This window comes from Lacinutrix sp. Hel_I_90 (assembly GCF_000934685.1).
Classification (GTDB): domain Bacteria; phylum Bacteroidota; class Bacteroidia; order Flavobacteriales; family Flavobacteriaceae; genus Lacinutrix.
The window spans coordinates 3137501-3368186 of the sequence record NZ_JYNQ01000001.1 but is presented as its reverse complement, the minus strand read 5'-3'; the positions used below and the strand labels follow the sequence as shown (position 1 = coordinate 3368186).

226 protein-coding genes, 6 tRNA genes and 1 other RNA gene (2 of these 233 cut by a window edge) are annotated in these 230686 nt (G+C 34.3%); 76 read left to right on the top strand and 157 right to left on the bottom strand.

Features of this window, described 5'->3' with window-relative positions; translation table 11 throughout:
* Nucleotides 1-264 carry the end of a peptide chain release factor 3 gene (locus GQ46_RS14940; RefSeq protein WP_044403539.1) on the top strand. 1326 nt of this gene lie to the left of the window's left edge, so 264 of the gene's 1590 nt are visible here — the last part of the coding sequence; its start codon lies beyond the left edge, outside the window; its stop codon occupies nucleotides 262-264.
* 437 nt (nucleotides 265-701) lie between these two features.
* On the opposite strand, the gene GQ46_RS14935 is transcribed toward GQ46_RS14940, so the two are convergent.
* The 25 genes from GQ46_RS14935 to GQ46_RS14815 form a co-directional block, all read right to left on the bottom strand.
* The gene (locus GQ46_RS14935) at nucleotides 702-1031 is read right to left on the bottom strand and encodes a DUF3467 domain-containing protein (protein WP_044403538.1); all 330 of its coding nucleotides are present in this window, start codon (nucleotides 1029-1031) and stop codon (nucleotides 702-704) included.
* 207 nt (nucleotides 1032-1238) lie between these two features.
* On the bottom strand, nucleotides 1239-5540 hold the full coding sequence (rpoC, locus tag GQ46_RS14930) for a DNA-directed RNA polymerase subunit beta' (protein ID WP_044403536.1): 4302 nt from the start codon (nucleotides 5538-5540) through the stop codon (nucleotides 1239-1241).
* 75 nt (nucleotides 5541-5615) lie between these two features.
* Nucleotides 5616-9428, bottom strand: a complete 3813-nt coding sequence (rpoB, locus tag GQ46_RS14925; RefSeq protein ID WP_044403534.1) for a DNA-directed RNA polymerase subunit beta — start codon at nucleotides 9426-9428, stop codon at nucleotides 5616-5618.
* 124 nt (nucleotides 9429-9552) lie between these two features.
* Nucleotides 9553-9924, bottom strand: coding sequence for a 50S ribosomal protein L7/L12 (gene rplL / locus GQ46_RS14920; RefSeq protein ID WP_044403532.1), 372 nt, complete (start codon nucleotides 9922-9924; stop codon nucleotides 9553-9555).
* Nucleotides 9925-9989: 65 nt separating this feature from the next.
* Entirely contained in the window at nucleotides 9990-10511 is a 522-nt protein-coding gene (gene rplJ, locus GQ46_RS14915; RefSeq protein ID WP_044403530.1) for a 50S ribosomal protein L10, read from the bottom strand.
* A 19-nt stretch (nucleotides 10512-10530) separates the two neighbouring features.
* Nucleotides 10531-11220 carry a 50S ribosomal protein L1 gene (rplA, locus tag GQ46_RS14910; protein WP_044403528.1) on the bottom strand — a complete coding sequence of 230 codons (690 nt, stop codon included), beginning with the start codon at nucleotides 11218-11220 and terminating at the stop codon, nucleotides 10531-10533.
* Between the two features lie 17 nt (nucleotides 11221-11237).
* A complete protein-coding gene (rplK, locus tag GQ46_RS14905) occupies nucleotides 11238-11678 on the bottom strand; it encodes a 50S ribosomal protein L11 (protein WP_044403526.1) in 441 nt (146 codons plus the stop codon).
* Nucleotides 11679-11750: 72 nt separating this feature from the next.
* Nucleotides 11751-12305: a transcription termination/antitermination protein NusG gene (gene nusG / locus GQ46_RS14900; RefSeq protein WP_044403524.1), complete on the bottom strand. Its 555-nt coding sequence runs from the start codon at nucleotides 12303-12305 to the stop codon at nucleotides 11751-11753.
* A gap of 8 nt (nucleotides 12306-12313) precedes the next feature.
* Nucleotides 12314-12511 (bottom strand): preprotein translocase subunit SecE, encoded by a 198-nt coding sequence (gene secE, locus GQ46_RS14895; RefSeq protein ID WP_044403522.1) that lies wholly within the window; start codon nucleotides 12509-12511, stop codon nucleotides 12314-12316.
* Between the two features lie 93 nt (nucleotides 12512-12604).
* Nucleotides 12605-12677, bottom strand: a tRNA-Trp gene (locus GQ46_RS14890).
* Nucleotides 12678-12739: 62 nt separating this feature from the next.
* Nucleotides 12740-13927, bottom strand: a complete 1188-nt coding sequence (gene tuf, locus GQ46_RS14885; protein ID WP_044403520.1) for an elongation factor Tu — start codon at nucleotides 13925-13927, stop codon at nucleotides 12740-12742.
* Between the two features lie 69 nt (nucleotides 13928-13996).
* A tRNA-Thr gene (locus GQ46_RS14880) sits at nucleotides 13997-14068 on the bottom strand.
* Nucleotides 14069-14079: 11 nt separating this feature from the next.
* Nucleotides 14080-14152: transfer RNA gene (locus GQ46_RS14875), tRNA-Gly, on the bottom strand.
* Between the two features lie 257 nt (nucleotides 14153-14409).
* Nucleotides 14410-14491: transfer RNA gene (locus tag GQ46_RS14870), tRNA-Tyr, on the bottom strand.
* A gap of 68 nt (nucleotides 14492-14559) precedes the next feature.
* Nucleotides 14560-14633: transfer RNA gene (locus GQ46_RS14865), tRNA-Thr, on the bottom strand.
* 108 nt (nucleotides 14634-14741) lie between these two features.
* Entirely contained in the window at nucleotides 14742-15038 is a 297-nt protein-coding gene (gene hpf / locus GQ46_RS14860; protein ID WP_044403518.1) for a ribosome hibernation-promoting factor, HPF/YfiA family, read from the bottom strand.
* A 37-nt stretch (nucleotides 15039-15075) separates the two neighbouring features.
* Nucleotides 15076-15963: a tyrosine-type recombinase/integrase gene (locus tag GQ46_RS14855; protein WP_044403516.1), complete on the bottom strand. Its 888-nt coding sequence runs from the start codon at nucleotides 15961-15963 to the stop codon at nucleotides 15076-15078.
* Between the two features lie 109 nt (nucleotides 15964-16072).
* Nucleotides 16073-17497, bottom strand: coding sequence for a carboxypeptidase-like regulatory domain-containing protein (locus tag GQ46_RS14850; RefSeq protein ID WP_156133249.1), 1425 nt, complete (start codon nucleotides 17495-17497; stop codon nucleotides 16073-16075).
* 562 nt (nucleotides 17498-18059) lie between these two features.
* Nucleotides 18060-19232 (bottom strand): acyl-CoA dehydrogenase family protein, encoded by a 1173-nt coding sequence (locus GQ46_RS14845; protein WP_044403514.1) that lies wholly within the window; start codon nucleotides 19230-19232, stop codon nucleotides 18060-18062.
* A gap of 22 nt (nucleotides 19233-19254) precedes the next feature.
* On the bottom strand, nucleotides 19255-20130 hold the full coding sequence (locus tag GQ46_RS14840) for a helix-hairpin-helix domain-containing protein (protein WP_044403512.1): 876 nt from the start codon (nucleotides 20128-20130) through the stop codon (nucleotides 19255-19257).
* A 15-nt stretch (nucleotides 20131-20145) separates the two neighbouring features.
* Nucleotides 20146-21819 carry a sodium:alanine symporter family protein gene (locus GQ46_RS14835; RefSeq protein WP_044403509.1) on the bottom strand — a complete coding sequence of 558 codons (1674 nt, stop codon included), beginning with the start codon at nucleotides 21817-21819 and terminating at the stop codon, nucleotides 20146-20148.
* 107 nt (nucleotides 21820-21926) lie between these two features.
* Complete coding sequence (locus tag GQ46_RS14830; RefSeq protein ID WP_044403507.1) at nucleotides 21927-22952, bottom strand: TrkA family potassium uptake protein; 1026 nt, start codon at nucleotides 22950-22952, stop codon at nucleotides 21927-21929.
* Between the two features lie 7 nt (nucleotides 22953-22959).
* The gene (locus tag GQ46_RS14825) at nucleotides 22960-23187 is read right to left on the bottom strand and encodes a PspC domain-containing protein (RefSeq protein ID WP_044405170.1); all 228 of its coding nucleotides are present in this window, start codon (nucleotides 23185-23187) and stop codon (nucleotides 22960-22962) included.
* A 163-nt stretch (nucleotides 23188-23350) separates the two neighbouring features.
* Complete coding sequence (locus tag GQ46_RS14820; RefSeq protein ID WP_052503501.1) at nucleotides 23351-24184, bottom strand: M57 family metalloprotease; 834 nt, start codon at nucleotides 24182-24184, stop codon at nucleotides 23351-23353.
* A gap of 153 nt (nucleotides 24185-24337) precedes the next feature.
* Nucleotides 24338-25612, bottom strand: a complete 1275-nt coding sequence (locus GQ46_RS14815; RefSeq protein WP_044403505.1) for a DUF2851 family protein — start codon at nucleotides 25610-25612, stop codon at nucleotides 24338-24340.
* A 133-nt stretch (nucleotides 25613-25745) separates the two neighbouring features.
* Between GQ46_RS14815 and GQ46_RS14810 the strand changes: the two genes are divergently transcribed.
* Both GQ46_RS14810 and GQ46_RS14805 read left to right on the top strand, forming a co-directional pair.
* Nucleotides 25746-26735: a phosphotransferase gene (locus tag GQ46_RS14810; protein WP_044403503.1), complete on the top strand. Its 990-nt coding sequence runs from the start codon at nucleotides 25746-25748 to the stop codon at nucleotides 26733-26735.
* A gap of 177 nt (nucleotides 26736-26912) precedes the next feature.
* Nucleotides 26913-27656, top strand: coding sequence for a hypothetical protein (locus tag GQ46_RS14805; protein WP_044403501.1), 744 nt, complete (start codon nucleotides 26913-26915; stop codon nucleotides 27654-27656).
* A 214-nt stretch (nucleotides 27657-27870) separates the two neighbouring features.
* On the opposite strand, the gene GQ46_RS14800 is transcribed toward GQ46_RS14805, so the two are convergent.
* Nucleotides 27871-28851, bottom strand: a complete 981-nt coding sequence (locus GQ46_RS14800; protein WP_044403499.1) for a PLP-dependent cysteine synthase family protein — start codon at nucleotides 28849-28851, stop codon at nucleotides 27871-27873.
* A 275-nt stretch (nucleotides 28852-29126) separates the two neighbouring features.
* On the bottom strand, nucleotides 29127-30365 hold the full coding sequence (locus GQ46_RS14795; RefSeq protein WP_044403497.1) for an FtsX-like permease family protein: 1239 nt from the start codon (nucleotides 30363-30365) through the stop codon (nucleotides 29127-29129).
* A 7-nt stretch (nucleotides 30366-30372) separates the two neighbouring features.
* Between GQ46_RS14795 and GQ46_RS14790 the strand changes: the two genes are divergently transcribed.
* Nucleotides 30373-31662 (top strand): exo-beta-N-acetylmuramidase NamZ domain-containing protein, encoded by a 1290-nt coding sequence (locus GQ46_RS14790; protein ID WP_044405164.1) that lies wholly within the window; start codon nucleotides 30373-30375, stop codon nucleotides 31660-31662.
* Here the strand turns inward: GQ46_RS14790 and GQ46_RS14785 are convergent.
* From GQ46_RS14785 to GQ46_RS14770, 4 genes are all read right to left on the bottom strand, one after another.
* Entirely contained in the window at nucleotides 31659-32363 is a 705-nt protein-coding gene (locus GQ46_RS14785) for a hypothetical protein (protein ID WP_197077364.1), read from the bottom strand. The two genes, GQ46_RS14790 and GQ46_RS14785, sit on opposite strands and share 4 nt — an antisense overlap.
* 328 nt (nucleotides 32364-32691) lie before the next feature.
* Nucleotides 32692-33918: a porin family protein gene (locus GQ46_RS14780; RefSeq protein WP_044403492.1), complete on the bottom strand. Its 1227-nt coding sequence runs from the start codon at nucleotides 33916-33918 to the stop codon at nucleotides 32692-32694.
* 62 nt (nucleotides 33919-33980) lie between these two features.
* The gene (locus tag GQ46_RS14775) at nucleotides 33981-34820 is read right to left on the bottom strand and encodes a sterol desaturase family protein (RefSeq protein WP_044403490.1); all 840 of its coding nucleotides are present in this window, start codon (nucleotides 34818-34820) and stop codon (nucleotides 33981-33983) included.
* Nucleotides 34821-34905: 85 nt separating this feature from the next.
* Nucleotides 34906-35397: a YkgJ family cysteine cluster protein gene (locus GQ46_RS14770; protein WP_044403488.1), complete on the bottom strand. Its 492-nt coding sequence runs from the start codon at nucleotides 35395-35397 to the stop codon at nucleotides 34906-34908.
* A gap of 323 nt (nucleotides 35398-35720) precedes the next feature.
* Here GQ46_RS14770 and GQ46_RS14765 point away from each other — a divergent pair, with 323 nt between their 5' ends.
* Nucleotides 35721-36434, top strand: coding sequence for a bifunctional 2-polyprenyl-6-hydroxyphenol methylase/3-demethylubiquinol 3-O-methyltransferase UbiG (locus GQ46_RS14765; protein WP_044403486.1), 714 nt, complete (start codon nucleotides 35721-35723; stop codon nucleotides 36432-36434).
* A 1-nt stretch (nucleotide 36435) separates the two neighbouring features.
* On the opposite strand, the gene GQ46_RS14760 is transcribed toward GQ46_RS14765, so the two are convergent.
* The 4 genes from GQ46_RS14760 to GQ46_RS14745 all read right to left on the bottom strand — a co-directional run bounded on the left by GQ46_RS14760 (nucleotide 36436) and on the right by GQ46_RS14745 (nucleotide 43710).
* Nucleotides 36436-36963: a DUF2059 domain-containing protein gene (locus GQ46_RS14760; RefSeq protein WP_197077363.1), complete on the bottom strand. Its 528-nt coding sequence runs from the start codon at nucleotides 36961-36963 to the stop codon at nucleotides 36436-36438.
* Between the two features lie 28 nt (nucleotides 36964-36991).
* Complete coding sequence (locus tag GQ46_RS14755) at nucleotides 36992-38614, bottom strand: amidohydrolase (RefSeq protein ID WP_044403483.1); 1623 nt, start codon at nucleotides 38612-38614, stop codon at nucleotides 36992-36994.
* Nucleotides 38615-38823: 209 nt separating this feature from the next.
* On the bottom strand, nucleotides 38824-40557 hold the full coding sequence (locus GQ46_RS14750; protein ID WP_044403482.1) for a TonB-dependent receptor: 1734 nt from the start codon (nucleotides 40555-40557) through the stop codon (nucleotides 38824-38826).
* Nucleotides 40558-40689: 132 nt separating this feature from the next.
* Entirely contained in the window at nucleotides 40690-43710 is a 3021-nt protein-coding gene (locus tag GQ46_RS14745; RefSeq protein WP_044403480.1) for a tetratricopeptide repeat protein, read from the bottom strand.
* A 234-nt stretch (nucleotides 43711-43944) separates the two neighbouring features.
* On the opposite strand from GQ46_RS14745, the gene GQ46_RS14740 reads away from it, so the two are divergent.
* The 3 genes from GQ46_RS14740 (at nucleotide 43945) to GQ46_RS14730 (ending at nucleotide 46569) form a co-directional block, all read left to right on the top strand.
* On the top strand, nucleotides 43945-44628 hold the full coding sequence (locus tag GQ46_RS14740; protein ID WP_044403478.1) for a cell division ATP-binding protein FtsE: 684 nt from the start codon (nucleotides 43945-43947) through the stop codon (nucleotides 44626-44628).
* Between the two features lie 108 nt (nucleotides 44629-44736).
* Nucleotides 44737-45615 carry a glycosyltransferase family 2 protein gene (locus GQ46_RS14735; RefSeq protein ID WP_082041773.1) on the top strand — a complete coding sequence of 293 codons (879 nt, stop codon included), beginning with the start codon at nucleotides 44737-44739 and terminating at the stop codon, nucleotides 45613-45615.
* Complete coding sequence (locus tag GQ46_RS14730; protein WP_044403476.1) at nucleotides 45616-46569, top strand: glycosyltransferase family A protein; 954 nt, start codon at nucleotides 45616-45618, stop codon at nucleotides 46567-46569.
* Here GQ46_RS14730 and GQ46_RS14725 read toward each other — a convergent pair.
* The 3 genes from GQ46_RS14725 to GQ46_RS14715 all read right to left on the bottom strand — a co-directional run bounded on the left by GQ46_RS14725 (nucleotide 46566) and on the right by GQ46_RS14715 (nucleotide 49283).
* Nucleotides 46566-47648 (bottom strand): glycosyltransferase, encoded by a 1083-nt coding sequence (locus tag GQ46_RS14725; RefSeq protein ID WP_044403474.1) that lies wholly within the window; start codon nucleotides 47646-47648, stop codon nucleotides 46566-46568. The two genes, GQ46_RS14730 and GQ46_RS14725, sit on opposite strands and share 4 nt — an antisense overlap.
* A gap of 28 nt (nucleotides 47649-47676) precedes the next feature.
* Nucleotides 47677-48090 (bottom strand): FdtA/QdtA family cupin domain-containing protein, encoded by a 414-nt coding sequence (locus GQ46_RS14720; protein WP_044403470.1) that lies wholly within the window; start codon nucleotides 48088-48090, stop codon nucleotides 47677-47679.
* 101 nt (nucleotides 48091-48191) lie between these two features.
* Complete coding sequence (locus GQ46_RS14715) at nucleotides 48192-49283, bottom strand: glycosyltransferase (RefSeq protein WP_044403469.1); 1092 nt, start codon at nucleotides 49281-49283, stop codon at nucleotides 48192-48194.
* Between the two features lie 86 nt (nucleotides 49284-49369).
* Between GQ46_RS14715 and GQ46_RS14710 the strand changes: the two genes are divergently transcribed.
* Nucleotides 49370-50287 carry a glycosyltransferase gene (locus GQ46_RS14710; protein ID WP_044403467.1) on the top strand — a complete coding sequence of 306 codons (918 nt, stop codon included), beginning with the start codon at nucleotides 49370-49372 and terminating at the stop codon, nucleotides 50285-50287.
* Here GQ46_RS14710 and GQ46_RS14705 read toward each other — a convergent pair.
* From GQ46_RS14705 to typA, 6 genes are all read right to left on the bottom strand, one after another.
* A complete protein-coding gene (locus tag GQ46_RS14705; protein WP_231567361.1) occupies nucleotides 50277-50912 on the bottom strand; it encodes a transferase in 636 nt (211 codons plus the stop codon). The genes GQ46_RS14710 and GQ46_RS14705 overlap by 11 nt on opposite strands.
* Nucleotides 50913-51025: 113 nt before the next feature.
* A complete protein-coding gene (locus GQ46_RS14700) occupies nucleotides 51026-52504 on the bottom strand; it encodes an oligosaccharide flippase family protein (protein WP_044403465.1) in 1479 nt (492 codons plus the stop codon).
* Nucleotides 52505-52558: 54 nt separating this feature from the next.
* Complete coding sequence (locus GQ46_RS14695) at nucleotides 52559-53659, bottom strand: DegT/DnrJ/EryC1/StrS aminotransferase family protein (protein ID WP_044403463.1); 1101 nt, start codon at nucleotides 53657-53659, stop codon at nucleotides 52559-52561.
* A complete protein-coding gene (locus GQ46_RS14690) occupies nucleotides 53656-54528 on the bottom strand; it encodes a GNAT family N-acetyltransferase (RefSeq protein ID WP_231567360.1) in 873 nt (290 codons plus the stop codon). The genes GQ46_RS14695 and GQ46_RS14690 overlap by 4 nt, the downstream gene beginning before the upstream one ends.
* A gap of 444 nt (nucleotides 54529-54972) precedes the next feature.
* Nucleotides 54973-55221 carry a hypothetical protein gene (locus GQ46_RS14685; RefSeq protein ID WP_044403460.1) on the bottom strand — a complete coding sequence of 83 codons (249 nt, stop codon included), beginning with the start codon at nucleotides 55219-55221 and terminating at the stop codon, nucleotides 54973-54975.
* Nucleotides 55222-55446: 225 nt separating this feature from the next.
* Nucleotides 55447-57246 (bottom strand): translational GTPase TypA, encoded by a 1800-nt coding sequence (gene typA / locus GQ46_RS14680; RefSeq protein ID WP_044403458.1) that lies wholly within the window; start codon nucleotides 57244-57246, stop codon nucleotides 55447-55449.
* 542 nt (nucleotides 57247-57788) lie between these two features.
* On the opposite strand from typA, the gene kdsA reads away from it, so the two are divergent.
* Nucleotides 57789-58607, top strand: coding sequence for a 3-deoxy-8-phosphooctulonate synthase (gene kdsA, locus GQ46_RS14675; RefSeq protein ID WP_044403456.1), 819 nt, complete (start codon nucleotides 57789-57791; stop codon nucleotides 58605-58607).
* A 2-nt stretch (nucleotides 58608-58609) separates the two neighbouring features.
* Nucleotides 58610-58846: a CDGSH iron-sulfur domain-containing protein gene (locus GQ46_RS14670; RefSeq protein ID WP_044403454.1), complete on the top strand. Its 237-nt coding sequence runs from the start codon at nucleotides 58610-58612 to the stop codon at nucleotides 58844-58846.
* Between the two features lie 255 nt (nucleotides 58847-59101).
* Here the strand turns inward: GQ46_RS14670 and GQ46_RS14665 are convergent, their stop codons facing one another.
* Nucleotides 59102-59449 carry a DUF1801 domain-containing protein gene (locus GQ46_RS14665; protein WP_044403452.1) on the bottom strand — a complete coding sequence of 116 codons (348 nt, stop codon included), beginning with the start codon at nucleotides 59447-59449 and terminating at the stop codon, nucleotides 59102-59104.
* A complete protein-coding gene (locus GQ46_RS14660; RefSeq protein ID WP_044403450.1) occupies nucleotides 59446-59820 on the bottom strand; it encodes a hypothetical protein in 375 nt (124 codons plus the stop codon). Before GQ46_RS14660 ends, GQ46_RS14665 begins: the two co-directional genes overlap by 4 nt.
* Before the next feature lie 674 nt (nucleotides 59821-60494).
* Between GQ46_RS14660 and GQ46_RS14655 the strand changes: the two genes are divergently transcribed.
* From GQ46_RS14655 to GQ46_RS17260, 10 genes are all read left to right on the top strand, one after another.
* A complete protein-coding gene (locus GQ46_RS14655) occupies nucleotides 60495-61103 on the top strand; it encodes a hypothetical protein (RefSeq protein ID WP_044403448.1) in 609 nt (202 codons plus the stop codon).
* A complete protein-coding gene (locus tag GQ46_RS14650) occupies nucleotides 61100-61432 on the top strand; it encodes a hypothetical protein (protein WP_044403446.1) in 333 nt (110 codons plus the stop codon). The genes GQ46_RS14655 and GQ46_RS14650 overlap by 4 nt, the downstream gene beginning before the upstream one ends.
* A 29-nt stretch (nucleotides 61433-61461) precedes the next feature.
* Complete coding sequence (locus GQ46_RS14645) at nucleotides 61462-61755, top strand: transcriptional regulator (RefSeq protein ID WP_044403444.1); 294 nt, start codon at nucleotides 61462-61464, stop codon at nucleotides 61753-61755.
* Between the two features lie 86 nt (nucleotides 61756-61841).
* Nucleotides 61842-63248: a DUF4173 domain-containing protein gene (locus GQ46_RS14640; protein ID WP_044403442.1), complete on the top strand. Its 1407-nt coding sequence runs from the start codon at nucleotides 61842-61844 to the stop codon at nucleotides 63246-63248.
* On the top strand, nucleotides 63248-63613 hold the full coding sequence (locus tag GQ46_RS14635) for a hypothetical protein (RefSeq protein WP_044403438.1): 366 nt from the start codon (nucleotides 63248-63250) through the stop codon (nucleotides 63611-63613). Before GQ46_RS14640 ends, GQ46_RS14635 begins: the two co-directional genes overlap by 1 nt.
* A gap of 3 nt (nucleotides 63614-63616) precedes the next feature.
* Nucleotides 63617-64159, top strand: a complete 543-nt coding sequence (locus tag GQ46_RS14630; protein ID WP_082041771.1) for a Coq4 family protein — start codon at nucleotides 63617-63619, stop codon at nucleotides 64157-64159.
* A complete protein-coding gene (locus tag GQ46_RS14625; RefSeq protein WP_044403436.1) occupies nucleotides 64134-64775 on the top strand; it encodes a vancomycin high temperature exclusion protein in 642 nt (213 codons plus the stop codon). The genes GQ46_RS14630 and GQ46_RS14625 overlap by 26 nt, the downstream gene beginning before the upstream one ends.
* 3 nt (nucleotides 64776-64778) lie before the next feature.
* The gene (locus GQ46_RS14620) at nucleotides 64779-65162 is read left to right on the top strand and encodes a DUF2809 domain-containing protein (RefSeq protein WP_044403435.1); all 384 of its coding nucleotides are present in this window, start codon (nucleotides 64779-64781) and stop codon (nucleotides 65160-65162) included.
* Complete coding sequence (locus GQ46_RS14615; protein WP_044403433.1) at nucleotides 65159-65821, top strand: DUF1361 domain-containing protein; 663 nt, start codon at nucleotides 65159-65161, stop codon at nucleotides 65819-65821. The genes GQ46_RS14620 and GQ46_RS14615 overlap by 4 nt, the downstream gene beginning before the upstream one ends.
* 60 nt (nucleotides 65822-65881) lie before the next feature.
* On the top strand, nucleotides 65882-67762 hold the full coding sequence (locus tag GQ46_RS17260; protein WP_052503499.1) for a TlpA disulfide reductase family protein: 1881 nt from the start codon (nucleotides 65882-65884) through the stop codon (nucleotides 67760-67762).
* 75 nt (nucleotides 67763-67837) lie between these two features.
* On the opposite strand, the gene GQ46_RS14605 is transcribed toward GQ46_RS17260, so the two are convergent.
* The 4 genes from GQ46_RS14605 to GQ46_RS14590 all read right to left on the bottom strand — a co-directional run bounded on the left by GQ46_RS14605 (nucleotide 67838) and on the right by GQ46_RS14590 (nucleotide 72328).
* Entirely contained in the window at nucleotides 67838-69907 is a 2070-nt protein-coding gene (locus GQ46_RS14605; protein WP_044403431.1) for a hypothetical protein, read from the bottom strand.
* Between the two features lie 71 nt (nucleotides 69908-69978).
* Entirely contained in the window at nucleotides 69979-70809 is an 831-nt protein-coding gene (locus GQ46_RS14600) for an SDR family oxidoreductase (RefSeq protein ID WP_044403429.1), read from the bottom strand.
* Between the two features lie 14 nt (nucleotides 70810-70823).
* Nucleotides 70824-72032 (bottom strand): NAD(P)-dependent oxidoreductase, encoded by a 1209-nt coding sequence (locus GQ46_RS14595; protein WP_044403428.1) that lies wholly within the window; start codon nucleotides 72030-72032, stop codon nucleotides 70824-70826.
* An 83-nt stretch (nucleotides 72033-72115) separates the two neighbouring features.
* Entirely contained in the window at nucleotides 72116-72328 is a 213-nt protein-coding gene (locus GQ46_RS14590) for a DUF2945 domain-containing protein (RefSeq protein WP_044403426.1), read from the bottom strand.
* Nucleotides 72329-72660: 332 nt separating this feature from the next.
* Here GQ46_RS14590 and ssrA point away from each other — a divergent pair.
* Together ssrA and GQ46_RS14580 are read left to right on the top strand one after the other, a co-directional pair.
* Nucleotides 72661-73055, top strand: a transfer-messenger RNA (tmRNA) gene (gene ssrA / locus GQ46_RS17485).
* 114 nt (nucleotides 73056-73169) lie between these two features.
* Nucleotides 73170-74336, top strand: a complete 1167-nt coding sequence (locus GQ46_RS14580; RefSeq protein ID WP_044403422.1) for a site-specific integrase — start codon at nucleotides 73170-73172, stop codon at nucleotides 74334-74336.
* An 18-nt stretch (nucleotides 74337-74354) separates the two neighbouring features.
* On the opposite strand, the gene GQ46_RS14575 is transcribed toward GQ46_RS14580, so the two are convergent.
* The 7 genes from GQ46_RS14575 to GQ46_RS14545 form a co-directional block, all read right to left on the bottom strand.
* Complete coding sequence (locus GQ46_RS14575; RefSeq protein ID WP_044403421.1) at nucleotides 74355-74582, bottom strand: hypothetical protein; 228 nt, start codon at nucleotides 74580-74582, stop codon at nucleotides 74355-74357.
* Between the two features lie 91 nt (nucleotides 74583-74673).
* Nucleotides 74674-74829, bottom strand: coding sequence for a hypothetical protein (locus tag GQ46_RS17805; RefSeq protein WP_156133243.1), 156 nt, complete (start codon nucleotides 74827-74829; stop codon nucleotides 74674-74676).
* 54 nt (nucleotides 74830-74883) lie between these two features.
* On the bottom strand, nucleotides 74884-76674 hold the full coding sequence (locus GQ46_RS14570) for a hypothetical protein (RefSeq protein ID WP_044403419.1): 1791 nt from the start codon (nucleotides 76672-76674) through the stop codon (nucleotides 74884-74886).
* Nucleotides 76671-78569: a BACON domain-containing protein gene (locus GQ46_RS14565; protein WP_044403417.1), complete on the bottom strand. Its 1899-nt coding sequence runs from the start codon at nucleotides 78567-78569 to the stop codon at nucleotides 76671-76673. The genes GQ46_RS14570 and GQ46_RS14565 overlap by 4 nt, the downstream gene beginning before the upstream one ends.
* Before the next feature lie 4 nt (nucleotides 78570-78573).
* Entirely contained in the window at nucleotides 78574-81642 is a 3069-nt protein-coding gene (locus tag GQ46_RS14560) for a hypothetical protein (protein WP_044403415.1), read from the bottom strand.
* Nucleotides 81642-82019, bottom strand: a complete 378-nt coding sequence (locus tag GQ46_RS14555) for a hypothetical protein (protein ID WP_044403413.1) — start codon at nucleotides 82017-82019, stop codon at nucleotides 81642-81644. The genes GQ46_RS14560 and GQ46_RS14555 overlap by 1 nt, the downstream gene beginning before the upstream one ends.
* Nucleotides 82020-82426: 407 nt before the next feature.
* Nucleotides 82427-82969, bottom strand: a complete 543-nt coding sequence (locus tag GQ46_RS14545; protein ID WP_052503498.1) for a phage antirepressor N-terminal domain-containing protein — start codon at nucleotides 82967-82969, stop codon at nucleotides 82427-82429.
* Between the two features lie 122 nt (nucleotides 82970-83091).
* Here GQ46_RS14545 and GQ46_RS14540 point away from each other — a divergent pair, with 122 nt between their 5' ends.
* The gene (locus tag GQ46_RS14540; protein WP_044403410.1) at nucleotides 83092-83307 is read left to right on the top strand and encodes a hypothetical protein; all 216 of its coding nucleotides are present in this window, start codon (nucleotides 83092-83094) and stop codon (nucleotides 83305-83307) included.
* 341 nt (nucleotides 83308-83648) lie between these two features.
* On the opposite strand, the gene GQ46_RS14535 is transcribed toward GQ46_RS14540, so the two are convergent.
* From GQ46_RS14535 to GQ46_RS14410, 27 genes are all read right to left on the bottom strand, one after another.
* Nucleotides 83649-84110 (bottom strand): hypothetical protein, encoded by a 462-nt coding sequence (locus tag GQ46_RS14535; protein ID WP_044403409.1) that lies wholly within the window; start codon nucleotides 84108-84110, stop codon nucleotides 83649-83651.
* Nucleotides 84097-85005: a hypothetical protein gene (locus GQ46_RS14530; RefSeq protein ID WP_044403408.1), complete on the bottom strand. Its 909-nt coding sequence runs from the start codon at nucleotides 85003-85005 to the stop codon at nucleotides 84097-84099. Before GQ46_RS14530 ends, GQ46_RS14535 begins: the two co-directional genes overlap by 14 nt.
* Nucleotides 84998-85318 (bottom strand): hypothetical protein, encoded by a 321-nt coding sequence (locus tag GQ46_RS14525; RefSeq protein ID WP_044403407.1) that lies wholly within the window; start codon nucleotides 85316-85318, stop codon nucleotides 84998-85000. The genes GQ46_RS14530 and GQ46_RS14525 overlap by 8 nt, the downstream gene beginning before the upstream one ends.
* Nucleotides 85318-86256, bottom strand: a complete 939-nt coding sequence (locus GQ46_RS17255) for a DUF6712 family protein (protein ID WP_052503497.1) — start codon at nucleotides 86254-86256, stop codon at nucleotides 85318-85320. The genes GQ46_RS14525 and GQ46_RS17255 overlap by 1 nt, the downstream gene beginning before the upstream one ends.
* Entirely contained in the window at nucleotides 86256-87635 is a 1380-nt protein-coding gene (locus GQ46_RS14515; RefSeq protein ID WP_044403406.1) for a hypothetical protein, read from the bottom strand. Before GQ46_RS14515 ends, GQ46_RS17255 begins: the two co-directional genes overlap by 1 nt.
* Nucleotides 87635-87859: a hypothetical protein gene (locus GQ46_RS14510; RefSeq protein ID WP_156133241.1), complete on the bottom strand. Its 225-nt coding sequence runs from the start codon at nucleotides 87857-87859 to the stop codon at nucleotides 87635-87637. Before GQ46_RS14510 ends, GQ46_RS14515 begins: the two co-directional genes overlap by 1 nt.
* A 294-nt stretch (nucleotides 87860-88153) precedes the next feature.
* A complete protein-coding gene (locus tag GQ46_RS14505) occupies nucleotides 88154-89884 on the bottom strand; it encodes a hypothetical protein (protein ID WP_044403404.1) in 1731 nt (576 codons plus the stop codon).
* Nucleotides 89871-90497 (bottom strand): hypothetical protein, encoded by a 627-nt coding sequence (locus tag GQ46_RS14500; RefSeq protein WP_044403403.1) that lies wholly within the window; start codon nucleotides 90495-90497, stop codon nucleotides 89871-89873. Before GQ46_RS14500 ends, GQ46_RS14505 begins: the two co-directional genes overlap by 14 nt.
* Nucleotides 90498-90500: 3 nt before the next feature.
* Nucleotides 90501-90824, bottom strand: coding sequence for a hypothetical protein (locus GQ46_RS14495; protein WP_044403402.1), 324 nt, complete (start codon nucleotides 90822-90824; stop codon nucleotides 90501-90503).
* 3 nt (nucleotides 90825-90827) lie between these two features.
* The gene (locus GQ46_RS14490) at nucleotides 90828-91727 is read right to left on the bottom strand and encodes a hypothetical protein (RefSeq protein ID WP_044403401.1); all 900 of its coding nucleotides are present in this window, start codon (nucleotides 91725-91727) and stop codon (nucleotides 90828-90830) included.
* 75 nt (nucleotides 91728-91802) lie between these two features.
* On the bottom strand, nucleotides 91803-91958 hold the full coding sequence (locus GQ46_RS17800) for a hypothetical protein (protein WP_156133239.1): 156 nt from the start codon (nucleotides 91956-91958) through the stop codon (nucleotides 91803-91805).
* A 231-nt stretch (nucleotides 91959-92189) separates the two neighbouring features.
* Nucleotides 92190-92600: a hypothetical protein gene (locus GQ46_RS14485; RefSeq protein WP_044403400.1), complete on the bottom strand. Its 411-nt coding sequence runs from the start codon at nucleotides 92598-92600 to the stop codon at nucleotides 92190-92192.
* 5 nt (nucleotides 92601-92605) lie between these two features.
* Nucleotides 92606-92992 carry a BRCT domain-containing protein gene (locus GQ46_RS14480; protein WP_197077362.1) on the bottom strand — a complete coding sequence of 129 codons (387 nt, stop codon included), beginning with the start codon at nucleotides 92990-92992 and terminating at the stop codon, nucleotides 92606-92608.
* 238 nt (nucleotides 92993-93230) lie between these two features.
* A complete protein-coding gene (locus GQ46_RS14475) occupies nucleotides 93231-94049 on the bottom strand; it encodes a hypothetical protein (RefSeq protein WP_044403398.1) in 819 nt (272 codons plus the stop codon).
* Nucleotides 94050-94114: 65 nt separating this feature from the next.
* Nucleotides 94115-96313 carry a hypothetical protein gene (locus tag GQ46_RS14470; RefSeq protein WP_044403397.1) on the bottom strand — a complete coding sequence of 733 codons (2199 nt, stop codon included), beginning with the start codon at nucleotides 96311-96313 and terminating at the stop codon, nucleotides 94115-94117.
* A 23-nt stretch (nucleotides 96314-96336) separates the two neighbouring features.
* Nucleotides 96337-97221, bottom strand: coding sequence for a S49 family peptidase (locus GQ46_RS14465; protein WP_052503496.1), 885 nt, complete (start codon nucleotides 97219-97221; stop codon nucleotides 96337-96339).
* Between the two features lie 173 nt (nucleotides 97222-97394).
* Nucleotides 97395-97949, bottom strand: a complete 555-nt coding sequence (locus GQ46_RS14460; protein WP_156133237.1) for a hypothetical protein — start codon at nucleotides 97947-97949, stop codon at nucleotides 97395-97397.
* A 67-nt stretch (nucleotides 97950-98016) separates the two neighbouring features.
* Nucleotides 98017-98634 carry a hypothetical protein gene (locus GQ46_RS14455; RefSeq protein ID WP_044403395.1) on the bottom strand — a complete coding sequence of 206 codons (618 nt, stop codon included), beginning with the start codon at nucleotides 98632-98634 and terminating at the stop codon, nucleotides 98017-98019.
* A 1-nt stretch (nucleotide 98635) separates the two neighbouring features.
* Nucleotides 98636-98881 carry a hypothetical protein gene (locus GQ46_RS14450; protein ID WP_044403394.1) on the bottom strand — a complete coding sequence of 82 codons (246 nt, stop codon included), beginning with the start codon at nucleotides 98879-98881 and terminating at the stop codon, nucleotides 98636-98638.
* Nucleotides 98862-99326: a hypothetical protein gene (locus tag GQ46_RS14445; protein WP_156133235.1), complete on the bottom strand. Its 465-nt coding sequence runs from the start codon at nucleotides 99324-99326 to the stop codon at nucleotides 98862-98864. The genes GQ46_RS14450 and GQ46_RS14445 overlap by 20 nt, the downstream gene beginning before the upstream one ends.
* 2 nt (nucleotides 99327-99328) lie before the next feature.
* A complete protein-coding gene (locus GQ46_RS14440; protein WP_044403392.1) occupies nucleotides 99329-99775 on the bottom strand; it encodes a hypothetical protein in 447 nt (148 codons plus the stop codon).
* 113 nt (nucleotides 99776-99888) lie between these two features.
* Nucleotides 99889-100434: a glycosyl hydrolase 108 family protein gene (locus GQ46_RS17250; protein ID WP_052503495.1), complete on the bottom strand. Its 546-nt coding sequence runs from the start codon at nucleotides 100432-100434 to the stop codon at nucleotides 99889-99891.
* A 2-nt stretch (nucleotides 100435-100436) separates the two neighbouring features.
* The gene (locus GQ46_RS14430; RefSeq protein ID WP_044403391.1) at nucleotides 100437-100802 is read right to left on the bottom strand and encodes a hypothetical protein; all 366 of its coding nucleotides are present in this window, start codon (nucleotides 100800-100802) and stop codon (nucleotides 100437-100439) included.
* Nucleotides 100802-101308 carry a hypothetical protein gene (locus GQ46_RS14425; protein ID WP_156133233.1) on the bottom strand — a complete coding sequence of 169 codons (507 nt, stop codon included), beginning with the start codon at nucleotides 101306-101308 and terminating at the stop codon, nucleotides 100802-100804. The genes GQ46_RS14430 and GQ46_RS14425 overlap by 1 nt, the downstream gene beginning before the upstream one ends.
* A 16-nt stretch (nucleotides 101309-101324) precedes the next feature.
* Nucleotides 101325-102128 carry a hypothetical protein gene (locus tag GQ46_RS14420; RefSeq protein ID WP_044403389.1) on the bottom strand — a complete coding sequence of 268 codons (804 nt, stop codon included), beginning with the start codon at nucleotides 102126-102128 and terminating at the stop codon, nucleotides 101325-101327.
* Nucleotides 102125-103381 (bottom strand): hypothetical protein, encoded by a 1257-nt coding sequence (locus GQ46_RS14415; RefSeq protein ID WP_044403388.1) that lies wholly within the window; start codon nucleotides 103379-103381, stop codon nucleotides 102125-102127. Before GQ46_RS14415 ends, GQ46_RS14420 begins: the two co-directional genes overlap by 4 nt.
* Nucleotides 103381-103839 carry a hypothetical protein gene (locus GQ46_RS14410; RefSeq protein ID WP_044403387.1) on the bottom strand — a complete coding sequence of 153 codons (459 nt, stop codon included), beginning with the start codon at nucleotides 103837-103839 and terminating at the stop codon, nucleotides 103381-103383. Before GQ46_RS14410 ends, GQ46_RS14415 begins: the two co-directional genes overlap by 1 nt.
* A gap of 520 nt (nucleotides 103840-104359) precedes the next feature.
* Between GQ46_RS14410 and GQ46_RS14405 the strand changes: the two genes are divergently transcribed.
* On the top strand, nucleotides 104360-104566 hold the full coding sequence (locus tag GQ46_RS14405) for a hypothetical protein (RefSeq protein WP_156133231.1): 207 nt from the start codon (nucleotides 104360-104362) through the stop codon (nucleotides 104564-104566).
* Here GQ46_RS14405 and GQ46_RS14400 read toward each other — a convergent pair.
* From GQ46_RS14400 to GQ46_RS14310, 19 genes are all read right to left on the bottom strand, one after another.
* On the bottom strand, nucleotides 104539-104820 hold the full coding sequence (locus tag GQ46_RS14400; RefSeq protein WP_044403385.1) for a hypothetical protein: 282 nt from the start codon (nucleotides 104818-104820) through the stop codon (nucleotides 104539-104541). The genes GQ46_RS14405 and GQ46_RS14400 overlap by 28 nt on opposite strands.
* 11 nt (nucleotides 104821-104831) lie before the next feature.
* Nucleotides 104832-105047 (bottom strand): hypothetical protein, encoded by a 216-nt coding sequence (locus GQ46_RS14395; RefSeq protein WP_044403384.1) that lies wholly within the window; start codon nucleotides 105045-105047, stop codon nucleotides 104832-104834.
* Nucleotides 105048-105090: 43 nt separating this feature from the next.
* A complete protein-coding gene (locus GQ46_RS14390) occupies nucleotides 105091-105657 on the bottom strand; it encodes a hypothetical protein (RefSeq protein ID WP_156133229.1) in 567 nt (188 codons plus the stop codon).
* A 39-nt stretch (nucleotides 105658-105696) separates the two neighbouring features.
* Complete coding sequence (locus tag GQ46_RS17795; RefSeq protein WP_156133227.1) at nucleotides 105697-105855, bottom strand: hypothetical protein; 159 nt, start codon at nucleotides 105853-105855, stop codon at nucleotides 105697-105699.
* A 225-nt stretch (nucleotides 105856-106080) separates the two neighbouring features.
* A complete protein-coding gene (locus GQ46_RS14380) occupies nucleotides 106081-106281 on the bottom strand; it encodes a hypothetical protein (protein ID WP_044403382.1) in 201 nt (66 codons plus the stop codon).
* A gap of 61 nt (nucleotides 106282-106342) precedes the next feature.
* On the bottom strand, nucleotides 106343-106531 hold the full coding sequence (locus GQ46_RS14375; RefSeq protein WP_044403381.1) for a hypothetical protein: 189 nt from the start codon (nucleotides 106529-106531) through the stop codon (nucleotides 106343-106345).
* Nucleotides 106532-106696: 165 nt separating this feature from the next.
* Complete coding sequence (locus tag GQ46_RS14370) at nucleotides 106697-107017, bottom strand: hypothetical protein (RefSeq protein WP_044398853.1); 321 nt, start codon at nucleotides 107015-107017, stop codon at nucleotides 106697-106699.
* 11 nt (nucleotides 107018-107028) lie between these two features.
* Entirely contained in the window at nucleotides 107029-108099 is a 1071-nt protein-coding gene (locus GQ46_RS14365; protein WP_044398855.1) for a DNA cytosine methyltransferase, read from the bottom strand.
* Nucleotides 108100-108339, bottom strand: coding sequence for a recombinase family protein (locus tag GQ46_RS14360; protein WP_052503494.1), 240 nt, complete (start codon nucleotides 108337-108339; stop codon nucleotides 108100-108102). It abuts the gene before it with no gap.
* Nucleotides 108340-108393: 54 nt separating this feature from the next.
* Nucleotides 108394-108888, bottom strand: coding sequence for a hypothetical protein (locus GQ46_RS14355; protein WP_156133225.1), 495 nt, complete (start codon nucleotides 108886-108888; stop codon nucleotides 108394-108396).
* 86 nt (nucleotides 108889-108974) lie between these two features.
* A complete protein-coding gene (locus GQ46_RS14350) occupies nucleotides 108975-109223 on the bottom strand; it encodes a hypothetical protein (protein WP_044403379.1) in 249 nt (82 codons plus the stop codon).
* Between the two features lie 3 nt (nucleotides 109224-109226).
* Nucleotides 109227-109508 (bottom strand): hypothetical protein, encoded by a 282-nt coding sequence (locus GQ46_RS14345; RefSeq protein WP_044403378.1) that lies wholly within the window; start codon nucleotides 109506-109508, stop codon nucleotides 109227-109229.
* Nucleotides 109509-109519: 11 nt separating this feature from the next.
* On the bottom strand, nucleotides 109520-112966 hold the full coding sequence (gene dnaG / locus GQ46_RS17245) for a DNA primase (protein ID WP_052503493.1): 3447 nt from the start codon (nucleotides 112964-112966) through the stop codon (nucleotides 109520-109522).
* A complete protein-coding gene (locus GQ46_RS14335) occupies nucleotides 112967-113320 on the bottom strand; it encodes a hypothetical protein (protein ID WP_044403377.1) in 354 nt (117 codons plus the stop codon).
* A gap of 2 nt (nucleotides 113321-113322) precedes the next feature.
* Nucleotides 113323-113589 carry a hypothetical protein gene (locus GQ46_RS14330; RefSeq protein WP_044403376.1) on the bottom strand — a complete coding sequence of 89 codons (267 nt, stop codon included), beginning with the start codon at nucleotides 113587-113589 and terminating at the stop codon, nucleotides 113323-113325.
* Between the two features lie 12 nt (nucleotides 113590-113601).
* Nucleotides 113602-113841: a hypothetical protein gene (locus GQ46_RS14325; protein ID WP_044403375.1), complete on the bottom strand. Its 240-nt coding sequence runs from the start codon at nucleotides 113839-113841 to the stop codon at nucleotides 113602-113604.
* On the bottom strand, nucleotides 113834-114211 hold the full coding sequence (locus GQ46_RS14320) for a hypothetical protein (protein ID WP_156133224.1): 378 nt from the start codon (nucleotides 114209-114211) through the stop codon (nucleotides 113834-113836). The genes GQ46_RS14325 and GQ46_RS14320 overlap by 8 nt, the downstream gene beginning before the upstream one ends.
* A gap of 263 nt (nucleotides 114212-114474) precedes the next feature.
* Nucleotides 114475-115074 (bottom strand): LuxR C-terminal-related transcriptional regulator, encoded by a 600-nt coding sequence (locus GQ46_RS14315; protein WP_044403373.1) that lies wholly within the window; start codon nucleotides 115072-115074, stop codon nucleotides 114475-114477.
* A gap of 28 nt (nucleotides 115075-115102) precedes the next feature.
* Nucleotides 115103-115372 carry a hypothetical protein gene (locus tag GQ46_RS14310; protein WP_044403372.1) on the bottom strand — a complete coding sequence of 90 codons (270 nt, stop codon included), beginning with the start codon at nucleotides 115370-115372 and terminating at the stop codon, nucleotides 115103-115105.
* A gap of 96 nt (nucleotides 115373-115468) precedes the next feature.
* Between GQ46_RS14310 and GQ46_RS17240 the strand changes: the two genes are divergently transcribed.
* Complete coding sequence (locus GQ46_RS17240) at nucleotides 115469-115909, top strand: hypothetical protein (protein WP_052503492.1); 441 nt, start codon at nucleotides 115469-115471, stop codon at nucleotides 115907-115909.
* Here GQ46_RS17240 and GQ46_RS17790 read toward each other — a convergent pair.
* Both GQ46_RS17790 and GQ46_RS17785 read right to left on the bottom strand, forming a co-directional pair.
* Nucleotides 115906-116052, bottom strand: a complete 147-nt coding sequence (locus GQ46_RS17790; RefSeq protein ID WP_156133222.1) for a hypothetical protein — start codon at nucleotides 116050-116052, stop codon at nucleotides 115906-115908. The two genes, GQ46_RS17240 and GQ46_RS17790, sit on opposite strands and share 4 nt — an antisense overlap.
* Before the next feature lie 369 nt (nucleotides 116053-116421).
* A complete protein-coding gene (locus GQ46_RS17785; protein ID WP_156133220.1) occupies nucleotides 116422-116565 on the bottom strand; it encodes a hypothetical protein in 144 nt (47 codons plus the stop codon).
* Between the two features lie 183 nt (nucleotides 116566-116748).
* On the opposite strand from GQ46_RS17785, the gene GQ46_RS14300 reads away from it, so the two are divergent.
* The 4 genes from GQ46_RS14300 to GQ46_RS18085 all read left to right on the top strand — a co-directional run bounded on the left by GQ46_RS14300 (nucleotide 116749) and on the right by GQ46_RS18085 (nucleotide 128601).
* Complete coding sequence (locus tag GQ46_RS14300) at nucleotides 116749-117012, top strand: hypothetical protein (protein ID WP_044403371.1); 264 nt, start codon at nucleotides 116749-116751, stop codon at nucleotides 117010-117012.
* A 1150-nt stretch (nucleotides 117013-118162) separates the two neighbouring features.
* Nucleotides 118163-124024: a T9SS type B sorting domain-containing protein gene (locus GQ46_RS14295; RefSeq protein ID WP_044403370.1), complete on the top strand. Its 5862-nt coding sequence runs from the start codon at nucleotides 118163-118165 to the stop codon at nucleotides 124022-124024.
* Between the two features lie 39 nt (nucleotides 124025-124063).
* Complete coding sequence (locus GQ46_RS14290; RefSeq protein WP_044403369.1) at nucleotides 124064-128218, top strand: T9SS type A sorting domain-containing protein; 4155 nt, start codon at nucleotides 124064-124066, stop codon at nucleotides 128216-128218.
* Between the two features lie 257 nt (nucleotides 128219-128475).
* A complete protein-coding gene (locus tag GQ46_RS18085) occupies nucleotides 128476-128601 on the top strand; it encodes a hypothetical protein (RefSeq protein WP_255350642.1) in 126 nt (41 codons plus the stop codon).
* A gap of 15 nt (nucleotides 128602-128616) precedes the next feature.
* On the opposite strand, the gene GQ46_RS14285 is transcribed toward GQ46_RS18085, so the two are convergent.
* The 5 genes from GQ46_RS14285 to GQ46_RS14265 form a co-directional block, all read right to left on the bottom strand.
* On the bottom strand, nucleotides 128617-129261 hold the full coding sequence (locus tag GQ46_RS14285; RefSeq protein WP_044403368.1) for a hypothetical protein: 645 nt from the start codon (nucleotides 129259-129261) through the stop codon (nucleotides 128617-128619).
* A gap of 17 nt (nucleotides 129262-129278) precedes the next feature.
* Nucleotides 129279-130325, bottom strand: a complete 1047-nt coding sequence (locus GQ46_RS14280; protein WP_044403367.1) for a hypothetical protein — start codon at nucleotides 130323-130325, stop codon at nucleotides 129279-129281.
* Between the two features lie 96 nt (nucleotides 130326-130421).
* Nucleotides 130422-131477, bottom strand: a complete 1056-nt coding sequence (locus GQ46_RS14275) for a hypothetical protein (protein WP_044403366.1) — start codon at nucleotides 131475-131477, stop codon at nucleotides 130422-130424.
* 212 nt (nucleotides 131478-131689) lie between these two features.
* Nucleotides 131690-135241: a metallophosphatase gene (locus GQ46_RS14270; RefSeq protein WP_156133218.1), complete on the bottom strand. Its 3552-nt coding sequence runs from the start codon at nucleotides 135239-135241 to the stop codon at nucleotides 131690-131692.
* A gap of 292 nt (nucleotides 135242-135533) precedes the next feature.
* Complete coding sequence (locus tag GQ46_RS14265; RefSeq protein ID WP_044403365.1) at nucleotides 135534-135767, bottom strand: hypothetical protein; 234 nt, start codon at nucleotides 135765-135767, stop codon at nucleotides 135534-135536.
* Between the two features lie 234 nt (nucleotides 135768-136001).
* Between GQ46_RS14265 and GQ46_RS14260 the strand changes: the two genes are divergently transcribed.
* Both GQ46_RS14260 and galE read left to right on the top strand, forming a co-directional pair.
* Entirely contained in the window at nucleotides 136002-136730 is a 729-nt protein-coding gene (locus GQ46_RS14260) for a nitroreductase family protein (RefSeq protein WP_044403364.1), read from the top strand.
* A gap of 177 nt (nucleotides 136731-136907) precedes the next feature.
* The gene (gene galE, locus GQ46_RS14255; RefSeq protein WP_044403362.1) at nucleotides 136908-137924 is read left to right on the top strand and encodes a UDP-glucose 4-epimerase GalE; all 1017 of its coding nucleotides are present in this window, start codon (nucleotides 136908-136910) and stop codon (nucleotides 137922-137924) included.
* 3 nt (nucleotides 137925-137927) lie between these two features.
* Here the strand turns inward: galE and GQ46_RS14250 are convergent, their stop codons facing one another.
* From GQ46_RS14250 to GQ46_RS14235, 4 genes are all read right to left on the bottom strand, one after another.
* Nucleotides 137928-138326, bottom strand: coding sequence for a rhodanese-like domain-containing protein (locus GQ46_RS14250; protein WP_044403360.1), 399 nt, complete (start codon nucleotides 138324-138326; stop codon nucleotides 137928-137930).
* 29 nt (nucleotides 138327-138355) lie between these two features.
* A complete protein-coding gene (locus GQ46_RS14245; RefSeq protein WP_044403358.1) occupies nucleotides 138356-138667 on the bottom strand; it encodes a rhodanese-like domain-containing protein in 312 nt (103 codons plus the stop codon).
* Between the two features lie 129 nt (nucleotides 138668-138796).
* Complete coding sequence (locus GQ46_RS14240) at nucleotides 138797-139417, bottom strand: thioredoxin family protein (protein ID WP_044403356.1); 621 nt, start codon at nucleotides 139415-139417, stop codon at nucleotides 138797-138799.
* Nucleotides 139418-139422: 5 nt separating this feature from the next.
* Nucleotides 139423-139941, bottom strand: a complete 519-nt coding sequence (locus tag GQ46_RS14235) for a TlpA disulfide reductase family protein (RefSeq protein ID WP_044403354.1) — start codon at nucleotides 139939-139941, stop codon at nucleotides 139423-139425.
* 242 nt (nucleotides 139942-140183) lie between these two features.
* Between GQ46_RS14235 and GQ46_RS14230 the strand changes: the two genes are divergently transcribed.
* The 15 genes from GQ46_RS14230 (at nucleotide 140184) to GQ46_RS17235 (ending at nucleotide 152668) form a co-directional block, all read left to right on the top strand.
* Nucleotides 140184-141578: an anthranilate synthase component I family protein gene (locus GQ46_RS14230; protein ID WP_044403351.1), complete on the top strand. Its 1395-nt coding sequence runs from the start codon at nucleotides 140184-140186 to the stop codon at nucleotides 141576-141578.
* Nucleotides 141579-141642: 64 nt separating this feature from the next.
* Nucleotides 141643-142212 (top strand): aminodeoxychorismate/anthranilate synthase component II, encoded by a 570-nt coding sequence (locus GQ46_RS14225; protein ID WP_044403349.1) that lies wholly within the window; start codon nucleotides 141643-141645, stop codon nucleotides 142210-142212.
* A gap of 103 nt (nucleotides 142213-142315) precedes the next feature.
* Nucleotides 142316-143308, top strand: a complete 993-nt coding sequence (gene trpD, locus GQ46_RS14220; RefSeq protein WP_044403348.1) for an anthranilate phosphoribosyltransferase — start codon at nucleotides 142316-142318, stop codon at nucleotides 143306-143308.
* Nucleotides 143309-143400: 92 nt separating this feature from the next.
* The gene (trpC, locus tag GQ46_RS14215; RefSeq protein WP_044405122.1) at nucleotides 143401-144186 is read left to right on the top strand and encodes an indole-3-glycerol phosphate synthase TrpC; all 786 of its coding nucleotides are present in this window, start codon (nucleotides 143401-143403) and stop codon (nucleotides 144184-144186) included.
* Nucleotides 144187-144298: 112 nt separating this feature from the next.
* Complete coding sequence (locus tag GQ46_RS14210; RefSeq protein ID WP_044403347.1) at nucleotides 144299-144934, top strand: phosphoribosylanthranilate isomerase; 636 nt, start codon at nucleotides 144299-144301, stop codon at nucleotides 144932-144934.
* Nucleotides 144924-146105: a tryptophan synthase subunit beta gene (trpB, locus tag GQ46_RS14205; protein ID WP_044403346.1), complete on the top strand. Its 1182-nt coding sequence runs from the start codon at nucleotides 144924-144926 to the stop codon at nucleotides 146103-146105. Before GQ46_RS14210 ends, trpB begins: the two co-directional genes overlap by 11 nt.
* Nucleotides 146106-146119: 14 nt before the next feature.
* Nucleotides 146120-146884, top strand: coding sequence for a tryptophan synthase subunit alpha (gene trpA / locus GQ46_RS14200; RefSeq protein WP_044403345.1), 765 nt, complete (start codon nucleotides 146120-146122; stop codon nucleotides 146882-146884).
* Between the two features lie 53 nt (nucleotides 146885-146937).
* Nucleotides 146938-147123, top strand: coding sequence for a hypothetical protein (locus GQ46_RS14195; protein WP_044403344.1), 186 nt, complete (start codon nucleotides 146938-146940; stop codon nucleotides 147121-147123).
* 184 nt (nucleotides 147124-147307) lie between these two features.
* Entirely contained in the window at nucleotides 147308-147673 is a 366-nt protein-coding gene (locus GQ46_RS14190; RefSeq protein WP_231567359.1) for a GNAT family N-acetyltransferase, read from the top strand.
* Nucleotides 147674-147683: 10 nt separating this feature from the next.
* Nucleotides 147684-148139, top strand: a complete 456-nt coding sequence (locus tag GQ46_RS14185) for a tRNA (cytidine(34)-2'-O)-methyltransferase (RefSeq protein WP_044403343.1) — start codon at nucleotides 147684-147686, stop codon at nucleotides 148137-148139.
* A 147-nt stretch (nucleotides 148140-148286) separates the two neighbouring features.
* Complete coding sequence (locus GQ46_RS14180; RefSeq protein WP_044403342.1) at nucleotides 148287-149807, top strand: carbon-nitrogen hydrolase family protein; 1521 nt, start codon at nucleotides 148287-148289, stop codon at nucleotides 149805-149807.
* Between the two features lie 10 nt (nucleotides 149808-149817).
* A complete protein-coding gene (locus GQ46_RS14175) occupies nucleotides 149818-150480 on the top strand; it encodes a hypothetical protein (protein ID WP_044403340.1) in 663 nt (220 codons plus the stop codon).
* Nucleotides 150481-150754: 274 nt separating this feature from the next.
* A complete protein-coding gene (locus GQ46_RS18080; protein WP_255350641.1) occupies nucleotides 150755-150880 on the top strand; it encodes a hypothetical protein in 126 nt (41 codons plus the stop codon).
* A gap of 61 nt (nucleotides 150881-150941) precedes the next feature.
* Nucleotides 150942-151769 (top strand): HEAT repeat domain-containing protein, encoded by an 828-nt coding sequence (locus tag GQ46_RS14170; RefSeq protein WP_044403338.1) that lies wholly within the window; start codon nucleotides 150942-150944, stop codon nucleotides 151767-151769.
* Between the two features lie 2 nt (nucleotides 151770-151771).
* The gene (locus GQ46_RS17235) at nucleotides 151772-152668 is read left to right on the top strand and encodes a hypothetical protein (protein ID WP_052503491.1); all 897 of its coding nucleotides are present in this window, start codon (nucleotides 151772-151774) and stop codon (nucleotides 152666-152668) included.
* A 1-nt stretch (nucleotide 152669) separates the two neighbouring features.
* On the opposite strand, the gene GQ46_RS14160 is transcribed toward GQ46_RS17235, so the two are convergent.
* Genes GQ46_RS14160 through GQ46_RS14150 form a run of 3 tightly spaced genes read right to left on the bottom strand, consistent with a single transcriptional unit; the run spans nucleotide 152670 to nucleotide 154416 of the window.
* Nucleotides 152670-152891 (bottom strand): VF530 family DNA-binding protein, encoded by a 222-nt coding sequence (locus GQ46_RS14160; RefSeq protein WP_044403336.1) that lies wholly within the window; start codon nucleotides 152889-152891, stop codon nucleotides 152670-152672.
* Nucleotides 152892-152893: 2 nt separating this feature from the next.
* Nucleotides 152894-153103 carry a DUF6500 family protein gene (locus GQ46_RS14155; RefSeq protein ID WP_044403334.1) on the bottom strand — a complete coding sequence of 70 codons (210 nt, stop codon included), beginning with the start codon at nucleotides 153101-153103 and terminating at the stop codon, nucleotides 152894-152896.
* A 17-nt stretch (nucleotides 153104-153120) separates the two neighbouring features.
* Nucleotides 153121-154416: a DEAD/DEAH box helicase gene (locus GQ46_RS14150; protein WP_044403332.1), complete on the bottom strand. Its 1296-nt coding sequence runs from the start codon at nucleotides 154414-154416 to the stop codon at nucleotides 153121-153123.
* A gap of 181 nt (nucleotides 154417-154597) precedes the next feature.
* Here GQ46_RS14150 and GQ46_RS14145 point away from each other — a divergent pair, with 181 nt between their 5' ends.
* The 3 genes from GQ46_RS14145 to GQ46_RS14135 all read left to right on the top strand — a co-directional run bounded on the left by GQ46_RS14145 (nucleotide 154598) and on the right by GQ46_RS14135 (nucleotide 156242).
* Nucleotides 154598-155182 (top strand): Crp/Fnr family transcriptional regulator, encoded by a 585-nt coding sequence (locus GQ46_RS14145; protein WP_044403330.1) that lies wholly within the window; start codon nucleotides 154598-154600, stop codon nucleotides 155180-155182.
* 96 nt (nucleotides 155183-155278) lie between these two features.
* Complete coding sequence (locus GQ46_RS14140; protein WP_044403328.1) at nucleotides 155279-155632, top strand: nuclear transport factor 2 family protein; 354 nt, start codon at nucleotides 155279-155281, stop codon at nucleotides 155630-155632.
* A gap of 31 nt (nucleotides 155633-155663) precedes the next feature.
* Nucleotides 155664-156242 carry a YceI family protein gene (locus GQ46_RS14135; RefSeq protein ID WP_044403326.1) on the top strand — a complete coding sequence of 193 codons (579 nt, stop codon included), beginning with the start codon at nucleotides 155664-155666 and terminating at the stop codon, nucleotides 156240-156242.
* Nucleotides 156243-156479: 237 nt separating this feature from the next.
* On the opposite strand, the gene GQ46_RS14130 is transcribed toward GQ46_RS14135, so the two are convergent.
* The 3 genes from GQ46_RS14130 to GQ46_RS14120 all read right to left on the bottom strand — a co-directional run bounded on the left by GQ46_RS14130 (nucleotide 156480) and on the right by GQ46_RS14120 (nucleotide 158838).
* A complete protein-coding gene (locus GQ46_RS14130; RefSeq protein WP_044403324.1) occupies nucleotides 156480-157277 on the bottom strand; it encodes a hypothetical protein in 798 nt (265 codons plus the stop codon).
* Between the two features lie 54 nt (nucleotides 157278-157331).
* Entirely contained in the window at nucleotides 157332-158012 is a 681-nt protein-coding gene (locus GQ46_RS14125; protein ID WP_044403322.1) for a uracil-DNA glycosylase family protein, read from the bottom strand.
* Between the two features lie 103 nt (nucleotides 158013-158115).
* Nucleotides 158116-158838, bottom strand: a complete 723-nt coding sequence (locus tag GQ46_RS14120; protein ID WP_044403320.1) for a hypothetical protein — start codon at nucleotides 158836-158838, stop codon at nucleotides 158116-158118.
* An 82-nt stretch (nucleotides 158839-158920) separates the two neighbouring features.
* Between GQ46_RS14120 and GQ46_RS17475 the strand changes: the two genes are divergently transcribed.
* Nucleotides 158921-159052 (top strand): 30S ribosomal protein THX, encoded by a 132-nt coding sequence (locus tag GQ46_RS17475; RefSeq protein WP_082041770.1) that lies wholly within the window; start codon nucleotides 158921-158923, stop codon nucleotides 159050-159052.
* Here GQ46_RS17475 and yaaA read toward each other — a convergent pair whose 3' ends face one another.
* From yaaA to GQ46_RS14100, 4 genes are all read right to left on the bottom strand, one after another.
* Nucleotides 159053-159811 carry a peroxide stress protein YaaA gene (yaaA, locus tag GQ46_RS14115; protein WP_044403318.1) on the bottom strand — a complete coding sequence of 253 codons (759 nt, stop codon included), beginning with the start codon at nucleotides 159809-159811 and terminating at the stop codon, nucleotides 159053-159055.
* A gap of 86 nt (nucleotides 159812-159897) precedes the next feature.
* Nucleotides 159898-160551, bottom strand: coding sequence for a VOC family protein (locus tag GQ46_RS14110; protein ID WP_044403316.1), 654 nt, complete (start codon nucleotides 160549-160551; stop codon nucleotides 159898-159900).
* A 201-nt stretch (nucleotides 160552-160752) separates the two neighbouring features.
* The gene (locus GQ46_RS14105; protein ID WP_044405116.1) at nucleotides 160753-161790 is read right to left on the bottom strand and encodes an RluA family pseudouridine synthase; all 1038 of its coding nucleotides are present in this window, start codon (nucleotides 161788-161790) and stop codon (nucleotides 160753-160755) included.
* A gap of 4 nt (nucleotides 161791-161794) precedes the next feature.
* Nucleotides 161795-162346: a PASTA domain-containing protein gene (locus GQ46_RS14100; RefSeq protein ID WP_044403314.1), complete on the bottom strand. Its 552-nt coding sequence runs from the start codon at nucleotides 162344-162346 to the stop codon at nucleotides 161795-161797.
* A gap of 275 nt (nucleotides 162347-162621) precedes the next feature.
* Here GQ46_RS14100 and GQ46_RS14095 point away from each other — a divergent pair, with 275 nt between their 5' ends.
* The gene (locus tag GQ46_RS14095) at nucleotides 162622-163605 is read left to right on the top strand and encodes a D-alanine--D-alanine ligase (RefSeq protein ID WP_044403312.1); all 984 of its coding nucleotides are present in this window, start codon (nucleotides 162622-162624) and stop codon (nucleotides 163603-163605) included.
* 55 nt (nucleotides 163606-163660) lie between these two features.
* On the top strand, nucleotides 163661-164119 hold the full coding sequence (coaD, locus tag GQ46_RS14090) for a pantetheine-phosphate adenylyltransferase (RefSeq protein WP_044403308.1): 459 nt from the start codon (nucleotides 163661-163663) through the stop codon (nucleotides 164117-164119).
* On the opposite strand, the gene GQ46_RS14085 is transcribed toward coaD, so the two are convergent.
* The 4 genes from GQ46_RS14085 to GQ46_RS14075 form a co-directional block, all read right to left on the bottom strand.
* Nucleotides 164109-166286: an ATP-binding protein gene (locus tag GQ46_RS14085; RefSeq protein WP_044403306.1), complete on the bottom strand. Its 2178-nt coding sequence runs from the start codon at nucleotides 166284-166286 to the stop codon at nucleotides 164109-164111. The two genes, coaD and GQ46_RS14085, sit on opposite strands and share 11 nt — an antisense overlap.
* 315 nt (nucleotides 166287-166601) lie before the next feature.
* Nucleotides 166602-166766 carry a hypothetical protein gene (locus tag GQ46_RS17780; RefSeq protein WP_156133216.1) on the bottom strand — a complete coding sequence of 55 codons (165 nt, stop codon included), beginning with the start codon at nucleotides 166764-166766 and terminating at the stop codon, nucleotides 166602-166604.
* Between the two features lie 47 nt (nucleotides 166767-166813).
* Nucleotides 166814-168991 carry an ATP-binding protein gene (locus GQ46_RS17230; protein ID WP_052503490.1) on the bottom strand — a complete coding sequence of 726 codons (2178 nt, stop codon included), beginning with the start codon at nucleotides 168989-168991 and terminating at the stop codon, nucleotides 166814-166816.
* 112 nt (nucleotides 168992-169103) lie between these two features.
* A complete protein-coding gene (locus GQ46_RS14075; RefSeq protein WP_044403304.1) occupies nucleotides 169104-170765 on the bottom strand; it encodes a SulP family inorganic anion transporter in 1662 nt (553 codons plus the stop codon).
* A 99-nt stretch (nucleotides 170766-170864) separates the two neighbouring features.
* On the opposite strand from GQ46_RS14075, the gene GQ46_RS14070 reads away from it, so the two are divergent.
* The 4 genes from GQ46_RS14070 to GQ46_RS14055 all read left to right on the top strand — a co-directional run bounded on the left by GQ46_RS14070 (nucleotide 170865) and on the right by GQ46_RS14055 (nucleotide 176156).
* Complete coding sequence (locus GQ46_RS14070; RefSeq protein ID WP_044403302.1) at nucleotides 170865-172595, top strand: M14 family metallopeptidase; 1731 nt, start codon at nucleotides 170865-170867, stop codon at nucleotides 172593-172595.
* Between the two features lie 190 nt (nucleotides 172596-172785).
* Complete coding sequence (locus tag GQ46_RS14065; RefSeq protein ID WP_044403300.1) at nucleotides 172786-174231, top strand: RimK family protein; 1446 nt, start codon at nucleotides 172786-172788, stop codon at nucleotides 174229-174231.
* A 1-nt stretch (nucleotide 174232) separates the two neighbouring features.
* Complete coding sequence (locus tag GQ46_RS14060; protein ID WP_044403299.1) at nucleotides 174233-175465, top strand: glutamate-cysteine ligase family protein; 1233 nt, start codon at nucleotides 174233-174235, stop codon at nucleotides 175463-175465.
* A gap of 1 nt (nucleotide 175466) precedes the next feature.
* Nucleotides 175467-176156, top strand: a complete 690-nt coding sequence (locus GQ46_RS14055) for an N-formylglutamate amidohydrolase (RefSeq protein ID WP_044403297.1) — start codon at nucleotides 175467-175469, stop codon at nucleotides 176154-176156.
* Nucleotides 176157-176241: 85 nt separating this feature from the next.
* On the opposite strand, the gene GQ46_RS14050 is transcribed toward GQ46_RS14055, so the two are convergent.
* The gene (locus tag GQ46_RS14050; RefSeq protein WP_044405112.1) at nucleotides 176242-176823 is read right to left on the bottom strand and encodes an NUDIX hydrolase; all 582 of its coding nucleotides are present in this window, start codon (nucleotides 176821-176823) and stop codon (nucleotides 176242-176244) included.
* Nucleotides 176824-176952: 129 nt separating this feature from the next.
* Between GQ46_RS14050 and pyrE the strand changes: the two genes are divergently transcribed.
* Nucleotides 176953-177597, top strand: coding sequence for an orotate phosphoribosyltransferase (gene pyrE / locus GQ46_RS14045; protein ID WP_044403295.1), 645 nt, complete (start codon nucleotides 176953-176955; stop codon nucleotides 177595-177597).
* A gap of 69 nt (nucleotides 177598-177666) precedes the next feature.
* A complete protein-coding gene (locus tag GQ46_RS14040; protein WP_044403293.1) occupies nucleotides 177667-178062 on the top strand; it encodes an orotate phosphoribosyltransferase in 396 nt (131 codons plus the stop codon).
* On the opposite strand, the gene GQ46_RS14035 is transcribed toward GQ46_RS14040, so the two are convergent.
* A complete protein-coding gene (locus GQ46_RS14035) occupies nucleotides 178059-178790 on the bottom strand; it encodes a biotin--[acetyl-CoA-carboxylase] ligase (protein ID WP_044403292.1) in 732 nt (243 codons plus the stop codon). The two genes, GQ46_RS14040 and GQ46_RS14035, sit on opposite strands and share 4 nt — an antisense overlap.
* A gap of 105 nt (nucleotides 178791-178895) precedes the next feature.
* Between GQ46_RS14035 and rsfS the strand changes: the two genes are divergently transcribed.
* The 6 genes from rsfS to GQ46_RS14005 all read left to right on the top strand — a co-directional run bounded on the left by rsfS (nucleotide 178896) and on the right by GQ46_RS14005 (nucleotide 183724).
* Nucleotides 178896-179267 (top strand): ribosome silencing factor, encoded by a 372-nt coding sequence (gene rsfS / locus GQ46_RS14030; protein ID WP_044403289.1) that lies wholly within the window; start codon nucleotides 178896-178898, stop codon nucleotides 179265-179267.
* A gap of 9 nt (nucleotides 179268-179276) precedes the next feature.
* A complete protein-coding gene (gene ftsH, locus GQ46_RS14025; RefSeq protein ID WP_044403287.1) occupies nucleotides 179277-181277 on the top strand; it encodes an ATP-dependent zinc metalloprotease FtsH in 2001 nt (666 codons plus the stop codon).
* A gap of 110 nt (nucleotides 181278-181387) precedes the next feature.
* Entirely contained in the window at nucleotides 181388-181993 is a 606-nt protein-coding gene (locus GQ46_RS14020) for an LUD domain-containing protein (protein ID WP_044403285.1), read from the top strand.
* Between the two features lie 3 nt (nucleotides 181994-181996).
* Complete coding sequence (locus GQ46_RS14015; RefSeq protein WP_044403282.1) at nucleotides 181997-182818, top strand: phosphatidate cytidylyltransferase; 822 nt, start codon at nucleotides 181997-181999, stop codon at nucleotides 182816-182818.
* Complete coding sequence (locus tag GQ46_RS14010) at nucleotides 182808-183458, top strand: phosphatidylserine decarboxylase family protein (protein WP_044403279.1); 651 nt, start codon at nucleotides 182808-182810, stop codon at nucleotides 183456-183458. Before GQ46_RS14015 ends, GQ46_RS14010 begins: the two co-directional genes overlap by 11 nt.
* The gene (locus tag GQ46_RS14005; protein ID WP_044403274.1) at nucleotides 183458-183724 is read left to right on the top strand and encodes an acyl-CoA-binding protein; all 267 of its coding nucleotides are present in this window, start codon (nucleotides 183458-183460) and stop codon (nucleotides 183722-183724) included. Before GQ46_RS14010 ends, GQ46_RS14005 begins: the two co-directional genes overlap by 1 nt.
* A 36-nt stretch (nucleotides 183725-183760) precedes the next feature.
* On the opposite strand, the gene pafA is transcribed toward GQ46_RS14005, so the two are convergent.
* Nucleotides 183761-185425, bottom strand: coding sequence for an alkaline phosphatase PafA (gene pafA / locus GQ46_RS14000; protein WP_044403271.1), 1665 nt, complete (start codon nucleotides 185423-185425; stop codon nucleotides 183761-183763).
* A gap of 112 nt (nucleotides 185426-185537) precedes the next feature.
* On the opposite strand from pafA, the gene GQ46_RS13995 reads away from it, so the two are divergent.
* Both GQ46_RS13995 and GQ46_RS13990 read left to right on the top strand, forming a co-directional pair.
* Nucleotides 185538-186275, top strand: coding sequence for an ABC transporter permease (locus GQ46_RS13995; RefSeq protein WP_044403269.1), 738 nt, complete (start codon nucleotides 185538-185540; stop codon nucleotides 186273-186275).
* Nucleotides 186275-187042: an ABC transporter ATP-binding protein gene (locus GQ46_RS13990; RefSeq protein ID WP_044403266.1), complete on the top strand. Its 768-nt coding sequence runs from the start codon at nucleotides 186275-186277 to the stop codon at nucleotides 187040-187042. The genes GQ46_RS13995 and GQ46_RS13990 overlap by 1 nt, the downstream gene beginning before the upstream one ends.
* Here GQ46_RS13990 and GQ46_RS13985 read toward each other — a convergent pair.
* From GQ46_RS13985 to GQ46_RS13970, 4 genes are all read right to left on the bottom strand, one after another.
* On the bottom strand, nucleotides 187039-188535 hold the full coding sequence (locus tag GQ46_RS13985) for a DUF389 domain-containing protein (RefSeq protein WP_044403263.1): 1497 nt from the start codon (nucleotides 188533-188535) through the stop codon (nucleotides 187039-187041). The genes GQ46_RS13990 and GQ46_RS13985 overlap by 4 nt on opposite strands.
* Nucleotides 188536-188624: 89 nt before the next feature.
* Nucleotides 188625-189707, bottom strand: a complete 1083-nt coding sequence (locus GQ46_RS13980; protein ID WP_044403261.1) for a mannose-1-phosphate guanylyltransferase — start codon at nucleotides 189705-189707, stop codon at nucleotides 188625-188627.
* A gap of 223 nt (nucleotides 189708-189930) precedes the next feature.
* A complete protein-coding gene (locus tag GQ46_RS13975) occupies nucleotides 189931-190530 on the bottom strand; it encodes a SprT-like domain-containing protein (RefSeq protein ID WP_044403258.1) in 600 nt (199 codons plus the stop codon).
* A gap of 244 nt (nucleotides 190531-190774) precedes the next feature.
* Complete coding sequence (locus GQ46_RS13970) at nucleotides 190775-191371, bottom strand: fasciclin domain-containing protein (RefSeq protein ID WP_044403256.1); 597 nt, start codon at nucleotides 191369-191371, stop codon at nucleotides 190775-190777.
* A 303-nt stretch (nucleotides 191372-191674) separates the two neighbouring features.
* Between GQ46_RS13970 and GQ46_RS13965 the strand changes: the two genes are divergently transcribed.
* Nucleotides 191675-193234, top strand: a complete 1560-nt coding sequence (locus GQ46_RS13965; RefSeq protein WP_044403253.1) for a GMC oxidoreductase — start codon at nucleotides 191675-191677, stop codon at nucleotides 193232-193234.
* Between the two features lie 143 nt (nucleotides 193235-193377).
* On the opposite strand, the gene argS is transcribed toward GQ46_RS13965, so the two are convergent.
* Entirely contained in the window at nucleotides 193378-195168 is a 1791-nt protein-coding gene (gene argS, locus GQ46_RS13960) for an arginine--tRNA ligase (protein WP_044403251.1), read from the bottom strand.
* A 389-nt stretch (nucleotides 195169-195557) separates the two neighbouring features.
* Here argS and GQ46_RS13955 point away from each other — a divergent pair, with 389 nt between their 5' ends.
* Complete coding sequence (locus GQ46_RS13955; protein ID WP_082041768.1) at nucleotides 195558-197693, top strand: ATP-binding protein; 2136 nt, start codon at nucleotides 195558-195560, stop codon at nucleotides 197691-197693.
* On the opposite strand, the gene ctlX is transcribed toward GQ46_RS13955, so the two are convergent.
* The gene (ctlX, locus tag GQ46_RS13950; protein ID WP_044403248.1) at nucleotides 197626-198558 is read right to left on the bottom strand and encodes a citrulline utilization hydrolase CtlX; all 933 of its coding nucleotides are present in this window, start codon (nucleotides 198556-198558) and stop codon (nucleotides 197626-197628) included. The genes GQ46_RS13955 and ctlX overlap by 68 nt on opposite strands.
* Nucleotides 198559-198652: 94 nt before the next feature.
* A complete protein-coding gene (locus GQ46_RS13945; RefSeq protein ID WP_044403246.1) occupies nucleotides 198653-199207 on the bottom strand; it encodes a thioredoxin family protein in 555 nt (184 codons plus the stop codon).
* Between the two features lie 192 nt (nucleotides 199208-199399).
* Here GQ46_RS13945 and GQ46_RS13940 point away from each other — a divergent pair, with 192 nt between their 5' ends.
* Nucleotides 199400-199819, top strand: coding sequence for a hypothetical protein (locus GQ46_RS13940; protein WP_044403243.1), 420 nt, complete (start codon nucleotides 199400-199402; stop codon nucleotides 199817-199819).
* Here the strand turns inward: GQ46_RS13940 and GQ46_RS13935 are convergent.
* The 8 genes from GQ46_RS13935 to porU all read right to left on the bottom strand — a co-directional run bounded on the left by GQ46_RS13935 (nucleotide 199816) and on the right by porU (nucleotide 211255).
* Complete coding sequence (locus GQ46_RS13935) at nucleotides 199816-200832, bottom strand: bestrophin family protein (protein WP_044403242.1); 1017 nt, start codon at nucleotides 200830-200832, stop codon at nucleotides 199816-199818. The two genes, GQ46_RS13940 and GQ46_RS13935, sit on opposite strands and share 4 nt — an antisense overlap.
* 11 nt (nucleotides 200833-200843) lie before the next feature.
* On the bottom strand, nucleotides 200844-201530 hold the full coding sequence (locus tag GQ46_RS13930) for an SDR family oxidoreductase (RefSeq protein ID WP_044403239.1): 687 nt from the start codon (nucleotides 201528-201530) through the stop codon (nucleotides 200844-200846).
* Nucleotides 201520-202542, bottom strand: a complete 1023-nt coding sequence (locus GQ46_RS13925) for a M28 family peptidase (protein ID WP_082041767.1) — start codon at nucleotides 202540-202542, stop codon at nucleotides 201520-201522. Before GQ46_RS13925 ends, GQ46_RS13930 begins: the two co-directional genes overlap by 11 nt.
* Nucleotides 202543-202657: 115 nt before the next feature.
* On the bottom strand, nucleotides 202658-204361 hold the full coding sequence (locus GQ46_RS13920) for a pyruvate dehydrogenase complex dihydrolipoamide acetyltransferase (protein WP_044403235.1): 1704 nt from the start codon (nucleotides 204359-204361) through the stop codon (nucleotides 202658-202660).
* Between the two features lie 3 nt (nucleotides 204362-204364).
* On the bottom strand, nucleotides 204365-205366 hold the full coding sequence (gene pdhA / locus GQ46_RS13915; RefSeq protein ID WP_044403232.1) for a pyruvate dehydrogenase (acetyl-transferring) E1 component subunit alpha: 1002 nt from the start codon (nucleotides 205364-205366) through the stop codon (nucleotides 204365-204367).
* A gap of 154 nt (nucleotides 205367-205520) precedes the next feature.
* Complete coding sequence (gene cdd, locus GQ46_RS13910; protein WP_044403228.1) at nucleotides 205521-206003, bottom strand: cytidine deaminase; 483 nt, start codon at nucleotides 206001-206003, stop codon at nucleotides 205521-205523.
* A gap of 92 nt (nucleotides 206004-206095) precedes the next feature.
* Nucleotides 206096-207334: a type IX secretion system outer membrane channel protein PorV gene (porV, locus tag GQ46_RS13905; protein ID WP_044403227.1), complete on the bottom strand. Its 1239-nt coding sequence runs from the start codon at nucleotides 207332-207334 to the stop codon at nucleotides 206096-206098.
* Between the two features lie 33 nt (nucleotides 207335-207367).
* Nucleotides 207368-211255: a type IX secretion system sortase PorU gene (gene porU, locus GQ46_RS13900; protein WP_044403226.1), complete on the bottom strand. Its 3888-nt coding sequence runs from the start codon at nucleotides 211253-211255 to the stop codon at nucleotides 207368-207370.
* A gap of 272 nt (nucleotides 211256-211527) precedes the next feature.
* Between porU and gldJ the strand changes: the two genes are divergently transcribed.
* Together gldJ and murF are read left to right on the top strand one after the other, a co-directional pair.
* Nucleotides 211528-213210, top strand: a complete 1683-nt coding sequence (gene gldJ, locus GQ46_RS13895) for a gliding motility lipoprotein GldJ (protein WP_044403224.1) — start codon at nucleotides 211528-211530, stop codon at nucleotides 213208-213210.
* A gap of 66 nt (nucleotides 213211-213276) precedes the next feature.
* On the top strand, nucleotides 213277-214557 hold the full coding sequence (gene murF / locus GQ46_RS13890) for a UDP-N-acetylmuramoyl-tripeptide--D-alanyl-D-alanine ligase (protein WP_044403221.1): 1281 nt from the start codon (nucleotides 213277-213279) through the stop codon (nucleotides 214555-214557).
* Here the strand turns inward: murF and GQ46_RS13885 are convergent.
* Both GQ46_RS13885 and GQ46_RS13880 read right to left on the bottom strand, forming a co-directional pair.
* A complete protein-coding gene (locus GQ46_RS13885) occupies nucleotides 214554-215339 on the bottom strand; it encodes an alpha/beta hydrolase (RefSeq protein ID WP_156133214.1) in 786 nt (261 codons plus the stop codon). The genes murF and GQ46_RS13885 overlap by 4 nt on opposite strands.
* Nucleotides 215340-215350: 11 nt before the next feature.
* Nucleotides 215351-216931, bottom strand: a complete 1581-nt coding sequence (locus GQ46_RS13880) for a hypothetical protein (protein WP_044403217.1) — start codon at nucleotides 216929-216931, stop codon at nucleotides 215351-215353.
* A 199-nt stretch (nucleotides 216932-217130) separates the two neighbouring features.
* Here GQ46_RS13880 and GQ46_RS13875 point away from each other — a divergent pair, with 199 nt between their 5' ends.
* Together GQ46_RS13875 and GQ46_RS13870 are read left to right on the top strand one after the other, a co-directional pair.
* Nucleotides 217131-217484, top strand: a complete 354-nt coding sequence (locus GQ46_RS13875; RefSeq protein ID WP_044403214.1) for a transposase family protein — start codon at nucleotides 217131-217133, stop codon at nucleotides 217482-217484.
* A gap of 19 nt (nucleotides 217485-217503) precedes the next feature.
* Entirely contained in the window at nucleotides 217504-218457 is a 954-nt protein-coding gene (locus GQ46_RS13870) for a transposase (RefSeq protein ID WP_044403212.1), read from the top strand.
* A gap of 109 nt (nucleotides 218458-218566) precedes the next feature.
* Here GQ46_RS13870 and GQ46_RS13865 read toward each other — a convergent pair.
* The 8 genes from GQ46_RS13865 to GQ46_RS13830 form a co-directional block, all read right to left on the bottom strand.
* Nucleotides 218567-218641: transfer RNA gene (locus tag GQ46_RS13865), tRNA-Val, on the bottom strand.
* A 64-nt stretch (nucleotides 218642-218705) separates the two neighbouring features.
* The gene (locus GQ46_RS13860) at nucleotides 218706-219923 is read right to left on the bottom strand and encodes a folylpolyglutamate synthase/dihydrofolate synthase family protein (protein WP_044403209.1); all 1218 of its coding nucleotides are present in this window, start codon (nucleotides 219921-219923) and stop codon (nucleotides 218706-218708) included.
* A gap of 1 nt (nucleotide 219924) precedes the next feature.
* On the bottom strand, nucleotides 219925-220827 hold the full coding sequence (locus tag GQ46_RS13855; RefSeq protein ID WP_044403207.1) for a hypothetical protein: 903 nt from the start codon (nucleotides 220825-220827) through the stop codon (nucleotides 219925-219927).
* Between the two features lie 13 nt (nucleotides 220828-220840).
* Nucleotides 220841-221233 (bottom strand): biopolymer transporter ExbD, encoded by a 393-nt coding sequence (locus tag GQ46_RS13850; protein ID WP_044403204.1) that lies wholly within the window; start codon nucleotides 221231-221233, stop codon nucleotides 220841-220843.
* A gap of 10 nt (nucleotides 221234-221243) precedes the next feature.
* Nucleotides 221244-221933, bottom strand: a complete 690-nt coding sequence (locus GQ46_RS13845; protein ID WP_044403201.1) for a MotA/TolQ/ExbB proton channel family protein — start codon at nucleotides 221931-221933, stop codon at nucleotides 221244-221246.
* A gap of 50 nt (nucleotides 221934-221983) precedes the next feature.
* Complete coding sequence (nhaD, locus tag GQ46_RS13840; RefSeq protein ID WP_044403199.1) at nucleotides 221984-223378, bottom strand: sodium:proton antiporter NhaD; 1395 nt, start codon at nucleotides 223376-223378, stop codon at nucleotides 221984-221986.
* Between the two features lie 3 nt (nucleotides 223379-223381).
* Nucleotides 223382-224608, bottom strand: a complete 1227-nt coding sequence (locus GQ46_RS13835) for a Glu/Leu/Phe/Val dehydrogenase dimerization domain-containing protein (protein ID WP_044403197.1) — start codon at nucleotides 224606-224608, stop codon at nucleotides 223382-223384.
* 185 nt (nucleotides 224609-224793) lie between these two features.
* Nucleotides 224794-225858 carry an anhydro-N-acetylmuramic acid kinase gene (locus tag GQ46_RS13830; protein ID WP_044403195.1) on the bottom strand — a complete coding sequence of 355 codons (1065 nt, stop codon included), beginning with the start codon at nucleotides 225856-225858 and terminating at the stop codon, nucleotides 224794-224796.
* Nucleotides 225859-225950: 92 nt separating this feature from the next.
* On the opposite strand from GQ46_RS13830, the gene GQ46_RS13825 reads away from it, so the two are divergent.
* Nucleotides 225951-227093, top strand: coding sequence for an acyl-CoA dehydrogenase (locus tag GQ46_RS13825; protein ID WP_044403192.1), 1143 nt, complete (start codon nucleotides 225951-225953; stop codon nucleotides 227091-227093).
* 329 nt (nucleotides 227094-227422) lie between these two features.
* A complete protein-coding gene (locus GQ46_RS13820) occupies nucleotides 227423-228721 on the top strand; it encodes an OmpA family protein (protein WP_044403190.1) in 1299 nt (432 codons plus the stop codon).
* A 243-nt stretch (nucleotides 228722-228964) separates the two neighbouring features.
* On the opposite strand, the gene GQ46_RS13815 is transcribed toward GQ46_RS13820, so the two are convergent.
* On the bottom strand, nucleotides 228965-230686 hold the 3' portion of the coding sequence (locus GQ46_RS13815) for a helix-turn-helix domain-containing protein (protein WP_044403187.1). Its footprint extends 711 nt past the window's final position; the window shows 1722 of its 2433 coding nt (coding positions 712-2433); the start codon falls outside the window, past its right edge; its stop codon occupies nucleotides 228965-228967.

Here is a 230686-nt window from a genome sequence, read left to right as displayed (position 1 = left end):
TATGAAGTTATTCAATACCGTTTAGAACATGAATACGGTGCAAAGTGTACTTATGAAAACTTAAATGTATATAAAGCTTGCTGGGTAGAGCCCAAAGACCCAAAAAATGATGAATTCAAAGAATTTTTGAGAGTAAAGCAACGCTTTTTAGCTAAAGACAAAAGAAATCAATTGGTCTTCTTAGCCGATTCAGCTTTTTCATTGCAAATGACTCAACAAAAGTATCCTAGCATTAAATTTCACTACGTTTCAGAATTCGAGTAAAAAACAATTTCAGGATGATTTAACAGCGTTATTCTACCTTTAAACACAACACAGTAATTAATTTTTTAAAATGCATTTAACACACTTTAAAACACATCCTGTTTTTAATTAAAATAATAAAAAACTATAAAATTAATTTTATCTATAGCCTATAACTATTTATAAATAGTAAGCATATTTCATAAAAAAATCCTCTAATTGTTTAATTAGAGGATTTTTTTTTATGTCTCCTGTTAAAGCACAATTTAACGGGATTGGAGCTTGCTCAAAAAAAATATGTTGAGCACCTCTAAACATTTTAAATATTGTGGGCTTTTTGGTCTAATTACTAGGCTTGTCCAGTTGGTCCAAAATTTAACGGGATTGGAGGTTGCTCAAAAAAAATATGTTGAGCACCTCTAAACATTTTAAATATTGTGGGCTTTTTGGTCTAATTACTAGGCTTGTCCAGTTGGTCCAAAATTTAACGGGATTGGAGGTTGCTCATAATCTTTGATTTCACCATGTGCTTTTTCGAAACGTTTAACGTTATCGTTTAATGCTTTTAATAATCGCTTTGCATGTTGTGGTGTCAAGATAATTCTGGATTTCACCTTACTCTTAGGTGTTCCAGGCATAATACTTACAAAATCGACTACAAACTCAGAAACAGAATGATTAATGATTGCTAAATTAGAATAAGTACCTTCAGCTACTTTTTCATCCAATTCAATATTAATTTGATTTTGTTTTGGTTTGTTATCATTGTTATCGTTGTGATCTGCCATCGTAAACTTGTTTACACTTCCGCAAAAGCAGAAGTCTTGTTATTATTATATTTATTAAAATTAAAAGTCCTGCGAAAATAGCAGGACTTTTAAAGTTATTTTTAATAAATCCCAACCTGCGTTGGGATAAATTCTATGTAGTTAACTCATTTTATATTTATAAGTTAAATCTAGAGATCTCCACCTTTGGGAAGATCCTTCGACACTCTAATTATAATTTACTTCTTTTTTGGCTTGCATCATCTGGTCAAACTCTTCTTTAGATCCTACAATGATATTCTCATAAGCACGCATTCCTGTTCCTGCTGGAATTCTGTGTCCTACGATTACATTTTCCTTAAGACCTTCTAAAGTATCTATTTTACCAGCAACTGCTGCTTCGTTAAGCACCTTCGTTGTTTCCTGGAACGACGCCGCAGAAATAAACGATTTAGTCTGTAAAGAGGCGCGCGTAATACCTTGTAGTATTGGCGTTGCTGTAGCTGGTCTCGCATCACGAGCCTCAACTAGCTTCTTATCTTCACGTCGTAATAAAGAATTTTCGTCTCTTAATTCGAAAGCTGTAATAATCTGTCCTTCTTTTAAGTTTGAAGATTCTCCGGCACTCTCCACTACTTTCATACCAAAAATAGCATCGTTTTCTTCGATAAAATCTGCTTTATGTGCTAATTGATCTTCTAAGAAAATAGTATCTCCAGAGTCAATAATTCTCACTTTACGCATCATTTGTCTCACGACAACTTCGAAGTGCTTATCGTTAATTTTTACACCTTGTAAACGATAAACTTCTTGAACTTCGTTCACTAAGTATTGTTGTACCGCTGCAGGCCCTTTAATATTTAAAATATCGTTAGGCGTAATAGAACCATCTGAAAGCGGCATACCTGCTTTTATGAAATCATTTTCTTGCACAAGAATTTGATTCGATAATTTGACTAAGTATTTCTTAATATCGCCTAATTTAGATTCTACAATAATCTCACGATTACCTCTCTTAATTTTTCCGAAAGAAACCACACCATCTATCTCACTTACTACAGCTGGATTAGAAGGGTTACGAGCTTCGAATAATTCTGTAACTCTTGGTAAACCTCCGGTAATATCCCCTGATTTAGCAGATTTACGTGGAATTTTCACTAAGATTTTACCAATCTTAATTTTCTCTCCATCATCAATCATAATGTGCGCACCTACTGGTAAGTTGTAAGAACGAATTGCTTCGCCTTTAGCATCTTCAACAATAAGTGTTGGTATTAATTTCTTGTTTCTAGATTCTGAAATTACTTTTTCTTGGAAACCTGTTTGCTCATCAATTTCAACTTGATAGGTTACCCCTTGCTCAATATTTTCATATCTCACTTTACCGGCAAATTCTGAAATAATTACACCGTTATATGGATCCCAAGCACATACTACATCTCCTGCTTTTAACTTATCGCCATCCTCTACAAATATTGTAGAACCATAAGGAATGTTATTGGTACTTAAAGTTATACCTGTTTTCTTATCTACTAACTTCAATTCAGAAGTACGAGAGATTACAATATTGACTTCTTTTCCTTCTTTATCAGTACCCTTTACAGTTTTTAATTCTTCAATTTCGGCAATACCATCAAACTTAACAGCAAGCTTATTTACCTCAGAAATGTTACCTGCAATACCACCCACGTGGAACGTACGTAATGTTAACTGTGTTCCTGGCTCACCAATAGACTGTGCAGCAACTACACCAACAGCCTCACCACGTTGAACCATTTTATTTGTTGCTAAGTTTCTTCCGTAACACTGTGCACAGATTCCTTGTTTAGCTTCACAACTTAATGGTGAACGTACTTCTACGGTATCTACTGGAGAATTTTGAATTTTTGCTGCAATCGCATCATTAATTAATTGTCCTGCTTCAACCAATAACTCTTCCGTAATAGGATTATAAACATCGTTAAGTGCTACACGACCTACAATACGCTCCTGTAACTTCTCTACAACTTCATCATTTTTCTTTAATGCTGTAACTTCAACACCTCTTAATGTTCCACAATCTTCACTGTTTACAATAACATCTTGAGACACATCAACTAAACGACGCGTTAAATAACCTGCATCGGCAGTTTTAAGTGCTGTATCGGCAAGACCTTTACGTGCACCGTGCGTTGAAATAAAGTATTCTAAAATTGAAAGACCTTCTTTAAAGTTAGAAAGAATTGGGTTTTCAATAATTTCTCCTCCACCTGCATTAGATTTTTTAGGCTTAGCCATTAATCCACGCATTCCGGTTAACTGGCGAATCTGTTCTTTAGATCCACGGGCTCCAGAATCAAGCATCATATACACAGAGTTAAATCCTTGTTGGTCTTCGCGAATACGCTTCATAGACAACTCTGTCAATTCTGCGTTCGTTGACGTCCAAATATCAATAACCTGATTATAACGTTCGTTATTTGTTATTAATCCCATGTTATAGTTACCAGTAATTGCATCCACCTTTTTGTTGGCAGCATCAATCATTGATTGCTTTTCTGGCGGGATAATAATATCTCCTAAACTAAACGATAATCCACCTCTAAAGGCAAAGTTATATCCTAAAGTCTTAATTTCATCTAAGAAAGCAGCTGTTTCTGGTACGCTTGTTAATTTTAAAATTTCACCAATAATATCTCTAAGCGATTTCTTAGTTAATACTTCGTTAACATAACCTGCAGCAGCTGGTACTTTTTCATTAAACAATACACGACCTGTGGTTGTTTCAATAATTTGTGGTACTAATTCTCCTTCAGCATTAAAGTCCATGGTACGCACTTTAATTTGTGCATTTAAATCAACTTTTTGTTCGTTGTAAGCAATATTTACTTCTTCTGCAGAATAAAAAGTTAAGCCTTGACCTTTTACAGGTACTTCTGGTGTAGAAAGGCGTAGTTTGGTCATATAATACAGACCAAGCACCATATCCTGAGAAGGTACAGTTACTGGAGAACCGTTTGCTGGATTCAAGATATTGTGAGAGGCTAACATTAACAATTGGCACTCTAAAATAGCTTCTGGTCCTAATGGTAAGTGTACTGCCATCTGGTCACCATCAAAATCGGCGTTAAAGGCTGTACACACCAAGGGGTGTAATTGTATTGCTTTACCTTCAATAAGTTTTGGCTGGAAGGCCTGAATACCTAATCGGTGAAGCGTAGGCGCACGGTTTAGTAATACTGGGTGTCCTTTAAGAACATTCTCCAAGATATCCCAAACGACTGGCTCTTTTTTATCTATAATTTTTTTAGCTGATTTTACTGTTTTTACAATGCCTCTTTCGATTAATTTACGAATGATGAACGGCTTATAAAGTTCCGCAGCCATGTTTTTTGGAAGACCACATTCAAATAATTTCAATTCTGGTCCTACAACAATTACCGAACGTGCAGAATAATCAACACGCTTACCAAGTAAGTTTTGACGGAAACGTCCTTGCTTACCTTTAAGCGAATCTGAAAGTGACTTTAACGGTCTGTTAGAATCTGTTTTTACAGCTGATGATTTACGTGTGTTATCTAATAATGAATCTACAGATTCTTGCAACATACGTTTTTCGTTACGTAAAATAACTTCTGGTGCTTTTATCTCAACTAATCTTTTAAGACGGTTGTTACGGATAATTACACGACGGTATAAATCATTTAAATCTGAAGTGGCAAAACGGCCACCATCTAAAGGCACTAATGGTCTTAATTCTGGTGGAATAATTGGCACTACTTTTAAAATCATCCATTCTGGACGATTTTCACGATTGTTGTTAGACTCACGTAAAGCTTCTACAACTTGAAGACGTTTTAGGGCTTCAGTTTTACGTTGTTTAGACGTTTCTGTATTGGCTTTGTGACGTAATTCAAAAGATAAAGCATCTAAATCAATACGCGCTAATAAATCGATAAGACATTCAGCTCCCATTTTAGCGATAAACTTGTTAGGATCTGCGTCTTCTAAATAATTATTATCCTGCGGAAGTGTTTCTAAAACATTTAAATACTCTTCTTCCGTTAAGAAATCCATTTTTTGTAATGGCTCTCCTTCGCCATTTTTAGCATTACCTGGCTGAATAACTACGTAACGTTCGTAGTAAATAATCATATCTAATTTCTTAGATGGTAACCCTAATAAATAACCAATTTTGTTTGGTAACGAACGGAAGTACCAAATATGAGCTACAGGCACAACTAAGTTGATGTGTCCTACTCTATCACGACGTACTTTCTTTTCTGTTACTTCTACACCACAACGGTCACAAACAATACCTTTGTAGCGAATTCTCTTATATTTACCACAAGCACATTCGTAGTCTTTTACAGGACCAAAAATACGCTCACAAAACAAACCATCTCTTTCTGGTTTATGTGTACGATAATTAATAGTTTCTGGCTTTAAAACTTCACCTCTAGACTCTGCTAAAATAGACTCTGGTGACGCTAAGCCAATTGAGATTTTGTTAAATCTCTGTACTGTATTCTTATCTTGCTTTCTTGCCATAATTTTTATGTGAAAAAATTATTATTTTTTTTTAGCTTGAGACGCAGCAGTGCTGCGTCTCTGACCTAAAAATTATTATTCTTCTAATCTAATGTCTAATGCCAATCCTTTCAATTCGTGCATAAGTACGTTGAATGATTCTGGTAATCCTGGATCTGGCATTGGTTCACCTTTTACGATTGCCTCGTAAGTTTTGGCTCTACCAACTACATCATCAGATTTTACTGTTAAGATTTCTCTAAGCGTACTTGATGCGCCATAGGCTTCAAGTGCCCAAACTTCCATCTCACCAAAACGTTGTCCACCAAATTGTGCTTTACCACCTAATGGTTGTTGTGTAATTAATGAGTATGGTCCAATAGAACGTGCGTGCATCTTATCATCTACCATATGCCCTAATTTAAGCATGTAGATTACACCAACCGTTGCTGGTTGATCAAAACGCATTCCTGTTCCTCCATCATATAAATATGTATGACCGTATCTTGGAATTCCAGCTTCATCTGTTAATGCGTTGATTTGATCAATAGACGCACCATCAAAAATAGGTGTTGCATAGGTACGACCTAAATCTTGTCCGGCCCATCCCAATACTGTTTCGTAAATCTGTCCAATGTTCATACGCGATGGTACACCTAATGGATTTAATACGATATCTACAGGCGTTCCATCTTCTAAGAACGGCATATCTTCTTGACGTACTATACGCGCAACAATACCTTTGTTTCCGTGACGTCCTGCCATTTTATCACCTACTTTAAGTTTACGTTTCTTCGCGATGTAAACTTTAGCTAATTTGATGATACCTGCTGGTAATTCATCTCCTACAGAAATCGTAAACTTCTCACGACGTAAAGAACCTTGTAAATCATTTTCTTTTATCTTGTAGTTGTGAATTAAATCGGCTACTAACTTGTTTGTATGATCATCTGTTGTCCAAGTACCACCTGTTAGGTGTGTATAATCGTCAACAGCATTTAACATTTTTAATGTAAACTTCTTACCTTTTGGTAATACCTCTTCACCTAAATCATTAAAGATACCTTGTGATGTTTTACCGTTAACGATAGTAAATAATTTTTCAACTACTATGGCTTGTAACTCATCGAACTTAGCATTGTAAATACCTTCTAATTGCGCGATATCTTCTTTATCCTGAGCTCTTTTACGCTTATCTTTAATCGCACGAGAGAATAACTTCTTATTAATTACTACACCGTGTAATGATGGAGAGGCCTTTAAAGACGCATCTTTTACATCACCTGCTTTGTCACCAAAGATGGCACGTAGTAACTTTTCTTCTGGTGTAGGATCGCTTTCACCTTTTGGAGTAATTTTTCCGATAAGGATATCTCCAGGCTTCACTTCTGCACCAATACGAATCATTCCATTTTCATCAAGGTCTTTAGTCGCCTCTTCAGAAACGTTTGGAATATCGTTAGTTAATTCTTCGTTACCTAGCTTTGTATCTCTAACGTCTAAAGAATATTCATCAATATGAATAGAGGTAAATATATCTTCACGAACTACTTTTTCTGAAATTACGATGGCATCCTCAAAGTTATACCCTTTCCATGGCATAAAGGCTACTTTCATATTTCTTCCTAAAGCCAGTTCTCCATTTTGAGTCGCATACCCTTCAGATAACACCTGACCTTTTTTCACTTTATCCCCTTTCTTAACGATAGGTTTTAAGTTAATAGAAGTCCCTTGGTTTGTTTTTCTAAATTTCACTAAAGGATACGATTTTGTATCACTTTCAAAACTTACTTTCGCTTCATCCTCTGAACGCTCGTACTTGATTATAATCTCTTTTGCATCCACATATTCAACAACACCTGCTCCTTCTGCATTAATTAATACACGAGAATCTGATGCTACCTGACGTTCAAGACCAGTTCCTACAATAGGCGCTTGTGGTCTTAATAATGGTACAGCCTGACGCATCATGTTAGATCCCATTAACGCACGGTTGGCATCATCATGTTCTAAGAACGGAATTAATGACGCAGAAATTGACGAAATTTGGTTTGGTGCAACATCAGTATAATGAATATCTTTTGGATCCATTACTGGGAAATCACCTTCCATACGCGCAATTACCTTGTCGTGTAGAATTTCTCCTTTATCATCTACTTTTACAGTAGCTTGTGCAATTAATTTACCTTCTTCCTCTTCTGCACTTAAATATATAGGGTCTCCTTTAATATCAACAACACCATTTTCTACTTTTCTATATGGGGTTTCAATGAATCCCATAGCGTTTACTTTTGCGTAAACAGAAAGTGAAGAAATTAATCCAATGTTTGGACCTTCAGGTGTTTCAATAGGACATAAACGGCCGTAGTGTGTATAGTGAACATCACGTACCTCAAACCCTGCTCGCTCTCTTGATAAACCTCCTGGTCCTAATGCTGATAAACGACGCTTGTGCGTAATTTCAGCTAAAGGATTCGTTTGATCCATAAATTGAGATAACTGGTTCGTACCAAAGAAAGAATTAATAACAGACGATAAGGTCTTTGCATTAATTAAATCGATAGGTGTAAAGACTTCGTTATCACGAACGTTCATACGCTCACGAATAGTACGCGCCATACGTGCTAAACCAACTCCAAACTGTTGTGATAATTGCTCACCAACAGTACGTACACGACGGTTAGATAAGTGATCAATATCATCAATCTCTGCTTTAGAGTTTATAAGCTCGATTAAATACTTAATTATAGTAATGATATCTTCTTTGGTAAGCACTTGCTTATCCATACCGATATCTAATTGTAACTTTTTGTTCATTCTATAACGACCTACTTCTCCTAAAGAGTAACGTTGATCACTAAAGAATAATTTATCTATAATACCACGTGCTGTTTCCTCATCTGGCGGCTCAGCATTACGTAGTTGTCTGTAGATATGTTCTACGGCTTCTTTTTCAGAGTTTGTTGGATCTTTTTGAAGCGTATTATGTATGATTGCGTAATCACCTTGTTGTGCACTTTCTTTATGTAAAAGAATCGTTTTTACACCAACTTCAAGAATTTCTTCAATATTATCTTTGTCTAATTCTGTATCACGATCAAGTACAATTTCATTACGCTCTATTGATACTACTTCACCAGTATCTTCATCTACGAAATCTTCATGCCATGTATTTAAAACACGTGCCGCTAATTTACGTCCTTGATACTTTTTTAAACCTGATTTTGAAACTTTAACTTCTTCTGCTAAGTCAAAAATTTCAAGAATATCTTTATCTCTTTCAAAGCCAATAGCTCTGAATAGTGTTGTAACAGGTAATTTTTTCTTTCTATCGATGTAAGCATACATCACTTGGTTGATATCTGTAGCGAATTCAATCCAAGATCCTTTAAAAGGAATAACTCTTGCTGAGTATAATTTTGTTCCGTTGGCGTGGAATGATTGTCCGAAGAATACACCTGGAGATCTATGCAATTGAGATACAACTACACGTTCTGCACCGTTGATACAGAAAGTACCAGAAGGTGTCATGTACGGTATTGTTCCTAAATACACATCTTGAACTATGGTTTCGAAATCTTCATGTTCAGGATCTGTACAGTAAAGTTTTAACCTTGCTTTTAATGGAACGCTATAAGTTAGTCCTCTTTCAATACACTCTTCAATGGTATATCTCGGCGGATCTATAAAGTAATCTAAGAATTCTAAAACGAATTGATTACGAGTATCTGTTATTGGAAAGTTCTCCATGAAGGTGTTGTACAATCCTTCATTACCTCTTTCTTCTGATTTTGTTTCAAGTTGGAAAAAATCCTGAAAGGATTTTATTTGAATATCCATAAAATCCGGATATTCAGTTCTATTTATAATAGACGAGAAATTTAATCTTTCAGCTTGTGTTACTAACATCAATGGACGAAATTTTGATTAAAAAAAATAGATTTGTATACAGTGTTATCTATATACGACAAATGGTCTAGGTCTTGGAGAGCAATCTCCAGACCTAAACCTTTGTTAATTTTTGGTACTAAGCTTACTTAAGCTCTACCTCTGCTCCTGCCTCTTCTAACTGAGTTTTTAGAGCTTCTGCTTCATCTTTAGAAACACCTTCTTTGATTGGGCTTGGCGCTTCATCAACTAAACCTTTTGCTTCTTTTAATCCTAAACCAGTTAATTCCTTAACTAATTTTACAACAGCTAACTTAGCGCTACCTGCCGCTTTTAAGATAACATCAAATTCAGTTTGAGCTTCTTCAGTTTCCCCACCGCCAGCGGCTGGTCCCGCTACTACAGCTGCTGCTGCAGGCTCAATACCGTATTCATCTTTTAATATAGTTGCTAACTCGTTTACTTCTTTTACTGTTAAGTTAACTAACTGTTCTGCGAAATCTTTTAAATCTGCCATTTGTTCTATCGTTTTAATAAATTTTTAATTGTAATATAAGTGTATTTAAGTGCGTACTTTTTAAATTATCCCTCTTTTTGAGATAATGTTTTAAGAATTCCTGAAAGTTTTCCGCCACTTGATTTAAGTGCAGAAATAACGTTCTTCGCAGGAGATTGTAATAATCCAACAATATCTCCAATTAATTCTTCTCTTGATTTAATCTCAACCAACATGTCTAGTTGATCGTCTCCAATGTAAACCGTTTCCTCTATGAAAGCACCTTTTAATAAAGGCTTTTCAGACTTTTTACGGAAGGCTTTGATTACCTTAGCTGGAGCATTTCCAGTTTCAGAATACATTACCGAAGTATTACCTTTAAGTGTTGATGGTAAGTCTCCAAAATCTCTATCTGAAGCTTCCATTGCTTTTTCAAGTAATGTATTTTTTACTACAGATAACTTTACGTTTGCTCTAAAACAAGCACGACGCAAATCTGAAGTATTTCCTGCATTTAAACCTGATATATCAGCTAAATAAATATTAGCATTATCGGCCAACTGTGCAGTTAATTCTTTAATAACTTGTGATTTTTCTTCTCTTGTCATAATAAAAGTTATTTAACTACTAACCGATTTTAGTATCAATTGCTATACTTGGACTCATTGTAGAAGACATATAAATGCTTTTTACATAAACTCCCTTAGACGCAGTTGGTTTCAGTTTCATTAATGTTGTTAATAATTCGTTTGCGTTACCTTCAATTTTGTCAGCACTAAAAGATGCTTTACCAATTGATGCGTGAACAATACCAGTTTTATCAACTTTAAAGTCAATTTTACCAGCTTTCACTTCTGTTACCGCTTTAGCAACGTCCATAGTAACTGTACCAGTCTTTGGGTTAGGCATTAAACCACGAGGACCTAATACACGTCCTAAAGGACCTAATTTACCCATAACACTTGGCATTGTGATAATTACGTCTACGTCTGTCCAACCACCTTTGATTTTATCAAGGTATTCATCTAAACCAACGTAATCTGCACCAGCTTCTTTAGCTTCTGCTTCTTTGTCTGGAGTTACTAATGCTAATACTTTAACATCTTTACCTGTACCATGTGGAAGCGATACTACACCTCTTACCATTTGGTTTGCTTTTCTAGGATCAACTCCTAAGCGTACAGCTAAATCTACTGAAGCATCAAACTTAACATTCGATATTTCTTTTATTAAAGCCGAAGCTTCTTGTAAAGAATATACTTTATCCTTTTCCAATTTAGCTACTACTTCTTTACGTTTCTTTGTTATTTTTGCCATCTTAAAATCTTTTTAGGTTAATTAGGTCCTTGACCACCTTTAACAGTTATACCCATAGATCTTGCAGTTCCAGCAATCATTTTCATTGCAGCATCAATTGTAAATGCATTTAAATCTACCATTTTGTCTTCTGCAATCGTCTTGATTTGATCCCAAGAGACTTTTGCTATCTTACGTACGTGAGGTTCACCTGATCCTTTTTTCACTTTGGCCGCTTCTAATAATTGTACCGCAGCTGGAGGCGTTTTGATTACAAAGTCAAATGATTTGTCTTTATAAACTGAAATAACAACTGGTAATACCTTCCCAGCTTTATCTTGTGTTCTAGCATTAAACTGCTTACAGAACTCCATGATATTAACTCCAGCAGCACCTAAAGCGGGTCCAACCGGTGGCGACGGATTCGCTGCACCTCCCCTTACTTGTAACTTAACTACTTTACCTAATTCTTTTGCCATTTTTAATAATTTATTTCGGTACTAATTATCTTTTGGAAGCGATAATTAATCCCATCTTTATTGTAACAATTATTATATTTTTTCAACTTGCATATAACTTAACTCTAATGGTGTTTTTCTTCCAAAAATCTTAACCATTACTTCAAGCTTGCGTTTTTCTTCATTTATATTTTCAATAGTACCATCAAATCCATTAAAAGGACCATCAATTACTTTAACAGTTTCTCCTTTAGTAAAAGGTATCGCCACATTTGAGTCACCATCTACCGTTAATTCATCTACCTTACCTAACATTCTGTTTACTTCAGATTGTCTTAACGGTAAAGGGTCTCCTCCTTTTGTTGCCCCTAAAAAACCAATAACATTGGTAATTGATCTAATAATATGGGGCACTTCTCCAGTTAAATTGGCTTTTATCATAATGTAACCGCTGAAATAAACTTTTTCTTTATTTACTTTTTTACCGTTACGAATCTGTACTACATTTTCAGTAGGCACTAAAACCTGTTCAACATAATCTTGCAACCCCAATCGAGCAATTTCATTCTCGATATAAGTTTTAATCTTATTCTCTTGACCACTTACTGCTCTTACTACGTACCATTTTTTTTCTCCAACTTCAGCCATAATCAATTTTAACCGTTTATTTTTTCAAAATAAAACTCAATAACTTTACTGAAAACAGTGTCTACTCCCCAAATTGCTAAAGAGAATATAATTGAAAACACAGCAACTAAAATGGTTAACTTTTGTACTTCTGCCCAAGGCGTCCATGTCACGTTGTTTTTCAACTCACCGAATGATTCTTTAATGTAATTTACTATTCCAGCCATTTATATTCTTTTATTTAGTTAAACTGAACACCTAAGTTATAGCAGCTTATCAAATTCATTCTAAAACAGAATTTTCGAAATTCTACTTATTTGCACGGGTTGAGAGACTCGAACTCCCGACACCTGGTTTTGGAGACCAGTGCTCTACCAACTGAGCTAAACCCGTAAATATAAGTCAAGGTGCCTTGAGAACAAGACACCTTAACGCTATATTTTAAAGACTAAAACTTAGTCTAAAATTTCAGTTACCTGACCAGCTCCTACTGTTCTACCTCCTTCACGGATAGCAAAACGTAAACCTACGTTCATTGCAATCTTTTGGATTAGCTCAACATGGATTGTTAAGTTATCTCCAGGCATAACCATCTCTACTCCTGCTGGTAAAGCAATGTTACCAGTTACATCAGTTGTACGTACGTAAAACTGTGGACGGTAGTTAGTATGGAATGGCGTGTGACGCCCACCTTCTTCTTTTTTAAGGATATAAACCTCAGCTTTAAATTTAGCGTGTGGTGTTACAGAACCTGGCTTACAGATTACCATACCTCTAGAGATTTGGCTTTTCTCAATACCTCTTAATAAGATACCTGCGTTATCTCCAGCTTCTCCTCTATCTAATATTTGACGGAACATCTCGATTCCAGTAATTGTAGATGTTAATTTCTGTGCACCCATACCAATGATTTCAACAGCATCTCCAGTATTACCAATTCCAGTTTCTATACGTCCTGTTGCTACAGTACCACGACCAGTAATAGAGAATACATCTTCAATAGGCATTAAGAAAGGCTTATCAACTTCTCTTAAAGGCTCTTCGATCCAATTATCTACAGACTCCATTAATTCTAATACGGTATCCACCCATTTTTGCTCTCCATTTAAAGCACCTAATGCTGAACCAGAAATTACAGGTCCATTATCACCATCATATTCATAGAATGATAATAACTCCCTAACTTCCATGTCTACTAATTCTAATAACTCTTCATCATCAACCATATCCACTTTGTTTAAGAATACAACGATTCTTGGGATACCTACCTGACGACCTAATAAGATATGCTCACGCGTTTGTGGCATTGGACCATCAGTAGCTGCAACTACAAGAATTGCACCATCCATTTGAGCAGCACCAGTAACCATGTTTTTCACGTAATCGGCGTGACCTGGACAGTCAACGTGCGCGTAGTGACGATTTGCTGTTGCATATTCTACGTGTGAAGTATTAATTGTTATACCTCTTTCTTTTTCTTCTGGTGCATTATCAATTTGATCAAATGATTTTGCTTCTGAGTAACCTGCATCAGCTAATACTTTAGTAATAGCAGCAGTTAAAGTTGTTTTACCGTGATCTACGTGTCCAATTGTACCAATATTTAAGTGTGGTTTTGAACGATCGAAAGTTGCCTTTGCCATGTTTTAATAATTTAATCTTAGTTATATAATAATATTAGTGTTCTACTTTTTATGCTTTTCAATAAATTGAGCCAATGACGGGAATTGAACCCGTGGCCTCTTCCTTACCAAGGAAACGCTCTACCCCTGAGCTACACCGGCTAAAATATTAGAGCGAGAGACCGGGTTCGAACCGGCGACATTCAGCTTGGAAGGCTGACGCTCTACCAACTGAGCTACTCTCGCAATTATTTATAATCCTTTGTTTAAAATCTTGTTTCTTCACGAACACCTCTATCTGGCTAGGATAACCTCGCTTTGCTTCCTTTTGACTTTTATTTAAACTTTTAAGACCGCTCGTTTTGCGAGCAACTTCTTGTTATTCATTAAAATCATAAGGATTACCTTGCTTTGCTCGGTGATCCGTTTGGGTGCCCAAACCAAACTTTTAAAACATAGTTTTACAAAAATACACTTTTGATCACTATTAATTTAAAAATTTGTGGGGAGAGCAGGATTCGAACCTGCGAAGACGTAGTCAGCAGATTTACAGTCTGCCCTCGTTGGCCGCTTGAGTATCTCCCCAATTTTAAACTTTTCAATTTTTTAAAGAACTTACAACAAAAACATACCTACATATGTTTCAATTTTAGAGCCGATGGAGGGACTCGAACCCACGACCTGCTGATTACAAATCAGCTGCTCTAGCCAGCTGAGCTACATCGGCTTTTAATGCGTTTTTTACGTATAAAAAAAGCCCGCTATTTCTAACGGACTGCAAATGTAAATATTTATTTAGTTATTCAAAAATATTTTGTACAATTATTTTAATAAATTATGCTCTTAATTTGTCTTTTCGCTTTTTTAATTGTCTTTCGAATGATGCAACGGCAACATCTACTCCTTCTTCAAATGTTTTGCATTGCTTTTTAACTACAAAACTGTCTCCTGGAACACTAACTCGGGCTTCAAATATTTTATTTGCTTTGCCGCTAGTGTTTTCAACCTTTAAATACACATCTGATTTTATGACTTTATCATAATACTGTTCTAATTTATCCATTCTTTTTTGAATGAATGTAATTAATTTTGGGTCTGCGTTAAAATTAACTGATTGTGTGTTCACCTTCATGTACTTTGATTTTAATTGGTTAAACAATAGATACTAGTTATTTTTTACTTCTAGGATGTGCTTTTGAATACACTTTTTTCAGTTCTGCTATACTATTATGCGTATACACCTGCGTAGCCGCTAAACTTGAGTGTCCCAGTAGTTCTTTTACAGCATTTAAATCTGCACCTTGGTTTAATAGATGCGTCGCAAAGGAATGTCTTAATATATGTGGACTCTTTTTTACTTTGTTTGATGCTTGACTAAAATAGTCATTTATTATTCTGTAAACAAGAGTTTCGTAAATTTTAACGCCTTTATTGGTTAGAAAAAAAGTGTCTTTATCTGTAATTACTTCTAACGCTTGTCTTTTGTCTAAATAAAGTTTAATGGTCTTAATAACTGTATTTAATAATGGCACATAGCGTTCTTTGTTTCGCTTACCCAGAACTTTTAACAGGTTATTAGCCATGTCAATGTCTGACAGTTTTAAATTCACCAGTTCTATACGTCTTATTCCTGTAGAATAAAACAACTCGATAATCAATTTATTACGAATACCTTGAAAATCATCATCATGATGTAACTCGTCTATCGCTATAGCAACTTCAGCTTCCGAAAACGGCACTTGTATTTTCTTACTTGTTTTGAGTGCTTTATGTTTTGCTAATGGATTGACTTCTAATTCTCCTATTTTCAATAAGAATTTATAAAAAGAATTTAGTGCCGAAACTTTTCGATTAATGCTTCGATTTGAGAGTTTTGATTCGACTAGGCTTACAATCCAACTTCTTATTTGTGAATAGTTTGCTTTAGAAAGATTTTCATCCTCGTATTCTGAAAGTAAAAACTTTTGAAATGATTCTATATCGTTTTTATAAGCGTTGATAGTTAATACAGAATAATTCCGTTCTAAAGCAAGGTAATCTGTAAACGACTTAAGCATGAGTATGTATTGATTCAATTTAAATGTACCATCTTAAAGAAGATTCAATAAGACTTCTTACTTATAATCCAGCGTTTTAATTATTCAAAAAAAAAAGAGTCAAAACAAACTATTCCTTAAATAAGGATGCTCGTTTTGATAAATCTTGAATTAACTTCTCATCTTCTTTACTTTCTAACAACACATTGTAGTTGTTCCAAAACGCTTTGTCATACGGCTTAGGAGAAAAAATATCCATGTCCCACTTATTATTTAGTGCTTCTTTGATTTTTTCGTTTTCCACTATGACTTCAGAAAACAGAATTTCTTGGATAGTATAATAAAACCGTTCTTCGTTGTACTTCGCCAATTCTGCATCTGTTACTTTCTTATCCGCTTTTAATCCAACATTTACGAGTTTAGGTGTTTCATAATAAATGTAACTAGGATACATCTTATCTTGAAATTCTTTATAGGTGATTACCAATTTATGATTCACCGTAGAGTTGAGTAAACGTTTACTTCTGGTTTTTTGTGCTGGTGAAGCTGGAATAAGTTCATATTCTAATTTCTTAATGGCATAGTTATCATAATAGATATATAGCCAGCCTTTAGCTTCATAGCCTTCGTTATAAATACCTTTTGTATCTAAACCAACATAATCTCGCCCTTTGGAAATCTTTATTTTATACAATTTTCGTTCACTGTCAACCAAAATAGTATCTAATTCAAAATGGTGATTGCTTAAAATATCTTCTCCAAATAGAGCTTTAGCATCGTTTACATTTCGGAATACATTAAGCTTGCCCTGAAAAATATTTTGTAGCCCGTTTACTCGTGTGTCATTCCATTTAATGGACTTAATTAAGGACGCTGTTTCGATAGTATCTCTTCTTAAATTTTTAGTCTTAAGATTAACGTTGGTATTATTTTTTAAATAAGAATAATACGAAAACAAACTATCAAGCTCTCTAAGATCATAACTCTTTCTAACCTGATCTACATTAATTTTTAAGTAATCTTTTGAAGACACCGTATAACCAGAATCGAAAACTGTAAGAGCACTTTCAATAAGCCATTTAAATTCTTTTTTGTTTCGTTCTTTGTGACGCAGAAATCCTTTTTGTATGTACGAGGAATCTGGCATCGTTTTAGGCAATTCTTTCAAGGCCTTAAGCACGATAGCATTACCCGTTTGGGGCCTAGGTTCAGATTCGAGCATCACTTCTTCTAATGATGCTACTTGCTGTTCCAGATAAATTACTTCGTTCGCATTATACTCTGGAATTGCGATTTTAAACGTGGAGTACCCAATGGAAGAAACAACCAAGGTATCGCTTACATTTTCTTTTGGCACTCGTAAAGAAAAATTACCGTCGGCATTTGTTACGGTACCAATTGCTGTGCTTTTAATATAAACGCTGGCATTTTCTATTGGGTTTTCAAATCCGAATTCCGCAACTTTATTATTCAGCTTGACTTGTGCAAAAGCGACAACTCCGCAGAAACCAAACAAAAAAAATAGTAAACCCTTAGCGTTTTTGATTTTTAACATGCATTTGGAGCTTTAATTATTATTATAAAGATATACCATTTCCTGAGAAAAGCCTAAAGACCTTCTGTTCAATTACCATTTTAGCGTATTGCTTTGCCATTTTCGCTAAAACAACAATCTCTTTATTAATTTACAGCTGGTTTATATTCCTTCTTATCAATTACCATTTTAGCGAATTGCTTTGGCATTTTCGCTAAAACAACAATCGCTTTATTAATTTACAGCTGGTTTATACTCCTTCTTATCAATTACCATTTTAGCGAATTGCTTTCGCATTTTCGCTAAAACAAAAATCGCTTTATTAATTTACAGCTGGTTTATACTCCTTCTTATCAATTACCATTTTAGCGAATTGCTTTCGCATTTTCGCTAAAACAAAAATCGCTTTATTAATTTACAGCTGGTTTATACTCCTTCTTATCAATTACCATTTTAGCAAATTGCTTTCGCATTTTCGCTAAAACAGCAATCGCTTTATTAATTTACAGCTGGTTTATACTCCTTCTTATCAATTTCCGTTTTAGCAAATTGCTTTCGCATTTTCGCTAAAACAGCAATCGCTTTATTTATTTACAGCTGGTTTATACTCCTTCTTATCAATTACCATTTTAGCGATAATTTCTCTTAAAATTTCAGAGGTTCCACCACCTATAGGCCCTAATCTTGAATCACGCAATAAACGTGCCATTGGATACTCTTCCATGTAGCCGTAACCTCCTAACATTTGAAGACATTGATAAATGACCTCATCTGCCATTTTAGTAGAACGTAGTTTTGAAATTGTAGCTTCTTTAACCACGTATTCGTCCTTATTCATGCGCTCTGTTACAGAATAATTGAATTCTTTACAAACTTCCATGTCTGCAAAACAGTCTGCCATGGTGTGACGTAACGCCTGAAACTTATCAATCGTTTTTCCAAACGCTTGGCGCTCACTCATATATTGTACTGCATATTCTAATGCAAATTCTGCTCTCGCATGCGCATTAACCCCCATAATTAAACGCTCAAAAGCAAAGTGCTGCATGATATAAGGAAAGCCTTTTCCTTCTTCTCCCATTAAATGACTTGCAGGGATTGTAACGTTATCAAATGCAATTTCACCAGTGTCTGATGCTTTCCACCCTAACTTGTCTAATTTTGTTGCTGAAACTCCTGGCGTATCTCTATCCACGATAAAAATACTAATACCTTTGTTTCCTAGCTCTGGACTCGTTTTAGCTGCAACAACGATATAATCGCTGTAAACGCCGTTTGTAATAAATGTTTTTGATCCATTTAACACATAAGTATCTCCTTTTTTCACAGCAGTTGTTCTCATACCTGCAACATCACTACCTCCAAAAGGTTCAGTCACTGCCATAGCGCCAATCATTTCACCTGTAATACTTTTAGTTAAGTATTTTTGTTTGATAGCCTCACTTCCTTCAGCATTTACATGTGTCATCGCTAGATAAGCGTGTGCCCACATTGCAGCTGCAAAACCACCAGAATTTATTTTTTGTAATTCTTCTAAGAAAATTACTGTATAAAACAAATCTAAAGCCATACCACCATAAGCTTCCGGATAATTAATACCGAAAAATCCCATTTCGCCAAATTTCTCCCAAATAAAACGTTCTATATCACCTGTTTTTTCCCATTTATCGATATGAGGAACGACTTCCTTTTGAAGGAAATCTTGTAAGCTTTTTCTAAATAATTGGTGCTCTTCTGTGAAGTATCTGCTATTCATTTATCTTCTAATTTATTATATTCTAATTTAACGCCAAATATAACTTAATTATCTCTATTTTTTTAATAGGAAAGTCTTTAACTTTTGTTAATTCCTCAAAGGAATTAAAGCCTTCGCGAAGTATACGCTGCTCTATAATATTGTGTGCTATTTCATAATCTATATACTGAATCGTAACTAATTGGTCTCTTGTAGCTGTATTTAGTTTTATCTTTTTAATCGCTCGCGGTGTTTTTACATTGAAGGCCTTATTAATTTCTTCAATAGTTTCAGGCGATAAACCATACACTTCCTCTAGCTCGATTATCGCGATAAATCCTTTATTTTTTGTCCTGTATTCTAAGATGCGTTCTGACAATTTTTCGCCTACGCCGTATACTTTTTGGAGTTGCTGAGCTGTCGCTTTATTTAAATCTAATTTATCTGCTTCAGATTGAGGAGTCTTAGTAAAAAGCTTTGACTCATAATTTTGCTTCGGTTTAGGATTAGTTATCCATTCTGGAAATTTAAAATAAGGAGAAATGACAGCTAAAAGGGAATCTGAAACATGAGTGACTTGTTGAAACTGCTTGGCAGAGTTAATCCATTGTTCTTGTTCTCTAAACAGAAGTAACCTATCTATTTCTGCATTAGACATGCCTAAGGTATACCCTTTATAATCAGTAATAAAATTGGGATTAAAAGGATAGCGTTTTGGTTTTCGCTTTTCAATTTCAAGAGTTTTAAGAGTATCTATTTCTGCTTGAAATTGCTTTAATTCATTTGAGTCAATGCGTAGTTCATTCGAAGTGAAATCAACAAAAACATAAATACATTGCAACGTAACGATGAGAACTAACAATAAAAAAATCCCATTTCGTTGTTTAGGACTAAACTTGAAATGGGATTTTAATTTCATATTATAAAGTTGTTTCTACATTTTATCTACTAAATCTGTAGCACCATCTTCTATGGCTTCTTCTTTTTTATTAATTGCATTCATGTATTTTTTAAGCTCTTTCTTAATCACTGGAGAGAGCATGACAACACCAATAATATTTGGCACTACCATCGCAAAAATCATGGCATCAGAGAAATCTATTACCGCTCCTAAACTAATTGAAGCACCAATAACTACAAAGATTAAAAATAACATTTTATATACTAAATCTGTAATTTTACCTTTTCCAAATAAAAACACCCATCCTTGCATACCGTAGTAAGACCAAGAAATCATAGTACTAAATGCAAATAATATTACTGCAATGGTAAGAACGATGGAGAAGTGCGGGATAACCGTGTCAAAAGCAATTGCTGTTAACTCAACGCCTTCTTTTACCTCAACGCCGTATTCCATGAATCCACCATCAAAGTTTGTAATGACAATTACTAATGCGGTCATTGTACAAATTACAACAGTATCTATAAAAGGTTCTAATAATGCAACAATACCCTCACTAGCTGGATATTTTGTTCGCACAGCGGAGTGTGCAATTGCCGCTGAACCAACACCTGCTTCATTAGAGAATGCACCACGACGAATACCCTGAATCATAACCCCAATAAAACCTCCTAATCCAGATAATGGTGTAAATGCACCTTTAAAAATTGCTGCGAATGCATCATCAATTAATGTGAAATTAGCAAACAAGATAATTAAAGCTGCCAATACATATATTCCTGCCATGAAAGGCACTACTTTTTCTGTTACAGATGCAATACGCTTAATACCTCCTATAATAACAACAGCAACTAATATTGCCATTACTATTCCAAAATACATACCTGCATTACCACCTGTTAAATCAAATAATTTTGTAAACTGTGCAGCTGCTTGATTCGCTTGAAACATGTTACCACCTCCAAAAGAACCTCCGACTACGAAAATTGCAAACAATACTGCGAGCACTTTTCCTAAACCAGTTGCCCCTTTTTCTTTTAAACCTTTTGTGAGGTAGTACATTGGACCACCGTATACCGTTCCATCTTTACCAACATCACGATATTTAACACCTAAAGTACATTCAGCAAACTTAGAAGCCATCCCTAAAAGTCCCGCTACTATCATCCAGAATGTTGCTCCAGGTCCTCCAATAGACAATGCTACTGCAACACCCGCAATATTACCTAAACCAACAGTAGCCGATAATGCTGCAGTTAATGCCTGAAAGTGTGACACTTCTCCATCTGCACCCTCATCTCTAATCGTTTCAAACACATCTCCTCCTGGTGTCTGATCGCCATACGCCGCTTCTGGCTCTTCTTCCTCTGTAACCACATCAACTTGGGCATCATCGCCATAAAGTGTATCCACACCATGCTTTTCAATGTCTTCATACTTACCTTGAACGACTCTAACCGCAGTTCTAAACCCCGTGATGTTTATAAATTTGAAATAAATGGTAAAGAATAAGGCGCCACCAATTAAAACTAGCAGTACCCATGGAATTTTAATGGTATCTGTAAAAGGGATTTCGGCAAAAATACCTTCTACAAACCAACCTGTATATTTTTTGAAAACCAGATCGATTTTATCTGCTGTATTGTCTTGTGCTAATGAAATAAATGGCAGTATTAATGTTAAAAAGGAAAGAAGATATTTCTTCATAATTAAGTAATATATTAGTTAATTGTTAGTGAATAGTTAATTTTCGAAGCCGCAATATGCAAAAAAATGCCGACTTTTTAAAGCACCCGTTGTTAAAATGGGGGGTATTAGTCTAAATCGTAAATCGAGTTTAATTTTTTTACTTGCTCGATTCTGCCCAAAACGATAATTTTAGAATTAGGCACTAATTTTATTTCTGCTTCAGGATTTATTATGTATTCGTCATCACTCCCTTTAAATCCAATGACTGTACAACCTGTTTTATTTCTTAAATCTAAATCTCTAATGGTACGTACTGTATTGCTCGTGTTGTATAATTTATTAACATCGATTTCTTCGATATTCACATTTTCTGCTCCGCCTATTGAAAGATTATCTATAAACTCGATTAAATCTGGCACAACCACTAAAGACGCCATATGATCACCTCCAATCCTATCTGGAAGGATGACGTTGTTAGCCCCTGCTAATTTTAGTTTTTGGTAAGACGTTTCCTGTGAGGCACGACTAATGATTAACATCTTATTATTGATTTGTCTAGCAGAAAGGACTACAAATAAATTATCAGCATCATTAGGTAAAGCCGAAATTAAAGTACTAGCACGCTCAATTCCTGCTTGAAATAAGACCTCATCTTCATTAGCATTACCAAATACAAACGGTGTGGATTCATTTTGAAACTTTTCAATAACCGCTTTATTTTTCTCTACAATAACAAAAGGTTTTTTATAAGACATGAGCTTAACAGCTGCTTGCTTTCCATTACGACCATAGCCACAAATAATGGTGTGATCTTTTAATTTATCTATTTTCTTTTGCATTCGCTTTTGTATTAAATCTTCATAATTATTTTTACTTAAAATATATTCGGTAATAATAGATAATGCGTAACCTACGATAACGATACTAGATAAAATTAAAAAGATGGTAAAAATTTTAGAAGCATCATCCAAGGGTTGTACTTCTCCAAAACCTACCGTTGTAATAGTTATCACCGTCATATAAACGGCATCAACCCAACTGTAACCAGAAATAGTTCTAAAACCAAGCACACCAATTAATAACACTATAAAAAGTAGTGCAAAAGCAGTATAAATTTTAGATTTGAATAAACGTATTATAGGATTTATCATTAGTGAATTACAGGTCAAATACAGATGAGCGTTTAGTATAAATAATATCTTTTATACGCATCCAGAAGGCTAAGAACAAGTATAATGCAAAACCAAAACCAACAGTCACGAAGGTTAAGTACATAAAAGACGTGCGTACAATTTTGGCTCGAATACCTAAGCGGTCTGCTATACGCTGACAAACATGATAGCCATGTTTTTGAAAATATAATAATGGTTTATAAAAGAGTTGCATCTCAACAAAGTTGGTGAAATTTTTGTAAAAAAAAAACACTATTTAAAAGTACCTGTATGTTTATAAAAAAAGATTGATTTTAATCGTGAAACAATCCAGAAATATTGGAGCATAAAAAACTCCCAAATTCTATGGGAGTTTTTTACATTAAATGTTTTAAATATTAATAAATAACTTGTAACGCATTTCTATCATTGTTATTAAAATTAGACGCAGGACCGCATGACTGCATTAAAGAAGTCGTATCTGAACCAGTTGGTGAACCATTAATATATATAGCTCCTACTCCTGCAGAACCTTCATTTACATTTTGTCCGCAACTCTCACGTGTTTGGTAATCGGTATGTCTTAATCCTATACAGTGTCCAATTTCATGGGCCATTGTTCCTGCTACATCAGCCTGTGACGGATTAAGTAGGCTAAACCATACCGAGTTAATACCAAAGCCCTTTGCTGGATCTCCTTTTCGTGTTGGAAAACCCGCAGCACGACCCAGAGTAATAAAACCTCCTGATGGTTGTTCAGAGAATTCTGTAACTTCTATATCTGCTGCGTTTTTACCTTTTAAACCAAAGGCTACACGTTCGAAAGACAATTGAAAGTTAACACCGTTATACATCGATACAGCATCATTTAGTGCATTAGACCCTAAGCTTCCTAAATTTGGATCTACACTTATGGTAATAACTCTTGGTAAGCTGGTTACTAATCTAGTTGTGCGGTAGTGTCTTCCAGTTTCTGATGGAGTTGTTGCCATATCTTCTAGTTCAGCATAAGAGAAAAACATATCCTCTACGGCTACGCCTTGCTCTCCAAACATTGATGTGAGTTTAACACTAGAAATATCGAAATCTGCTTCCGCTAGTTTTTCTAAAATTTCTACAGGCACTTCTGTATCTATAGCGATCTCCTGGTCATTTTCGTTTTGGCAAGAATTTAAAATAAGTAACGCAAAAGCGAAAATAGACAGATACTTAAAAATTACATTTTTTTTCATTTTTTAAAAGATTTTCGAATTAAATAATTGGGTGTTTTTGTTGAAAATACATTTATTTTTAAAAAAAAGTAACTATTATTCAACTATTCAACCTTATTAGTATCAATTTACGGCAAAAACCGTACTCCAAACTAACAAAATTACAAAACACCTCTAACTAGGAGATAAAAGCGCATTACCAATAGCACATTGTAAACATTTATTTTTGTCACAATATTCTGTTTTCAATTGAATTAATGCTTGAGATTGTAGTGCCGAAGTTGCCACAGGTTTTAGATCATTAAACTTTTCTACTATGCTGTTTTTTTCTGAACTTATTTGCTCTATAAGTTTTAACACGTCTTCATTAATAATTTTGCCTTGTTGCTTTGCGTAACTAAATTGTATTGGAATAATAGTATTGATTAATAATAAATCAATAAACCCTTTAGTAAGTTTCTTTTTCGAAGCTTTAGATGGCTTACTAAAGGTATAATGCGTTTCCCAAAACGTGGAAGTTCCAACTGAAAATAGCGCGTAAAAGGCATCTAAATTTTTAGCGGCTATCACTTTTGAAAACAAATTTTGCTGTGTGTGATAGAGTTTAGCTAATTGCGATAAGCGAATGGTTGGAAAATTGGGTGGACGCAATCTAAAAAATTGTAAAGGTGTAACGCTATGTGACGACACATTAAACTTCTGTTTTAAAAATGTATATTCCTTTAGAAGTCCTAAATAATAAGTGTCTTGAATATCATCGTCTAGCAGTTCTCCTTGTCCAAAAAACAAAGCTTCTAAACTTTCTAAATTGTCCTGTTGTTTTCTAACGATAGAAAAGTTGAACGAATTTGCTATACTGGCAAAAGCGTCTTTATTGACTTTGAGTCCGAAGTTTTTAGCCAAGAGTTTAAACAACACGGCTTCCCAATCGTTTTTACTTTGCTCTAGGAGCGTTGAAATATCTTGTGCCTTACGTTCCAAGCGCTCAAAATATAAGCGTTCTAACCAATGATTTATTACAAAGGTATCAACAGTTTCAAAATCTTTATCGCAATTGATCCACTTTTGAGCTTTCCCAAAAAGCTTTTGGTAATTGTTTAAAGCTTCTATAGAAACATAGCGCTTTAATTCTAAGGTTGGAATTTCTGTATTGTCTTTTCTAAAGACTTGCGTATCATATTCCCAAACCACATGCAAAATTACGTTGTCGTAGTTCGCATCTGTTTCGTGATTGTGCACATACCAATCACTGGATTTTATATGAATTTCTACGTTTCCTGCCCAAAGCTGCTCCCCTATTTTCAATTTCCCATTAAAAAAATCTGGTCCAGTATGGTGGTTGTGTTCACCTACACTCTCAATGGTAATGATTGCTCCATGCGTTGTTTTAAGGTTTGATAACTCAAACTTTTTATGTTTCCAGAGGTAGTGAAGGAAATCTTCTTGCATGTTTAAATGTACGCATTTGCTTCAACAGTTAAACTGGTCTTTATAATTTTTTCCACTACCTTCGATTAAAGTTTAATAAAAAGACCCAAAATGCTTTTTTATTGTCAATTGATTAGCCACAATTAGAAAAAAAATGAATCCATTTCCAGTTACCGCCTCCACTATTTCAGCAAAAGCCTTAGAGGAATTTGCACAAGAAAAATACGGGCTGAATAAAAATTACACCTGCACATTGTTTAGAACAGGAATGAATCACACTTATTTTCTGTCTGATAATGAAACAAAATATGTACTAAGAGTCTACAGCCATAATTGGAGGTCTAAATCTGAAATTCTAGAAGAGCTAAACCTTTTAAATTTACTAAAAGCGAATCATTTAAGCGTTTCTTTTCCTATTGCAGATAAAAGTGGCGCATTTATTCAAGAAATAAAAGCTCCTGAAGGAATTCGGTATGTGGTCCTTTTTTCGTTTGCACAAGGTGCAAAGATTCGGTTTATAAACCTAGAGGCCTGTAAGGCAATTGGGGCACTTATGGCTAAAATTCATAATATCACGTTAAACAAAACGATGGACAGAATATCCTATGACCAAAAATCACTTTTAAAACTACCTTATGAGCACTTAAAACACTTCTTTTCGGAAACATTACCAGAAATGGAATTCATTAAAGACTTTGGAAGCACTTTTAAAGACTCCGATTTCGAACCTATGCAATATGGCGTTGTACACTTAGACATCTGGTATGATAATATGAGTATTGCCAAGGAAAAAGACATTACGCTATTTGACTTTGATTTTTGTGGTAATGGTTCACAAATTTTAGATGTTGGTTATTTTTGCAAACAACTGTTTCATATCGAAACAGATAAACAACAGTATGAACTAAAAAAGGAAAGCTTTTTAGAAGGGTATCAAAGTAAGCGTCGGATATCTGATACAGAACTAAAATTAATACCACAAGCAGGTGCTTCTGTTTATGTGTTTTACCTCGGTGTACAAGCACAAAGGTTTGATTGGTCTAATATTTTTCTTTCTGAAAATTATCTCAAAATGTATGTTGGTAAAATACAAGCTTGGAAGGACTATTATGAAACCACAGTAATAACTCCGACTATCCAGTAACAACTTCCAATAGGTTATATTAAACTATTAGCTCTGTTCACTATTTTTCGTCGACCAGTGATTCAAACTCTAAACTTGACTTTATATAAAAATTAAACGTTCTTCGTTAAATAATTATACTAAAAACTTTAAAACGATTTTATATCAGAAGTGTACTGACCTACAATAACCCAAAATATGAAACAAACAATCTTACTAACATTGACCCTCTTTTTTTTTACTAACACCTATTCACAAGAGGAAAACATCAATTTTCAATTGTCTTTTGGACCAACGTTTTCAGTCCCTAAAACAAGTAAACTGACTGATTCCAATATCTATGGGAATCCTCAAATAAAATCTTCATTAAATATTGGAGCATTTATTTTGCCAAGCCTGCATTATTCGATGAATGGAAATACCTCTCTTGACTTTGGATTAGGTTTTTATCTTGATCGATTTTCTATTGAAGAAAAAAATGCTAATGTAACACTTGAAGGAAATAGAAACGTAAGTCAAATTCAAACTCCAATTAATCTCAATTTTCATCTAGGAAAAAACAATTCGTATCTACTAGGTATCGGTGGTTTTGCTAGTTTTTTATTGTCTGCTCAAGAAAAAGGTGAATCGCGCATTGATTCCTCTGGTTTTTTAACTGATGTAGAGAATCCAACGAATAACCCTTCAATTAACAACAGCATCTCTCAAAATTATGACTACGATATTAAAAACAGATATAATTCAGTAAGTTTTGGAGCATTTTTACAATTAAAAAAAAGTGTTTCCTTTTCAGACAAAACAAAGGGGTTCTTACTTTTAAAAGTCAACCAATACCTTAACGCATTAAAAAATAATGATTCTGAATCAACAATAGGTTCAATTTCATTTAAGAATGAAAAAGAGTCTACTACTATTAACCTAGGAATAGGTATTGAATTATAATTTTGGTTGAAATTATGTGTTAAAAGGAAGAACCAATAAGATTAGAAACCAATTTAGCGTAAAGTCTAATCTTTAACTTGTATAAAGCATCTCCATTAACCAACAATTTACTCATAAAAAAGCACAGTTTTAAAACTGTGCTTTTTTTTATGTAATTTTTTTTCACTCAAACTAGAATGAGATTGCCACGTCCTTCGTCCTCGGAATGACAATTCTACTCGATATAACCCATTTTCCGCATCCAATCGTCATTAAACATTTTACCTACATAGCGACTGCCGTGATCGTGAAATAAAACCACCACAACATCGTCTTTTGTAAAGTGTTCTTTTAATTGTAATACGCCTTTTATAGCTGCTCCTGCACTGTTACCCAAAAACATCCCTTCTTCTTTACTTAAGCGTTGGGTGTAAACCGCAGCATCTTTATCGGTTACTTTAACAAAACCATCGATAACATCAAAGTTCACATTAAGCGGTAGAATATCTTCACCAATGCCTTCAGTCACATACGGATAAATTTCTTTTTCATCGAAAATACCAGTTTCGTGGTATTTTTTAAATACCGAGCCATAAGTATCAACACCCCAAATTTTCACCTCTGGATTTTGCTCTTTTAGATATTTACCTACACCAGAAATAGTACCTCCTGTTCCTACACCTACTACAAAGTGTGTGATTTTACCTTCGGTTTGTTTCCAAATTTCTGGTCCTGTACTCTCATAGTGTGCTTTTGTATTACTAGGGTTATCATACTGGTTTACATACCATGAGTTTGGAATTTCTTCGCCTAAGCGTTTTGACACCGAATAATAGGATCTTGGGTCTGTTGGTTCTACAGCAGTTGGGCAAACCACAACTTCTGCGCCTACTGCTCTTAAAATATCTATTTTTTCTTTAGACTGCTTATCTGCCATCACGAAAATACATTTGTAGCCTTTAACTATGGCTGCTAATGCTAATCCCATTCCTGTATTCCCAGAGGTGCCTTCTATAATGGTTCCGCCTGGTTTTAATCGGCCATCTGCTTCAGCATCCGCAATCATTTGAACCGCCATACGGTCTTTTACTGAGTTCCCTGGGTTAAATGTTTCGTATTTTGCGAGTACTAAACAAGGCAGTTCAGCAGTTAGTTTATTAAGTTTTACTAAGGGTGTATTGCCTATCGTTTCTAGAATATTATTTGCGTATTGCATTTTTTAATTTTTGATTGTGCAAAGGTATGGAAATGGATGTTTTTATTTGCTAAAGATTTATTAAATTGATTTTAACCCCTTATGAATTCAGTTTTTCTAAAAACTAAATGCTTCTTCCCTTTAAATAAAGGCAAGTGCTTACTCATGACATCAATTATTTATTACTGATTTCTCGGTTTGCGTTAGCGGTTGGCGCGACATCCTTTTGCTTTTCGCAAAAGATATAGCTGAAAACGCGACCTTTAGGGAACGCCCAGATAATAAAATAAAAAATACTACTCGAAACGCATGGCTTTTACCGGTGATATTTTTGTAATAATATACGATGGTATGAGTAACATAAGTAAACAAAGAATGAAAGTACCTACATTAAGTGCAATGATGTAATCCAAGCTAATATATACTGGTATAATTTTCATATAATACTGCTCTGGATTAGGAAAACTTAAGAGTCCAAAATATTTCTGTGCCAGCAGTAAGCCTAAACCAATAAGGTTTCCCCAAAATAGACCTACTATAATAAGATACGTCGCATTATACACGAAAATTTTACGAATACTCACATTACTATTTCCTAAAGCCTTAAGAATACCTATCATTTGGGTGCGCTCAAGAATGAGCACCAACAATGCGGTAATCATATTAATACCTGCCACAATTATCATGATGCCAATGATACCCATAATGTTTTTATCGAAAATACCAATCCACTCGAATACCGAGTAGAACTTCTGTTTTACAGAGGTGGTGTTTAATACTGACGGCGTAACTTTAAAAATTTCTTGGGTTTTGGTTTCTAAGGCGTTAAAATCGTCTATAAAAACTTCAAAATGTCCTATTTGGTTGTCTTCCCACTTGTTAAGGCGTTGGATGTGTCTGATGTCTCCAATAGCGTAAAGTTCATCAAACTCCTTAAATCCTGAATTATAAATCCCAACAATTATAAAGTTACGACTACGTGGTGCCTTATTTAAATCGTCTTGAATAAAATAGGTATTGACATTATCCCCTACTTTTAACTGTAAGCGTTCGGCAAAATATTGAGAGACGATAATATCTTCATTCAGTGTTTTAGTATAATCTGGCAGCCTACCATCTATTAAAAACTCTTCAAAATACTGCCAGTTGTAATCGGCGCCAACACCTTTAATAACAACATATTCTACCGTTTCTTCTAGTCTTACTACTGCGCCTTTTGTCGCTACCGCCTGAATGTGATTAACCCCTTCAACCGTTTTAAACTCTGGATAGAACTCTTGGTTCGTAGAAATTGGATTTTCACTTTCCTGAGAATTATTGGTGTCGTAATTGTTTATAATAATATGCCCATTAAAAGCAACTACTTTATCTCTTATTTTTTGTTGCAAACCAATGCCTGTTCCAATGGCAATCATCATAACAATAATACCTAAAGCAATAGCCACGATTCCAATTTTTATTATTGGTGCCGATATACTACTTTTATACGCTTTACTATCAATAATGCGTTTAGCTATAAAGTATTCGAAATTCAAATTATATATGAGGTTAACTTTGGTCAAAAATACAGTTTTATTATTTCTTTTTTTAGGAATTTCTTGCGGAAAAGCAAATAAACTAAAAGATAAAAACGAGACGCTTAAAGTGACTCCTGAAACTGAACTATCTAAAGAGCTACCTTTGAAGTCTATTAATAATGGTGACACTCTAGTTATTGGTGCAAACCGAACCGAGATGTATTTGCCTTTGCTAAAAGGAAAACGGGTTGGTGTAGTAGCCAATCAAACGAGTATTATCTTTAAGACGGCTGCCACGTCGCACGCCCCTAAAAATGAGCATTACATTCATATTGTAGATTCACTTAAATCATCAGCTATTGCTATTCAAAAAGTATTTGCACCAGAACACGGCTTTCGCGGTATGGCTGATGCTGGTGAAATAGTAAAAGATGGTATAGATACTAAAACAGGCTTACCAATAATCTCGCTTTATGGACAAAATAAAAAACCTTCTAAAGCGCAACTCGCGAATATAGATGTGATGGTTTTTGATATTCAAGACGTAGGTGCTCGGTTTTACACGTACATTTCGTCTTTACACTATGTTATGGAAGCTTGCGCAGAACATAATATTCCGCTAATCGTTCTAGACAGGCCTAACCCGAACGGACATTATGTAGATGGTCCCATTTTAGAGAAAGCACAGCAAAGTTTTGTTGGTATGCATCCTGTACCGGTGGTACACGGGATGACTATTGGCGAATACGCACAGATGATTAATGGTGAACACTGGTTAGAAAATGGTGTAAAATGTGCATTAACAGTTATTCCTGTTAAACAGTATTCACGAGACCTCCCTTATCAATTACCTATAAAACCATCGCCTAATCTCCCAAACGATACAGCGATAAACCTATACCCTAGTTTGTGTTTTTTCGAAGGCACCAACGTAAGTGTTGGTCGCGGTACAGCTTTACAATTTCAAATTTATGGCTCGCCTTTTCTAACTAAAACAGATTTTACGTTTGTACCAAAACCCAACGAGGGCGCGCAATACCCAAAACATGAAAATAAAATCTGTAATGGCTATGATTTAAGTAATCACGCACCGCTTAAAACATTAGATTTAAGTTTTCTAATAAACGCTTATAAAAACACTAAAGAGCAGTCTGAGTTTTTTATTTCTAATGGTTTTTTCACCAAGTTAGCAGGAACAAAAAAATTACAGGAACAGATAGAGAATGGGCTGACAGAGGAACAAATAAAAGCCACTTGGAAAGATGGTTTGGATGATTTTATAAAAATGAGAACTTCCTATTTACTTTACAATTAGTCGTCGTATTTTGTTCCGTTTGGACGAAGATGACTTTCTCTATACTCTTTTCGAGACTGTCTTATTCTGTTTTTTTTAGGAATTTCAGAAAGATTGTAAGTTTCTGTTTTAACCGTATTTGAAGCGCCTTCCTTAACCTCTTTATTTTTGTTTGAAGCTGTGGTTTGGTTTTCTATTTCTGGTGGCATCTTACTATTTTTAGCGGCATTTCTTTGTATTCGAGTCCATTCCATATTCTCCAAGGCAATAGCATTTTTTGATTTTTTATTATCAATGGGAATTCCCTGTGTTGTTTGCTTTTTCTTTTCTATGGGTTTAATATTTCTAGCTAATTGTTCTTGTTCAGATAAACTAGATCTCAAAATACTTTCCTCTAAATCGGCAATATCCGCTTCAGGCAATGAAATATCACTAAGACGATTGGCTCCTATGGCAATAATTTTATCATCGGTGTATACGGCGATCGTATAGCGTCCTGTTTTAAAATGATACAATGGAATTTTCACCTCCCTACTCCCTATCTCTATAATTTTAGAGCCTTTTTCATTATGATTTAAAAAGGTGACTTTTAAAATATCAGTTTCACTTTTAAGGAATAATGTATCTGAGGTCGGATTTAAATACTGCTCCAATCCAATGGCATCATCATGTACATTCTTTTCAATGATAGTTATGGGGGTTTGTTGACTATTTCCAGTCAAACTTATTGTTAAAGCAAATAGTATGAAGCAAATGCTTTTTATATTCTTCATAAGAAAAAATGATTCTCATCAATTTTAGGATGCTAAAAATCAATTATTACTGAACTGCAAAAAGTATCATGTTCTACCAACTAATTTCAACACATTTAAATTATAATTTAATGAAAAATAATGGAAATCACTAAAATAATCGTCAAAATACCACAAGCGATGTTAATACATGTGCTCAGTCTTAAAAACAGTGGATATCAAAGAATGTGTGAAACAAAAGCAACTATTCTATCGGGGGTTTACCCTCAGTATTAATATTGGGGCACTCAGTTAATACCTATTTAAGTCTGTAGCTTACCAATAGTCTGAGATTTGAAAGCGTATTACTTGAATCACTAACTTCTTTTGTTAATTTATCACTAACGGTATATCTTATTTCAAAACCCAGCTTTTTGTAATCAGCACCTCCACCAACAGAAAAAACAAAGTTTGCAGAATTAATTTCGAATGGTATGTCTTTGGTTCTAGAAGGGTCGAACAGGTCGTTTTCAGTTATTGTGTTATTTTGACTAACCACAAAACTTCTACCGAGACCCAGGTTTAAAAATGGCGTAACTACTTGATTATCTTTGTTAAATTTATATCTAAATAGCAGCGAGAGGTCTACCGTTTTAAAATCCATTTTTAAAGGATTATAACTTCTAAAGGAATTACTTTCTTCACTAGTTTCAGTGGATTTAAAAGAACTGTAAAGCAACTCGCTATACAATGACCATTTTTGTCTGTTTTTTGTAAATGCAAATTCATAAGCCAGTCCTAAATTAGGAGAAACGCATTGGCTTCCTTCAAAATATTGAATTGTATTTGCTGGAGAACTTAAAGTTAAAGAAGAGAAACTTATACCTCCAGTAACATAGAAATAACTTGTTTTTGCTTGTAGGTTTTTACTATAGACTGCCTTATCATTCTTACTAGACAAGCAAATATTGTATGCATTTACTAATGCCGCTAATTCTTTTCTTTTATAATCAAGCGATGACTTAACTTTAACTGACGGACATGCATTTAAAAAAACCCGCAATTGACCAATGTACTTTTTATTTTCATAGATGTCACTATTATTATCGCCTATAGTTATTCTATTAATAAGTTCCATAAAATGAGAATCATTTTCAGCAAAATAATGAGTTCTGTTATCATAGTATTCATACAAATTAACGTCCCCTTCTGCTAAAACATTTAGAAAAACTGTTTTGTCTTCAAACTTAATTTCAGTCGTTTTATTTAATTTCTGTAATTTTTGCTCTGTTACATCAATAGTTACTAATCTACTAATAAATTTATCATTTTCAACCTCAAAAGCTTTGATATCTTGCGGTTTAAAAACCGCAACTGTGCTACCAACTCTGAACTCTATTTCATTTGGCATTTTTTTCCAATCTTGATAGTTAATCTCTCCAACTATCATTGAGTTGTCATTTTTTGTAATAGTTCCCTGTATAAAATTGTCTTGCGCGTAACTATTGAGTGCCACAAAAAACAGGAAAAGCGTATAATACTTCATTGTAAAAAAATTTATATTAGGGCGGCAAAAGTAATGAATAAAGAAAGAAAGAAAGAAGTTTCTTATTTGTTTATAATTTTAGAAATTGGCTTCCGGTATTTATGAAAGGGCTGCTTCAACAAGTGTTTTAAACTGCTATTTTCTGCTTCGTTTGGAAAGGTATCTACACCATAAACAATTTTAGTTCTATCCAGAGTTGTAAACGTTCCAAATATTCGGTCCCAAATAGAGAAAATATTCCCATAATTTGAATCTGTATAGGGCAAAACATGATGGTGGTGTATTTTATGCATGTCTGGAGAAACCAATAGGTAACTCAATATTTTATCGACACGTTTTGGCAATTTAATGTTGGCATGTGTTAATTGAGTAAAAATTAAAGACATAGACTGATAAAGCATGACAATACCTATGGGAGTCCCAATAACAAAAACACCTGCTAAGGTGAATATAAAACGAATAACACTTTCTAAGGGATGATGTCTGTTTGCTGTTGTTGTATCTACATTATGATCTGTGTGGTGCACCAAATGTACCATCCATAACACACCAATTTTATGCTCTGTGTAATGTGCCAAGTACGCCCCTATAAAATCTAAAAGCAAAACGCCCAGAATAACATATAACCCTAAAGGCATGTCTGGCAACCAATTGATGATCCCAAAATCATTTGTTGTAACCCAATCAGCAGTTTTTAGCAACAAAAAGGCGAGGGCAAAATTGATAATAATTGTGGTTATAGTAAAAAAGAAATTTGGCCAGGAGTGTTTCCATTTATTATAATTAAAACTGAATAAGGGTAAAATACCTTCAAGCAACCAAAATAAAGTAATCCCTCCAACAAGAAGTAGACTTCTGTGAAGTGTAGGGATATTTTCGAAATAATTTAATAATGATTCCAAAGCTTTCTTTTTGTAAAGATAATTAAAAGTCGCTTAAGTAATTATCCTCAAGCTGAGGATTAACAATTGAAGACTAAAATACAACCTACTTAATTCGCGCTTTCATCTTCTCAACAATATTAAATGCTGCTGGACAAATGGCTACATTTTTTAGGGTCAAATTAGAAATTTGCTGAAACTTTTTACGATCTGTATGCGGGAATTCTGCACAAGCCTTTGGTCTTACCTCATAGATTGAACAATAATTATCGGCACCTAAAAACGTACAAGGCACGCTTTGTAATACATAATCACGATCTTCATCGACTCTTAAAAACTGGTCGATAAAAGCCTGTGTTTTCATCTTGAAGTGTTTGGCAATACGAGCAACGTCCTTATCTGTAAACAAAGGCCCCGTAGTCTTACAGCAATTAGCACACGCCAAACAATCTGTGTGCTTAAACTCATCTTCATGCAGTTCTTGCATGATATAATCCAATTGTTTTGGCGGCTTTTTTTTAAGCTTCGTGAAAAAGGTTTTGTTTTCCTTATGCTTATCTTTGGCGAGCTTTGGTAAGTTTTTAATTAATTCTTCCATACTACATATTAATTTTTTAAATTCACTGCGATAAAACACCTTTTTTCCTTTCTTATTCTCTGTAAAAAAAACCGTTAATAGACTGTGCTCTATTTTTAAAGTTTGGATAAAGAAAAAATAGTGTTTTCTCTTAGGGCAAATTCAAACAATAAATAGCATTGCAAAAATAGTTAAAGTTATCAATACTCTCCAGGAATGAAGACCGACAAATTTATACATCTTAAAATAAATTTATTAAAATATGCCTATTGACAAGCTATACATTTTACCTTCGTAGTAAAATTTGTTATGCTTCTCGCTAATACTAAGTTGTACACTATTATATGAAAAAAGATTTATTTGGAAAAGCCTTATTAGACTACCATAACGGAAATTACACAGAAGATATTATCACCGCAACTAATATTTCTGGTGAAGACACCTTACCTCTAGAGTATCTGTTTAGAAGCTACGCTGAAATGCCTAAAATAGAACAAAAAGCTTTAGCGTTAGCTAAAGGCCATGTTTTAGATATTGGAGCTGGATCGGGCAGTCACAGCTTGTATTTACAAGACCAAGGACTAGAAGTAAAAGCCATAGATATTTCTGAAGGAGCGATTGCCGTATGTAAATTAAGAGGCGTTGCTAGTACAGAAAATATTTCAGCTTTAGAGTATGCGAAAGTCTCAGAAGAAACTTTTGACACCATTCTTTTATTAATGAACGGTACTGGTATTTTTCAAACCATTAAAGCACTACCCTTATACTTAAAAGACCTAAAACGTTTATTAAAACCTAAGGGACAAATACTTATTGATTCTAGTGATATTAAATACATGTTTGAAGATGAAGATGGCGGATTCTGGCAAGATCTCAACGCTGGCTATTATGGCGAACTCGATTATTTTTTAAGTTACAAAGGCGAGGATGAATCGCCAATGAAATGGCTCTATTTAGATTTTCCAACACTTAATATCGCCAGTGCAACAGTAGGTTTAACCTGCGAAAAAGTGTTTGAAGGCGACTCCTTTGATTACTTGGCTAGACTAACGCTATAATCTACAATTCATATCCTTTTTCAGAAAGCATAGCAATTAAATCTCTATAGACTTCACTACTCCACAGTTCTGAAATTTTACTCATAGCGTCATTCATAGAGTCTTGAGAACTCACAATTTTATTACCCGTATCACTTTTATAAAACTCGCTTAAAATTATTTTATCGCCTTCTGTTAGCTCCTCTTTTTTAAACATGTTCTTTCCTGCTTGAGAGGCATACAAGGCGTTCATATTCTCAACATCTCCTTGCGTAAAATGAGCGCTATACGCAGACACAATCATTTGTGCTAGCTTATCCATGGCTTCATTCTTTCCCTTTCTAACTTCTATCCAAACGGCCTCTGGCACATTTACGTCTGTAAATTGCACCTCCAACATCTCATACATTTGCTCCATTACATCTTCATAATAAGCCATAGTCCCGTTGCTTATTATACATTTTTTCACAGCTGAACTATATTCATCGGCTTGTGCAAAAGCATTGAATGAAACCGCTAAAAAAAGGAATAATGTGACTATATTTTTCATTAGATACTTATTTTCTTTAATTTGACAATTATTGTGCCACACCATTAATATAGGTATTATTAACGGTTGTAAAAGGTATTTCATGCTCAGGGATTTCCATGATGTTCTGATTTAATATAATAAAATCTGCAAACTTACCGGCTTCAATACTCCCCTTTTCGTGCTCTTCAAAATTAGCATAAGCAGCCCAAATCGTCATCCCTTTTAAAGTTTCTTCTCTGGTTAATCCGTTTTCTTTTTGAAAGCCCGCTTCAGGAAAACCTTTTACATCTTTACGAGCCACGGCCGCATAAAAAGTTAAAAACGGATTTACTTGTTCTACCGGAAAATCGGTACCTAGAGCCACTCTACCACTTTTCTCTAGTAGTGTTTTGTACGCATATGCGCCTTTTATTCTTTCTTCTCCAACGCGGTCTTCTGCCCAATACATATCACTTGTGGCGTGTGTAGGTTGAATAGATGGTATGATGTTTTCATTTTTAAAATAGTCAAAATCATGACCTGTAATCACTTGTGCATGTTCTACACGCCAACGTCTATTACTTTCTCCATTTAAGGTCTTCTCATAAGTCTGTAACACAAAATGATTTGCTGAATCTCCAATAGCATGTGTATTCATTTGGTAACCCGCTTTTGCAATTCTACGTGCTAAATCGGTATACACTTTTGCATCTATAACCATTGCTCCAAAATGATCATGTTGGTCACTGTAAGGCGCTTTTAAAGCTGCACCTCGAGATCCTAAAGCACCATCTGCATACACTTTTACAGATTGCACATTGAGCCTTTCTGTTTTAATTTTACCCTGCTTTAAATAATAATTTAAATTCTTTTTTTTATTACTAATCATAGCATATATACGCATGTCTAACATTCCCGCTTTTTGAAGGCTGTCGATTAGTTCGATGACTTGCTGGTCTAAACCAGCATCAGACACCGTGGTTAAACCATAATTAGTGCAAAAGTTTTGTGCCTCTATAAGCGCATCAATTTGTTGTTGTCTAGAGGGTTTAGGAAAAATGGCTTCCACTAATTCCATTGGATTATCAATAAGAATCCCTGTTAATTTACCGTTCTCACTTTCAATTTCACCGCCAAAAGCATTTGTTTTAGAAGAAATGCCTGCTAAGTCTAAAGCCGCTTGATTACATAACATTGCGTGTCCATCTATTCGCGTTAAAGCCACTGGAACCTCTGGATACAAACTATCCAATACTTTTTTATCTGGATAGTTTTTATCTTCCCAATCATTTTGGTCCCAACCACGACCAATAATAAACTTACTGTTCTTTATATTTTGAAAGTCTATAACACTTTGTATGACCTCCTCAAAGCTCGTTGTACCCACTAAATCAACAGTTTGCTTGTTCAAACCCAAGTTATAGAAATGACAATGTGCATCTATTAAACCTGGTGTAATCGTTTTACCATTAGCATCAATATTTTGTTTTGCTGAATACATTTTTTTAATGTCTTGAGTACTTCCTACAGCCACAAACTTACCGTCTTTTATAGCGAAGGCTTCGGCTTTATTAAATGTTGCATTTACGGTATAAACCATTGCATTGGTTACGATGATATCCACTTCTGTTTTTTCAGATTTACAGCTGAAGACTAGGCTTACTAACAGTATTATAAAAAGGTGCTTCATGTTATATTATAAAAATTTCAGATAAATATAAGCATAAAAAAACGTCCTTAAAAATAAAGACGTTTTTCTATCTGATCATTAGATTCTGAATCTCTCATAGCTTCAGAACATAATGATTAAATTTTAAGAGATTCCTTTATACGCTATTTACAAGTTAAAGCCACTGTTATAGAATTTTCGACTTCGTAAAAACAAAAAACACGCTTAACTTAGAAGTCAAACTTATAAGTTCCACCTGCTAAAAACTGAATGCCTTGCACTGGTGTATTTTGCCATTTGGCATAGGTTTCACCTACAAGGTTGTTTCCTTTTACAAACACAGATAGCCTATCGTTTACGTGGTAACCAACATGTGCGTTAGCATCGAAATAGCTTTCTAAGGTCGCTGCATACGTCGTATATGCTGTTGGAAAGGATGGGTTTATTATAGTAAATTGATCTTTACGTTCTCCGGCAAAAAATACATTAACACCTGTGTACCATTGTTCAAATAGCTGATAATCTAAAAATAATGAAGCGGTAACATCCGGTAAATTCCAGTCTTCAGATTCAAATTTGGTATCATAGTGATAATAGGCTCCTTTTAATGTCATTGTAAAATTTCTATTTACATCTACACCTATTTCTCCAGACAACCCTAAGGTCGTTACATCATCGTAAACAACGCCAAAAGAATTACCATAGGTATACGCTTGTTCTGTTTCTGTTATCGGATTATTCACAAATAAGGGTTTGTTTTTTTCAGAACCATAACTTCCTTTAATCGCATAGCTTACAACATTAGACAACTTCCCTTTTAAACCCACATACGCATCAAATTGCTGGTCTGTTGGGGAAATGTTTAACGTTGGTGATACAAACGGGTTCTCTTGAGCGAAATCAAAATACGTATTTTGAATCAAGCCGCCTTTTATCCCGCCAAACGCAATAGCAAGATCATCCAATAAACGATAGCTTGCACTAATGTTAGGGTAGATGAAAAATTTGTTTTTTCCAGTTTCTGTATCGTTTAAATAAGTGGCCGTTACACCTAAATCTACAGTAAGGTCCTCTTGCTTTAATTCATAGGTTGGAGAAATACCTAATTGAAAATTCCCGTAATTTAATGCGGTCTCAGCTAAATAAGACCTATCAAAACTACCCCCTAGATAATCTAAATTTAATACTACTGAAACCAATTCTTCTTGAACAGGAATATCAAAAGTACTTTTCGCGGTAAATCTATTTTCTCCTGAACCTTGATTGTCTCCAAAGCGTCTGAATAATAGATTAGCCGACTTAAAGAAACTATCATTAACATTTAAATCGCCAGAGAGGTGTGCATTTGTAAAGTTATGTCCCACATCACCTATCGCATCTGCTGTTGCTTGACTAAATAAAGGTTGTGGTAAACCATACCAATTAAAAGCTTGTAACTGGAACCCACCGCCAATATTCCAATCGTAATCACTCTCCCGTTTACTATAGTCCAAATCGAATTTAGAGTCCATAAAGTCATCATCCAATAGCACCCCCTCTATTCCGCCACCAGAAGAATGATGACCAAGGTGGGCACTAATATTCTCACCACTACTTAATTCGTGATTTAAGTACACCTCGCCAACTATAGTTGTGTAAGTCCCCACGCCTAAGGTTGCATAATTATCGAATAGTTTCACTTTTTTAGCTTTATCAACAACAGCGGCTTTTCCTTTTGCTGGTGTAAACGTTGAAGCCACAGGAAACGATAAAATATTATATTTAATCTCTTTTTTAGTTGTTGTTTCTTCAACATCCAACACTGGTGTTTCTTTTACTTTAAAGGCATCAGAAATTGTTGGTGTATACGGTTTAATGACATTAATAACGTCTGGATTCAACGTGTCCTGCTCACGCTCTTGCGCCACTACTACCGTAGTTATTAATACTATTAATAGTAATAAGAATTGCTTTCTATTAAACATATATTCTCGTTTGTTTTTATTTAATACCTAGAAAGTTTTTCAGACTTTAAAGGAAAATTTTATTTTTTTTTGAACCCGTCAGGTCTGAAAACTTTACGAATTAATCTTAGGACTGCGACTGTAAACTAGATACTAATTCTCAGTCTCGACTGAAGCATTCGTTTTCGCTTGTTCTGCTTTTATTTTATTTAATTCTGTTTGAGCCTCTGCTACAACTTCAGGAAAATCTTTAAAGTTTTTAGTGACACTTTCTAAAATATAGGTCGCTTGAAAAGCATCATCTAAAGCATTATAATTTTTTGCCATAATAATCAACCCTTTGGCACCATAAAATTTATACCCTGAATAGTCTTTTGCTAAACGCTGCACAGTAGTATTAGATGCCGCATAATTACCTTCTTTATTTTTAAAATAGGCATTGTAATATAGCGCTTCAGCTGCTGTCTCTCCAGTTGCTGTTAACTCTACTTTTGCAAAGGCTTGTTTTGCTTTTGCTTCGTCCCCTGTTTTAATTGCAGAACGTGCAATAATAACATAGGCATCACTTTTTACTTTATTATCTAATTTTGAATTTTGAAGTACTTTTTCTGCGTAAGTAACAGCGTCATTGTAGTCTTTTAATTGATAATAAGCCTGCATTAAATTAGATTGCGCAAATAAACTGTTTTGCGGAAAATTAGCTTCGGTTTCTAGACGTTTTAATACTGGGATGGCTTCGTTCCATGCTTTTTGTTCTAGAGTGATTTGAGAAAGACGTAAAAGCGCTTCTTCTGTAAATTCGCTTTGAGAAGCGGCGACTACCGCTTTGTAATGTGGTTTTGCTTTTAGTTTTTCATCTTTTTTGAAATGCAATTGTGCTAAATAAAAATGCGATTGATTTTTATGTAATCCATTTCTGAAATCGTTTAAGTAGTTACTAAATAATTTAATCGCTTCATTCGTATTGCCATCTAGATATTGCTTCTCAGCAGACTCATAAGTGGCATTATCCAAATCGGCATCGGTTACTTCAACATAGTCTAAGGTTTTTACCCAGGCTGCATACTGATCAACCTGAGCTATATCTATATAGATTAAACGTGCTGTTGCAACCGCTTGATTAGCTTCTGGCGAACTAGGATAATCCCCTGCCACTTTTTTAAACTTAGCTAAGGCCTCTTGGTTCTGGCTCTTATTATAATAGACCAATCCTTGACGCAACAAAGCCTTAGAGACAAATGTGCTCTGGCTATATTCTGAAATTAATTTCGTGTAGGTAGCTAACGCCTGTCCTGTGTTTCCAGATTTAACATACGCATTGCCTAAAGTATATAACGCATCATCACGTAATTTAGATTTCGGGTATTTTAATATGAATTGCTCCAGTTCTGAAATTTTCATCGTCGTTTTTCCTAAATACCCCGCACTCATGGCTTTTTGAAAGAAGGCATAATCTGCTTCAATCTCACCCACGCTAATGGCTTTATCGTAGGCATCTATGGCCTTACTGTATTGACTTGACACAAAATAACCATCTGCCAAGCGCAAATAAGCATCGTTCAATCTTACTTTATCATCCTTTTGGCCACTAATAAACTCAACGAAATATTGCGTCGCTTGCGCATAGTCTTTCTGTTTAAAATAAGTATAAGCTAAATTATAGTCTATGTTTTGATATTCTGGTGTATTAGAAGCTTCGGCTAATTGTTTAAATTTTTTAAATCCGCTCAAAGCAGCATCGTAATTAGTTAGGTTATAATCACTTTCTGCTTTCCAGAATGTCGCTCGTGCAACATATTTTGCCTCTTGTGGCTCACTTAAAGAGGCGTCAAACAAATCTTCAGCTTCTTTATAATTACTTTCATTAAATATTTCTACACCTCTGTAATACGCTACTTTTTGATAGGCTGCTTTATTAGCCTTCGTTTTTCTGCCTTTAAGCAATACTAAAGCTTCTTTATAATTTTTTGAAGTGATATAAGAATCAATTAACAAGCTTTCTATTTCCTCTTTATACGTCGTCTCTGGATAGTTCTCTAAATACCCTGTTAAAACCTGTGGTACCGACTGGTATGGATTACCTATTTCATAACTAATTTTAGCATAATTTAACCAGGCATCTTCCTGAATCTTTAAATCAAAATCCATTTGAGAGGCATTTCTAAATGCATTTAGCGCTTCTTGCTTTTTATCTAATTTTACATAACTTTCCCCTAAATGATAATACGCGTTTTGAGCAACACTATTATTGCCATCTATTATTTTGTTGAATTCTGAAATTGCTTTTTCATAATCATTCTGCTTGTAATACGCATAACCCAACTGGTAGTAATCGGTGTTATTCCACTTACCCTTTTTACCTTTATATTTAGTTAAATAGGGAATCGCCTCTTGGTATTGTTCTAAATTGAAATAACTCTCTCCTATTATTTTAGAGAGTTCAGAAATTTCATTACCATCGCCTGTTTCTAATTTTGCTTTGGCTAAGGCAATCGCTTTCTCAAATTTTCCAAGTTTAAAATTTAAATCGGCCTGATAGTAAGATAACTTTTCCTGATATTTTTCCTGATCACTTACCTGCTCGAAATAAACATTCGCCTTATCGTAATCATCGCCTTCATAAGCCATGAAACCTATGTAATATTTCGCTTGAGAACCATATTTTAATGAGTTTTCAACCCGACTTAAATACGTTTTGGCATCTTTATAATTCTTAGAATAAAAAGCAGCATAGCCCTTATTAAAATTAAATTTCTCACGTTCTAATCTACTTAGCGAGTTCTCATCTACCTTTTGATACCATTTTTGTGCATGTGCAAACTTTCCATTTTCAAAATAGTAGTCTGCAACATCAACAAATGCAGAATTCTTTTTAGTACTCGTTGGATACTCTTCAACAAAACGCTCAATCAAATCATCTGCATTTTGTTGGTTTAAACGCACGGCACAATTAGCGATATAATAGGTGCAATCTGATTTAATATTGTCTTCTTGAGTGGTCTTTTTTATCTCCCTAAACGCCGTTTGAGAGGCTAAATACTGCTGATTATTATACAGTTGAAGTGCTTTTTGATACGCTACAAAATCGTTGGTATAAGCAGCAGATTGTTGTGCAAAAGAAACCACTGTAAACAGGATAATGGTGAGGAATGAAAGGCTATGTTTTTTAGTCATTGACTATGGGTTTAAAATTTGAAATCAAAGATAAATTATTACTAAAGCCATAACGTTAGAATTATGTTATAATTATAAACCGAGTGATTAAAAAATAAAATTATAAAGAATACTGAATTTTAAAAGAAAATTGAAGCAGCTATTTTATAGTTTCAACTAAAATGATACATTTACAACATTGTGTTTTTCTTTCCGTTTAAAAACAAAATACTTCAGAACAAAATAAAATTAACTATGTCAGATATCATTTTAGAATTTAAAGAGGCTTCTATTTTTCAAGGTTTAAGTCTTATCCTTTCCGATGTTAATGTACAAATCAACAAAGGTGATTTTGTCTATTTAATTGGTAAAACAGGTTCTGGAAAAAGTAGTTTTATGAAAACATTGTATGCCGATATACCTTTAAAAGTAGGTGAAGGACACATTGTGAACTTCAATTTGAAAACCCTAAAAGAAAATGATATTCCTTTTTTAAGACGAAAACTAGGTGTTGTTTTTCAGGATTTCAAATTATTAACCGATAGAACAATAAATGCAAATTTAGAGTTTGTTTTAAAAGCGACTGGCTGGAAAGATAAAGTAGAAATGGCTGCCCGAATGAAAGAGGTTTTAACCAAAGTCGGCATGGCGTCAAAAGGGTTTAAGTTTCCACACGAGCTCTCTGGAGGAGAACAGCAACGTGTCGCTATCGCTCGGGCTTTATTAAATGATCCTGAATTAATTTTAGCCGATGAGCCTACAGGGAATCTAGATCCGCAAACCAGTATTGAAGTCATGGAAGTCTTACAGGAAATCAATAAAAATGGAAACACCATTTTAATGGCGACACACGATTATGCCTTGCTACTAAAATATCCTAGTAAAACACTAAAGTGCGATGATAATCAAGTTTTTGAAGTGGTACAGCGCAAAGGGTAATTATGACTTTTGTAACTCATAACATATCAAATTTTATTTCTTTAATGTCGTTCATGCTTGAAACTAAACTGTTAAAAACAAAAAAATAACGCAATTCTAAGCTAAAGCATGGTAGAACTAAGTATATGCATTCCTGTATACGATTATAATTGCATAGCAACCGTTATGGATTTGTGTAAACAAATAGAACAGCTTTCTATTCAAGCTGAAGTTCTTCTAATTGATGATGCATCAACGATAGAACTAAATGTATTAGCTAACTTTAAGCATCCTTTTTACAGTTATGAAAAACTAAACAAAAATGTAGGCCGCGCAAAGATTAGAAATCTACTAGCTAAAAAAGCGAATTATCATCATCTGTTGTTTTTAGACGGTGACTCGGGTATTCCTAATAATTTTATTCTAAAGTATATTAATACGATTAAAAAACATCCTAATAATATTATATATGGCGGAAGAATTCATCCTAAAACTGAATACAAACCCAAAAAATTAAGGTACAATTATGGCGTTCAATTTGAAGATAAAATAGCATTAGCAAGAAGAAGAAAGCCATATCATCGTTTTATGACCAACAATTTTATTGTTACAAAAAACACTTTAAAAAAAATACTTTTCAATGAAGAACTCTTGAAATATGGACACGAAGACACTTTTTTTGCTTATGAATTAAAAAAAAATGCTGTTCCTATCATCCATGTTGACAATCCAGTAATCCACCTAGACCTTGATACTAATCGCGATTTTATAGAAAAAACTAAAGATGGTATAAAAAACCTAATCTTATTAAAATCAAAACATCCTGAGTTTATGGAATACAGTAAATTATTAAAATTAATTAATAACTCTACGTTTTTGAGATTTAAGATTACACGATTAATAGCAAACAACTTATCAAAGTTATTTGAAACTATTTCTAACAAGACAAGTAATACCAATAGCTTTCAATTATTTAAACTATTTTACACTATTTCACTTTACAAATAAATGAAAGACACCGTAAAACACGCTTTTTTTTCTGTTGTAATTCCTTTATATAACAAGGAAAATTATATTGCGTCTGCGATTAGTAGTGTTTTAAATCAAACGTTTCAAGATTTTGAAGTTATAATTATAAACGATGGTAGTACTGACAAAAGCGAATCTCTTGTAAGGGGTATAAAAGATTCAAGAATTAAAGTATTCACCACAAAAAACAAGGGCGCATCAAGCGCTAGAAATCACGGTATAAGCCTCGCAAAATCGAACAATATAGCACTACTTGATGCCGATGACTACTGGCACTCCAACCACTTGTTTGAGTTAAAAAAGCTAATGCAGACTTTCCCTGATGCTGGGCTATTTTGTAATAATTACGAGATTTATCACACCCAATCTATGGTTCGTCCCGCGCGTTTTAATTTTGATTTTAACAAAGAGTGCTTACTGCTTGACGACTTTTTTAAGGCGAGTCTTATTAACGGGGTGGCGTGGACTTCTGCTGTGGGCTTCAAAAAAAACAAATTTAACGCACTAGGTGGCTTTAATCCCAATTTAACCACAGGACAAGACACCGATTTATGGATTAGATTTGCATTAAAACATGAGATCGCCTTTAACCCAATAATTACGGCTTCCTATTTATTTTACGTAGAAAACAGCCTGTTTAAAAATGAATACAACGCTGTGCGTTATGACTTTATCAATAGTTATTCTCAAGAAGAACAAGCAAACCCATCATTAAAAAGATACTTAGACATTAACCGTTATGCCGTGGCGTTGAGATGCAAATTGCATAACGACCAAGACCTGTATAAAAAGTTGAAATCTGAGATAGAATACAGTCATTTAAATTTTAAACAACGATGTCTTTTAAGTTGTCCAAAATTTATCCTTTCATGGGTAAAAAAATGCCATAGTTATTTATTAAAAAAGCAAGTTTATCTGACCGCTTATCGTTAAGTCTTCAATGCGTCTATTAATTTTTGCCACTGAGACCCAATTTTTTTATATGTAAATTTATCAATGCTTTTTGTGGTATGACTTTTACACGAGTTATACAGTGAAGTATTCTGAATAAAAGTATTAAAAGCGTTAGCTAATGCTTTAATGTCATGATTTTCAACCAATAATCCATTGTATTTATGTATGATAATTTCGTTCGGTCCAGAATTACAATCCACTGAAATAACTGGAGTACCACAAGCCAATGATTCTATTAAAACCCTTGGAAAACCTTCATAATAACTCGTGAGCACCGTAAATTTAGCCCTTATTACATACGAAAAAGGATTTTTTAAGAATGGGATATAGTGAACATGAGCTTCAAGATCTAATGTCCTTATTTTTTCCTTTAAATAACCAACATCTTCCCCCTGGCCGATGATACACAGTTTTATGTGGTTTTCAGGTAAATTAGAGGTTTTAAATGCTTCTAAAAGTAAGGTCAAATTTTTAACTTGTTCTGCTATTCTTCCATACCATAAAATAAAATCGGTATCCATCTCTATGGGATCATATGCCTTTTCAGAAATAATGTTGACGTCAACTGGATTATATATTTGCTTCACATTTTTAAAGCTATAATTTTCGTGTATTGCCTTTTCAATACCTTTGCTTACGGCGACGAGGGTAGTCGAATTACCATAAATTAATTTTGCTTGGAATCTATGCCTAGGAAGATAGTTTCTTAGATAAAAACTACGTACTACCGCGATCTTTTCTTTTGCTTTGAATATAAAGTGATATAAAATGAATTCTTTAAAAAAACCAGCTCGCGTTCTATTATCGATGATCACATCAAACTGTTGTTTTTGAAAGTAAGTTCTTAAAATTTTGCTCTTTTGAACCTGAGACAACTCATTTCCATACTCTTTTTCTAAATTAAAAAGCGTGCCTGAAAAGTCATAATCCAAATCATCTTTTGTCATTAAAATATGAACCTCATAATTTAGTTTAACAAGCAATTGTGTGAGAATGGCACTTGATTTTTCTGCCCCTCCTTTACTGAGAGAAGTTGTAACAACACAAATTTTTTTCATATTAAAATATAAGTGTTAGCACGCATTATTATAAAGTCTTAAATCTCATAAACTCTTCGAAGTCATAGATATAATCATTTTCATCAAAAACATCTGAAGACAAGACCAAACATACTGAACCAGACGAAAAATTTTCTAACTCTCTCCAAATACCAGTAGGTATTAACAAGCCTTTATTAGGCTTGTTTAGCATGATACTTAGTTCGTTGGCACCATCCCTTAATTTCACCTCAAAGCTTCCACTTAAAGCAACCAGTAATTCTAACTGTTCTTTATGTGCATGCCCTCCTCTATAAGCTGTAGAAGGTACATCATATAAATAATAGACTCTCTTTATCTCAAAAGGAATCGTGTTTTTTTCAATCACAGAAAGGTTGCCTCGTGTATCTTCAATTTTAGGTATATCAATAATTTTTATCGTTTCAATCGTTGTTTTACTCATACTTTCTTTCAAATAAATTAGCTCTTTCTACCTATTACTCGTTAATGTGATGACAAGGTATAATATACTTTTACAACCTAGGTCTTCCTTAAGATACTTTACTAAGTATTAATTAACATTAACCAACTGTTAAAAACAACTTCATCTGAAAACTTATATACCGAGCTTTTAGTGTTTTTTTTACATTTTAAGTAAAGCTCTGAATCTGTATACATTCTATCAATAGCCATTTCAAGCGCATTAAAATCTTGATTTCCCACCAATAATCCATTTTTTTCGTGTGTGATAATCTCAGCAGGCCCAGACTTACAGTTAAAAGATACGACAACCGTTTCAAGTGCTAAAGCTTCTACAAGTACCATTGGGAACCCCTCCACTTTACTAGATAATATTAAAAATTGACTCTTTTTAATATAGGGGTATGGATTGTTTTTAAACCCTAAAAGTTTTATGGTACTTTCTAAATGATGGTCTTCAATCAAACGTTTGAGTATATGATAATCTTTTCCCTCTCCTAAAATCACAAGAGGAATACCCATTTTTGCTGGGATAGTATTGGCATATGCTAGAATTAGTTTATCAAATTGTTTTACTTCGTTTTTTAATCGTCCCACAGCTATAATATAGGAGTCTAAATGAAAATCACCCCCATTATTACCTTGATTAACAATAGATTTGTTGTAAAAATTAGGAATCCAAATTAAATTATCAAAATCGAAAAGAGTTTTCGTTTTTTCTAAAATACCTTCAGAAACCACGACAATTGCCTTTGCTTTATTATATAAATGGAAGAAAAAGCGCTTTTTAGGTAAATAGTTATGAACTTTGTACGAGTGAATAGTGAACACTGTTTTTCTTATTTTGAACACAAACAAATGCAATAAGACTTCGTTTATTGTGTGATACCTTACCCTAAAATCTAGGTACACATCTGCATTTATTTTTTTATAAATTTGCCTTAAACAAAACAACTTTTTTAAATTTGAAAAATTTAAAAAGCTATGCTTCACCATCCTAATATTATAAAGAGTCCCTTTAAAACTATAATCAATCAAATCCTTCATGACAATAATAGAGACCTCATAGTGAGCGTCATAAAGAGACTCAGACAAAAGGGCGGCAGCTTTTTCTGCACCCCCGCCAGTTAAACAGTCTACAAGAATACAAATGTGCTTTTTAGAGTCTCTAGACATACCTAAATGGAGCAAATTTACTTGAAAATACAATTATATAGCGAAAACTCATAGTATATTTGATGGTGTTAAATTTAATCTTTTAAATGCAAAAAACAAATCCGATAGTAACCGTAATATGCACATGCTTTAATCATCGTAATTTTATAAAAATTGCACTAGATTCTGTATTGAACCAAAGCTACAAAAACATAGAGCTACTTATCATTGATGACTGCAGTAAAGATGATTCTGTACAGATTATTAAACATTGGATTGATAACAATAATTTTGGCACATTAATTAAAAATAAGAACAATTTAGGGTTAACAAAATCATTCAACAACGCCGTTTCAAAATCTAAAGGTGATTATCTCATTGATTTATCTGCTGACGACGAGCTGCTACCCCATTGCATTGCATTACAAATATCTGTTTTCAATGCATATAAAACAGAAAAAATAGGCATTGTTTATGGAAATGCTTCTGTTATTAATAAAAGTACTGATGAGAAGTATGTTTTTTTTAATAGATTTTCACAAGAAAAAAAGGCATCCTCCCCTAAAGATGGGTTTATTTATAAAGAGTTAATTGATCATTCCAATACAATATGCTCTGTAAGCGCCATGATTAAGCGTAACGCATTTATAGCCCTTGGTGGTTATGATGAACGATTAATTTATGAAGATTATGACTTTTGGCTGCGTTTGGCCAGAACCTATTACATCCTTTACATAGATGAGGTGCTTGTTAACCGTATAAAATTAGAGAATTCCTTAGGAAACCTTAATTATAAGGGCATTGACAAAAAAAATTACAAGTTTAAACAAGCGACGTATCTGGCGGTAAAAAAGACGTTAGCCATGAATAAAAACAAAGAAGAAGACCAAGCCACTATGCGTAAAATACAATTGGAAATTACAGTGAATTTAAAAATCCTAAACCTCCAGTTACTTCTTAAATACGCTGTATTACTTTTAAATATACTACTAATACGGCGACATTTTAAAACCACTACTTTTTGAAAATCATAAGCAATGACTCAAGCCCCTCTTTCTCACCACTCCAATCTCTTGCAATATTCTCCTTTATTAATTTGGCAGGCGCACCTCCTATCAATATATTATTTCCAAGTGCTGTATAATCTCTAGTACAGACAGAATTAGAGGCAATGGTACAATACTTTGGTGTGCTACTTCCTTTTAAAAGAGTCACTCTATTAGAAATAAAATTATAGCTTCCAACATCTATGGGTTTAGACTTTTCAAACACTTCATGGGTAATCGTGTTTTTCATGTTATGAAAATTGGTATCAATAACCTGACATTCTGGTCCCAATCTAGCAAATTCACCAAACTTAATTGAAGATGTGCAGACGATTTTAGAGCGGCAACCCAAGGAAGACATGTGTCCGAATTCGCAAACTGCGTGCTTAGATGTGAAAACAAAAAAATCTTTTCCAAGCTGAAAATATCCTTTAAAAATTAAAGTTCCATTCACATTAAACTCAGAAATACCCATGCTTGCTTTATTAATTTCATAAGGTTGCCCAAACCCAATCATTCCCCTCTGTATGGGGGCATCAATTATAAAATCTCCGGCAATTGAGGTGAAACGAGCTTTTCCGTAGATAAAAAAAGGCAGTTGCATCGCTTGATGAAAGGGTAACTTCTTAAAATTTAAGCGTAGCGTTTTATACCAATTAATTGATAAAAAAAACCTAAGGCTACTCAATAGTGTTACCAGTAATCTGTAAAGCTTTTTCACTTTCTAAATTTAGTCTTTAGTATGGTTTTTAAATCTGCTACTTTGTTTAATTTATATAATGTAAATGAAATAGAAGCTATAACAGCCAATGTTAATAAAACTATTTTAAACACTTCAAGCTCAATATAGGTAATTCCGAAAGTTATAAAAATCATTAGTAAACATAAAAAAAATGTTTTTTGAGACGTCTTAGGGAAAACAAAATCGTAGTATTTTTTCATTATTATGCCTATCACAATTAAATGAATAAAATAATAAACAACAAAACTCATCCCTAAACCTTCTAAACCATAACTAGAATACCCCAGCATATTAATTGCTAATAATAAACAATTAAAAGCTATCGCTGTCTTAATAAAAATTTTAGAATCGCCGTTAGCAATAATAACATAACCCATTGACCAAGAAACTGCTTTAAATAGTATGCCCATGATGGCAAAATTCAAAAAAAGGGCTGTTGGTAAAAAAGCAGCCGAATACAGTATTTTTATCACATATTTCGAAAATACTAAAAAGACAATAACGACTGGAGTCACTAATAAAACTGCAATGGTAGCCTGCTGTGTCACGGTTTCTCTTACTTTATTGTTATCATCAACAACCTCGGATAACCTCGGGAAATAATCTTTACTCATAGACTGAAAAATGATCCCTATATAAGAATTAATAATAATAATTCCAGCATTATAATATCCAACCTCAGTTAAGCCTCCTGTATTTGTAATATACAACTGAATTATATACGCTACTAATAAGGTTATTAAACTTGAAATACTTAATGTCACCCCTAATTTAAGCATGGGTTTTCCTTCAGAAAGCATCTGTTTTAATGAGAGACTATACCCTTCATTTGCAAACAAAACAGAGAAGTATCTAGCAATAATATACCCAAAAAAGGCACTTAAAATAATTGTAGGAACGATACCGTCGATACCAAAAAAATAATACAAGGGTACAGCGATAACCACAGAAATCAAACTACCATATAAATTAACTAGCGCCAGTTTTCTTAATAGCCTTAACCCTTGTAAAATGGCTAACTCACCATAAGTTAATTGTTTAAAAAGCACAGCAATTGAAATCCAAATAAAGGAGAATGTATAGTCTTTAGAATCGAATGCGATTTCACTTAAAACTGGGGATAAAGCCATTGTTAATAAGGTTCCTATAAGGCCTGTAAGCCATAATAAGCGTTTTAACACATACACCGTTTTAGAAACGGCTTTAAGGTCACTTGATTTATTAATGAAAGCAATTTCTTTTATTGAACTTGCATCCAAACCTAATTTTGAAACGCCTACAATTAAATTTAAAGTAGAATTTAATATCCCTAAAAGACCAATTCCTGCAACTCCAATAAATACGGCCGCAAACTTTGAACGTAACACTCCCGCCAGTATACTTATAACTTGTACACCACCAAATAAAGAGGTTGCTTTTAATATTTGTCCGTATGATTTCTGACTATTATCCATTCAAGAAAATAAACATTAAAGATTTTATGCTTAAAACACCTACGTTTTGATCTATTAATACTTGTTTATGACTTCTGCTATTATAGTGATCTCCTGCTGTGTCAAAATAGGATTTATTGGTAAACTAACTACTACATCATGAATTCTTTCAGTAATAGGTAATACTTTTGTTTTGTATTCACGCAATGCTTTCTGTTTGTGAGGTGCTCTAGGATAATGAATTGAAACTTCAATATTATTAGCTTTCATGTATGCCATAAACGCTTCTCTATGCTCTACCTCGATTATAAATTGATGAAAGACATGGTCCTGTGCTTCTGAAAAAAAAGGCAATTTTATTTTTGAATTTTTTATGGCATTCAGATAAAAAGTAGCGATCTCCTGTCGCTTAAGATTATCAGAATCAAGATGCTTTAATTTTACACTTAAAAATGCAGCCTGTATTTCATCTAACCTACAATTATACCCTTTGTAATCAGTCTCATATGTAGAAACACGTCCATAATTTTTAAGCTTACTAATAATTTCAAAGAGACTGTTGTTATTTGTTGTAACCGCACCTGCATCCCCTAAGGCACCTAAATTTTTAGTAGGATAAAAACTAAAAGCACCGGCATTAGAAACATTTCCAGATTTACGCCCATCTTTATAAACTGCGCCTTGAGCCTGAGCGGCATCTTCAATCAATAGTAAATTATAAGACTTCGCAATTTCTTCTAACTCGGCCACATCGTAAAGTTGCCCATATAAATGCACCCCTAATATTGCCTTTGTATTATTAGAAATGTTTTTAATTATTTCTTCTGGTTCAATATTAAAAGTTTGTGCATTTGGCTCAACAAAAATGGGTTTCAAACCAGAATTCACAACAGCCAATATGGTTGCAATGTAGGTATTGGCAGGCAAAATAACTTCGTCACCTTCTTTTATATCTCCAAGAATTTTATAGGCTTCAAAAATCAACATTAAAGCATCTAGGCCATTACTTACGCCTACGCAATATTTTGTACCACAATACTCTGCAAAATCCTTTTCAAAATTTAAAACTTGTGTTCCTAATATATAAGAACCTGAGTTTAGAAACAGCGCAAACTGTTTTTGAAACTCATCTTCAAAGCGTTTATTAATTTTATGTAAATCTAGAAAATTTATCATATAAAAATGCGGTCTATATCATCATGATTAGCAACAGGCAAGGAATAAAAATCCATAGTTAGCGTACGGGCTCCAAATCCTTCTTTCCAATATAGTAATCCGTCGTTTATATGCTGACCTTGATTTTCATGAGAGGTACTAAAATCAAAATAACGTTTATCTTTAAATACATTTGTTATTAAATGCTCATGTAAAAAGTCTAAACTACCTAAGGTGTTTTTATTAGCATCTCCAGAAATATATTGGGAATGTGCCACATTTTGCATTTCGAAAATAGTTGTTCCTGCCACTAGGTTGTTCTCTTTATAAACATTGAATTGCCTTATTTGTTTGGGAAATCGCTCCTTAAGTCGTGTGATTTCTTTTAGTGAGTGTGTAGGCTTTGCTTGGTGTTTTAATTTTAGGTTTGGAAGTAAAATACGGTCCCAGAAATTAGTAAACTCGTTAACTTCCTTCACCATTAAACCATTTTTTTCACCCCTTTTTACACCGGCAATTCTGTCTTTAGAAAATAAAAGTTTTTCATTTAAATCGATAACACTTAGAGCGTCACAGCGGTATTTTTTTGCCTCTAAATGATGCAATAAAAAACGCATTTCATCACTAGGTTTTATGTGGTAAAATGCGGGAGATAATTTAATATTTATATGTGTTATATCTATTGAAGCAAGAAAAATCATTATTTGCTTTAAGACCTGTGCGGTCTCATAAAGTTTAATTTTTTCACTAGTAACTAGTCCTCCATACGTAAGCCCTTGATGTGAATGTAATAGCGCACCTTCTTTATTAGCCGGTAATACAGCGATGAGTTTGTCCTCTTTGAAAATTAGTAGTGAATAATCCTCAAATCTATCACCATGATACGCCATAAAGTCACGCTGAAATAAAAACGTAGCATTTTTAGCTTTTAAAACAAAATCGTCCCAAAGCTTCTTATGATTATCAGTATATTTTTTAATTGAAAAAATAGCAGTCTTTATTGGTTACGGTTATAAAGAGCAAAATACAATATTTGTTAATTCTCCCAAGACTTTAAGTGCAATATTCCATATTTAAAATCGAAAAAAAAGATATGCAAAACTGATTAAATAAGCATTACAACAAAAATTAAGCGCTATCGGGAGTTACTCGTTCTGCTTTTTTGTCTTATTTCGCTTTCAAGCTTTTACCACTTGGCAAGACTTGAGTTTTAAACCTTTGAGTCTGCATGTTATTTTACACCTTAGCTTTCCCGCTGTTTTACGTATTCAACTTGCTACACAAATGGTTTTATTTAGCTTATTCTTTAGCGTTCTCGGACTAGTAAATTAAGACTAATTTACTGGTGTTTTCTTAATAAAGGAAAAGTAAAAATTGACACAAAAAATAGCAATATTAGTAATGATAATGGGCAAACCAATTCTAATCGTTGGCATTAAAAAACCATAAGCTACAAAAAGTAAACAACCAATCATATTAACTATTCTTAGTTTTTTCACATCTTTCATAGTGAACGATAGCAAGACCATTATTGAGGCTAAATACCCCACATATTCTGTTACTGTAATTCCAAATAGTTCCATATGTATCTCCCACTAAATCGGGAATTTCTTTAATTAAACGTAAAACTTGCTTTTAGTTACCCACTCCTTTTTAGGCCTTCCTATAGCAAAAATAAGGAGGATTTTATATAACCAAACTTGGTTGGCTTGACCTAAAGTAGGAGTGCTATTTTATCTTTAGGTCATAAAAAAGAGAAATACTTTGCAGTATTTCTCTTTTCAAAACATTATAATTTCTATTTGCTTTTAGGCAATCTTATTTCTTTTACGATCTGTTTCAGTTAACCAGATTTTACGTAAACGTAAGTGATTTGGTGTTACTTCAACATACTCATCTTTTTGAATGTATTCTAAAGCTTCTTCTAAAGAGAATTTAATTGCTGGTACAATTTTCGCTTTATCATCTGCTCCTGAAGAACGTACATTACTTTGCTTCTTAGCTTTTGTAATATTCACAGCCATATCGTCTTGACGAGAGTTCTCACCAATCACTTGACCTTCGTAAATACTCTCTCCTGGCTCAACAAAGAACTTCCCTCTATCTTGTAATTTATCAATAGAATAAGGAATCGCTGTTCCGTTTTCCATAGACACTAAAGATCCAGAAATACGCCCTGGAATAGCACCTTTTATAGGTTGGTATTCTTTAAATCGGTGTGCCATAATGGCTTCACCAGCAGTTGCCGTTAATAATTGGTTACGTAAACCAATAATACCACGAGAAGGAATCATGAATTCGCAAATCATACGTTCGCCTTTGGCTTCCATACTTAGCATTTCCCCTTTACGCATGGTTACAAATTCTACAGCTCTACCAGACACACTTTCTGGAAGATCAATAGTTAGTTCTTCAATTGGCTCACATTTTACACCATCAATTTCTTTAATGATTACTTGTGGTTGTCCAATTTGTAATTCATAGCCTTCACGACGCATCGTTTCAATTAAAACCGATAAGTGTAATACTCCACGACCAAAAACCATAAACTTATCTGCACTCCCCGTTTCACCTAAACGAAGGGCTAAGTTTTTTTCTAATTCTCTTTCTAAACGGTCTTTAATATGACGAGACGTTACAAACTTTCCGTCTTTTCCAAAGAAAGGCGAATCGTTAATCGTAAATAACATACTCATTGTAGGTTCATCTATTGCAATCGCTTTCAAGCCTTCTGGATTTTCTAAATCACAAATGGTATCTCCAATCTCAAAACCTTCTACACCTACCACGGCACAAATATCACCAGTTTGAACGCTTTGTACTTTCTTACGTCCTAAACCTTCGAATATAAAGACTTCTTTTATTCTACTTTTTGTAACCGTACCATCTCTTTTTACTAAAGAAATCTGTTGTCCTTCTACAATATTTCCTCTTTGTACACGACCAATCGCGATACGACCAGTAAAAGAAGAGAAATCTAAAGAAGTAATCAACATTTGCGTAGTACCTTCCTTAAAAACAGGCGTAGGCACATGCTCAATAACCATATCTAATAATGGTTCGATATTGTTGGTTTCATTTTTCCAATCATCACTCATCCAATTATTCTTAGCCGAACCGTAAACCGTTGGAAAGTCTAATTGCCATTCTTCTGCACCTAATTCGAACATTAAATCGAATACCTTTTCATGTACTTCATCAGGCGTACAGTTTTCTTTATCGACTTTATTAATAACCACACAAGGTTTTAATCCTAAGTCAATCGCTTTTTGTAATACAAAACGCGTTTGAGGCATTGGGCCTTCAAAAGCATCTACTAATAATACAACGCCATCAGCCATATTTAAAACACGCTCTACTTCACCACCAAAATCGGCGTGACCAGGTGTGTCAATAATATTAATTTTTGTGTCTTTGTATACAACCGACACGTTTTTAGAGGTAATGGTAATACCACGCTCACGCTCTAAATCGTTATTATCAAGAATTAAATCCCCAGTGTTTTCATTATCACGAAACAGTTGGCAGTGGTACATAATCTTATCTACCAAAGTCGTTTTCCCGTGATCTACGTGCGCAATAATTGCGATATTTTTAATATTAGCCATAATGTGTGCCTTATTTTAAGCGTGCAAAGGTACTGATTTTTTATTGATTTTTAATGTTTTAAGTTTTTTTTGGGCATTTCCTTTTGTAGCCCTTCAAATTCAGTGCAAAAAACAAGCTAAGTCACTGGTCTACAAAAGGTCGCGCTATCCGCTATATCTTTTTTGTGCCTAAGCGCACACAAAAAAGGATGCCGCTACTATCGCTAATGCATGGCAAGCTAATTTTTAGGAATCTCATTTGTGTTTTGGTTTTAGAATAGCGGTTCATAACTTTAAAAGTTACTATACTCTTTTTCATAACCCCTTCCGATTATTACTAAAAAAAACTCCTCCTTTCAGCTTAATACGCGTGCTAATAAGAATTTCATTATGGTCGCAGTCATTACTTTTTCAAAGGTAGCACTTCATGCTTTACCCGTCAGAGGGCAAACCTAGCGCCACCTATTCCATTTAAAATAGCTAACACCCTAAATTCAGCACAAAAAAGCCTAAAATAAATGCAGCATCAATTATCTTTACAACTTAAATTAAGACTACGACTTATGAAATTGCAAGACATTCCTAAAATAAAACATACCAACAGTAATAATTTCTTCCTTTTATGCGGACCCTGTGCTATTGAAGGCGAGGAAATGGCCTTTCGTATTGCCGAGCGTGTGCTGGAAATTACTACTAAGCTAGAAATTCCTTATATCTTTAAAGGGAGTTTTAAAAAAGCAAACCGCAGTCGTATTGATAGTTTTACGGGTATTGGTAATGAGAAAGCATTAGAAATATTAGCCAAAGTATCAGAGAAATTTGATGTTCCTACGGTGACAGACATCCATGAAACCAGCGATGCTGCTTTAGCTGCGCACTATGTAGATGTGTTACAAATTCCTGCATTCTTAGTACGCCAAACCGATTTAGTAGTGGCCGCAGCAAAAACAGGAAAAGTCGTTAATTTAAAGAAAGGACAGTTTATGAGTCCGGAAGCAATGAAACACGCGGTTCAAAAAGTAAAAGATGCTGGTAGTGATAAAGCTTGGATTACAGACCGTGGTACCATGTTTGGCTATCAGGATATGATTGTCGATTTCCGTGGTATTCCAACCATGAGAGCATATGCGCCAACAGTGTTAGACGTTACACACTCTTTACAACAGCCTAATCAAAGTGCTGGTGTGACTGGTGGCAGACCAGATATGATTGAGACTATTGCCAGAGCTGGAATTGTAAATAATGTAGATGGCTTGTTTATAGAAACGCACTTTGACCCCGCTAATGCAAAAAGTGATGGTGCTAATATGTTGCATTTAGATAATTTAGAAGGTTTATTGACTAACTTAGTTGCCATTAGAAAAACCATAAACAGTTTATAAAAATGAACAACAATATAAAAGGTGGTGATGCACCTGTTCCATGTGAATTAGAAGCGAATAAAAACTACGCTTGGTGTACCTGTGGACATAGCGAAAATCAGCCGTTTTGTAACGGAAAGCATAAAACCGAAAGCGCTACGCCACCAATGATTTTTTCCATTGCAGAAAACAAAACTGCTTTTTTATGCACCTGCAAAATGACCAAGAACCCACCTTATTGTGATGGCTCTCATAAATAGCTACGATGATTAATCGTGTTTTTAGGCACCATGAATAGATATTATGAGTAGACGCCTCTATTATTGTATTGGCTATATCTTTCTACTCAATGAATACCCGAAAAAAAAATTAGTTTTAAAGACACGTTACGATAACAATTATTATACGGCTGGTGTGTCATAAACAGGGAAGTCTTTAGCTATAGCCTTCTCTATATTACTGCCAGCCTTTTTATTTGCAATTATTTATTCTATTTTAAAATCGGTCCCGCGTCATTAATATAATCTAACGGCATCATTCAATACGTCAATTAAAACCAGATCCGCTATCATTTCAAGCGATTGATAACGCAACGACATCATCTTTTTGCGTTTTTCGGTAATTTGATACTCTTGATGTTTTTTTATTAATGTTCCTTTTACGAAACCAACATCTACAAATTCTTTTTTATGACTGGCATTAAAATAACAAAAGGGTTTTCCTTTATAATAGTAAAAGGGAAGCTGCCATTTATACTTTAATTCTATTTCAGGAATCGTTTGCTCTATAAGAACTTGTAAATGCATTAAAATAGAACGGTAGGGTTCTGGTTGTTTAAGTATGTATTCTTCCGCTGGGTTCATAGATTAATTGTCATTAAAACAAGGTTTAACCCAATCACAATTAAAGCAATGCCTATAGTGGCTTTAAAAAGCATTAACCTGTGTGATAATTTAAGTAGTGCATCTCCAAAAGCTGGTGCTTTGCCCAGAACATGCGTTAAGAACAAAATACCACCCAGAATGCTCACGATATTGGCGAGCCACACGCCGTATCCTAATAATCGTATCATACCTAAAACGACTAATGCACCACCAATAACGGTTTGAAAAGGAGGCAAAACAGCAGCTATCTTATAAAAAAAACCACGTCCCTTATCCCACTTATCTAGTGTTGCTAAACCTAGTAATAATCCGCCAGCAAGGTTGGCCAGGGTTAATAGCGTAACAATCATATTTTTTTGTCTTTGGTTATTTTATAAATTTAATCAAAAATTAGTTTTCGATACCACATGCTAATACACTAAAGTTGCTAAAAAGGATAACGAATCAACAATCAGTCGGTAGTTCGAATGTATTGCGAAAAACTAATTACATTTCGCTATAACAACTCGCTGAGTTCAACGAGCACATTTGAATGTAACTGTATCTTTTCAAAATAGGGTTTCATGAAAATCACAAAACCTGGTACTGATTCCGTTTTACAACGGAATTAGTTCAACCAGCTATTTTAAATACGACTGCGTCTTTTAAAAATAGGGTTTTATAAAAAACACAAAACCTGGTACAGATTCCGTTTTGCAACGGAATTAGTTCAACCAGCTATTTTAAATACGACTGCGTCTTTTAAAAATAGGGTTTCATAAAAATAACAGAACCTGATACAGATTCCGTTTTGCAACGGAATTAGTTCAACCAGCTATTTTAAATACGACTGCGTCTTTTAAAAATAGGGTTTTATAAAAATCATAGAACCTGATACAGATTCCGTTTTGCAACGGAATTAGTTCAACCAGCTATTTTAAATGCGACTGCGTCTTTTAAAAATAGGGTTTCACTAAATTATAAAACATTTAACTTGTACAACTCAATAATTTAGTTTTACTTTGTAGTTCAAAGTACTTTTATTATGAGCACAAAAGATTATCTAAAAGACATCAGCGAGATTAAAAATTTAATGAATAAGTCGTCCCGCTTTATTTCGTTGAGTGGTTTATCTGGTATCTTAGCTGGCGTTTATGCCTTAATTGGTGCAGCCGCAGCCTACTATATTGTAACGTCATCGGCTAGGGGTTATTTAATTTTAGATGGAAATATTTTTTATAGTTGTGCCGCCATCTTATTGGCTGTTGCTGCTTTGAGCGCACTCACTGGTATTTACCTTACAACGAAAAAAGCGAAAAAAAATGGTGAGAAAATTTGGGACAGTTCCTCCAAGCGGTTAATCCTTAATTTTTTAATTCCTTTGGCTGTGGGTGGTTTTTATATTCTTACCATTTTAGGACAACAAAAATACGGACAAACCGGTGCTTTAATGCTTATCTTTTATGGCTTGGCTTTAGTAAACGCCGCGAAGTACAGTATTGGAGATATTCGTTATTTGGGTTTTACAGAAATTGTATTAGGTTTAATTGCTGCATGGTTACCAGGTTATGGCTTTTGGCTTTGGGTCTTAGGTTTTGGCGTCATGCATATAATCTATGGTGCAATCATGCATTTTAAATATGATGTAAAATGAGAACAGTTTTAAAAATAGCTATAATAGCAACGCTCTTGGTGTATACTGGCGGTTTAGCTTACACCTATTATTCTAATAAACAGTTTCAAGAAGCGGTTGCTGTTTTCGATTTAGATAAAAACGGATTAATTGATAATACAGAAATAAACAAACAATCCAGCAGTATTGCCAAGCAACAAGCAAAACGAAAAACGACTAAACAAGGCGCCCTAGTACTCATTCCTGTATCCTTAATTATTGGTTTGTTTGTCTTTGGTATCGCCTTTCTTTTTAGAAAAATCAAGCGCACCAATGAGACTGCCATTTTTTATAAGAATACTAATAAATAGCAAAATAGTCCTGCTTACGCCGGAAAAGTATGAGCATCATAACAAACATAAATAAACTATTTGACCACCGCATTAGATTAGGCATAATGTCTGTTTTAATGGTGAATGAGTATGCCGATTTTAATATGCTCAAGGAACTTCTTGGGGCAACAGATGGTAATTTGGCAAGCCATACTAAAGCACTTGAAAAAGCAGAATACATTAAAATTGAAAAACAATTTATTGGTAAAAAACCCAACACAAGATATAGCACAACACCATTAGGCAAGGCCGAATTTAAAAAACACATTAATGCGCTCGAAAAATTAATACATAAACACTAATGTCCCTCCTGCGGGGACCTCACAAAAAGAACATCAAAATTTTTTTAACTATTTACTTTGAAATTCAAAGTACTTTACAGTCAACTATGAAACACTTACTCCTTATCATCGCATCGCTAAGTTTTAGCACACTGTTTTATCAGCAACAGATTGGTTTAAATCTATCTCTCTTTAGCATTATAACAATCTTAATATTATGGTGGCAAAACAAATCCACCATTAGTCAAACAAAAACACTGCTTTTTGTCGCTACTTATCTTATAACCGCTATCGCCGTTTTTATAAACAGTTCTTCTCTAGCAATAATTGCCAATTGTATTTCTTTCTTCACTTTAATAGGTGCGACTTCTTCTTATAAAACCTCCATTTATATACAGTGGTTAAACGGTATTTATACGGCAGTAGCCGGTTACTTTCATAGACGTTTAGAACCTAACGAACACAAAGAGCAGGTGATAGTAAAAAAAGAGATTGATGTATTACATTGGGTAAAACTCATTGGTATTCCCCTAATTTTTAGCATTACATTTATTCTACTCTATAAAAATGGAAATCCCATTTTTAGTGAAATTATAGAAAAAATAGATTTTAGTTTCATCAATTTACATTGGATCCTATTAACCGTTTTAGGTTTTTATTTATTCAATAATCTCATTCAACCAGTTACCATTGAACCTGCAACTCAAACCGACTTAAATACTAAAAATAATTTAGTTCCATCCGAAAATAGTTCAGAAGAAAAACTAAATAAGGAATCACAATTAGGAACGGTGTTACTCACTTTACTTAATATTCTCATTGTCTTTTATATTATTACTGACCTAAGTTATTTATTAAGTGCAGCAAATACAACAACTGCTGCACATCTATCCATACAGTTACACAATGGTATAAATGCTCTAATTGCTTCGATACTTGTCGCGATTATAACTATTATCCTCTTTTTTAGAGGGGATTTAAATTTCTACAAAAAGAATAAAATGATTAAAAGTCTGACCTATGTATGGATCCTGCTTAATGTCATTCTTGTAGCATTAATCGCAATAAAAAACTTAGACTATAGTACTTCTTTTGGGTTTACTTATAAAAGGATTGGAGTCCTTGTTTATTTAGTACTCACGCTTGTTGGCTTAATAACTACTTTCTACAAAGTTTTTTCTATTAAAAACTTGTGGTATTTATTTAGAATAAATACACAACTAGCATTTGCTATGATAGTAGTATGTAGCGCTGTTAATTGGGATAAAACCATTACAAACTTCAACATCAATCATGCAGTACTACTAGACATGGATTACCTCATAAATCTCTCTAACAGCAATGCTATTATATTAAAAGAACACGCAAGCCACTCTAAACTGTCTACAGTTATTGAAACTCGAATAAATACAAAATTTAAAAACTATACTGAAGCCATTGAGGCCCGAAACTGGCAGGAATTCACGCTTATAAATTTCAAAGAGGACTTACATTTAAAAACGAACACGCACTAATGACTATTATAAAAAACATCATTAGAAGTACGCTTATAGCGACTACTTTTTTTTGGCTCATAATCTACAAGTACGTTGGAGATGGCGCTATTTTAGTATACATATTCTTGTCACTACTCCCCATATTTTTAAGTTGTTTGGTTACTATCTTAATTACTATTTATCCCTTTTATTGGATTATAAGTAACGATACAAGAACCAATTCATATATTTTCAAGACCTATTTTCCCTATTATGCTATTGTCTCTTTTTGCGGAAGTATGCTTGCTATTATAGCCAGCAATTTTGAATTATTTGTCATAGGCTTTTTCGCTTCAGCATTTATAACAACGTCGCATTCCTGGATGTGGTTTTCAAAAGAATAATCTATGAGAAGACTTAGAAAAAAATTAATCACTTGGTTATTCGAGATTTCAAAGGAGCTATACACATACATTTTTAAAAGTCATGCCCCTTGGGGGATCTATAAAAAAGAATTGCTTACTTATCCAAAAGGTTCCTTTGGTAAACATTTAGGCTTGTTTTTAGATGAAAACAATTTTGAGTTAATCCCCAAAGTAGAACGCCATGACGCGTATCATGTTCTAACCGGTTATGGAACAAAAGTCGAAGACGAAATAGCTTTACAATTTTTAAGTTTTGGAAACGGAAAAAGAAGTCTGTACCTATACGGTGCCATACTTCTAGGGACTCTTATTTTACCAGACTATATAAAGTACTATTTAAACTCCTATCATATTGGAAAGACTGCCAATAGTTTTCATCACCTAAATTTTAAAAAATTATTAAAAGTTTCTCTTCAAGATTTCAGAGCGTGTCTCTTTTTAAATCACACCATTTCATGCTATGAGCAAGCTAAAACTATCCAAGAAACACTAAAAAATAATGAAATACTTAAAACAAATATTTAGAATTAGTCTCAGACCAGCACTATTAGTACTCATCATAATATTAACATCACATTTACTAATAAAAGAGGCTTCAAAAGGTAGAACGTATGACTCTGTTAATGACATTCCGAAACATAAAGTCGGACTCGTATTAGGAACCATAAAAACCCTATCAAACGGGAGCATAAACCTGTATTACAAATATAGAGTGGATGCCACTGTGGCTTTATTTAAAGCGAATAAAATTGAATTTATTTTAGTTAGCGGAGATAACGGGAATACATTATACGATGAACCTTCTACCTTTAAAGAAGACCTCATCAAAAAAGGCATACCTGAAAATAAGATCTTTCTGGATTATGCTGGATTTAGAACCTTAGACTCTATCGTTAGAGCAAAAGAAATTTTTGGCTTAACTCATCTTATCATTATTTCTCAAAAATTCCACAATGAGCGCGCCATTTATTTAGCACGGCAGCATTCGATTGAAGCCATTGGTTTTAATGCGAAAGAACTTCGCGGTCGCTATAGTCTAAAAACAAATTTACGAGAACAGCTAGCAAAAACTAAAGCCGTATTTGATGTTTATTTTAATATAAAGCCCAAATTTTTAGGAGAGAAAATAAAAATAGAATAACAAATGAACTACAAATTCCAACCCTACTTTTTCGCAGCCTTCTACACCTTATTATTAGTAGAAATCGCTATTGCTTTACTACTAAAAACGGGTTTTATAAGGCACACTGTTGGCGACTTTTTAGTCGTTATACTCCTCTACTGTTTTATAAAAAGCTTTTTAGATCTCAAAATAATCTACACCGCACTCTCGGTGCTGTTTATTGCTTATACCATAGAGTTTCTTCAGCTATATAATATTTTAACCTATTTAAATCTACGCGGAAATACACTGGCAGGCTTAATACTTGGTACGTCTTTTAGTATTCCAGATTTAGTCGCCTATACTTTAGGCATCATTTGCATTGCTTTTATCGATTTAAAAAAATCAAAAACACGCCAAAAATGAAGACTATAAAATGTATCCTTTCAAAAAATCAACAACAGAATCTGGTCCTACTCGGTCTTTTGTTATTTAGTTTCTTTTTGCTATCTACCAGAATAGTCCTCACTAAAACCGGCTATTTCCTTTTTTTAGTCTGGAATGTCTTTTTAGCCAGTATCCCCTATGCCATTACGATGTATCTTTCAGAAAAGAAAGACCTGCGAAAAGCAGGACAAGTGTTTGCTTTTATCGTTTGGCGATTATTTTTACCCAATGCGCCGTACATTATTACAGATTTATACCATTTAAAAAGAAGCACACCGCATCTTATCTGGCTAGACACTTTAGTCATTATAACATTCGCAATGACAGGGATCGCCTTGTTTTATTGTTCTTTAAACAAAATGCTGAAAATCATTAAGAAACATTACAATATAAAACAGGAAAAAATAATAGTGATGCTCCTCTGTTTCTTATCGGCTTTCGGTATTTACATTGGGCGGTATTTACGTTATAATTCATGGGAATTATTAAGTAATCCCAAACCGTTGGGGATTGATATTCTCGGGATCCTTTTACAGCCAAAAGTAAATAGTAAAGCGTGGTTATTCACTATTTTATTCGGCTTGTTTTTAAGCTTAGGGCATTTTATTTTCAAACACTTAACATTAAAAAAACAATAATTTTGGTTCATTTAATATTGTTTTCTTAAATTTAAAACTTACCAATCAAAACAATTAAAAATGAAACACACGCTAATTGGCTTACTTCTTATGGCCTGTATTTTTTCCTGCAAAACAGAAGAAAAAGAAAAACCATTAATTTTAGGTGATTTTGAAATGTCGCAAGAAACCTTAGTGCATAACGAACCTATTACCATTACCTACACTGGTAATAACGAAGATATGGAGGCGTTTTACTATCTTTTAAAAGGTTATAAAGCCTATCCTGTAGACTTAAATTTTGAAGATAAAACAGCCACTATCGTTATTCCAGATTCTATAGCTGCGGTTGCTTTTAACTTTAAAGTAGATGGTGACTATTTAAACAATGATAAAAAAGGGTATCTATTTGCGGTACAGGACCAAGAAGGAAAACCAATAGCTGGAAGTCAGTCCTCTTTAGAATATTATAAAATGAGATATGGAGAACAATACGAACTAGAAGCCGATTCTGATGTTTTCATTACTACGCTTATGGAAGAAGTGAATAGTGATCCTGAAGTGAGAGAACAATGGAAAGACATGTATTTAAATGTATTATTAAGAAATGACAGAGAAAAGGGGGAGGCCGTTGCCGACGATATGATCATTGAAATTACAGGCAAAGAAGCGCTAAATGAAGAAGACTATAATCAATTACATAGCATCTATTTAATGACTAGAAAAAGCAAGCTTGCAGATTCCATCGCTGCTATCGCGGTTGCTCAATATCCAAAAGGAAAGATTAAGAAACAGATTTTAATGAATAAATTTTATGATGCCGAAACCTTAGAAAAAAAAGAAGCAGTTTTTAATGAACTTCACGCTAACTTTGATATGGCACCTTCTTTATCTTATGCGGCTAGTAATATAGCTTCTCAGCATTTTAAAGCCGGCGATATGGAAGCCTTTAGAGCGTTTGCAGACAAAATAGAAAGCCCTAGTGATAAAGCAGGAATGTATAACAGTGTCGCCTGGCCATTAGCTGAAAAAGGAGAAAACCTGGAGGTGGCATCACAAATTTCTAAAGCGTCATTAGATTTAATGAAAGCGCAACAAAATAACTTAGAGAAGAAACCTGAATACTATTCTGAAAAGCAGTACAAAAAGAACTTAGAAAGTTCTTATAAAATGTATGCCGATACGTATGCCTTAATTCAATACAAGTTAGGAAATACTAAAGAAGCAATTACCCATCAGGCACTAGCGGTTGGTGATGGTAATAATGCTGATATTAACGAGCGTTATGTAGAATTTCTAGTAGCAGATAAGCAGTATAAATTAGCCAATGCTAAAGCCAATACTTTTTTAAACGAAGGGCATGGCACTGAAAAAATGACGGAACTCTATAGAAAATCATATGCGCAAGTCCACCCAGACGCTAATGATTTTGATAGCATTATTGCAGACATAAAACAAAGGTCTCGCGATAAAGCACTAGCTGAACTTAAAAAAGAGATGCTTGATGAAGCAGCACCACAGTTCGAACTGAAAAACTTAAAAGGGGACACTATTTCTTTAGCTTCTTTAAAAGGCAAGACGGTGATTTTAGATTTCTGGGCGACCTGGTGTGGTCCCTGTAAAGCCTCTTTCCCTGGGATGCAAGAAGTGGTTGAAAAATATGAAGGAGATGAAAACGTCGTATTATTATTTGTAGATACGTTTGAAGATGGTCATAACAGAGAAAAGGATGTCGCTCAGTTTATAAAAGATAATAAATACGATTTTCATGTCTTAATTGATAATAAAATAAAAGACAGTGACAAATACCAGGTGGCAGACAAATATGGTATTACAGGTATTCCTACCAAAATTATTATTGGTCCTAGTGGACGCATAAAATTTAAGTCGGTAGGTTTTGGCGGTCAAATCGATAAGCTTAAAGAAGAGATGGACTTAATGATCACGTTGTTGAAACCATAAATCAATTAGAATCTTAAGAAGAAAAAAAAGGAAAGCGAATCGCTTTCCTTTTTTTTTATGACAAGGTCTATGCCTTTAAAAATCCAGTGGATCGTTAGGATTTGTTCCGTTAGTGGCTTCCTCACAATCGTTAACAGAATCCCCATCGCTGTCTGCATTGTTTGGATCTGTAATATTACCGTATGGACTACAAGCTGACTGAGAGAAATCGGTGCCTGAAATTTCTTCACAATCAAACAAACCATCTTGATCTCCATCTTCGTAACCTAACAAGGTAATCGATGCAATTAAATTCTGATTTGTATTTATGCTGGTCACTCGAACATAAGCTGTTGTTTGTGAAAAACCAGTTGTATATGGCATAATTAGCACATTGGTCTCGTTTTGAGCATCAGCCAAAGTTTCATAATAAGCAAACGTATAATTTGGGAAATTACCGCTTTCATAGTATACTGAAAAGTCATAGGTAAATGAACTCATATCACAACCTATTTCATAAATTCCCGAATCGAACATATTACCACTGCTATCCAGATCATCTAAATAATCTGGTATCGTATCACCATCTGTATCATCATTCATTGGATTACCATCATTATCATAATCTTCATCCGCTGTATTTATACCATCACCGTCATCGTCTTCATCTTGATAATTAGGTATGGAATCACCATCGGTATCATCATCTTCCAAATCATTATTATTATTTAGGTCTTCATCAATATCTAAAACACCATCGCCGTCTGTATCTGTTAAATCTACGCAAGACATTTGAGAGCTTAAGTCTGTGGTTGGCGAGCTAAAGTTTCCATTAAAAACAATTGTTGACTGGCTATTTACCACATCAATAACTTGAGCAGAATAGGTCGTGTTTACCGCACAATAATCAATTGCTAAATTTAACGTTCCACCATCAATAGGATAAGTATGTGCTTCATTATTATAAACCAATTGCAAATAACCATTTGTCATCGCATTACCTTCGCAATCATTTATTGTCGCTATAAAACTAGTGGTTAAAGCATTTGTATTAGTTACCGTAATCGTTATATTTTCATCTGAAGAAAAGGGACCTATTGTCGTCGTAAAATCTTCACCAACACATCCATAATCAGGCACAATTAAAGTTAAGGTATCATCTTGAGGCACCAAACCACAGGCTTCACCACTACCATTAGTATAACCATACATTCCTGTAGCGTTTAACGCCGGTGAATACAAATCTAAAGCCGTATTGGGTACTGCATTTCCATTGGCATCCTCAAGGGTAATGCAGACGTTTACTGAAGGGTACTGAAAATCCCAATTCCAAAAGGAGAAATGCGTCACTTCAGCAACAAAACTTGACCCCTCTAAAGTACCAACACCTTCTTCCTGCCAGTATCCAAATTCTTCATTAAAAAACCATAGTGGAATAGTCGCTGGTGGATTGGTAATTGAGCTCGCTACGGGTATTCTAATGGTAGCAGTAGATCCAGAAGCTATATTTAATTTTTCTCCATTTTCACCTTTAAGGAGTACAGCAATCATACCTAAGGTTTCCAGTATTCTTAAATCACCATCGGTATTCTCAGCCAGTAACGCTCCTGGCATTTGCAATGACATCTTTTCATCATCGGGACTTAATAACTTGACTGTTACACTCACGTCACCCTGATAAACAAAACCAAATTCGGTTTCAAATGCTGCTGGCAAATCAACTTCTGTTCCTCCGGGAAGTGCTACAGTTTCTGCCTGACCACTTGTAATTACAGCTGTGGGCGCACTATCTAAGAGCATAATCTTTACTTTATTAATACCGTTGGTTGGCACTAAGGCTCTGGAGCCGTCTATAAAACCAGACTTCTGTGCTTTGATATAAGCAAACTTCTCATAGACCGTCGCTCCTGTAATAGAAAAAACACCGTTACTATCTGTGATTGCAAAAGCAGAACCTATTGTTATCGTAACACCAGCAATAGGATCATTATCCTCGTTCACTACTGTGCCAATAAAACGAGCCTGTATGGCGTTCCCAAAATTTTCTAAAAATGCGCTCTCTTCACCGCTATTCGTATTTTCATTAACAGGGATATTATTATCACTATCGCAGGCCACTAAAGCCATTATAAGTAGTGATGCAATTAAATGTTTTATTGCTTTCATAGGTTTTGATTTGGTTATATATTATAAAAATGCGCGTTTCTAAAACGGTGATAAGCTCACTTTTAATTCTTTTAAATTTTCCCGCTTGAGAGGCTCTTTTCTATTAAATGATCAGGACAGTCTGTCTCTCTGTTTTTATTTTGAATACTTCTTACTATAGTCCGAACCCTATTTCTAGTTAGAACTCTGGGTAAATTAGATAAGAACTTATTAAAAAACCCAGGAACAGCAATAACTTTTCCTTGTAATAGTGCTTTATAACCGTAAGCTGCCACTTGTTTCGGACAAGCGATATTAAAGCTAATTTTATTTTCGGAGGTCGCGTTAGACACTACTTTTTGAAATCCGGTATTTGTTTGTCCGGGGCATAAAACGGTTACTGAAACCCCAGTGCCTTTAAGCTCATTGGCTATCGCCTCAGAAAATGAAAGCAAATACGATTTAGAGGCATAATATAAGGCCATCATAGGCCCTGGCATAAAAGCTGCCAAAGAAGATACATTTAGTATTTTACCAGAATTATGAGAGACCATATCCTGAAGTACCAACTTGGTCAAATGAGTCACCGTTAAAATATGCAGATGTAGCATGCGTGATTCTTTCTCCCAAGAGGTATTGATAAAAGAACCAAAAACCCCAAACCCTGCATTGTTTATGAGGATGTCTATTTTTCTGTTTTTAATTTGATCATAAACGACTGTGGCACTATTCAAATCACTTAAATCGGTAACGATAATACTTACTTTACAGTCGTATTTGGTTTCAATTTCAGATTTTACTTCATTTAATTTCTTTTCGTCAACATCTATTAAAACTAAATCGTAGTGATCTGCTACTAGCAAAAGCATTAACTCATATCCTAATCCAGAGGCTGCTCCGGTTACTACTGCTAGTTGAGACATATTTTTAATTTAAATTACGCTTTTCCGTCTACAAAATCTTGTAAATACGCAAAACGATCTGTTAGCTTACCCTCGTGTGTGGTCATTCGTGCACGTTCTAAAATACCAGTAGCATCGGCATTAAAAAAAGCAGGAATTACATGTTCCAAGAACATGGTTCCAAAACCTTCGCTCGCATCTTTTGGTAATTCGCACGGTAAATTATCGACGGCCATAACAGTAATGGCATTTTTAGCATTAAAAGGCACTTCCTTTTCCGTTTGTGCATCGTAGCCATAAAACGGATCTGCTATGGTAGAGGCTCTCAACGTAGAAGCTACAGGGCCATCAACATCACAGGAAACATCTGCAACTAAATTAATTCTAAAATCTGGGTGCTTGGCATCTGCTCTTGTAAACAGATACGGGGCATTATTACCATAAAAATGTCCCGCGATAAAGAAATCGGTTTCCTTTGCGTAGGGCATAAAATTACTTTCATAAGCACTGGGGTCTTTATAAAAAGCAAGCTTATCGCCTACTTTACCATCTTTACGCTTGGCGTATTCCATAACATCGGCCATACAATATACAGGCTCATTAAAATCTGTCGTTAAATATAACGCATCATTCACCTGTTTGATTTTTAAATAGTCCAGTATTTCTTTTGCGCCATGGGCCACTTTACCTGTTCCGGTAAGTAAAATTTTAAGGTTTGGGAGTTTGATTTTGTCCAGCTCACGCTTAACTTCTTCTAAATCTTTTAGGCCTTCTACTTTAGGTAAATTATAGAGTCCGTCACGTAACCCTAAGGCTCTAAACCCATTATAAGCACCTACTAATCCAGCATAACGCCCAAAACCTATTAATCGTGCGCCATTTTTTTTCACAATGGTTTCATGATCATAAAGCTCAATTTTTTTATCTAAAATGACCTTTAGTAATTCACGGTTATAGGGTTGTTTTTTTATGGTATGGCTGAAGAAAAAATATTTTTTATTCGGAATCAAGGCCGCTATAGGCACTTCTTTCACACCAAATAAGACATCGGCGTCTGACACATCTTGAGAAACGGTAATACCCAAATCCTGATAGTCTGAATCTTTAAAAATACGAATGTCTGAGGATTCTACCACAATTTCTGCTTGCGGATAGCGCTCTTTTACTATTTTCAATTCTTGTGGTGAAAATACTACGCGACGGTCTGGCGGGTTTTTACGTTCTTTTATTATGGCAAATTTCATTGAAAAGTATATTTGTTTCTGCTAAGTAGAAAGCCTTATTTTTTGGCTAAAATACTTTTATTAACAGCGTTTCGCAAATAAAGTTACTCCACTCTTGAAACTTCACTTTCCAGTTTTAAAACGTAAGCACCGTCGGCTTGCTTAATATATAATGCTTTATTGCCACGTTCACCATGTCTGGTTACTTGAGTCCGTTTAATGGTTTTGGTAACACGCTTAGTATAGGTTTGCTTCACCTGCCCAGTTGCAGTACCGTTTCCCCATGTCCATTTTACTTTAGTTCCTGTTCTAATCATGCTTTTTTGTCAGTAAAATACTATTTCCTCCCCTTATTTTATCTTAAACTTTATTTAAAACGGGCTTGGCATAGCATTTGAGTTAATATTTTTAGTAATTTCGCACAGCATGAAACAAAGAGTATTGTTTCTTGGTGTGCGTGTTACGAAAGGAACGGTATGTTTGCCCTCTTTTTTCGATATATTCAAAAAAAGAGAGTCTTGACGGTCTGAACTTTAGGTAACACAATAAAAATTTACTGTCTTTTCGATAGTAAATTATTGATAAGATCCCAAAACAAGTTTGGGATAAATTCAATTTCGCAAATTAAAAATTTGCTATTTCATTTAATGGGGTCGACTGGTTTTGACAGCGAGATTAATGAAGTAGTAAGCACGTCGAGTAATGAGATTATACTCGTAAATACTTATTTCAACTTTTTAAACGGCGAGAATAACTACGCTTTAGCTGCCTAATCCGAATTATAGTAGGATTAAGCCTCGGCTCACAAGGTGAGCAAGCTTTATGTCTCCGGAAAGCCTTGATTGACGGCGTTCCATTTGAGATATCGTAAATGTCAATATAGAAAGGGTAGCGCTTCGATTCCTTTTCGAAACTAAAGAAGATAAGTTTAAAGTAGGTTGTCTTTAACCAGCTTTAAATCGAAAACCCAAGAAAAGAATAAACGTGTAGAAAGCTATTTGATTACTTGTTTGGACGAGAGTTCGATTCTCTCCGACTCCACAAGGAAAACACCTGTAAACACTGATGTTTCAGGTGTTTTTATAAAAAGAGCGCGTCAAAAGCGTGTCAAATTGTATAACCTTTTGCAACAAGATAATTCTTGATGCAAAAAAAATAATGCAAAAAACTGAAAGACCTAACGTCGTTATATTCCTAGACTACATTCCTGCCGAACTTCGAGAAAATAAAATATGGGAGATTGTTTATTATGTAATAAATCCCAACACAGGAAAACTTGAGCGTAAACGTAAACGTGTAAAACCTTTAAAGAATAAAACCTACAGAAAGAAGCTGGCCATTGTTATGGTTAATAGGCTTAATGAGCGTTTAAAAGGTGGCTGGAATCCTTACTACGAAAACAAGACCACAAAAGAATTAGTTCAGGTTAATGTGGCTTGTAAAGATTATCTAAACCGTGCTCAAATAGAATTCGACGATGACAACCTTAGATTTGACTCGTTAAAAACTTATAGATCTCAAATTAATTTACTCCTGGAATATCTGGAAGATGTTATTTGCAAACCTGAATTGCTATGTTATAAAATAGATAATGAATTTATTGGCAATTATCTGGACTATGTGAGATATACCAAAGGCAGATCTGCCAGAACTCGCGACAATTATTTAGGCTTTATGACCACGTTTTGCAAATTCTTATTATCTAAGAAATATATTTCTCATAATCCGACTGATGTGTTTCAACGGATTAATAAAAAAACAAAGCAAAGAACTGTTATTAGTGAAGCCCAAAGACTTGAAATATTTGAGTATTTCGCGTTCAATGATGAAGCGTTCTTAATTTTATGTTTGAGTTGCTACTACTGCTTAATAAGACGTACAGAGCTCACCAAAATTAAAGTGAAGGATTTAAACTTTGAAAAACAAACCTTATTTATAGATTCTTCAGACTCTAAAAACCGTAAAAGTGCTTTTGTAACGATACCAAATCAATTACTAGAAAAACTTAAAGATCACGTTTCTGGCTTTAGTGCTGATTACTATTTGTTTTCAAATAAAGGATATGTACCAGGACCAACAAAAATAAACCCAGATCTCATCTCTAGAAAATGGCGTTTTATGCGTGAAAAACTAGAACTCCCTAAAAATATACATTGGTACTCTTTAAAAGATACCGGCATAACAGATTTGCTATTAGATGGCGTGCCTTTAATAAGTGTTAGAGATCAAGCAAGACACCACAGCTCTATGCAAACAGACAGTTATACACCAAGAGAAATGAGGTCAAGCGACGAGAATATAAAAAACTCTAAAGTTTCGTTTTAATGGAGATGGTATAATGCGTTAGGTATGTCTTGATTGTCCTTGGTATAAATCCCACCCAAAGTGCTTTTTTGCTTCATCTATTGCAAAACCCATGTTCTTATAATACCAAGGTTGGTCATCTATTCCAGAAACAGATTCTATGTGTTTCCAATATTTTTTTCCATACCAAGTTTTAAACTGTCTTTCAACAACCCAGCCTCTAGAGTATTTCTTAACCCTAACTTTAGGCATATTAACTAAATGCATAAACAATTAACGCACTACAACACGATATAAAAAGAATAGCTTGTTGTAGTGTCTTTTTAATGGCTATTACTCAATTATAAATTAATTTTTACTATACATCTGATCCGTTTATAGCATCTGTTGCTTCTTTTAATAATTTAGTTGTTTTTTCAATTCCTAATACATCAGATACTTTCCCAACAAAAAGTTCTTTAATCAATCTTTGCTTGTCTACATTGGTTATTGTTATTCCTCTTTCTTTTTCCATTTTTATTAAGTTGTTTAATTATTCAAAGTCGCAACGTGGCATACACGCGGCACGTTATAATGACTCGGCTTCTACGTCTACCTGCCAATATTGTTCGTTAATGCGTTTCTTTCTAATGCTAACCATAAGGTGTTGTTTGTTGTATTTAAAGATTCCTTCCCTTATGTTTAGCGTTTCGGTATGGTGCATTACAAATGAATCGCTATAAGACTCAGAGTTAGATCTAAACTTTAGCCAGTTTTTAAAATGCTTACTGTAAATATCAATAAGCTTGAGAGAGCGATTATTAATAAGGTTAACAGCAACGTTATCACCAAACTGTTTGCCATCATAAAGCACAAACATTAAGTCCTTTTCTTCTTTTGGGTACACGGCTGTTACGGTACCATAGTTTTCTCTTACCTCTAACGGCAGAGCTTCAATATCTATAATCTCTGTTTCATCACTTGTATAATCATCATCACTAAAGGTTTGGCCTAATCTGTTAACCATAACTTCTTCACCATTGGCATATTTAAGCTTAAAGAGGTTGTTTTTATTAAACTCTCTTTTTGTATCTACCTGTTGTAAATGGGATTTATCTTCAAAAGTTATTGTTTCTAGGTGTTTTTCTAGATAATTAATATAAACAGCATTGTCTGTATAGTCCAGTTTTAAATTAAACCATTCTCTTACTTTGTTTAAAAACTCACGACATTTCATGTCTGGCATAAAATCTGCCAAAGTGTATTTTTCTGGAAAAACATTTATAGATCCTTCTTTGTATTCGTAAACGAAACTGTTGAAATTCACTATTGAATCTGTTTGTTGTGCTAACTTCAGTTCTACCTCAATATCAAAAAAAACGGTATTGTTTAAAATATTGATATTTAAAGTCTCGTTTATATTTACCTGAGTATTAATAGAGTTTGCCAAATAAAGTATGTTTCCGTTTTGGGTTACTTTTAACTGAAAAAACTGAGCCATGGCGTTACTCATGTTAACTTTCATTTTAAGCGAAAAAGAACCAATATTAACTGGGGTGTGCGTTTTTTGATACACATTAATTGTTTGGCCGTTTAATGTTTCTTGAAACGAGTATTCTCCAAAGCTATAGGCTAAGTATTGTGTTGTAGAAAAACGTTCGAAATAATTTTTAGGAACATAAACAATTTTGTGATTAAATACATCGTTTACAAAATCGCCTCTAATTTCTAATCCTTCTGAAGCAAAAAGCACTCTTAACATTTCTATTAAGTAAGGCATTGGCACCATAAGGTTCCTGTTGAATGCAACAACTTCCAGATCTTCGTTCTCGTTAGTAATAGTTTCTGATGAGTTTACAGGGAACTCTTCGGTTACTGTGTTGTAATTATTCAGGAAATTTTCGAAATATTTATAATTCGTTTTTGTCTTTAGCTCATCTCTTAAAATTTTTACAAACTGGTGAGTCGTATTAGGCCATTGTAAATCTAATAATGATTTGGCTTTTGCCGGTAAACCTAAAGGCGAGTCTATTACAGGAAAGTTTAAGTTTTTTAATTCTTTATCAAAAACACCTAAGACCTCTTTGCCATAAAAAAAAGTGATGTTTGCAGTATCTCCTACTGCACTATTTATTGAGAGATAAGCATCATAAAAGTTAGACGATATTTTTAAGGTGCCATAAATTTTAGTTTTGTAATAATAAATACCTTCTATGTTTATTAATCCTAATTTATTAGCTGTGTCTTCGTTTATTGTTACACTTATAGGAAAACTGAAGCTTTTACTTTGTTCGCTAGAAAAGAACTCGCTAGATTCATTAAAAGTTAATCCTTTATTAGTGATATCCCAACTCCAAAGACTTGTGGTAAAAACTATCATATAATTGCTTTTTTAAAGTTTAAACTATATGATCTGTAGTATTCTCTGGTTTTGTATTTATCAAGACTTTTTGTTTCTAAAATTATTTCGTTAGGTAAACCATCTCTGTATAAAAAGAGGCGTTTTGAACTCAAAATTTTAACCAACCAATCTATTTCTAATTGAGATAATACCCAACCTGTGTTTAAAATGTACTCTTTACCAACATCTATACTAACCACTTTGGTGTGTTTTTTTCCTTCAACTTGTAATTCGGTTTCTAATTTATCGACCGGTACAGCTTCTTGTATAAACCCTGTGCACTCAAAAAATTCATATTCACCCCATTCGTTTTCGAAAGCAATCATGTTACTTTCAACGGTGTTATCTATAATATTAACGACTACTTGTAAACCGCCCCAAGACACTGTTATTTGCTCGCCAGAGACTAAGGGTATGTCTGCCATATTTATTATGGCATTATACACATATAGATCATTTGCTATAGCTGTTGTAAAAGTTAAATCATGAGCTCCACTAATTACTATATCTGAAGGCGCCTCATTTGCTAATACACTTAAACTTAAAACGCCTTTTTTACTCAAGTTAATCTCATTAGGTGCATAACAAAGCTTATCGACTACTTCTGGCGTTTTTCCTTTTAAAAATTTAATGTTTTGAAACTCTTGGACCAACACAGTACTGTCTGTAATTCGGTTTTTGTTTATCGCCTTATAGTCTACACTTAATGGTTTTACCTTACTATTAACACCAGTACTTAAAACACTTGGTGGCGAAACAGATTTTAAAAGGTTATTAGCCTCTTGGCCAAGCAAAACCTTAGCACTACCGTTTTGGTAGGGTGCTCTTAAATTAAACAAGGTATTAGTAAACCCATTATATGCTACAGATTCTAAGATTAAAAAATTATTAGCCAAAATATTTGTTACCAATAGTTCGTTTCTATCGTCTGCATATAAAAAGTCTCCTGTTTGCAGTCCTGAAACAATTAAATCTACGATATAAAGTTGCACATAAATGGTTTTCTCTATGTCTTGACAATTAAAGGTAATGGTGCCCAAATAAGGGATTTCTGTATTGGTTAACGCTGCACTATCAACACTTAAATTAAGGGTTGTATTTCCTGAAGTGCCAGACGATGCGGATAATACTAACCAAGATTGAGAAACAACCGTTGTCCAAGCGTGAGAGGTTTCTAGGCTAATAGTCTTTTGGGTTGTGTTTGCAACAGCTAACTCTGAAACAAACTGTATTGCCTCTGGAGTAACATATAAAAAGTCTGTAGGTGTATTGCCCTGGCTAACGCTAAGAAGAACAGTTGCTTGTTTTGTGAATTGGCCGTCTGCAATTTCTAGTATTGTTGAATATTCTCCAACCGTTAAGCCTATTGGGTTAACCCCTATTTGTGAACTACCATTTTGAAAACCGTTTATAGAAGAAAGTGTTAACCATGAAGCATTATTTTCTATACTCCAACTCGCACCTGACTGTATTTGCATGGTTTGTAATAGCGGTAAAGACCCTCCAATTATATAAGAAAAAGAAAATACACTAGGGTTTATAGTTAGCAATGTTACCTGCTGAACGTTTAAAGTAACACCAGCAGATCTTCTAACAGTAATTAAACCTTCTCTAAACTTTAAGATGATTATTCCAGAATAATCACCAGGCGCCATGCTATTTGCATACGACTCAATAACTTTTAATGTAAATGTTATCGTTTTTGCTGTGGAATCAAAAATTAAATTCTCATAAGTAAGCCATTGAGGGAAACCGTATAATTGAATTGTACCATTTAGTATCGATTGATTATGAGTATAAACAACCGTTGTAGGGTAAGGTGTCTGGCCTTGTACAAAATTAAAAGCGTATGGTCTTGCTGGATTAAATGACATAGTGTTAGTTTTTTGATTCTTTAATTAAATTATCTATAGTCTTAGAGACATTACGGCGCTTAATCTCTTCTTCTGGTCCATATAGGGTTGTGGCTTTTATGCCGCCTTGTAGCGTTTGGTTTAAGCTGCTCATGGTAGCCATAACCATTTCTAAAACCCCACTCATTTTATCGTTATTAATAGGTTGCGTTGATTGTGAGTTGTTGGTATTATATAGACCTTTCTCATAACCCATAGTTGGTTTTCCAGCTAAAGCCATGATGTAATCTATAATCTTAGGATCCATACGCTTAAAAGTATTTGGATCTATTACCATTTCTGGACGCTCCCCAACTAAAACCGTTGGTTGGTTTGCTATTTGAGTACCTGTATTAGTGCTAATTCTAGAATTATATACTTTACCATCTTGCTTTCTGGTGATTGGATAGAGGCCTTCTTCAAAGCCTTGAATTGCAGATCCTACAATTGCTGCTATTTGCACGCCAGCGATTAGATTATTAGCGGTTGTGTTTTTAGCAGCAATCGCTGTGTTTGCTCCAATTATTAATGGTGCTACTACTGGTCCATAAACTAAAGCAGCTGTATTTGCAGCAGCTAGCGATGATGCAATTATTGCATTTGCTTTAGCTGTAGCTATAACAATTTCCTGAATAGCCATTCCTTTTTGAAAAAGAAAGGCAAGTTTACCAATTACGGTTTTTTTATCGAAAGCATCAGCTAAAGCAGAAACGCCTGCTTGTAAAGATTTTTGTCTTGCTTCTTCAAGATTTTGCTCTGCTTCAATTTGTTTTTGGTTGTACTCTTCCTGTTTTTTTAAATCTTCTAACCTAAATTTTTCTTTTATAGCTTGTATATTAAGCAGTTTTTGGGTTTCTAAATCTGCCAATAAAGATGCTTTTTGCTCTTCGTTAAAAGTTAATCTTTCAATTTCTAAAGCCTCTTTCTCTGCATCTTGTTCAGCTTTTAAAAGCTCCCTTTCAAGATTGCTATTGGCTTTAGATAATGCTATTTGATTTTCTAATTCTCGTTTTTGATTTTCAAAAGATTGCAGTCTCTCAAGTTCTTTAGCCTCTCGTTCCGAATTTAATTCATTAAGCTTAGTGTTCTTATCTGCTTCCAATAAAGTTGTTAGCTCTTGTTTTTTTGCTGAGCTTATTTTTAGCGCGTCTATTTCTTTTTGACTGGCAATAGCATCCTGCTGTATTTTTAATTCTTTACGTGCAAAATCATCTGCTGCAGCTTTTAATGCCGCTTCGTTTTGAAAGTCAAGCTTTCTTCTTTCAAAGTCTTTTAAGGCCGCTAATGCTTTCTCTTTTTCCTCATCTGTAAGTTCTGGTTTCTTCGGGTCTTTATCTTCCGTTACTGGACCATTAAGTATTTCATCGCTAATACCTAATCGCTTTTTAAGAGCTTCTCTTTCGGATAATATTCTAGCTGTTTCAGTCTGTTGATTTTTTAAAAAAGCAGCGTTATTTTTTAAACTGTTTAGTTCAAAACTTAGACTCCTAATATTAACCCTGACCATCCTTTCGGTGTTATCGATATGTTTATCTATAAAATCCTGTGTTTGCTCAGCTAGTGTAGCTCCTTCTTTTAGAGAAAAGTTATATTTGTCTGCTACTTTTGTTAATTGTCTTCTTAACTTATCCTCTTGTTTAATAGCTCTTAGCTCTTGTTCCCCTTCTTTTTTATTTTGCTTTTTGAGCTCTTCTTCCTTTTCTAATAAAACAATCTTATTTATTAATTGGTTGTTAACCGCCCTTATAGCTGTAGTTAGTTGTTCATTCGTAACTTTTTCAGCATCAATATTCGCTAAAAATGAAGGGTATTTTTCCTTAAACTCTCTAATTATTTTTAGGCGCTCTTCTTGAGAAGTGTTTACGTCTTTTACTTTAGAGTTTAACAATAGTAAGTTCATTCTCTGCTTCTCTGTAGCTTCGCTCGCTTTTTCTAAAGGGAAAACGGTTTGTAAAACTGATGCTCCAAGTTTTTGAAAAAAAGTAATAGCACCACTACCTGTTATTATGTTACCAATTTGAAGTTTTGTGTTTTCTAAAGTTGCGTTCCATCTTTGAGAACTACTAGCGGCATCATCTAATATACTTCCTGCTTTTGCAACTTCTGATTTAGCAATATTAGCAACAGCTTGCACAAAATTTGGGGTTCTACTTAGCTCTTCGTTAAGAGCTGCAGTAGATATACCCAAGTTATCTATACGTAGCTTTGATTCTTTAGAAAGCCCTTCTACTAATGAAGCCTTTAACTTATCTACACTTTGCCCTGTTTGTGTTGCTCTAACTGCTAGAAATTCAAACAAAGTGTCTGTTTCTTCTAGACTTATATTGAAATTATTGAACTCTACTAAAGACTTTTTAATCTCTAGATCACTTAATAATCCACGTGTAGATGCCTTTACTTTATTAAAAGCGAGTTCTCCTTCTTTGCCTAATGCTTTAAAAGCAAACTCCACACCCTTAGCCTCTATAGCTAATTTTACAGAATCTTGAATAAACTGCTTTGTAAACTGGAGTCCAGATTTTAAAGCATCTGCAAATAGTAATGCTCCAGAAATAGGGAAAACTATAGATTTAAAACCATTTTTTAGTTTAGAAATAAACCCAGTCTGCTGCCCCATAGCTTTAGATGTACCAGACATTGCAGAACGAAGTTCGCCTTGTCTAGACTTCACACTTGTTAGCTGTGAATTTAACGCCTTCCACTCAGAGGTGTTAGGGTCTAGTTCTTTCATTTGCAATTGCAACTTCCTATTTGTCGCGGCTAACTGCTTTGTAGTAAGATTGTTTATCCCTATTTCTTTAGTGAGATCAGACATTCTAGCCTTATTTGCTGTTAAGGTCTTATTGTTCTCTTGCTGCTTTTTAGTAAGAGCTTCAATTTCTGCAGCATTCGCTTTTTTAGCTCTGGAAAGTTTTTTTAGTTCCTTTTCGTAATCTTTAATGGATTCAATTATCTTTTTATTAGCACGCTCCAGTTGGCCATACTCCTTTTGAGCAGAATCGCCGTTAATGACTACGGTAAATTTGAGTGTTTCGTCTACAATTTTTTTAGCCATTAGTTTTCTATTTTATATTCTTTAGCAATAAGGTTTCGAACGTCGTCTGTTAAGCCAAAAGCGAGCTTATTAATGATGCTATTAAAATGGTAATAGATTATTTTATTATGTACAGGAATAGGTTTACGCTTTAGTCCACGAATGTTACGCATGTCTATGAAACGTTGTAACATTGCATGACTACCTTCTAAAGATGAATTGGAAACTTGAAAACGGCGTTTGGAATTTATAAGTTTTTTAGTTTCTGGTGACGCTTTAGATCTCTCTGTAAGTTGTTTTTGAGCTTTAAAAATATTTCTAGCCTCGTCTTTAAGCACACGGTCTATATATTTTTGCTCTATAATTTTAGCGTTGGTTGAGTTGCCTATAATCTCCATATAGCAATTTTACCACTATATATAGCTTGCTAAAAGGACATAAAAAAACCCACTAAGTGTGTTTAGTGGGTTGTGAAATTTGTTATAAAAATTTTAAATCATGACGGAATGAGGACATTAGATATACATATTCATCATTTGAATAAAAATCTTTGTACTTGTTTAGCGTGCCTAATTGCATAAGGAGATTGAATGCTGATGGCTTCTTTTTGTTTTCTTCGTTTTTTTCTTGTTTTGGATTCATAATTATGAAGATTAAAAAAAGCAGGAGTTTCCCAGTACAAGAATACCGAAGTATTAAAAGAAACTGTCGGAACGTTACCGTTGCCGAACTCCTGCCGTATTGTTAAAATTTTGTTTTTGAAAATCATTGTATTCTTGTTTTGGAATTGTAAATATATGAAAATTTAAATTGATTCTTCTTTTTTAAATAAATCTAGTTGCTCTTCAACTACATTCTTGTCTAGACTATTTAAGCGTTTTGAAGCATTTTTTTGAAGCTTTTTCAATTCTTCTATTTTTTTGTAATCATCGGTTAACTTCCAATTAGATTCTAATTGCTCTATTTGTATTTGATAATTCGTTTTTTCCTTTAAAATAGAATTACGTTTTGTAAAAGTATCAAAAAGCACATCATAACATTCTTTTTGATATTTTTCAACATTATCTCTAATGTCTTCTTTTACGTTCCTAGAATCAATTCTAAACAACCAGCCAAAAATATATCTCAATGGTAAAGTTTGCATTTTTCTTTTGTTTTCATCTGCTCCAACTGTGGTGGTCAGCACCACAGTTGAACCTAAAATAGGGTCTTCTTTTATCTTCTTTAATTGAGAAGAATAATCAACTCCTATTGCTTCACAAATTGGTTTAATTGCAACATACTTTTCGATTCCATTTGTTGAAATAATAATTTCTTTTTCGTTTACTGTAATTGTTTGATCAGTCATAATATTATTTATTGAATTAATATTTACCAAATATATAAAGATTATTTTATTAAACAATGTTTTTTAATAAAATATTCGCGATTATTCTATTAATATTGTAATATCATGTATATATTTGGAATATGAATAAACAAACATCACAAATAATAACAGCGGTTTTAAATAACGAGGTTATTTATGCAGATACTAATTTGAAGAGTTTTAGAGATAATTTCGCAGCAATAGAGCCTTCTTTTTGGCACTATTATAAATTATATCCAAAAATGAAGAAAACTAATAAAGTTGTTTTTGAAGTAGAAGATAAACAATATCATATTCAAATAACCAAAGCTAAATAAATAGAGTAATATGATATCCAGTTATAACCCTCAGGGTATATAACTGACCAAGTATGAATATGAAGAATATCATATTGAGGTTACACGAAATTCTAAATGAAAAAACTAGTTTATTCCCCCCATACGGGGTGGATAAAAGTCTATTAAAATAAATCCCATTTCTTCCTCTTATTATCAATTATTCCCCCTCTAAATAGAGGGGAATAATTTCTTCTTCTAAATATTTAATATTTTTTTTGCAATTCAATTTACTCTTTTTGGAGTAAATTGAATATTAATAAAGAAGCTTTTATGTTATATTTTTTAATTATGAACGGACGCCAATTAGCGTCCGTTCATAATTAAAAATCTGTTTTATTAGTAACATCCATGATGTAGCCATTACCACTAAAGTAATTGTTTACCGGTGTTATTTGTATGGAGTTAATGTCTAAGTCCTTAAATACGCAGTCTTCTCCAAATTGATTAATAAGCGCCTTTATTTTAAGTGACAATGCCAGCATTTCTAATTGGCATAATTGATAATTATCTAGCTTAAGATCATTACCACCTGTGGCATCTGTTTTTTTTACTATTATAAATGAGAGGTTGTTTTTAAAAGCTGCCGTGTCTTCATCATTACTGTCTGAGTCGTGCGATGGTATTACCGTTATTAAAGTGCAACTATCGTTTGCATTTACATGCTCTTTATACATTTTACTTGCCTCGTCATCACTTGCAACAACGATAACTTCTGGTTCCAAATTTGGTCTTGTAGTAATGTAATTATCTACAAACGCTCTTAAATCACTAAGTAGTAGCATTGCTTTTGGTTTTAAGTTTATTGAATTCGTGTGTTTGGTTTACCAGGTAAACTAAAATGTCGTAAGTGTTTTGCTCTGCCACCTCTTTTATGGGTCCAAATACTTTAGTTTCTGCCAACGAATAAAGCGTTCCTAACATGCCAATACTATTATTGTTAGTTTCTGTGCTAGTGCTATTAAAAAGTATAGACAGGTCTACTGTGTTGCCTGAGCCAATATCTAAACTGCTACAGTTGGCAATATAATTTTGACATGAAGACACGAATAAGAAAATAGCGTATTTGGTTTCGTAATTTAAAGCTGAAAGGATATCGGCATAAATTGGTGTTAGGTTAGGGTTGTATTTTCTTCGCCTATCACCATCGTAATCAATTTTTGTCTTAACGGATTTATAATTCTCCTTTTCTGGCCTATAGATGGTTGCTATTAAATTATTGAGTTCGTTTTCGTCTGCTGTAGATGCAAAAGCATTAAAGTGATGTATTAGCTTTAAGTACTCGCCATAGGTAGTATTAAACAGCGCATCTGATGGTCCGTAGAATTTATGTCCATCTATTTCAATTAATGGAAGTTTTTGTACGTAAAAATCCATATTGATCACTTTTGTTTCTTTACGGTTTTCGGTTTTTGTTGTAAAATACCCATTTACCAATCTTGATATCGTGTTTACATTTTCTATAACCGGAAGGTTTTCTTCCTTCTCTAAATCTGCGGTTCTAACCAGGTTTAAAAACGAATAGGTAATACTGGTGCAAAATTGTGTATAGGCTATGTGCTCGCCTTGGTACAGCAATAGATTTTTAGAAAACGCAATTAATTGATCGCTAGAAAACTCTAGAGCGCTCTCAGGGAAATGTAAAACGGTTTTGTTTTCTATGAATTCTATTTTATGCATTTTGAAACTTTCCTGATTTAGATAATTTAACACCTACATTGTCTAATTCTGCATCATGTTTTGTTTTAGACTGCTTTATCACTTCGTAGTTTGATCGCTTCGATTTGGATATAGATTTGCCTTTATGGAAGGCTAATATTTTTTTTGAGCGTAGCAATTTGTTCGCCGTGCCTATAACTGAAAACTTGGCGCTATTAGATGCGCTAATATTTTGGAAAGCGGTGTCCATTATATTTTCCTTTTTACCTTTTGGTGTTTGAGTGTATAATACCCAGTAAATAAATTTGAAGAACTTTTTGATTGCTTTTATCATTATAGATTTACGTATTTTTTGTCAGCTTCTAATCCTGACGTTGTGTTAATAGTTTCGAATGTTTGATTTTGTTGGTTGTACTCGTATTCTAATTTTTTAAGATGTTTTTTACCTTCTTCTTCAAGAAACAGCATTACTTCTGCTCTTGCTTGAGACTTCATGCGCGTGTTTTCATTAAACAACATGCCTTCTGCAAACATCTCTACAGGAAACGTTTTAAATGCCTTTGCAAGCGTTAAATAACCAATCGCTTTTCGAATAATTATTAATAGCTTTTTTTGTGTTTCGTTTGGTGCTGCTGCTGCTTTTAAAGCAATAGACTCGGTTTCTGAAATGATTGCGTTTATATCGTCATTCTCAAAATCTTCCATGAACGGCACTAAACGGTAGTACAACTGCCCAGACTTATTAATAGGGAATACTTTATCGAATTGGTTAGTGTTTTTAATGAATAGTTTGTTTGCCGTTTTGTAGGCATCACTGGCTGTCCATTCTGGCCACTCTAGTTTATCTAATAATATAAAGAGCAAATCGAGTGATTTATAAGCACGCTTCTTAGTGTTAGAAGCATCCATGTTAATCTGCCATTCCCAAGCCAATTTTTCTGAGTCTTCAGTACTGTTTTTTCGTCCAGTATTTGAATGCGACAAATCGTTATTTGGTGCAAAATCAAGATAAGCCATTGAGGCTATATAAATTTGAACATATTTAAGCGCCGTGTTGTAATTAATTAGGGCTTCGCCTGTTTGCGTGGTTCTATCTAAATAAAATACATGAATCTTATTATAAACGGCTTCACTTATAAGATCAATTAAGTAAGGCGTGTTTATCGTAATGTCTGACTCCAATTTAGAATAAGTGAAATCTGCATCTAAAAAACCTAATATCTCTTTAAGTTCTGCCTGACCTTTATTTTCGTTATTAAAAAGTAACTTCATTATTCCTGTGGGGTTTTAGCTGCTGTGGTTGGTATTAATCTTTGTCCATTTGTGATGTCTTGTTGACGCTCTGGAGTGGTCCTATAAAAACCAACTTTTACATTTGTTTTAAAAATGACTTTTAACAGGTGGTTTATAGGGTTGCAAACATAATATTCAGGTATAGATGTTGCCGTTTTTTGGTGAATGATATACGCATTTAATTGCTCGCTTCCCGAGTCGCTTTTACCATCTGCTCCAACCATTAAAAGTGATGCATGAAGCCCAACACCTGCTTGCATGGCAAATTTTGCCGTATCGTACATTTTAATTTGACTTTCTACCCATTCCTTTGTTTTTTGTTCAATAGGGGTAATCTTCCAGCCTAGTTCTACAGCATTCGCTCCAATTAGGGTGATAACGTATTCATTATGCCAAAACTTACCAACGTTGTCCACGCCAGATAAAAGACTTGATAAACTGTCCAGTATTTCGGTCTTTAAGTCCTCAAGCATTTGCTCCTTATAAATTTTGTTTTCTGCTTGGCAATTTTGCTTTAAAATGTCTCTTTTTTCATCCCAATACTTAGATGGAGACTGTATGTGCCATTTAATATTTAAAGAATTTTCTATAAATGCATTAAAGATTCTAGGGGTGTTTGTTGTGTTTTTTATCCACTCTAAACTACCATAGATGTCTGGTAAAGGATAATCAAGCATGCCGTATGTGGCGAACTTTTTATAAAATATAGACACTGGATATTTTCCTGGTTCTTTAGGGTCGTACAATGGATAAACCACCATCTCCTTTTTATCTTGCTTAACCCAATCACCAACGATTACATGTGTTGGTTTTTTTCTTTTATCATTCTTTTTATAAGCTAAACGACAACTAAATGCTGAAACGTGCTCAATTGCTGCAGGTGAAGACGTGTTAAGTCTACCCTGTTTAGATCTAAAGATTTTATTAAATGTAGACTCTTGAAAATAATAATCTATAGAATTAGCATGCAATAACTCTTCATGATTGATGTTCTCAAGCCAATCCTGAAGCTTCTGGTCTTCTACAGGCTCTCTAAGGTATTTTGTACCGTCTTGCTTTAATTCGTACAAGTATGGCCCCTGCTCAATAAGTAACTCCACCTTTCTCTTAAGAGATCTTTGCGCAAAAGAGTTAGGTAGTACAGCATCCTGTATTTGGTTAGGTATATCATTAGCCTTACCAAAGGGTATAACCTTGAACTCTCCTATATCTAAAGTGTTCTCACTCCAATCTGAAAAGGTTTCCTTGCCTCCTGACTCTTCACCAGATGCACCACGACCTGTCACCTCATAGTAATTAAGATTGTTTCCTGATAGCGAGAGATAAGAGTCTTTACTTAGTCTGTGGGTGTTGCTCATTATATTTGTATTTGTTTATCATTCACAGCAATAAGCAGCGGTATGTATGCGGTGCCAAGCTGATCGTTTTGTTGATCGATATAATTAAACTTATAAGGAGCCATTGCATCCTTGTGCTTAGGTGTTTGTTTACGCAGTAATGCTGAAGGCACAATTCTTATAGTGCCGTTAACACGTCTGTATGACAGCTTAAACGGTGTGTTCAACTCTGTTAAGCGATGCATATCATTGAATGCATCGGCATAGTTGCTGTATACTTTATTATCTAACATATAACAATATTAATCTTATTAGAAAGCTAACAAAAGGACAAAAGCGACCGAAATATAGAGCCGTCATATATCTCAAATCAATATTTGCGTGTATAAACACATTCTAGGCTTAGCGTGGCGGTATTTTTCGTGACACCTTTTTTTGTTTTTGATTTTTTGCATGGTTTTATTACTGAAAATCAATTGTTTACACAATTATAAATGTTGTTTTTATATAAAAAGACCTAGTTTAAACAAACAAAGACCTTATTTAATCGTAGGATCCGACGAAAATAATATCTCTTTTCCTGAGATTTCTCTAATGTGTTCTGGTCTACATAAAAAATACTTACCTGCATCACTCATGTTTGTAGACTCTAATGGCAAACGATGAAACGGTAATTTCTCACTCGATTTATCTTTGTGGGTTGACTTGTTACCGTTCTCTTTTGTTTTAATGATTTTCTCGGTGCGCTCCATAGAGCTCTTCCAACAAGGGCAGTTGTGTTTGTCAATTAAAAGCTTTGGGAGTTTAGGGTTACTGCCAGAATGCATTTGTAACATTAATTCATATTCACTTTGATGCGTAATGTTTGCCTGGTTTCTACTTTGTAGCGAAACCATCCAGCCTGTTGGTGTTCCGTCTGCATTAAACTCTATTGCTTTTTTTAATTTAGAGGCGTGGTCTTCTCCTACACTTTGCCATTTATTTGTGGCGCGATCATGCCAAAGCAATAACTCTTTACGTTTATGATACTTGAAGTACTCTACAAATTGAGCTCCCAATTCTGGAATAAAGTCTTCAGGTATGGTCCAGAACTCTTTTAAGCCTCTTATTAACCCTGGACTGCTTTGTCCAATTACCAAACTACACATGTTACCGCTGTCGAAACCAGCTTCTAAATGTGTATTTGTATTTAAATATTTAAGATCTAAACAGCTTTCCTGCTCTGTTACAATCTGTGCGTAACTGGATTGATCTACTCGTTTATAGGTAAAGCCATCACTATAAAAATTACTCTCTGTAAGATTTGGATAAAACATTAAGCCTTTTTCTAGCTGTGGCGGTATTGAAAGCAACGCCGTCATTAGCTCCTTAAAGTTTCCTTTTTCGAATTGCGTGTGAAAATATTTCTCTGTTAAAATATCTGCGTTTACATAAGAGCTTCCTATATAGAAAAACGTAGAATCCATGCGTGCTTTAATGTAGCGCTCATTCCATCGTTCTATATTTTTCTTAATGTTTCGTAATTGCTTTTTTAATTTAAGGTTTGCAGGATTAGCTTTTATTTCACGTTGCTTTTTTACGAGCTTTATTTTTTCGTCATTTAAAACGAATGCGACTTGCACAATTAATTCGATTTGCTTTAAGTCCATGTTTTCTTCCATGCTTAAAATCCAATCGTGTTCACCCAAATTAGTGTTAGGCATATCTGTTGTATAAGTAGAGCCTAAATAGTATGGGCTTTTGCTATATTTTACAGACTCGCCACGTGTGGCCTGCTTAATCTTGTTTAGTTTTTTTTCGTTTAAATACTTGGCTTCATCACCACCATCTGCCTGATAAGAATCACCAGCTCCTGCACTTGGTCTGTCTTGACTTATAATTTTAAAGTGTGTACCATGATGGGTTGTTATGGTATGTTTCCAACTTAATACCGTTTTGTGAGGTTTCTTAAAATGTTTTGGGGGCCTCTGGTCTACTACATAATGAATACCTTCAACCCAACCAAGCAATTGCCACCCTTGCAGAATGTTAGGAATAACGTTTTTAATTGCATTCATATAAGTATCTGAAGAAATAGAAACAAATGCACCGGGCATCTCTTTACTAATATCTTTAAATCTAGGCGAAAGAATACTAACGGTTTTGGCTCCTGCCCTACCTAATATTACATATAAGTTGGTGGGTTTAATTAATGCTATTAGCTGTGCCAACCAATGCATAAAGCGCAAAGCAACATCATATTGGTGCTTGTCTATTTTAGGTTTGCTCATTTGGTCTAAAAAATTCTCTAGGTTCTACACTAGCATCTTGTTTAATACGTAGCTTCTGCTCTTCTTTAAGAGGCATTTGGTCTATTTGTGCGGCTAATTGTTTACGATTGGCTTCTGTTAAACCTAAATCTCCTGGTGTTAAAGTGAAGATTTCCACCTTTTCTTCCAGTAAACCCTCTGGTATTTCTTCTTTGTCTGGTAAATGAAGGCCTTTAATCTCCCCTGCTTTTTTAACAGCGTCTACAATTTTTAAAGAAACCTCTGGTGAGTCTGCTGTTTTTACTGCTAACTGTATGGCTTTCATTGCTATTTCAAACAAAATACTTCTATAGATGTCGTTGCTTACTTCTTTGTCTAGGTAAAAGAATTTTAGTGCATCGTTAAAACGGCTTAATGCTGTTTTAGGATCTAGACTATAAAAAACACGTAAAGATTTTACCACGTTACCAGGAGACTCTACACGGTGCAGTCGTGAGTGTACAAACTTTAGTTGCTCTAGGTAAAGCATCATGTCGTCGTCCATGTCGTCACTGGTACCATTAGCAATAAAATCTTCTAAGATATCATAGTGCAAACCTTCGAGCTCGCTTTTATTTAATTTGCTTTTTGCCATAATTTAGAAGCCAAAGATTTCATTCTTAAAGTCTTCGAATGCTTGTGCTTTAGCGTTTTTATCGTGTATTTGGTAAGCGGTAACATTGCCCTCATTTATCATAGCCTCTAATGCATCTGCCTTGGCGATTGCAATATCTAAACGGCCACACTCGTAGGCTTCACGTATTTGGCTGTTTTTATCTTTCCAGATGTGTTTAAAAGTGCGTTTAGAAACACTAAGCGCCAAAGCAATATCGCTTGGCGCATAGTTTTTAGAGGCTAGATCCTCTATAGTTTCATAGTCTGAACCAGAAAGCATGTCTTTTATTTCCTTAACTTTAGACATGATCTATCGTTTTGCTAACTCAGCTTCGGCATGCGCTTTTAAATCTTCGTCACGCGCTACTAATGGCTCATTACCTTTACTGCTGTTTCTATTAATGTTTGTGGTGAGGCTGTGTATTTTCTTTGTTAAATCTGGTGTACTCATTTTTGTAACCTCTTCCTTTAACGCGATACGCTCAAACATAGGGTGCTCTCCCAAAACTGCTTTGTTTTTTTTATAATGCTCTAGCTCTGCATAGGCTTGCTTGTTTTCAATGTAATTATCTTTTACAGTATCTACCAATACCTGCGCTGCTTCATCGCTTAGTAACTCATGTAGTTTAGGCTGGTTGGTTTTAAAGGTTTCGTAAGTGGTAATTAAATCGTTAACCAATAGTTTTAAAACATTTGGACAGTCTGTTTCTCTTAAAAAAGGAAACTGATCACGAAGCTTTATAGAGGCTTTTACCTCTTGTGGTAACTCTACTAGCTTTTTAGAAACTAAAGTAGCTCTGCTGTTAACTAATGCCTTAACAATGGTATCCTGCTTTTTGTTTTTAGGTTTTAAGCCTAATGCTTTTACCAATGCTTTGGCAGCTTTATAATCTACATTCTCTGGATTGAAGGCAAGAAGTTTATCTTCTGGAGATAATGGTTTTGCTTCTTCTTTTTCTGGCTTTTGTTTTGCCGTTGAAGCTACTACAGGTTTTTGAGTAAGTATGGTTAACATACGCTCTTTAATGCCTGCTAGTTTTGCCAACTCGTAACATACAATTTGTATGTTTTTAGGGTTGTTTGTGAGTCTTGACAAGGTGTTTTGCACTGCTAGACTTTTGTTTGGTAGTTTATTATAAAGGTTACGACCACCCATTAACGAGCGGTCGTGCTTTAAATACTGTTCTACTTGTTGTTTAGGTGTTGCCATAATGGTGTATTAACATTTTAGTAATTAAAGTACTAATGTATACACAGTATTAAGGCTGTAAAAGGACAGATACTATTAGAGCATGCTATAATAGTCTTGCTTAAGGCTTTCGAATAAAAAATGATACTCGTCTGTGGAGTAGTTTTTAGCGTTCTGGCTTAAAGCCGAAAAGCGTTGTAATAAATCGTAAAAAGAGGATTTTGTTTTTTTTTCTTCTGTATTGTCTCGCATAATAAAAAAGATTATAAATACCCACGTAAGGTTGCGAGACAATACAAACAATACTAGATTGAAGATTACAAGCCATAAGGCTTGTCTTACGTGGGATTAAATTAGTTTTAAGTTTTTGTATTATCATAATAGTAATGTCTCGCAAGACAAATATACAAAAAAAACCAATACTCAAAATTAGAGTATTGGTTTATTGTGTGCAATGGGGTTTATGTATTATAAATAACAGTCTTAATAAGCCATAATATCCATTAAATTATTTCCTTCTAAGTCACCAACTCTTTCCCCCAGAATTTCAATTGCTAGTGGCTCGAAAAAGTCTTTTACGTCATTTGACTTTAATAGAACCTTTTTATTGGTAACATCAATTAAATAGAACATCCTGTAAGCCCCCTTCTCTGTCTTGTAAATATATCTAGTAATTCTATAGTCATTATCCGGATAAGCTTCTACATACTTCTCTAAAAAAGAATAATATACCGGAAGACTATAGATGTTTTCTTTGAGCTTCTTAATATCTTCCATTTTTTTCATCTTATGCATTCCGAAATAAGAATTATCTATAATGTGCTTTATATCTTCTTTATCACTGGAACATGCTGAAACGAGTAGTATTATAATAAAATAGATTATTTTTTTCATGGTTTTTAAAAGTATTTATTTAGTTTTTTTTGATCTATAATAGTTATTCCTTGCTCTTTTGCTTGTAAAAGCTTCTTGGGCCCTGCTTCATCCCCAACGATTAAAAATTCGGTTTTAACACCAATACCCCTATCAATATCTGCACCGCACTCCCAAAATAATTTCGCTAAATCATTCCTGTCTGGGTAATCATCATACACTCCAGTAATAACTACTTTCTTTGCATAAAAGAAATTAGACTTATCTTCTAAATCCTTTATTGGATACATGTATTTAGAATCAATATATCTTTCAGATAAATAAAGCGCTTCCATATAGTCTACCTTGTATGAATTGTCTTCGGTATCGGATTGCGCTTTTTTACTTTTCTTTTTAGTTTTCTTTATAGACAAAGTTTCTTTTTCAGATTTAAGAATCTGCAATTCCTTATCCAGAGACTTAACTTTTTTCTTGTATAACCGCAAAGAGGTTGACTTATTTATAAGAATAAACAACAATATAAAAGTTGTTAAAAACCAGAAGTATACCATGATCTATTGATTAGTTAGTTACGTAAACATACAAAAAAAAGCCTGTAACATAACATTACAGGCTTTTTACTAACTAACCAAAAATATAAAAAACAACTAACTATACTCTGCTTTTTTCCATAAATAGGAAGGTTCCACCGCCAGCATCTAACGCTTCTAACGTTAAACGTGAGCCGCTTAAGCCTTGCCAATCTACAGCGCCAGATAAGAAGAACTTAGCATTACTTGCCTCTATAGTTGCAGGGTTGGTACCGCCGCTTCCTAATAAGGTGTAAACTTCTCCTACTACTGCGTTTGTAAGGTCTGTTATAACCGTTGGCACAGTATTATCTGTTAATTGGTATTCTCCACTACCGTTATCTACATCTACCGTTGTAGCATCTGCTGCTACTGTGGTCGCTGTATCAAACGTGAAGTTACCAGTGTAACGCCCTGGTAAAACATCTGTCTTTGCAAATTGCTGGAATTTTAACAACCACATGGTGGCATCGTTATTATTCTGACCTTCTACAATTAAACTTAATGGTGCGCAACGGCTACCAAACATTCTGTAAAATGGCGAACCGCCACCACAACCGCCTACTTCTTGACCTACTACTAAACTTCTGTTTGTGTAGTTTTGAACAAACTCTTCGGCTGTTAATGTGCTTCCTGGAATAGAAAACTCTGGTAATGCACTAATGCTTACATTGTCTTCTTCTCCTTCACTGGTAACTGGTAAACTTGTTTTAGAACTGGTTACTTGAATCTTGGTCCAGTACTTTCCGGGCTTTGTCACATAATCTGTGATCATTACCACGCCATTGGTGTTTCGAGTTGGGTGTTGTGCTAAGTCGTTAATATCTATAACAACGATTTCGAAATTTTTACTTTCGGCAGCACCTTTTCCCTTTACTATTAAACTTGGTGTTGTATACATTTTTACTATGTATTAAAAATTAAACAAAAATTGAAGCCTTAACCATCGCTAAGGCTTCAACTATTTTATGCTCTAGAAATTTCTACGAACTTGCTGCCGTTGTACTTAACTTTAAGAATCGCTCCTGCTGTCGCTGTGAAGGATGCAGACAATAAGAAGTTTCCACCAGAGGCCACAGTAGTAGCATTTGTAGCAGAACCACCTTCTAAAGTGTAAATCTCATTTACAATAGCATTATCGATGTTTGTAAATGATGTTGCTACAGTGTTCGCTTGAGTAATAAAGTAATTACCATCTGCCGCATCTGCTGTCGTAGCATCTGCTGCTAAAACAACTTTTGTTGGTTGTGGAACACTAGAAGCATCAGTTCTTGAAAACTCAATAACTTTACCTCCTGCTAGAGCTAGTAAACTAATTTTATTGCCTTTTGCTAAAACAAAATCACCATCACTTAAAATAATGTTTGCATTGTTTTTAACTGTAGATAAATTAGTACTCGCGTCACCAATTAAATGGTAAGTAACTCCTTCTACAACATCATCTAACTTTGTAATGTCTGTCGCGCTAGTGTTATTTGCTCCAATTTTTAAAGCGTTGTGTTCTGAAACACTAGGAGTTGCATCGTTTGCAGATACAGGTACATAAACATCTGTTAAAACATCTACATTGTTAGAAAAGAAAATTTGATTATCGAAATTTAATGGAGCAGTTGGATCTACAGCACCACCAAAGGCTTTAAAGAAAACTCCAAGTTTCCAATCTCCAAAGAAACGTATTCCTCTGTCTTTTTTCTCAACAACTAATAACGATTCCTCTCCTGGAACGTCTACCATTAAGCCAGTATTATCCTCTAATGTTAAGGCAATAAAGCCAGAACCTTCCAATTGAGGTCTTTTATCAAATGTAATATTCATAAAATCTTCAACATGCAGAGAATCTTCTTTGTAAGTAGGCATTAAACCTTTGCTAGTTTCGCGACCTTCAACATACCAACGGTGAACATCGTTTCCACATGTTAGTTTTAAACCAGGCATATTTCTAAAATCAATAGGGATCTTGTTTTCAATCCAATCTTGAATAGTATCATATGTGTTTATTGGTGTTAATTCTGCTAAGTTGTGAGGCAAGTAATCTACATTAATATGTTTGGAAACAATTTTTAAATAACCATCCATAGAATTTAAATAATCACCAGCGACTGTTGGTTGTAAGTCTGGATTACTATAAACACCCTTAAAAATAGATATCTTATCCTCTTTACGTGCTTGACGCAATAAGCGCTCAATTAAATATTTTGCAAAACTATCTTTATAAGGTGTAGAACCTTCATTAAAGAACATGTTTAACCAAGACTTCTCAATACTTTTTAATTCACTTGCTTGCCATTCTCCATCTATTTGCTTATCAAATATTTTATTTACTACCGGAATAAAACGTTGATTATTTTTAGGCAAAAACGCTTTTTTAAAGGCTTGTGTAATTTGACCGCTTACAATAGAAGTGAAGACATATTGGTCTTGGATATTACTTACGACACTCCAGTGTTCAGGGATGTCGTAACCATCCATAAGTAAATCCATAATCTCGTTGCTGTTACGTCTAGCGTAGGCACCAAGGTCTGTGTTTAACTTATCAATATTAATTTTATCCCATGTTGTAGCAGCGCTAGGCTTTAATATTCCTGCTTGTGCATCTACTACATTTTTGTTCCAAGGGCGCTCTAAAGAATCATAAGATGCATTAGAGGCAAATAAGTGAGTTTTACTGTGTTTCACGGCTTTTAAATTGTTTGGGTTTACCTCAATAATAGCTTCCGGAACATCTTCTTCTGGTAGGTCCTTTAACTTCTCGTTATCGGCTGCTAATTTTTGATTCTTTTTTGTTAAGCTCGCATTGGTTTTTACTAACTGCTGCATTGCTTGGGTAAGTGTTTTTGCATCTGTATCTGGCACAATTGCATCAGGTACATTGCCATCATCATCTTTGCCTGCTTTTGGTGCAGCATCGATTTTGTGTTCTGCTAAAAAGTCTTCGTAAATTTTTTGAGCATTGGCATTGTCTGCGACTGCTTCAATTTCTTTGTTAAACTTTTCGGCAAAGACATCGGCAAATTTTGCCATATCTCCTTCGGGTTCCTTTCCGCCAGAAGCCAGTTTGTTGACTTTTGTCTTTTCTTCTGCAGAAAGATCTAGTTTAGTACCATGGTCTGCCTTTAAACCTAAGGCGACTAGAATACTAGCTTTAATTAAATTCCATTTGTTCATTTTTGTGGATTTTAGATTAATAATTAATAATTTGACGATATAAAAGACCTTGCAGAAGCAAGAAACTTTACTTTTTCTATAGCAGCATCCATGTTGCCAATACCATCTATTAACCCAATTTCTTGAGCTTCTTCGGCATAAAACATTTTACCAGATAAGATGCCTGGCGTGTTTAACTTTAAACCTGGGCGTGCTGCTTTTACGTGGTCCTGAAATTTTATGGCTAAAGGACTCAGGAGCTCCTTTTTAATTAATTCGTATTTACCTTCTAATGCCAGTTTAAAGGCTTTGTTTTTGTCTTCACTTTCATCTGCTTCAATAATATGTTCTACAATACCCATTTCTGTAAGCATTTTAGTGTAATCGTAAAACGATAGCATAACACCTATACTGCCAAACATGGCGCTTATGTCGTTCTCTGCCATTAAGAAATCGCTTTGTGCATTTTTCCAATAATTTGCACTGGCTGAAGTATCTAATAAAGAGACTACTGGTTTTTTTCGGTTTTGGTGAAAGTCTTTATAAGGGCCAACACTGCTTACTGTACCACCTCCTGAATCGTCATGATGAATTTGTCCTATAATATTAGGGTTGTTCTCGAAGTCTTGCATCATGGCCACGAGCTCATCGCTTCCCCAATTAAACCAACCACCGTATTTATACATAGAACCAATACAGCGTACAATACCAATTGAGCCTGCAGGCGTTTCTTCTTCTCTTGTGTTTACTACACGACCAGAAGGATCTATAACTTCTCTAATTGAATTGGCTTCTAATTCTTTACCATTAATAAGTGTGGTGTTTCCTTCTACAATTTTACTTGCATTATGCAAATAGCGCGAAGCCATGTGTGGAGAAACTAGCCAAAGGCCTTTTTGTATTTCGCTTGAAGTATGTGAATGCGTCATTACATTGTATTAATGAGTATTATTAAAGCAATGATATAACGGTTTATTAAGTCTTAAAAGGACAGGTAAAAGCGCGAGAACTTTTGTAAAATTTTTAAGATGAGTTTTTAACTATAAATCTTTTTGATAAATACCGTAAATTTTAACAAACTTGTTTGTATTTACGGTACTGTTTAACGCAAATGTTCTGTTACCTGTAGTAATTTCAAGGGTTTCGGGGTTTTGTTTGCTCTGTCGTAGATCTTTCTGAGCATTTCGAACGTCGATTCGTTGATTGTAATGATGTTTTGGAACATAAACTCTTCAATTGCTTTGTGTTGAATTCCCTTTTTAGTTCCTTTAATTTTATAATTAGAAAAAATAGCTCCGTTAACATAAGACACTAATTCTACTTCTAAAAACTCGCGAAGTAATTTTTCTATTAAGTTTATGTTTTCTGGTGGTAATTTTACAATATTATTTCTGGTATCTGGCAAAGACTTTTTATAACGGTATGCATGATCTGAAATAGCAATGTAAAAATTAGACTGTGCTTTATTAAAACTCTTAGAAGGTTTGAGTCCTGTATAAATTAACTCACCAAAAAAAGACCGTTTACTAATTGGTAAAGTGGTTGCTATGGATCCAGACTCTAAAATGCAATAAGGGGTTTTTATTTTAGAACAAAGGAATTCTACCAAATGAGGCTTTAGGGGTAGCGCGACTAACTGGTAATTGTTTCTAGACATGTTTAGAGGATTAACCAAATATAACTTTTATCGCGCTATAATACAAACATGTTTGTTTAATTAATATCTACTTTCTCTTATCTATAACAAAAGTTTCTGTATTACCACAATCATCTTTTATAATTACAGTCGCTTTTTTACGTCCAAATAAACGTGTTTTAATACCTAGGAAGCTCCATTGGTTGCGCTCCCAATAACTAACAACATCACTACGGTTTTTAAATTTACGGTCTGTAATATCAAGCGTGAGTGTGTCGTTTTCAAAAACCACAAAACCTTTAATCACTAAGCATTTTGTGCTATCTATAACCGGAACACGAATGTTTGTTTTTCGTTTTATAGCATCTAATATTGGTTGTAAATCTGTAGAGCGATCCACTTGATCTAAATACTCTAATTTTTGAGTAATGATTTGTTCAATTTTACGAGATGAAATTTTATTTTCATTCAAAAACTGTTTCAGGTCCTTACGCTGATATTCCAAATACTCATCAAGCTCTTTTTTGTCATAAGTAACAGAAGCGAATTTAAGACTATCATATTTGCGTATCATTTCACTATTTGATTCCTGAACCTTTAAATCAGCCTTTGCTTTCTCAGCATCTTTATAGTACCAAACTGCGCCTATTATAGCAATTACAATAGCGTAAATTTTTAGGTTATTTATATTTAAAAGCGCCATCATTTTAAAACCATTTTCGAGATTGTTCTATTCTATCACTGGCCTTACTAAATAAACTTTGTTCGCTATCAAAGTACTTATCGTAAACCAGAGAAGCTGTTGAAACGATTAAACTAATAATCATTATTGTTTTAGCGTTAATACCTAGTAATTCGGCATTACCACTTAACACCGTTAATAGCGTTGTAGCGATTGAAATTATTACGCTAAAGGTTAATTTTGGGTTCTTTTTAATGGCACGTATTTTCATATCTAGTATTATTTAAGGTTTTATCTCTTAATTTTTTACAATCGGTGTTGCAGCTTTTACACTTTTTATCCTGAAGGTCTTTTTCTCGTGCCATCTGCCTCATGAGTTTAAAAGATATTCTGCAGCGTTCCCACCTAAATATGTTTTTAAGTTTTGTAACTCTCCAGGCGTAACTTACCTTATTGTGAAATTGAAAGCCTATGAGTATGAAATAGACCATTAACGCTGTGAAAACATGTGTTAGCAAATCCATGCCAAAAAGGTTTATACCATTCGAGAAATCGATACTTATTTTAGTGCCTATATAAATGATTCCGAAAAAAATAATATATCTAATAAGTGGTGTTAAATGCCTCTTAGCATTAGACCAAACATAAAGCAAAAGCGCATACATTATAATTAAGAGCACAAAGCCTATGTAACTTGAAACGGTTTGATTTTCCATGATTAAGAAAGTATTTTATTAAGTTTTTCTGTTAGTGTTTTTATTATTGATATTATTGATTTTTTAAATTGATCTCGTGTTTCTTTCTCCATTAAAATATTTAAAAAATCTGTTGAGAATATTGCAAATAATGACATTAAAAACAACACAATACCAAGCTCTATATTTTTAACAATCACGTATGCATACGTACTTGCTGTCAATATGTAAGTGATTAAAAAACTGCCTATATAGTCTAAAAAATTAGGGTTTTTACGCAACGGATTCTTCCTGTCTAACAATAGTTTTATAATCCAACACGTGGTTACTAATAACAATATGGTTATATCGTTTTTAGTAAAATCCATGTCTAATAATCCAGCATTTTCGCTATAATGTTTGTAGGTTAATTGAAACGTACTAAAAAGCGCTACAATGCCAGCGATACTAATTTCTATATAATTCTTCATCTTTTAAAAATATGTTTAACGTTAGGATTTAAACACTTACATTCTTCTCCGTTTTTAATTGTTTCGGCTCAATTTGCAGATGGGAGAACTCTACAGGTGTATTTTATTTTCGCTTAATACTGAAAGTCATAAATTGATTTACTACGATTTAACCAACCTTTTAAAAATTTCTTATATCTATATGCTTTTTCGGCTAATCGGTTATAAAAACTATTCCTTTCCATCATTAAACAACACTCGGTGACGTTTTGCATTTTCGATTCTGTTATAACTCCAATTATTCCATCTTGTTTAACGCCTGCGCATTTTTGCATTATCTTAATCGCTCTATTTGTACCCATGTTATAAGCCATATCAAAATAATATAGCTTTGCTTCTCTTGGCATTAACTCGGCTTTAGCCGCTAAGTAATACTTAACAAATGCGATATAACTAGCTTCCTCTTGTGTAGTGTCTTTAAAGTCGTTAAAATCTGTAAACAGTCGCTTATTGTAATTGTATGCAACACCCCAAACAGTCCACCCACCAGAATCACCTTTTACATTGTGTAATTTTCCGCCACCTTCCCACTTCATAACAATCGGGAAAAAACTATCTCTAAATAGTTTAAATTCTCTGTGATACCTTCCTGCTATTTCTTTGTAAAATCTTAAGTCCATAACTAATTATTTATCGCGTTTAAACAATGCCCACCTTTACCCCAATATTTATAATCTATTATATAAAGAATAGCCATTACAAACCAACTAAGGGTTTTGTCTCGTTGGTTTTTACCAATTGCGCTACTAATTGTTTCTTTTGGTTCTCCAAATCTGTAACCGCCTTTAGTTCGCATAACCACATTCCAGAAGTCTGCAAAGTGATGGTTAGCAAATACATCTAATTCATAAGCGTTTACATACCAATAACTATTCATTGTTTTAAAGAAGCCATTAACCTTTGCGTTTTTATACATGACAACTATAAAGGCCGCTATTGCTACTAAGGCAAAAAGTAAATACGCTATTATTGATGCTATAAACCCCATTATTCTAAAATTATATCGTAATCATCTGCCGTTAAAGCATCGAAAGTGAAGAATTTTACAGCGTTTTCTCGGTAAGCATAACCAAGTTGATACCTTACTCTGGTTATTCCAGTATATTCAACAGGAACTAAATGGTCTACTGCTAATAACAAAGCAGATATATTACCAAAAAGGTCTTTATGAAAGTACTTTAATATGTCTTTTCTAACTATCTGTGTAACCATCTGAGTTTGTCCAGTAGGCTCATTTGTAACCGGATCAAGTATTGGGTTTTCAATATCAATGGTATATGTTTGAACATAGGTTACTGTGGCGTCAAAATCTGTAAGACCACCAAGTAAAGGTTTATTTAAAACAACTTCAATACGCGCCTTGCTACTCGTTAGTCTATTTTCTGGCAGACTTTCATAAATTAACCTTGTATCTCCTTTGGTAAAACGTTTTGATTGTGCCTGCCACCTGTCGTGAGATATATCTTCTTTTGTTTGTAAAACTATTTTGTTCATTTTATAAGGGTTTGTATTAAGCATTAATGTTAGTTACATAGGTTTGGATAATCGAGTTTAAAACGCTCATTTCTGAATCAGTAAGTCCAGAGCCAAAGAAAGCAAATGCATAGATTCTACCTGTTCCTGTAGACGCTCCGTTTCTGTTTCCTATCAATATATTACTATCTGATCTTGTTCCAGTTGTGTCATTTCTTGAGTTTTTCAAAGTTCCATTTTGGTAAATTGAATGTTTAACAGGAGAAGGTAATAATGAAAGACCGAAAGACCCTATTGAAGTTGTGGCTGTAGATGTTACTCTTGAAGCTCCAGTTGTTAAATACACGTCCGACAAATATAAATCCCCTGTTCTTCTTGAAAATAACTGTAATCCCCCACAACCAACGTCTGCGGAGTTTATCTGAGACTCTGTTTTTGAATAAAAACAAAAGCTAAAATCATTTAAAACTGTATTATTAAGCTGATTTATATATGTTTCAGCATATTCCGATATTAAATTAGGAACAGATAAACTATTAAAAGAATGTGATACTGAGCTTGTAAAACCAAGTCTATATGCGGTATCAGTGTTTAGTGGGTTTTTAGCATTATATTTTTGCGAATCTCCAACACTCCCATATATAGGATAAAAAGCTATAGATTTACTGTAAAGACCATTTGATTTTAAAGAAATAAAAAGATTATCTATAATTGTTTGATGCGCTACAGAAACAGATATATGAGTTTTAATGACGTCTATATATATTTGTGCATCCGCGTCTGTTACAGATGAAGCACTTGATATTGCATTACGCCTAGCTATGTTGAAATTAAAACTCATAACTCTAAAAAGAAATATTGTACAACCACACCGTTATACCTTACATATAACTCCATGTCTGTACTAATTATAAAATCACTGCCTTTTATTTTTGTAGCATCTAATGATGCTTCACCAGTTCCTGCACCAATTCCTGTTGCAGTAAATCGAACATCAACCGTATTTGCAGATGCTCCAATTGCTGTAAAATCTGTATCACCAACCACCTCAATAGTGTAAGATTCCCCTACTACAAAACTACCTGCCGCTGTACTTACACTATTTGTAACATAAGGCTCAGATGCTGCATTTATTAAAACAATGCCAGTACCGCCAAGAACTTCATTTTGATATTTTATTTTAGTATTTGCATTTGGAGAAGCCATGTTACAAATAAATCCACCCTCGCTAGATAAAGAAAGTAAGGCTCCTGTGTTTGCTATTTCTGTTGGCTTATATAATTCATCATAAACACTAATATTAACAATTATTTTATCTGAAACATCAAACTTAGATTGATCTATTATAGGTTCTAAAGTTACGTTGTAGAATTGATTGGTACCATCTGTGTAATCTATTGCCGTTATTTTAGCAATAGACGTTGTTTTTTTTGTTTCATTATAAAAGGATAACTGAAAAGATTTATTGGGTAATAATAATTTAATTTCAGTTAAATAATTTGAATAATTAGCGTTAAATACAGCACCTGTAATCTTAGTTGTTATAATATCGTAAATAAATACAACTGCTATAGCAGCCGCACTAGTTACAGGGGTAGTACTTTTTCCTCTAACATAAATAGTATTAAAAGTTGTTGTGGTTTGTGAGTTTAATAGATTGTATTGGTTGTTTTTCCAGATGTAAGTAAAATAATTATCTGTAGTTATATAAAATACATTTTCTACTCCTGGAGCAGGCAGAGCGCTAAAATTATTAACGTATACTTTATCTGCTATTGCTCCGGCTATTTCCCACAACTGCTCCACATCATCCCATGCTGCTATTTGCGGTGTTTGTCCTGCTCCAGCATCTATAATTGCATAAGCGTTTATTTCTGCTGTTGAGTGTGCGGCTATTAATAATGCTAATGAGGTCCAACGGTTATAGTATGGATTTGGTGATTGTGCTGCAGCTTCTAGGGTTTCTAAAATATCTGCATTATTATTTATAACGTTTTTTAATTCGTTAGCATCTTGATCGTAAAACTTTCTGATTGCTTCTTCAGAATTAATGTCGCTAGATTTATCTGGGTATGCTATTCTTTGTATTTCCATTATTCTAAGTAAAAATTAAAATCATAATTAAAACCATCTACGGTTATACCATCTGTTTCTTGAGTGTCTCGATATTTTACAGCAATGGGCGATGTGCTTTCAAAGGTTAATGCATGGCCATCTCCTAAAGTAAAAGAGGTGTTACACTCCATAGGTATTTGTAATGATGCTATTTCATATATCGCATTATTATTTAGCTTTACTAATACCTGGTAATTGCCTTTTACTAATTCGTGAAACTTATTGAAGTCTTGATCACTTAATCCTGGATAGAAAAGAGAGAGCTGTTTGGTGTGCATAACTCCTGATGGACTTAAACTGGTGCGGTTTCTAAAAGTAATTTTAGATGGTGTAGAGAATATTTGCAGAAATTCTGGTATTGAAACCGTAGCATCGACACTTTTTATTTGTGCCAAGCAAATACGTTGCAGTAATTCTGAATTTTTGTTAAACTCCATACTACAATATTAACTATTGAATAAGGCCATGAAAAGGACGAAAAAACCAAAAAACAAACTTTTTCCTGTTTAAAAATGTAAAAACACCGCTTGAGAGAAAGCTTTGTATTTTTGTTGGAAAATTGTTCAACAATTCCAACAAAATAGATATTTAATTGATTATTAGATGTTTAGCATTTTAAGGCGTGTTGGAAAATGTTGAACGACCCCCCGAAATGTTGGACTCTTAAAAACCCCGTTCAACATTTTCCAACAAAACCAAGGTTAATTATATAGCGTAAATAGGTAGTTAACTAACTATATATCAATAACTTAAATAAAAATATAGTATAAGTGTTGGAATTGTTGAACTGTTGAACGCAAAATCTGACACTTTTTTCTATAAACGTTTTTTATCTTTGGGGTGTGGGGTTTTTGTTTTTTGAGAAAATGAGAATTTTGGAGTTTTTGAGAGTTTGAGATTTGATTTTAAAGTAGATTATGAATACAAAAAAGGCCTTACGATTGTAAGACCTGGAGAGTGATTAATATTTTTAGTGTGAATGCTATGGAATATATAGACTTAGAGGACGATAAACCTACCAAAATAGGGTTTTACAAGGTTAAAGTACAGCGCGAAAACAAAGAGGTGTTAATTACAGAAGCCTCATGGGGTGGTGCGGAGTTTACTCTTACGGAGTATGTGCTTGAGGCTTCGGATTATGTTTTTGCTTGGGGTGTGGGGTGAGATATCTGATTTTTAAAGTTTTCTATTAGAAGTTTATGAATATGTTGAAACACACTTTCGGGTCTTTCCCATTCCGCTTCAGCAAACGTTACTATTTCTTTAAACCAATTAGCAAACCAGTCTGTTTCGCCTAGAGCTTCTGCTATTACAAAATATTGTACTAAGTGAAATAGTTCTCCTTGAGAATTGCTATTAATTATGCGATCTGAAAATTCTTCTATACCTAATATAATAAGAGCTTCTTTTAATTCCATGATTTTGAGTTTTATGTGGCATTTGGGTTATTTACCTTTTCAGATATTTTTTCTAATATTTCCCAGGCTTTTTTTGTGAATTTAACATAGCTCATGTGCCGCCTACTGTCTTGGATGCTTATATAGTCAGTTCCTTCTACATCCTTCACATACCTAACATACTTTTCTAAAACGGTATATAATTCAGGCTTATTACCTGCGGTTTTATCATCTTTTTGCTTATCCATGATTTTAAGTTTTATGTATTTATAGAGTAACTACTGTTATTAGTTAAGAAGTAACACCGCTATCTGTTATAGCGTGTCTATCTGAATTAGTCCAAGTATCTTCACTGCCATCTTTGTGTTCTTCAACCCATTTTTGCATATACTCGCATAATTGAGCATGCCAAATCTTTTGACCTTCTACTGGCTTCCAGTGTTCGGTTTCGGCTTTTTTTGCGTTTTTCAAATATTCTTTAATTTCACCAGTCGCATTAACCATCGGCAGATATAACCACATTGGTGTGTAACAAAAAGATAATTTATCTGCGAAACAAAGTTTTGAAGGTTTAGCGCCATGTTTTTTTGCATAATATCTGGAATGATACATTGAAAAATCTGCCCATTTTTTACCAAATATTCGCATTATTTTTGCGCCTAATTCTACGTGCGTTTCACCTTCTTCACCATCCATATTTGGTTTTCCTAAATAACCTAAATCATGCACAAAAAATGCTATCCATAATCTTGGGTCTAATGGAAAACCATATAATTTTGTCCATGCCCTTGCTACAAAGAATGGATGTAAAAAGAAGCAATGCGCTCCAAATAATACTGATTTTGTTCCTATTTTCATGTTTTTAAGTTTTTGTGTAGTTATTCGTTAACTAATGTTTTAAACTGTTACATCATCTGCATCCATATCATACTCATGTAATGGATTATCTATACTTATTGAACCCAAATATCCTGTAGAGTAATAAATCCATTCTGTAAATTGTTCGTCTGTACATTCACATGGAGCTGTTACTGTTATTATTACTTCTTTTGTCATAATTGTTTTTTATTTACTGATTTTTATTAAACCATCTTCTTATTACATAGCTTCTTATAATTGATATGATGGTAAAATATATGGTTATTATTAAATTATTACTTGGGCTGCTTTCAAATCCAACCAATGGAAATATTAAAAAAGTTGATATATAACTTATAATAAATCCAACTGCAGTATTTGATAGTGCTTCAGTAAATGATTGTTTTTTCGTTTGCATGTTATCTACTGTTTAAGGTTGTTAAACTTCTCTTGTTCGAATATTTGTCCTAAAGAAAATATGTCTTGAATATCTGTAAATACAACATTAACTATATATGCTAATTCATGCTCTTCAAAAACTTCATAATCTCCATTGAATCTATCTTCGCAAACTTTTTCAAAGGCTTTAAAATTTGTCTTTGTAACGATTATATTTCCATCCATTTTTATTGACTATTTATTTGAACTACTCGAGAAATTAGAGTAGTTGGTTTATCTACTGTTATTAAATTATTGGCTCTAATACTTTATTACAATCCTTGCACATATCAACTTTTACAGTTGCTCCAACTCTCCACATAAATTCAACATTAGAATATTTTTTGTGGTTGCATTGATTTTGCAAATTCGTGCGCTCATCTTCTAAAGACTTAATTTCTTTATTGATTTGTTTAATTGCTGATTTTATACTCATAACTACTGTTAAAATGGTAATTCGTCTATGTCAATCCGTAGCTTACCGATTCTTAAATCCCAACTAAAAAAGCTGTAATATTTAAAGCTAAATTTAATTGGTCGCTCTTTATAAATTGATACCATCAACCTAATGTCGTTTTTAAAATACCAAGTTCTTTTCATACTACTGTTTTGGTGTTATCATTTCTACTTTACCTAATGTAAGCACGTAATAACATTGATTTTCTATTGCTCCCCATTTTGGGTTACCTGTTTTGGTTGATAAATATTTACACTCAACTAACATTTGACTTCTATTTGCAGCATATCCATTAGAAAAACAAATAATTACATCTGAAGGATAATACACTTTCCCTTTAACTTTTATTCCTGGTCCAAAAATTCTACTCCAGTAAGTTTTAATTTCTCTATACTCTTCTTTTTTTTCTCCAGAAGCAATCATATCAAACCACTTCTTTTTTAGGTTCAGGTGTAATGTTGGCATGACTACAGGTTTTATGAAAGCTCTATACTTTCAATTGATTTAAAAAATTCATAAATAACTTGTGGCACAATTGCGTTACCTCCGCCTTTTATTGTTTCTTTTCTCCACTTAGAAAAGGTAATTCCGTCCAGTTTGGAGGAAATCCCATCATCTCCATTATAAATCGGGGATTGAGTTGGGAAATTTTCCCAGTTTCTTGACGAACTCTTTTGGTTATACTGTCCTGGTTCTCCTTTCCTGTTATCTTTCCGCCCTCTTGTGCTTGTGGTGTTGGTAACATTCCCATCAATGCTTGACTTTCCAAACTCGGAGTGTTCCTTTTCCTTTCCGCTTTGCAATCTGGGGCCTCTCTTGCTTTTGGTGTCGGAAGAAAGTTCCCGTAAATTATCTGACTGGATAGACTGTTGAACTTCGTCCCATTTTTGTAACCGTTCTTTTTGGCTCTGGCTCTCATTTTGTCGGGATGCTCTGCTCTTTCTATAGTTGTCGGAGTGAGCAACAATCCACACTCTGTCTCTCCTGTGGGGAGCTTGCGCAGCCGCAGCCGGAACAACAAATGTTTGGACGGTGTAACTGTTTTCTTCAAGGTCTTTAATAATATTTCCGACGAGCATTTTTGATTGTCGTGTGTATATTGCCTCATAGTGGTCACTCGTGTCAAATCTGGTAAGTTTTCGGCTGTCCACTCTAAAAAATACTTCTCCTGGTAATTCTTGTTTACCTTCCATACTGAAGATTCCAGTAACATTTTCGCAAATAACCCAAGGCGATTCTGTTTCAACAGCGGCACGCAACATCTCTGGCCAGAGATAGCGGTCGTCGTCAATACCTTTTTGCTGACCAGCAACGGAGAATGGCTGGCAAGGGAATCCACCTGTGAGAACGTCAATTGTTCCTCTGTGAATAGAGAAGTCTGTTTTTGTAATATCTTCATAGCTTTTTGAGTTTGGCCAGTAATATTTTAATAATCTTTGTCCAAATTTATTCCACTCGCAATGAAACACGTTTTTCCAACCCATCCAATGAGCTGCTAAATCTGGTCCACCTATTCCCGAAAAAATTGATCCCTGTGCTAATTGCATTTATTCTACAGTTATTAAATGTTTGAAGTTTCTCCCTATTCTGGTTAGATCATAAAAATAAACGGTATCACCTTTCCTTAATCTTCCTAACATATCCGTAAGTCCTTTACGATCTGTTTTCTTTCCAGAATCCTTATCGCAATAAATATTTTCATCTTCTACTCCGAATAATTTTATTGCATCAATTTGAGATGCTAAATTTTGATTTTCTGTACTGACTCTAGCGTATGCGAATAACATTTTATTAGTTTTAGTTTCGTGAATTGGTTTTGTGAAAAATGTTTTAAAATCCTTTTACAGCTCTATCCCTATTTTTATGAAACCAGAGTTGCGCCAGTAGGGTTCTGTTTTCCATATTATAGAATCTGTTCTTCTATCTCTACTAACCATTAGACCGATGAAGAAGTCTCTGAAATAATATTCGATACCTGCTTCAACGCCATAAGTTGGGTTTGGACCATCTCTATAAATCACCCCTAGTTTAAGCCCTGAGTATATTCGCAAGTCATCAAATTTTGAATGGTAATTAAAACCTAATGGTGTACCGGTAAACTCTGTGTAATTGGTTCCGTTTAGATTTGGGAATGTAAATACTTGAGCTTTGAAATACATTAGCTGCATTTGGTAATCTATAGAGGCCCCGATATTAAAACCGTTTTTTGTTGTGGCCACAGGGTCTGCATACATGGCGATTGTAAATCTCTTGTCTTGTGCTATTGCGTAATAGCTTGATAGTAATATTGCAATGGTTAGCAATACAATTTTTGTACTTTTGTTTAAGTTTTTCATTTTAATTGTTTTTAATGGATTATTAGAATAGGGTAAGGATTTGGTAGATTTTACCCTATTTGTTTTTATAGGCATTCACAACTACTCTAAGCGGATTGCATTATATTGTTTATTTTATTTACATAGCGTCTACGCTTTAAAGCGTTCATTTTCTTAACATGCTTCTCGGCATCACCTTGTCTAAATCCAAACTCTTTTAATATTTTAATGGCGTGTTGGTATTTTAGCAGCTCTATTTCTAAAGCTTCAACATCACAGTTGTTTTCTCTGCAGATTACCAATTGCTGCTCTATGCCTTTTTTATAATCTTCTAATGTGGATATTGGTGTTTGCATGATTTATAGGTTTTGTAAACGGCTTCTATAATCGTGTTGAAGCAGTTGGTTGTTAATGTCATTGATATATTCCAAGTCTGGAACAAAAATTCTATCGTGATTAAAATACTCTTCTAGTTTTTTTGCCCTGGTAAAAGCATCTATTATATACACACCATAAATTTTATTGTCTTTAAAGTGTTTAACATATATGGGTTGCCCGATTTTTAACAACCCTTTACCTACCAATAGGTCTGTTTTAGTTGCTAACCTTAAGCTTTGATTAAATGATATATTTCCTTCCATAGTTTTGTGTTTTAGAAATCGACTACTTCTGTAGTTTCTTCTTCTGCCGGTGTAAATAAATCCTCTTCAGATAGATCTTCCTCTAGCGTTACTAATCCTTTTTTAACCATCATTGTGTAATTAAAAGCATAGCAGCTTTGCGTGCCAGCTTTGCCAAACCTGTGCCCTTTTACCAAACCAATAAACTCTGGTCTTGATTTAAAATAATGACGTATTGTAGTCTGGCCAATAACATCTACACCTTCTCTAGTAGAGGCTTCTTTGTTGTAGAATTGGTATACAGATTTTAGTCTTAAGTAAAGTATTTGGTCGCCTTTTTCATTTTTATGAACGATCTCTTTACGTTTCTCTCCTAGTATTTTGAAGTCTATATCTCTGCGTATAGCAAAATCGTTATCAAGCTTAATTCTACCCTGCTCGAAAAGGAAGGTTATAATGTTCCAGAACTCGGTTAATCCATTACTGTCTGCAATTTGCTCACTGTTATTAATTATTAATTCAATACACAGTTTTTGAACCTCTTTTTCTGTAAACGGAAAGTCTAGTTTATCTTTTAAAATGGCATAAGTAGTATACAGCATAGAGACATTACCGAAAATTCGTTCTTGGTATTGCTCGTTGCCCAGAAGTTGTTTTAATTCTCGTTCTGTCTCGGCATGAACCAAAGGCAACCTTTTTTCAAAGTATGTTCTATGCTGCACTACATCAACAACCAAACTGCTAATTCCTGCGTTTGTCCAGTTTAATAATTTATTGAAGTCTGTTTTTTCTTGTGGGGAGAAGTTTCTAGTTATAAAGAAGTTAGATATCGTTCTTGTTGCAAGGGCATTCTCTTTAAATGTTGGCATAAACTGCCCGGCATAATATACTGCAGAGTTTATTTTATCTAAACTGGTTCTTGTACTTCCTACACCGTTACCTTTTTCTCTACCAATACCATTCCATGCACCCATTAATAGGTTTCCTACTTCTTCTTTAACCGTTCTATCCTGGTACTCATCGCCAAACTGCACCGTGTTTGTATTACGGCTTAAACGTCTAGACAAACCTACGTGTGTTACCTGTGTTAAATCTACTGGTGGTAACCGGTAGTAAAAGAAGTTTTGAAGTATTTTACCAAAACCAGATTTACCAGAATCTTTTTCGCCAAAACCGCCCATTAATGGAAATGAATCGTAATGCTTTAAAAACAAATCTCTAAAGATGGCCCCAAAATTAAACAGCGTTCCTACAATACCTTTTTCTTTAAAAACAACAATCATTTGTTGCATCCAATCGTTAAGCGTTATTGACGATTCTTTGTAAACAAAATACCTGTCATTCTCGTACTTATCATCCCCTTCTTGGTTGTCAATATGCATTACAGAAAAGGCAGGTGAATAGTAATTGTCAATTTTCTGGTTGTAATCGCTTTCGGTTTTATCGATACCTTCCAAATTCATGATGCCATATTTGTTTACACCTCGAAATTTACCTTCCCAATACACGCCATTTGCAAAAGCATAAAAGCCTTTAGTGTTCCAACCCATTGTTAAAAGCTCTAGGGCAGGTTCGAATTGCTCTTCAAAACGGTATACAAACTTATCAAAGTGCTCTGTACGAAAACCATTATGTGTTAAGAACATAAACAACCCTTGAAGCTTAAAAATGTACTTTCTGAAATCGTTAAACGAAGCCAGCATGTCTGTATCAAAATCTATTAATCGTTTTTGATTTTTAATGTTTGTTAATTCGCAAAGTCTTGTGTTTTCTTTATCGCCTAGAATATGAAATAGCGGTTCTAATTTAAAAGTGGTACCCTGGAAAAACGTGTTTGTATTTAGGCGTTGAAAATGGTATGAGTTACCCACGGTTACAAACCCATGGCCTTCTAAGTATTCTTCTTTATTTGCACCTTCTGGAAGCTGTATGCCTCGCATAGATAATTTGCCAGAGTCTTTGTCTTTGTCTTTTTCTTCTGTGGCCTTAACCTCAAACTTGCCAATTTCGGCTTTTATAGCAGCGGTGCTCACTTTTAAAGTTTTAGCAATTTGCTTTATATACTCCTCTCTTTTAACCTCGTGCTTAATTTTAAAAAGCATATCGGCAATTTCATTTACAGCAAGAGCCTTTTTGGTAGGATCTATTTGCTGTATTTCTCTTAACTCGTTTGTGGTTTCTTTTTTTATGTCTGAAATTTCACCAGATAAGCCTTTATTAAACGCTTTAGCATCTGTTAATTCTTTGCCCTCAAGGTCTTTTGTGTCAACAATTAAATCTTCTACCGCTTTAATTTGAAGTTTCGAAGTTTTCTTAATGTCTTCAACATCGGTTTCATAACGATCTCTAATTAAATCGAATTGAGAGACTTTGTAAAGCACTGCATCATGCTTATTATTATCTATCCAGGTACCCATATCTAGTTGTGCTCTAGAAAACGTGTCTGGGTCTTCTCCATCTGGAAGTATACATATAGAAACATTTAAGCCGTGAGACAAACAAATGTCTATATCACCCCCTTTTTTAAGCATGGTTTTTAAGCCTGCTTTATCGCCATCACGAAGTAAAACGACTTCTTGTGCATACTTATTAATTAGCTGTGCGTGACGTTCTGTTAAAGCGGTACCACAAGATGCTATGGTGTTCTCACAACCATTTTTATGCATGGCAATAACATCTGTATAGCCTTCTGTTAAAATGGCGGTACCCATTTTTGCAATAATATGTTTGGCTTGAAACAAACCATAAAGCACAGACGACTTATCGTATATTAAACTTTCTTTAGAATTGATGTATTTAAACGACTTGTCTAACTTGGGGTCGTTAGACTGCCTGCCGCCAAAACCAACCACAGTACCTTTTTCGTTATGAATAGGAAACATGATGCGGTTTCTAAAAATATCGTAACTAGAATTGTCTTTAGTTTTAGATAAACCCAACTCTTTTGAAACAGCAAGCGAGCCGTGTTCTATAGACCATTTTGTTAACTTGTTATCATCGCCATTAAACCCAATTTGAAAGGCTAGTATGCTCTCTTCATTAAATTCACGATCTGCAATTAACACTTTAGCCCAGTGGTTGTCTGGAAGTTTCTTGTAAGCATTAAAGAAACTGCGTGCGGCCTTTTCTGTAACGTTATACATCTCAGACTTCTGGTCCATTTTACGTTGAACATCTGGCGTAACTTCTTCTTTTTCTAGGTGTATGTTATGAATTTTGGCAATAATCTCTACGGCACCAACAAACTCCACTCTTTCATGTTGCATGACAAACTTGATACCATCGCCACCCAATCCAGAAGAGAAACACTTAAAAATTTGTTTAACCGGAGATACGGTAAACGATGGTGTTTTTTCGTTAGTAAATGGTGAGTTGCATTTGTAATTAGCTGCTACTTTTTTTAAGGAAACAAAGTTCTCGATAGTCTTTACGATGTCTGCTTCGCGAACAATGTCTATTGATGATGCTGTATATCTCATTTAATTATAGTTGCATTTAAATAGATTTATATTAGCTATATATTTTTTTTCCATTTCTAAAACCTGCTTACTACTGATTTGGCTATCAAAAACAATTTGAATGTCTTTATTAAGCTTTTGTATCAACTTTATAATCCTTAAAATGCTTGTAAAGTTTCCACAGTCTGAAATAATAATAAGTCTTAATCTAGGGTTTCGAGACTCTTCTAATAATGGCATTGTTATATAAGTCAGATAATCTTCTTCATTTCGGCTAACAGTGTAGAATTCATCTTCTGTAAGTGTAGAAGTAAGTAATTTTGTTGTAAACGTTTTTCCAGACGCTCTATTTCCGTATAAAATAATTGGCTTCATAATTAGTTAGGCTTTGTTAGTTGGTTGTGGTAATTTTTCTTAGAGATTTGGTCTGCTAAATACACTTGTGCTGGGCAGTTGGGATCGTAGGGTTCAATATCAAAAGGATTGTATTTTGAAGCTTTCTCATTATCATCTATAAGCACATGTACCGCTGTTAAATATTCTTGCATTGGTTTGGGAGCACCTATTATCTTCGTGATGGTTCCTTTTCTTCCTAGGGCTAAAACCCTTGCACCTTCTTGCATATAATATTGTCTTTTTCTCATAGTGCTTGTTGTTTAAAATGAACTTGTTTCGGCTACAATTAAATCGTGAAGTTTTGCAGTTAAATATCTAAATGATTTATCCTCGTCTTTAAATTCGTCTTTCTGGTTTTCGTGCTTAAAATAAAGTGTGCCCTGGTGCGTGTATATCTCAATATCTAGTTGAAAACAAACTATAGACTCACCCTCACTACCGTTATGCTCATATTGATAATCCATACCAAATTCTATTAACTTTGCTGCTATTTTAATCATGGCTTATTGGTTTAGTGTTATTGGTTTCTTCTACTACCTCGATATTGTTTATTAGCTTTTGCAGAGCTTTATTAAAAATTTTAAGCTGTTGGCTATAATGGTTTGTGAGGTCTTTTTTATCTGAAACCGAAATGCTTTTATTATTCTCTAAAAACCCTAATTGCTTATTTACTTGATCTATTTTTAAGTGTAATTCTTCAATTGTTGCCATATCTAAATTGTTAAACTTTACTTCCATCTCATTACCACTTGGATAAACCAAGGTGTAGTCTATTTTCATACCTTTTAAAAAAGCCTCAAAAATTCTTACTTCCTTTTGGGTTTTTATTACGCTTTGCTCAAGCACTTTGCTATAAATGGAGTAGTACATTAGTATTTTATTGTCATTATTGGTAGCTTTCTCTCTTGATCGATTATTGCTTTTTTATAAAAAGCCCATGCCTCTTTTTCTGCAGTGGTAAACTCTATTTCACAACTCCAGTTTCCTAATTAGTCTTGACAAACTTGTTTGTTGTTAACTATAAATTTTCCGTTGATTGTTGGTTCTATTCGTATTGACATAATTCTCTGTTTTAAAGTTTTTCGCCAAGCTCCCCAAGCGCTATTAGTATTTATATTTATTTCTCTGGGAGCTTAGCAGGAAAAACTTATTACTTTATACTGTATAGACATTTTTAACAATGCGGTTTTAGTGTTTACACCAACGGCCTTGTATAAATTACACTTGTGGAAGTCTAATGTTTTATGAGAGATGCCTAATGTTGCGGCAATGGCTTTATCTGGAAGATCTTTGCCTATAAGGTCTACAATTACTAGCTGTCTTGGAGTAAGAACATGAGTGGCTATGTTTATGTTTTTAGAGTTCCATAATAAACTTGGGCAGTTTTTGGTATCTCTAAAGTTTTCAGATGGTGATAAACGGCCTTCAGAAATATCTGGAGTAGTATCTACATCGCCATACATGTAATAGGTATACAATTCAATCTGTCTTTTTAAACACTCTGTAATAGAGCTTAAAAACCTAATCGCTTTATGATCTTTTAAATAAGCAGATTTTAGTAGTTGAAAATATTGTAATGGTAAATCCGAAAAATAGTGATTGGTACCATTTTGCAACCAAAGGACCTCTTTAGTTTTGCGAACACCAATAAATTCTATATTGTTGTCGCTTGGCATTACGCCTGCTATTTGCGCTGTTTGATTTAATGTTGTAAATTTGCCTGTGTTAATCATTGCTTTAAGATTTAGTGATTAATTATTATTAAGAGTCCGCAGTTACCGCTGCGGATTTTTTGTTTATTAAGCTTTTTCTAGCTTCAATTTCTTTGTGCTTTTTTTCCACCACTCTATATATAGCAGCTTCTATAACATCATGTTTTTCGCCATTCATAACGTTTGTTATATGACCAGAAGAATAAGACCCACCTGATTTGTTAAACTCATCACTGTCATTTAGTTCAGTTTGAATAAGAGAAACATATCTATGTCCAATTAGTTTTTTTATGGCCTGCTTTTCAATATCTGTTATCATGTAAATGCCCTATTTTTTTATTAACTATTTTTCTGTTACTTTACTGTTATATTACTTATACAAATATAGATACAATTTTATCTATAAACCAAATTAATGGATAAAAAAAACACCACCATAAAGGAAAGAATATTGTTAATCGCTAAAAACAAAGGGATTAGCTATGAAAAGTTTTTGAGTGACTTAGACTTAAATTATGTTAATTTCAAAGGAAAACAGAAATTAACAGGCATAAATTCTAACTCAATAGATAGAATTGTATCTGATTATCCTGAGATAGATTTACACTGGTTGATCACTGGTGAGAAGAAATACGAAAATGAGAGTAAGGAAAATACCGCAAATGAAGCGAATAAGGTTTACAACAAAACAGAAGATATTGGTAAAGCTTTAGAACTTATAATAAAGAAAATAGTAGATAAAAAGTTTAACGAACAATTTAAGCCGCTAGATGATAAAGTGGAAGGTGTAGCCCGATCTGTAATTGAGTTGGCCGTGAAAATAGGGTTTGAAGATAAAAAGAAGAAGCAGGATTAACCCTCGTTAATGTCGTCTATAAATTTAATTATGGATGCACTAATGTTTTTTCCTTTTAATTGGCCAAAGGCTTCCAAAAAATCACGCTCTAGGTTGGTTTGTTCTTCTATAGAGTAATTGCTTTTTTGGCTATTATAATCCATTATCTGGACTAATAGTTTGTAATAACTCATTTCTTCTTCTTGCTAAAGTAGTAGATTATTAAAAAGATGAATAGTATAACGGTTAACGTTAGTTTTAAATCGAACTCATTGTAACCCGTTTTTTGCAAAGAGAAGATCCTTATAACGGTTTGATAAGTTGTCATTATAATAGGAAGCCATAAAACAAAACGCCAGGGTTTGCCTTTGGCCAAGTAATAAGAAAATAAAAGTACTGCCAGAAAACGAATTTCAGACAGTACTGTGTAGAGATAAACTCTTACTGTAGACAAACCAATTTTGCCGTAGTTTTTATCGAACGCGTCGTGAATATAAATTAGTAAGGTTACAGTAATTAAAAAAATGACAATTTTATATGTCGTCGTCTGTGATTTCGCCGTCTCCGATGGTCGTTGTTTGTAGGTTTTCATTTTCGTTTAGTTCAGTTTCTGTACATGAAGAGAACGATAAAGCGATGATTGCTAATGTAAATGTAGCTTTTAATAATTTTTTCATTTTGATATAAATTTAAACGTTAAACATTAACGCTAAATGTACATCATTACAATGGTTGATAAAAATTACACAATCGAGCTTGGGGTTCAATCCATAATTTATTAAGCGGGAGAATACTTAATACATCGTAAACATACGACCTAAATATTAAATAATCAAAAAGTAATTATACTTAATTAAATAATGAAAGAAAATAGACAAAAACTTCCAGAACTCACAAAACGTGTGCAAGAAATCATTACCGACTATGCCAAAGGAAACATTACCAAGTTTGTCTCCATTATTAATATAGATAAACCGCAAAAAGTTAACCGGTTGTTTCACCTCGATAAAAGATTTAATAGTTATCCTACAGTTAGCACCGATATTATTGTTGCGATTGGGAGCCATTTACCTATAAATATGAACTGGCTTTTGCTTGGTGAAGGTAAAAAACTTAAAGACTAAATATTTTAAAACCGTGTAAACCATTAGTGTTATTGATGAAAATAGCTAATGGAGCGTGTCAAAAACACGTCACACACATATAATTAAACGCTGTAAAAGCCTATAAACAGGCTTTAAATTGTTGTAAAATGGTTATTATAGAATTCGATTCTCTCCGACTCCACAATTAAGCGCAACTTTGTTGCGGTTTTAAACATAAAAAGAGCACCAAGTTTTACTTGATTGCTCTTTTTTATTTATAAGTGCCTGGACTGAAAGCACAGCAAGTTGCATTTACAGGATGGGAGTGACAGAGAACAGCGCAGCTAATCTCTCCGACTCCACAATTAAGCGCAACTTTGTTGCGGTTTTAAGCATAAAAAGGGCAACAAGTTTTACTTGATTGCCCTTTGTTGTTTACAAGTGCCTGGGCTGAAAGCACAGCAAGTTGCATTTACAGGATGGGAGTGACAGAGAACAGCGCAGCTAATCTCTCCGACTCCACAATTAAGCGCAACTTTGTTGCGGTTTTAAGCATAAAAAGGGCAACAAGTTTTACTTGATTGCCCTTTGTTGTTTAAAGGCGTTGGGCTGCAAACAAACCGCCATCATTCTTCTTTTCGTCCGCTAAAGCATTTGTTTTAGAAGACTTTTATTTTAGTTGACATTTAAAATGACTTAAAAACAAAACTGTAAATTGTTTTTTCTAAAAAATTGAACAGCGCAAAAACTTTTAAATATGCATTTTTTTTAAAAGCTAAATAACCCCCTTAATATCCGTTTTAGCGTTAAACTTGAATACTATTATAACTAACTAAAAACAAATGCTTTAGGAGTAATTAAGCTTTACCTATTTTATAAAATGCACTACCTTTTCTTTTTTTTATCATTATTTCATTTCTACATTTGAACTGAATTAAGTGTTTTCAAACCTGTTGCCTTCCAATAAATATAATGGAAAACTGAGACTCTTAAAAACCCAGAGAAGCTAATAAAAATTTTACTTTTTACTGTTTGGATATTTTAAACCTTAAATTTCAATAATTCACATGTACTCAAGGTTCCCTCTTTTGATATTGTTATTATTTTCGGCCTCCCTATTTGTACAGAAAAATTCACTGCTCATAAAACACTTTTTATTACATTCGTCTTTCAAATTTTAATAGATAATATGCAATCAAAGTTCCCTCTCTTTTTTTTGTTATTCTTTCCTTTAGCATTACTTGCACAAAATAATTCTCCATTTATTGAAATAACAGACAGCCAAGGGCTTGATGACATTTTAGTAGATTGTGACTATCCAGTAGATGGCAATAGATGCTTTGTTCTAGAAGCAAACTATACTATCATAAACGAAACCACATCTTATGAAGTCAGCCAGATACCTTTTAATAATTTAACAGGCTTAACCAACGAAACACTGGTAAACATTTCTGGAGACGACAAATGGAGCGCCGTTTTACCAATCCCATTTGATTTTTGTTTTTATACCGAAGGCTATAATCAGTTACTTATTGGTGATAACGGAATCATTAGTTTCAATTCAGCGTTAGCATTAGCAGATAGTCCTTATTTTGCTGGTACAATTCCCAATGCCTCAATGCCAACTAATGCCATTTTTGGTGTTTTTCATGATTTAACAAACGATAATAATGTTTTTGGTTGTACTAACGATCCAAGTACAATAGAAAACGAATGTGGGGAAATTAAAACCTACATAACTGGTTCAGCGCCAACACGATCGTTTGTTATAAGCTATGAAAACTTAAATCATTTTAATTGTGAAATTAGCAGATCTACTTCTCAAATTGTGCTTTATGAAGGTTCAAATGTTATTGAAGTTTATGTTGAAAAAAAGCCAATAAACTGCGAAACAAGCACCTCTGCATTATACAGAAAAAATGCCCTTATTGGTATTCAAAACAGTGATGGAACCAGTGCCACTACTCCACCAGATAGAAACACAAGCATTTGGGCAACGACAAACGAAGCATGGCGATTTATACCAAACGGAATTCCTGTAACGACTGTAGAATGGCGAGATGAAAACAACATGCTAATCACTACTGGAGACCAAATTACCATCTGTCCAGAAGAAACTACAAGCTATACGGCATCTGTGATCTACGACTTGTGTATTGGACCAAATATTGTTCTTCAAGACACCATAAATATCGCAATTGATTTACTATATCCTGTAGCAATAGACAATGACATCATTTTTTGTGACATTGATATTATAGGAACCGAGACTATAGATTTAACAACTTACGATCCGTTAATGGTTGGTTCACAAACAGGATTAATGCTATCGTATTATAACACTTTAGCAGATGCTCAAACAGAAACCAATCCAATTGCTAATCCAAATGGCTATATAGTAAACAACCCTACCGAAATAATTTATGTTAGACTTCAAAGAGGTATTGGTTGTTTTGATGTTGGCACATTAACCATTAATTTAGAAGCATTAGCAACCTCTCAACTAGCAGAAATTGCCTTATGTGATATTGCAAATGATAATGCTGAGTTAATTACACTTTCAAATTACACCACACAAATTATTGGCGCTCAAACTGGCGTAAACCTATCTTATCATGCAACCCAAAATGACGCCGATAATAATATAAATCCGATAACAGATTTAACAGCCGCCAATGGTGATTCCGTTTTTATTAGATTCACGTTACAACCAGATGCAACCTGCCCTAATATTGTAGAAATTAATATTAATCTTTTACCAGTTCCTATAGTAGCACCTATTGAAGTTACTTTATGCTCTAATATTGCTATTTACGATTTAACACAACATGAATCAGAGGTTCAAACAAATAATACCGAAACACTAAACTTCTCCTATCATTTATTTGAAAGTTGGGCCCTAAATAATACGAATCCGTTTGACCCTATGAGCGCAACAAACCCAATAGATCCTGAGTTTTATGTTTTAAATGGGATTGCACAAATTTGGGTGAGAAGTTTTACAGGTTCAGGGTGTGTGACCGTTTTTCCTATTAATTTTACTTATATAGCGGGTGTTACTGTACAAAATGACATGCAAGTGAGTTCTGGTACTATTTTCGATTTAACAGCTTCTATTACAGATATGGTTGCCGATTTAACAGGAATAACCTATCAGTTTTACGACTCGCTAATTGGTGCTCAAACCCAAGACCCTGGAAGTTTAATTACAGACCCCGCAAATTTTGCGACTACCAATCCAGAAACCGAAGTATTTGTGGTTTTTACAAACACCGCTTCAGGTTGTATTACCATTGGGGATATCGCTTTAGACGCCGTTGGTTTTGGTGGTGGCGGCGGAAATGGTGATTTTCAAATTTGTGATAGCGCAAACGATTTAGAAGAATTGGTTATTTTAAGCAACTACGATTCTGGTTTAATTACCGGTTATGACAACGCGCAATACATGCAAGTCACCTACCATATGCTACTAACAGAAGCTAATGCCTACACCAATCCAATCACTCAAATTAATATTACAGCACCCACTACTATTTATGCAAGAATTGCATTAGTTTTTGAAGGTACAGAACTAGATTTCACAACAGTAGAAGTGACTTTAGATTTTCAACCCACCATACTTCTTAACGCCGTTACAGATGTTATTTGTGATGAATTTGCAAACAATCAAGAGGTACATGATATCACACAATATGAAACACAAATAACCACAGCACCTGGTGCTACTTTTGCTTACGAATATAGCTCTGGTACTAACATTAGCACCCCAATGATATTTAATGTCGTTGGCCCTACACAAATTATAAATGTGTTTGTAACTACGCCCGATGGTTGTACTACAGATACCACGATAACTATCACATTTCACCCAGAAATCACAACTACCAATACCACACTTGAAGCTTGTGATACAGACAACAATAATGAAGAATTATTCAATTTAAATGAGGCTTTACCAGCTGTAAATACCAACTTTACAACGTACACCGCAAGCTATTATCTTACAGTGCTGGAAGCGCAGGCTGGTGATCCTGTTACAGAAATCACAAATCCCACAGCCTATTTAGTAACAACAGACACCTCGGTTTTTGTACGTCTTTATAATGCAACAACCACTTGTTATGTTACTGCTGAAATAGCGTTAACCATTGTATCCGTTCCAGAACTAATTTCAAATGCAATAACCCTTTGCGATTTTGAAAATGATGCCATAGAAAACGCCGTAGCTTTAACACAATTTAATACCCAAATATTAGGTGCTCAAACAGGCATAAACCTAACCTATCATAATTCTTTAAGTGACGCAAACAGTTTGTTAAACCCAATCACAACGACAACAATCACGAATGCATCCATACTATATGTAAGTCTAGAAGCTCCTGATAATTGTAAAACTGTTGGCGCTATAACTTTCAATTTACAGCCCGCTCCAATAGTTAATGACATTACGGTAACTGTCTGTGATAACTTTACAGATGGACAAGAAAATTACGATTTAACATTAAGTAATCCCGATTTAATTTCAGATACTGCAAACCACAGTTTCCAGTATTATACTTCAGAAACGAATGCCATAAATGACACAGGAGCAATTTCTTCCACTTATTTAATAACAGCTGTGCCTCAAAATATTTATGTTAGAGTTACAAACTTTGCAACGGGATGCTATTCTATTGCAGAAATGGTTTTAGCATTTACAGTTCCTGTTGCCATACAAGATACAGAATTAACAGCGTGTGATGATGATTTTAATCTTTCGGAAGAGTTTGACTTAACAACTGCAATTCCAGATATGTTGGCAGATACAACTGGACTTACAATTAGCTATTATTCAGATGAAATTGGGGCGCAAACGGCAAACCCTGCCTTCCTTATTTTAACACCTCAAAACCATAATACAGCTTCAGAAACAGATACTATTTTTGTAAGATTTGATGCTCTAGCAACAGGTTGTTTTTCAATAGGAAGCATAGTTTTAAAAGCTTTAGCAACCCCTAAATTGATTGATAGTAGCTATGAAATTTGCGATACTGATTTTGACGGCGCTTACACCTTAGATTTAAATGATTTAAATCCGTTAATAATTCAAGATCAAAACAATTTAGTCTTTACCTACTACCTTAATTTAATTGATGCAGAAAGCCAAACAAACGCAATAACAACTACTACTAATTATGCGATTCCAAACGATAATCATACCCTTTACATTCATGTTATAAATCAGTTTGGTTGTTATTCGATTGCAACAGTAACTATTACTATAAGAAGTTCTGCAACAGTTGAAGGCGTTACAGATATATTAGAATCTTGCGATAATGATTTAAACGGCTTTGCACTTTTCGATTTAACTACTTTTGAAAGTCTCTTCACTTCAGAAACCGGAGCCACTTTTAGATATTACAATACAGAGATAGATGCGAATTTAGAGCAGAATGCACTATTAAATCCAACAGTACATGAAAATATAAATCCAAATACGCAAACCGTTTACGTTAGAGTTTCAGTACCTGACAAATGTGATAATATAACCGAGTTTGACATACAAACTATAAATATAATGCCACCATCTTTAACACAAGCTACTTTTTGTGAAGGCACCTCTGTAGTTTTAGATGCTGGAGCTAATTACGCCACCTATACTTGGAGCACGCTAGAAACGACACAAACCATTGAAGTTTCGGTTGCTGGAACTTACAGCGTGACTTTAGTCGACAACAACGGGTGTACAGGCACCTTCGATGTAATTGTTACAGAGCTTCCGCTTCCAGAAGCATTTAATCAAGAGGTTTTAGAATGTGATTATTATAATACTGCAGATGGTTTTATGCACTATAATTTAAATGACTATCACGGTCAATTAACAAATAACAATAGTAACGTCACGACGCAATTCTTCTTATCACAAGCAGATTTAGAGGCAGATATTAATGTGCAAAATACAACGTTCAATAATACGTCTAACCCACAGATTCTATTTGTAAAAGTTATAGATAACAGCACACAATGTTTTAGTGTTGCACAGCTAAAATTAGAGGCTAGTTTTATAGACCCTAGTCCTGCGATGCTAGAACTTTGTGATGAATTAGATTCTGAAGACGGCATGAATGCTTTCGATTTGACATTAGCAGATAGTGAGGTCATTGTTGGTTTACCAGCCACAACGCAAGTCGTTTACTATGAAACTTATGAAGATGCAGAATTGCAACAAAACGCTTTGAATTCTAATTACACAAATACAAACCCCTATTCTCAAACCATTTATGCACGCGTTGAAAATGCTGATGGATGTTTTGGTATTGATGACGTATTGTTAATCGTAAACGACCTTCCAAATCTTGAAGAAGATGCAGACGCCATATATTGTCTTAATGCTTATCCAGAGACTATAGCACTAGAATCTGGTCTTATTGATAATGCTATTGCAAACTATACCTTTCTATGGAGCACAAATGAAACGACTCCCACAATACAGGTCAATGAAATTGGAACCTATACAGTAACTATTACAAGCAATGCTGGATGTTCGAAGTCCAGAACAATACTAGTTAGCCCTTCAAGTGCTCCAACTATAGATCGAGTAGATATTGAAGACGCTACAACGATTAATACACTTACTATTTATGCCAGTGGCCAAGGTGATTACGAATATGCTTTAGAAGCCTCTGGACCTTACCAGGACAGTAACATTTTTACAAATGTTCAAGGCGGTTTACATACTGTTTATGTTAGAGATAAAAATGGTTGCGGTAGTGCTAGTGACGTTATTTCGGTTATTAGTATACCAAACTACTTTACGCCTAATAGCGATACTTATCATGATTATTGGATACCAAAAGGCTTATCTAAAGAATTTCAGAGTCATGTATATATCGCTATTTATGATCGCTATGGAAAATTACTAAAGCAGTTAAATCCTTATGGCAGGGGTTGGGATGGCACCTTTAATGGCATTATAATGCCAACATCAGATTATTGGTACACGGTTGAATTTACAGAAAACTTTAGCGGCAACCAAAGACACTTAAGAGGACACTTTACCTTAAAACGATAATAGCAACCAAAACAGATTAATTAATTTAAAACCCTTATTATGAAAAAACGATTACTTATACTTTTTACTCTATTTCTCGGAGTTTATAGTTATGCTCAAGAAGTAGAATCCAGGTTTACCTCTTTTAATATCAACCAGCCTTTTACGGCTATAACAGTAGATGCCGCTAACCAAAAAGTATGGGCAGCAGCAGACCAAGTTGGCATATTTAATATCGATACCAGCGGAGACACCTATCCAAATGATTTCTCTTCATTTAACGCAGCTGGAGCGAACCCCGATTTAGCAATAATTAAAATAAAAGACATCTCAGCAGATTTGTCTGGTAACATATGGATTGCCCACCAAGGCACAAATTTTAATGGCGGACAAGGTGGTCTAGAAAGAATTAGCAGTACTGGTAATATAAAACATTATTCTCCAGATAGAAATGCCTTAGGCTTTGAATTTTTTGGTAGAGATGGTTTAGGAGGTGCGCGTTTAAACTCTGTTACTGTCGACAAAAACAATAGAGTCTGGACTGTAAACAGGAACCATAATTTAACCGTTGAAAGTACCTTTATTTTAACTCCCGGAGATATTTCATTTAAAGATGCCAATCAAATAAAATTCACCACCAAAGGGGCTTGGTTTAATAGCAGTGGAAGTATTGCTATAAAGCCTACTGAATTACCCTATCCTGCATTTACTTATAATCCAGGCCCTTCAGAAACGCCTCAAAACAGAAACATGCAAGCTATTTCTGCTGATGATGAAAGTGTTTGGGTTGGTTCTTGGCAATATGTTAGAAAAGATAATGAGCAACTATTACCTAATAGAGTTTTAAAATATGATCTTAACGGTACGTTTTTAGAGCAACATACTTATGCTGAAATGAATTTTTCTCCAGGAGGAGTTATAAATGGTATATGTGCTAACGGTTCTAAAGGAACATGGGTAACAACCTCTATTCCTGGTAAAGGTTTTGCTGTGTACAAAAATAATGAATGGACGTATTTAAGCAGTAATTTAAATGAACCGGCATCGACCTTTTTCCAAATTATACCTGAAGGTGCTCGATTTAATGATAATGCTATTTGGAAAGATAAACTAGGACGTGTTTATATGGGTACAGACCAAGGCCTGATCGTGTATAATGGTTTTGGAGAGGTGACCGACCCTTTGTCTTATAATATATATACCAATTACGACTTTGGAGGTAGTCAAAACATTTTTGATAGCACCATGCTATCTAGTAACATTTCAGGAGGAAGCTCAGATCCAGAAAACCCCTACAGAAGCTGGATTGCAACTCCCAATGGAATTATGAAATTGTTTATTCCTATTGAAGGCATGAAACTTTATAATATTAGAGGAGATTTCACTTACACCTATTCGACATTAAGCAAAGATACCGATGAAAACACAAAACTACTTACTGTTTTGAAAAACGAACTTACTGATGGCTTTGCTTTAGAGTCTGAAACACCTGGAGTAGCTGCCGATGGTTCTCTTGCAACTCTTTTCCGATTTAATACAAGTGATCCTGCAGGGCACTATAATATTGGTAGTCCTTCCTACAGGTTATATGTTGGACCTGGACCCGTTAGTGAAATATTTCAACCTGAGTATATTAAACAGTACGGCTATTTCTATCTTAAAAACTTAAGTAGTTATGATGGAGAACCTACTTCTCCAGATGATTTAGAATATGTAGAATACATCTATAAGCATCCAGAGTATATTGATGAATACGAAACAGGTAAAATTTATAAAATCTACAGTTTTAAAATTGTGGATGTCGTTTCAAACCCATCTAATCCTATTGAAATTTATAAACATAATATAAAAATTAATGTACCCCCAGTATTATTAGGACATGGAGTATGGTCTGATGTCAGTTCTGTACAAGTATTAGAAAATTATTTGAAAGATAATGGCTATATAGGACAAACATTAAAAGCCTGGAGGTCTGACGGCAAAGCGGCAGAACACCCTTTTGCTAAGTTTAATTATAATGATGGTTCTTTTATTGATAAATCAACAGATTCATGGGTAATCCCTAATTATATAAATTCGTTAAAAGAAATAGCCGCAAGCAATCTACTTTCTGCTGGTAAAGTAAACGTTATTGTTCACAGCCGAGGTGGATTATACACCAGAGCCTATATAGAAGGTATTGATCCCAGATATGCTTATAAAGACAATATCAATTCATTAATTACACTAAACACCCCCCATTTTGGTGCTCAAGGAGGAAATTTAAACCTAGACAAAAGGGTTGTGTTAAACAATGAGACTCAAATAAACACGTTTATAAATGATAATATAGAAGATCTAGCTAATGTGCCCGTATCGAGTGAAGGATTGACCATTGGAAACCTTGCTAGCATAGCCTCTGTACCAGAATTAGATAGAATAGAAAATTGGGGAGCCCGTAATTTAATGGTAGAGCTAGATAACCTTTCTCAAGTAACACCACCAGAAAATACAGAATTTATTAAAAATCTTAACAGGTCTTCTAATGTAAGTCAACTGGAAGGCGTTCCTATTCATGTCGTTAGTACAACGTTTGACCCTTGCGATCTTCATCCTATTCTATGTAATGATTTGGAAGGAATTAATGGCGGACTAACAACTTATATCCCTAAGGCATATAAAGCTGGGATCTATTTATATAATCTCGCAATTATGGTCACTAACGATTTGCCAAATGGTATAGATAATGTTTTAAAACATATTTACGATGGGCAAGAAAGTGATGCTATTGTCCCTTTAACAAGTATGCAAGCTGGGTTAGGAGGCACACGCTTTAACTCTGAGTTTACTGGCATTACACACAGTAATTTAATTCCTGGAACTCCCGGAGTTACAGAGGCACCACAAGTTCATGAAAAAATTATAGAGTTACTAAAATCTAATGTTAATGATGAAACAAATAGCGGGCAATTTACTAAAAACGGTATAAACCCATCTCCCTTAAGATATAATGTATTACCTAATTTTTCTGGTAATCTCTTGAGACAAAGTTTGTCCTCCAAAATTCTGATTAATAGAGACCCTCAAGTTTTTGATAATAGAAGTCCTGGAGATGTATTGAATTTTAAAGTGTATGCAGAAAATACAGACAAAATTATCGTGTTTTATGAAAATGAAAATGATAAAGAACAATTCATTTATGAAACGAGAATCGCAGGTGAACTAGCGTTTGAAAACGATTTTAATTTTGTAATTCCTGAACACTTTTATGGAGAAACAACAATTACTGCCAATGGATATAAACAAGGCGTTTGGGGTTATGCGTCAAATACGGTAACTTTTAATGTTGAATTATCTAGTAACGCTACATTACAAAGTATTCAATTTTCACAAAGAGATCCCAATATTCTTAATCAGGAAAACTACTCATATACAGTAATAGGACAATTTAGTGACGGTATTGATAGAGTTATTAATGACATGGACGGCCTGATATTAACCATTGAAGATAATGCCCTTATTTCTCAGCTGGACACAAGAACAATTAAAGCTGAACGTTCTGGATCAACACTATTAACGGCATCTGTAAATGGGTTAGAAGATACCATTCTGGTAACTATTGAAGAAAACCCTGCTTTATTCCAAACCATATTAACTGATTTTTATGGCGAATTAGCAACTAATAATTCTAGTATTAATGTAGTATGGAATACATTACGCGAGTATGATAACCAAACATTTGTTTTAGAAACCAGCTATAATACACCTGACAATTTCACAGCAGTAAATCAACAACCAGGAAATGGCACCAATTCAAATCCTGAAGCTTTTAACTATGTAGATGCTTCTTTTGGTTCTAATGAAATCATTTTTTACCGTCTTAAAATGATTAATACCTCTGGTGGATTTACTTATAGTTCAATAATAAAAATTGATATTGCTACATTAAGTGTTGACAGCAATAACTTAAACGCTATTGGTTTAAAATTATACCCAAACCCTGTAAATACAGGTAATGTAACTCTTTATATAAACTCTAATTCTTCAGACCAAAATGCAAAATTAGAACTTTATAATTTACAAGGTAAAAGACTCTCGTCTCAAACTTTAAATATTATTCCAGGAAATAATAGTTTTACTCTAAAATTATCAGGAAAGTTAAATACTGGCATCTATTTGGCACGAATTACTACTCATGGATTTATTAAAACTTTAAAATTAGCAGTCAATAAATAAAACTGTCACAACACAAAAAAAGCGTTAAGTGAAATCTTAACGCTTTTTTTATATAATGCCATTTCTCACATAAAACATGTAAAAGGGTTGATTTTAGTAATGTAACAGACTAATACTCCAAAACAACAATTAGTACTTGTCCTGGACTAATTAATCAATTAATTAGGAGAGCCTAAATATAAACTCCTTTTTAAACACCGCATTATGGAAACCTTTAAAATAGGTGTTTATTTTCACGATTAGTCCATAACACTGGAATGACAGATATTAACAAACTTGATATTACCAATTCAAAAACAGTAAAAATGAGTAATACTCTAGTCGGTATTTTTATTTTACAACTCACGGTTTATAAAAACACAAACGCAGCTGTCTCCAATTAAACCTACACCGTCCATCTACCCATTCTTCTGCCCAATCCAAACCCGACCATGCGGCACAAAATAATAAGTTGTGTGGCTAATAGGGTCTACTACCGTTCTTGGGTTTTCTTTGAGTTTGCGTTTTGCCCACTTCTTATGCTTTCTATACTCCTTAAGGGAATAAAATTCGTCTGGCGTCGCCTCAAAATCTTCTGGGGTGTAGAAGGTTTCGTCTAAGGCGTGTGTCCAGTTAAATTCGCTCAAGGCTTCAGAAAAGTGCCCGTAATTAGTTACCGGTATTTGCTTTTGTAGCTCAGGCTTATAGAAGGTTTTATCATAAAAATCTAAGCAACTGCCAATACTACAGACCACCTGCGATTTGTGAAGGTGGGGCTCATAAAGCCATAAGGCTAAATAATAAGGGGTCTCTAAGGTTTTTAGTTGCTTTTCCCACTGGTTAAAGATATCCAGCAGTCCTGCTAATACTTTTTTTCGGGTTTTTCCTTTTAGTACTGCTGATTTTCTACCCGAGCTTAAATCGCTATACGGGCTTACCCATACTTTTACATGAGACCTGTGCGTGCGTAGTAAATAGTCTATATCTAAGTCTTGGTTATACGCAACCCATTCGTCTATTTCCTTCCAGATGCGTTGGTGTCCTTTAATTTTTGGATGATTCATTTATAGCTTAAAAATAATTAGTGGTAGGTAATTGTAAACCTTGTTTTTTTCTGTAACCAGGTACCTGCGTCGGTCACCACATAGGAGCGTATGGTTATCGGATTGTTTTGGTTGTCAAACTGGTAAACGTAGTTGCGCTTTTCTGGTAAGCTTGCCACTATACTCAGTTGGTTGGGAAGGTAGCTTAAGTTGTAATTAAAGTTTGTGTTAAGCTGTTCGCCTAATTCCTTACTAAACCCGCGATGTGTCTGGCTGACCTCTGTTAGTTTTTGGTCTGAACCATATGAAAAATGGATGTTCTTGATATTAAAATACGTGTCTTCCCTAACATACTTTTCATAATGGACTTCGTTAATCCCGAGATTCTCTTCTTCTTCCTCAAAAGGCACAAAATAGAGTGCTTTCTTTTCTTTAAAATGGGTAAGTAACTGCTCGTTATTATAGGTGTAGGTCTTTAGAATAACATAGAGGCCATCGGTATTATCAAAACTGGACTGACTTATAATTTGACCCTTACTGTTGTATTTTGCTTCAATAATAACACCACTACCATACTCATTAAAATAGCTTTTCTTTACGAGCTGGTCTTGCGCGTTATAACCATACTTAATGTCATTTACATAAACCGAAGTGTCTTCTGTTACGGTCGTGATTTTATTATTCTTTAAGGTATACACCACATTGTAAATGTGTAATGAGTCATACTGAAATAATTCAAAGGTGTTTCTACCTGCTTTTTTTATCTCATGAATGCCTAAATAATCTAAAATGGGCTGCTTACTAATTTTTTTAAATGTTTTATAGTTTTTGAAGGGCTGTGTAATCATGGTATCTGCACGTAGCACTTGCCCTGTTGCACTGTATTCTGTAAAATGCTTTTCTAAGGCTTGTAATGCGCCGTTATAATTATCAGGGTTAAAAAAATGGTCTTCAGACAAAAAATAGAGAAGCTCCTGTTCTGGAGCAGGAAAGCTGGGGGTTTTAAATACGACCTCTTGCGCGGTAAGCTGAAGCGCAATTGTAAAAATAGCTATGTTTAGCCAAGGGTTTAAATTAATGCGCATACGATCTCGTGGGGTTTTTGAAGTCTAAAAGCTAGTGGTATTACTAAAACAGGTCTGACGCGTTTTGATAATGATAGGCTTGGTTTTACTATTTTTTTAATAGTATTCAAAAGTGTATATTTCTTTCTCTTTAACGTTTTCATCTGCCGCTTCCTTTATGCTTACTAGAGCTACAACAGTGCCAGAGGCATTATAGCTAAGGCTATGGTTTTGCTGCTCTTCACTGCCTCTAAACCGTAACCGATTTATGCGACTTAAACCATAGTCTCCGTAGGAATAATAAGTATTTATACGTTCTAATTCTTGCTCATTTTCTCTCAGTTTTATAAGACTTTCACTCATTTGACCGTCTGAATTATAAGTGATTTCCAAGTCCTTTGATGTTTCCTTTTTTATTCCAGAGTCTGTGCTAATTTCTATAGCGGTCTCAATAACCTTTACAGGAGTCAAGGCCTCCCCATAATAAAATTCCTGCTCTGAACGCGTCGTGTAAAACCCAATATTAAAATCTTTAGATTCTTTTGTACTACTAATTTTAGCCAGGTGATTATTGCTATAACTGGCGGTAGTTACGATACGTATTGTAGGTTCTACTTGAAAATAAACCACAGCGGTTTCAGTGTCTAAATGGTCTTCCGAGACCCCCAAAAAGAGTTCTTCCTGTATTTCAACAAGCCTATTTTTGTTATCGTAGGTATAGTGTTTTACTTCTTTAGTCCCATTACCATTATACTTAGTTACCGATTGAATAGCACTATTAGGAGTGTAGGTTATGAGCTGTGACAAATAATAATCCTGGTCATCCAAAGCTCTCGTATCTGCCTCTGGGTAACCGTCTAAAACAAACAGCTTTTTTATTTTTACAGAATCGTTAACGGTTTCTACTTTAGTTATAGGTTTGCCAGATTTAGTAAGCTCAACCCCGGCAACATTAAAATATTTTTCGTAATCCGTATAGCTTTCTTCACCATATACCGTTTCTTTTTTGATGTATTTAATGTTAGTAGCAGCACTCGCACCAGTAGTATAATAATGAAGCGTATCTGCCACCTGCTGAAAATAATTTGGAAAACCAGGGAGTTCCTCTTTAATATCTTGTGAATATAAGACACTACTTATGACTAGGTACAATACAAATACTACATTTTTCATAGGTAAATTGGGTTTAATACATCTGCTCACTAATAACTAATACTACACAATGTACTAAAAAATAAAATGAGATAAAATCTGATGTTTTAAACATGAATATCTTAAAAATAATAAGATTGTCTTTTCTAACCGGCTTAATTTAATTATAGTTAAAAAAAACCTTGACTATCCAATCCTATAAAAACCTAACCTTATTTAAACGATATATTCCTTTAAAAACGAAAGCCTGCGGTAAAAATGATCCGACTATCTTCGGTACTAGTGTAATACCCTATATTGGCTGTAAAAGCCTGGAAACCATTAATAAAAACGGAACCTCCATAACTGTTGTGCCATGTATTAGAATTTTCATTTTTATTCCAAACACGTCCTAAATCGTAGCCCCCTGAAACGCCTATTCTAAGGGGTATAAAACCTGTATGCTTCTCTATAAAACACACTCTTAAATCAGTGGTTTGAAAAAAGGAGGTCTCTCCTAAAAAACGATCATTTCTATATCCTCGTAAACTGGTATTTCCACCTACAGTCGCCGCGTGATAAAACTCATAATTATCTCCAAGAATGAAATTAGCTTGTGCTTTTGTTGCCAATGTTGCCAAACCGCTTTCATGAAGAGGATAAATAAAGGATATCGTTGGTTTTACGTAGGCAAAAGCATTGTCATAATCTGAATTTATGGCTTGTTTGTAACCAGTTACTACACCCAAAGCCATACCGCGCCTTGGCAAACTTAGTAAGCCCTTTTTATTATTAAACGCCAGCCCTACTTCTGCTCCTGCATACACTTGATTCTCAAACAAATCATTATTGGCATCAAAGAATATTTCTGCAAAACCGTTTTCATCATTTGTCAAGGTGTGCGCTTCTACTCGTGCCGCGATATGTGCAGACACATTTCCGCTTGTTTTATACGTCAAAGACGGTTGAAAATGCCACTGACTAATTTTTGTGCGGTTAAAATCCATATCCACCGCGTCTGGATCGTAAGTGGTTTCATTACCTATGCCGAAAAAATTTATCGCATAATTAGCACTTGTAATACGGGCGTCTAAACCCAAATTCCAGTCTTGAAAAACATGAGCAAACTCCCCATTGTATGAAAACTCAAACCCTTGTGTGGCTGAATAATAAGAAGCATTAACTTTATGTTGTGTGGTAAATGGATTTCTCAGTAAGGCATACGTAGTATAGGTATTTGTTAATCCTGCACTAAACCCTGCATCGGGATCAAAACCAACGGTGGGTAATAAAACATTGTTAGCATATTTACGTTTTTGAGGATCGTAATTATTAATCGCGTATGAATCGGTAAGTTTTTTACTGACCCTACCATTAAAGGTGTTTTTCTTTGTTTTATAGTCGTATACGGTAACATTTCTGTTGTTCTCTACGTTATAAATATCATTGTCTTCACCCCCAAAAATTTTAAGCGTAATGTAATGACTTCCTTCTCCAGATACTGTAATAGTATCGTCTCCATCTAAGGCGTAAATCCATAATTCTTTAGTGTCTTCTGAATCATAGGTGTTTTCAAAAATAGTAAGGTCTTGTTGTGTAATAGTCACTTTTGTAATGCCTTTTGCCTGTCTTAAAACAGAAATAGTATTGTCTTTATTTGTTGCAGCAATAATTTCGTGGGCTTTAAAATAATCATAATAGTCTTTAGCGATGTCAACCAAGTTTTCGCGCCTCTGCTTTAAGATAGATTTAATTTGGTCTATACTTTCACCTTTAGTGTCTTCTAAAAGATTGGCAAAAGCCTTATCGATAACCGCATCACTAAGTTGGTTTTGAATAGTTTGAGCTTGTTTTTTCCAATCTCCCCAATGGGCTCGGTTTATAAAGCTTTTATCTAAATAGTATACCGCATTATTGAAACTTTTAATATTTTTAATTTCGGGAGCATAGGTTTGCATGTTTCTTGCTAATGGGGACACCGCTTTAAGAATGGCTGGAAATACACCATCATATTTTGGAAAAGCTTGATCTCGGTCTCTTGGAATGGGTTTATATAACTTGGTGCCATCCTCCTTTTTGTGTAAGCCCCAGCGCCACTGGTCTTCATGCCTATCCCAATCACCTATAAGCAAATCGAACAAGCGTGCTCTTAAATAACTATCTTCATCAATTTTTGCATCTTTATCATTTTGAAGTTCTAGCAACATGTCTTTGGTACTTATAATATCGTCTGCATTTCCAAACGTATCAAATGCCTTATTTTCATCTCCTACATGCTCTTCGAACATGTATAGTTTATCGCCGTAATTTTCATTAAATCTACCCAATCGTTTTTGTTTTGGCAGGTAAACAATCCTAGGATTCGCGTGAGGTATATTAATAGCCTCTAAAAGTTCATTAATTGCAAATTGTGCGTAAGGTTGAGCCGTTGTATAATAGTCTTGAACAATGTCTTCTGCCACCGTATTATTCATATAGTCTAACACATAATGATCTTTAATTTTAGACTGTATAAAACGCAGCCCACTTTTACGCAACTCTCTAACCGTATATTCATTTTCATTAGTATCAATTAAGCGCAAACTTCTGGATTGGTTTCCGCCTCCTTCTGTGATTGCCCGTACACTATCTGGTAACGCCTCTAAAAATAAAACGGGCGCTTCAATCTCACGTCCATAAATAGCTCTATAGTGGTCGCCCCAAAACCATTTGTAAAAATCAGATTTATTGACTTCTTCCTGGGTATAAATAGAGGCCTTATAAGAATCCCCGAAATCTTCTTTACTATGGTAGTCAAAATCTTCTAAACTTCCTTTTTTTAATTTGATTGTAGAAGTAAAAACCTTAGTCACTTGATCCTCTTTAACGGTATACATTTCAACCTCAGAGCTTCCATCTTTAAAAACATTGAGTTTGGCATAACCGTGTTCATTCGTGCCAAAATACCCTTTCTTTTTGTTAGGTTTTGTTTTAGTCGTGTTTCCTAATGCGCCACTAATAATTTGCGGAATTCCATCATTCATTAAAAACTGTAAATTACTTTCACTACCGGATACAAAGATGACATCTTGAAATTGACTTGCCAGCGTTTCTAAACGCCCCACTAAGTATTGCATGTCATTATGGTAGTGTGCTTGCTTAGAAAGTCCGCCCATTCGCTCAACAAGACCATGTCGTGTAGCGGTTAATATAGGATGGTGTAAGGCCACGATGATAGTCTTATTTTGTTCGTCTTTAAGCTCATCTTTGAAGGCAAGAAAAAATTGCTCTCTGGTTTTTATTTCGCAGTCGTTGTTTATATAAGGGTGATTATCCCAGTCTTCTAAATACCATTGTGTGTCTACCATCACGAGTTCTACCTCATCACTTAAGGTTTCACGTTCTATGGGACAACCATCATTAGGCCAAAACTCGGCGTCACTATTATCTTGTAAAAAAGACTCTAAATCGTCAAGGTTTTTATGCCCACCTTTGTTCCACTCGTATTGTCCAGGTATAAAAATAAGCTCCCCATTAAAATTAGAAAGTGGTTCTAAAATCTGTGACTTTAAAAAAGCTTCTTGCTTCTCTCTTCCCGATTTATCTTTTACGTAACCTTTGCGAGTGGTACTATTTCCTAATGCTAAAAAGGCTGCGTTTTTATCTTGTTGCGAGGCACTTACTATAGCTTTTAAAATCGCCGTAGAGTTTTTCTTTTTTGCCAGTCCGATATTCGATGTCAAATAAACACTTTTTGAAATCTCTTTATTATTTTCCTGAGCATTTAGTTGTAAGCTGAATGTAAATATTAAAAGTATTGTTATCAAACATAAAGAATTATGTCTTTTACTTGAGAATTTCTGGTTTATCATATATAGTATTGTCTTGAGTTTCAAATTTCTTAAATTAAATCTTATAAATAGTGCTTATAAGCAAATATTAGTAATACTTTAAAGATTTCAACTTTTTGAAACTAGGAAGTATCAAAAAAAAAGTTGCAAATTAGTAGAAGCATTAGATTACAGTATCGGCTATAAAAATCCCATTCACAAATTGTAAATGGGATTTTTAATTTCTATAATGAATAAATCAAAATAGAACTAAACATGTTTTTAATTCTTATTCTTCGCCATCGCGCTCATCTCCGGGAATCATCTCAATATTGCGCTGCATATTATCCATCGCCTTTGCTATTTTTTCTTTTTCTGAAGCGCTAAGCGTTGTTGATTTTTTCTCAACTTTTATATTGCCTTTACCATCTGGCTCAAAATCTTCGTTTTTAGTCTCTTTATTAAAATTCATCGATTTTCTATAGGGACTTTGAAAGTCTGCGTGTTTTTTTTCTTTAGTCATGTGATTTGTTTTTTAGAGTATTCATCAATTAATATAATCACGATACCTAAAAAAGCTTGATGGATTTGCTAAAATTATTAGCCCTAAAAAAAATGAAAAGGCTAACTTTAATGAATATTCCTGCGAAAATAAACCTTTTTTATTGAAGGTTTTAGAAAACCATGAAGGCAAAATAGCGTATAATCTACGCATAGAGTTCAACGCTTTTATTCTATATTTATATAAATTTACAGCATGACTAAAACCGTTTCCGAAGCCATAGCCTACAGGCGCTCTACCCGCGTCTATCTTGACACTGAAATAGATACCGAAAAGGTAAAACACTGTATTTATAATGCGACCTTAGCACCTACAAGTAGTAATTTACAGCTTTGGGAATTTTATCATGTTACAGACAAAGACACGCTAGCACAATTAGCTGGTGCTTGTTTTAAGCAGAATGCAGCTAAAACGGCTAAGCAGTTAGTGGTTGTCGTGACCAGAAAAGACCTTTGGCGTAAACGTGCCAAGGCTAATATTTCGTTTTTAAATAAAGTATACAGCAAGCCCGACCTAACAGCACGCGAATTAAAACGCAAAAAAATGGCTACCGATTACTATGGCAAAATAATCCCTACCATTTATATTGATTTCCTAGGCATCTTTGGCTATCTCAAATTTTTTATCTTTCAAATCATTGGTCTTTTCAGACCCATTTACCGACAAGCGAGAGCCAGCGATATACGCATTGTAGCGCATAAAAGCGCCGCATTAGCGGCTGAAAATTTTATGCTTAGCATGGCAGAAATAGGTTACGACACTTGCCCTATGGAAGGTAGTGATACCTTAAGAGTGAAGCAAATTTTAGGGTTACCAAGTGGTGCAGAAATTAATATGGTAATTGGTTGCGGCATTAGAAATCCTGAAGGTATTTATGGCCCACGGTTTAGAGTGCCTTTTGAAACCGTATATTTTGAGGTGTAAAGCATAAGAGAAAAACGCCCCTATAACAACGCATTACCAAAAGCTTAAAGACGCATAGTTCTTAATAGTCATTTGGTATCAGGAATAAAATCTTATAAAACAGAATTAACCGAGTACAAAAAACAGTAATTTAGACGTATTATATTTTTTACTTTTGAACACATCAAAACAATTGTAATGAAAATACTGGTAACAGGAGGATTAGGCTATATTGGATCGCACGTAGTTGTAGAACTCCAAAACGAAGGTTTTGAAGTGGTCATTATAGACAACCTGTCGAACGCTTCTCTAGAGGTGCTAGATGGCATTACAGCAATCACTAATAAGCAACCTACATTTGAAAATATTGATTTAAGAGATAAACCGCTGGTGACTGCTTTTTTTAAAAAGCATCAAGATATCACTGGAGTTATTCATTTCGCGGCCTCAAAAGCGGTTGGAGAAAGTGTGGAGTTACCACTACTCTACTATGAAAACAACCTGAATCCGTTACTATATATTTTACAGGAACTACAAAAAAAAGCGGGTGCCCACTTCATTTTTAGCTCATCGTGTACGGTTTACGGTCAGGCAGATGAGCTGCCTATTACTGAAAACGCACCTATGAAACCTGCCGAATCACCTTATGGTAATACCAAACAGATAGGCGAAGAAATCATAAAAGACACCTGCAAGGTCAGCCCAAATTTAAACGCCATTGCCCTGCGTTATTTTAATCCTATTGGTGCGCATGAAACGGCAAATATTGGTGAGTTACCAACAGGGACTCCTCAAAATTTGGTGCCATTTATTACACAAACGGCAATAGGCTTAAGGCAACAACTGTCTGTTTTCGGCAAGGATTATCCAACTAAAGATGGCACCTGTATTAGGGATTACATTCACGTGGTTGACTTGGCTAAAGCCCACGTTACTGCGCTTAAACGCCTTATAAAAAATAAGAATACTACTCCTTTTGAAGTCTTTAATATTGGAACAGGTAAAGGGTCTTCGGTGTTAGAAGTTATTGCTGCTTTTGAAGCCGTTACTGGTGAAAAACTAAATTATAAAATTGTAGCTAGACGTCAAGGTGACGTTATTGCCGCTTATGCCGATACAACAAAAGCTAAAAATAGTTTGGGTTGGGAGACGAAGCTCAGCTTAAAAGACGCTTTACGCTCAGCCTGGAAATGGGAACAAAAAATAAGATCTTAAAGATTATAAATTTAAATCCAGTTCTAATTTTTGGAACTGCCATTTTGAGAACCCACCTTTTAAATCATAGACTTTTTTGAAACCAGCGTCATGCATTTTCTGTGCGCACTTAGCACTTCTTCCTCCTTTTTGACAATATAAAACCACAGGCTTTTCTTTATCTAAGCCCGCAATGTCATCATCGAAAGTTGGTGAATTATAATCAATGTTTTGTGAGTTTACTAAATGTCCTGAATCGTATTCTGCTTTCGTTCTTACGTCTATAAGTTGTACATCTTCCAAATTTCGAAGTGTTTTCATCTCTTCTGTTGAAACCACTGTAATCTCTTCTTGATATTTTTTTGAACACCCTACGAGGCTAAAAGCGATGAGACACAAAAAGAGTAGTGTTGATTTTTTCATGATTGATAATTTTGATTACTAATTGTTTTCTACTGCTTTACTTCTCCTTTCCATTCTTGAAATCCGCCCACTAAATTATAAGCATTTTCAAATCCCATTTGATTCATGATACCGCAAGCCTGGCCACTTCTTCCTCCAGATCTGCAATACACATAATAGTTTTTAGTTTTGTCTAAAGCCTCTAATTCGTAAACAAAGGCTTGCCCTTTAAAAATATTAAGGTTCTTTGCATTAGGAATGTACCCCTCTTCTACTTCTTCTTCTGTTCTAACATCTAGAATAACAGCGTTTTCGTCTGCTTTCAGTTGTTGCGCCCATTGCTCTTGAGATAAATCTGCCATTGCTTTTTTTTATAATTACAAAGTTAAACAATTTAACGTTTCGTTAAGAGCTAGACGAAAAAAAAACCTGAAGTGTTACAAACTTCAGGTTTTTTTTAAGCACGTTGTTTTATACGCAACACGTGTTTTTTATACTTTTATAGAACAACCTATCGCTCTGGTTTCCTCTGTTTTGATTGCTTCACCTGCTAAAAGCGCATTCACGGCATCCTCAACATACTTCGTTTCCACTTTACTCGCATCTTGATAATTATCATCAATTGCCCCAATATACCTAACGATATTTCCATTAGCTGTTTTCTCTAAAACATAAATATGTGGGGTTTTAGTGGCGCCATATTGCGGATACACTTTTTGATTGCTATCCATTAAATAAGGAAAAGTAAATCCTTTTTCCTCAGCCCGCGTTTTCATGGCTTCTATGCTATCTCCTGGCTTTACTTTAACATTATTAGGCATAATCGCTATTACTGGATAGCCTTTTGGCGCATATTTTTTATTTAAGGCTTCTACTCTATCTTCATAAGCTACTGCGTAAGGGCAGGTATTGCAAGTAAAGGTGATAATAAAACCTTTGGCTGCTTTAAAATCTGATAAGGATACCATTTTTCCATCAATATTCTGTAATTTAAAATCGGTAGCCACATCACCAATACTGTACCCCTCAAGGACTTCTTTTTCGCCCACTGTAAATGCGCTAACACCAGCGATTACAAGAGCTACAAATGCTAATTTTACTAATTTTTTCATCGTTTTTAATTTAAAAATTTATCTACTTCTGTTTTTAATTCGTTATAAGTAAAGGATTGCTCATAAAATTGACGCTTATTTTTACTATAAATCAAGGTGGCGGGAATAGCGCCAGACCAATCTTCAGATATCTTCGGAATCCAAGCATTAGAATCTACATCATCTAAAACAACAATTTTAGATGCTAATCCCTGTTCTATAATAAATGGCTTGAGCCTATTTTCATATTGATTAGGAAAATCTAAACTTACCAAAACGACTTCTACATTTTTAGAATGGTACTCGGCATTTAGTTTCTCAAAAGCGGGCAACTCTTTAACGCAAGGTGCGCACCAGGTGGCCCAAAAGTTAATGACATGTATTTTGTCGTCCTTTATATTCAAGAGAGGTGCTAACCCTTCATAATCATAAATATCTAAAACCAAGGTTTTATCGGTCTCTGTATTTTTAACGGTAGTGCCCTTTTTTCCCTCTCCTTTACAAGACACAAAAAGAATCATCAAAATAATGGTTAATCGCTTCATGCCATAAAAATAGTAAGCGAATAACCTTTAAAATTATTTTTAACAAATAATTACGTTAAATTTAATTTGCCAAATAAAATTTCATTACTATCTTTGGAATGTAAAAAATTATGAACACAAACTTAAATCATACCTGGTGGTGGAATTCTCGGAAAAACAATTCGTGAACAAACTCCTACGTATATTTAATTAACATACAAAAGGCTTGTCATTCACGACAAGCCTTTTTTTTATTTAAATTAATGAAAACATTCAGTCTATACACACATTACAAAAAAATTCTTGCAGACACGATTACACCTGTAAGTATTTATCTTAAAATACGCGACAAATTCCCTAATAGCATTTTATTAGAGAGTAGCGATTATCATGCTAGTGATAACAGTTTTTCGTACATCTGCTTTAATCCTATTGCGTCTATAAAAGTAAAAGGGAACACGATTTATCAAACCTTTCCAGACGGTAGCGTATTAAGAAACAAAACTACTGATGTGGCGAAAACCATTCATAAATTCACCAAACGCTTTAAGGTGAATTCTGAAGAACAATTTAAATTCATAAACAATGGTATTTTTGGTTATACAGCCTACGATGCCGTAAAATATTTCGAAGACATTGAGATCTCAAAAAAGCCAGATTCTTTAGATATTCCTGATATTTACTATGCCGTTTATCAAAATATAATTGCTATAAATCACTTTAAAAACGAAGCTTATATTTTTGCGCACTGTCATAATACAGAAAATAACATAGACGATATTCTACACCTTATAAAGTCGAAAAACTTTGCCTCTTATGAATTTTCAACGCAGTCTGAAATTAAATCCAATTTAACAGATGAAGAGTATAAAGACCAGGTGGTCTTAGCCAAACAACATTGTGCACGTGGCGATGTGTTTCAACTCGTATTGTCTAAAAAATTCTTTCAGGATTTTAAAGGCGATGAATTTAACGTCTACAGAGCGTTACGAAGCATTAATCCGTCTCCTTATTTATTTTATTTCGATTATGGTGATTTTAAAATCTTCGGAAGTTCTCCGGAAGCACAACTCGTGGTCACTGATGGTCTGGCAGAAATTCACCCCATCGCGGGCACCTTTAAGCGTACAGGTAATGATGAAAAAGATGCCGAGCTTGCCAAGCTACTGGCTTCAGACGAAAAGGAAAATGCCGAACATGTGATGTTGGTCGATTTAGCAAGAAACGATTTAAGCCGCCATGGAAGCGACGTAAAAGTAGAAACCTATAGAGAAGCACAATTTTTCTCTCACGTAATTCACTTAGTAAGCAAAGTCACAGGAAAAGTACACAAAGGCACGCCAACCATGCAAGTCGTAGCCGATACGTTTCCTGCAGGAACCTTAAGTGGTGCACCAAAACATAGAGCGATGCAGCTTATTGAGAAATATGAAAAAACAAGTCGTGCATTTTACGGTGGTGCTATTGGGTTTATGGATTTTAATGGCAATTATAATCAAGCCATAATGATTAGAACCTTTTTAAGCAAAAACCACCAACTCCATTGGCAGGCTGGTGCAGGTATCGTCTCAAAATCTGTCCCAGAGAGTGAGCTGCAAGAAGTCTATAATAAACTAGGCGCACTAACAAAAGCAATTGAATTAGCCAAGGATATATAAAGTTAAGAAAATAATATAGATTTCCGTTCCCGAAGCTTCGGGTCAAGTAAATAAAAAAAATACTATGAGAGTATTAGTAATAGATAACTACGACAGTTTTACATACAATTTAGTCCACTATTTAGAAGACTTAAATTGTGAGGTTACGGTTAAAAGAAACGATAAATTAACTTTAGATGAAGTTGACGCTTTCGACAAAATCGTTCTCTCACCAGGACCTGGAATCCCCGATGAAGCGGGATTATTAAAAGCGATAATAAAGCAATATGCGCCCACCAAAAGCATATTGGGCGTGTGCTTAGGGCAGCAGGCTATAGCCGAAGTTTTTGGCGGTAAAATTATTAATCTAGATAACGTTTTTCATGGTGTGGCCACTCAAGTTAAAGTCACTGTGGATGATGAATCGCTTTTTAACGGCCTCGATAAAACATTTAACGTGGGCCGCTATCATTCTTGGGTTGTCGACCCAGATTTACCGGAACGCTTAGAAGCGACCTCTTTTGATGACAACGGACAAATTATGTCTTTACGCCATAAGGTTTATGATGTTAAGGGTGTGCAATACCATCCAGAGTCTGTATTAACACCAAACGGCAAACGTATTTTAGAAAACTGGGTAAATAGCAAAAGCTAGTAGGAACTTACCGTTAGTATTAGTAAGTAGTACTTATATGCAGGAATAAAAAACAGATAAACAAATAACAGGTCTCTTTCCTTTGGAAAGAGTTATACACAGGATGAAACACTTATTAAATAGACTCATAAATCAGGAAAACATTAATAGTAAAGAAGCTAAAGCCGTGTTGGTAAATATTTCTAAAGGTCACTATAATCAAAGTCAAATCGCTTCTTTTCTTACCGTTTTTATGATGCGTAGTATCACACTAGAAGAATTACAAGGCTTTCGTGATGCGCTTTTAGAATTATGTATTCCTGTGGATCTATCAGAGTTTAATGCGATTGATTTATGTGGCACTGGCGGTGACGGCAAAGACACCTTTAATATTTCTACCTTATCGTCTTTTGTAACGGCAGGTGCAGGCGTAAAAGTAGCGAAGCATGGAAATTACGGTGTCTCTTCGGCGTGTGGCTCTTCTAATGTTATGGAAAAATTAGGAATTAAATTTACTACCGATAAAAGCTTTTTACAAAAAAGTATTGATGCTGCTGGTATCTGTGTTTTACATGCGCCCTTATTTCACCCAGCCATGAAAAATGTAGCGCCTATTCGTAAAGACTTAGGCGTAAAAACCTTTTTTAACATGTTAGGCCCAATGGTAAATCCGTCGTTCCCTAAAAATCAAATGGTGGGTGTTTTTAATTTAGAATTACAACGCTTGTATAGCTACATATACCAAAATACCGATAAAAATTACAGTATTGTTCATGCGCTAGATGGTTACGATGAAATTTCCCTGACTGGAAATACGAAGATTATTTCAAACACGTCTGAAACCATGCTCACGCCAAAAGATTTAGAAGTAGAACAGATTGATCAAAGTGCTATTTTTGGCGGTGAGACTGTAAATGCGTCTGCTAAAATATTTTTAAATGTCATTAACGGAAAAGGTACCGAAGCACAAAATAACGTCGTCTATGCCAACGCGGGATTAGCCATTGCTACCGTAAAACAAATAGACCACAAACAAGGGTTTGAATTAGCCAAAGAATCACTATTGAGTGGTAAAGCAAAAGCGAGTTTAAATACGTTGATAGCATTAAGTAAATAACCCCGTCCTAAATCCTTCCTAATAGCAAGGACTTTTAAATGATGGAAAACATAAAAATTCCCTTTTCTATGGAAAGGGTTAGGAAGAAAAAAATGGATATATTAACCAAAATAGTAAACGATAAACGCATAGAAGTTAAGCTTCGAAAACAACTTATACCTGTAAGCCAATTAGAGCGCTCTGTTTTATTTGAGCGTGAAACCATTTCATTAGCTAAAAAGCTTAAAGAAAGTAATACAGGGATTATTGCTGAGCACAAACGGCGGTCACCATCAAAAGCCGTGATTAATCAGAGTTTCAATGTTTTTGATGTGGCTAAAGGCTATGAAGCAGCAGGCGTTTGTGGCATGTCTGTGTTAACAGATGCAAAATATTTTGGTGGAAGTTTAGACGATTTACTAACGGCGAGAGCAAGTTGCAACTTACCGTTGTTAAGAAAGGAGTTCATTATAGACGGCTACCAAATTATTGAGGCAAAAGCCTATGGCGCCGATGTGATTTTATTAATTGCTGCACTATTAACAAGAGAAGAAATAAAACAATTTTCAGAACTGGCTAAAAGTTTAAACCTGGACGTCCTTTTAGAGGTTCATAACGAAGAAGAGTTAAACAAATCTATAATGCCTAGTTTAGACATGCTCGGAGTGAATAACCGGAATTTAAAAACGTTTGAAGTCAGTTTAGAAACCAGTAAACGATTAAGTACATTGATTCCCAACGATTTTATTAAAGTATCTGAAAGTGGTATTAGCAGTATTGAAGCTATCAAAACACTACAACACTATGACTATAAAGGTTTTCTTATTGGAGAACACTTTATGAAAACAGGTCATGCAGGTAAAAGTGCCCAAGAATTTATAGAAAAATTAAAGATATAAAAGTTGTCTTTCGCTCCCGTAGTTTTGGGAATGCGAAGGACAAAACATAAAATTACATTAATAAGTTCCCCTCACGAAGCTTCGGGATCAGGGAAATAAAAAACAATTTGCAATGAAACTAAAAGTATGTGGAATGAAAGTCGAGAACAACATCTTAGATGTTGCAGATTTGCACCCTAGTTATATGGGTTTTATCTTTTATGAAAAATCACCACGCTATTTCAAAGAAACGATTCCAGAATTACCTGATACCATTGAAAAAGTTGGTGTTTTTGTAAATGCAAGCTTAGATTTTATAGTCGATAAAATTGAAACGCATCAGTTACAAGGTGTTCAGTTACATGGGGATGAATCTCCTGAATTTTGCGAACAGTTACGCGCCTACGATGTTAAAATAATCAAAGTGTTTTCTGTTAAAAACCAATTTGACTTCAGTGTTTTAGAACCTTATGAATCGGTTTGTGACTACTATTTGTTTGACACCAAAGGCAAAGAACCTGGCGGAAATGGCTATACTTTTAATTGGAACATTTTCAAAAAATATCCATCAAATAAATCCTATTTCTTAAGTGGTGGTATTGGTCCAGAAACCATAGATGCGCTATTACTTTTCTTAAAACGTCCCGAATCAGATTTATGCTGTACTCTAGACATAAACAGCAAGTTTGAAACAATTTCAGGATTTAAAGACATTAAAAAAATAAAAGATTTTCAATACCAATTAACAATTAACGGTTATGGAGTATAATATAAATGAAAAAGGCTATTACGGCGAATTTGGAGGTGCTTACATCCCAGAAATGCTTTATCCCAACGTTGAAGAGTTACGTCAAAATTATTTAAAAATAATGGCTGAGCCTTCTTTTAAAGAAGCATTCGATCAATTATTAAAGGATTATGTGGGGCGTCCTTCGCCTCTCTATTTTGCGAAACGGCTTTCAGAAAAGTATGGTACAAAAATCTACTTAAAAAGAGAAGACTTAAACCATACCGGGGCGCACAAAATCAACAATACTATCGGTCAGATCTTAATGGCACAACGCTTAGGTAAAACACGTATTATTGCTGAAACTGGAGCAGGGCAACACGGTGTGGCTACGGCAACGGTTTGTGCTTTAATGGGCATGGAATGCATTGTTTACATGGGCGAAATTGATATTGCCAGACAAGCACCCAATGTCGCAAGAATGAAAATGCTTGGTGCCAAAGTTGTGCCCGCGTTATCAGGAAGTCGCACATTAAAAGATGCTACAAATGAAGCGATTCGCGATTGGATTAATAATCCTGTAGACACACATTATATTATTGGAAGTGTTGTTGGCCCACATCCGTATCCAGATATGGTGGCGCGTTTTCAATCTGTTGTTTCTGAAGAAATCAAATGGCAATTAAAAGAGAAAGAAGGTCGTGAAACTCCTGATTATGTGGTAGCCTGCGTAGGTGGCGGCAGTAATGCTGCTGGTGCATTTTACCATTATTTAGAAGATACCAATGTAAAATTAATAGCTGTGGAAGCCGCGGGAAAAGGCATTCATTCTGGTGAAAGTGCGGCTACCTCAATATTAGGAAAAGAAGGCATTATTCATGGCAGTAAGACGCTTTTAATGCAAACTAAAGACGGGCAAATTACCGAGCCGTATTCTATTTCTGCAGGGTTAGATTATCCTGGAGTTGGACCAATGCATGCGCACTTGTATAAAACGGGGCGTGCAGAATTTATCTCCATTACAGATGACGAAGCTATGACAGCTGGTTTAGAATTGAGTCAGTTAGAAGGCATCATTCCCGCTATAGAAACCTCACATTCTTTAGCCATTTTTAATGGTAAAAAATTTAAAGCTGATGATGTTATAGTGATTAATTTATCAGGAAGAGGCGATAAGGATTTACAGAATTATATAGATTATTTTAAATTATAAGGTTATCATTTTCAATGAACAGAATAAATAAAAAACTAAAAGAAGACAAAACCCTTTTGTCAATCTATTTTACTGCCGGCTACCCTAGTTTAAATGATACAGTAAGCATCATCCAAAACCTAGAAGCAAGTGGTGTCGATATGATTGAAATAGGAATGCCCTTTAGCGATCCTTTAGCGGACGGCCCAACCATTCAAGCGAGCTCAACTCAGGCTTTAAAAAACGGCATGACCACTGATGTGCTTTTTAACCAATTAAAAGACATTAGAAAAACGGTTTCAATCCCTCTAATTATTATGGGGTATTTTAACCCAATGCTACAATATGGTGTTGACGCCTTTTGTAAAAAATGTCAGGACATGGGTATTGACGGTCTCATCATTCCAGATCTGCCCGTTGACGTTTACAACGAACAATACAAAGCGACTTTTGAAAAATATGGCTTAATTAATGTTTTCTTAATTACACCTCAAACCTCTGTAGAACGTATTCATTTTATAGACGCTATTTCAAACGGTTTTATTTATATGGTGAGTAGTGCTAGTGTTACCGGTAGCAGTTCTGGTTTTGGCGATGAGCAAACCGCTTATTTTAAACGTATTGCAGACCTAAATTTAAAAAACCCACAAATTGTGGGCTTTGGAATTTCAGATAATGAAACCTTTACACAGGCAACACAATATACAAAAGGAGCTATTATTGGAAGTGCGTTTATAAAGCGCCTTACAAATGATGGTGTTTCTGCCATACCAACATTTGTTTCAAGCATTTTAAGATAGTTTAACAGATTAAGAGGGTGGTTTTAACGAAGCCTTATGAGAAATTGTTTACTATGATTCGTAAATTAGATGTGAACCAAAAAAACATACATATCATGGGAGTTACAGAAGATAAAAAAAAGTTTAAAACGACGAAGACTCAAACGAATCCTACTAATCCAACAGGAAATACAAACATCAAAACTAATAAATTTGATATCGACGAGTCCACAATAAAAGAGCAACAAAAAAAGAAATAATTGCATAACAATTATTACATTTCAAAGCCTAAATAATACATTATTTAGGCTTTGCATATTAAATTAACAAATCGTCAAATTCAAAAATCATAGCAGATGTCACCTATAGAAAAGCCACAATCAAGGATTTACCAATCTTACTAGAATTTGAACAAGCTATTATTGCTTTTGACGGGACTTTGATATGAACTTAAAAAACCCCTGTGTTTATTATGATTTTTACAGTCTTTTTCAATCACCAAATACAGAAATAATAGTTGCCCAACATGAAAATAAACTAGTGGGGTCTGGTTACGCTAAAATTGTAAATACTAAACCCTATCATATTAATCAGACTTATGCGTATATGGGTTTTATGTTTATTGACCCCAAGTACAGAGGTCAGGGCATCATTCAAAATATAATTGAAACCCTTAAAAACTGGGCTAAAACTAAAAACGTGATAGAAGCAAGATTAATGGTTTATAATGAGAATACGGGGGCCATTAAAGCTTATGAAAAAAGCGGCTTTAAAAAGCACATGTTAGAAATGAAATTACACTTCGATTAAAAACAAAATTATGCCATTAAACATTGTTTTAATAGAACCCGAAATCCCAAATAATACAGGCAATATTGGGCGACTGGCATTAGCCTCTGGCTCTCGATTACATTTAGTAAAACCCTTTGGTTTTGAAATAACCGACTCACGTTTAAAGCGTGCTGGTTTAGATTATTGGCAACATTTAGAGGTGACTTACTATGAATCGACTGAAGCATTTTTCAACGAAAACAAAAATGCTAAAATGGCCTTTCTGTCTAGTAAGGGTACTGAAAACCATTGGGACATTCCCTTTGAAGACAATTTATTTCTTATTTTTGGTAAAGAATCTGCTGGCTTATCAAACTTAATAACTGAAAAGCATTCAAATTCCGTTTATAAAATTCCATTATTTAGCAACCACATACGCAGTTTAAACTTGGCCAATGCAGTAAGCATAGTGGTGTATGAAGGATTAAGGAAATTAAACGCGTAAACAACACGCAAAAAAGACGTTAAGCTACTCGCTTAAAAACAATAACAATGAGTAATTTTTAAGCTTTTAAATTTGTATGAGATTAAATATTACATTCGCGAAAAAAATGAGAGTCTTATTTTAGACTTTTCACCATAAAATAATTTAATGAAAAATATAGAAAATATAGAACTGGCTTACTTAACGCTTGATGATTACCAAGAGCTTAAAGCAGCCATGGTAGCATCATACTCAACAATGCCGGACTCCATTTGGGAGGAACATCAAATAAAAAAACTGATCGATGAGTTTCCTGAAGGACAAGTTGTTATAAAAATAAACAATCAAATTGCAGGTTGTGCTTTATGTATTATAGTAGACTACGACAAGTATGAAGATTTTCACACTTATGAACAGATTACTGGAAATTACACCTTTAATACACATACCAAAGATGGAGACATTATTTACGGTATAGATGTTTTTATTAAACCCGAATTTAGAGGCCTTCGTTTAGGACGCCGTTTATATGACTACAGAAAAGAACTTTGCGAACGTTTAAATCTAAAAGGCTTAGCTTTTGGTGGTCGTATTCCAAATTTCCATAAATACTCAGATAAGCTTACGGCAAAGGAATACATAGACAAAGTAAAAACTAAAGAGATTCACGATCCTGTTTTGAATTTTCAAATCTCAAATGATTTTCACCCAACACGAATTTTAAAAAATTATCTAAAAGGAGATGCCTCTTCGCACGATTATGCTGTTTTATTAGAGTGGGATAATATCTATTACGAAAAGAAAAACAAAAAAGCGACGACTATAAAAAAAATAGTACGCCTTGGTCTTGTGCAATGGCAAATGCGACCTTATAAAAATTTAGACGAATTAATGTATCAGGCTGAATTCTTTGTAGATGCAGTCTCTGGATACAGGAGTGATTTTGCTTTATTTCCAGAATTCTTTAATGCGCCATTAATGGCCCCTAACAACCATATGTCAACCCCTGAGGCCATACGTGAGTTAGCAAAACATACGGCAGAAATTGTACAACGTTTTTCTAAATTAGCCATCTCATATAACATTAATATTATTACTGGTAGTATGCCAGAAATGGTAGGCGACAAACTTTATAACGTTGGTTATTTGTGTCGACGAGATGGAACGATGGAACGTTACGAAAAATTACATGTCACGCCTGATGAAGCTAAAGTTTGGGGCATGGTTGGCGGCAACAAATTACAAGCTTTCGATACCGATTGTGGGAAGATAGGTATCCTAATCTGTTATGATTCTGAGTTTCCAGAATTAAGTCGACTGCTCGCAGATGAAGGGATGGACATTTTATTTGTTCCGTTTTTAACAGACACTCAAAATGGTTTTTCAAGAGTAAGACATTGTGCGCAAGCAAGAGCTATTGAAAATGAGTGTTATGTCGCTATTGCAGGTAGCGTAGGTAACCTTCCAAAGGTTCAGAATATGGATATCCAGTTTGCTCAATCGATGGTGTTTACCCCTTGTGACTTCGCCTTTCCTACCAACGGCGTAAAAGCAGAAGCGACTCAAAATACCGAGATGATTCTTATTGCAGACGTCGATATTGATTTGTTAAGAGAACTGAATCAGTTTGGTAGTGTTAGAAATTTAAAGGACAGAAGAACTGACCTTTTTGAATTAAAAAAGAAATAAAATTTAGATTATGAAATATCATATTATTATCAATAAAGTAAAAACTGTTGAAGCCTTTGATGATGCCTGGACTAATGAAGACTATATTGAATTATTAAGTCGGTTTGGTTTTCAGGAGGGCAGCACCGCTAACCCAAATGAACTGAAAGACTTACTGTTTATGGCTATTTCAGATTTCGAACCTAACGAAGCAGCAGTTATTGTTTTAGATTATAAGTTGGACAATGCCCTTAATGAAAATCAAATTGAACAACTTTCTCATGAAATGCTTTTAGACAAGATATCTGAAGAATATCCAGATATCTCATTACATCATGAGTTATTTAATATCAATCAACTCCTTCATAACGCCTATAATGGAACCTTTCCGAATGCAAAAGCAACGGTGATTGAACTTGAGATTAGCCCTAATAAAGAGATTTCAAAAGAAATTATCCTTAAAATATTAGACAAAACACTGGCACCAAGTAATGTTATAAAACGTTTGTTTTCAGATCAATTAGCTGGAAAAGAAGCGTTTGAAGAAGCTGAAGCCATTATTTGGGATTTAAAACCAAACGGTGAAAATTCATACCTTTTAAAAACGTCTGAGTACTGGATGAGTCGTGATGAATTTAAAGATGCCGAATTTGATGCTACTGTTACCGAGTTTGAGGAAGACGATGAAGATTAAGACCTGTATTTAAATACATGGAGTAGCGTTATCATCTCCTATCCGAATAAAGTAAAAGCCGTGTTCATTTAGTTTCTAACAGTTAAAACTACATAGAAAACGACTTATTAAGAACAAAGGCTATAAACAACGTGAGTTTTAACAACTAATTGTTTTTCAGACACTTAAAACACAACAAGTCCTCCTTGTTTTATAAAAAACGGGTGCTTTAACTTTTTTAACCTTCGTTTTGCCCATACATTTACAGTATTAATAATCGTTAAAATACAGTAAAATGCAAAACGAACACAAATTTCAGTTAGATGAATTAAGAAATCCTGTAAGCCCGCAAGTGTCTGCAGAAAGCTCATCTATGTCCATCATCGATTTAACAACTTTACTTTTAGGGTTAGTTCTTTAATCAACACATTAAAGCCTTTCAAATAACAGCTATTTGAAAGGCTTTTTTAATTTCCATAATTATGAATACGTATCTTGAAAAATTTTATAAAGCTGTTGAAGGCCTTAAAGACTGTGATCTAGAGGTATTAGGCATGCAACACTTAAAAGCGCTGTTAAAAACATCTTATTTAGAAGACTTAATACACGATTCGTTATCTAAATTAAATCTAGATCCTAATTATTATCCAACTCACGCTTCATTAAATCATTGGCATATTTTAAATACTAATGCCTTTAGTTTAACGATTATTAAAATGAAGAAAGAGCACCAAACAAAATACATAAACTCCTATTCTTTCGATAAAATCATAGTACCAATAACTGGAGATATACTTTATAATAGCTATAAACAAATCAATCCCTATCCAGAAAATATTCTGGATAAAAGCAAAAGACTTATACCAGTAGAAACAAAAAAGGTTCTAACCAAGAATACCCCTTTAATGATAAAAAAATATGAATCGGTTTTTTCATACCAAGGGGCGCTTAATGATGATGTGATGATACTTTCTTTTTCTTGTAAGAACACCTCGTCGTACGGTTGGGAATACGATGCGAAAACATTGCATCCTTTGAGGCTAGTAAGCAACTCAAAACAATCTGCTAGGCTAGAGCATACCTGTAAACTACTAGGAGCGCTTGGTCATATTTCTTCTCTTCCTAATTTATTTCATCTTCTAAATAATTCACACCATAATGTGAGATGGGCAGCGGCGAGCGCCATTATGACTATAAATTTTAATAAAGGCATTGAAGCCCTGCATCTACTGGAACACGACACGCATCCAGAAATTGTAGAATCTGTCAAAAACGGGCTACATCAAATTTCAACATTAAACATCGATTAATCATGGCTATTACCATAAATCAACCCAATATAAAAGCGTCTATTTCTTTTGAAGAATTTATTTCATTTTCAAAAGAAGCTATTAAAAAAAACGACAATGACTCGCTTTTGGAATGCGCTAAGCATCTTAAAATGCTCTCGAACAACGGCCAGTTTCTTTCTGATCAGATTAATAATCAACTTCAAGATATGGCAACCTTTCAACGCAGCAATGCCTATGGCATACAAACTACGCTTTTACATATTGATACGCTTTTTTATGTGCGTATTAATACCTGGCCCGCAATTTCAGAACATAAAGACGTTAATATTTGGCAAAAAGAGTTATACCATCACGTTCGAGCACACGATCACAACTTTCCATTTATTACCGTTGGATGTCATGGTAAAGGCTATGAAACCGAAATTTGGGAATATGACTACGATAAGGTCATTGGTTATGTTGGTGAAAAGGTTGAATTAAATTATCTGGAACGCACATCACTTCCAAAAGGAAAGGTTATGTATTACAGAGCTTCAAAAGATATTCATACACAGATTCCTCCTGAAGATTACTCTATATCACTAAATATCATGCCACGGGGTAATTCATTTTTAGAGAAGGAACAATTTCATTTCGATCTTCAAAATAAAACGATCACCAGTATCGCTCCCGGCGTTGGGACAGGCCGTCTGTTTTTACTAGACCTTGCTAAAAGACTTGGAGATACAAAAACAGAACGTTTATTAGAGCAAATCGCCACTTCTCATAATATGCCCCATGTTCGCGCTAAGAGTTATGAAGTTTTATGGGATGTTAATAAAGATGAGAAACTCTTACAAAAAGCATTATGCGATAAAAGTCCAATAGTACAAATGAGTGCCAAATCACTGATTGATAGTGCCACGCTTGTAAACTAATTTATTGATTCTTTTTTAAATACTCTAAATAAAAATCTTCTATCTTTTTTCGCGCCCAGGGCGTGCGGCGTAAAAACTTTAAACTGGATTTTATTGAAGGATTATCAGTAAAACATTTAATCTTTATGTTATACCCCAAATATTCCCAGCCGTAATGTGCTTGTAAATCGGTAATGATTTGTTCTAATTTTATACCGTGAAGGGGATTGTTTGGTTGCGACATAACTATTCAACCATTTTTTTAATTTTCAGTGCTTTTTCAAAGTGGTCTAATTGCTGTGTTTTAATCCACCAAGTAGCAGCTTCCATTAATAACTCTGGGTTCTCATTTTTGTTTTTAAAAAAAGCATAAAAAGACAGCCCTACGGCCTCACCTTTTTGGGCTATTTTCTTATTACAAACTGCAATGATTTTAACTCTTAAACTCGGCGTCATGTTTACCGTTAATTATTTTAATTTCTGTTTTTATTTCGCGAGCGACCCTTATTTCTGTTACCGCTTCTACTAGAATTCCCATCGGCATTTGCCTTAGCCGTTTTAGGTTTAGAGGTACGCGATTGGCCACCACGATTTTGTTTGCCTTGACCTTGTTTTATGGGTTCAGTAGAGGCATTCGGATCAGGTTCAAAACCTTCTAAAATGTCAACTGGTAATTTTTTTCCGATGAGTTTTTCTATATCTCTTAAAAAAGTAGTTTCATCTGCACTTACTAATGAAATGGCTTCTCCATTTGCTCCTGCTCTACCCGTTCTCCCAATTCTATGTACGTAATCTTCTGAAATATTTGGGAGTTCAAAATTAACAACATGTGGTAACAATGGTATATCTAATCCACGTGCTGCAATATCTGTAGCGACTAAAACGCTTACACTTCCGCTTTTAAACCCTGCTAGTGCCTTTGTACGTGCGCCTTGACTTTTATTACCATGAATAGCAGCCGCTTTAATACCAGCTTTACCCATTTTCTCACAGAGTTTATTCGCACCATGCTTAGTACGTGTAAAGACTAAAACCTGTTTCCAATTCCCATCAGAAATTAATTTAATTATTAAATCGGTCTTTTTGCCTTTCGCAACTCTGAACACTTTTTGTGAAATCGCCTCTACTGTAGTATTCTCTGGTGTAGCTTCAACTTTAACAGGATTATTTAAAATCCCATTTGCTAGTTTTCTAATATCACCTGAAAAGGTTGCTGAGAACATTAAGTTCTGGCGCTTTTCTGGCATCATCTTCATAACCCGTTCGATATCTCTTAAAAAGCCCATATCCAACATACGGTCTGCTTCATCTAAAACAAAGATTTCAACCCGCTTAATAGAGATTAAATTCTGATTAATTAAATCTAATAAACGACCCGGTGTAGCCACTAAAACGTCTATGCCTTGTCTAATATTCGCCACTTGTGGCTTCTGGTTTACGCCACCAAAAATCACAGCACTACGCAAGTCTAAAAACTCACCGTACTCTTTAACATTAGCATACACTTGTGCCGCCAATTCACGGGTTGGTGTTAATACCAATGCACGAATAGGTCTGTACTTTTCTTTTGGTGTTTCAGATAATATATGTAATAACGGCAAAGTAAAACCTGCTGTTTTTCCTGTACCTGTTTGTGCAGAAGCTAAAACATCATGCCCCTCTAAAATGGGCGGAATGGCTTTTGCTTGTATAGGAGATGGTGTATCGTATCCTTTTTTACTAATTGCTTTTAGTAACGGCTCAGAAAGGCCTAATAATTTAAATGTCATAAATAAAGTTTGTGAGATAAACTCTATTCTTGTAGGCTACCTCTTTTAATTAAGGTGCAAAGGTAGTGTTAATTTATAGTTTGGTGTTATAATTAGGAAATGTTTGTGTTTTCAGGTTTGACTTTGTAAAATAAATGCCGAACTTCGTTTAGAGAACATAAGGCATAAGCTGAAACTATAAATGAATCACAAACCACTATTAGAGTATATAAACAAATACATCAACTTAACTGCTGAAGAAGAAACCATTCTACTTTCTAGGATAGTTCACAGACATTATCTCAAAGATCAATACATTGTGCAACAAGGAGATATTTGTAACAGTGCCAATTTTACCATTTCAGGAACTACGAAAACATTTTATATGGATCTGGAAGGTCAAGAACATATTGTCATGTTCTCCATTGAAGATTGGTGGACCTCCGATTTGGGAAGTTTCATAACTCAAACTCCTGCCGACTTTAACGTTCAATGTATAGAGAATACAGAACTTATTCAATTCACCTACGAAAATCTAGAAGTTTTATATACAGAGATTCCTAAACTTGAGCGCCTTTTTAGAAAGATTGTAGAACGGGCTTTTGTAGCTTCACAAAAAAGAATTATTAGAAATTTTAGCCTCACAGCCAAAGAGCGCTATCTTATTTTCAAGGAGACTTACCCTAAAATTGAACAACGTGTACCGCAATACATGATTGCTTCTTATCTAGGAATTACCAAAGAGTTTTTAAGTAAGATTAAAAGTCAAATTATTAAAATGCAATAGCGGTTAATCTAGATTAACATCATTACATAATCTATTTCATTTTCTAGAGGGGTATTTCTTTAGACCTTTGTTTTGTAATAATTAAAACTATAAAAAATGAATACACTTTTAGAGAAAATTGGCACAATTAATGATTTGATCATTGAAGGAAAAGCTTTAGATGCATTTGATCAATTCTATCATGACGATGTAGTCATGCAAGAAAATGACAACCCTATAGTTGAGGGAAAAGTTGCCAATAGACAACGTGAAGAAGATTTTTTTGGAGCGATAACAGAATTTAGAGGCGCTCACCCCTTAAAAGTAAGTGTTGGCGAAAATACGACAATGGTCGAATGGCATTTTGATTACACTCATAAAGATTGGGGAATTAAAAATTACACTCAAGTTGCTGTACAAGACTGGAAGGACGGAAAAATAATAAAGGAGAAATTTTACTACGGAGCATAATTTATAACAATAACTATTTAAAACAATAACAATGAAAAATTCGATTAAAAACTTAGCCACTATTGCCTTAGTTGCGCTCATTACTTTTTCTTTCACAACGGTAGACGGAGACAAGAAAGAAATTAAAACAGAAAACAGCAAAGTGATTTGGAAAGGTTACAAAGTTACAGGGTCTCATGAAGGAACCATTGCAATAAAATCTGGACACCTAAACTTTAATGAAAACAAATTAATTGGTGGTGAATTTATTATGGATATGTCAACTATTGATTGCACCGATTTAGAAGGAGGTTCTAAAGGAAAATTAGAAGGACATCTAAAGTCTGACGATTTCTTTGGTGTTGAAAAACACCCAAAGGCCACTTTAGTTTTCACACAAGTAAAAGCGACTGGCAAAAATTCATACGAAGTAACAGGAGACATTACTATTAAAGGAAAAACCAACCCAATTACATTAGATCTTTCTATTTATGGAAATAAAGCTAATGCATCCTTAAAAATAGATAGAACACTTTTTGATATAAGATATGGTTCGGCTAATTTCTTTGATGGCCTAAAAGATAAAGCCATTTATGATGATTTTGACCTAGTTGCCGATTTAGAATTTTAACAAAAAGCTTAAGAGTAAGCTATTCTTTAATCAAGGGCAAAGACTAGCCTTTACCCTAAAAAAGATATAAAAAAAAGCACAAGTTAAATAACTTGTGCTTTTTTGTTACCTGTCTTCCATACAAAAAACTAGAGTCCTTCTAGGTCACTATAAATCGGTAAACAACACTCTAGATTATGGGTTTTACTGCTTTATTTAAAATAACACCCGATACTACATCCGCAAAATTTCATACAACTACTTGTTTCTAAAGGCTAAAAACTTAACAAAGGGATTTGTTTCTCGGTTTATAAAGCCGTGAATGCCGCTGCTGATAATTAAAACTATCGCCGCTCCATAAGCAGTATAAACGATCAAATCTGCTCCGTTTTCATTAGCAACCCCTATAGCAATAAGGGCCCAGGCGCCAACCATGGCGAATTCGCGTAGGTTACGTGTCCAAGTGATTGTAAGATTAATAATAGTCGCAATAGCGATCATAATAACCGTCCAAATCACTGGAGAAACTCCAAATCCATCCCAACCTATTTTAACCAAATAAGCAGAAATATTAGCGATACTTGCTACCGTAACCCAACCACTATAGATAACAAAAGGCCACCATAAAAAAACGATGACTGAAAGCGGTGCATCCCAAAGTTCCATGCGATTATTCCATACTATTTTAAGTAATGACAATAACAATAGTACTATAAAAAAGCAGGACCATCCCGTGTAGCCATAAATCCAGCTAAAGACCCACAAACTATTAGCGAAACATGATAAAACAAACCACCAACCTACTTTCAGCACAAAAGCATCATCTCTAACTTTTACAAACAATGAACGCCCTTGATAAATAGCAAAACTTAATAACATGACATAAATGAGTCCCCAAATGGAGAAAGCATATCCTGCTGGCGTAAATAGGGTTCTTAACCCACCAGACACCTCACCAATAGTCGTATTATTAAGCAAACCTGTATTAGAAAGATAATTAATTATAATAGTGGAAACTAGCGCTATTCCGTTTGTTATTTGCAGTGTTTTTTTCATATTATAAATTTACGTATTTCAATCCTTATTACATTCTTTTAAGATAAAAATGGGCTATAGGAACTCACGATACTGCAGCACCCGAAAATCGAAGGTTGTAAAATCGCTATTACTTGCTTTTAACTGTTTATACAAAGGATTACTCCCAATAGAAATATTGGCAGCTCCTGAGGACGACGTTAGTGAAACTGTTTTAACTAAACGCTCTTTTTTGTTAGATTCCCACGCTTCACTCGGAATGATAAACTGATGTATTCGCGGTGTCTCCTTTGAAACCTGTTCTAGTTTTAAATTATACGCCTTTAGATGCTTTCTGAAGAAATATTCTGGTCCGTTTTTAGAGTTTCCACCAGTAAATAAAAGTGTCTCTATCGCTGGGTATTTTTTTAAATAACCTATAATGTCCCGCAGTTCCACATTTATCATTCCCAGATCTGAAGCATCAATCTTTTCTCTTTCACAACTTTCTACAACATCGCAAATACCAATTTTATGTTGTATCAAAAAGTTTTTTCGCTGTACTACAGCTAATTCAGAATTATCGTACCGCAAATTGAGATTGTGAATTTTATCTATAAACAACCATAGCGAATTATAGTAACTGCCATAACAGAAATCGACATCCTTTTCCAACAGATCTCCTGTGGTGAATCTTGGTGGCGGTAAAGTACCTACGATTAACTTTTTAGTATCGCTTTTAATAAAGGGCTCGTATGGATGGCGGTGTTTAAACATGTTTCGTATACTGCTGAAATTTCTAGATCACGACTACTCGCGAAATGCATCCTTAGTCTCAAAAAACAGCAAAACCAAAAAACGATGCGACTGCTTTTAAAACCTAAAGACTCTTAAGCAACTTTTCAACCTCTGCAACTGTAGCCCTAAATTTCTGCTTATTCATTTTCGTCATGTGCTTTGACTCTTCTGAGATGTCACTGAGTATTTCTTTGCCTTCTTCTGTTTTCTCTCTATCTAAAAGAAATTTAGCCAAAACTAAACGCTCTTCATAATTGTCGTAACGTAGGTCTATAGGTTTAAGTTGCGCCTCGGCTGCTTCTAAGTTTCCCATTTTTTCTAAGGCCAGGCCGTAGGTGAATTGCGTTTTTGATTTTTCAAATTCTGAGTCTTCCTTCAAGTCTTCGGCATACATAATGGACTGCTCATAATTTCCTGCTTTATAATGCGCTATAACCAACTGCGACTTTATATAGTAGTTGTTTTGATTTTCATCTTTTGCAGCATTTTCGTACTGTTCTATGGCTTTGCTGAAATCTTTCATCTCGAAGTAGGCATCGGCTAAATTTACTCGGTTTTGATAAGTATCTAAAAACGCCAATTGCTTTTCTAGGTCTTTTACTTTTTTTGTTGGCACCAATATATTAGTTACCCTTTCTTGAATTTTAGTCGCATCACGTTTATTATAAACTTGCGTTAGCAGATAGATCACGCAACCTATGACTGGCAGAAAAATAATAAGAAAAAGCCAGTAGTATGGGTTTTTGTTTTTGATTAAATGATAAACACAAAACGCTTGAAAAGCTAAAATAAGATAATAAGTCATTCGTTAAATTAAGATTAAAGTCTAAAGATAATAAAAGAAACTTGGAAGTTATTTAGTACATTTAGGTAAACAAATATAAACTATGGGTAGAGGTGATAAAAAAACGAAACGCGGAAAAATTAGCAGAGGCACTTATGGTGTAAAAAGACCTCGCATTAAGAAACGCGTACGTCCTGAGACTAAAATACAAATCGATAAAAAAGTAAAACCATAGTTATCTCGTAAACACCAAGTTGTTTTCACTTGATAATTCATCGCTAAAACCATAGCCTTCTTTTCTAAACCCTTTTAAGTCGTCTATGGTTTTTGCGTTTGTATCTACAATATATCTGGCCATTAACCCTCGGGCTACTTTAGCATAAATGGCAACAATTTTATACTTACCGTCTTTATATTCTTTAAAATCAACGGTAACTACTGGCACTTTTAATGCCTTTGTATCTACCGCCTTAAAATACTCGTTACTGGCTAAGTTAACAAAAACCTCATCGTCTTTTAACTCATTATTTAAACTTTTTACGATGTCTTTTTTCCAAAACTCATAGAGGTTCTTCTTTGTGCCTACCGGCAGTTTTGTACCCATTTCTAAACGGTACGCCTGTATTAAATCTAATGGCTTCAACACACCATATAAACCCGATAAAATTCTTACTGTATCCTGAAGTTTCTCTATTTGTTGTGTTGGAATAGTATAGGCATCCAAACCTCTATACACATCACCATTAAAAGCATAAATGGCGGGTCTGGCATTGTCTTTGGTAAACGGCAATTTCCAATCTTGATTACGCTCGTAGTTAAGCTGACCTAGAGATTCACTAATATGCATGAGTTCAGAAAGTCCTTTAACCGATTTCTTTTTCAGGACTTTATTCAGCTTTTCAGATTGCTCTAGAAACTCAGATTCAGAAATCTTAGTGGTTGGTAATTTGCTTTCGAAATTGAGAGACTTTGCTGGTGATAATACTAATTTCATAGTTGTTTTATTTTTATTCCCAAGGAAGCCGGGAATCTCATTCAGTTCCGCGAAAACGGAAATTTGATTTTTTTTAAGTTACTAAATTACGACAATTCTTTAATTTCTCCGTTGGTAAAACTAAAGTTGTAATCGCCTTTAATTATAAAATCTGAAGTCAAAACAGCCGCCATTGTAGGGTACCATTTCTTCTTATTTTTATCAATAACTATAAATAAGCCTTCGTCATTTCCTAAAGCACAAAAACGATCAAAACTACCATCGAAAATCGGAATTGGTTTTATTCTGTTTATTTGGCTGTAAATAGATGCTATATTGTCTGTTGCTATTGCCATTTCACTTATAGAGATAATAGTGTCTGGTGTAAACGCCGCTTCACTTGCTATACCTAATCTTTCTCTGGCGATAAACTCCAAAATATTATGATCTACATCATAAAAGTAAATCGCCCTAGCGTTCCAGGCATGGAAATTGGTGATTTCTTCACCTTCGTAGGAAAGCACTTTTATTCTCTCCTTTAACCATTTTAAAGCGGTATGGATTGTTTTAACAGGAATATTAAAAGCGATATGTGCTGGATTGGTCTCTTTTTTATATTCAAATACTAAATGACTTTCTCCTGTTTTAAAAGAAATCCGGTCTTTAGAATCTTCTACGATCTCGAAACCTAAAACCGACTCATAAAACTGCTTTTGCTTTTGAATTATATTCGTAAAAAGTGTGACTTCCTCAATTATCATACCCTAAAAATACGGTAGAAATCTGTAAATAAAGCAAGTTCAATAATGAATTATTCTATTTAAAAATAGCTTTTAATTATAAAAACTAAGGGCTTGCGTAAGCGGCTGTAATAGCCTTTGTTTACTGCCGAAATAACAAAAAAAGAATTAGTGAAAAACGTGACCTTTAGGTAACCTTTCCTCTATCGCAACTCAAGTCTCCTAATTATCGATATGCAAAGCATAGCTTCTCCATTTGGCGATACATTGCTGCATGTCGTCTGGAATGGGGGTACTAAACTGCATCATTTCTCCTGTCTCAGGATGCTTAAAGCCTAATGTTTTAGCATGTAGTGCTTGACGTGGCAACACTTTAAAACAATTATCTACAAATTGTTTGTATTTGGTAAACGTCGTCCCTTTTAAAATGCGTTCTCCACCGTAGCGTTCATCATTAAAAAGCGTATGACCTATGTGTTTCATATGGACACGAATTTGGTGTGTTCTACCCGTTTCAAGCTTGCAAGCCACTAAGGTCACATAAGTTAAACGCTCTAAAACTGTATAGTGCGTAACAGCCGGTTTTCCGTTTTCAGCCTCATCATCGCTATATACTGTATTTTGGAGCCTGTTTTTGGGGTGACGCCCTATGTTTCCTTCAATCGTGCCCTCGTCTGCTTCCATGTTTCCCCAAACAATAGCAACGTATTCGCGCTCGCTGGTTTTGTCTTTAAACTGCTTCGACAAATGTGCCATGGCATGCTCTGTCTTGGCCACGACTAAAAGGCCTGTGGTATCTTTATCTATTCTATGTACTAAGCCTGGTCGATCGCTAGAGTTATTAGGTAAATTATCGAAATGAAAAATCAAGGCGTTTATTAAGGTGCCAGAATAGTTACCATGTCCTGGATGCACAACCATACCTGCTGGTTTATTGATCACCAAAAGGGTATCGTCTTCATAAACAATGTCTAGTGGTAAATCTTCGCCAACGAGCAAATTTTCGAATGGTGGATGCTCAAACAACACGCGAATGGTATCGAAAGGCTTAACCTTGTAATTGGATTTTACAGGAACGTCATTAACATAAATATTCCCGTTCTTAGCTGCTGTTTGAATTTTATTACGAATCGCGTTCTCAATACGGTTCATCAAATATTTATCGATACGTAAAGGCGCTTGACCTTTGTCTACCGTAAAAGCGTGATGCTCGTATAATTCATTATCATCTTCTGGCAATTGTGGTGTATAGTCTTCCATTATTTTAACGATTCCCATTTCCTAAAACGATATCAATCGTTGTCATTTTTGGGAGTAATTCGTCTTTTTTTATTTTTCGGTTTTGGTAGCGCATGCTTACCACTTCATCTTTTCCTAAATCATCCACGTACGTTATTTTACCAATTTGAAAACCTAAAGATTCCAAAGTTGGTTTAGCCTGGCGAAAGGTTCTACCCACTAAATTGGGTACAGCTATTTTTCTGTAACCTGATGGATTAAGGGTAATGTATATTTTTCGATTCTCTTTTACTTTTTCTCCTGACTCAGGGTTTTGATCTATAACAGAGTACTTTGGGTAATCTGGATTGAAATTAGCCGAGTCCTGAATTTCCATAACCAGATTATTATCATTTAATTCGATTTTAGCAACATCAATAGACTTTCCTTTTAAATCTGGAACCGTTTCAAAATCGCCATGATTAGTTGTAATATTCAACCATTTTAGCATTATAAAACATAAAACAACTATAGCTACAACAGCTAATGCTAACTGCTTAAAGAATACTTTACTAGTTAAAAATTTTATAATACTCATATACAAATTCATGTTAAAAATAGTTCGACAAATATATAAAAACTAAAAGGTTTTTCGTTTGAAATGAAATAATACGTATGAAACATTATTGGCTGATAAATAATTTGAATTATTTATCAGCATTTTTAAAATGCAACAGGTATAAATTATATTTTAGCTAAACTAATAGAAGTGAGTATTATTGTATACTTTTCGACTTTAGTAACATTTAAGTCTAATTTTATGAAATTACCGTTAAAGTTTACCTTTGGCGCAGTTGAAAGGCAACCATAAAGATGAAAAAAAATATTGCAATAATCATGGGGGGGTATTCTAGCGAATACCAAATTTCTTTAAAGAGCGGAAATGTCGTTTATAAATCTTTAGACAAAGATAAGTATAACGTCTATCGCGTTCATATCTTTAAAGATAAATGGGTATTTGTTGATCCTTATAATAGAGAGTTTCCCATCGACAGAAATGATTTTTCAGTACCTCTTAATGACACTAAAATCACTTTCGATTGTGTATTTAATGCAATTCATGGTTCACCAGGAGAGGATGGTTTCATGCAAGCCTATTTTAAACTCATAGGTATGCCACAAACAAGTTGTGATGCCTATCAAGCTGCCCTTACTTTTAATAAGAGAGATTGCTTAAGCGTTTTAAAACCTTATGGTATTTTAACTGCTGAAAGTTATTACCTAAATCTAGGTGATACCATTAATGAAACTGAAATTACAGCTAAAGTTGGCTTACCTTGTTTTGTAAAAGCAAATAAAGCAGGGAGTAGTTTTGGAATTACCAAAGTCTATAAAACCGAAGATTTAAAGCAAGCAATAGACATTGCATTTAAAGAAGACGATGAGATTATTATTGAATCTTTTCTGGATGGCACTGAAGTTTCTGTAGGTGTTATTACTTATAAAGGAAAAACTAAAGTCTTGCCTATTACAGAAATTGTGAGTGAGAATGACTTCTTTGATTACGAAGCTAAATACTTGGGGAAATCTCAGGAAATTACACCAGCAAGATTGACGAAAGATCAAGAAGCAAAAGTAACTACCGTTGCTAAAAAAGTATATGAAGTCTTAAAAATGAAAGGCTATTCCCGTAGTGAATTTATCTTTAAAGATGGAGAACCACACTTGCTGGAAATGAATACCGTACCAGGTTTAACTAACGAAAGTATTTTACCGCAACAAGCTGCAGAAGCTGGCCTGTCAATGCAAGAACTATTTGACAGTGCTATTGAAGAGGCTTTAAAAAATAATACCTAACTTTAGCTAAAATTAATACGGTTCTCCTCTTAGTGAGAAAAATAAAATAACAGCAATGAAACGTGCAATTTTCCCTGGATCGTTTGATCCCATTACTCTTGGCCATTATGACATTATAAAACGAGGGGTGACACTTTTTGATGAAATTATTGTTGCTATAGGCGTAAATTCTGAAAAAAATTATATGTTTTCTCTTCAAGAACGCATGGCGTTTATAAAAGAAGCTTTTAAAGATGAGCCTAGAATAAAAGTCGTTAACTACAAAGGGTTAACTGTTGATTTTTGTCTAAAAAATGATGTCCCTTTTATATTAAGAGGTTTAAGGAATCCTGCCGATTTTGAGTTTGAAAAAGCTATTGCACACACCAATCGGGATTTGGCTCCTATTGAAACTGTTTTTTTATTAACAGCCGCAAAAACATCTTATATTGCCTCCTCTATTGTTAGAGACGTTATTAGAAATAATGGAGATTACACCAAACTAGTTCCTAAAAGTGTAAGAATTAAGCAGTAGCGCGCCTATGTTTTTTTATGGCTTTATTTAAAGCCTCTACAAAATCTGAAGTTATAAACGGTTTTAAAACATAACCGTCAAGTTCATATTTCTCGATTTTAAATTCAACTTCTTCTGAAGAAGCTGCGGTTAAAGCCACAATAGGGATATCTTTATTAAACTCCCGAATCTGCTCTGTTGTTTCATAACCATTTAATCCCGGCATATGTAAATCCATTAAGATACAATCGAAGGCTTTAACTTTCACTAAATCTATTGCCTTTCTACCAGACTCAACTGCTTCCGACTCTATATTTAAGTGGCCTAACACACGTTTTGTAACCAATCTATTAATTCTATTGTCATCAACAATTAAAATGTTACTGCCTTCAATTTCCTTTTGTAGAAGAGAATACAATTCAACTACATTATTGTTTTTTTGACTTTTCTTAAATGATAATTCAAAAAAGAAAGTACTTCCTTTTCCTTCTTCACTTTCTAATTGCACTTTACTACCCATAGCCGTAACTACACGCTTTACTATAGAAAGCCCTAAACCTGTTCCTTTATAAGACTTCTCTACTTTTGCATGCTCTTGATAAAAATCCTCAAACACTTGATGTTGCTTCTCTTTAGGAATCCCAACACCAGTATCTGCGACTTCGAAATAAAGCTTTATATCGTCTTCTAATTCCTCTAGTTTTTTTATAGTGACTGTTATGCGTCCATTATTAGTAAATTTTACAGCATTGGAAATTAAGTTTATGAAAATTTGAGAGATTTTTAAAGAATCTCCAACCAGTACATCTGGAATAGAATTATCATAAACGAGATGAATTGTATTATTACTATCCCGTAAAGCAAACTCTAAGCTTTCAATAATATTAGCTAGTATGTTTTTTAAATCGAAATCTAACTGTTGTATTTTCATTGTTCCCGACTCCACTTTATTAAGTTCTAGCACATTGTTTACTAGTGATAGTAAATGATTTCCAGAGAATTGCAACGACTCTAAATATTCTCTATGTCTTACATTTACATCTTCTCTAAGAAGTAAGTTAGACAACTCAATAACAGCATATAATGGCGTACGTAATTCGTGACTAATTTCTGAATAAAAATCACTTTTGACTTTAGATAAGTTCTCGGCTCTCTCTTTCGCCCGTTTTAATTCTTTAACCTTTATATATAACAAAAAAGCCAACAATAATAATACTAAAACAAATAAGCCCAAAATAATATTATAGCCTCTAGTTTCTGTAATAACTGCTTCTTGTATTGCGTTTTCCTTTTCTTTAAGTTTTAATTTTAAACCATTTTCTTTTAGAAAATTATCTGCCTCTACTTGTTTTGCCTTTTCATATTGCTCTATAGAAGATACAGAGTCCTTTACTGTGACATACTCATTTAAAGCGGCATATGCTTTTTCGAAATTTTTATCTTCAGCGTTTATAATTGAGACCGTAGAATGTGCACCTGCTAAAACATTTAAATAATTATATTTTTTAGAAAACGCTATAGTCTTATTGTAATATTCAGTAGATTTTTTGTAATTCCCTAACTTATAGTGAACAAAAATAAGAATTTGAGAAATTTCACCGATAATGGCTTCTCCTTCATAATAACGTTCTGCAAGACCCTCTGCCTTAGAAAGATATATTAGACTCTGTTCATAATCATTATCTTTGTCGTCATCCTGTCCTACAAAATTTAAGCCTATATTGAATAGCGGGTAGACCGATTGTTTGGGAGAATTGCTCTTTTCTGCTAATTCTAATGATTTTTTAAAAAATGAACTTGATGTAGAGAAGTCATCATAAACTCTGTAATTAACACCTAGATTACTATAGGCTAGAATAATTTTAGAGGTATCTTTTAGTTTTATATATAAATCCTTCGCCTTAAATAAATAATGAAAACTCAAAGAATCATTATTAACAAAGTAATGGGCATTACCGAGAACATTATAAGCTCGTGCTCTTAGATTATCATCATTGACCTCAATAGAATATTCAAGCACTTTGGTACTTATTTCTATAGCTTCTCCATATTTATTTCGTTGGCAAAGTTCAAATGCGCTTTCTATTTCCTTGTACATTGGATCAATAGAAGTTTCTGACTCCTGTTGTGCATGAGTTGTAACAATAGAAATCAATAAAAAAACCAAGTTATAGTAAATCTTCTTCATATGAGATACAATTTCTTGAGTGTAATGTACTAAAAAAAACAACACAAAATGTATTTCATCGAAAAAAAACACACTTTTATCGAGTTTTTACGGTTTTAACCTTACTTTTTAGTTGCATTATGTTACCCGAAAAAAAATTAGCAAACCTCTAGACCTACGCTAAAGGGTATCATAAATCATGAATATCTTGGATGATGACTTCTCTAAATTTCGGACTTACCCTATAAAGTATTTCCTTAAAATTAACCCTTAAAGGTTTTAATTTCTTGGTTATGATTTTGGATTCATCTCTTTTAATACCCTTGAAAATAGTATTTATTGCAGAAATAATTGCTCTTTAAAAACTGCAATCGCATCCGTTTCTGAAATTTTAGACCTAACTCTAAAACGAGACCTCGAAAAGGTTACAATTACTATCATAAACACAAAAACACCAACTTCGCGAAGGCTTCTTGCTCTATTAAAAGGAAGAGCTGTCATTAGACATAATGGTAATTACACTACATAACAGCGAAAAAGGACATGCGTTAAGTTGTAATTTCATTTCTGTTTTGTTTTGCCTTGTTAATAGTTTCAACAAAATCTACGGTAAAAAATGGCTTCATAATATAACCATCCATATCATAATCATTTATTTTACTTTCTACTTCTTCAGTAGATGCCGCCGTTAATGCGACGATGGCTATGTCTTGATTAAATAATCTAATCTGCTTGGCTGTTTCATAACCATCTAATTCTGGCATATGTAAATCCATTAAAATACAATCAAAATGTTCTATCTTAATAATTTCAACAGCTTCTGCTCCAGAAGCTACAGCTTTAGCTTTTATATTTAATTGATCTAATACTTTCCGAGTGACTAATTGATTAACCTTATTATCATCTACAATCAAAATATTAAAGTCTTTAATCTGTTGTAGGTGATCTTCGTAGATGACTGTTGACAAGTCCGCTTTTTTGCTTTTTCCAAAATCAAGTTCAAAATAAAAAGTAGCCCCTTCGTTTTCATTACTTATTACAGCGATATCGCTATTCATCGCTGTAAGCATACGTTTTACTATAGACAACCCTAAACCTGTGCCTTTATAAGATTTCGAGTTCTTAGAATGTTCTTGATAGAAATCTTCAAACACTTGACCTTGTTTTTCTTGAGAAATTCCTAGTCCGTTATCTGAAACCTTAAAATATACAGTTACCTTTTCATCAAACTCTTCTACTTTATTAATAACAACATCTATATGACCGTCATTAGTGAATTTTATAGCGTTTGATATTAAATTAATTAATACTTGTGATAACTTCAATGAATCTCCAACCAATACGTCTGGAATACTACTGTCAAAATTTAAATTAATGGTATTATTACTATCGCGCAAGGCATATTCTAAGCTATCGATAATATTAGAAATAAGGTGTTTTAAATCAAACTCCGATAGCTGAATCTTTAGTTTTCCAGATTCAACTTTATTTAATTCGAGAACATTGTTGATCAAAGACATGAGATGATTGCCAGAAAACTTAAGAGACTCCAAGTATTCTTTGTGTGTGGCATTTATATTTTCTTTCAATAAAAGCCCTGACAACTCTATTACTGCGTATAATGGCGTCCTTAATTCGTGGCTAATTTCAGAGTAAAATTCACTTTTGGTTTTGGACAAATTTTCAGCTCTGTCTTTAGCGCGTTTTAATTCTTTATTCTTGTTATACAATAAAAAAGCGAGTACTAATAATGCTGAAATAAATAATACCAAAATAATATTATAGCCTCTGGTTTCTGAAATAACAGATTCTTGTATGGCGTTTTCCTTTTCTTTAAGTTTTAGTTTTATATCATTTTCCCTTAGAAAATTATCTGCCTCTACTTGCTTTGCTTTTTCATATTGTTCTAAAGAATAGACAGAATCTTTTACAGCAATATATTCATCTAGAGCAGCATACGCTTTTTCAAAGTTTTTATCTTCAGCGTTTACATAAGCGATATTAGAATGTGCTTCTGCTAAAACATCTAAATAATTATACTTTTTAGTAAACGCTATGGTCTTATTGTAATACACAATAGATTGCTTTGTATTACCTAACTTGTGATAAACATATATTAAAACTGAAAAGATTTCGCCTTTAATAGCTTCACTTTCGTAATACTGTTCAGCAAGATCCTCTGCCTCAGAAAGATAAATAAGACTTTCTTTATAATCGTTATCTTCATCGTCCGCATGACTTACTAGATTGAAACCAATATTGTAAAGCGGATAAACAGATTGTACTGGCGATTGGCTCTTTTGTGCTAGCTCCAATGACTTTTTAAAAAAAGCACTGGATTTCTCCAAGTCACCATAAGCTCTATAATTAACCCCAATGTTATTGTAGGCTATAATAATTCGTAAGGTATCTTTTTCCTTAATAAATAAATCTTTGGACTTAAATAAATAATCAAAACTTAAAGAATCATTTTTAACAAAATAATGGGCATTGCCTAAAACATTATATGCTCGTGCTCTAAGATTATCATCATTTACTTTAATAGAGTGGCTTAGTACTTTGGTACTTATCTCTATAGCCTCTCCATATTTGTTTCGTTGACAAAGTTCAAAAGCGCGTTCTATTTCCTTGTACATTGAATCAATAGGAGTGGTAGACTCCTGTTGTGCATGTAGCGGTACAAGGGTAATTAATAGAAGAACAAAGCTATAGTAGGTCTTCTTCATTGGGGTACAATTTCTGTGTCGCAATGTAGTAAAAAAACTCACAAAACAGCATTTCATCACTTAAAAACATACTTTTATCGGTTTTTTCACCTGTTTTAAGATGCCTTTTAGATTACAGTTTATATTCTGAAAGCGATTTGGTAAACCGTTCTGGATCTGCTGCTAGGTGGTATCGCGGGTCATCGATATCTTCAATGATGACTTCTCTAAATTTCGGACTTGCCTTATAAAGTAACTCTTTACAATCTTCGCTTAAATGTTTTAATTTAATGCTTTTGCCTTCGGCTTCATATTTTTCAACAAGATTAAAAATAGCTTCTAATGCAGAATGATCACTTACCCGCGATTCTACAAAATCAATTTCTACCCTATCTGGATCATTTTTTGCGTCGAATTTATCGTTAAACGCAGTAATACTTCCAAAGAATAAAGGTCCCCAAATTTCATAAACTTTGGTACCATCTTCCTTTACGCGTTTTCTTGCTCTAATTTTCTTAGCATTTTCCCAAGCAAAAACTAATGCCGAAATAATAACACCTACAAAAACGGCAATCGCCAAATCATAAATTACAGTTACCGCACTTACGATCACCAATACGAAGGCATCTGTTTTTGGAATTTTACGCATGATTCTAAAACTAGACCATGCAAAGGTTTCAATAACCATCATAAACATTACCCCTACTAATGCCGCAATTGGTACTTGCTCTATTAATTTATCTGTAAATAAAATAAAAGTTAATAAAGTTAAAGCTGTCATGATACCAGATAAACGGCCGCGTCCGCCAGCATTTATATTAATAACGGTTTGACCAATCATACCACAACCTCCTGTTCCTCCAAATAAGCCACTCATTATATTTCCTGCACCTTGAGCGATACATTCTTTATTTCCATTTCCTCTAGTTTCGGTAAGCTCATCTACCAGGTTTAACGTCATTAAAGATTCAATTAAGCCAACCGAAGCAGCCAGAAAGGCAAATGGTAATATAAATGTTAAGGTATCCATATTAAAAGGTAAATTTTGCCATAACTCCATATTTGGTGTTGGAAACTCTCCTTTCAAACCCGTTCCACCACCTTCAATAATGTAAGAACCTACTGTATTTACTTCTATTCCAGAAAACACCACGATAAAGGTAGTGATTAAAATAGCCGTTAAAGAGGCTGGAATCTTTTTAGTCAACTTAGGTAATAACCAAATAATCAACATGGTTAACGCAACAAGACCAATCATCATATACAATTCTTCGCCTTGCATATAAGTACTTATATATTCTTTTACACCATCTTTACTAACGGCGACCTTTTTATGTGTAAACATTTTTACTTGCGCCCAAAAAATGACAATCGCTAAACCATTAACAAACCCCATCATTACAGAATGTGGAATCAAACGAACAAATCGTCCGAGTTTAAAAACGCCAGCACCAATTTGAATAACCCCCATTAATATTACACAAGCCAAAAGATAAAAATACCCCATATTATCTATAGGTTGGTCAAACAACATGCCTTTCGTATGACCTTCAGCTATCATGGTTACAAATATAACAGCTACTGCTCCTGCGGCTCCAGAAATTAATCCTGGACGGCCACCAAAAATAGCAGTGATCAAACCAATAATAAAGGCGCCAGAAAGCGCTACTAATGGATCTATTTGTGCTACAAAAGCAAAAGCAACTACTTCTGGTATCATCGCTAAAGACACCGTAATCCCCGCTAAAACATCGTTTTTTGCAGTGGCTCTTTGTTTTCTAAAATATGCTGTCATAACCTCTATTTTTAAAGCGGCAAAAGTACGTTTAATTGTTATCTTAGCAAAGACGCAATTACTATATTTGTTTCACATAAATTCACTAAATCGTTTGAAATGAAAAAAATAGCACTGGCCGCATTAATTATTTTTTGTTTTAGCTGTCATTCAAAAAAAGAATATGATTTTACTACCGTTTTTGAAACCTCAGAAGGGACAGAAACCGCTACCTACTTCGAAACGATTCAATATTATAAAAATTTAGCAGACTATTATTCTGAAATTTCAATCGATTCAATAGGCGAAACCGACTCAGGAAAACCACTACATATCGTCACCTTAAATCCAGAATCTAATTTTGATTTTTCAGACATTAGAAAAAATAAACGTATTCTTTTAATTAACAATGGTATTCACCCAGGAGAAAGTGACGGTATTGATGCCACCATGCTATTGTTCAGAGATATTATACAAGGCAAAATAAAGATGCCAAAACATACGGTTATAGTGACTATTCCTATTTATAATATTGGTGGTAGTTTAAACCGTAACACCGGGACACGCACCAATCAAAATGGACCAAAAGAATATGGGTTTAGAGGCAACGCCCGTAATTATGATTTAAATCGCGATTTTATAAAGAGTGACACAAAAAATGCCAAAACCTTTGCTAAAATCTTTCATACCGTACAACCTGATGTGTTTATAGATAATCACGTGAGTAATGGTGCAGACTACCAATATACATTGACTCACTTATTTACACAGCATAATAAATTGGGAGGGGAACTCGGACACTATTTACACACTGAAATGATGCCCAAACTGGAGCAAAAATTAGAAGCCAAACAGTGGGACATTACCCCTTATGTAAACGTTTTTAATAGTGTTCCAGAAAAAGATTTTTCACAATTTATGGATTCGCCAAGATACTCTACTGGCTACACCACTTTATTTAACACCTTAGGCATGATGGTAGAAACACACATGCTAAAACCATATAAACTACGTGTAGAAGGCACTTACGAACTTATGAAAAGCATGTTAGTTATTATTGAAGAAGACCACGAAAAAATTAAAACACTAAGACAGGATTTTAATAAGACGCTAATAGCAAAAAATAACTATCCGTTACAATGGGAAATAGACACAACTAAGGCTACAACTTTAAATTTCAAAGGCTTTGAAGGCAACACAATTGATAGTGACCTTACCGGAGCAAAACGTTTAAAGTACGACACTTCAAAACCGTTTGTTAAACCAGTAACTTATCAAAATTACTTTAAACCTACTTTAGAAGTAAGCATACCAAGCGCGTATGTAATTCCTCAAGGTTGGTGGCATGTTATGGCGTTATTAGAATTAAACCGTGTCCAATTTAAAGTATTAGAAAAAGATTCTACACTTCCCGTTACATCCTACAAGATTGAAAACTACGACACGCGTAAGCAAGCCTATGAAGGTCACTATTTTCATTATAATACCAATGTAAAAACGACTCAAGAACAAATTGCCTTTAAAAAAGGGGATTATATTATTAACACAAACCAAAACGGCCTCCGTTATTTACTAGAAACCTTAGAACCTCAAGCACCAGATTCCTTTTTTAATTGGAATTTTTTCGATACCATTTTGCAGCAAAAAGAAGGCTTTTCACCTTATGTCTGGGAAGATAAAGCTAAAACCTTATTAGCTGAAAATCCTAAACTACAAATTGCTTTTAATATTAAAAAATCTTACAACCCTGACTTTGCGAACAATTGGTATGCACAATTAGAGTGGCTACATAAAGAAAGTGAAAACTATGAGAAAGCACATTTACAATATCCTGTTTACAGAATAGAATAAGCGTATTCTTTTTATTTTTTTTACTTACAAATTTAAAATAAACACGACTGTTTTTTTTAGTATTTTATTAGGATAGAACACGAGCAAACCATTATAATATATGCCATTAAAAATATTTTCAGTGCTATGTGAAACCAATTAAAAAATACTATAGTTTTGTTTGAAATTTACACCACGGCTTAGACCTTAAATGAATAAATACATAGTTGTCAATCAGCCTGAAAAATGGCATTTTTCGATAGAGAATATCAAGGTGATTTCTTCGCAAGACTACCTTACCGATCCTCAGTTTTCACTTTTAAAGAAAGCTAGAATATTTAATCTTTGTAAAGATTACAGTTATCAATCAAAGGGCTACTATGTCTCACTTTTAGCTGAAGCTAGAGGACATTTAGCCATTCCAACGGTTAGAAATATAGTAGATTTAAAGACACTGAAATTGGTTAAAATAGTTTCAGATGAGTTTGATGATGTGATTCAGCAGAGTTTAAAAAACATTAAGTCTAGAGAGTTTACATTAAGTATTTATTTTGGTCAAAATGTAGCTCAAAAATACAAAGCACTAAGCAGCTTGTTTTACAAGCATTTTCAAGTCCCTTTTCTACGGGTCAAGTTTTATCATAACACCAAATGGAACATACAAAGTATTAGAGCAATTTCAGAATCTGAAATCCCGAACGAGCATTTAGAAAGTGTACATGTCTTTGCAAACCAATATTTCTCTAAAAAACGTTACGACACACCTAAGCTAACAACTTCTGATTTTGATCTGGCTATTTTAGTTAATCCAAACGATCCTGCACCTCCAAGTAATACCAAAGCTTTAAAAAAGTTTATAGATATTGCCGAAAAGATGAATATTTATGCTGAAATTATTGAGCCTAAAGATTTAAGTCGCTTATCCTCTTTTGACGCCTTGTTTATTCGCCAAAGCACAGAAGTTAATAATGAAGCGTATGCCTTTGCGCGTAAAGCACAACAAGAAGGTCTTGCGATTATTGACTACCCTGATGCTATTTTAAAATGCTGTAATAAAGTCTTTATGGCCGAAGCTTTAAACAATGCGCATATCGCAACCCCAAAAACCCTTATTGTACATAAAGATAACCGCGAATTTGTAATGAAACAAGTTGGTTTGCCTTGCGTTTTAAAAGCTCCTGATTCTACCTTTTCTTTTGGTGTAAAAAAGGCAAAAACAGAAAAAGAATACAATACGCTAGTCTCTGAAATGCTAAAAGAGTCTGATCTTATTATTGCACAAGAATTTTGCCCATCAGATTATGATTGGCGGATTGGTATTATAGACGACAAACCCTTTTTTGCCTGCAAGTATTATATGGCAAAGGGACATTGGCAAATCTATAATTGGAATGCCAAGAAAAAGAATGATCAAGATGGAGATGCAGAGTGTTTACCTATTGAAGACGTACCAAAAGAGGTTATACACATGGCTTTAAAATCGGCAAAACTAATGGGCAAAGGTTTATATGGCATTGATATAAAAGTAGTAGACAACAAACCGATGGTTATTGAAATTAATGACAATCCAAATATAGATTTTGGCGTAGAAGATGCTCATTATGGTGATTTGGTGTATACTAAGGTGCTTTCAGCATTAAAAAAACGATTAGAATAATATGGGTAAAAAATATCACCTTTTTGAAGTTTTTGGTATCGAATTGGAATACATGCTTATTGATACGTCTTCTTTTAAAATTGCGCCTATCGTTGACACCTTATTAACAGCAAAAAATGGCACATTAACCTCAGATATTGATAATGGAACGGTTGCCTGGAGTAATGAGTTAGTCGCTCATGTTGTTGAAATAAAAACCAATGGTCCAACTGCGAATTTAGAGACGCTTTCAGAAGACTTTCATAACAACATCTTAGAAATAAATAGTCTTTTAAAACCCCTAAGCACGAAATTATTACCAACGGCATGTCACCCTTTAATGAATCCATTACGGGACACGCAGCTTTGGAAACACAGCTATAGTGAAGTGTACGAGTTGTACAATCGTATTTTTGACTGTAAAGGTCATGGCTGGAGTAATGTGCAAAGTACACATATAAATTTACCCTTCTACGATGATAAAGAGTTTGAAAAACTACATGCTGCTATTCGCATTATTTTACCACTATTGCCCGGTTTATGTGCCAGTTCTCCAATTTTAGAAGGCCGCGTTACTGATTTTAAAGACACCCGTCTGGAATACTACAAAAACAATCAAAAAGAGATTCCAGAGATGACTGGTTTAGTTATACCTGAACGTGTTTTTAGTAAAGTAGATTATTATGCGACAATTTTTGAGCCTATTAATAAGGCCATTAAGAAGTACGATACTAATAATATTTTAGATCATCATTTTTTAAATTCTCGAGGGGCTATCGCACGTTTTGACAGAAATGCCATTGAAATCAGATTAGTTGATATTCAAGAGTGCCCAAAAGCAGACATTGCCATTTGCGTATTGATTATTGAAGTCTTGAAAAAACTAGTTAACGGTGAATTAGCGCCCTTGAAAAACCAAAAGAAATGGTTAAAACAAGACTTGTTTCAAATTCTTAATGCTACAATAAAAGATGCTGAGAATTATAATATTTACAATACTGATTACCTGGAATTATTCAATATGAACGCGGGTACTTCAGTCAAAAATCTTTGGAAGCACTTGTATGAACTGGTAAAAGACAACCTCTCTGACAACTATCAAAACGCGATTGAAATCATCCTCGAGCACGGCACATTATCGACCAGAATTCTTACTGCTCTAGAGGAAGACTCTTCAGAAAAAAACATTAGAATCATCTATAATCAATTAGCAGATTGCTTAGAAAGCAACACTCTTTTTATTCCGAAAAAATAAAATGAAACTTGTATTAACCTGTGAGCATGGCGGCAACAATATCCCAGAAGAATATACCGCCATTTTTAATAACAAGGAAGCGCTAAAGTCACATAGAGGTTATGACCTAGGCGCTTTAGATGTATTTAATTATTTAAAACCATTGGCAGCCTATTCTAATTATAGTGAAACAAGCCGACTGTTAATAGAATTAAACCGCTCCTTACACCACAAGTCTTTGTTTTCGGAATTCTCCAATTCACTAACGAGTGAGTCAAAGAAAAAGATTATTAAAGATTACTATTTGACGTATAGAAACACTGTAGCATACGAAATAAAAAAGCTAATAAAGGTCAGCCACGTTTTACACCTGTCTATCCATTCGTTCACTCCCGTTTTAAACCATGTGGTAAGACACTGTGATATTGGTATTCTTTATGATCCTTCTAAACCAAACGAAAAACAGATTGCTTTGAAACTAAAAAAAGCTATACATACTATTAACCCAAAGTGGTTGGTTCGTTTTAACTATCCATACTTAGGAAAAGCCGATGGATTTACCACGTATTTAAGGCAGCAAACAGAAAAAAACTATAGCGGTCTTGAGATTGAAATCAATCAGCAGTTTTCAAGTAAAAACAAGATGAATTATCAGATAAAAGAAGACCTATATGCTGCTATTGAAGACATAGTCAATACCGTTAAAGTCTAAAAACTATTTTCATCAGCCTACTTAATGGCTAAGAAAAAAGGGGCTGCTAATTTTAAAAAAATAAGATAGATTAATAAATAACCTTCTAAATCAACAGCTTAATATTAGCATAAGAATTCTCTAAGGCGTCTTCTGAGTCTTGCTTATTTAGCCATTCTACTTTTGTAATCCCTTCATTCTCTTGTGGCAAAAGTGTTCCCTCGTAGTCTGTAGACATTTCAAACCAATACGTGATTTTTATTTTAAGCTTACCATTACGTCTAAACAAATGATAAGTGGTCTCTAATGGTTTTTCAATTTTCAACCCTTTAACTCCTGTTTCTTCTTCAACCTCTCTTATCGCTGTTCTTTCTATAGTTTCCTTTCCTTCAGCTTTTCCTTTAGGTAGATCCCATTTATCATTTCTGTAAATAAATAAAACGGACTTGTTTTTATTATATACTTTGCCGCCACCAGCAATAACATTAGGCAACTTTTTTAGAAACTTTTTTAAAATGGTATCTTTATTATGATGAATTAACCGTACATGCCTTATTTTTTTCTTCTTTAAAGCGTTGATTACTTGCTCCATATCAACACCCTTCAATAAAAAATTTTTAAAATCAGTTTCTTTTTCAACTTCCGTTGTTAAAATAATAGGCTTGTCGTTTACAAAAATACGATACATCATAGTATGTCGAACAGTTAGTGTTGGTAAAAGTATTATTTTTTGATTTAGTTTCTTATATCTTAAAAAGATATTTTTTTATGCAATCAAATAATACTTAAAAATGAAATTATTGTTATTTTTGCAACTATGATTTTCGATAAACACATTGCCAGACAAGCCGCAAAAGTTTTACTTCAAGTAAACGCAATTAAATTAAATCCGGAAGATCCTTTTACATGGGCTTCAGGTTGGAAATCTCCAATTTACTGCGACAACCGTATTGTACTCTCTTTTCCTCTAATTCGAAATTATATACGTGAGGAAATGAGTAAATTTATTGAACAACATTACGGGAGACCAGATGTTATAGCAGGTGTAGCAACAGGAGCAATAGGCATTGGCATGCTAGTAGCGGAGTATCTTGGCCTGCCCTTTGTATACGTAAGACCAGAAGCTAAAAGTCATGGGAGACAAAATCAAATTGAAGGTTTCCTTGAAAGCGGACAAAATGTAGTTGTTATTGAAGACCTGATAAGCACAGGAAAAAGCAGTCTTAATGCGGTTAGAGCTTTAAAAGAAGCAAATGTGAATGTAAAAGGAATGCTTGCCATCTTTAGCTATGATTTTGATATCGCCAAACAAAATTTTGAAGCTGAACACATAGAACTAAATACTTTAAGTAACTACGAAAACTTACTTCTTGAAGCAGCAGAAGCGAATTATATTTCTCAAGAACAATTAAAAACTTTAGCCGATTGGAATGCCAATCCTGGCGCATGGCATGCGAATTGATTGTGACCATACTATTGTTTTAAATTAGTCAACACAATCAAGTAAACACCAACTAATAAGCTATATAGAATGAACTTAGAATCACAAAAAGTAACACTACAAAAATCTGCTCAGGAAACTTTCGATTTTTTAAATACTATTGAAAATTTCGAATCTCTAATGCCCGAAAACATTAGTAAATTTGAAGTTATAGACAAGGAAAAATTTCTTTTTGCTTTAAAAGGCATGCCAGAAATCGTACTTAAAAAGAAAGAAGCTATACCACCAAATAAAATTGTTTTAGGAGCTGCTGGGGGCAAAATAGATTTTTCTTTGATTGGAAATATCACAGAAATTGATGCCAATACCAGCGAAGTACAATTAAATTTTGAAGGCGAATTTAATGCGATGATGGCCATGATGATAAAAGGTCCAATAAGTAAATTTATTGAGACTCTAGCGACAAATATGCGTACTGCTTTTTAGTAACGTAACTTTATTTCATTTAAGCTAAACTCTTTAATAATGGCATCTTCTAATAAAACGATTAGATTTCCTGTATTAGAAATACCTTGAATAAATCCAGAAAATAATTCACCTTCAACGTTTTCAAATGTTGAAGGTTTATTTTTTCTAAAAAGCTGAGCTTCATAGGTGTGTTTTAGCATTTCTATTTCTCCAGATTCTAAAAGCGAAAAATAATACTTTAAATTTATTAATAAGTGTTGGAGTACTTCATCCAAATCAAAGGTTTTTCCACTAATTTTTTTTAAAGAAGAGGCACGCGGTAAATGCTCAAATTCAATTTGATTAACATTTAAGCCAATGCCAATAATACTGTGAGCAAGCTTGTTTTGTTTAATGACATTTTCAATTAAAATACCCGCTATTTTTTTGTCTGCTGACAAAATGTCGTTAGGCCATTTCACAAACAATTTAGATATATTATAAGCCTCCAGTGTTTTAGTTATTGCTAAAGCTGTGACTATACTGAGATAGAATTGGCGCTCAAATGACACCCCATGAAGGTGCTTAAACACACTAAAAGTAAGGTTTTTTGATGATTTAGAGTTCCACTCATTACCCATTCTCCCCTTGCCTTTAGTTTGTGCTTTGGCGATAACAACGGTATAATCTTCAAGTGCATCTGCACTGCTAATCTCTTTCAAGAACGTGTTTGTAGAATCGATGGCATCAAGTTTGATTATACGCATATAAATTGGTTATCTTCGTAGTTAAAATAAATTGCAAAATCTTATGATTAATTTAAAGTATAAAGAACCAAAAAATAATAACTTTGCACAAATTAAATCTAATTAATGGTTAAAGAACAAGCAAACGCAGATTTACTAATTACAACAATAATTGGTGGCATTGAAGATGTAAAAGGAAAAGAAATAAATATTCTAGATTTAAGAGAGATTGAAAATACCGTTTGCGATTATTTCGTTATTTGTGAAGGTACCTCTAACACTCAGGTTAATGCTATTGTTAACTCGATCCAGAAAAAAGTTAGCAAAGAACTAAAAGACAAGCCTTGGCATATTGAAGGTGAAGACAACGCTGAGTGGATTTTAATGGATTATGTAAATGTAGTGGTTCATGTTTTCCAAAAACACATTCGCGAGTATTATGACATTGAAAGTCTTTGGGGAGATGCAAAAACCACCATAATCGAATCAAAATTTTAAATCCATTTCATGGCAGAAAAAAATAAAAAACAAGAAGCACCTAAGAAACCAAAATTCAATCCATATTGGATTTCAGGAGGCTTAATATTGGCACTAATATTTTCTCAATTCTTTTTTAATAATGGTCCAGACGATTCGAGTAAAATAAATACTTCTGAATTTTTTGAATACCTCGAAAAGGGAGATATTAAAAACTTTAAAGTTGTACAAAACTCTAAAAAAGTAAAAATATTCCTTACAAAAGAAGCAAAGGATGACGCTACACACAAAAAAGCGGCAGAGCGTTCGGTTTCGGTATTTGGTGCTGCTGTTCCAAACTACTATTACGAATATGGTAGCCAGGAGATTTTTGAAGAAGAGTTTAAAAGAATCATTAAAGAAAACAATTTAACTACTAATTACGAATTCGAAACAGAGAGTGGCACTTTTGGCGACTTATTAATTAATTTCTTACCCTTTATTCTTTTAATCGCTGTTTGGATTTTCATCATGCGCAGAATGTCTGGCGGTGCCGGAGGCGGTGCTGGTGGACAGATTTTTAATATCGGAAAATCTAAAGCCAAGCTATTTGATGAAAACACAAAAGTAAAAACGACTTTTAAAGATGTTGCCGGTTTAGAAGGTGCAAAAGAAGAAATACAAGAAATTGTAGATTTCCTTAAAAATCCTGAAAAATACACCTCACTTGGCGGTAAAATACCAAAAGGAGCGCTTTTAGTTGGCCCTCCTGGAACAGGAAAAACCTTATTAGCAAAAGCCGTTGCAGGTGAAGCTAAAGTACCTTTCTTTTCATTATCTGGTTCAGATTTCGTTGAAATGTTCGTAGGTGTTGGTGCTTCTCGTGTTAGAGATTTATTTAAACAAGCTAAAGAAAAATCACCGGCTATTATTTTTATAGATGAAATTGATGCTATAGGTCGTGCTCGTGGTAAAAATGCAATGTCGGGAAGTAATGACGAACGTGAAAACACCTTAAACCAACTTTTAACAGAGATGGATGGCTTTGGCACAAACACAAACGTAATTGTTATCGCTGCCACAAACAGAGCAGATATTTTAGATAAAGCACTTATGCGTGCTGGCCGTTTTGATCGACAGATTTATGTAGATCTACCAAATTTAACAGAGCGTCGTGCTATTTTTGAAGTGCACTTAAGACCGTTAAAAAAAGCAGAAGGTTTAGATATCGATTTCTTATCTAAGCAAACACCGGGCTTTTCTGGTGCAGATATTGCTAATTTATGTAACGAAGCGGCATTAATTGCTGCAAGAAAAAATAAAAAGGCAGTTGAAAAACAAGATTTCTTAGATGCTGTAGACAGAATTGTTGGCGGATTAGAAAAACGTAGCAACTTATTTTCTGTTGAAGAAAAGAAAACGATTGCCTACCATGAAGCTGGTCATGCAACAGTAAGCTGGTTCTTAGAACATGCAGATCCTTTAGTAAAAGTAACCATTGTTCCTAGAGGTCGTTCACTTGGTGCGGCATGGTATTTACCACAAGAAGCTTACATTACCAGAACGAGCAAGTTTTTAGATGAAATTTGTGTTACTATGGGAGGGCGTGCTGCAGAAAAAATTATTTTCAATGAAATTTCAACGGGTGCTTTAAGTGACTTGGAAAATGTGACCAAAAAAGCCAAAGCAATGATTATGATCTATGGCTTGAATGAAAAAGTTGGAAACATCACTTTTTATGATCCTGCAGGTGAAAATGGCTTTGTAAAACCATACAGTGAAAAAACAGCAGAACTTATTGATAATGAAATAAAAGATATCGTAGAAACACAATACAAACGTGCGGTAAATCTATTAGAATCTAAAAGAGATGTTTTAGATAAATTAGCGGAAAGACTTATAGAGCGTGAGGTGATTTTCAAAGATGATCTGGAAGAAATCTTAGGAAAAAGACCGTTTAGTATGCCAGAAAATGAAATACTAAAAGAAGGCGAAAAAGAGGACGAAAAAGTAGAGAAAATAGAGAAAGAAGAAAAAGAAGATAAAAAATAAGTCGTTTTCTATCAACAATATTAAAAATCTCAAAATAACAACCTTTGTTAATTTGAGATTTTTTATATTTGAGAAATACCCAAATTTTTCAGGTTAATAGCAAACAATACATGAGCATATTTAGAAACATTTTTCGTTCTAAATCTAATAAGGAGAAAGAAGAAATAAAAAATCTAGACAGGGGTAAGCATATGCCTCCTGTAAAACTCCCAATAGACGAAAGTTTTACAATAAACTTTAAAGCTAATGGCGGGAAGTTTCTCTATTGCGAAAGCCTTAATGAAGTCCACGAAAACATTAATCACATTCTTGAAGAAAACAATTGGCTAGAACAATCAGGCTACTTCTACGACGAAAAATTAAAAGCTAAATTTAAAGATGCCAATCTAAATTTAGGCAGTCTAAATGAAGCTACGTATTTTTTTACCACTTGTGAAAATTTGATTTCAAACGATGGCTCCATTTTAGTTTCCTCTTTACAAATTGCCGAAAAAAAGCTAATAGAATTTCCTAATAATTTTATCGTTTTTGCGACTACTAGTCAAATTGTAACAAATATTGGAGAAGGTTTACGCCAAATCAAAAACAGAAACACAAAAAAAATCCCTACTAACATCACGACTATCAAACACTTTAAGGATGTTGCTGAAAAAGACTTTTTAAGTTATGGCAGTGCTACAAAAAACTTATATTTGTTGCTACTTGAAGACTTATAATTAATGAAAGAAACAGCTACTAGAGCCTTATCTGGGTTACTTTATATTACAATACTCTTAACGTCGTTGTTAAATGAGCATGCGGCAATTGTTGTGTTTTTCATCTTTGGGATCATCTGCTTGGTAGAGTTTAATAGGCTCATCCAACTTAAAAGCTTTATGCCTTATATCGTATTTACTATCCTCTATTTCATTTTTGGCTACTGGCAGTCCCTAATGAATTCTACAGAAGGTTTAAGGGAAGCAACCAGTATTTTACATGTGATCACTATTTTCGTGCAGTTACTATTAATTAAGGATTTATTTTCAGAAAAAGTAATTCCTTTATTTGAATCTAAACGCTTTATATTAACCACCTTTTACTTATCTAGTGCTTTTGTTTTTTTAATATTAATTGCAAATTATAAAAATGAGTATACTCCAAAGCTTTTATTAGGTTCTTTTATCCTTGTGTGGGTTAACGATACCTTTGCATATTTAATAGGAAGGCAATTTGGTAAGCAAAAATTATTTCCTAGTATTTCGCCTAAAAAAACAGTTGAAGGCTTTCTTGGCGGATTATTATTTGCCTGCATTGCAAGCTATTTTATTACTACCTTTACAGAAACATTAAGTTTTAATAACTGGCTTACTCTAGCGGTAATTATTAGTGTGATTGGTACAGTTGGCGATTTCATAGAATCCAAATTTAAACGTCAAGCCAATGTAAAAGACAGTGGTGTAATTATGCCAGGCCACGGCGGCCTATTAGACCGTTTTGATAGTATTATTTTTGCGGCACCGTTTATATATTTATTTTTAACAATAGTTCAATATGTTTCATAAAGAAGGTCATAAAATAGTTGTAATTACTTTTATTATAGTCATTGCCTTAGTATTACTTGTAGATAGGTTTATATATGTATCGTGGCTTCAATATCTTTTATTTGCGATATCTGGAATCTTTTTATTTCTAATCCTTCAATTTTTTAGAAATCCAAAACGAAACTTATTTAGTGGAGATCACGCTGTAGTCTCACCCGTTGATGGTAAAGTCGTGGTGATTGAAGAAGTTTTTGAAAAGGAATATTTTAAAGACAAACGTTTACAGGTAAGCGTGTTTATGTCGCCTATAAATGTGCATGTTACCCGTTATCCAATCGCAGGAAAAATTGCTTTTAGCAAATACCACCCCGGAAAATACTTAGTCGCATGGCACCCCAAAGCCAGTGAAGAAAATGAACGCACAACGGTCGTAATAGAGAGTAAAAGCTATGGTAAAGTTTTATATCGCCAAATAGCCGGTGCACTGGCTAAGCGTATTGTTAATTATGCAAAAGAAGGGGAATTAGTCACTCAAGGAAGTGATTCTGGATTTATAAAATTTGGATCACGAGTAGATTTATATTTACCTATAGGTACCAACATCAAAGTAGAACTGAATCAAAAAGTTCGTGGTGGTGAAAGTATTATTGCCGAAATGTAATGACTTCAAAAGAGATAAATATCGAATTTGAAGATGCTGTAGAGCGCATAAATGCACATACAGAACCTTTCCCTGCAGATTTTTTGCTTCGTTTGTATGCCTATTATAAAAAGGCCACAAATAATTACGAAAGACCCAGTAGTAGAACCCCAATTATTAATGCGTTTAAAACGAACGCACTCTTTCAAATACAGCAAATTTCAGAAGACGAAGCCAAACAAGCCTATATTGATTTGGTGAAAAATTATTTTTTATACCGTAAGTAGTCACTTCTGGTAACGGTTTTTTGTTATGCCCTATAATTAATCAACCACAAATTCCAAAACCTGCCCTGTTGCGCCATTAGGAAAACCAATCCCCAATAAAGCAGAAATGGTTGGTGCTATATCTGTGATTTCAGTTTTTACTAATGTACTACCTTTTTTAATACCTTGACCATAAAACAATAAGGGCACATGCGTGTCATAACTTAAACCAGAACCATGTGTCGAGCCTGTTTTTGGATAGCTAATCACAGCTGGATCGTAAACGTAGAGTATATCTCCAGAGCGTTTTTGATGGTAACCATTTTGCAACAAGGCTTCAATGCCTTTCGTATAATTAGAGGTTTGCATTGCTTCTGCTGAAAACACCTTATCAATAGCTTTATAATTAATCAATTCATTAACTAAAGCGTTTTGTACTTCATCGAGTTCTATATTTAAAGAATCAAGTTTTTCTTTATTTAAAAACAGTTGGTTATTACTAATGTTCTCTATTAAATCAGACGCATTAAATTGCTGTAACATAAAAGTATTTAATTGACTACTGAAAGCTCTTCCGTCAAAATAACCGGATGGTATCTTAACACTCTGCAAATAACCCGGCACATCAATAGCACCATGATCTGAAGTTAAAAAAACAGTGTACTCACCTACTCCAACCTTAGTATCTAAGGCGTTAAACAAGCGCGCTAAATCTTGATCTAACCGTAAATAAGTATCTTGTATTTCTTTAGAATTCACTCCAAAATTATGGCCGATATAATCTGTACTAGAAAAACTAACTGTTAAAACATCTGTAATTGCATCATGTCCTAATTGCTCGCCATCCAGTGCTGCTATTGCAAAATCGGCAACAATACTATTACCGTAAGGGGACGCCTTAATAATATCAAAACCTGCATTTTCATCTTTTAAAGCTGCTAGGTCATAGGGAAATGTAGCGGTATCTTTTCCATTAAAACCAGCTTCAAACGTGTTTAAATCACTTCCGCTTTCAGTATAACTCTCAATAGCATACAAGGTATTCCATACCTTTAAATAACTTTCAGCAACATCAGAACTATTAAAATCCTGAACCCATTGCGGCAATTCATTCATATAATAAGTACTGGTAATAAAGTTACCTTCTTCCCTTCCTCTAAACCAAAACGCCCCATTTGCAGCATGTCCTGCTGGTAAAATGGCACCGCGATCTTTAATAGAAACACCAATGGTTTTTCCTTTAGACTGTGTAAATAATCTGTTCTCATCTCCAAACGTTGTGGTTTTCATGCGGTGAGGAGACATACGCTCATATTCAGAATCAGTCCCAACAGCTAAAACATTAGGATCTCCTGCACAATAGACCGTTTCTTTTTCAAATTTATCATACCAATTATTAGCAATCACACCGTGATTTTTTGGTGTGGTGCCCGTATAAATAGACGCATGCCCTGGGCCCGTATAGGTAGGAATATAATTATAATGATTGTTTTTACAATTAAAACCATCATTTACTAGGCGTTTAAATCCGTCAGTGCCATACTTTTCATAAAACCGTGTCAGATAATCATATCGCATTTGGTCAATAACGATTCCAACTACTAATTTAGGTCTGGTAGCAATAACCGATTCAATACCTGAAGGTTTTCCGGTCGATACCGTATTTTGTGCTTTACAATTAAAAAGTAATACCGTTAAAAATATGCTCAATCCGAATCTCATTTTTCTACGCTTTTAGTGTACTTGCCAAAAATACATTATTTTAAGAATCTTAATTTAAATTTATCGCTAAATACATTTCATATTTTTATACTTTAGCGTAATAAAATGACCTATGCAGTACCTTCATAATATTGGCACATACTTTTTAATGGTTATCGAGATGTTTCGTAAACCAACTAAATGGTCCGTTATGAGACATCTTATTCTAAAGGATATCGATGATCTTATTATAGGTTCGTTAGGAATTGTTGCTTTTATTTCTTTTTTCGTAGGTGGTGTAGTGACTATACAAACGGCTTTAAATATTGATAACCCATTAATTCCAAAAGAATTGGTAGGTTTTGCAACCAGACAATCCATACTTCTGGAATTCGCCCCTACTTTTATGTCTATTATTATGGCTGGAAAGGTTGGTTCATTTATTACTTCTAGTATAGGTACTATGCGTGTTACTGAGCAAATTGATGCCTTGGAAGTTATGGGTATTAACTCTATTAATTACCTTGTTTTTCCTAAATTTATAGCCATGGCTTTTTATCCATTTGTGATTTCTATAGCTATGTTTCTGGGCATTCTTGGTGGTTTAGCTGCTTGTGTTTATGGCGGCTATTCTTCAGCAGATAGCTTTATTACTGGTTTGCAGCAGGACTTTGAACCCTTTCATATTGCTTATGCTTTTATAAAAACCTTTTTGTTTGCTTTTGTTTTAGCTACGGTTCCTTCTTATCATGGGTACTTCATGAAAGGTGGTGCACTGGAAGTAGGAGAAGCGAGTACAACTTCTTTTGTATGGACTAGTGTCACTATTATTTTATTAAACTATTTAGCAACCCAACTCCTTTTAAGCTAATGATAGAAGTTAAAAATTTACATAAGTCATTTGGTGATGCTCACATTTTAAAAGGGATAAGCACGACTTTCGACAAAGGCAAGACTAATTTAATTATTGGACAAAGTGGCTCTGGTAAGACTGTGTTTTTAAAATGCCTGTTAGGTCTGTTTGATTACGAGCAAGGGAGTATTGAATACAACGGTGAAATCTTTGCTAATTTATCTGAAGACAAAAAACGCGACATGCGTGCTAAAATGGGTATGGTATTTCAAGGAAGTGCACTTTTTGATTCATTAACTATTGAAGAAAACGTCATGTTTCCATTGCGTATGTTTACTAAAATGAAACGTGATGAAATGCGAGAACGAGCAGATGTTGTGCTTAAGCGTGTGAATTTAGATGATGCCCATAAAAAGATGCCAAGTGAAGCCTCTGGTGGTATGCAAAAACGTGTGGCTATAGCTAGGGCGATTGTAAATAATCCTAAATATTTGTTTTGCGATGAACCTAACTCTGGTTTAGATCCAAAAACAGCCATAGTAATCGATAATTTAATTAAAGAAATTACTGAAGAATACGATATTACTACTGTTATTAATACCCATGACATGAATTCGGTAATGGAAATTGGCGAAAAAATTGTGTTCTTAAAAGATGGGTTAAAAGCCTGGGAAGGCTCAAGGCAATCTATCTTTAAAACAGACAATGAAATTGTAACCGATTTTGTATACTCTTCTGAGCTATTTAAAAAAGTGCGCCAAATGTATTTGGATGAGGATGATTAATTCCGTTTTACCACAATATTCTTAGATTTTGTTTCTTCTTTAAGCCATTCTCTTAACTCTTTTTCTTTTTTCAATTTCAAGCTATCATTCAAATTAGCATTCCATTTTACCAAAGCCATAGAAACGGTATCTATTCTTATAAAATCTTTAGACTCTAACATTTTAGCGTAACTAAAAAACTCTAAATCTTTAAACCTGATTTTAGCTTCTTTTGCGAGATTCGTAAATGATATCTGATTTTGCGTATTGCTTTTTTGCTCTAGCTGAAGGTTTAAGTTATTCATTTCAGTTTGTAGTGCTTCTATTTGTTTTTGTAAACCTGCAACAATATTTTCACTTCTATCTAAATCTTCATACGCACGATCTAAAGATTTTGAAATACGATCGACACTTCTTGTTTTATTCGCATTGATAATTAAATCAAAATCTTTGATGTTGCCATAATCTGTCCCTTTTTTTAATTCATTTTGCAAATCGGTAATGGTAGCATCTGCTAGTTCCCCATTAAAATATAAATTAATTCTTCTATTTTCTGGATCTAAAACGCCTCTATGTAACCACAAATTGTCATTAGCAACAATTTCATTCGCAATATAATTACTGTAATCCATTTCATATTTACTTTCTTGTAAAACATTATAAAAGGTTATTGATGCTGGAACCATAACAATAATTGCTAACAAAGAAGCAAAACGAGCAATGCGTTTACGCTTAGCAGAATTAGCATACTTAAGCATCGGAAACCTTAGTATTTTAAGAATTAAGAAAGTCGCCAACGCAATAAAAATAGTGTTGATAGTAAACAAATACATGGCACCTCTAAAGTAAACCCAATTCCCTTTTGCTAAGCCATAACCTGCCGTACAAAGTGGTGGCATTAAAGCTGTCGCTATGGCAACCCCAAAAATCACGGAAGCAATGGTTCCTTTTTTAGTTCGTGCTATAATTAAAGCTGAACCTCCAAAAAAAGCAATTAACACATCGCGAATATCTGGACGTACGCGCCCCAAAAGCTCAGACGTGTCTTCACTTAAGGGAAAGAAATAAAAGAATAAAAAAGCCGCCAATAAACTTAAAACAATCATGATTGCTAAGTTTATTAAAGAGCGTTTAAGCGTATCAATATCATTAATTGCAATGGCTAGGCCAATACCTAAAATAGGCCCCATTAAAGGAGAAATAAGCATGGCGCCAATTACTACAGCAGGTGAGTTTGCATTTAAGCCAACGGAAGCCACAAAAATAGAACAGACCAAAATCCATGCTGTGGCGCCTTTAAAAGAAATATCGGCTTTTATGGCTAGAATGGTGGCATCACGATCGGTATCGTTTCTAAAATCGAGAAGCTCATTTAAAAAAGACCGAATACTTTCAAAAAAACTTTTGGCCTCTTTCTTTACTGCTTCTTTAGATTGTTTTACCGCTTCATCTTTTATAGCAGCCTCATCTTTAAGTTCTTCATCAGAGAAATTAAATTTATTTTCTTCAGTCATATCTTTAAAATTTCACTTTAAAAATTCCATATGCCAAACTCGACACATGCGTAATAATCTTAAACCAAAGATTAAAACAAAGTTTTTTTTTAACCATGTTGCGTTCCAAATTTGTCTTTAACCTGCTGGAGTACTTTTTTAATATCTTGTTCTTTGTGCTTCGGATAGATAAGTAAAACCTCCTCTTTATCCACAATAATATAATCTTTCAAGCCATCCACAACCACAATCTTGTTGTCTTTGGTTCTAATCATATTTCCAGAAGCATCCTCGGTTAATGTTCGCGCATTTACTATGGCGTTATCGTTCTCGTCCTTATCTAATTTATCGTACAAACTTCCCCAGGTACCCAAATCATTCCAATCAAAAGTCGCTGGCAAAACATAGACGTTATTTGATTTTTCCATAATGGCATAATCCACAGAAATATTTTCAGCCTTACTATAGTTCTCCTTAATAAAATCGTCTTCAGCTTCAGTATTATAAACCGAAGCACCATTTTTAAACAATTTAAAAAGTGCCGGCTGGTTCTTTTCAAAGTTATCGATTACGCTTTTTACGCTCCACATAAATATACCCGCATTCCATAAAAAATTACCTTGTGAGATAAAGTTTTTGGCTGTTTCGTAGTCTGGTTTTTCTCTAAACTGGCGGACTTCTTTTATTACTTCCTCGGAAGTACTCTCAAATTCAATATAACCATAACCCGTATTAGGAAAGGTGGGCTGAATGCCTAAGGTCATTAAAGCCTTATTTTTAGAACAAAAGTTAAAGGCCTGCTGCACATTATTAGTAAATGCTTTTTCATCTTCAATCCAGTGATCGCTAGGTGCAACAATCATGATCGCCTCTGGATTTTCTTTCTGAATTTTTAATGAGGCATATAAAATACAAGGCGCCGTATTACGCATGGCTGGCTCTAAAACGACTTGTCTTTTAGTGACTTCAGGTAGTTGTTCAAAAACCAGATCGTTATAACGTTCATTCGTTAAAATAAAAATATTTTCCTTCGGAATTAGATTTGCTAAACGATTAAAAGTTTTTTGAATCAGCGTATCACCTGTTCCTAGCATATCATGAAATTGCTTAGGAAAATCCTGAGTACTTACTGGCCAAAATCTTGAGCCTACTCCTCCTGCCATTAGTATGGCATAATAATTTTTATTTTTCATAGTCGTTCTTTCCTCTGATTGTATTTTATTATAAATTTATTTGAACATAATGGCTACTAACTACAAAGGAATGACAAGTACTCTGTTTTCCTTATTTCCATTACACTTCTTTAGGCTAAGCGTTACTGCTTAAAACAAAAATATATGTTCATTTTAGCAATGCTCAGGCCTAGTGTGACATTTTATTTCAATTTATGAGATGCCCTACTTTTTGGGAAAGGAATTAATCTGCAATTAATGCCACCTCAGCATTCGGACTAAAAAGATATACTTTTCCTGTTTTAATCTCTGTACATTCGTAACGTTTTGTCCGTTTATTGCCTTTTTTGAAACGTTTATCATTTCTAAATATAAAGGTTTCACCAAATGGCACTTCAAAAATATAGGTTTTATCATTAGGTTCATCAAATTCTTTTAAAGCCAAGGCTAATTTTGAATCGGTATCACTGGACGCTTTTGGATTTTTAAAATGTCTTGCTAACAAAGGTAGCAAGTCCATTGGAAAAACGTCCGGATTAATGAATGGCAACATTAATCTTTGAAAGGTATGTTTCCATTCTAAACCGTGCGGTTTTATGTAACGCCCAAAGGCTTTATAAGCTTCAAAATGTGCAATTTCATGAATGAGGGTGATTAGAAACTTATAGTGATTTAAATTCTCATTTATGGTAATCTGGTGTTTTCCATTTGGCAAAGGCCTATAATCACCATGTCTGGTTTTACGTTCTTTTTTCACTAAAACCACCAGATTATCATGCTCTAAAAGTTGATTAATCTGAGCAATTGCTTGTTGTGGAATATGATTGTATAAGGTGTTTTGCATTGTGGCAAAAATAATAGAAAGTCTTATGAATTCAGCATTTTTTTAAACTAAGTTCTAATGGCCTTATTTATGCGTGGGGAAATTAAATATCTACTGAGTGTTTTGGTTGTACTACCACATATATAACCTCGCTTTTTTATGTTCCACAGCCCATTCAAACAAAAAAAATGCCTGAATCTAAAATAAGATCCAAGCATTTCTAACTAATAATAACCAACCAATGAAATTACTATTTGTTTATGTATTATTTAGGCATTACTACAGTGTCTATAGCATGTATTATTCCATTCGAAGCTTTTACATCTGCCATGACTACTGTTGCTGTATTTCCGTTTGCGTCTGTTAATACCACCTTACCATCTACAACCATGGCTGTAATCTCTTCACCTTGCACAGTCTTTACTGTAAAGCTTCCATTATTATCAGTAATAGCTTTGGTCACTGCTGCTGCATCTAAGTTTCCAGACACCACGTGATACGTTAATATTCCAGATAGTTTTTCTTTATTTTCTGGCTTTAGTAACGTCTCTACTGTGCCTTCTGGCAATTTACTAAAAGCGTCGTTTGTTGGTGCAAATACAGTAAATGGTCCTTCACTGTTTAATGTTTCAACTAAATCTGCTGCCTTTACCGCGGCGACTAGGGTTGAAAAATTTTCGTTTCCTGCTGCCACACCTACAATTGTTGGTGTTTCAACTTCCTCGTTCATTGCAACCTCTTCTTCCATTACCACTTCTTCTGATTCTGTTGCGGATTCCTTTTTTGCTTCATTACAAGCAGTTGTAGACATAAATAATGCGCCTATAAAAGTCATTGTAACTATTAAGTTTCTCTTTTTCATAATTTTATATTTGTTTTAAGTTTCTAATATGAAGTAAATTTAAAGTATAAGTTGAAAGAAAAAAATTATAATGTTTAAAGTTTAGTTAAAATTATTAAACAAAATAAACAATCCTTTAAAATCTATTTTCTTTAGTACATACTTGTGAAATCTTTTTTTATTGCAATAAAGCAGAAGCGTTAACCACGAAAAACAGGCAGTTCCTCGCATAGATTTCTGACAAAAAAGGATTAACTTCGTTTGACACCTGTTATAAAACATTGGAATGATTTTATATTAAGAAAACCTTGAGACTGATTTAAAATGGAGTACGATTATATTATAATAGGAAGTGGTTTCGGAGGATCTGTTAGTGCTTTACGACTGTCTAAGAAAGGCTATAAGGTCTTAGTCATTGAAAAAGGAAAATGGTATAAAGCGAAAGACTTTCCAAAAACCAATTGGAACTTCAAAAAGTGGTTATGGATACCGTCCTTACGATTTTTTGGCATTATGAAACTTTCCGTCTTTAAACATATCGCGATAATTTCAGGGACTGGAGTTGGTGGAGGTTCTTTGGTTTACGCTAATACCTTACCTACGCCAAAAACTGCTTTTTTCAATTCTGGTAGTTGGAGTGTATTAAACGATTGGGAAACTGAACTTAAGCCCTATTACGCTATAGCATTAAGAATGCTAGGTGCTACAAAAAACCCAAAATTGTTTGATGGTGATTTGGGCCTCAAAAGAATGGCAGAAAACTTAGACATCAAGAAAAATTTTGATGCCACTCGGGTTGCTGTTTTCTTTGGAAAACCTAATCAAACCGTAAAAGACCCATATTTCGATGGCGAAGGACCAGAACGCTCTGGTTGTAATTTTTGTGGTGCATGTATGACGGGTTGCAGGTATAATGCTAAAAATACGCTTGACAAAAATTATCTCTACCTCGCTCAAAAAAACGGCGCAGAAATTCTGGCCGAAAATGAAGTATATGATGTACAAACTATTGGCAGTGCTAACGGTTCTCAAGGCTATGAGGTTTCATTAAAAAGTAGTACAACATTTTTCAGTACACGTAAAAAAATAAAATCTAAAGGGGTAATTTTCTCGGGAGGCGTTTTGGGTACTGTAAAATTGCTGCTGAAGCTTAAAATGAAATCACTACCCAATTTATCAGATAGATTGGGTGAAGACATCCGAAGTAACAATGAGACGTTAATAAGTGTTACCAGCACTGAAAAAGAAAAAAACTATTCAAAAGGGATCGCTATTGGTAGCATACTTGACACTGATGAAAATAGCCATCTCGAAATTTGCAGATATGGTGAGGGTTCTGATGCTTGGAAACTGGCACACTTACCCTACGTAACGGGATCGAATGTTGTCTCGCGTCTTTTTAAGGTACTCGCTAAGCTTTTAAAACATCCCGTTGCTTATTTCAAAATCTATTTTGTTAATGGCTGGGCAAAAAACACAGTGGTTTTACTTTTTATGCAAACGCTTGATAGCACCCTAAAATTTAAACGAAATATCCTAGGGCAAATGACTTCCTCTGTAAGTACAGGTAAAGCACCTACACCCTTTATACCTGAATCTATAAATTTAGTGAAAGCCTACCGTAAAGCCATAAATGGTGTGAGCACTTCCTTTGCTTTAGAAACAATAGCAGGAATACCTTCTACAGCACATATTTTAGGCGGTGCCGTTATGGGAAAAGACAAAACTACAGGTGTCATTGATAAAGACAATAAGGTTTTTGGATACAAAAATATGTTTGTTATAGATGGTGCAATGATTTCAGCCAATCCAGGAGTTAATCCATCATTGACAATTACAGCCATTGCTGAAAGGGCTATTGACAGAATACCAGAAAAAACATAGGGAACGATGTTGTAAAATTAACAGTTAAGGCAATAAGCATTTTTTCATAATAAGCATACAACCATTTGAAAATAATTACTGGAACACGTCTAATGACATCTTCATTCTATTAGTCTATGCAACCACATGTAGAAACCAAAACACTACATACGTTCTGGAACCGAAATCCCTAACAAACCAAAGGCTTTTTTAATGGTATTAGCAACCGCATGTGACAATTGGATTCTAAAACCTTTATCTGTAGCATTATCTGCGCCTAAAATAGAAACATTTTGATAGAACGAATTGAAGTCTTTCACTAGCTCATAAGTATAGTTAGCTATTAGCGCCGGACTATGATTCTCTGCTGCATTTTGAATCACTTCTGGAAAGAGTTGCAGTTGTTTTAATACGCTCTTTTCTTTTTCGTGGAGTTCGTAAGCTGCATCAACTTCATTAGACACAGCATCCCGGTCGGATTGGGCTTTACGTAAAATAGATTGTATTCTAGCGTAGGTATATTGTATAAACGGCCCTGTATTGCCTTGAAAATCGATAGATTCTTTTGGGTCAAACAAAATACGTTTTTTCGGGTCTACTTTTAAGATGTAGTATTTTAAAGCGCCAAGACCTATGGTTTTGTATAAGGCCGCTTTTTCAGCGTCGCTATAGCCTTCTAATTTTCCTAGTTCTTCAGAAATTTCTTTGGCTGTACTTGCCATTTCAGTTATTAAATCATCAGCATCTACTACTGTTCCTTCTCTACTCTTCATTTTTCCTGAAGGCAAATCTACCATCCCGTAACTTAAATGAAACAAATTCTTCGCCCAGTCAAAGCCCAATTTTTTAATAATTAAAAACAAGACCTGAAAGTGATATTCCTGCTCATTACCAACAGTATACACCATACCACCAACGTCTGGAAAATCTTTAACACGTTGTATGGCTGTTCCAATGTCTTGCGTCATGTAAACCGCGGTACCATCACTTCGTAATACTATTTTTTCGTCTAAACCGTCCGCTGTTAAATCACACCAAACCGAGCCGTCTTCTTTTTCATAAAAGACACCTGTTTTTAAGCCTTCAGCAACAAATTCTTTACCTAATAAATAGGTTTGACTTTCGTAGTATAGTGTGTCAAAATCGACACCTAAATTTTGATAGGTCAAATCAAAACCATCATAAACCCATTGGTTCATTTTTTCCCAAAGTGCAACGACTGTTTTATCGCCAGCTTCCCATTTTAAAAGCATATTTTGAGCATCAATTAAAATTGGTGCTTGTTTTTTTGCTTCTTCTTCGGTCTTGCCCTCCTCTTTTAGGGTTTCAATTTCCTTTTTGTATTCCTGGTCAAACTTCACATAATAATTACCAACTAGCTTATCGCCTTTTAACCCTGTCGACTCCGGCGTTTCACCATCTCCAAAACGTTCCCAGGCCAGCATACTTTTACAAATATGGATGCCGCGATCATTTATAATTTGCGTTTTATAAACTTTATGTCCAGCGGCCTTAATAATTTCGGCAACACTGTAACCCAATAAATTATTTCTAACATGACCTAAATGCAACGGCTTATTTGTATTTGGTGAAGAATACTCAACCATAATGGCTTTGTCTTCAGCCTTAGCGTTTACAAACCCATATTCTGGATCATTTTTTATAGTATTGAAAAAACGAATATAATACGCATCGTGAATTTCAATGTTTAAAAAGCCTTTTACCACATTAAAACCCTTAACCTGCACTACATGATCCAACAAATATTGACCAATAGCTTCACCAATTTGTACGGGATTCCCTTTCACCACACGAAGCATCGGGAAAACCACAGCCGTAATATCTCCTGCAAACTCTTTACGTGTGGTTTGAAATTCTACAGTTTCTAAATCGGCACTAAAAATAGATTTTACAGCCGCTTTTACGTGTTGAGATAAGGTCTCTTGAAGGTTCATTCTGTTTTATTTTTAAAGCGACAAAGATACTATTTTATGATTGAAACCTATTTGCTTAACGCGTTTTTTAATCTATCTCGTGCACCTCCTTTTCATAGTAAAATATTAGTTCGTTTAGGGTTTATGCATTTCGCAGATAACGGGCAACTAATTCTTAACGCGTTAATTAAAACACCTTAATTTTGTATCTGCCAAAAAGAAAGCGCTCACTTAAACTAATTTTTTTACATTAAAACCCATTAATTAGTTTTATAGTTAACTTTTTTGAACTTTTGTTGTTACGCTATTAATCAATAATATTTAATCCCTAACTGACCCACTGTCTTTCGCAACTACGACATAAATAAGGTCTTTTAGTTATTTTTTATTTTTTACTTTTTTGAGTATTTATGAAAAGACTAATTGTTCTTTTTTTCTCCTTCGTACTCTCCTGCTCTTGTTTTTCTCAAAATGAAGAACTTGAAAGTCTTATTATTGGGTTATCGTTTCAGAAATCTGACACTACAAAAATAAAAACAGCTTCAAAAATCATTAAGTTACTTTACAACTCCAAAGCGTACGATAGGGCATTAAAATATAGTATAGAGACCGAACGACTTTCTGAGGAACTCAATTACACCAGAGGTTCTGCAGAGATGGCTTATTTTAAAGCTATAATCTATAATAAAAAAGACGATTACATTAATGCTTCCGTTCAATTTAAAAGAGCGGCAACTCTATTTGAAACACTAAAAGACACTTTAGCACTTGCGAAAATTAAAAGCCGTCTTGGTTCCCTTGAAATAGCACGTGGCAAGTATTCCATAGGTTTAAAACAGGTGTTTGACGGTATCAGAGAACTTGAAAAACGAGATGTAAAAGAAGAGTTAATCATTGCTTATAATGGTTTGGCTAAAGCCTATGAAAAAACAAACAGTCTTGAAAAGGCCATTGACTACAATTTGAAAAGTTTAGCAATTGAAAAAGAACTAAGCGACACTGAGGGTCTGATAAATAGTAACATTAATCTAGCGCATTTGTATTATTATAAAAAAGACTTTAAAAAAAGCATTCGTTATTATGAAAATGCCCTCAATTATGCTCAAGACACTAACGACACATTAAGAGCTTCAATTCTACCAGAACTTGGCGAAGCCTATTTTAAAATAGGAGATTACAAATTATCTGCTCAGTATTTGGTGCTAGGAATAAAATTAAATAGGCGATTAAAAGACAACGATGGTATAATTAAATCATTAAATAATTTAGCCGCTCTTAATCTGGCTAAACAACAGTTTAAAATTGCAGAACAACAACTTCTAGAAGCCGGGAGTTTAGGAAGGAATAGAGCTAATAAACAAGAACTTCTAAAAAATTACGCTTTGATGAAGGCTTTAGATTCTACGAGAGGTGATTTTAAAAGTGCTTTTACCTGGCAAAGTCAATACTACAAAATAAAGAGTGCTTTAGATGCTGAAAAAAAGACATATAATACGCCTGCTCCCTTAGAAGAACCTATTATAGAAAGCACATTACAACTAGAAGAACCAACACTTTCCTCTACTAAAGAAGATAATGAGGCTAAAAGAATACTAGATAAATACAAACTTATTTTTTATGCCTTACTTGGGGCTTTTGCTATTATTTCTACTTTCTTTATACTCTTCTATTTAAAACGGAACAATCGTCTTAAGTATACTCAAGAATTAGAAGCTAAAAATAAAAAAATAGAACTACAAAATGAAGCCATTCTTGAACAAAGCAAGCATCTGGAAGATATTAACAATGTAAAGGATAAGTTGTTTTCTATTATATCTCATGACTTAAAAGATTCATTAACCTCAACTAAAGGTTTTATAGACTTATTAAACGACGGCCAACTTTCGCAAGAGGAATTTAATAGCTTATTACCAGAACTAAGTAAGAGTGCAAACAACGCCTCATTACTATTATTTGACCTCTTAAACTGGTCTAAATCTCAAATGCAGTCTCTTAAGCCAAAGCCATCTTCATTTGATGTTCAAGAAGTATTCTATGAAAAAGTAAAACTGATAGAACAAAAAATGCAAACCAAAGGCATTGTTTTGATCGATAATACGTTTCCTGATTTTGTATTTGCCGACCGAAGCATGGTTGAAATTATTATTCAGAACTTATTGGCTAATGCTGTTAAATTCTGCAAATCTGGAGATTCCATTACTATTGGTAATGAAATAGATAAGAACAAAACCATTATTAGTGTTGCCGATTCTGGTGTTGGTATTTCAATAGAGAATCAGCATAAGTTATTTGATAATAACGCATTTACTACTGTGGGGACTAGTAATGAAATAGGTACTGGTTTAGGTTTAAGCATTTGTCGTGAATTGGTAGCACTTAATGAAGGCCGCATTTGGGTAGATAGTGAACCCAATGTAGGCAGCACCTTTTTTGTTGAACTGCCAAAAAAGAGTATAGAAAACGCTGTAAACACAGGAACTACACCTTCGGTAGAAACACCTCAGCCATCATACAGCGCGCACTCCCACCTCCACAAGTCTCGATAGTTTCTAAAGAACTTGATATTATCTCACAGTGTTTCTCAATCAATTCTATTTGAGTCTGAGATAAAGAATCATAAGCTGACTGACTCATAATTAAAAACAATTTATCGTTAGCACCTCTTACCTGAAGCATATTTCCAGCAAACTGCGCCAGTTGCTTTTCACTAATTTTTATAATTTCTTTACCGTCATCGGTTAAATTTTGAATGACATTTTTACGTTCTTTTTTGTCGTCGATACTGTCTAAACAAATGACCGCGAACGTTTCTGCAAGGCACATCATCACATTGGTGTGGTAAATAGGCAACCTTTTACCTTCAAAGGTTTGATACGCTGTAAAAACTACTGGTGTATATTCAAAATCCTCACAAAATTCGATAAACAAAGTTTCGTCGGCTCTTGGTGATAATGCACAATAGGCTTTATCATTTGCACGATCTAACAATAAACTTCCAGTCCCCTCTAAGAAAACACCTTCCTCCTCTGCCGAAGTATAATCGATGATATTATTGATTTTAAAACCTTCTTGCTCCAATCTTATAAAAATCTCATCTCTACGTTCTTTCCTTCTGTTTTCTGCAAACATAGGGTAGATTCCAACATTTCCGTTTTCGTGGAAGCTTACCCAATTGTTAGGAAAAATAGAATCTGGTGCATCTAATAGTATATCGTCCTGCTCAACAATAACAGTAACACCAACAGCCCTTAACTTCTCTACAAAAGCATCAAACTCTTCTTGTGCCTTTGTATTAACTTCAGCATTTTTAAGTTTAAGTTCTTCTTGAAAATAATTATTAACGGCGGTTTGCTCATTCATTCTGAATGCTACAGGACGAATCATTAAGATGGTGTTTGTTGTTTGTCGCATTTCGATTTTTTTTTGCAAAAGTAAATTAATTTAAAATGTAATTCATTTAAAAAACAAGGAAATTGAAAATACTAAAACATAACATCTAGGGGCTCTATTTCCACTTAATATTGCAGCCCACACTAGGTTTCTGGTGTTCTATCGGCTTTTTATTATTTAAAATAGCGTCTATTGCCTGCCTCAAATCTTCTCCTGTTAAAGGCAAACCATTTCCTGGTCTTGAATTATCTAGCTGCCCGTGATAGGTCGCTTTTAGTTCCCCATCAAAAACATAAAAATCTGGAGTACAAGCTGCGTCATATGCTTTGGCCACGTCTTGTGTGTCATCATATAAATAAGGAAACGGATATTTTAAATTAGCAGCAACCTGCTTCATTAATTCAGGTCTGTCTTGCGGATAATTTTCAGCATCATTACTACTAATAGCAATAAAAGCAACACCTTTATCCTTATAGTCGTTAGCCAGTTTTACTAATTGCGGATTCACATGCACCACAAAAGGACAATGGTTACAGATAAACATTATCACGGTTACTTTGTTACCTTTAAGCTGATGAAGGTTCATGGTTCTATCCGTTACCGTATCGGTCAAAGAAAACTCTGGTGCTAAGGTTCCATTTTCAAAAATATTAGATTCTGTACGTGCCATAGTCTGTTTTTAGTTTAAAAGTCTTCGAATTATAAAGTTAATCGAAATGCTGAAATTGCACAATTTATCCCTCTTAAGGTTTTCATAACACACCCCTCTCTATTTTAATTTTTCATAAAATTGTTATAATAATTGATTTTTAATTGCGTTCTTGAAAAAGATTAATAGCAATTCTTAATAGCAAAAACTAACATGAAGTATTCTCTTATACTCCTATTACTCCTATCTTCGTATTTCTCATCTGCACAGGATTTTAAAACACCCTTAGAGGTCACACGCTACAAACTACAGCCTGAAGAATTGAATATTGATAAAGAGATTGGTGTAGATAAAATAAACCTTAAAGTATACTACGTAAGAGAAGGTAGTATTATTGAAGACTACCGTTTTTTTAAACCTAAAAAAAATGAAATACTTTTTTTCTACGGCATAGACTCTGAAAACAATACCACAGAAATGTTTTTTAAATTTGGCGATAAATTAAAGCATATCTACAAGAAAAAAGACTTCAACCAATTAATTAAAATTATAGAAATTTTAGAATATAATGTGTTTGCTAAAGAAAGTTTTTCAGGAGCAAAAGCTTACGCCGCTTTAGAGCATATTGATTAATACAATATATTATCCATTGGCTGAATTCCTTCAGGAAGCTCCGTTTCATCTAGCATATCCCGTAAATCTATTTCTATAGTTCTGCATAAGGCGGTCATTGGCACATCGTTTATTCGCCCTTCAAATGGATCTTCACTATTATCACCAATGACTTCCATTGTTACAAAAATCCATGAAATTAATACTGAAAATGGAATCATTAAAAAGGAATACCACCCCTTTAGCTCATTTGTTAAAGCAAGTGCATTATCTTCAAACACATCCAGAAGACCAAAGGGTAAAAGGAGTACAAAAATCCAAGTAAACACTTTTGAGAAGTACCCATACTGTCTTGGAAAAGGCGTATTCTTAATTCGTTCACACATGCCCTGGAGATTGTAAAACTCTTCAAGTATGGATTGCAATTGATCCTCCTGAAAACCGTCAATAGCGCCTTCTTTTTTAAGTGTCGTAATATCCAAGGCTTGATTTTTAACCAAATGAGTTGCTGGATTTACCCGCTTCTCTAAATCTTTATATTCTTTAGCTGATACAAACAAAACAGCTTCATTGCAAGAGATATTTCGTTCATTATGTTTATCAAAAAGTGCTTCGACGCTATGATTTTCTTTTATCGTCCATGATCGTGGTTGACGTAATTGCACACGCAGTGCGTTTATCCAGCCTATGTGCCTGTAGATTAATCGTTGCTGTATTTGTTTGTTTTTACTTTCATTTCCAGTATCTACGAAACTTAGCACTTGTATCGTCCATGTACGGCTATAATTAACTATACCACCCCAAATTTTTCGACCTTCCCAAAAACGATCATAACTCTGGCTGTTTTTAAAACCAATATAAAAAGCAACAGCAATACCTATAATACTTAAAGGCTGAAAAGGTATGTTTATGAAGTTCCATCCTACATAATAATAAAGACAAAATATGATACTGGTATATACAGTGAAAATAATCAGGTTTTTCCATGCGAATCTAAAAACAAGTCCCCAACCAATATTTCTTTTAACATACATATGCTAAGCGTTTAAGGTGTTGAATTAGATACCTGTAGCGTTTTACCGTTAAAGTTCTTATTCCCGTTTAATGAAAAGTCCGCAATATACTTCGCCATTTCTAAGGCTGTCGTAGGTGCCTTGTAACCTGGAAAGGCTTCGGCAAGCATTTCTGTTTGCACAGCTCCCAAGGCCAATACATTAAAACTTGGTCCTGTTTCTTTATATTCTTCTGCCAGTAACTCTGTTAAGGTGATCACTGCTCCTTTACTTGAACTGTAAGCAGATAAGCCCGGAAATTTCATACTCCCTTGTACGCCACCCATAGAACTAATAGTCACTACATGACTCTCTCTTTTCATAAAAGGCAAAACGCAACGCGTCATTTCGGCGACTCCAAATACATTGGTTTTATAAACCGCATCAAAATCTGCCATAGTCGTTTCCGCAAAAGGCTTATTTAACAAGGTTCCTGCATTATTAATCAAGATGTCAACGTGCTTCCATTCGGTTTTAATAAAATCCTCGACTTTTTTGTAATCATCCAATTCAGATAAATCAAAAGAAAAAGACTCAATATTATCAAAATGCAAGTTACTTACCTTTTGTTCGTTTCGTGATAGTGCTAAAACATTATGTCCCTGATTTGCGAATAGGTGCACGAGCTCAAGGCCAATACCCCTACTTGTTCCTGTAATAATAATGTTTTTAGTTGTCATTCATTTTAATTTCTTGGGTTGGAGCATTTGCCATTGCTTCTAAAACTGGTGCCATTTTGTTGATTAAATTTGCCATAAAACTGTAATTCAATTTATCGATCTCATCATCCACATGATGATAGAAATCAAAATTGGTTAAATCACAAGAAGATATAGTATGCGATGGCACTTTAAATGCTTCATAAAAAGCATAATTATCTGAACGTTTAAACAGATTATATTTTTTAGCAACCTCGGAATACCCTACTAATTTAGTCCCCGCATAATCGTTAATTTTCTCGGCTAGATTTGACAACTCATAGCCCGTGATAAAAGCTTCATAATCTCTACCTATAAAAGGCACTCCAATCATTTCAAAATTAACCATCGTGTACAAATTAATGTTTTGAGCTTTTAGTTTTTCAGCTAAGTGTTTTGAACCTAATAACCCCATTTCTTCAGCCGTAAAGGTTACAAAAATCAAACTGCGCTTATTGGTTTTGTTTTTCCCGAAGTGTTTCGCCATGGCTAGCACAGCACTCGTTCCCGCGGCATTGTCATTTGCCCCATTAGCAATGCTATCGCCGGCAACCGCTTTAATTGAGCCTATATGATCGTAATGTGCGCCAATTACGATGTATTCATTTTTTAACTGTGAATCATTACCTTCCACTAGTCCTACAACGTTGAAAGCTTCTAATTCTCCAACTTTAAAATTATCTCTAAACGTATCAAAATAAGGTTTTAATCCGAAGGTTTTAAATTGAGTTTCAACATAGTCTGCGGCTTCAGCAATACCTTCTGAGCCCGTATTCCTGCCGTTTAAATCATTGGAAGCTAAGAAACTAACGGTTTCTTTGACATCTCCTGCAGAAACAATTTCAGACATTTTAGGTGTTGCCGACACAATTACCGTTGCCGGTGTCTCTAAACGTTCTGTGGGATTATTAGTTGTGTTTTCTGTTGTTGTGTTTTTTGAAGTATTACAACCAAATAATAAGGTGGCGATACATAATGCGGTTATTGTTTTCATAGTTGGTTTTATAATGCGTTTAAATATAAAAAAATCCCAATTCAAATTCGATGAATTGGGATTATGATTTTTGATTTCTTTTTTAGACTTACAATTTGCCAGAAATAAAAAAGAATTAGACTAACATGGTCACTGGATTTTCGATATACCCTTTTAAGGTTTGCAAAAACTGTGCTCCAGTTGCGCCATCAACCGTTCTATGGTCACAGGCAAGTGTTAATTTTATCGTATTCCCTGGGACTACTTGTCCGTTTTTAACTACCGGTTTTGAAACAATAGTACCAACGGATAAGATTGCAGAATTTGGCTGATTGATTATTGATGTAAAACTTTCAATACCAAACATTCCTAAATTTGAAACTGTAAACGTACTCCCTTCCATCTCTGCTGGTGTCAATTTCTTAACTCTTGCACGTCCGGCAAAATCTTTTACAGCATCCCCTATTTGCGGTAAGGTTTGCTCGTTAGCAAATTTAACTACGGGTACGACTAAACCATCCTCGACAGCAACTGCTACGCCAATATGTACATGGTTGTTTAATTTCATTTTATCTGCAAACCACTGAGAGTTTACTTGTGGGTGTTGGCGTAAGGCTAAAGCACAAGCTTTAACAATCATATCGTTATATGAAATTTTAGTGTCAGGTAATGAATTATACTGGGCTCTAAAGGCCATAGCATTATCCATGTCAAACTCTACATTTAAATAATAGTGCGGTGCAGTGAATTTAGATTCTGCTAAACGTTTCGCAATTACTTTACGCATTTGTGAATTCGGCTTCTCATCAAAGTCTTCTTGACCTGATGCTACGAATTTCGCTGCAGAAGCAGACGATGCCACTGAAGTCGTAAAGTTCTCTATATCGCGCTTTACTACCCGTCCATTTTCTCCTGTACCCTGAACTTGAGCGATATTGATTCCTTTTTCCTCTGCCATTTTTCTGGCCAAAGGCGATACAAAAATACGACCATTAGCACCTGTGCTACTTTGCACTTCTCTAGACGTTTCAGAACCGCTTGATTTGGTTTCTGATTTACTTTCCTGCTTTGGAGCTTCAGTCTTTGTCTCTTCTTTTTTAGTTTCTTTAGAACTCCCTTCTGTTTTAGCAGAAGTATTTCCTTCTATTTTAAAGTCTTTAGCAATACCAGAAACATCTGTTCCTTCTGGGCCAATAATGGCTAATAATGAATCTACTTTTGCTGATTCTCCTTCATCCAAACCAATATATAGCAAGGTTCCTGATTGAAACGATTCGAACTCCATAGTCGCCTTATCGGTCTCAATTTCTGCTAAAATATCTCCTTCTTCAACCTTATCCCCTACTTTCTTTAACCACGTTGCAACAGTACCTTCTTCCATTGTGTCGCTTAGACGTGGCATAGAAACAACCGTTACGCCTTCTGGAATATCTGTAGATGCTTGGGTTTCTTCTTTGGTTTCAGAAGGGTCCTCTTTCTGGTCTTCCGTTTTACTTTCCTTTTTATGGTCTGATGCTTCTTCTTTAGATTCCTCTTGATCTTCCTTAGACTCTTTATTATCTTCCGACTTACTTCCTTTTAATAACTCAGAAATATCTTCATCTTCTTCCCCAATAATAGCTAATAAGGTGTCTACTTTTGCTGTTTCGCCTTCCTGAATACCAATGTGTAACAAAGTGCCTTCGTTAAAAGACTCAAATTCCATAGTTGCTTTATCAGTTTCAATTTCAGCTAATATGTCTCCTTCTTCAACCTTGTCTCCAACTTTCTTTAACCAGCTGGCTACTGTACCTTCCTCCATCGTGTCGCTTAAACGCGGCATGTTTATTACTTCTGCCATAGCTTATTTTATTTTATGCTCGATAAATGGGTAATCTTCTTGTTCATAAACGGCATCGTACATGACCCTTTTTTCAGGATATGGAGATTCTTCTGCAAATTTCTCACACTCAGAAACTAATGCCTTTACGCGCTTATCAATGACTTTAATTTCATCTTCAGTGGCGTATTTTTTATCTAATAAGATTTGTTTTACTTGAGTAATAGGATCTACTTTCTTGTATTCTGCTACTTCATCTTTTGTTCTATAATGTTGCGCATCTGACATCGAGTGTCCTCTATACCTGTATGTTTTTACTTCTAAAAAGGTTGGTCCGCCACCAGTTCTTGCTCTAGTAATTGCTTCGTCAAAAGCTTCGGCAACCTTAATAGGGTTCATTCCATCTACTGGACCGCAAGGCATTTCGTAACCTAAGCCCAACTTCCAGATGTCTGTGTGGTTTGCCGTTCTTTCAACTGAGGTTCCCATGGCATACCCATTGTTCTCACATACGAACACTACAGGTAAATTCCAAAGCATTGCTAAGTTAAAGGTCTCGTGAAGTGAACCTTGCCGCGCTGCACCATCTCCAAAACAACAAATAGTTACCGCATCTTTATCGTGGTATTTGTCTCCAAATGCAATCCCTGCACCTAGAGGAATTTGACCTCCAACAATACCGTGTCCTCCATAAAAACGATGCTCTTTAGAAAAAATATGCATAGAGCCCCCTAAACCTTTTGAAGTTCCTGTTGCTTTACCAAATAGCTCTGCCATAACCCGTTTAGGATCTACACCCATACCAATAGGCTGTACGTGATTACGATAGGCCGTAATCATTTTGTCTTTTGTTAAATCCATAGCGTGTAAAGCGCCTGCTAAAACAGCTTCCTGACCATTATATAGGTGAAGAAACCCTCTTACTTTTTGCTGAATGTAAACGGCGGCAAGCTTGTCTTCAAACTTCCTCCAGAATAACATATCTTCATACCACTTTAGGTAAACTTCTTTTGTGATTTTTTGCATTTAATCTATTATTTAACGCCATACTAATGCTCCTGATTTGACTTCAAGCCAGTTCTTCATGAGATACCAATATAAAATTGGCATAAGCGATAACAAAAGTAACACTTTAGTTAGTAATAAAAAAGATTGGAAATCGTAAAGTTTTACGAAATCGTTATAGATTTGACGCGTCGAAACTAAATGGCAATAAATTAGCTAGCGAACTTGATTTCATGACGCTTCCAGTCTCACCCATAAAATAGATTTCAATTGGTTTCTCTTGCTTTATTTCATATTCTGCAATAGACTGCCTGCAAGCGCCGCATGGCGGGATTGGCTTATCTGTTTTTTGATTTTGGGAAGCAGCAGAAATTGCCATTTTTAGCACTTTTGCCTTTGGATATTTTGCCCCAGCATAAAAGATAGCTGTACGCTCTGCACAAAGCCCTGAAGGGTAGGATGCATTTTCCTGATTGCTTCCAGAAATTATTTCACCATTATCTAATAATAAAGCAGTACCCACATGAAATCGTGAATAGGGCGCATACGCATTATCTCTAGCCTCTATAGCTTTATGCATCAATTTTTGAATAGCTTCAGGAGTCTCTTTCAGAGATTCAAAAACGAAGAGTGTAGATTCTATTTTTACTTCTTTCATTAAACTTATTTGATACCAAGATATGAAACTATTTTAGACATAAAAACTATTGCGATTGGCAATAGTTTTTATGTTTTAAGCGAAATATACTTTTAATACTCTTTATATTCTCCTGCTCCTAGATTAAAGGTAAGTGAGAAACGTAAGGTACTTTCTAACGGACTTTGCACTTTAGATGCAGAGAACAAATAAGATAAATCGATATTCATAACATTGTATTTAAACCCTGCTCCTAAAGCAAAAAAGTTACGCGCACCTTTTGTTTCATGCTCATTAAAATAACCCAATCTAAAAGCAAAAGATTCCTGATATAAGTATTCAGCTCCTATTGCATAGGTGAATTCTTTTAATTCTTCTTTTCCTCCACCTGGCGCATCACCAAAAGACTGAAAAACACCCGAGATGAAATCAACATCATTGTCTTGACCTTCTAATACAAAATCATCGTCTGTACTCACCGCTTCATCACCAGAATTAAATTCGCCATCGTTATTATTGTCAATATACTCAAAACGTTGCGCTGTAATTGGTGGCGTAGGCACTAATAATTTGGAGAGTTCTAAGGTAACACCTAACTTATTATATTGATCAAAAATAAAATCGAAGCCACCTCCTAGCCTAAGATTTGTAGGTTGAAAATTCTCTTGTCCGCCCTCATCGTATTTAAATTTTGGCCCTAGGTTTTGAATCGCAAAACCACCTCTCCAGCGACCATTAAAGTCATTATAAGCTTTTTCTTCACTTTGATAATATCCCGTGATATCTACTCCAAAAGTACTTGCTGCATTAATATCATTCCCTCCTGTATTTAATTTCAAATCTGAACGTAAATAACGCATGGCTACACCCATACCGAAATGATCATCCAATCTTAATGAGTAAGATATATCTAGGGCTAACTCGTTAGGCTTTTGAATTAATGGTTCAGAAAATTCATCATCTACAAATTCAATTTCTCCCAAACTAAAATAAGTCAAACTAGCTCCAAAAGCACTTTGTTCATTTATTCTATTAAAGTAAGAAACATAACCTATACCAATATCATTAACCAACTTACTAAGGTATGGTGTATAGCTTAAAGAGAATCCTGATTTAGCAGTAGAAAACACATATTTTGATGCATTCCATTTTTGAGAAAAGGCATCCGTAGATGTTGCAACCCCCATATCTCCCATACCCGCAGCTCTTGCATCTGGTGCAATTAACAAAAATGGCATTCCGGTTGTAATTACCCTTGAGTCTTGATTAGGTGTTATTTCTACGACTGTATTTTGCGCATCCAAGTTAAAAGCGAAAACAAGGACTAATAATGTAAAAAGATTTAATTTCATGGATTAATTTTATTTAGCAAATATAATTTTTTATTAGAGTATAACAAGTTTCTCTATTTTTTCAACCGTTTTATTTGTTGCACTGGAGTGTACTTTTAACTTATAGATATAGGTACCTTTACCTATCTTATCTCCAAAATCATCACGCCCATCCCAAACAATGTCTCTAGAAGTTGAAGCCGTCGACTTGATTCCTGCTCCATTAGTGCTACCATTCAAGGTTCTTACTAATTTACCTGAGATCGTAAAAATTTGAACCGATACATCCAGGTTTTCAGAGCTATTATGACTAAACCAAAACTCTGTATAGTTCACAAAAGGATTTGGATAATTTAAAACGTTTTCAATTATCAAATGCGCATCTTCGTTAAAAACTCTAAACTGTAACTCTGAAGTTGATGAATTATTGTAAACATCCCAAGCTTTTAGAGAAAGTGTATGCAAACCAGGTTCTAAATCTCTAAAAGGGAAACTCAAATTCCCTCTGGTGTAATCATCTAATTCTGTAACATAATAATTGTTTAACACAAAAGGATTCACTTCGTCCCCATCAATTACAGCAACAATATCATGTCCAATACCACTAGCCGTATTAATACCATTTTCATCTTGTAATTTAACTAAAAGGGTTGGCGACTCATTAGTGACACCTCCTGAGACAAAGTTTTCATCATTCATGAAGACGTTTATAACTGGACCTTGATTATCTTCTGCTGCACTCTCATTAATACCTCCTATTTGTAGTGTATTTATTGCTGCCCCACTTTGATCTTTAGCCGGATTGTCTGTTGACGCATAAAAACTCACTTTACCATAACCCACAGGAATACCAATATCTCTAGGCACAATAAAATCGAAATCAAACGCACCGTTAGTTACCGTTACTTGCCCTCTAAATATAACTTCACCTAAAGTCGTATAATCTAATTTTATAACTTGTCCACCACTCGTCGTATTATCATTACCTAGTGTTTGTCTTTGTATAGTCTTATCGAAAATAGTAGCAACCACTTTACCATTGTAATTAGTTAATACATTACCAGCTGGATCTGTTACTTCACCAGACAATTTGGCGTAGCTTAAAGCACTTAAAACCTCTGTTTGCTGGGTTATTGGTACATCATTAATTTTTGTTAGACGAACATCTGGGTCCGGAAACGCTAATTTTAAAGCAGGATCTCCAATGTAGAACACCAGATTTTTCTGATTAATATTAGTCACTGAAGGGTCTATTTTTGTCAATCTTAAAGCTTCTGCCATTGTAGGATATTCATAATCACTGTAGGTATCATTATCGCTATAAGAGAATAAATATTCTTCTAGTTTTTTATTGAATGTCACACCAACACTCACAAAAATTTGCCGTGTTGTGGTAATTAAACTAATCGCCCCTCCCTTTTCATTCCAATATATCAATTCTCCTGCGGTAACTCTTAACGGGTTATCAAATCTTGTGTACTCGCAAGTAACCGTAACAAAACAAGTAAGTTTGCATTCATTTCTTAATCCTTCAGCATCTGATTTTTCAAAAACACGCTCAGAGGCCAAACCATCTTCACCGCCATGCCCAAAATAATTAACTACTAATGCCCCATTTTCTATAGCATCTGCAATAGCTGAAGTGACTGCTGGATAACGATCGCCTCCTGAAGAGGATTCCTGTTGATAAGCATCAGCATGTATTTTAACAGCATTAATAAATGGTTTTTGAGTAGTAATCTCATCGGCTATTTCATCTGTAGTTTCCTGAAGTTCTCGCTCCCAGGCCACATCAACATCATCTGAAATAGCAATAATATTATTCCTCCAGTTACCAAAAGCCGCTTTAGAATAGTAGGTCTCTATTTTATCAACCATTTTTTTTGCACGTTGTGGCGAATCTGCAAGTATTCTACCTACTGCTATATCCAATTTATCTGAAGTCGCTAGAGTACCTTCATTAGCATCCATCATACCATAAAAATCGTCTGAAATAAAAGAGCTTGTTAAATTTAAGCTCGAATAGGCATTCCATAAAGGCATATTATAGGTGTTATCAGAAATCCTTCCTTTATAATCAAAAGAACTGTCTCCAAATAAACATAAATATTTTACTCTATTTGCCGGATTACTCGAATTATCATAGACATACTTAACAAAATTCCTAATGGCTGAAATATCACTATTTCCAGTACTAAATTCATTATAAATACTTTCAATAGTGACTACCTTTACATTTAAGTTATTTTTTGTTCTATTAATCTGCGCCAGACGTTGCGCTTGACTTAAATGTGTGCTGGGGGTAATCATTAAATAATCGACATCTTCAAAATTACCTTGCGCATTTTTAAATATAGTCCCTTTAATATTTTGATTTGCAACATTAGGATTAGACACTGCAATAGCACTATAATAGTCGGAAGGTGTCACTGCAACGTATGTTTTTAAGCTCCCTAAATTGGCTTTAAAACTTATAGAAGCTTGATTTTCATTAACTTTTGAAGTAATATTATTAGTATCTGTAATGTCCCAAACTTCAGAAACACCTGTTGCATTAGAAATAATGTAATTACCAATGCCAGAGGTCTGAGCGGTACTCTTGTTGTAAAATTTTAATTGATTACCAGCATGCGTTAAAGCTCTCGTCGCCTCAAGAGAAATATAATCTAAATAACCAACAGCACTTGGATTACCAGCTTTATTATAATTTATTTGAACCGAAACATTGTCTGAAGAAATAGTTATGTTATTATTAAAATTACCTTCATAAGCAAAATTAGAATCATTTGAAGAAATACCTGAAATTGGAAGGTTTGTTATAAAATTGTTATTTACCAAAACTTCAAAGCTAGTTGCTATTGAAGAAATAGCAGCAGTATAGACTTTAAACTGAACTGGTTCTGTTACAATTAAGTTAGGGAAATTAAAGCTGAATGACTTATTCACTTCAATATCAAACTTATCACCAAACCAGCGTCTTCCAACTAAAGCTAATGTAAACTCATCTACTTCATGAAATTGATAATCTTGAAATGTATTTATTTGCACTGAAGCTGAAGCACTGGGCTCCACCATGGAATTGATTCGTTTTCCTGGCCCAGAACCAATATTAATGTAATAGTAAGCAATATCCTGATACGGATTAATATTAGTATTAATAGCAGGGTTTTCAACAATACCCTTAGGACCAACACCATAAAACAAGATATAATCTTCATCGTTAAAAACTCCGTCAGCTTCACCTACAATTTTAATAGCGTTCTCTACAGGATCAAAAGGATAATTTATATCATTTAAATAAGGAATCATTCGCCCTCCATTACCATATATGCGAATAGTTCTGGGATCTATGGCATTAACGTTAATCCCTGTTTGTTGTAAAAAACTTTTAGACAATCTAAACACTCCAGATTTATCAATAGCAAATTTATACCAAGAACCTGTGTTAAGTACTGAATTACTAATTGGGAAATTAGTCCTATTTAGAGCGGTATTGGCAGCTGTTGCATTTTTATAATTTACAGTGAAGGAAGTGACCTTTTTATATTCCCCTGTTGCAGACTTTATAATTGCTGAAACTTTTAATACTGCAAAGCTTTTATCTCTCGCTATAGCGTTTTTTAATTCAACTGTTATTTTGGAAGGAACCGTTTTTAAGTCTAACGCTTTTAATTCTGCTTTAGAAATGGGTTGATAATTAACGTTTGAAAGCTGCACACTCTTCTCATTTATGTAAGTGTTCGTTTTCCATTGTGATACCACTTGTAATCCATCACTAAGGCTGTAACTGTAATTCTCTTCAGGAGAAAAATGCGGAATAGCTATAGTATAACCGCTTGTGTTAATGGTTTTACTGGCATTCCATGTTATGTTAAACTTCTTTTGCTGAGAATACACAACACTACTTAATAATACTATGGTAATAAATAATATCTTTTTCATTGCTTATATTAACGTCTATATTACTCTGTTATTATTATAATTTTAACATTTTCATAAAAACCTTTCAAAAATACAATAATAATATAATAAAAACCACGTTATAGTGTCTGAAATCATCGATAAAACACACAAAAAACATCGATGTAAAGCATATAATTAGGATGAAATGCAATTTTTTTTATTCAAATTTCACAAAAAAGCTTGTAGAGTTATGTATAATTGTTATATTGCGTCTCCAAATAAAACAGAATTAGCTACTTAAACGTATCAGTATGAAAAAAGTAATCGTATCGAGGATTTTAATATTATTAGCAGTGTCGCTAACCTTGGTTGGTTGTGGCAGATCATCTGGCGGATCAAATACCTCCAGAGGAACAGGTTGGGAAATTAACGCCAAAGAAGGTGGTTTCCAATACAACACTCAGTTTAAAGAACAAGAAACATCTCCGGGTTTAGTATTTGTTGAAGGTGGAACATTTACAATGGGACGCGTTCAAGATGATGTTATGCATGATTGGAATAATACACCCAATCAACAACACTTACAATCATTCTATATGGATGAAACAGAAGTAACTAATTTAATGTATATGGAATACTTAGATTGGATTAAAAGAGTTTATCCACCAGAAGATGAAAACTTCCGCAGAATTTATGATGGTGTTGTACCAGATACGTTAGTATGGAGAAATCGTTTGGGTTATAACGAAGTAATGACAGAAAATTACTTACGTCACCCTGGCTATGCAGAATATCCTGTAGTAGGTGTTAGCTGGATTCAAGCTGTTGAATATGCGAATTGGAGAACAGATCGTGTTAACGAAATGTACTTACAACAAGAGGGCTACTTAAAACAAGACAGCCAATATGAAGCAACTGCTGATGCTAACTTTAATACCGATACTTATATCAACTCACCAACACAAACCTTTGGTGGAAATGAAGAAATAATCAAGCCAGGTAAATCAAGAAACATTCAAGTGGATGCTGAGGGCAATGAAACAGGTGTTTATGCTTCAAGACAAACAGGTGTTATTTCTCCTAAGTATAGACTACCAACGGAAACAGAATGGGAATATGCTGCATTAGGTTTATCTGAAATTAGAAGTTACAACGTTTATAGAGGACGTAAAAAATACCCTTGGGATGGACAATATACACGTTCTGGAAAACGTAAAGTACGTGGTGATCAATTGGCTAATTTCAAGCAAGGAAAAGGGGATTATGGTGGAATTGCAGGCTGGTCTGACGATGGTGCCGATATTACTGCACAAGTAAAATCTTATGAACCAAACGATCACGGCCTATATGACATGGCTGGCAATGTTGCAGAATGGGTAGCAGATGTTTATCGTCCAATTGTTGATGATGAGTTTAATGATTTCAACTATTATAGAGGTAATGTTTATACTAAAAATGCAATCTCAGAAGATGGTACGGTTACTATTGTAACGACCAGTGGTATCGTATATGATACTTTACCAAACGGAAGGGTAATCGCTAGAGATTTACCTGGTGAAATTGCTCAAGTTCCTGTAAATGAAAACGAAACTTACCTAAGAACAAACTTCGACAGAAGTGATAACCGTAACTTTAGAGATGGAGACAGACAATCTTCAAGAGGTTACAGTCAAAGTTTTGATGATGAAGTTGAAGGAAATGAAAACACAGCTGCGGTTACACGCAAAATGTATAACTCTCCAGATCATAGAGTACAGTATGATTCAACTGGAACATTGGTTAGAGAATGGGATAAGTCTAACAGAAGAACGTCTTTAATTAACGATGAAGTAAGAGTTTATAAAGGTGGTTCATGGAAAGACAGAGAGTACTGGTTAGATCCTGCACAAAGACGTTATTTCCCACAAAGTATGGCTACAGATTATATAGGCTTTAGATGTGCTATGTCAAGAGTAGGTTCTAAATCTAAAAGCAAGAACAAAACTAAAAACTAGAAATAATTTTTAAAATATTTTAAAAGTCCTAACACACCGTTAGGACTTTTTTTATACATTTATTTTATGAAAATAAAAGACCTCTACATTTTATTCCAAGACTGTGACTCTGCATGCACAGACACCAGAAAGGTTAAAAAGAACGATCTATTCTTTGCTTTAAAAGGAGAACACTTTAACGGTAATACATTTGCAGAACAAGCGTTAACAAAGGGTGCCAAATATGCCGTAATAGATGAGGCAAAATACAAGACCTCTGACCAATATATCTTAGTTGACAATGTCTTAGAAACCCTTCAACTATTGGCCACGTATCATAGAACCTTTCTAAATATTCCAATAATAGCATTAACAGGGAGTAATGGCAAAACCACAACTAAAGAACTCATAAATGCAGCGCTTTCTCAAAAATATAAAACCACAGCTACAGTTGGTAATTTAAATAATCATATTGGTGTGCCTCTAACCTTATTGTCTATGACCCGAAACACTGAAATAGGCATCGTTGAAATGGGAGCAAATCATTTAAAAGAAATTGCGTTCTTATCCGCTATTGCTAAACCAGATTATGGTTATATCACAAACTTTGGAAAAGCACATTTAGAAGGCTTTGGAAGCGTTGAAGGTGTTATTCAAGGTAAAACAGAACTTTACCAATATCTAAAAGCAAATAACAAAGTAATTTTTGTAAATGCTAATGATGAAAAGCAAATGACATTGTCTCAAGGGCCAAAGGTTTATACTTTTGGAAAAGAAAATGAATGCGAAGTCACCGTGAATTTTATTGAGGCACAACCTTTTGTCACCTGTAAATTTGACAACCAAATTATCAAAACGAATTTAATTGGCGCGTATAACTTCAATAATGTTTCTGCAGCTATTTGTATTGCCAATTACTTTAAAGTCTCTGCTGAAGCCATTAAAAAAGCCTTAGAAACCTATACTCCAACAAATAATCGTTCGCAAATTGTTGAGAAATCAGGTTTTAAAATAATATTAGATGCCTATAATGCGAACCCAACAAGTATGGGTGCTGCACTTACTAATTTTGGACAACTGAAGGACCATTATAAAATAGCGTTTCTTGGAGACATGTTTGAGCTTGGTAATGAAGCTAAAAAAGAACATCAAACTATTACTGATTTAGCTTCTAATTTGAAAATAGACGAAATTATTCTAGTTGGAGAAAATTTTTATAAGACCGAAAGCCTTTCTGGTAAAACGAAACACTACCGCTCTTTTGAAGCATTAAAAAAGGATTTTAAAACCCCTTTAGATCAAGGAGCAACACTATTAATTAAAGGCTCTCGCGGCATGGCTTTAGAACGTATTTTGGATTTACTTTAAAGCTGGTCTAAAAAAGCCCTAAAAGCATTCCAATAGCCTACATGACCTTCTGTAGACTCCCATAATGCTCTTGAACCATGAATTCCTTTTTCGTTTGGTATGTAATGTGTTAAATTAGTTTTGGACATCTCTTTTACGAGCTGCGAAAGTGCTTCAGACTCTTCTTTGGATGACGTTACGAAAACTGGTTTCTGAAGCCCTTTAAGCATTTCCTGAACATGCATCCCTGTAAAATACTCGCCGGGACTAAAAGCTGCAACGGCAATTACTTTTTCATTTTCATTAGCAATTAATAAAGCCAGAGTAGCAGAATAAGAACTACCAACAATGAGTATTTGCCTATTGCCATTATTTTTATAAATATTATGTATTGCAGCTTCTATATCCTTTCTCGAATCAATATAATTTGTTGGTAAATCTTGTGCTTTTGCCAATTTTGCCGTTTCATTAACAACATCATCAACTTCATTTCCCGAACGTTGATCGATGGCCATTACCGTATACCCCATAGCATTCAGCTTTGATGCTGTATCCGTATATTCTGCTCGGCTATACCCTGCCTGATGACATAAAAGCATGGTAATGGGTGTGTTATCTACTTTGTATACATCAGCCGTTATAGGTAATCCATCAAGGGATGGAAACGTTATCGTTTCAGTCTTTATTGGTGCCACTTGATCGCTACTCATTGCTTCTTCTAAATTTAACGGTTGTAATTGTTTTTCTTCCTTACAGGCGAATACAATGCAAAACATACAGCCTAAAATTGTTGCCTTTCTCATAAGCCTATGGTTTACTTACTATTCTTTACTACCTCCCCATCTCCAGTCATACTTTTTAACAACCCCTGTTTTATATTTAGCCATATGAAATTAAAAATAGATTTGGTTTTATCTCTATCCACTTCTGCTTGAGATGCTCTAAAATAATCACTTTGATCCTTACTCGTATTTGAAACAAAAAGATTAGCAACAGTAGACAAAAACCAATTTTCAGTTTTTCCATTTTTACTTAGAACAGAAATATTTAAATCTTCATAATTGACTTTTAAGTCCACCTTGGATTTAGTATTATTCCCGTCTATTGTGAAGTATGTTTGGTTAGTTACCCCTTCTAACCTCACATTTAAATTAGGCTCTGTAAACGTGTTTATTTTTGATAACTCCAACTTATCCATAGCCGTTGCAAATACAAAAGAATCCGTCTTACTGTTTACATCAAATGACCAATCTACAGTAAACGGTGTAGCCTCCATAAATACCCCCTGAATATTCAAGTTGGTCATTTCAGGTGACTTATACGTATTACTAACATTACTAATTTTAGCATATAGCTTAGAAAAATCAATAGCCCCTCCACTATTATCTGCATTAACCTTTTCTGTATATTTTATGTGAGCCTCATTAACGAATACAGAATCCACAGTTAAATCAAAAGGAATACTCCTTATAGATTCGCTATACATTTTTTTTATTGACTCATCATCATTTACTAATTTATCTCGGAATATCTCAAAATCGGCATTATTAATATTGATTTGCTTACTAGAAATATAGAGATTTCTATTTTTAAAGCCAAAGCCTATACCTTCACACTTTAGTGATTCAATTTTAAGATTAAAGTGATCTCTTTCTTTAGATATGATTCCAGAAAGGGCTTTGCGCGAAAATTTAGTCTTTAATTGAATCGTATTGATGACTGCTTTATTGTTTTTGAGTTTAAAGTTCGATGTACTTAGGTTTTCAAAATCGCTTGCCTTAACAAAAATGGAGTCTGCATCTACTTCGTAAGCTTTAAATGATACCGGTAATCGCTGTCTAATTGTTTTGTTATTAATTTCTATAGCATCTATTTCGATAGTTGCATTTTCGACATATAATAAAACGGAATCTTTTTTTGAATCATATATATGAAACGTAGCGTTGTCAATACTCAACTCATCAATAAGAATGGGTTTGTATATTTTAATAAAACCTGAAGTTGAATCGCTTTTTTCATTCTTTTCATACCTATCTTTATAATACACGATATTAGGTGATTTCAGTTTAATGTCTTCAATCCTAATTTCTGATTTAAAAAGATAATCCCAATAGCTTATATCTTCAATAATAAGTGCTTCGAGATCTACAAAAGCATGATTGTTTTCGTTGTTTTTATTTTTGATTTCAACTACCAGTTTTTTAATTGTTATGGTGCCTTCAAAAATATTTAAAGCAATCCCTTCATTCTTTTGAAAGACTATCTCTGGTAATCTATTAGCGAGAAAATTTTCAATTTTATCTTCTATTGTTTTATTCGCATAAAGTATTAGTCCGACTACAATTAAAGCAATACTTGAAATTATAAACACCCCGTATTTTATCCACTTATTCATTATTTAAAGTTAGCTAAGAAATACTATGAAGCAAAATAATGAACCCTTTTTATTGCACTATAAAGTGATAGGATTCGATAAAAAACTAATAGAATCAGTTTAATGGTTTAAATTTATTTGGATGAAGGCTATTCGGATCAATCTCAAAAGTTGTGTGTGAATTAATATAGTTTTCGGATTTTTGTAAAAAAAAAGACTCTTGGACCATTATCGAGAACTACTTAAACTTATCCTTCCAGAATTTCTGATTAATCACTTCGATTTAGTTAACAACACTAAAAATGGCGAAGTCATGCATCTTTATTTTGAAGAACGAAATGTAACTCCTAAAGAAGAAGCTAAGCGTATATTAATCGCTCATGGATTCCATAAAGAAGTGACTATTCAAGACTTTCCTCTTAGGGGAAACACAGTGTATCTGCACGTGAAACGGCGTAGATGGCTAGACAAGACCACCAAGCAAGTGGTGCAGAGAGACTGGAATTTAGTAGCACAGGGAACACGTATGACCAACGAGTTCGCTGCTTTTTTAAAAGAAATTAGTCAATACTAGAGCCTCAGATTGTCATACCATTGGTCATTTTTATGGTGTTAATGGAAAGAAACTTGGGCGACAATATAAAGACCATCTAAGCGACTTCAAAGACTGGAAGCAAAAGTCCCACGCTAAAGAGTGGCTTATCTTTCCAGAGAATATAGGAAGTTATTTATCTATTGACGAAACAGCTTTGTCTAAGGGAGAACTCTATACAATCATTACTAACAAAAAAGCGAAAGGTAAAAAAGGAAGTATTGTTGCCATCTTCGCAGGAACCAAGGTGGAGCCCATTATAGAACAACTATTGAAGATCTCTGCTAAGAAAAGAGCTAGAGTTAAAGAGATTACACTGGATATGGCAAATTCAATGAAAACGATAGCTAAGAAATGCTTCCCTAAAGCCATACAAGTTACAGACCGTTTCCATGTACAGAAACTAGCCCTTGAAGCATTGCAAGATATTAGAATTAAACACAGATGGGACGCCATAGATTTAGAAAACGAACTAATAAAACAGGCTAAGCTCACAAATAAAAATTATAATTTACAAGTATTTAGTAAGGGAGATACAAGAAAACAATTACTAGCAAGAAGTAGATACTTACTCTACAAAGCACCGTCTAATTGGACAGAAAGCCAGTACCTAAGAAGCAAAATAGTGTTTAGTGAATATCCAGATATTAAAACCGCTTTTGATTTAGTTCAAGGACTTAGGCATATCTTTTACTCAGCAAAATCAATAAAGATAGCGTATACCAAACTTGCACATTGGTACAGGGAGGTAGAAGAATCTGGATTTAGAGCATTCAATACAATTGCAAATACAATACATATAAACTATCGCTCTATCTTAAACTATTTTATCAATCGAAGCACCAACGCTTCTGCAGAATCTTTCAATGCTAAAATAAAAGCCTTCAGAGCGCAGTTTAGAGGTGTAAAAAATGTAGAATTTTTTCTTTATAGATTAACCACAATTTTTGCATAAACACAACTATTAGGCTTGATCCGGCTATTCTCTATTTATGTAACTAAGATTTAATAGTCTTAAAATAAAAAATCCGATGACCTTGCGGTTATCGGATTTTTATTTGTTGTGGGCGACAAGGGATTCGAACCCCTGACCCCTTGGGTGTAAACCAAGTGCTCTGAACCAACTGAGCTAGTCGCCCTACTTATTCGGTGTGCAAATATACATGAGATTTTGGTTCTGCAAAAGCTTTTTTAAAAAAATTTTCAAATTATTTCAGCCACTACGAAAGTACTCCCTCCAACATAGATAACATCATTTGAATTTGCATTCATTAATGCTGATTTATATGCTTCATTTACAGAATCATAAGCCTTTCCTACATATTCTTTTTGACTAAAGTAGCTTTGAAGAGTTTCAACAGCCATTCCTCTTGGAATATTTGGTTTGCAAAAGTAATAGATTGCTTTTTTTGGCATCAAATTGATTATTGAATCTAAATCCTTATCGTTTACCACTCCAAATACAATGTGTAGTTTTTCAAAATCCTCTTCTAAAAGCTGTGTTATAGTATAGGTTAACCCTTCTTTATTGTGAGCTATATCTGCTATAACTTTTGGCTTTTCTTGGATGATTTGCCAGCGTCCTTTAAGTTTTGTGTTTTTAACAACATGTAGCAAACCTTCTTGCACATGCTTATCTAATATAATAAAGCCTTTGTGTTTAAGTTGGTCAATGACGTGAACTACTGTCTTACGGTTTTTAATTTGGTAACTTCCTTTTAAATCACTGATGTATTTTATATCGCTTCCCTGATCTGCAAAAACTAGTTTTGATTTTTTAGCTTCAGCATAAGCTTTAAAGACCCTCTCAGTTTCTTTTTGAGTTTCACCAATAACAATCGGTATTCCATTTTTTATAATACCCCCTTTTTCCTTTGCAATAGCTTCAAGTGTGTCTCCTAAGAATTGCGTATGATCTAAACCAATATTTGTAATAACGGAGACTTCTGGAATAATAACATTTGTAGAATCTAATCGACCTCCTAAACCAACTTCAACTATTGCTATATCAACTTTTTGCTTAGCGAAGTAATCGAAAGCTAAGCCTACCGTCATTTCAAAAAAAGACAGGCTATTTACTTCAAAAAAGGTTTTGTTCTGTTTGACAAACGCAATTACGGCGTGCTTAGAAATCTCTTTTCCGTTTATTTTTATGCGCTCCCTAAAATCTTTTAAATGAGGTGATGTATAAAGCCCAACCTTATAGCCGGCTTCTTGTAAAACGGAAGCTAACATATGACTCGTTGAGCCTTTACCGTTAGTTCCTGCTACATGAACAGATTTAAATTTTTTCTCTGGATTATTTAAATGATTAACTAATAAAATAGTATTTGACAAATCTACCTTATAAGCACTTTTACCTTGATTTTGATACATTGGCAATTGCGAAAACAGCCAATTTACGGTATCGATATAGGTCATTTTATTGTCCTAATTTGAAGTCTATACTCACAAAACCTATTTGCCTTGTAGGGGCTTTAGCATCTGCAGGCCATTTCCCAGATAGTGCAATTTTCTTCGCTGGATCTAATAAACAAGGCGCTGTGTTCTCCGTTCCTTTTACACCAGCTTCTGCTTTTACAACCCGCCCACTTCTATCTACCTCAACCCTAACGACAACTAAACCAGATTCATTACATTGTTGTTTTACCTCTTGAAATTTTCCTTGGCCTCTTCCACCTAATCCAGACCCAACGCCACCATTTCCTTTTCCGCCTCCAAAATAACTTGGGGCATATGGGCTTCCATCTAATTGTCCTTTATCGCCCACTTGATTATCATTACCTTGACTACCGGTGGTTTCACCCTCTGAGTTGTTTAAGCCGCCCATAATAGCGTCTAATTCCGCTTTTTTCTTAGCTTCTTCTGCTTTCTTTTTTGCTTCGGCATCTGCCTTTGCTTTAGCTTTTTGTGCAGCCTCTGCTTTAGCCATAGCATCTGCCTCTTCCTTCGCTTTTTTAGCTGCTTCTGCTTTTTTAATAGCAATTGCTTCTTCAGACTCTTGAGTTAAAATATTTTCCTTTGTTTGCTCAGATTTAGAGGCTTCTTTAGTGTCTTCAGTATCTTGTTCTTCAGCTTTTTGGGGTTCAGACTGAGCGTCTTGTGGTAGCTCATTACTGTTTAAATCTTCTGACTTGACAGGTTTGTTAGGCTGAATAGCCCCGCTTCCAACTGCTGAATTTCCGAAATTAACGGCCACCCCGTATTCTGGTGGCGGATCTAAATACGAAGGCCCTACAACGAATAACAACAATAATAAAATCAACACTACTAATGTTGTAATTTTTGCTGAGTTTCGCTCGTGTTTTGTATTTAGATATTTCATACTAAGTTATGAATTACTGAGATTTTACTGCCAATGTGGACTTTATTTTATTTCTATTAGCAATGTCCATAATATAGACTACATGTTTCATCTCAACATCCTGATCTGATCGTATGGTTATTGTTGGTGAATCTGTTTTACCAATTTTCGCAAGTACTTCGGCTTCTAATCCTTCTTTAGGCACTTCTTTTAAATCTACAAAATATTGTATGTCCTTATTGACGCTCACTGATACATTTTTTGTTTGCGTCGTTTTACTTGTCGATTTAGGCAACAATAAATCTATAGCTTCTGCAGAAACGAGTGTAGATGCAATCATAAAAAAGATAAGTAGCAGAAATACAATATCCGTCATTGACGACATATTGAATTCTGGTGTTACTTTATTTCTTCCTCTTAAATTCATAATTTATGATTTAGCTCGGTTCATTTAATAGGTCTAAAAATTCTAAAGAATTTGCTTCCATTTGATACACCAATTTATCTGTTCTTACGACTAAGTGGTTGTATGAGATGTATGCAATAATACCCACAATTAAACCGCCAACGGTTGTTGTCATTGCAGTATACAAACCATCTGCCAAAGTTTTAATGTCGATAGAGCCTCCTGAATTAGCAATTTCGAATATTGAGAGTATCATTCCAATAACTGTTCCAAGGAATCCAATCATGGGTGCAGCTCCTGAAATTGTAGCTAAAACACTAACATTTTTCTCCAGGTTGTATATTTCTAAACGGCCTGCATTTTCAAGGGCAGTATTAATGTCTTCCAGTGGTTTTCCAATTCTAGAAATGCCTTTACTAATTAATCTTGAAACCGGAGAATTAGACTGAGAACAAAGGTTTTGAGCTGAATCTATTTTACCATTACTGACATAATCTCTAATTTGATTCATAAAATTAGCATCTACTTTAGAAGCTTCTTTAATAGCGAGAATTCTTTCAAAATAGATATAAATTGCAACAATCATAAGTACTATTAAGATTGTAATAATAATTATTCCTGCTGTTCCACCTGTAGTCACTAACTCTATAATGGACAATGTTTTTTTAACCGATTCTCCTTCTGCACCTTGTGCAGAATCTTGCAAAAATGTACTTATCATATCTTGGGGTTTATTAAATGTATAACGTTACTTTTTTGTATTGCGTATGTTTAAAATAAAGTTCTTGTAAAAAAGAAAACAAGTGTTCCTGCTATAAAACCTATAAATGCTAACCATGAAATCTTTTTTAGATACCAGAAGAAATCAATTTTCTCCATTCCCATAGCAACCACTCCAGCAGCTGATCCAATAATTAACATACTACCACCTGTTCCTGCCGAATAGGCGATGAAGTGCCATAACTCATTATCCATAGGCTCTGAAAACATTCCTAAACTAGCTGCTACCAGAGGTACATTATCAATCACAGCAGAACCAATTCCTAATAAAATAATCACTAAATCTGATACACCTGAATGGTGCAATTCTGTACCTAACATAGGTACATTTTCTTGTAGGGAAGAGGCGAAACCAAATAATGTGCCTAAAGATTCTAAAGCGGCTACAGCCATTAATATTCCTAAGAAAAACAAAATACTTGGTAGTTCAATTTTAGATAAAGAATGGTGTACTGGACTGTGATGGGCGTGCGCCTCACTAACATCGTCATCGATTTCTGTTAAACTAAATTTTCTAGAACTGTAAATTTCTGCAAAAATAGCGACAACACCTAGGGATAGCATCATACCAACGTAAGGTGGTAAATGCGTAAACACTTTAAATACAGGTACAAAAACAATAGCACCCAGACCTAAGTATAACATAGTAGAACTGAAACGACTTTTAGATTTTTCGACAGCACTATCATCCATATCAAGATTTCCTTTAAAAGCAGGAAGAAAAGAAGCAATTAATGTAGGCAACAGCATACATACTAATGAAGGCAATAGCAAGTAACCAAAAAGATGTCCTGTAGAAACCTTATTACCTATCCAAAGCATTGTAGTTGTTACATCGCCTATTGGTGAAAAAGCCCCACCTGCATTCGCTGCAATTATAATTAAACCTGCAAACCAAATACGAACATTTCTATCCTTTACTATTTTTTGTAGAATTGAAATTAGTACAATAGTTGCTGTTAAATTATCGATAATTGCAGATAGTATAAAGGCAAGAAAAGCAAAAATCCATAAAATTTTACTTTTCTTTTTAGTCTTAATAAAGTTTTTAATAGTTGAAAAACCATCAAAATAATCAATAATTTCTACTATAGTCATGGCGCCTAATAGAAACACTAAAATCTCAGCGGTCTTCCCTAAATGATGCAATAATGTTTCCTCCATTAAATGCATCTTTTCTTCATGTCCTAAAGCGGGAAAGTTATCTACTAAAGCATGTTTTGCTGAGTCAAACCAATTTGGAAACGAGTCAATTCCCAAAGAAATAAGTGCCCAACTTATGGCCATCATTACGAGTGCAGGTATTAATTTGTCTATTTTTATACTGTGTTCTAAAGTAATTGCCAAATAGCCAAAGACAAATACGAGAATGATTACTGCTTCCATAGTTTATACAAGTTGTGTTAGTGCAATTTCAAATGCTGTTTTACTTAATTCTGTAGGATTAGGGTTTTTATCGTAAACGTTTTGAATTGCTTTTTTAATAATATTTGAGGTATCGCTAAAAATCGCTTCATCCGTCATCTGTACTTTGCGTTCCATAAAATAAGCAAAGACTCTTGCCATTCCGCAATTGGATATAAAATCTGGAATGAGGCTTACTCTTTCATCAGTATGTTCCATTATGCTTCCAAAGAATATTTCTTTATCCGCAAATGGCACATTTGCCCCACAAGAAATGACTTCTAATCCTGTAGAAATCATTTGATCAATTTGATTTTGTGTAATTAAACGGGATGCCGCGCAAGGTGCAAAAATTTCAGTCTGCAATGACCAAATTCGTTCATTCATTTCAGCAAACGGAATCATGTTGTCAGTCGCTAAGGTATTGCCGTTTTTGGTTAAAAAGAAATTAGTTATTTCTTCAAAAGAAAATCCATTTTCATTTATAACCCCGCCAGATACATCAATAATACCAACCACTTTAGCTCCCATTTGAGCCAAGTAATAAGCTGCTGCTGACCCCACATTACCAAAACCCTGAACCACAGCACGTTTTCCAACGACACTGCCGTCATAAATTTCATAATAATGCCTTACTGCCTCGGCAACACCATAGCCTGTGATCATATCTGCTACGGTATATTTCCTTACCACATCTGGAGAAAAGCCTGGATTCTCTATGACTTTAATTACGCCTTGACGCAGTTGTCCAATCCGATTAATTTTATCAGCTTCAGTAGGTTTAAAGTGTCCGTTAAAAACACCTTCCTGCGGGTGCCAAACACCAGATTCTTCTGTAATGGGAATAACTTCGTGTATTTCATCAACATTTAAATCACCTCCAGTGCCGTAATAACTTTTAAGCAAGGGTGAAACCGCTTTGTACCAGCGTTCTAAAACGCCTTTTTTCCTTGGGTCCTTAGGGTCAAAATTAATCCCCGATTTAGCGCCGCCAATTGCTGGTCCAGATACCGTAAATTTAACTTCCATCGTTTTTGCAAGTGACAGAACCTCATTAATATCGAGCCCTTTGCGCATTCTTGTTCCTCCTCCTGCTGCACCGCCACGAAGTGAGTTGATAACAGTCCAACCCTCTGCATCTGTTTCGGGATCTTTCCAGTTGAATATTATTTCCGGCTCTTTATTTTCGTACTTTTTTAATAATTCTTTCATCTAAATTTTATTGAATCTTCTTTAACTTTTTTTTTAAATTAATTTTCGAAATTTATGTGGAGAATAGCTAAAGTTGATTCATCTGGAAAGGTGTTTTTTTTGATTAGTTTCAACAAATATAAAAAACAAAAAATAGCTTTAAAAAGTAAAGTTCTTTTTTATTATTAAATTGTGCTTATTAATAGCTATAGCTGAAATATTTTACCTGAAGAATGGTCTTTTATCGCTCCAGTTACACTGCTTAAGCAATTATTTTCTCCTCGCAACTTCAAAACGCCTAAGAAAGCAAAAATTAATGCTTCTTTGAATTCGATAATTTCTTTGGAAGGAATACTAATTTGATTTTTGCTTAATTCCTTAATTCTATTGATCAAAAACAAATTAAAAACGCCGCCGCCAGTAACTAAAACAGAAGCTTTTTGTTTTTGGTTTATAACTTCAGAGATTTGAATAGCGATATGCTCGACATAGGTTCTTAGAATGTCTTTTACTGAGAGGTTATAACTGTCAATTATAGGAAATACTATAGTATTCACCCATTCTAACCCTAGGGATTTTGGGTAAGACTTTTTATAAAAGTCTAGGTTATTTAGTTTGTTTAATAATGCTGTATTTATTTCACCTTTGGAAGCTAGAACGCCTTCTGCATCATACTTGAGGCCCATGGCTGAAACATAGTTGTTTAAGACTATATTTAAAGGGCAAATATCGAAAGCAATTCGTTTTGATTGCTCTTTAGTTGAAACATTTGCGAAACCACCAAGGTTAATGCAATAGTCATAATCTACAAACAACAATTCATCACCAATAGGAACTAACGGGGCGCCTTGTCCCCCGAGAGCCACATCTTGAACTCTAAAATCACAAACTACTGTTTGTTTTACCTTTCTAGACAACTGTGGCAGGTTTCCTATTTGATAGGTTAATTGATGTTCAGGTTGGTGCAAAGCTGTATGGCCATGAGAGCATACAGCATCAATAGTATTTATACTATGTTTTAAAATGAATTGATTAATAATATCAGCCAAATAATCAGTATAGTATTGATCAATCAAATAGAGCGCTTCTTTTGAGTGATTGATTAGTGTTTTTAATTCGAGTTGCCACTTTTCCGAATACGGTACTGTTTCGGCACTGTTAATTTTAAAGGTCCATGTATTATTGAAAGAGAAGGTAACAAGCGCTAAATCAATTCCGTCTAATGAGGTTCCAGACATTACACCAATAACATGGTATTCATTTTTTATCATATAAAGTAAAAATAAGAATATCTATTGAAAAAAAGCGATTTAAGAGTTATCTTTGCACTCTTATTTTATTAAATAAACTAATTAATTATATTATGGATTTTAGCCTTACCGAAGAACATTTAATGCTACGCGATGCCGCTCGCGATTTTGCTCAAACCGAATTATTGCCTGGTGTTATAGAACGTGACAATAAACAGGAATTCCCACAAGAATTAGTTCGTAAAATGGGAGAATTAGGATTCATGGGTATTATGGTTGATCCTAAATACGGGGGAAGCGGAATGGATGCGACATCATATGTTCTTATCATGGAAGAATTATCTAAGATTGATGCCTCTGCTTCTGTAATTGTTTCGGTAAACAATTCTTTAGTATGTTATGGTATAGAATCTTATGGTACCGAGGCGCAAAAACAAAAATATTTAACAAAACTCGCTACTGGTGAGTTTGTTGGTGCCTTTTGTTTAAGTGAGCCAGAGGCTGGAAGTGATGCAACGTCTCAAACAACAACTGCAATTGATAAAGGGGATCACTATATTATAAATGGAACAAAGAACTGGATTACTAATGGTGGTCGTAGTGATGTTTATTTAGTAATCGCACAAACAGATAGAGACAAAGGGCACAAAGGAATCAACGCTTTCATTGTTGAAAAAGGCATGGAAGGTTTTGATATTGGACCTAAAGAAGACAAATTAGGAATTCGCGGTAGTGATACGCACACCTTACAATTTAACGATGTAAAAGTGCCAAAAGAAAATAGAATTGGGGAAGATGGTTTTGGCTTTAAATTCGCTATGAAAACCTTATCTGGTGGACGCATTGGTATTGCTGCTCAAGCTTTAGGAATTGCTCAAGGTGCTTATGAATTGGCGCTTAAATATTCGAAAGAACGAAAGGCTTTTGGAACCGAAATTTGCAATCATCAAGCAATTGCTTTTAAATTGGCCGACATGTATACAGATATTTCAGCGGCGAGACATATGGTCATGAAAGCTGCTTGGGATAAAGATCAAGGCAATAACTATGATATGTCTAGTGCTATGGCAAAATTATACGCTTCAAAAGTAGCAATGGAACACACTGTTGAAGCTGTACAAATTCACGGTGGTAATGGTTTTGTAAAAGAATACCACGTAGAACGTTTGATGCGCGACGCTAAGATTACTCAAATTTACGAAGGGACTTCTGAAATTCAGAAAATAGTCATTTCTCGAGGTGTTATTAAAGCCTAATAAATCAAATTATATGCCTTTTAAAAGCTATTGATAACATTCAATAGCTTTTTTTTTTATTTTATAATAGCCCTTTCTTCAATGCCTTTCAAGCATCTGCTCTGTAATTTTTGGAATTCTATCCTTGTCGAGAACTACTTACACTGTCTTTCTTTTCCATATTTTGTTTATTACATTACTATTTCCACTATATACAACACGTTATATCAATAACTCTATTTTTTTGTACGTGTTTACTATTCTTTTTTAAAATAAATGAAAGATCACTGTTAACCTTTTCATGATTTAAATATTAAGGTTAAAAGAAGTGTAACAACAAATAAATAATCATGAAAATTTTAAAGAAGACATTCATAGTATTATTGCTTTTAATGGGAACAATGAGCTATGCACAGATTTGGAAAAAACTGGGTAAAAAAGCAGAAAAAGCAGCAGAAAGAACTATAGAACGCAGAGTAGAACGCGAGACAGAAAAAAGTACGAATCGCACATTAGATACCCTTATAGAAGCGCCAAAAAAATCAAAGAAAGAAAAACGGGGTAATCGCAAAAAAAACCGCAATAAAGAATTTTCTATTGGTGGCGCTTCATCTGAATCTGAAAACAGCCCAATTAACAAGTCAAGACCACAAGTGCATTCAACTTTTGACTTTACACCAGGAGATATCGTCCTTTTTGAGGACAATTTTAGTAAAGATAATACAGGAGACTTTCCTGCAAAATGGGATACCAACGGCTCTGGTGAAATAGTTACAGTAAATGGAGAAAAATGGTTCCGTCTTGCAAACAAGTCTATGTTTTTACCAATGACTTCAAAAAATCTTCCTGAAAATTACACCATTGAGTTTGATTTACTTACCACCGGATTGGATAACAAAACAAGTTCTCAAGCGATGCTCACCTTATTTTTATCAAACAACAATAAATATGAGAAAGGAAGAAATTGGTGCATGGTTGAACTTTCGCCATGCCAATTTATTGACTCGCCTGGATCTATTGAAAAAGTAACCAACGGATCTCGAGAAATGCGGAATAAAATTGATAAAGATTATCGTAATAGTATTAAAGGCGCATCTAAAATCTCAATTGAGGTGAATAAAACCAGAATGCGTGTTTGGCTGAATGAAAACAAAATTGTTGACACTCCAAGACTTGTACCAGATGGCATTACGAATTTTAAAATAGGTACAAGAGGCTTACGCGATGACAGGAATTTTGATGAAATACACATTAATAATTTTAGAATAGCCAAGACTGGTCAAGATAATCGTAGTAAGCTGATAACCGAAGGAAAACTTTCTACAAACGCCATACTCTTTAATACCGGTTCAGCAACCATTAAAAGTGGTAGTGAAGCCATTTTAAAAGAAGTTGGTGAAGCTATGCAAAGTGTCCCCGATATGCGAATACTAATTATAGGTCACACAGATTCCGACGGAAACTTAGTTAGTAATCAGAAACTTTCAGAAGAAAGAGCAAAATCTGTAAGAGCTGCTTTGGTTACCAAATTTGGCATTAATAGCGCTAGGATACAAACTGACGGTAAAGGAGCGTCTAATCCAATAGCAGACAACTCCTCTGCAGCAGGAAAGGAACAAAACCGTAGGGTAGAATTTTTAAAACTATAGCTATGTAAAAACGACCACTCTTTTAACTTTTTTTCAAGTCTATTCGACTGATAAATTTAACCCCTTAGCTTAGGTCATAGAATAGATACATTTTCAGGGAAAATTTATAACAATACAGCATTAAAGGTTTTATATTAACAAAACCCTATACTGAAAACTAAGGGTGGTCTACATACTATAATAATGTAAAATTAAGTAAGATATCACTTGATATAAAATGCCAAGTGAATTTACCATGGAATGTCACTCTTTTAAAGCATTCAACACCAATCTAATTTCTCCATAACTAAATTTATTATCAATTTGATTTTTTAAATCTGAGAGGTTTTCAAATTGATGTTTAGGAATAATATCCTTTAGTTCATTATAATGCAGTTCAGAAATTAAATCTGTTATTTTCACTTCTCCAGTGGGTATAAAACTAGCTAAATGTCCGCTAATTGTATTTTCATTTAATCCTCGTTCATGAGCAATTTCAGAAACCGACTTACCTTTTTTAAACAACGCTAAAGATTCTTTCTTGGTGTCTCCTTTTTTACCTGTGCCTTTTTTTTCAAAAACATCAGTCTCATCTAAAGTTTCAATATCATTTTCATCACAAAAATCTTTGATGACCTTAAGAATAGCGTTACCATATTTTTCTACTCTTACTTTTCCAAAACCATTGACTTCTAATAATTGTTTTTTGCTAATTGGCAACGTTTCACACATTTCATATAATGCTTTTTGAGTAAAAATTTGAAAATGAACTAATCCCTTTTCTTGAGCTATTTCATTACGGAGTTCTCGAAGTAGCTCAAATAACTCAACATTAGTCGTGCCATCTATAACAGCTTTTCTCGGTTTTTTAGGTTTCTCTTTGGCAAGAAATACTGATTTAGCACGTAACTCTAAAAAGGTTAAAACATCAAACTTATTAGCTAAATTTGAGAAATATAGTTGTTTCGTTGCCAACTGATCTTCAAAAGTATCTAATTGCTTATTAATATCCTTTTCTATTGCCTTATTATCCGTAGTAAATCCAAACACCTTATATGGCTCAGCAATTTTAGCCTTAGTTTCTGTTTCGAAATATTTAATAGCCTTCGTAAAACGTTGTTGAATTTCTTTACTTGATTCTGGTGTTAATGCAATTTCAGATAAGTCCCTTAATTGTGCTTTAAACCCATTAGCTACTTTCAATAAATTCGTAATACAGTCTTTAATTTCATTTAAAGGTTCTTCTATTTTACCTTCAATACTGGTTCTATTTTTATAATAGATATCCAGCATTCTCCCTATTGGATATAAAAACTTGTAAAAATCAAACAGTTCTGAAATCAAATTAAGCTGAAACTCAGCTTTTGATTGTTGCAAAACACTTGCGTCTGGTTGATTCTCTTCGGTCATTTTATTAAAGGAAAGAACATTACTATCACTAATAATTTGACTGGAACTTATTTTACTTTTCAACACTAGGCCTTCTAAACTTTTACAACGACTTAAAGCGACATAGGTTTGACCGTGAGCAAAAGCACCTTGCGCATCAATAATGGCCCTTTCAAAAGTTAAGCCTTGACTTTTATGGATGGTAATAGACCAGGCTAATCGCAAAGGCATCTGTGTATATGAGCCAATTTTATTTTCAGTGATAGCCTTGCTTTCAGCATCAACTGAGTAGTTTATATTTTCCCAAACTTCTGGTGTAGTAACAATATTATACGCGTCATCTGGACATTTAACAACGACTTCATCCTTGTCTAATAAAATAACTTTTCCAATCTTTCCATTAAAATAGCGCTTATCTACTGAACTGTCATTTTTAATAAACATTACTTGAGCACCTACTTTTAAAGTTAATTCTTCCTTATTGGGATAGGAATACTCTGGAAACTTACCTTCAATACGCGCGGCATATTTATGAGACTTTCCTTTTAATTTGTTCAACTCAGTATTATTAGTCTGTTCTGCTCTATTATTATGTGT

Coding starts and splice junctions, on each gene's coding strand:
- GQ46_RS14935 (WP_044403538.1), bottom strand. CDS start 1,031: ATGGCAGATCACAACGATAACAATGATAACAAACCAAAACAAAATCAA.
- rpoC (WP_044403536.1), bottom strand. CDS start 5,540: ATGGCAAGAAAGCAAGATAAGAATACAGTACAGAGATTTAACAAAATC.
- rpoB (WP_044403534.1), bottom strand. CDS start 9,428: ATGTTAGTAACACAAGCTGAAAGATTAAATTTCTCGTCTATTATAAAT.
- rplL (WP_044403532.1), bottom strand. CDS start 9,924: ATGGCAGATTTAAAAGATTTCGCAGAACAGTTAGTTAACTTAACAGTA.
- rplJ (WP_044403530.1), bottom strand. CDS start 10,511: ATGACAAGAGAAGAAAAATCACAAGTTATTAAAGAATTAACTGCACAG.
- rplA (WP_044403528.1), bottom strand. CDS start 11,220: ATGGCAAAAATAACAAAGAAACGTAAAGAAGTAGTAGCTAAATTGGAA.
- rplK (WP_044403526.1), bottom strand. CDS start 11,678: ATGGCAAAAGAATTAGGTAAAGTAGTTAAGTTACAAGTAAGGGGAGGT.
- nusG (WP_044403524.1), bottom strand. CDS start 12,305: ATGGCTGAAGTTGGAGAAAAAAAATGGTACGTAGTAAGAGCAGTAAGT.
- secE (WP_044403522.1), bottom strand. CDS start 12,511: ATGGCTGGAATAGTAAATTACATTAAAGAATCATTCGGTGAGTTGAAA.
- tuf (WP_044403520.1), bottom strand. CDS start 13,927: ATGGCAAAGGCAACTTTCGATCGTTCAAAACCACACTTAAATATTGGT.
- hpf (WP_044403518.1), bottom strand. CDS start 15,038: ATGAAGGTGAACACACAATCAGTTAATTTTAACGCAGACCCAAAATTA.
- GQ46_RS14855 (WP_044403516.1), bottom strand. CDS start 15,963: ATGCTTAAGTCGTTTACAGATTACCTTGCTTTAGAACGGAATTATTCT.
- GQ46_RS14850 (WP_156133249.1), bottom strand. CDS start 17,497: ATGTTAAAAATCAAAAACGCTAAGGGTTTACTATTTTTTTTGTTTGGT.
- GQ46_RS14845 (WP_044403514.1), bottom strand. CDS start 19,232: ATGAATAGCAGATACTTCACAGAAGAGCACCAATTATTTAGAAAAAGC.
- GQ46_RS14840 (WP_044403512.1), bottom strand. CDS start 20,130: ATGAAATTAAAATCCCATTTCAAGTTTAGTCCTAAACAACGAAATGGG.
- GQ46_RS14835 (WP_044403509.1), bottom strand. CDS start 21,819: ATGAAGAAATATCTTCTTTCCTTTTTAACATTAATACTGCCATTTATT.
- GQ46_RS14830 (WP_044403507.1), bottom strand. CDS start 22,952: ATGATAAATCCTATAATACGTTTATTCAAATCTAAAATTTATACTGCT.
- GQ46_RS14825 (WP_044405170.1), bottom strand. CDS start 23,187: ATGCAACTCTTTTATAAACCATTATTATATTTTCAAAAACATGGCTAT.
- GQ46_RS14820 (WP_052503501.1), bottom strand. CDS start 24,184: ATGAAAAAAAATGTAATTTTTAAGTATCTGTCTATTTTCGCTTTTGCG.
- GQ46_RS14815 (WP_044403505.1), bottom strand. CDS start 25,612: ATGCAAGAAGATTTCCTTCACTACCTCTGGAAACATAAAAAGTTTGAG.
- GQ46_RS14810 (WP_044403503.1), top strand. CDS start 25,746: ATGAATCCATTTCCAGTTACCGCCTCCACTATTTCAGCAAAAGCCTTA.
- GQ46_RS14805 (WP_044403501.1), top strand. CDS start 26,913: ATGAAACAAACAATCTTACTAACATTGACCCTCTTTTTTTTTACTAAC.
- GQ46_RS14800 (WP_044403499.1), bottom strand. CDS start 28,851: ATGCAATACGCAAATAATATTCTAGAAACGATAGGCAATACACCCTTA.
- GQ46_RS14790 (WP_044405164.1), top strand. CDS start 30,373: ATGAGGTTAACTTTGGTCAAAAATACAGTTTTATTATTTCTTTTTTTA.
- GQ46_RS14780 (WP_044403492.1), bottom strand. CDS start 33,918: ATGAAGTATTATACGCTTTTCCTGTTTTTTGTGGCACTCAATAGTTAC.
- GQ46_RS14770 (WP_044403488.1), bottom strand. CDS start 35,397: ATGGAAGAATTAATTAAAAACTTACCAAAGCTCGCCAAAGATAAGCAT.
- GQ46_RS14765 (WP_044403486.1), top strand. CDS start 35,721: ATGAAAAAAGATTTATTTGGAAAAGCCTTATTAGACTACCATAACGGA.
- GQ46_RS14760 (WP_197077363.1), bottom strand. CDS start 36,963: ATGAAAAATATAGTCACATTATTCCTTTTTTTAGCGGTTTCATTCAAT.
- GQ46_RS14755 (WP_044403483.1), bottom strand. CDS start 38,614: ATGAAGCACCTTTTTATAATACTGTTAGTAAGCCTAGTCTTCAGCTGT.
- GQ46_RS14750 (WP_044403482.1), bottom strand. CDS start 40,557: ATGTTTAATAGAAAGCAATTCTTATTACTATTAATAGTATTAATAACT.
- GQ46_RS14745 (WP_044403480.1), bottom strand. CDS start 43,710: ATGACTAAAAAACATAGCCTTTCATTCCTCACCATTATCCTGTTTACA.
- GQ46_RS14740 (WP_044403478.1), top strand. CDS start 43,945: ATGTCAGATATCATTTTAGAATTTAAAGAGGCTTCTATTTTTCAAGGT.
- GQ46_RS14735 (WP_082041773.1), top strand. CDS start 44,737: ATGGTAGAACTAAGTATATGCATTCCTGTATACGATTATAATTGCATA.
- GQ46_RS14730 (WP_044403476.1), top strand. CDS start 45,616: ATGAAAGACACCGTAAAACACGCTTTTTTTTCTGTTGTAATTCCTTTA.
- GQ46_RS14725 (WP_044403474.1), bottom strand. CDS start 47,648: ATGAAAAAAATTTGTGTTGTTACAACTTCTCTCAGTAAAGGAGGGGCA.
- GQ46_RS14720 (WP_044403470.1), bottom strand. CDS start 48,090: ATGAGTAAAACAACGATTGAAACGATAAAAATTATTGATATACCTAAA.
- GQ46_RS14715 (WP_044403469.1), bottom strand. CDS start 49,283: ATGTCTAGAGACTCTAAAAAGCACATTTGTATTCTTGTAGACTGTTTA.
- GQ46_RS14710 (WP_044403467.1), top strand. CDS start 49,370: ATGCAAAAAACAAATCCGATAGTAACCGTAATATGCACATGCTTTAAT.
- GQ46_RS14705 (WP_231567361.1), bottom strand. CDS start 50,912: ATGCAACTGCCTTTTTTTATCTACGGAAAAGCTCGTTTCACCTCAATT.
- GQ46_RS14700 (WP_044403465.1), bottom strand. CDS start 52,504: ATGGATAATAGTCAGAAATCATACGGACAAATATTAAAAGCAACCTCT.
- GQ46_RS14695 (WP_044403463.1), bottom strand. CDS start 53,659: ATGATAAATTTTCTAGATTTACATAAAATTAATAAACGCTTTGAAGAT.
- GQ46_RS14690 (WP_231567360.1), bottom strand. CDS start 54,528: ATGGCGTATCATGGTGATAGATTTGAGGATTATTCACTACTAATTTTC.
- GQ46_RS14685 (WP_044403460.1), bottom strand. CDS start 55,221: ATGGAACTATTTGGAATTACAGTAACAGAATATGTGGGGTATTTAGCC.
- typA (WP_044403458.1), bottom strand. CDS start 57,246: ATGGCTAATATTAAAAATATCGCAATTATTGCGCACGTAGATCACGGG.
- kdsA (WP_044403456.1), top strand. CDS start 57,789: ATGAAATTGCAAGACATTCCTAAAATAAAACATACCAACAGTAATAAT.
- GQ46_RS14670 (WP_044403454.1), top strand. CDS start 58,610: ATGAACAACAATATAAAAGGTGGTGATGCACCTGTTCCATGTGAATTA.
- GQ46_RS14665 (WP_044403452.1), bottom strand. CDS start 59,449: ATGAACCCAGCGGAAGAATACATACTTAAACAACCAGAACCCTACCGT.
- GQ46_RS14660 (WP_044403450.1), bottom strand. CDS start 59,820: ATGATTGTTACGCTATTAACCCTGGCCAACCTTGCTGGCGGATTATTA.
- GQ46_RS14655 (WP_044403448.1), top strand. CDS start 60,495: ATGAGCACAAAAGATTATCTAAAAGACATCAGCGAGATTAAAAATTTA.
- GQ46_RS14650 (WP_044403446.1), top strand. CDS start 61,100: ATGAGAACAGTTTTAAAAATAGCTATAATAGCAACGCTCTTGGTGTAT.
- GQ46_RS14645 (WP_044403444.1), top strand. CDS start 61,462: ATGAGCATCATAACAAACATAAATAAACTATTTGACCACCGCATTAGA.
- GQ46_RS14640 (WP_044403442.1), top strand. CDS start 61,842: ATGAAACACTTACTCCTTATCATCGCATCGCTAAGTTTTAGCACACTG.
- GQ46_RS14635 (WP_044403438.1), top strand. CDS start 63,248: ATGACTATTATAAAAAACATCATTAGAAGTACGCTTATAGCGACTACT.
- GQ46_RS14630 (WP_082041771.1), top strand. CDS start 63,617: ATGAGAAGACTTAGAAAAAAATTAATCACTTGGTTATTCGAGATTTCA.
- GQ46_RS14625 (WP_044403436.1), top strand. CDS start 64,134: ATGAAATACTTAAAACAAATATTTAGAATTAGTCTCAGACCAGCACTA.
- GQ46_RS14620 (WP_044403435.1), top strand. CDS start 64,779: ATGAACTACAAATTCCAACCCTACTTTTTCGCAGCCTTCTACACCTTA.
- GQ46_RS14615 (WP_044403433.1), top strand. CDS start 65,159: ATGAAGACTATAAAATGTATCCTTTCAAAAAATCAACAACAGAATCTG.
- GQ46_RS17260 (WP_052503499.1), top strand. CDS start 65,882: ATGAAACACACGCTAATTGGCTTACTTCTTATGGCCTGTATTTTTTCC.
- GQ46_RS14605 (WP_044403431.1), bottom strand. CDS start 69,907: ATGAAAGCAATAAAACATTTAATTGCATCACTACTTATAATGGCTTTA.
- GQ46_RS14600 (WP_044403429.1), bottom strand. CDS start 70,809: ATGTCTCAACTAGCAGTAGTAACCGGAGCAGCCTCTGGATTAGGATAT.
- GQ46_RS14595 (WP_044403428.1), bottom strand. CDS start 72,032: ATGAAATTTGCCATAATAAAAGAACGTAAAAACCCGCCAGACCGTCGC.
- GQ46_RS14590 (WP_044403426.1), bottom strand. CDS start 72,328: ATGATTAGAACAGGAACTAAAGTAAAATGGACATGGGGAAACGGTACT.
- GQ46_RS14580 (WP_044403422.1), top strand. CDS start 73,170: ATGCAAAAAACTGAAAGACCTAACGTCGTTATATTCCTAGACTACATT.
- GQ46_RS14575 (WP_044403421.1), bottom strand. CDS start 74,582: ATGCATTTAGTTAATATGCCTAAAGTTAGGGTTAAGAAATACTCTAGA.
- GQ46_RS17805 (WP_156133243.1), bottom strand. CDS start 74,829: ATGGAAAAAGAAAGAGGAATAACAATAACCAATGTAGACAAGCAAAGA.
- GQ46_RS14570 (WP_044403419.1), bottom strand. CDS start 76,674: ATGATAGTTTTTACCACAAGTCTTTGGAGTTGGGATATCACTAATAAA.
- GQ46_RS14565 (WP_044403417.1), bottom strand. CDS start 78,569: ATGTCATTTAATCCAGCAAGACCATACGCTTTTAATTTTGTACAAGGC.
- GQ46_RS14560 (WP_044403415.1), bottom strand. CDS start 81,642: ATGGCTAAAAAAATTGTAGACGAAACACTCAAATTTACCGTAGTCATT.
- GQ46_RS14555 (WP_044403413.1), bottom strand. CDS start 82,019: ATGGAGATTATAGGCAACTCAACCAACGCTAAAATTATAGAGCAAAAA.
- GQ46_RS14545 (WP_052503498.1), bottom strand. CDS start 82,969: ATGACTGATCAAACAATTACAGTAAACGAAAAAGAAATTATTATTTCA.
- GQ46_RS14540 (WP_044403410.1), top strand. CDS start 83,092: ATGAATAAACAAACATCACAAATAATAACAGCGGTTTTAAATAACGAG.
- GQ46_RS14535 (WP_044403409.1), bottom strand. CDS start 84,110: ATGCTACTACTTAGTGATTTAAGAGCGTTTGTAGATAATTACATTACT.
- GQ46_RS14530 (WP_044403408.1), bottom strand. CDS start 85,005: ATGCATAAAATAGAATTCATAGAAAACAAAACCGTTTTACATTTCCCT.
- GQ46_RS14525 (WP_044403407.1), bottom strand. CDS start 85,318: ATGATAAAAGCAATCAAAAAGTTCTTCAAATTTATTTACTGGGTATTA.
- GQ46_RS17255 (WP_052503497.1), bottom strand. CDS start 86,256: ATGAAGTTACTTTTTAATAACGAAAATAAAGGTCAGGCAGAACTTAAA.
- GQ46_RS14515 (WP_044403406.1), bottom strand. CDS start 87,635: ATGAGCAACACCCACAGACTAAGTAAAGACTCTTATCTCTCGCTATCA.
- GQ46_RS14510 (WP_156133241.1), bottom strand. CDS start 87,859: ATGCATCGCTTAACAGAGTTGAACACACCGTTTAAGCTGTCATACAGA.
- GQ46_RS14505 (WP_044403404.1), bottom strand. CDS start 89,884: ATGAGCAAACCTAAAATAGACAAGCACCAATATGATGTTGCTTTGCGC.
- GQ46_RS14500 (WP_044403403.1), bottom strand. CDS start 90,497: ATGGCAAAAAGCAAATTAAATAAAAGCGAGCTCGAAGGTTTGCACTAT.
- GQ46_RS14495 (WP_044403402.1), bottom strand. CDS start 90,824: ATGTCTAAAGTTAAGGAAATAAAAGACATGCTTTCTGGTTCAGACTAT.
- GQ46_RS14490 (WP_044403401.1), bottom strand. CDS start 91,727: ATGGCAACACCTAAACAACAAGTAGAACAGTATTTAAAGCACGACCGC.
- GQ46_RS17800 (WP_156133239.1), bottom strand. CDS start 91,958: ATGCGAGACAATACAGAAGAAAAAAAAACAAAATCCTCTTTTTACGAT.
- GQ46_RS14485 (WP_044403400.1), bottom strand. CDS start 92,600: ATGAAAAAAATAATCTATTTTATTATAATACTACTCGTTTCAGCATGT.
- GQ46_RS14475 (WP_044403398.1), bottom strand. CDS start 94,049: ATGTATACAACACCAAGTTTAATAGTAAAGGGAAAAGGTGCTGCCGAA.
- GQ46_RS14470 (WP_044403397.1), bottom strand. CDS start 96,313: ATGAACAAATGGAATTTAATTAAAGCTAGTATTCTAGTCGCCTTAGGT.
- GQ46_RS14465 (WP_052503496.1), bottom strand. CDS start 97,221: ATGACGCATTCACATACTTCAAGCGAAATACAAAAAGGCCTTTGGCTA.
- GQ46_RS14460 (WP_156133237.1), bottom strand. CDS start 97,949: ATGTCTAGAAACAATTACCAGTTAGTCGCGCTACCCCTAAAGCCTCAT.
- GQ46_RS14455 (WP_044403395.1), bottom strand. CDS start 98,634: ATGATGGCGCTTTTAAATATAAATAACCTAAAAATTTACGCTATTGTA.
- GQ46_RS14450 (WP_044403394.1), bottom strand. CDS start 98,881: ATGAAAATACGTGCCATTAAAAAGAACCCAAAATTAACCTTTAGCGTA.
- GQ46_RS14445 (WP_156133235.1), bottom strand. CDS start 99,326: ATGGAAAATCAAACCGTTTCAAGTTACATAGGCTTTGTGCTCTTAATT.
- GQ46_RS14440 (WP_044403392.1), bottom strand. CDS start 99,775: ATGAAGAATTATATAGAAATTAGTATCGCTGGCATTGTAGCGCTTTTT.
- GQ46_RS17250 (WP_052503495.1), bottom strand. CDS start 100,434: ATGGACTTAAGATTTTACAAAGAAATAGCAGGAAGGTATCACAGAGAA.
- GQ46_RS14430 (WP_044403391.1), bottom strand. CDS start 100,802: ATGGGGTTTATAGCATCAATAATAGCGTATTTACTTTTTGCCTTAGTA.
- GQ46_RS14425 (WP_156133233.1), bottom strand. CDS start 101,308: ATGAACAAAATAGTTTTACAAACAAAAGAAGATATATCTCACGACAGG.
- GQ46_RS14420 (WP_044403389.1), bottom strand. CDS start 102,128: ATGAGTTTTAATTTCAACATAGCTAGGCGTAATGCAATATCAAGTGCT.
- GQ46_RS14415 (WP_044403388.1), bottom strand. CDS start 103,381: ATGGAAATACAAAGAATAGCATACCCAGATAAATCTAGCGACATTAAT.
- GQ46_RS14410 (WP_044403387.1), bottom strand. CDS start 103,839: ATGGAGTTTAACAAAAATTCAGAATTACTGCAACGTATTTGCTTGGCA.
- GQ46_RS14400 (WP_044403385.1), bottom strand. CDS start 104,820: ATGGAATTAAAAGAAGCTCTTATTATATTAGGTATAGAAGAATTTTCA.
- GQ46_RS14395 (WP_044403384.1), bottom strand. CDS start 105,047: ATGGATAAGCAAAAAGATGATAAAACCGCAGGTAATAAGCCTGAATTA.
- GQ46_RS14390 (WP_156133229.1), bottom strand. CDS start 105,657: ATGAAAATAGGAACAAAATCAGTATTATTTGGAGCGCATTGCTTCTTT.
- GQ46_RS17795 (WP_156133227.1), bottom strand. CDS start 105,855: ATGACAAAAGAAGTAATAATAACAGTAACAGCTCCATGTGAATGTACA.
- GQ46_RS14380 (WP_044403382.1), bottom strand. CDS start 106,281: ATGGATGGAAATATAATCGTTACAAAGACAAATTTTAAAGCCTTTGAA.
- GQ46_RS14375 (WP_044403381.1), bottom strand. CDS start 106,531: ATGAGTATAAAATCAGCAATTAAACAAATCAATAAAGAAATTAAGTCT.
- GQ46_RS14370 (WP_044398853.1), bottom strand. CDS start 107,017: ATGCCAACATTACACCTGAACCTAAAAAAGAAGTGGTTTGATATGATT.
- GQ46_RS14365 (WP_044398855.1), bottom strand. CDS start 108,099: ATGCAATTAGCACAGGGATCAATTTTTTCGGGAATAGGTGGACCAGAT.
- GQ46_RS14360 (WP_052503494.1), bottom strand. CDS start 108,339: ATGTTATTCGCATACGCTAGAGTCAGTACAGAAAATCAAAATTTAGCA.
- GQ46_RS14355 (WP_156133225.1), bottom strand. CDS start 108,888: ATGAAAAACTTAAACAAAAGTACAAAAATTGTATTGCTAACCATTGCA.
- GQ46_RS14350 (WP_044403379.1), bottom strand. CDS start 109,223: ATGCAAACACCAATATCCACATTAGAAGATTATAAAAAAGGCATAGAG.
- GQ46_RS14345 (WP_044403378.1), bottom strand. CDS start 109,508: ATGGAAGGAAATATATCATTTAATCAAAGCTTAAGGTTAGCAACTAAA.
- dnaG (WP_052503493.1), bottom strand. CDS start 112,966: ATGAGATATACAGCATCATCAATAGACATTGTTCGCGAAGCAGACATC.
- GQ46_RS14335 (WP_044403377.1), bottom strand. CDS start 113,320: ATGAAGCCAATTATTTTATACGGAAATAGAGCGTCTGGAAAAACGTTT.
- GQ46_RS14330 (WP_044403376.1), bottom strand. CDS start 113,589: ATGAGAAAAAGACAATATTATATGCAAGAAGGTGCAAGGGTTTTAGCC.
- GQ46_RS14325 (WP_044403375.1), bottom strand. CDS start 113,841: ATGATTAAAATAGCAGCAAAGTTAATAGAATTTGGTATGGATTATCAA.
- GQ46_RS14320 (WP_156133224.1), bottom strand. CDS start 114,211: ATGTACTACTCCATTTATAGCAAAGTGCTTGAGCAAAGCGTAATAAAA.
- GQ46_RS14315 (WP_044403373.1), bottom strand. CDS start 115,074: ATGATTAACACAGGCAAATTTACAACATTAAATCAAACAGCGCAAATA.
- GQ46_RS14310 (WP_044403372.1), bottom strand. CDS start 115,372: ATGATAACAGATATTGAAAAGCAGGCCATAAAAAAACTAATTGGACAT.
- GQ46_RS17240 (WP_052503492.1), top strand. CDS start 115,469: ATGGATAAAAAAAACACCACCATAAAGGAAAGAATATTGTTAATCGCT.
- GQ46_RS17790 (WP_156133222.1), bottom strand. CDS start 116,052: ATGGATTATAATAGCCAAAAAAGCAATTACTCTATAGAAGAACAAACC.
- GQ46_RS17785 (WP_156133220.1), bottom strand. CDS start 116,565: ATGAAAAAATTATTAAAAGCTACATTTACATTAGCAATCATCGCTTTA.
- GQ46_RS14300 (WP_044403371.1), top strand. CDS start 116,749: ATGAAAGAAAATAGACAAAAACTTCCAGAACTCACAAAACGTGTGCAA.
- GQ46_RS14295 (WP_044403370.1), top strand. CDS start 118,163: ATGCAATCAAAGTTCCCTCTCTTTTTTTTGTTATTCTTTCCTTTAGCA.
- GQ46_RS14290 (WP_044403369.1), top strand. CDS start 124,064: ATGAAAAAACGATTACTTATACTTTTTACTCTATTTCTCGGAGTTTAT.
- GQ46_RS18085 (WP_255350642.1), top strand. CDS start 128,476: ATGACAGATATTAACAAACTTGATATTACCAATTCAAAAACAGTAAAA.
- GQ46_RS14285 (WP_044403368.1), bottom strand. CDS start 129,261: ATGAATCATCCAAAAATTAAAGGACACCAACGCATCTGGAAGGAAATA.
- GQ46_RS14280 (WP_044403367.1), bottom strand. CDS start 130,325: ATGCGCATTAATTTAAACCCTTGGCTAAACATAGCTATTTTTACAATT.
- GQ46_RS14275 (WP_044403366.1), bottom strand. CDS start 131,477: ATGAAAAATGTAGTATTTGTATTGTACCTAGTCATAAGTAGTGTCTTA.
- GQ46_RS14265 (WP_044403365.1), bottom strand. CDS start 135,767: ATGACTAAAGAAAAAAAACACGCAGACTTTCAAAGTCCCTATAGAAAA.
- GQ46_RS14260 (WP_044403364.1), top strand. CDS start 136,002: ATGACTAAAACCGTTTCCGAAGCCATAGCCTACAGGCGCTCTACCCGC.
- galE (WP_044403362.1), top strand. CDS start 136,908: ATGAAAATACTGGTAACAGGAGGATTAGGCTATATTGGATCGCACGTA.
- GQ46_RS14250 (WP_044403360.1), bottom strand. CDS start 138,326: ATGAAAAAATCAACACTACTCTTTTTGTGTCTCATCGCTTTTAGCCTC.
- GQ46_RS14245 (WP_044403358.1), bottom strand. CDS start 138,667: ATGGCAGATTTATCTCAAGAGCAATGGGCGCAACAACTGAAAGCAGAC.
- GQ46_RS14240 (WP_044403356.1), bottom strand. CDS start 139,417: ATGAAAAAATTAGTAAAATTAGCATTTGTAGCTCTTGTAATCGCTGGT.
- GQ46_RS14235 (WP_044403354.1), bottom strand. CDS start 139,941: ATGAAGCGATTAACCATTATTTTGATGATTCTTTTTGTGTCTTGTAAA.
- GQ46_RS14230 (WP_044403351.1), top strand. CDS start 140,184: ATGAAAACATTCAGTCTATACACACATTACAAAAAAATTCTTGCAGAC.
- GQ46_RS14225 (WP_044403349.1), top strand. CDS start 141,643: ATGAGAGTATTAGTAATAGATAACTACGACAGTTTTACATACAATTTA.
- trpD (WP_044403348.1), top strand. CDS start 142,316: ATGAAACACTTATTAAATAGACTCATAAATCAGGAAAACATTAATAGT.
- trpC (WP_044405122.1), top strand. CDS start 143,401: ATGGATATATTAACCAAAATAGTAAACGATAAACGCATAGAAGTTAAG.
- GQ46_RS14210 (WP_044403347.1), top strand. CDS start 144,299: ATGAAACTAAAAGTATGTGGAATGAAAGTCGAGAACAACATCTTAGAT.
- trpB (WP_044403346.1), top strand. CDS start 144,924: ATGGAGTATAATATAAATGAAAAAGGCTATTACGGCGAATTTGGAGGT.
- trpA (WP_044403345.1), top strand. CDS start 146,120: ATGAACAGAATAAATAAAAAACTAAAAGAAGACAAAACCCTTTTGTCA.
- GQ46_RS14195 (WP_044403344.1), top strand. CDS start 146,938: ATGATTCGTAAATTAGATGTGAACCAAAAAAACATACATATCATGGGA.
- GQ46_RS14190 (WP_231567359.1), top strand. CDS start 147,308: ATGAACTTAAAAAACCCCTGTGTTTATTATGATTTTTACAGTCTTTTT.
- GQ46_RS14185 (WP_044403343.1), top strand. CDS start 147,684: ATGCCATTAAACATTGTTTTAATAGAACCCGAAATCCCAAATAATACA.
- GQ46_RS14180 (WP_044403342.1), top strand. CDS start 148,287: ATGAAAAATATAGAAAATATAGAACTGGCTTACTTAACGCTTGATGAT.
- GQ46_RS14175 (WP_044403340.1), top strand. CDS start 149,818: ATGAAATATCATATTATTATCAATAAAGTAAAAACTGTTGAAGCCTTT.
- GQ46_RS18080 (WP_255350641.1), top strand. CDS start 150,755: ATGCAAAACGAACACAAATTTCAGTTAGATGAATTAAGAAATCCTGTA.
- GQ46_RS14170 (WP_044403338.1), top strand. CDS start 150,942: ATGAATACGTATCTTGAAAAATTTTATAAAGCTGTTGAAGGCCTTAAA.
- GQ46_RS17235 (WP_052503491.1), top strand. CDS start 151,772: ATGGCTATTACCATAAATCAACCCAATATAAAAGCGTCTATTTCTTTT.
- GQ46_RS14160 (WP_044403336.1), bottom strand. CDS start 152,891: ATGTCGCAACCAAACAATCCCCTTCACGGTATAAAATTAGAACAAATC.
- GQ46_RS14155 (WP_044403334.1), bottom strand. CDS start 153,103: ATGACGCCGAGTTTAAGAGTTAAAATCATTGCAGTTTGTAATAAGAAA.
- GQ46_RS14150 (WP_044403332.1), bottom strand. CDS start 154,416: ATGACATTTAAATTATTAGGCCTTTCTGAGCCGTTACTAAAAGCAATT.
- GQ46_RS14145 (WP_044403330.1), top strand. CDS start 154,598: ATGAATCACAAACCACTATTAGAGTATATAAACAAATACATCAACTTA.
- GQ46_RS14140 (WP_044403328.1), top strand. CDS start 155,279: ATGAATACACTTTTAGAGAAAATTGGCACAATTAATGATTTGATCATT.
- GQ46_RS14135 (WP_044403326.1), top strand. CDS start 155,664: ATGAAAAATTCGATTAAAAACTTAGCCACTATTGCCTTAGTTGCGCTC.
- GQ46_RS14130 (WP_044403324.1), bottom strand. CDS start 157,277: ATGAAAAAAACACTGCAAATAACAAACGGAATAGCGCTAGTTTCCACT.
- GQ46_RS14125 (WP_044403322.1), bottom strand. CDS start 158,012: ATGTTTAAACACCGCCATCCATACGAGCCCTTTATTAAAAGCGATACT.
- GQ46_RS14120 (WP_044403320.1), bottom strand. CDS start 158,838: ATGACTTATTATCTTATTTTAGCTTTTCAAGCGTTTTGTGTTTATCAT.
- GQ46_RS17475 (WP_082041770.1), top strand. CDS start 158,921: ATGGGTAGAGGTGATAAAAAAACGAAACGCGGAAAAATTAGCAGAGGC.
- yaaA (WP_044403318.1), bottom strand. CDS start 159,811: ATGAAATTAGTATTATCACCAGCAAAGTCTCTCAATTTCGAAAGCAAA.
- GQ46_RS14110 (WP_044403316.1), bottom strand. CDS start 160,551: ATGATAATTGAGGAAGTCACACTTTTTACGAATATAATTCAAAAGCAA.
- GQ46_RS14105 (WP_044405116.1), bottom strand. CDS start 161,790: ATGGAAGACTATACACCACAATTGCCAGAAGATGATAATGAATTATAC.
- GQ46_RS14100 (WP_044403314.1), bottom strand. CDS start 162,346: ATGAGTATTATAAAATTTTTAACTAGTAAAGTATTCTTTAAGCAGTTA.
- GQ46_RS14095 (WP_044403312.1), top strand. CDS start 162,622: ATGAAAAAAAATATTGCAATAATCATGGGGGGGTATTCTAGCGAATAC.
- coaD (WP_044403308.1), top strand. CDS start 163,661: ATGAAACGTGCAATTTTCCCTGGATCGTTTGATCCCATTACTCTTGGC.
- GQ46_RS14085 (WP_044403306.1), bottom strand. CDS start 166,286: ATGAAGAAGATTTACTATAACTTGGTTTTTTTATTGATTTCTATTGTT.
- GQ46_RS17780 (WP_156133216.1), bottom strand. CDS start 166,766: ATGACAGCTCTTCCTTTTAATAGAGCAAGAAGCCTTCGCGAAGTTGGT.
- GQ46_RS17230 (WP_052503490.1), bottom strand. CDS start 168,991: ATGAAGAAGACCTACTATAGCTTTGTTCTTCTATTAATTACCCTTGTA.
- GQ46_RS14075 (WP_044403304.1), bottom strand. CDS start 170,765: ATGACAGCATATTTTAGAAAACAAAGAGCCACTGCAAAAAACGATGTT.
- GQ46_RS14070 (WP_044403302.1), top strand. CDS start 170,865: ATGAAAAAAATAGCACTGGCCGCATTAATTATTTTTTGTTTTAGCTGT.
- GQ46_RS14065 (WP_044403300.1), top strand. CDS start 172,786: ATGAATAAATACATAGTTGTCAATCAGCCTGAAAAATGGCATTTTTCG.
- GQ46_RS14060 (WP_044403299.1), top strand. CDS start 174,233: ATGGGTAAAAAATATCACCTTTTTGAAGTTTTTGGTATCGAATTGGAA.
- GQ46_RS14055 (WP_044403297.1), top strand. CDS start 175,467: ATGAAACTTGTATTAACCTGTGAGCATGGCGGCAACAATATCCCAGAA.
- GQ46_RS14050 (WP_044405112.1), bottom strand. CDS start 176,823: ATGTATCGTATTTTTGTAAACGACAAGCCTATTATTTTAACAACGGAA.
- pyrE (WP_044403295.1), top strand. CDS start 176,953: ATGATTTTCGATAAACACATTGCCAGACAAGCCGCAAAAGTTTTACTT.
- GQ46_RS14040 (WP_044403293.1), top strand. CDS start 177,667: ATGAACTTAGAATCACAAAAAGTAACACTACAAAAATCTGCTCAGGAA.
- GQ46_RS14035 (WP_044403292.1), bottom strand. CDS start 178,790: ATGCGTATAATCAAACTTGATGCCATCGATTCTACAAACACGTTCTTG.
- rsfS (WP_044403289.1), top strand. CDS start 178,896: ATGGTTAAAGAACAAGCAAACGCAGATTTACTAATTACAACAATAATT.
- ftsH (WP_044403287.1), top strand. CDS start 179,277: ATGGCAGAAAAAAATAAAAAACAAGAAGCACCTAAGAAACCAAAATTC.
- GQ46_RS14020 (WP_044403285.1), top strand. CDS start 181,388: ATGAGCATATTTAGAAACATTTTTCGTTCTAAATCTAATAAGGAGAAA.
- GQ46_RS14015 (WP_044403282.1), top strand. CDS start 181,997: ATGAAAGAAACAGCTACTAGAGCCTTATCTGGGTTACTTTATATTACA.
- GQ46_RS14010 (WP_044403279.1), top strand. CDS start 182,808: ATGTTTCATAAAGAAGGTCATAAAATAGTTGTAATTACTTTTATTATA.
- GQ46_RS14005 (WP_044403274.1), top strand. CDS start 183,458: ATGACTTCAAAAGAGATAAATATCGAATTTGAAGATGCTGTAGAGCGC.
- pafA (WP_044403271.1), bottom strand. CDS start 185,425: ATGAGATTCGGATTGAGCATATTTTTAACGGTATTACTTTTTAATTGT.
- GQ46_RS13995 (WP_044403269.1), top strand. CDS start 185,538: ATGCAGTACCTTCATAATATTGGCACATACTTTTTAATGGTTATCGAG.
- GQ46_RS13990 (WP_044403266.1), top strand. CDS start 186,275: ATGATAGAAGTTAAAAATTTACATAAGTCATTTGGTGATGCTCACATT.
- GQ46_RS13985 (WP_044403263.1), bottom strand. CDS start 188,535: ATGACTGAAGAAAATAAATTTAATTTCTCTGATGAAGAACTTAAAGAT.
- GQ46_RS13980 (WP_044403261.1), bottom strand. CDS start 189,707: ATGAAAAATAAAAATTATTATGCCATACTAATGGCAGGAGGAGTAGGC.
- GQ46_RS13975 (WP_044403258.1), bottom strand. CDS start 190,530: ATGCAAAACACCTTATACAATCATATTCCACAACAAGCAATTGCTCAG.
- GQ46_RS13970 (WP_044403256.1), bottom strand. CDS start 191,371: ATGAAAAAGAGAAACTTAATAGTTACAATGACTTTTATAGGCGCATTA.
- GQ46_RS13965 (WP_044403253.1), top strand. CDS start 191,675: ATGGAGTACGATTATATTATAATAGGAAGTGGTTTCGGAGGATCTGTT.
- argS (WP_044403251.1), bottom strand. CDS start 195,168: ATGAACCTTCAAGAGACCTTATCTCAACACGTAAAAGCGGCTGTAAAA.
- GQ46_RS13955 (WP_082041768.1), top strand. CDS start 195,558: ATGAAAAGACTAATTGTTCTTTTTTTCTCCTTCGTACTCTCCTGCTCT.
- ctlX (WP_044403248.1), bottom strand. CDS start 198,558: ATGCGACAAACAACAAACACCATCTTAATGATTCGTCCTGTAGCATTC.
- GQ46_RS13945 (WP_044403246.1), bottom strand. CDS start 199,207: ATGGCACGTACAGAATCTAATATTTTTGAAAATGGAACCTTAGCACCA.
- GQ46_RS13940 (WP_044403243.1), top strand. CDS start 199,400: ATGAAGTATTCTCTTATACTCCTATTACTCCTATCTTCGTATTTCTCA.
- GQ46_RS13935 (WP_044403242.1), bottom strand. CDS start 200,832: ATGTATGTTAAAAGAAATATTGGTTGGGGACTTGTTTTTAGATTCGCA.
- GQ46_RS13930 (WP_044403239.1), bottom strand. CDS start 201,530: ATGACAACTAAAAACATTATTATTACAGGAACAAGTAGGGGTATTGGC.
- GQ46_RS13925 (WP_082041767.1), bottom strand. CDS start 202,542: ATGAAAACAATAACCGCATTATGTATCGCCACCTTATTATTTGGTTGT.
- GQ46_RS13920 (WP_044403235.1), bottom strand. CDS start 204,361: ATGGCAGAAGTAATAAACATGCCGCGTTTAAGCGACACGATGGAGGAA.
- pdhA (WP_044403232.1), bottom strand. CDS start 205,366: ATGCAAAAAATCACAAAAGAAGTTTACCTAAAGTGGTATGAAGATATG.
- cdd (WP_044403228.1), bottom strand. CDS start 206,003: ATGAAAGAAGTAAAAATAGAATCTACACTCTTCGTTTTTGAATCTCTG.
- porV (WP_044403227.1), bottom strand. CDS start 207,334: ATGAAATTAAATCTTTTTACATTATTAGTCCTTGTTTTCGCTTTTAAC.
- porU (WP_044403226.1), bottom strand. CDS start 211,255: ATGAAAAAGATATTATTTATTACCATAGTATTATTAAGTAGTGTTGTG.
- gldJ (WP_044403224.1), top strand. CDS start 211,528: ATGAAAAAAGTAATCGTATCGAGGATTTTAATATTATTAGCAGTGTCG.
- murF (WP_044403221.1), top strand. CDS start 213,277: ATGAAAATAAAAGACCTCTACATTTTATTCCAAGACTGTGACTCTGCA.
- GQ46_RS13885 (WP_156133214.1), bottom strand. CDS start 215,339: ATGAGAAAGGCAACAATTTTAGGCTGTATGTTTTGCATTGTATTCGCC.
- GQ46_RS13880 (WP_044403217.1), bottom strand. CDS start 216,931: ATGAATAAGTGGATAAAATACGGGGTGTTTATAATTTCAAGTATTGCT.
- GQ46_RS13860 (WP_044403209.1), bottom strand. CDS start 219,923: ATGACCTATATCGATACCGTAAATTGGCTGTTTTCGCAATTGCCAATG.
- GQ46_RS13855 (WP_044403207.1), bottom strand. CDS start 220,827: ATGAAATATCTAAATACAAAACACGAGCGAAACTCAGCAAAAATTACA.
- GQ46_RS13850 (WP_044403204.1), bottom strand. CDS start 221,233: ATGAATTTAAGAGGAAGAAATAAAGTAACACCAGAATTCAATATGTCG.
- GQ46_RS13845 (WP_044403201.1), bottom strand. CDS start 221,933: ATGATAAGTACATTTTTGCAAGATTCTGCACAAGGTGCAGAAGGAGAA.
- nhaD (WP_044403199.1), bottom strand. CDS start 223,378: ATGGAAGCAGTAATCATTCTCGTATTTGTCTTTGGCTATTTGGCAATT.
- GQ46_RS13835 (WP_044403197.1), bottom strand. CDS start 224,608: ATGAAAGAATTATTAAAAAAGTACGAAAATAAAGAGCCGGAAATAATA.
- GQ46_RS13830 (WP_044403195.1), bottom strand. CDS start 225,858: ATGATAAAAAATGAATACCATGTTATTGGTGTAATGTCTGGAACCTCA.
- GQ46_RS13825 (WP_044403192.1), top strand. CDS start 225,951: ATGGATTTTAGCCTTACCGAAGAACATTTAATGCTACGCGATGCCGCT.
- GQ46_RS13820 (WP_044403190.1), top strand. CDS start 227,423: ATGAAAATTTTAAAGAAGACATTCATAGTATTATTGCTTTTAATGGGA.